Annotated in this window: 157 protein-coding genes, 1 tRNA gene, 1 pseudogene, 1 CRISPR repeat array and 2 riboswitches; of the genes and pseudogenes, 54 read left to right on the plus strand and 105 right to left on the minus strand. The window is 50.5% G+C overall.

From position 1 onward, the window contains the following. A partial coding sequence (locus NGM66_RS03275; RefSeq protein ID WP_258115380.1) for a helix-turn-helix domain-containing protein occupies positions 1–1,183 on the plus strand: 1,183 nt, incomplete at its 5' end. 106 nt (positions 1,184–1,289) lie between these two features. On the opposite strand, the gene NGM66_RS03280 is transcribed toward NGM66_RS03275, so the two are convergent. After that, on the minus strand, positions 1,290–3,554 hold the full coding sequence (locus NGM66_RS03280; RefSeq protein ID WP_258115381.1) for an ATP-binding cassette domain-containing protein: 2,265 nt from the start codon (positions 3,552–3,554) through the stop codon (positions 1,290–1,292). Between the two features lie 595 nt (positions 3,555–4,149). On the opposite strand from NGM66_RS03280, the gene NGM66_RS03285 reads away from it, so the two are divergent. Continuing rightward, on the plus strand, positions 4,150–4,671 hold the full coding sequence (locus tag NGM66_RS03285) for a DUF1440 domain-containing protein (RefSeq protein WP_208907514.1): 522 nt from the start codon (positions 4,150–4,152) through the stop codon (positions 4,669–4,671). A 559-nt stretch (positions 4,672–5,230) separates the two neighbouring features. Next, positions 5,231–6,550 carry an MFS transporter gene (locus NGM66_RS03290; protein ID WP_208907513.1) on the plus strand — a complete coding sequence of 440 codons (1,320 nt, stop codon included), beginning with the start codon at positions 5,231–5,233 and terminating at the stop codon, positions 6,548–6,550. A 522-nt stretch (positions 6,551–7,072) separates the two neighbouring features. Here the strand turns inward: NGM66_RS03290 and NGM66_RS03295 are convergent. The 4 genes from NGM66_RS03295 to NGM66_RS03310 all read right to left on the minus strand — a co-directional run bounded on the left by NGM66_RS03295 (position 7,073) and on the right by NGM66_RS03310 (position 9,627). Continuing rightward, complete coding sequence (locus NGM66_RS03295) at positions 7,073–7,861, minus strand: hypothetical protein (protein ID WP_208907512.1); 789 nt, start codon at positions 7,859–7,861, stop codon at positions 7,073–7,075. A 127-nt stretch (positions 7,862–7,988) separates the two neighbouring features. Continuing rightward, on the minus strand, positions 7,989–8,354 hold the full coding sequence (locus NGM66_RS03300; RefSeq protein ID WP_208907511.1) for a toxin-antitoxin system, toxin component, MazF family protein: 366 nt from the start codon (positions 8,352–8,354) through the stop codon (positions 7,989–7,991). Beyond that, a complete protein-coding gene (locus NGM66_RS03305; RefSeq protein WP_208907510.1) occupies positions 8,332–8,622 on the minus strand; it encodes a type II toxin-antitoxin system RelB/DinJ family antitoxin in 291 nt (96 codons plus the stop codon). Before NGM66_RS03305 ends, NGM66_RS03300 begins: the two co-directional genes overlap by 23 nt. A gap of 462 nt (positions 8,623–9,084) precedes the next feature. Next, complete coding sequence (locus NGM66_RS03310) at positions 9,085–9,627, minus strand: MarR family winged helix-turn-helix transcriptional regulator (protein WP_208907509.1); 543 nt, start codon at positions 9,625–9,627, stop codon at positions 9,085–9,087. A gap of 210 nt (positions 9,628–9,837) precedes the next feature. Here NGM66_RS03310 and NGM66_RS03315 point away from each other — a divergent pair, with 210 nt between their 5' ends. Continuing rightward, the gene (locus NGM66_RS03315) at positions 9,838–10,083 is read left to right on the plus strand and encodes a hypothetical protein (RefSeq protein WP_208907508.1); all 246 of its coding nucleotides are present in this window, start codon (positions 9,838–9,840) and stop codon (positions 10,081–10,083) included. 330 nt (positions 10,084–10,413) lie between these two features. Here NGM66_RS03315 and NGM66_RS03320 read toward each other — a convergent pair whose 3' ends face one another. The 3 genes from NGM66_RS03320 to NGM66_RS03330 form a co-directional block, all read right to left on the minus strand. Then, complete coding sequence (locus NGM66_RS03320) at positions 10,414–11,853, minus strand: DUF4097 family beta strand repeat-containing protein (RefSeq protein ID WP_208907507.1); 1,440 nt, start codon at positions 11,851–11,853, stop codon at positions 10,414–10,416. A 2-nt stretch (positions 11,854–11,855) separates the two neighbouring features. Then, positions 11,856–12,206 (minus strand): PadR family transcriptional regulator, encoded by a 351-nt coding sequence (locus NGM66_RS03325; RefSeq protein ID WP_208907506.1) that lies wholly within the window; start codon positions 12,204–12,206, stop codon positions 11,856–11,858. Between the two features lie 824 nt (positions 12,207–13,030). Further along, on the minus strand, positions 13,031–13,423 hold the full coding sequence (locus NGM66_RS03330; protein WP_208907505.1) for a cytidine deaminase: 393 nt from the start codon (positions 13,421–13,423) through the stop codon (positions 13,031–13,033). Positions 13,424–13,606: 183 nt separating this feature from the next. Here NGM66_RS03330 and lepB point away from each other — a divergent pair, with 183 nt between their 5' ends. Next, positions 13,607–14,191 carry a signal peptidase I gene (gene lepB / locus NGM66_RS03335; RefSeq protein ID WP_208907504.1) on the plus strand — a complete coding sequence of 195 codons (585 nt, stop codon included), beginning with the start codon at positions 13,607–13,609 and terminating at the stop codon, positions 14,189–14,191. Between the two features lie 91 nt (positions 14,192–14,282). Here lepB and NGM66_RS03340 read toward each other — a convergent pair whose 3' ends face one another. The 5 genes from NGM66_RS03340 to NGM66_RS03360 form a co-directional block, all read right to left on the minus strand. Then, positions 14,283–14,465, minus strand: a complete 183-nt coding sequence (locus tag NGM66_RS03340) for a hypothetical protein (RefSeq protein ID WP_258115382.1) — start codon at positions 14,463–14,465, stop codon at positions 14,283–14,285. 209 nt (positions 14,466–14,674) lie between these two features. Next, positions 14,675–16,369 (minus strand): oleate hydratase, encoded by a 1,695-nt coding sequence (locus NGM66_RS03345; RefSeq protein WP_258115383.1) that lies wholly within the window; start codon positions 16,367–16,369, stop codon positions 14,675–14,677. A 1,002-nt stretch (positions 16,370–17,371) separates the two neighbouring features. Then, on the minus strand, positions 17,372–18,283 hold the full coding sequence (locus NGM66_RS03350) for a PT domain-containing protein (RefSeq protein ID WP_258115384.1): 912 nt from the start codon (positions 18,281–18,283) through the stop codon (positions 17,372–17,374). Positions 18,284–18,703: 420 nt separating this feature from the next. Beyond that, positions 18,704–19,435 (minus strand): hypothetical protein, encoded by a 732-nt coding sequence (locus NGM66_RS03355; RefSeq protein WP_208907501.1) that lies wholly within the window; start codon positions 19,433–19,435, stop codon positions 18,704–18,706. Between the two features lie 529 nt (positions 19,436–19,964). Continuing rightward, complete coding sequence (locus tag NGM66_RS03360; RefSeq protein WP_208907500.1) at positions 19,965–21,908, minus strand: acyltransferase family protein; 1,944 nt, start codon at positions 21,906–21,908, stop codon at positions 19,965–19,967. 663 nt (positions 21,909–22,571) lie between these two features. On the opposite strand from NGM66_RS03360, the gene add reads away from it, so the two are divergent. From add to NGM66_RS03390, 6 genes are all read left to right on the plus strand, one after another. Next, a complete protein-coding gene (gene add, locus NGM66_RS03365) occupies positions 22,572–23,609 on the plus strand; it encodes an adenosine deaminase (RefSeq protein ID WP_208907499.1) in 1,038 nt (345 codons plus the stop codon). Positions 23,610–23,837: 228 nt separating this feature from the next. Then, the gene (locus tag NGM66_RS03370; RefSeq protein WP_208907498.1) at positions 23,838–24,167 is read left to right on the plus strand and encodes a nuclear transport factor 2 family protein; all 330 of its coding nucleotides are present in this window, start codon (positions 23,838–23,840) and stop codon (positions 24,165–24,167) included. Between the two features lie 357 nt (positions 24,168–24,524). Continuing rightward, positions 24,525–25,349, plus strand: a complete 825-nt coding sequence (locus NGM66_RS03375) for a site-specific integrase (protein WP_258115385.1) — start codon at positions 24,525–24,527, stop codon at positions 25,347–25,349. Between the two features lie 60 nt (positions 25,350–25,409). Next, positions 25,410–26,267 carry a polysaccharide deacetylase family protein gene (locus tag NGM66_RS03380; RefSeq protein WP_245155288.1) on the plus strand — a complete coding sequence of 286 codons (858 nt, stop codon included), beginning with the start codon at positions 25,410–25,412 and terminating at the stop codon, positions 26,265–26,267. 363 nt (positions 26,268–26,630) lie between these two features. Continuing rightward, the gene (locus NGM66_RS03385) at positions 26,631–27,167 is read left to right on the plus strand and encodes a L,D-transpeptidase (RefSeq protein ID WP_258115386.1); all 537 of its coding nucleotides are present in this window, start codon (positions 26,631–26,633) and stop codon (positions 27,165–27,167) included. A 134-nt stretch (positions 27,168–27,301) separates the two neighbouring features. Beyond that, entirely contained in the window at positions 27,302–29,032 is a 1,731-nt protein-coding gene (locus NGM66_RS03390) for a hypothetical protein (protein WP_208907495.1), read from the plus strand. A gap of 546 nt (positions 29,033–29,578) precedes the next feature. On the opposite strand, the gene NGM66_RS03395 is transcribed toward NGM66_RS03390, so the two are convergent. The 9 genes from NGM66_RS03395 to NGM66_RS03435 all read right to left on the minus strand — a co-directional run bounded on the left by NGM66_RS03395 (position 29,579) and on the right by NGM66_RS03435 (position 36,562). Further along, complete coding sequence (locus NGM66_RS03395; RefSeq protein WP_208907494.1) at positions 29,579–29,914, minus strand: helix-turn-helix transcriptional regulator; 336 nt, start codon at positions 29,912–29,914, stop codon at positions 29,579–29,581. Positions 29,915–30,009: 95 nt separating this feature from the next. Next, positions 30,010–30,291, minus strand: a complete 282-nt coding sequence (locus NGM66_RS03400; RefSeq protein WP_258115387.1) for a type II toxin-antitoxin system Phd/YefM family antitoxin — start codon at positions 30,289–30,291, stop codon at positions 30,010–30,012. A 249-nt stretch (positions 30,292–30,540) separates the two neighbouring features. Next, a complete protein-coding gene (locus NGM66_RS03405; RefSeq protein WP_208907492.1) occupies positions 30,541–31,476 on the minus strand; it encodes an aldo/keto reductase in 936 nt (311 codons plus the stop codon). 781 nt (positions 31,477–32,257) lie between these two features. Continuing rightward, on the minus strand, positions 32,258–33,265 hold the full coding sequence (locus NGM66_RS03410; protein ID WP_208907491.1) for an aldo/keto reductase: 1,008 nt from the start codon (positions 33,263–33,265) through the stop codon (positions 32,258–32,260). Positions 33,266–33,267: 2 nt separating this feature from the next. Then, positions 33,268–34,188: an amidohydrolase family protein gene (locus NGM66_RS03415; RefSeq protein WP_208907490.1), complete on the minus strand. Its 921-nt coding sequence runs from the start codon at positions 34,186–34,188 to the stop codon at positions 33,268–33,270. Between the two features lie 11 nt (positions 34,189–34,199). Continuing rightward, a complete protein-coding gene (locus NGM66_RS03420) occupies positions 34,200–34,841 on the minus strand; it encodes an SDR family oxidoreductase (protein ID WP_208907489.1) in 642 nt (213 codons plus the stop codon). Positions 34,842–34,939: 98 nt separating this feature from the next. Beyond that, positions 34,940–35,791, minus strand: coding sequence for an aldo/keto reductase (locus tag NGM66_RS03425; RefSeq protein WP_208907488.1), 852 nt, complete (start codon positions 35,789–35,791; stop codon positions 34,940–34,942). Next, the gene (locus tag NGM66_RS03430; protein WP_208907487.1) at positions 35,778–36,143 is read right to left on the minus strand and encodes a MerR family transcriptional regulator; all 366 of its coding nucleotides are present in this window, start codon (positions 36,141–36,143) and stop codon (positions 35,778–35,780) included. The genes NGM66_RS03425 and NGM66_RS03430 overlap by 14 nt, the downstream gene beginning before the upstream one ends. 50 nt (positions 36,144–36,193) lie before the next feature. Beyond that, the gene (locus tag NGM66_RS03435; RefSeq protein WP_209279992.1) at positions 36,194–36,562 is read right to left on the minus strand and encodes a DUF2255 family protein; all 369 of its coding nucleotides are present in this window, start codon (positions 36,560–36,562) and stop codon (positions 36,194–36,196) included. Between the two features lie 112 nt (positions 36,563–36,674). Here NGM66_RS03435 and NGM66_RS03440 point away from each other — a divergent pair, with 112 nt between their 5' ends. After that, positions 36,675–37,553, plus strand: a complete 879-nt coding sequence (locus NGM66_RS03440; protein ID WP_258115388.1) for a LysR family transcriptional regulator — start codon at positions 36,675–36,677, stop codon at positions 37,551–37,553. 338 nt (positions 37,554–37,891) lie between these two features. On the opposite strand, the gene NGM66_RS03445 is transcribed toward NGM66_RS03440, so the two are convergent. The 3 genes from NGM66_RS03445 to NGM66_RS03455 all read right to left on the minus strand — a co-directional run bounded on the left by NGM66_RS03445 (position 37,892) and on the right by NGM66_RS03455 (position 40,875). Beyond that, a complete protein-coding gene (locus NGM66_RS03445; protein WP_208907484.1) occupies positions 37,892–38,476 on the minus strand; it encodes a sugar O-acetyltransferase in 585 nt (194 codons plus the stop codon). A 151-nt stretch (positions 38,477–38,627) separates the two neighbouring features. Next, entirely contained in the window at positions 38,628–39,641 is a 1,014-nt protein-coding gene (locus NGM66_RS03450; RefSeq protein WP_258115389.1) for an alpha/beta hydrolase, read from the minus strand. A 388-nt stretch (positions 39,642–40,029) separates the two neighbouring features. Next, on the minus strand, positions 40,030–40,875 hold the full coding sequence (locus NGM66_RS03455; RefSeq protein WP_208907483.1) for an aldo/keto reductase: 846 nt from the start codon (positions 40,873–40,875) through the stop codon (positions 40,030–40,032). Between the two features lie 395 nt (positions 40,876–41,270). On the opposite strand from NGM66_RS03455, the gene NGM66_RS03460 reads away from it, so the two are divergent. The 3 genes from NGM66_RS03460 (at position 41,271) to NGM66_RS03470 (ending at position 45,539) form a co-directional block, all read left to right on the plus strand. Next, the gene (locus NGM66_RS03460) at positions 41,271–41,660 is read left to right on the plus strand and encodes a DUF2255 family protein (protein WP_208907482.1); all 390 of its coding nucleotides are present in this window, start codon (positions 41,271–41,273) and stop codon (positions 41,658–41,660) included. Positions 41,661–42,255: 595 nt separating this feature from the next. After that, positions 42,256–42,957 carry an ABC transporter ATP-binding protein gene (locus NGM66_RS03465; RefSeq protein ID WP_208907481.1) on the plus strand — a complete coding sequence of 234 codons (702 nt, stop codon included), beginning with the start codon at positions 42,256–42,258 and terminating at the stop codon, positions 42,955–42,957. 8 nt (positions 42,958–42,965) lie between these two features. Then, positions 42,966–45,539, plus strand: a complete 2,574-nt coding sequence (locus tag NGM66_RS03470; RefSeq protein ID WP_258115390.1) for an ABC transporter permease — start codon at positions 42,966–42,968, stop codon at positions 45,537–45,539. Positions 45,540–46,183: 644 nt separating this feature from the next. Here the strand turns inward: NGM66_RS03470 and NGM66_RS03475 are convergent. The 3 genes from NGM66_RS03475 to NGM66_RS03485 all read right to left on the minus strand — a co-directional run bounded on the left by NGM66_RS03475 (position 46,184) and on the right by NGM66_RS03485 (position 49,832). After that, positions 46,184–47,494 carry a D-alanyl-D-alanine carboxypeptidase family protein gene (locus NGM66_RS03475; RefSeq protein WP_258115391.1) on the minus strand — a complete coding sequence of 437 codons (1,311 nt, stop codon included), beginning with the start codon at positions 47,492–47,494 and terminating at the stop codon, positions 46,184–46,186. A gap of 115 nt (positions 47,495–47,609) precedes the next feature. Next, on the minus strand, positions 47,610–48,524 hold the full coding sequence (locus tag NGM66_RS03480) for a LysR family transcriptional regulator (RefSeq protein ID WP_208907479.1): 915 nt from the start codon (positions 48,522–48,524) through the stop codon (positions 47,610–47,612). A 117-nt stretch (positions 48,525–48,641) separates the two neighbouring features. Further along, entirely contained in the window at positions 48,642–49,832 is a 1,191-nt protein-coding gene (locus NGM66_RS03485) for an oxidoreductase (RefSeq protein WP_208907478.1), read from the minus strand. A 113-nt stretch (positions 49,833–49,945) separates the two neighbouring features. Between NGM66_RS03485 and NGM66_RS03490 the strand changes: the two are divergent. From NGM66_RS03490 to NGM66_RS03505, 4 genes and pseudogenes are all read left to right on the plus strand, one after another. Further along, a pseudogene (locus NGM66_RS03490) lies at positions 49,946–50,149 on the plus strand (type II toxin-antitoxin system RelE/ParE family toxin); the annotation flags it as partial. A gap of 1 nt (position 50,150) precedes the next feature. After that, entirely contained in the window at positions 50,151–50,417 is a 267-nt protein-coding gene (locus NGM66_RS03495) for a helix-turn-helix domain-containing protein (protein ID WP_208907477.1), read from the plus strand. A 221-nt stretch (positions 50,418–50,638) separates the two neighbouring features. Then, a complete protein-coding gene (locus tag NGM66_RS03500; RefSeq protein ID WP_208907476.1) occupies positions 50,639–51,082 on the plus strand; it encodes a CopY/TcrY family copper transport repressor in 444 nt (147 codons plus the stop codon). Positions 51,083–51,189: 107 nt separating this feature from the next. Continuing rightward, positions 51,190–53,211 (plus strand): heavy metal translocating P-type ATPase, encoded by a 2,022-nt coding sequence (locus tag NGM66_RS03505; protein ID WP_373418460.1) that lies wholly within the window; start codon positions 51,190–51,192, stop codon positions 53,209–53,211. 506 nt (positions 53,212–53,717) lie between these two features. Here NGM66_RS03505 and NGM66_RS03510 read toward each other — a convergent pair. Both NGM66_RS03510 and NGM66_RS03515 read right to left on the minus strand, forming a co-directional pair. Beyond that, a complete protein-coding gene (locus NGM66_RS03510; RefSeq protein WP_208907475.1) occupies positions 53,718–54,653 on the minus strand; it encodes a DMT family transporter in 936 nt (311 codons plus the stop codon). A gap of 214 nt (positions 54,654–54,867) precedes the next feature. Further along, a complete protein-coding gene (locus NGM66_RS03515; RefSeq protein ID WP_208907474.1) occupies positions 54,868–55,515 on the minus strand; it encodes a FusB/FusC family EF-G-binding protein in 648 nt (215 codons plus the stop codon). Between the two features lie 792 nt (positions 55,516–56,307). After that, positions 56,308–56,413: riboswitch (TPP riboswitch) on the plus strand. A 57-nt stretch (positions 56,414–56,470) separates the two neighbouring features. Between NGM66_RS03515 and NGM66_RS03520 the strand changes: the two genes are divergently transcribed. Genes NGM66_RS03520 through NGM66_RS03530 form a run of 3 tightly spaced genes read left to right on the plus strand, consistent with a single transcriptional unit; the run spans position 56,471 to position 58,961 of the window. Next, positions 56,471–57,223, plus strand: a complete 753-nt coding sequence (locus NGM66_RS03520; RefSeq protein ID WP_208907473.1) for an ABC transporter permease — start codon at positions 56,471–56,473, stop codon at positions 57,221–57,223. Further along, positions 57,220–58,224, plus strand: a complete 1,005-nt coding sequence (locus tag NGM66_RS03525; protein WP_208907472.1) for an ABC transporter substrate-binding protein — start codon at positions 57,220–57,222, stop codon at positions 58,222–58,224. Before NGM66_RS03520 ends, NGM66_RS03525 begins: the two co-directional genes overlap by 4 nt. Before the next feature lie 2 nt (positions 58,225–58,226). Continuing rightward, positions 58,227–58,961: an ABC transporter ATP-binding protein gene (locus NGM66_RS03530; protein ID WP_208907471.1), complete on the plus strand. Its 735-nt coding sequence runs from the start codon at positions 58,227–58,229 to the stop codon at positions 58,959–58,961. 58 nt (positions 58,962–59,019) lie between these two features. Here NGM66_RS03530 and NGM66_RS03535 read toward each other — a convergent pair whose 3' ends face one another. Together NGM66_RS03535 and NGM66_RS03540 are read right to left on the minus strand one after the other, a co-directional pair. Further along, positions 59,020–59,586 carry a sugar O-acetyltransferase gene (locus NGM66_RS03535; protein WP_208907470.1) on the minus strand — a complete coding sequence of 189 codons (567 nt, stop codon included), beginning with the start codon at positions 59,584–59,586 and terminating at the stop codon, positions 59,020–59,022. Between the two features lie 60 nt (positions 59,587–59,646). Next, a complete protein-coding gene (locus NGM66_RS03540) occupies positions 59,647–60,705 on the minus strand; it encodes an AraC family transcriptional regulator (RefSeq protein ID WP_258115392.1) in 1,059 nt (352 codons plus the stop codon). 304 nt (positions 60,706–61,009) lie between these two features. On the opposite strand from NGM66_RS03540, the gene NGM66_RS03545 reads away from it, so the two are divergent. Together NGM66_RS03545 and NGM66_RS03550 are read left to right on the plus strand one after the other, a co-directional pair. Beyond that, entirely contained in the window at positions 61,010–63,115 is a 2,106-nt protein-coding gene (locus NGM66_RS03545; RefSeq protein ID WP_208907467.1) for a beta-galactosidase, read from the plus strand. Positions 63,116–63,139: 24 nt separating this feature from the next. Beyond that, the gene (locus tag NGM66_RS03550; protein WP_208907466.1) at positions 63,140–64,417 is read left to right on the plus strand and encodes an MFS transporter; all 1,278 of its coding nucleotides are present in this window, start codon (positions 63,140–63,142) and stop codon (positions 64,415–64,417) included. Positions 64,418–64,713: 296 nt separating this feature from the next. Here the strand turns inward: NGM66_RS03550 and NGM66_RS03555 are convergent, their stop codons facing one another. Next, positions 64,714–66,024, minus strand: a complete 1,311-nt coding sequence (locus NGM66_RS03555; protein ID WP_208907465.1) for an MFS transporter — start codon at positions 66,022–66,024, stop codon at positions 64,714–64,716. A gap of 20 nt (positions 66,025–66,044) precedes the next feature. Further along, a complete protein-coding gene (locus NGM66_RS03560) occupies positions 66,045–68,111 on the minus strand; it encodes a beta-galactosidase (RefSeq protein WP_208907464.1) in 2,067 nt (688 codons plus the stop codon). A 168-nt stretch (positions 68,112–68,279) separates the two neighbouring features. Between NGM66_RS03560 and NGM66_RS03565 the strand changes: the two genes are divergently transcribed. Beyond that, positions 68,280–69,164: an AraC family transcriptional regulator gene (locus NGM66_RS03565; protein WP_208907463.1), complete on the plus strand. Its 885-nt coding sequence runs from the start codon at positions 68,280–68,282 to the stop codon at positions 69,162–69,164. 104 nt (positions 69,165–69,268) lie between these two features. On the opposite strand, the gene NGM66_RS03570 is transcribed toward NGM66_RS03565, so the two are convergent. The 3 genes from NGM66_RS03570 to NGM66_RS03580 all read right to left on the minus strand — a co-directional run bounded on the left by NGM66_RS03570 (position 69,269) and on the right by NGM66_RS03580 (position 75,268). Continuing rightward, a complete protein-coding gene (locus NGM66_RS03570; protein ID WP_208907462.1) occupies positions 69,269–70,267 on the minus strand; it encodes a GW dipeptide domain-containing protein in 999 nt (332 codons plus the stop codon). Positions 70,268–70,311: 44 nt separating this feature from the next. Beyond that, complete coding sequence (locus NGM66_RS03575; RefSeq protein WP_209280008.1) at positions 70,312–71,730, minus strand: C69 family dipeptidase; 1,419 nt, start codon at positions 71,728–71,730, stop codon at positions 70,312–70,314. Between the two features lie 790 nt (positions 71,731–72,520). Further along, positions 72,521–75,268, minus strand: a complete 2,748-nt coding sequence (locus tag NGM66_RS03580) for an HAD-IC family P-type ATPase (protein ID WP_208907460.1) — start codon at positions 75,266–75,268, stop codon at positions 72,521–72,523. Positions 75,269–75,568: 300 nt separating this feature from the next. On the opposite strand from NGM66_RS03580, the gene NGM66_RS03585 reads away from it, so the two are divergent. Continuing rightward, positions 75,569–76,555: a zinc-binding dehydrogenase gene (locus NGM66_RS03585; RefSeq protein ID WP_258115393.1), complete on the plus strand. Its 987-nt coding sequence runs from the start codon at positions 75,569–75,571 to the stop codon at positions 76,553–76,555. A gap of 90 nt (positions 76,556–76,645) precedes the next feature. On the opposite strand, the gene NGM66_RS03590 is transcribed toward NGM66_RS03585, so the two are convergent. The 7 genes from NGM66_RS03590 to NGM66_RS03620 form a co-directional block, all read right to left on the minus strand. Further along, positions 76,646–78,205, minus strand: coding sequence for a bifunctional metallophosphatase/5'-nucleotidase (locus NGM66_RS03590; protein ID WP_208907458.1), 1,560 nt, complete (start codon positions 78,203–78,205; stop codon positions 76,646–76,648). Positions 78,206–78,207: 2 nt separating this feature from the next. After that, on the minus strand, positions 78,208–79,020 hold the full coding sequence (phnE, locus tag NGM66_RS03595) for a phosphonate ABC transporter, permease protein PhnE (protein WP_209279990.1): 813 nt from the start codon (positions 79,018–79,020) through the stop codon (positions 78,208–78,210). Further along, positions 79,020–79,814 carry a phosphonate ABC transporter, permease protein PhnE gene (phnE, locus tag NGM66_RS03600; RefSeq protein WP_208907457.1) on the minus strand — a complete coding sequence of 265 codons (795 nt, stop codon included), beginning with the start codon at positions 79,812–79,814 and terminating at the stop codon, positions 79,020–79,022. Before phnE (NGM66_RS03600) ends, phnE (NGM66_RS03595) begins: the two co-directional genes overlap by 1 nt. Further along, positions 79,811–80,572 carry a phosphonate ABC transporter ATP-binding protein gene (gene phnC, locus NGM66_RS03605; RefSeq protein WP_208907456.1) on the minus strand — a complete coding sequence of 254 codons (762 nt, stop codon included), beginning with the start codon at positions 80,570–80,572 and terminating at the stop codon, positions 79,811–79,813. Before phnC ends, phnE (NGM66_RS03600) begins: the two co-directional genes overlap by 4 nt. 99 nt (positions 80,573–80,671) lie before the next feature. Next, positions 80,672–81,625 (minus strand): phosphate/phosphite/phosphonate ABC transporter substrate-binding protein, encoded by a 954-nt coding sequence (locus NGM66_RS03610; RefSeq protein ID WP_208907455.1) that lies wholly within the window; start codon positions 81,623–81,625, stop codon positions 80,672–80,674. A 731-nt stretch (positions 81,626–82,356) separates the two neighbouring features. Then, a complete protein-coding gene (locus tag NGM66_RS03615; protein WP_208907454.1) occupies positions 82,357–82,956 on the minus strand; it encodes a PepSY domain-containing protein in 600 nt (199 codons plus the stop codon). A gap of 80 nt (positions 82,957–83,036) precedes the next feature. Next, positions 83,037–83,480 carry a MarR family winged helix-turn-helix transcriptional regulator gene (locus NGM66_RS03620; RefSeq protein WP_245155285.1) on the minus strand — a complete coding sequence of 148 codons (444 nt, stop codon included), beginning with the start codon at positions 83,478–83,480 and terminating at the stop codon, positions 83,037–83,039. 71 nt (positions 83,481–83,551) lie between these two features. Between NGM66_RS03620 and NGM66_RS03625 the strand changes: the two genes are divergently transcribed. After that, positions 83,552–84,103 carry an NADPH-dependent FMN reductase gene (locus tag NGM66_RS03625; protein WP_208907452.1) on the plus strand — a complete coding sequence of 184 codons (552 nt, stop codon included), beginning with the start codon at positions 83,552–83,554 and terminating at the stop codon, positions 84,101–84,103. A gap of 255 nt (positions 84,104–84,358) precedes the next feature. On the opposite strand, the gene NGM66_RS03630 is transcribed toward NGM66_RS03625, so the two are convergent. Then, positions 84,359–85,369: an NAD-dependent epimerase/dehydratase family protein gene (locus tag NGM66_RS03630; protein ID WP_208907451.1), complete on the minus strand. Its 1,011-nt coding sequence runs from the start codon at positions 85,367–85,369 to the stop codon at positions 84,359–84,361. Between the two features lie 90 nt (positions 85,370–85,459). Between NGM66_RS03630 and NGM66_RS03635 the strand changes: the two genes are divergently transcribed. Next, positions 85,460–85,915, plus strand: coding sequence for a MerR family transcriptional regulator (locus NGM66_RS03635; protein WP_208907450.1), 456 nt, complete (start codon positions 85,460–85,462; stop codon positions 85,913–85,915). An 81-nt stretch (positions 85,916–85,996) separates the two neighbouring features. Here NGM66_RS03635 and NGM66_RS03640 read toward each other — a convergent pair whose 3' ends face one another. The 8 genes from NGM66_RS03640 to NGM66_RS03675 all read right to left on the minus strand — a co-directional run bounded on the left by NGM66_RS03640 (position 85,997) and on the right by NGM66_RS03675 (position 95,894). Beyond that, positions 85,997–86,692, minus strand: coding sequence for a glycerophosphodiester phosphodiesterase (locus NGM66_RS03640; protein WP_208907449.1), 696 nt, complete (start codon positions 86,690–86,692; stop codon positions 85,997–85,999). A gap of 602 nt (positions 86,693–87,294) precedes the next feature. After that, positions 87,295–88,659, minus strand: coding sequence for an extracellular solute-binding protein (locus tag NGM66_RS03645; protein WP_208907448.1), 1,365 nt, complete (start codon positions 88,657–88,659; stop codon positions 87,295–87,297). Then, positions 88,656–89,474, minus strand: coding sequence for a carbohydrate ABC transporter permease (locus NGM66_RS03650; protein ID WP_208907447.1), 819 nt, complete (start codon positions 89,472–89,474; stop codon positions 88,656–88,658). The genes NGM66_RS03645 and NGM66_RS03650 overlap by 4 nt, the downstream gene beginning before the upstream one ends. After that, positions 89,471–90,427, minus strand: a complete 957-nt coding sequence (locus NGM66_RS03655; protein WP_373418458.1) for a carbohydrate ABC transporter permease — start codon at positions 90,425–90,427, stop codon at positions 89,471–89,473. Before NGM66_RS03655 ends, NGM66_RS03650 begins: the two co-directional genes overlap by 4 nt. Further along, positions 90,384–91,499, minus strand: a complete 1,116-nt coding sequence (locus NGM66_RS03660; protein WP_208907446.1) for an ABC transporter ATP-binding protein — start codon at positions 91,497–91,499, stop codon at positions 90,384–90,386. The genes NGM66_RS03655 and NGM66_RS03660 overlap by 44 nt, the downstream gene beginning before the upstream one ends. A gap of 418 nt (positions 91,500–91,917) precedes the next feature. After that, positions 91,918–93,060 carry a vitamin B12 independent methionine synthase gene (locus NGM66_RS03665; RefSeq protein ID WP_208907445.1) on the minus strand — a complete coding sequence of 381 codons (1,143 nt, stop codon included), beginning with the start codon at positions 93,058–93,060 and terminating at the stop codon, positions 91,918–91,920. 380 nt (positions 93,061–93,440) lie between these two features. Next, a complete protein-coding gene (locus NGM66_RS03670; RefSeq protein ID WP_208907444.1) occupies positions 93,441–94,961 on the minus strand; it encodes an ABC transporter permease/substrate-binding protein in 1,521 nt (506 codons plus the stop codon). Beyond that, positions 94,962–95,894 (minus strand): ABC transporter ATP-binding protein, encoded by a 933-nt coding sequence (locus tag NGM66_RS03675; protein ID WP_208907443.1) that lies wholly within the window; start codon positions 95,892–95,894, stop codon positions 94,962–94,964. It lies immediately after the preceding gene. Positions 95,895–96,110: 216 nt separating this feature from the next. Between NGM66_RS03675 and NGM66_RS03680 the strand changes: the two genes are divergently transcribed. Continuing rightward, positions 96,111–96,533, plus strand: coding sequence for an Lrp/AsnC family transcriptional regulator (locus NGM66_RS03680; protein ID WP_245155284.1), 423 nt, complete (start codon positions 96,111–96,113; stop codon positions 96,531–96,533). A gap of 395 nt (positions 96,534–96,928) precedes the next feature. Here the strand turns inward: NGM66_RS03680 and NGM66_RS03685 are convergent, their stop codons facing one another. Then, positions 96,929–97,873: a zinc-binding dehydrogenase gene (locus NGM66_RS03685; RefSeq protein WP_208907442.1), complete on the minus strand. Its 945-nt coding sequence runs from the start codon at positions 97,871–97,873 to the stop codon at positions 96,929–96,931. Positions 97,874–97,967: 94 nt separating this feature from the next. Here NGM66_RS03685 and NGM66_RS03690 point away from each other — a divergent pair, with 94 nt between their 5' ends. Both NGM66_RS03690 and NGM66_RS03695 read left to right on the plus strand, forming a co-directional pair. Next, entirely contained in the window at positions 97,968–98,771 is an 804-nt protein-coding gene (locus NGM66_RS03690) for a MerR family transcriptional regulator (protein WP_208907441.1), read from the plus strand. A 142-nt stretch (positions 98,772–98,913) separates the two neighbouring features. Continuing rightward, positions 98,914–100,149 (plus strand): ArgE/DapE family deacylase, encoded by a 1,236-nt coding sequence (locus NGM66_RS03695; protein ID WP_208907440.1) that lies wholly within the window; start codon positions 98,914–98,916, stop codon positions 100,147–100,149. Positions 100,150–100,798: 649 nt separating this feature from the next. On the opposite strand, the gene NGM66_RS03700 is transcribed toward NGM66_RS03695, so the two are convergent. The 5 genes from NGM66_RS03700 to NGM66_RS03720 all read right to left on the minus strand — a co-directional run bounded on the left by NGM66_RS03700 (position 100,799) and on the right by NGM66_RS03720 (position 107,222). Next, a complete protein-coding gene (locus tag NGM66_RS03700; RefSeq protein ID WP_208907439.1) occupies positions 100,799–102,931 on the minus strand; it encodes a WxL domain-containing protein in 2,133 nt (710 codons plus the stop codon). 268 nt (positions 102,932–103,199) lie between these two features. Further along, positions 103,200–103,862: a hypothetical protein gene (locus NGM66_RS03705; RefSeq protein WP_208907438.1), complete on the minus strand. Its 663-nt coding sequence runs from the start codon at positions 103,860–103,862 to the stop codon at positions 103,200–103,202. 793 nt (positions 103,863–104,655) lie between these two features. After that, positions 104,656–106,023 carry an amino acid permease gene (locus NGM66_RS03710; protein ID WP_208907437.1) on the minus strand — a complete coding sequence of 456 codons (1,368 nt, stop codon included), beginning with the start codon at positions 106,021–106,023 and terminating at the stop codon, positions 104,656–104,658. Positions 106,024–106,227: 204 nt separating this feature from the next. Further along, positions 106,228–106,746 (minus strand): GNAT family N-acetyltransferase, encoded by a 519-nt coding sequence (locus NGM66_RS03715; RefSeq protein WP_135368605.1) that lies wholly within the window; start codon positions 106,744–106,746, stop codon positions 106,228–106,230. Between the two features lie 29 nt (positions 106,747–106,775). Then, entirely contained in the window at positions 106,776–107,222 is a 447-nt protein-coding gene (locus NGM66_RS03720; RefSeq protein ID WP_208907436.1) for a flavodoxin domain-containing protein, read from the minus strand. A 603-nt stretch (positions 107,223–107,825) separates the two neighbouring features. Between NGM66_RS03720 and NGM66_RS03725 the strand changes: the two genes are divergently transcribed. Beyond that, positions 107,826–109,706: a DUF5776 domain-containing protein gene (locus tag NGM66_RS03725; RefSeq protein ID WP_208907435.1), complete on the plus strand. Its 1,881-nt coding sequence runs from the start codon at positions 107,826–107,828 to the stop codon at positions 109,704–109,706. 192 nt (positions 109,707–109,898) lie between these two features. Here NGM66_RS03725 and NGM66_RS03730 read toward each other — a convergent pair whose 3' ends face one another. The 7 genes from NGM66_RS03730 to NGM66_RS03760 all read right to left on the minus strand — a co-directional run bounded on the left by NGM66_RS03730 (position 109,899) and on the right by NGM66_RS03760 (position 116,850). Further along, positions 109,899–111,101, minus strand: a complete 1,203-nt coding sequence (locus NGM66_RS03730; protein ID WP_208907434.1) for a trans-2-enoyl-CoA reductase family protein — start codon at positions 111,099–111,101, stop codon at positions 109,899–109,901. A gap of 477 nt (positions 111,102–111,578) precedes the next feature. Next, positions 111,579–112,574 (minus strand): tRNA dihydrouridine synthase, encoded by a 996-nt coding sequence (locus NGM66_RS03735; RefSeq protein WP_208907433.1) that lies wholly within the window; start codon positions 112,572–112,574, stop codon positions 111,579–111,581. 214 nt (positions 112,575–112,788) lie between these two features. After that, positions 112,789–113,748, minus strand: coding sequence for a DUF4097 family beta strand repeat-containing protein (locus tag NGM66_RS03740; RefSeq protein ID WP_208907432.1), 960 nt, complete (start codon positions 113,746–113,748; stop codon positions 112,789–112,791). Then, positions 113,745–114,380: a DUF1700 domain-containing protein gene (locus tag NGM66_RS03745; RefSeq protein WP_208907431.1), complete on the minus strand. Its 636-nt coding sequence runs from the start codon at positions 114,378–114,380 to the stop codon at positions 113,745–113,747. The genes NGM66_RS03740 and NGM66_RS03745 overlap by 4 nt, the downstream gene beginning before the upstream one ends. After that, complete coding sequence (locus NGM66_RS03750) at positions 114,373–114,690, minus strand: PadR family transcriptional regulator (protein ID WP_135368613.1); 318 nt, start codon at positions 114,688–114,690, stop codon at positions 114,373–114,375. The genes NGM66_RS03745 and NGM66_RS03750 overlap by 8 nt, the downstream gene beginning before the upstream one ends. Before the next feature lie 223 nt (positions 114,691–114,913). Then, positions 114,914–115,786, minus strand: coding sequence for a D-alanyl-D-alanine carboxypeptidase (locus NGM66_RS03755; protein ID WP_208907430.1), 873 nt, complete (start codon positions 115,784–115,786; stop codon positions 114,914–114,916). A gap of 707 nt (positions 115,787–116,493) precedes the next feature. Then, positions 116,494–116,850 carry a helix-turn-helix domain-containing protein gene (locus tag NGM66_RS03760; RefSeq protein ID WP_208907429.1) on the minus strand — a complete coding sequence of 119 codons (357 nt, stop codon included), beginning with the start codon at positions 116,848–116,850 and terminating at the stop codon, positions 116,494–116,496. 338 nt (positions 116,851–117,188) lie between these two features. Here NGM66_RS03760 and NGM66_RS03765 point away from each other — a divergent pair, with 338 nt between their 5' ends. From NGM66_RS03765 to NGM66_RS03775, 3 genes are all read left to right on the plus strand, one after another. Continuing rightward, positions 117,189–117,740: a cysteine hydrolase family protein gene (locus NGM66_RS03765; protein WP_208907428.1), complete on the plus strand. Its 552-nt coding sequence runs from the start codon at positions 117,189–117,191 to the stop codon at positions 117,738–117,740. A 240-nt stretch (positions 117,741–117,980) separates the two neighbouring features. Beyond that, positions 117,981–119,642 carry a peptide ABC transporter substrate-binding protein gene (locus NGM66_RS03770; protein WP_245155283.1) on the plus strand — a complete coding sequence of 554 codons (1,662 nt, stop codon included), beginning with the start codon at positions 117,981–117,983 and terminating at the stop codon, positions 119,640–119,642. Positions 119,643–119,656: 14 nt separating this feature from the next. After that, positions 119,657–120,832, plus strand: a complete 1,176-nt coding sequence (locus NGM66_RS03775; protein ID WP_208907427.1) for a mandelate racemase/muconate lactonizing enzyme family protein — start codon at positions 119,657–119,659, stop codon at positions 120,830–120,832. 146 nt (positions 120,833–120,978) lie between these two features. Here NGM66_RS03775 and NGM66_RS03780 read toward each other — a convergent pair whose 3' ends face one another. Next, entirely contained in the window at positions 120,979–122,265 is a 1,287-nt protein-coding gene (locus NGM66_RS03780) for a CAP domain-containing protein (RefSeq protein ID WP_208907426.1), read from the minus strand. A gap of 363 nt (positions 122,266–122,628) precedes the next feature. On the opposite strand from NGM66_RS03780, the gene NGM66_RS03785 reads away from it, so the two are divergent. The 4 genes from NGM66_RS03785 to NGM66_RS03800 all read left to right on the plus strand — a co-directional run bounded on the left by NGM66_RS03785 (position 122,629) and on the right by NGM66_RS03800 (position 126,430). Beyond that, a complete protein-coding gene (locus NGM66_RS03785) occupies positions 122,629–123,594 on the plus strand; it encodes a C39 family peptidase (protein WP_258115396.1) in 966 nt (321 codons plus the stop codon). Between the two features lie 20 nt (positions 123,595–123,614). Next, positions 123,615–124,652, plus strand: coding sequence for a DUF5776 domain-containing protein (locus tag NGM66_RS03790; RefSeq protein ID WP_208907424.1), 1,038 nt, complete (start codon positions 123,615–123,617; stop codon positions 124,650–124,652). A gap of 228 nt (positions 124,653–124,880) precedes the next feature. Then, entirely contained in the window at positions 124,881–125,702 is an 822-nt protein-coding gene (locus NGM66_RS03795; RefSeq protein WP_208907423.1) for an ABC transporter permease subunit, read from the plus strand. Further along, positions 125,702–126,430, plus strand: a complete 729-nt coding sequence (locus NGM66_RS03800) for an ABC transporter ATP-binding protein (RefSeq protein ID WP_208907422.1) — start codon at positions 125,702–125,704, stop codon at positions 126,428–126,430. The genes NGM66_RS03795 and NGM66_RS03800 overlap by 1 nt, the downstream gene beginning before the upstream one ends. Before the next feature lie 56 nt (positions 126,431–126,486). Here the strand turns inward: NGM66_RS03800 and NGM66_RS03805 are convergent, their stop codons facing one another. From NGM66_RS03805 to NGM66_RS03850, 10 genes are all read right to left on the minus strand, one after another. Further along, entirely contained in the window at positions 126,487–127,356 is an 870-nt protein-coding gene (locus NGM66_RS03805; RefSeq protein WP_208907421.1) for an arginase family protein, read from the minus strand. 41 nt (positions 127,357–127,397) lie between these two features. Continuing rightward, positions 127,398–128,129, minus strand: coding sequence for a MerR family transcriptional regulator (locus NGM66_RS03810; RefSeq protein ID WP_208907420.1), 732 nt, complete (start codon positions 128,127–128,129; stop codon positions 127,398–127,400). 79 nt (positions 128,130–128,208) lie between these two features. Then, entirely contained in the window at positions 128,209–129,147 is a 939-nt protein-coding gene (locus NGM66_RS03815; protein WP_208907419.1) for a hydroxyacid dehydrogenase, read from the minus strand. 333 nt (positions 129,148–129,480) lie between these two features. After that, on the minus strand, positions 129,481–130,623 hold the full coding sequence (locus NGM66_RS03820; protein ID WP_258115397.1) for a glycerate kinase family protein: 1,143 nt from the start codon (positions 130,621–130,623) through the stop codon (positions 129,481–129,483). 10 nt (positions 130,624–130,633) lie between these two features. Next, complete coding sequence (locus tag NGM66_RS03825) at positions 130,634–131,539, minus strand: dihydrodipicolinate synthase family protein (RefSeq protein ID WP_208907417.1); 906 nt, start codon at positions 131,537–131,539, stop codon at positions 130,634–130,636. 18 nt (positions 131,540–131,557) lie between these two features. Then, entirely contained in the window at positions 131,558–132,886 is a 1,329-nt protein-coding gene (locus NGM66_RS03830) for an enolase C-terminal domain-like protein (RefSeq protein WP_208910949.1), read from the minus strand. A gap of 87 nt (positions 132,887–132,973) precedes the next feature. Then, positions 132,974–133,855: a 2-hydroxy-3-oxopropionate reductase gene (garR, locus tag NGM66_RS03835; protein ID WP_208907416.1), complete on the minus strand. Its 882-nt coding sequence runs from the start codon at positions 133,853–133,855 to the stop codon at positions 132,974–132,976. A 208-nt stretch (positions 133,856–134,063) separates the two neighbouring features. Further along, the gene (locus tag NGM66_RS03840) at positions 134,064–135,497 is read right to left on the minus strand and encodes a DASS family sodium-coupled anion symporter (RefSeq protein ID WP_208907415.1); all 1,434 of its coding nucleotides are present in this window, start codon (positions 135,495–135,497) and stop codon (positions 134,064–134,066) included. Between the two features lie 54 nt (positions 135,498–135,551). Then, a complete protein-coding gene (locus NGM66_RS03845) occupies positions 135,552–136,004 on the minus strand; it encodes a NanQ anomerase/TabA/YiaL family protein (RefSeq protein ID WP_208907414.1) in 453 nt (150 codons plus the stop codon). Positions 136,005–136,021: 17 nt separating this feature from the next. Then, entirely contained in the window at positions 136,022–136,972 is a 951-nt protein-coding gene (locus NGM66_RS03850; protein ID WP_208907413.1) for a hydroxyacid dehydrogenase, read from the minus strand. A gap of 564 nt (positions 136,973–137,536) precedes the next feature. Between NGM66_RS03850 and NGM66_RS03855 the strand changes: the two genes are divergently transcribed. Then, positions 137,537–138,616 carry a CdaR family transcriptional regulator gene (locus NGM66_RS03855; RefSeq protein WP_208907412.1) on the plus strand — a complete coding sequence of 360 codons (1,080 nt, stop codon included), beginning with the start codon at positions 137,537–137,539 and terminating at the stop codon, positions 138,614–138,616. A 253-nt stretch (positions 138,617–138,869) separates the two neighbouring features. Here NGM66_RS03855 and NGM66_RS03860 read toward each other — a convergent pair whose 3' ends face one another. From NGM66_RS03860 to NGM66_RS03870, 3 genes are read right to left on the minus strand one after another with little or no spacing between them, the layout of a single operon-like run. Continuing rightward, a complete protein-coding gene (locus tag NGM66_RS03860) occupies positions 138,870–139,856 on the minus strand; it encodes an aliphatic sulfonate ABC transporter substrate-binding protein (RefSeq protein WP_208907411.1) in 987 nt (328 codons plus the stop codon). Next, a complete protein-coding gene (locus NGM66_RS03865; RefSeq protein WP_208907410.1) occupies positions 139,853–141,379 on the minus strand; it encodes an AMP-binding protein in 1,527 nt (508 codons plus the stop codon). The genes NGM66_RS03860 and NGM66_RS03865 overlap by 4 nt, the downstream gene beginning before the upstream one ends. Further along, on the minus strand, positions 141,360–142,538 hold the full coding sequence (locus NGM66_RS03870) for an acyltransferase (RefSeq protein WP_208907409.1): 1,179 nt from the start codon (positions 142,536–142,538) through the stop codon (positions 141,360–141,362). Before NGM66_RS03870 ends, NGM66_RS03865 begins: the two co-directional genes overlap by 20 nt. 334 nt (positions 142,539–142,872) lie before the next feature. On the opposite strand from NGM66_RS03870, the gene NGM66_RS03875 reads away from it, so the two are divergent. Then, entirely contained in the window at positions 142,873–144,615 is a 1,743-nt protein-coding gene (locus NGM66_RS03875) for an aryl-sulfate sulfotransferase (protein ID WP_258115398.1), read from the plus strand. Between the two features lie 82 nt (positions 144,616–144,697). Here NGM66_RS03875 and NGM66_RS03880 read toward each other — a convergent pair whose 3' ends face one another. The 5 genes from NGM66_RS03880 to NGM66_RS03900 all read right to left on the minus strand — a co-directional run bounded on the left by NGM66_RS03880 (position 144,698) and on the right by NGM66_RS03900 (position 149,288). Then, entirely contained in the window at positions 144,698–146,641 is a 1,944-nt protein-coding gene (locus NGM66_RS03880) for a MucBP domain-containing protein (protein ID WP_208907407.1), read from the minus strand. Between the two features lie 271 nt (positions 146,642–146,912). Then, positions 146,913–147,173: an AbrB family transcriptional regulator gene (locus NGM66_RS03885; RefSeq protein ID WP_208907406.1), complete on the minus strand. Its 261-nt coding sequence runs from the start codon at positions 147,171–147,173 to the stop codon at positions 146,913–146,915. Positions 147,174–147,349: 176 nt separating this feature from the next. Then, complete coding sequence (locus NGM66_RS03890) at positions 147,350–148,030, minus strand: YoaK family protein (RefSeq protein ID WP_208907405.1); 681 nt, start codon at positions 148,028–148,030, stop codon at positions 147,350–147,352. Between the two features lie 128 nt (positions 148,031–148,158). After that, positions 148,159–149,094 (minus strand): pyrimidine-specific ribonucleoside hydrolase RihA, encoded by a 936-nt coding sequence (rihA, locus tag NGM66_RS03895; protein WP_208907404.1) that lies wholly within the window; start codon positions 149,092–149,094, stop codon positions 148,159–148,161. 122 nt (positions 149,095–149,216) lie between these two features. After that, positions 149,217–149,288, minus strand: a tRNA-Gln gene (locus NGM66_RS03900). A gap of 199 nt (positions 149,289–149,487) precedes the next feature. Between NGM66_RS03900 and NGM66_RS03905 the strand changes: the two genes are divergently transcribed. Next, positions 149,488–150,474 (plus strand): LacI family DNA-binding transcriptional regulator, encoded by a 987-nt coding sequence (locus NGM66_RS03905; protein ID WP_258115399.1) that lies wholly within the window; start codon positions 149,488–149,490, stop codon positions 150,472–150,474. Here the strand turns inward: NGM66_RS03905 and NGM66_RS03910 are convergent. Then, the gene (locus tag NGM66_RS03910; RefSeq protein WP_208907402.1) at positions 150,466–151,098 is read right to left on the minus strand and encodes a pentapeptide repeat-containing protein; all 633 of its coding nucleotides are present in this window, start codon (positions 151,096–151,098) and stop codon (positions 150,466–150,468) included. The two genes, NGM66_RS03905 and NGM66_RS03910, sit on opposite strands and share 9 nt — an antisense overlap. Before the next feature lie 129 nt (positions 151,099–151,227). Here NGM66_RS03910 and NGM66_RS03915 point away from each other — a divergent pair, with 129 nt between their 5' ends. Continuing rightward, positions 151,228–152,001: an SDR family NAD(P)-dependent oxidoreductase gene (locus NGM66_RS03915; protein WP_208907401.1), complete on the plus strand. Its 774-nt coding sequence runs from the start codon at positions 151,228–151,230 to the stop codon at positions 151,999–152,001. Between the two features lie 545 nt (positions 152,002–152,546). Here the strand turns inward: NGM66_RS03915 and NGM66_RS03920 are convergent. From NGM66_RS03920 to NGM66_RS03940, 5 genes are all read right to left on the minus strand, one after another. Then, the gene (locus NGM66_RS03920) at positions 152,547–152,939 is read right to left on the minus strand and encodes a VOC family protein (protein WP_208907400.1); all 393 of its coding nucleotides are present in this window, start codon (positions 152,937–152,939) and stop codon (positions 152,547–152,549) included. Positions 152,940–152,952: 13 nt separating this feature from the next. After that, positions 152,953–153,660 carry a DUF6198 family protein gene (locus tag NGM66_RS03925; RefSeq protein WP_245155326.1) on the minus strand — a complete coding sequence of 236 codons (708 nt, stop codon included), beginning with the start codon at positions 153,658–153,660 and terminating at the stop codon, positions 152,953–152,955. 90 nt (positions 153,661–153,750) lie between these two features. Next, positions 153,751–154,752 carry a zinc-dependent alcohol dehydrogenase family protein gene (locus tag NGM66_RS03930; RefSeq protein ID WP_208907398.1) on the minus strand — a complete coding sequence of 334 codons (1,002 nt, stop codon included), beginning with the start codon at positions 154,750–154,752 and terminating at the stop codon, positions 153,751–153,753. A gap of 19 nt (positions 154,753–154,771) precedes the next feature. Then, positions 154,772–155,647 (minus strand): fructokinase ScrK, encoded by an 876-nt coding sequence (scrK, locus tag NGM66_RS03935; RefSeq protein ID WP_208907397.1) that lies wholly within the window; start codon positions 155,645–155,647, stop codon positions 154,772–154,774. 728 nt (positions 155,648–156,375) lie between these two features. Then, positions 156,376–157,488 carry a glycerol dehydrogenase gene (locus NGM66_RS03940; protein ID WP_208907396.1) on the minus strand — a complete coding sequence of 371 codons (1,113 nt, stop codon included), beginning with the start codon at positions 157,486–157,488 and terminating at the stop codon, positions 156,376–156,378. 158 nt (positions 157,489–157,646) lie between these two features. Continuing rightward, positions 157,647–157,740, plus strand: a riboswitch (guanidine-I (ykkC/yxkD leader). A 58-nt stretch (positions 157,741–157,798) separates the two neighbouring features. Here NGM66_RS03940 and NGM66_RS03945 point away from each other — a divergent pair. Both NGM66_RS03945 and NGM66_RS03950 read left to right on the plus strand, forming a co-directional pair. After that, positions 157,799–158,122 carry a DMT family transporter gene (locus NGM66_RS03945; RefSeq protein ID WP_208907395.1) on the plus strand — a complete coding sequence of 108 codons (324 nt, stop codon included), beginning with the start codon at positions 157,799–157,801 and terminating at the stop codon, positions 158,120–158,122. Positions 158,123–158,124: 2 nt separating this feature from the next. Continuing rightward, positions 158,125–158,439, plus strand: a complete 315-nt coding sequence (locus NGM66_RS03950) for a DMT family transporter (protein ID WP_208907394.1) — start codon at positions 158,125–158,127, stop codon at positions 158,437–158,439. Here the strand turns inward: NGM66_RS03950 and NGM66_RS03955 are convergent. The 6 genes from NGM66_RS03955 to NGM66_RS03980 all read right to left on the minus strand — a co-directional run bounded on the left by NGM66_RS03955 (position 158,428) and on the right by NGM66_RS03980 (position 162,915). Then, positions 158,428–158,922 carry a GNAT family N-acetyltransferase gene (locus NGM66_RS03955; RefSeq protein WP_208907393.1) on the minus strand — a complete coding sequence of 165 codons (495 nt, stop codon included), beginning with the start codon at positions 158,920–158,922 and terminating at the stop codon, positions 158,428–158,430. The two genes, NGM66_RS03950 and NGM66_RS03955, sit on opposite strands and share 12 nt — an antisense overlap. A 69-nt stretch (positions 158,923–158,991) precedes the next feature. Next, positions 158,992–159,486: a hypothetical protein gene (locus NGM66_RS03960; protein ID WP_208907392.1), complete on the minus strand. Its 495-nt coding sequence runs from the start codon at positions 159,484–159,486 to the stop codon at positions 158,992–158,994. Positions 159,487–159,490: 4 nt separating this feature from the next. Beyond that, complete coding sequence (locus tag NGM66_RS03965) at positions 159,491–159,904, minus strand: hypothetical protein (protein WP_258115400.1); 414 nt, start codon at positions 159,902–159,904, stop codon at positions 159,491–159,493. 190 nt (positions 159,905–160,094) lie between these two features. After that, positions 160,095–160,649 (minus strand): DUF2441 domain-containing protein, encoded by a 555-nt coding sequence (locus NGM66_RS03970; RefSeq protein WP_208907390.1) that lies wholly within the window; start codon positions 160,647–160,649, stop codon positions 160,095–160,097. A gap of 83 nt (positions 160,650–160,732) precedes the next feature. Beyond that, a complete protein-coding gene (locus NGM66_RS03975; protein ID WP_245155281.1) occupies positions 160,733–161,563 on the minus strand; it encodes a histidine phosphatase family protein in 831 nt (276 codons plus the stop codon). A gap of 215 nt (positions 161,564–161,778) precedes the next feature. Next, on the minus strand, positions 161,779–162,915 hold the full coding sequence (locus NGM66_RS03980) for a hypothetical protein (protein WP_245155280.1): 1,137 nt from the start codon (positions 162,913–162,915) through the stop codon (positions 161,779–161,781). A gap of 225 nt (positions 162,916–163,140) precedes the next feature. Here NGM66_RS03980 and NGM66_RS03985 point away from each other — a divergent pair, with 225 nt between their 5' ends. After that, positions 163,141–163,635, plus strand: coding sequence for a hypothetical protein (locus tag NGM66_RS03985; RefSeq protein ID WP_208907389.1), 495 nt, complete (start codon positions 163,141–163,143; stop codon positions 163,633–163,635). Between the two features lie 77 nt (positions 163,636–163,712). Here the strand turns inward: NGM66_RS03985 and NGM66_RS03990 are convergent, their stop codons facing one another. The 6 genes from NGM66_RS03990 to NGM66_RS04015 form a co-directional block, all read right to left on the minus strand. Next, positions 163,713–165,917 (minus strand): glycoside hydrolase family 65 protein, encoded by a 2,205-nt coding sequence (locus NGM66_RS03990; RefSeq protein ID WP_208907388.1) that lies wholly within the window; start codon positions 165,915–165,917, stop codon positions 163,713–163,715. A gap of 22 nt (positions 165,918–165,939) precedes the next feature. Then, positions 165,940–166,992: an alpha/beta hydrolase fold domain-containing protein gene (locus NGM66_RS03995; RefSeq protein WP_208907387.1), complete on the minus strand. Its 1,053-nt coding sequence runs from the start codon at positions 166,990–166,992 to the stop codon at positions 165,940–165,942. 162 nt (positions 166,993–167,154) lie between these two features. Further along, positions 167,155–167,988: an alpha/beta hydrolase gene (locus NGM66_RS04000; RefSeq protein WP_258115401.1), complete on the minus strand. Its 834-nt coding sequence runs from the start codon at positions 167,986–167,988 to the stop codon at positions 167,155–167,157. After that, complete coding sequence (locus tag NGM66_RS04005) at positions 167,972–169,348, minus strand: MFS transporter (RefSeq protein ID WP_258115402.1); 1,377 nt, start codon at positions 169,346–169,348, stop codon at positions 167,972–167,974. The genes NGM66_RS04000 and NGM66_RS04005 overlap by 17 nt, the downstream gene beginning before the upstream one ends. A 348-nt stretch (positions 169,349–169,696) precedes the next feature. Next, the gene (locus tag NGM66_RS04010) at positions 169,697–170,479 is read right to left on the minus strand and encodes a tyrosine-protein phosphatase (RefSeq protein ID WP_208907384.1); all 783 of its coding nucleotides are present in this window, start codon (positions 170,477–170,479) and stop codon (positions 169,697–169,699) included. 265 nt (positions 170,480–170,744) lie between these two features. After that, positions 170,745–171,281, minus strand: coding sequence for a PadR family transcriptional regulator (locus tag NGM66_RS04015; protein WP_208910946.1), 537 nt, complete (start codon positions 171,279–171,281; stop codon positions 170,745–170,747). Positions 171,282–171,447: 166 nt separating this feature from the next. Between NGM66_RS04015 and NGM66_RS04020 the strand changes: the two genes are divergently transcribed. From NGM66_RS04020 to NGM66_RS04055, 8 genes are all read left to right on the plus strand, one after another. Then, a complete protein-coding gene (locus NGM66_RS04020; RefSeq protein ID WP_208907383.1) occupies positions 171,448–171,984 on the plus strand; it encodes a phenolic acid decarboxylase in 537 nt (178 codons plus the stop codon). Positions 171,985–172,094: 110 nt separating this feature from the next. Further along, positions 172,095–172,559 carry an NUDIX hydrolase gene (locus tag NGM66_RS04025; protein ID WP_208907382.1) on the plus strand — a complete coding sequence of 155 codons (465 nt, stop codon included), beginning with the start codon at positions 172,095–172,097 and terminating at the stop codon, positions 172,557–172,559. Between the two features lie 801 nt (positions 172,560–173,360). Then, positions 173,361–174,476 (plus strand): TcaA second domain-containing protein, encoded by a 1,116-nt coding sequence (locus NGM66_RS04030; protein WP_208907381.1) that lies wholly within the window; start codon positions 173,361–173,363, stop codon positions 174,474–174,476. A gap of 17 nt (positions 174,477–174,493) precedes the next feature. After that, complete coding sequence (locus tag NGM66_RS04035; protein WP_208907380.1) at positions 174,494–174,952, plus strand: zinc ribbon domain-containing protein; 459 nt, start codon at positions 174,494–174,496, stop codon at positions 174,950–174,952. Beyond that, positions 174,949–176,421, plus strand: coding sequence for a zinc ribbon domain-containing protein (locus NGM66_RS04040; RefSeq protein ID WP_208907379.1), 1,473 nt, complete (start codon positions 174,949–174,951; stop codon positions 176,419–176,421). Before NGM66_RS04035 ends, NGM66_RS04040 begins: the two co-directional genes overlap by 4 nt. A 12-nt stretch (positions 176,422–176,433) precedes the next feature. Then, complete coding sequence (locus NGM66_RS04045; protein ID WP_208907378.1) at positions 176,434–177,291, plus strand: zinc ribbon domain-containing protein; 858 nt, start codon at positions 176,434–176,436, stop codon at positions 177,289–177,291. 198 nt (positions 177,292–177,489) lie between these two features. Continuing rightward, on the plus strand, positions 177,490–178,038 hold the full coding sequence (locus NGM66_RS04050) for a GNAT family N-acetyltransferase (RefSeq protein ID WP_208907377.1): 549 nt from the start codon (positions 177,490–177,492) through the stop codon (positions 178,036–178,038). Between the two features lie 161 nt (positions 178,039–178,199). Beyond that, complete coding sequence (locus NGM66_RS04055) at positions 178,200–178,859, plus strand: EAL domain-containing protein (protein ID WP_208907376.1); 660 nt, start codon at positions 178,200–178,202, stop codon at positions 178,857–178,859. A 122-nt stretch (positions 178,860–178,981) separates the two neighbouring features. Next, positions 178,982–181,260: direct repeats of the CRISPR family, unit length 36 nt; unit sequence GTTCTTGACCTTACTGATTTACAGAACTTCTAAAGC. Positions 181,261–181,294: 34 nt separating this feature from the next. Here NGM66_RS04055 and csn2 read toward each other — a convergent pair. Together csn2 and cas2 are read right to left on the minus strand one after the other, a co-directional pair. After that, the gene (csn2, locus tag NGM66_RS04060; RefSeq protein ID WP_208907375.1) at positions 181,295–181,960 is read right to left on the minus strand and encodes a type II-A CRISPR-associated protein Csn2; all 666 of its coding nucleotides are present in this window, start codon (positions 181,958–181,960) and stop codon (positions 181,295–181,297) included. Then, entirely contained in the window at positions 181,957–182,262 is a 306-nt protein-coding gene (cas2, locus tag NGM66_RS04065; RefSeq protein WP_208907374.1) for a CRISPR-associated endonuclease Cas2, read from the minus strand. The genes csn2 and cas2 overlap by 4 nt, the downstream gene beginning before the upstream one ends. Positions 182,263–182,439: the final 177 nt, after the last annotated feature.

Genomic DNA, 182,439 nt, shown 5'->3' on the forward strand with positions numbered 1-182,439 from the left:
TGCTAACTATCATAAGGGAGAGGCTTTCCCTTTTCAATTGCTTATTTTTCTATTTACACATAATTATTTAAACACTCGTCCAGTATCTGCCATCACTATCATGGAAGATGTTCGGGTCGAAAAATGGGTCCAAGGTGGGGAAATTCTGCTAACCAACTCTGAAACCCTTCCCCAATCTGAGGAGCAGCTAATCACACTACTTGATCGACTATCTCGACTCAACGCTTGTTGTCTAATCATCAAGCCTCGCTCCGGTATGTATCACGCACCCCACTTTCTTATTACTCACGCAAAACATATAAAATTTCCAATATTTAGTATCCAAGTAGAAACCAACTACTTACAAGTAATGAATGATGTTAATGAACTTTTATTTTATGATCGTCAAATTGATCATATGATTGATTTAGATTTAAATTACATATTAAAGTCGCACCACATTTCGGATACAGACTTCGACTTCATTTCAAGTACTAAAGATATTGATCTTTATAAAGAGTCAGCTCGCGTCATCCAATTGCGTTTCTCCCATCCTACTAAACTTCCTAGCAGATTTAAATCACTCTTCCGATTATTCAGCCAGCTTCGCGCCATTTTAACGGGTTGGGAACAGCAGACACGTATTCTAACTTACTTCTTATTAGAAAACGCAAAGGGAGCAACGATTGTTATCTTTCTTGCGGCTGATAATAGAGCTGTAATTAGACACCATGACATTGACTTTCACTCTCTAGAATCTTCAATACCAACACTGAGCAAGGCCTTTCACATAGGTATCTCTGACTTGCACAGTGCCAAAGCTTTAAACCAAGCATATGATGAGGCACAATTTAGCCTTAAGATGTCTCAGATTCTCAATCAAGAAAACGGTTTAACCTATTATCATGAAATATCTTTGTGGAGAATAATTAGCGAATTGCATCAACATCATGAAAAGAAGCTTTATCCCCAGAGACTCGATCGACTTTTACAGAAAAAAGAGCTACGTCAAACATTATTCACATATTTTGGTGAAAACGAATCTTTAGTAAATACTGCCGATAAACTATACACTCACCCAAATACAATTCGCTATCGTCTCCAAACTATTCGGAAGCAGACAGGGCTAGATTATCAAAAAACAAATGACAAATTTTTATTATACATTGCAACCGTTCTAAATTTACTAGATACACAAGATTAACAACCTCAACTTAGTAGAAGAACAATGGGTATTACTTGGTCAAATGGCTAAGTAATACCCATTGTTTCAAATATTTACTATTTTTTTGACATCTAAAAACTAATTTTCACCCAATCCACTGCTTCAACGCCACGCCAGTCCGTGAATCCGCCACGTCCACTGACTTGCGGGGGACGCCGCTATACTGAATCTGGCCGCCGTAACGTCCAGCGTCGGGGCCGACGTCAATCAGCCAGTCTGCTTGGCTGATGACGGCGAGGTTGTGTTCGATGATGATCAGGGAATTGCCGGCGGCGACCAGTTCGTTGAACAATTTCAACAGGCGCGCCGTGTCTTTCAAATGCAAGCCGGCCGTGGGTTCATCCAACAGGTAAACGGTCCCCTGCTTGCCGAGTTCGACCGCTAATTTCAACCGCTGGAGTTCCCCACCCGACAGCGTCGTCAGGGGTTGGGCCAGCATCAAATAACCCAGGCCAACGCGGTCCAGATTGTTCAGTTGGCTGGCTAATTTGGGCGTGTCAGCGAAGAAATCCTTGGCCATTTTGACTGATAACTGGAGGACTTCGGCGATATTCTTACCCTGGTACGTGTACTGCAAAGCCTCGTCGCTGTAGCGTTTTCCATGACACAGCTCACAGGTCTGCACGACCGGGTCCATGAACGCCATGTTGGTAATCGTGACGCCCTTGCCCTTACACCGCGGGCAGGCCCCCTTGCCATTGTAACTGAACAGACTGGTGCCGACCCGATGATTGGCATCGCTAAATAACTTCCGGATGCCATCCAAGATGCCCAGATACGTGGCGGGCGTGGAGCGAATGTTGATGCCGACCGGCGCTTGGGCCAAATCGATGTAGTCATCCTTGAGCTGGCTCTTCAGTGCGGTGACCAGCGAGGATTTCCCGGAACCAGCGACCCCGGAGATGACCGTCATGACGCCCAGGGGCACGTCAACGTCGACGTCCTTTAAGTTATTTTGGGTCACGTGCCGCAACGGTAACGTCCCGGTCGGTTGCCGTTCAGTGCCCCAGTGATGCGGTTGCCGCAACCATTTGCCCGTCAGTGAATCCGACGCCAACAGTTCCGGATAGGTCCCGGTAAACGTGACGGTCCCGCCGCCTTGACCGGCCAGCGGTCCCATTTCGACCACGTAATCGGCAAAGTCAATCATCGCCGGATTGTGCTCGACCACCAGAATCGTGTTGCCCTTGTCCTTCAACCGCGTCAACGCCTGCTTGACCAGTTGAATGTCGTGGGGATGCAGGCCAACGCTGGGTTCATCCAAAATGTAGACCATGTCGACCAGCGCGCTGGTGAGGTATTTGGCAATCTTGATGCGTTGCGCTTCCCCACCGGACAGCGAGCTGGTCCCCCGGTCGAGCGTCAAATACCCCAGACCGATATCGACCAGTGACTGAATCTTGGTGGTCAACTCCCGCACGACATCGGTCGCCAGGGGTTCGGTGATGCCCTGTAAAAACGCCAGCACGTGGCGCAGGTCCATGGCCGTGACCTCGGCGATGTTCTTACCATTAATGTGATTGGTCAAGACCGCCGCCCGGAGCCGCGTGCCGTGACAAACGGGACACGGTTTGCGGGTCACGATTTCCGCAATGGCTTCGCGGTGATGTTCGGCTTCCTTCTTGCCAATCACCGACCGGCGAATTCGCGGCACCACGCCTTCGTACAATGCGGTGCGCGGAAAGCCTTCACCAGGATGGTCTAGCTTCTGTTGCGGCGCGTGCATCAGCATTTCGTATTCTTCCGGCGTATAGTCCTTGATGGGCTTGTCGTCGTCAAACAACCCGCTGGTCGCGTAACGCCGCCAGCGCCACGTATCCGGCCCGAAGCTGACAAACGTGATGGCCCCCTGATTCAGCGACTTTTCCGGGTCGATCAGCTTGGACTCGTCAATGTCGTCGACGTACCCGAGGCCCTGACACGCGGGACACATCCCCTGTGGCAGGTTGAACGAAAACGTGTCGGAATAGCCGATGAACGGTTTACCGATCCGGGAAAACAACAGCCGCATCAGCGAGTAAATGCCGGTATAGGTCGCCAACGTCGAGCGGGCGTTCTTGCCCAAACGCTGCTGCGCAATCACGATGGCCACTGGTAGATGCTCAATGTCGCCGACGTGCGGCTGGCCGTATTTAGGCAAATACTGTTGGGTAAAGCTGGGGAACGTTTCGTTTAATTCCCGGCGTGAGGCCGCCGCAATCGTGTCGAACACCAGCGACGATTTCCCCGACCCCGACAGGCCGACGAACACCGTGGTCTCGTACTTGGGCACGCGTAAGTTAACGTGTTGCAAGTTGTTTTGCGTGGCATCTTTGATCTCGATAAACCCTTTTTCAAATGTTGGTTGCATCCCAGTACCCCTCTCGTTTTTTCGTTGTGAACACTACCAGTCCACCTTACCATACTCTAATTTTTTGTGGGGAATGGCGCACCCACTGCTGGTAGAAAGTATGATTAGGGTCTTAAATTCCGACCATAAAGATTGCGAAACCAGATACCTCCGCCAGCCAGCAGTTCCACCTGCTGGCCGACTCCGGCGGGATGGTGCTTATCAGTGACAGAAGTGTCAATCAAAGTTGTCTGTAGGCTGTAACTAAGGACCCAAGCAATCGCTGGTTAGGAATCCTTGTAGCCGGAGTTCGCCAAATATGGGTTCAGCCGTGGGAGTTCCCTTAGTGGCGCGGTCCATGCCGGTTAGGGAACTGGCGATTTTGAGACGCGGTCTTCGGCTCAAAGTCGAGGAGACGAGACCGCTCCTTGGCTCGTCCCGCCGCCCACCGCGTTCCGACCCATATTTGGCGAACGGGAGGCGGACAGTCCAGACTATATAACCGGCATCCAGCGACCAAAAATTTGTATGCAATTCCACAATCAAAACGTTCCCCAAACCGGTGGTAAAAGTCTATAATTTGGAATGTAGAAATTATTAAAGGAGGCAACTCTTTATGTCTTTATTTAAACGTCATCCCCTCAATCTGCCCGCAGCTATCATCGCTGGCGGGGCCGCGGGGATTGTTTCTGGTTTGGTCAAGCTTGGTTGGGAAAACGTCCTGCCACCGCGGACTGCGGCGCGCGATGCGACCAACCCACCACAGACCTTGCTGGAACAATTTGGCATTCCCAAAAAAGTGACTCACGCAACTTACACCTACTCTGGCCATCAACTGCCTTGGGTCAGTTACGTCATCCATTTTGGCTTCTCGACCACGTTTGCCGTTCTGTACCAAATCATCGGTGAAAAGATTCCGGCCGTGAAGAAGGACGCCGGGACCTGGTTTGGCTTGGCCATCTGGATTGCCTTTCACCTGGGCATCATGCCAGCCATGGGCACCGTACCAGCAGCGGCGGACCAGCCCAAGGAAGAACACGTCTCCGAAGCCCTCGGCCACATCGCGTGGATGGTCACCAACGACCTAGTCGGCGCCGAAGTCTACCGCCGCTTGACGCAGGAAAGCCGGCGTCACTAACAGCCCCGTCCGCCTACCGCGGCGTGAGTAAACCAGTGCCTGCGGCTGCCAGGGATTCTGCCTGCTATGGGGAACACCTTCAGCCCAAGAGCGGGCTTCCGGTTCGCTTGAAAGCCTGACAAAAACCGTCAGTCTCTCAAGTCGTCCCACGCTGTAGGCAGAGACAAAACCTCTGCCAACACCGTCGACACAGCTGGCGCCATCCCTGGCCTCCTCCGGCAGATTGGTGGTGTCCACAGTTTCTTGTGTTAGCCCACGATTGGCCATCAGTTACGAATTCAGCGTTTTAATCTATGGGGTTGGTCAACCACCATGTAGCCGGGAGCGGCGCGTCAGATGCGTTCAGCCGTGGGAGTTCCCTTAGCGGTGGGCTTTACCGGTTAGGGAACTGGCGTCTTTGAGACGTGCATTTCGGCTCAAGGACGAGGTGTCGAGACCGACCTTTGGCTCGACCCGTCCGCCCACCGCGTTCCGACGCATCTGACGCGCCGCGGGAGGCGGACAACTACCGCACCATTTAAGCCCATCATACCCATCAGAATCAAAGGGGGAATACCTATTGAACAAGCCTTGGCAAACCAAGTGGCCCGAGCGGATCAGCTACGGCCTCAGCGATGCCGCTGACAACCTGGTCTTCCAGATGATGACCACCTACCTGCTCTTCTTTTACACCGACGTCTACGGCCTATCCGCCAGTGCCGCCGCGATTCTGTTTATCGTGGCGCGCCTTGCCGACGTGGTGGAGAGCCTGATTATCGGCCTCATGATCGACCGGACCCATTCCAAATGGGGCAAGAGCCGGCCGTTCTTCTTGTGGTACGCGCTACCATACGTCATCTTTGCCATCTTGACCTTCGTGACGCCGCCATTTAGCGGCACCGGCAAGCTCGTCTGGGCCTACGTCACCTACCTGGGACTAGGTTTCTTCTACACGGCCGTCAACCTGCCGATCACGTCGATTCTGCCAACCATGACGCAAAATGAATCGGAAATGACCCTGCTTGGGGTGATCCGCCAGTTCGGTGGCAGTGCCGTGCAAATTATCGTGGCGGTCTTCACCCTGCCACTAGTCGCCTTCTTCGGTCATGGTGACCAGCGACAAGGTTTTCTGTTGACCATCGTGCTCTTCGGGTTGATCTCGCTGGTGCTGATCCTCAACACCTTTTTCCACGTGCGTGAGCGGTTCACCAATCCCGAGAAGTCGCACCAATCCTGGTCCGCCGTCAGCAAGATGTTACGGCAAAACAAGCCGTGGCTGGTGATTTCCACGGTCATCCTGCTGTACTGGCTGACCACGGCCATCAAAAATCAGACCACGATTTACTATTTCAAATACATCCAGCACAGTGAAAAATTAGTGCCACTGGCCAATAGCTTCACCTTCGCGGCCCTGATTGGCGTCGTCCTGATCATCAGGGGCGCCGACGTCTGGGGCAAGAAGGCCACCATGCAACGCGGGATTCTGGTGGCCGGTTCGGGGCAACTCATCTTGTCGCTGGGGGTCACGACCAATCAGCTTGGTATCCTGTTCATTGGTATTTTGCTAAATGCCATTGGTGGCGGCCTGATTATCGGGCTCGTCTCCATCATGATTGCCGACACGATCCGCTACGGCATGGCGTTGGGGATTCAAGCGGAAGGCATCCTCGCCTCCACGGATGATTTCGGCGTCAACGTCGGTCTCGGCCTGGGCGGTTTGATCACGGCCGGCCTGCTACACATGTCCGGCTACGTCGCCAACCATTCCCAGAACCTAGCGACCCAACACACCATCATCCTGAATTACGCCTGGATTCCACTGGTCCTGTACGTCGTGATGTTCATCGTCCTGTGGTTCTACAACGAAAAGGAACTGCAAGCCACCATCAAGGACGCTTAACGGTGCCCTACTGGTACTAACGAAATTCATGACCAATTAATCACCCATTTGACTATATCTTTAGAAAGTCTTAAAAGAGTCCGTTCCCTAGTTCACCGGTTTTGTGGTGATTATGAACGGACTCTTTTGTTGGTTACATCTTCGTAGCGACTACTGGCCGCCTACCGTCCGCCAAATATGAGCCGGAACGCGGCGGGCGGACCGGACCGAGCCTGAGAAGCGGTCTCGGCCTCGTTTTGAGCCGAAGGTCGCGTCTCAAAGACGCCAGTTCCCTAAGCGGCATGAACCGCGCCGCCAAGGAAACTCCCACGGCTGAGCTCATATTTGGCAGACTCCCAGCTACGGGAGTGCTTGCCAACAATAATCGACTTAATCCTTGGTAGCAGTTAACGTGTCACTCAACTTCCGGCCAACACAATGTTACTGAAAGACATCAACTTGCCGGAGGCTTCTGGTTTCACCAATCTTAACGAACAGAACACTGTTTTTCCGGGAATCAACGCGTTGATTCTACGTTCAACCTCATCTTTTGGGTGACGCATCAAATGTCACATTGGCACCACGGTTTACTTGCGTCAGCGCGTAGTCAAAGGCGCCGGCGTGTGCCCCGCGGTAGTAGCCAAAAGTAGCTGCGCCAATCCGCACCGCGTGTTCCGACGTCCGCGTGTAAGGAATCGGTGTCATCTGCGTTTGCCGATAGGTGTATGCCTGATTGTCGCTCCCAGTGGCTGATTTCACAAAGTCATAGGCGGCAACGTGCAGCGCTTCTTCACGACCGTGTCGCTTCACCGAAAATGGCTGCGGGCTAGGTTGCTTAAAGCTGGTCCGCTGTAGTCGTGCGAGCCGGCGACGCGCATTGACAATCACGCGCCGGTCGGTCTTGATCGTCGCATAGCTCACCACAGTGGCGTTCTGATTACGTTTCAAATTTTGTTGTTCTGCAGCTAATTCTGCTTGCGTTGTCTTGATCAACGCCCGCCGCTGCTGGCGAAAGTCCTGTTTGGCCCAAACCGGCCCTTGTCGTTTTAATTGGCCGATCGACAGCTTAGCGGCGGTTGCCAGCGTCAACGACTTCGGCACCTGAAACGCCAATGCCCGCCCCTTTTGGGTAATCACAATGGCCTCCAGCGGCATCCTGGCTTGTGGCTGACGCTGGCTCTGCACGATATACCAAGCGCGTGGCTTGGCGGTTTGACCAAACGCAATGTCCTTTTCGCTAGAATTTTGCTGGCGACTGCCAGACTGTTGGCCACAAGCACTCAAAGCTAACGATGCCAAGATAACAGCACCCACGATTACGTTCCTTTTCATTCACCTAAACTCTTTTCTGGCGGATTGCCACCGTCAATAATTTTACTTATTATACCCGAATTTAAGGCTTTCCGCTGCGCAAAAAAACGCCAGCACAATCGCCAGCGTTTCTCAAACCTATTTTCTATTAGTCCGACCGGTTTTGCCGAATCCAGTTCACCACAAATTCAGTCAGCCCGCGTTGATCTCGTAAGGTTAGCCGACCAATCGACACGATTTTCTGTAGGTCCGCCACGCGTGCTACGCGTTGTCGTCCGACATCCACATAGGTTGGTTTGGTCAAGCCGGTCTGGCGCCAATCCACCAATGGGTAGTAGTGGGCTTTGACTCTTGCCGATTTGTTGGCATATTGACTCGTCAACGAAAAGAAATACACGTTGTCGCCAACGAAGCGAATCACCAAAATCGGCCGTCGCTTGCCTCCTGGCTTATCTGTGAATGCCACATAGACGGCCACCACGTCGTTACGCTCAATAATCTTGGTCTTTGTCATTCAGCCATTCCTCTAAAGCGGGCTTTGTCGTCAAATCGGCCACGGGCAGGTCTGCCAGCGCCTCATCCAACGCCAAATTTTGCCGCTGCCGTGGTGTCATCTTCAGTTCAAATGGCATGCCGCCCTCTGCCACGACGCGTTTGTAAAACGCGGTTAGTGCGCTGGTCTGGCTCAGTCCAATCTGATCAAAAACCAGTTGTGCCTGGTCCGCTAACTCGCGGTCAACGTTAATCTGAACTTTCTTTTTGGAATCATCCTTGGTCGCCATTGCTCACTCACTCCTTACCATCACTATTGTCCTTATTATAATCAAATAGTAGTGATTTATCACTGATAATGCACTATTAAATCACTACCAAGTTATACTCAAATATTATCGCCTACGACACGGTACGCGCTATCCGCCGCCCGCCGGAGTCAGCCAACAATGGGGCCAGCTATGTCGGTCCAGTTAGCTGGCGTTTTTGGCCAGGTTACTGGGCGGGACGACTTGAGAGACTGGCGAACTTTGCCAGGCTTTCAAGCGAACCGGAAGACCGCTTTTCAGTCTGGAGGTGTTCCCCATAGCAGGCGGAATTGCTGGCTGATGGAGGCTGCTGATTTCGCTAATCTCAGCAGTCAAACCATTATCTGGTCAGGATTTAATCACCTAATCCTTCCCAGTTCATACTTACAAGCGCAAAAAAACGCTAGCCTAAACAGCCAGCGTTTCCCGAAACAATCAATCAAATTAATCCGCGTGGGTGTGACTACCACGACTGCGGTTGGAGTTGCGCCGCTTGTCGTGCAAGCTGTCGAACCCAACGAAGCCAGCGGCCACGGCCCGTTCGTTAGCGCGGTGTAAGACCTTGATGAAGCGTTCGGCCTCGTCTTTGCCGCCAAAGAATTCTAACCAACGGTGGAAGCGTTCGTCAGTCGCCTGAGATAAGTTACGTTGAACCCGGCTGCCGGCTGCCGTCAAGGTAATGTACTTCACCCGCCGGTCATTAGGGTCAACCTTTTGCATCACGTAATTTTCCTTCAACAATACGTTCACCTGACGTGCGATGGCACTCTTGGAGACGCCTTCGAGCTTAGCCAATTCAACCAAGGTCTGGCCGTTCTTACTACGAGCCACGTTATCCATGACCATGAAGGCCTCAAAGGTTAAGTTGTATTTTTGCGTAGGAATGGAGACAAAGTCACCAATATACTTGAAGATGTGCATGTAAAGATCGTCAAATTCTTTTTTCAGTTCTGCTTCAGTTACAGCCTCATTAGTTGATTCTGTCATTATCAGTCCATTACTCCTTTTAGTCCAGCGCCAGGCGCTGCCATTTTCATTCATTTCTGCCTACCATCACGGGGCCGACAGACGAAATGAACAACCCTCCGTACATTTTACCATGAAATCAAGTTATCCAATAATGTTTTAAATTGGCTTTCAAAACTAGAACATGTGTTCTATAATGAAATTAATCTCAGTCATTAAGGATGTGATCTCATGATGCCACGTGTCAGTCAATCAATTAAAAACCTACTCCAGCTGGCCTACCAAAACAATCAGGTGACCACGCTAATATTCAATAACGTTACTTATACGGGAACCGTCGACTACCTATCCGCCACGACTGTTTTCCTGGGACTATCCGCCGGTCGCACCCGGGAGTTACCCCTCACCGGTGTGCGTCAGGTCAAGTTACACCAATCACAGTCTTGGTGGTACCTTTATGAAAATCCGCAACAGTAGCTTCTTCTAGTATCGCCTCTCCTCAGCAAAAAATAAACCCTTTTTTGCTAAATTGCTAGCATTTTCTTTACAATTCACTGAAAATGCTTTGGTTTGTTTCACCGTCTGGTTTTTCGGTCAATCCGCAATTGGCCGAAAAGCCCTTTTAAGTTAGTCCTAGTCTACCTTGATTATAACCCCTTCTAGTGGATTTGATTGACCACAGTTTCAGTGAACTGGTAACAATTAGAAAGTTATATAGGATACTTAATTGAACTGTCTAAACCAATTGCGATACAAAAAGCCTACCACCGTCAATAAGACTGACTGTGATAGGCTTTTACTTTAAATTTAACTCAAGCGAATGCTTCCTGTGTTGGCGTGTACGCGGACATGATACGTCGCGGCTTCCCCCACAGTTCCCACCTTGTGATGTTCATCGTTAAGACTCAGTTTGGCTTCTTGCGGGACCCGCAGATTGGCGTTGCGGTTCTTCAGGTCAAATTGATAATCCGTCAGTAACGGCATCTGCAGGGTCGTACTGCCGCCCTGGCTATCGACCTGGACGTCTTGTGCCAGGGTACTGAATTGGAGATTCACACTCCCGTTGTCGGTGTGGTACCGGCCGCCACCGTTCAGGCTCTTACCACGCAGGGCACCGTTGGCCGTCGCCGCCTGGACATCCCCGGTGACCCCATCCAACTTGATGGCCCCGTTATGGCTGCGAATATCAGCGTTCCCGGTATGGTCGACCAAGCGAACGGTCCCGTTGTGCGATTCGACCCGCACGGTCCCGGTACTTTCCTTGGCGATTACAGTCCCGTTCTTGCTGTCCAAGGCCAACTGGTCAGCCGTGACCTGGTCTAACCGAATGGCGCCGTTGGCCGAGTGCATGATCAGTCGCGTCAGTTGGTCATCAAATGCCCGCATGCTGCCATTGCTGGCGTGTGCATCCACGGCCACCGCGGCCCGCAGATCACTGATTTCCAGACTGCCGTTGCCCACGTGAACGCTGACTTGCCCGGCTAATTTAGCTGGTAGAAAGATTTCCGCGCGAGCGTGTAATGGCCATAGCCGTGGCCGGTCCCCCTGCTTGACGCTCAGGAGATTCCCATGGCGACTGGCCCGCAAATAATACCGCGCGTTATCCCGACTCATATACTCATTGATGACGATCTCATCGGCGTTGGCCGGGCCCAATTTGACCGCCGCATCCCGGTAGTTGATTTCCAACCGACTCAGGTCCGTGACCGCAAACGACTGGGTATTGACCAACCGCAGGGACTCAACGAAGGTCCGCCGCGGATTCTCGCCATTGATCTTCACATCGTCGCCGTCCACGTCGACTAAGCCATCGGCCACCCGCACGTGGTCACCATCGACCTGGACCAATTTGCCAAAGTCCACCTTATCATTCTCGCCATCGACCAGCACGTGGTCACCCCAGCTGACCTTGTCGCCGTGAATCTGTAGCTTACCAATTTGGACCCGTGAGTCGTCATCCTGGTCCACATCTGAATCCACATCTTGGTCCTCGTTTTGCTTCTCATCCGCAGTCGCGTCCCGGTCGTCAGCGGCCACTTCCTTGAGCAGCGTGTCGATGTCGCCCAGGTCCGCCATTGCCGCATCAATGGCCGCCGTAGCGTCTTGGCCTTGATTGACCTTATCCGTGACGGCTTCTGTTAAGTCGCCCACCAATTCTTCTTTCAATTCCGTCAGTGCCCGTGAAGGCTGGTATTGGCTGAATAATTGATCCAGCCGCGTCCGAATTTCCATCGTGATATCGTCCATAATTAGTCCCCCTCAGAGATTTTGCCTGTGATTAAATCATCAATGATTGGCTTGGCCACCTGCCAGGCCGCCGTGTTGGCCGCCAGCAGATCTTGGCCCGCCGTAGTGATGTGATAGTATTTTCGCCGCGAGCCCTGGGATTCATCCCCCCAGTAGTCCGTCAGCGCGCCATTCTTCTTCAGCCGGCGAAAGACCGTGTACAACGTGGCCTCGTTCAGCTCGTAATGCCCGTGGCTCAACGCCTTGACCTGCTTGGCCACCTGATAACCATAGCTGTCGCCTTGTTGGAGAATGTTTAAAATAATCGTATCCGTATGGCCCCGGATTAAATCTTTGGAAATAACCTCAGCCATGGTGCCACTCCCTTTGCTTTTCGATGATATTACTGTACCACGTACTACTGTGCGTGTCAAAGTAATTTGTTTGAAATAGTATCTTTTCTTGATACATGGTGTGAACTGGCCGCCTTACCGTTCGGCAACTATGAGACTGGAACGCGGTGGGCGGACGGCAAAAGCCTGAGGGGCGGTCTTTTACCTCGCTTTGAGCCGCAGACCACGTCTCAAAGACGCCAGTGCCCTAACCGGCGTGAACCGCGCCGCTAAGGCCACTCCCACGGCTGAGCTCATAGTTGCCGAACTCTCGGCTACGGTAGCGATTGTCAATACTAGCCACTTGACCCGTACCTGAACTAATACATGAATAAGCGTATTTCACACGACAGTCGGGCTGGTTCACAATCTCACCGATATTCGTAATGATCTTGAGAGACCGACTGTCACCGTTTTTTTAAAGTAGTGGCATTGTCGCTCAGCAGGACCACAGACTCACATGAGTTTTGACGGCTACAGCATGGCGTCGTGAGCATCCGCTATTTGTTGCGGGCAACTGCTTTCGTAGCCGAGAGTTCGCTAGAGATGAGTTCAGCTGTGGGAGTTCCCTTAGCGGCAAGGTCCACGGCGCTTAGGAAACTGACAAGTTGGAGACGGGGGTTATCGGCTCCGACTTGAGGCTCAAGACCGCTCTTTGGCTTGAACCGGCGCCCTCAGCGTTCCAACTCATCTCTAGCGAACGGTAAGGCGGCCAGTCCACACCATCCCCTGTCCACGTCAAAAAAGCGGCTAGCCTGGTACTCGCTAACCGCTGCAAATGCTAAGTATTTAACGAAATGTGACTGTTACTTCAGATCCGTGAAAGCACCAGGCAAAATACCTTCGACCGTGGTCTCCGTGAAGGCGCCCTTCTGGTTCGTCAGGTAGACGGGCGCATCGGCGTCGAAGAACTCGGCGATGACTTGCCGACAAATGCCACAAGGGGCGATTGGCCCATCCGTGTTTCCGGTCACCAATAAGGCTGCGAAGTGCTTTTCACCCGCCGCGATACCGGAGAAGATTGCCGTCCGTTCCGCACAGTTGGTGGCGCCGTACGAAGCGTTTTCGATGTTGCATCCGCCGTAGACCTTGCCGCTGGCCCCGACCGCTGCTGCTCCGACGTGGAAGTGTGAGTAAGGGGTGTAGGCCTTGTCGAGCATCGCCGTGGCCACCTTCAGTAGTTCTTGTTTGTCTGCCATGATGTTTCCTCCTTTTTGTTAAAACGGTTTACGTCTCCTATTGTTACATAATTTCAATGAAAACGCTACCATTTGCACAAACTTTCTAGTTATTTTGTTAACTTTTAGCTAAACTGGCAAAGTCGTCGATGGACTGTGATACACTAGCCTCACGTCAACAATCAATTGGGAGCATACATAATCATGAGAATATTTCGGAGCATTATGAGTTGGATCATCCCCATACTGGTGGCCGTCATTTTGGTTTTACTAGTGCGGACCTACCTATTCGAGGTGGTCAAGGTCGCGGGGGACTCGATGGAACCCAACCTGGTCAACAACGAGCGGATGTTTACCATCAAACCGCTAAAGCTCAAACGCCTGAGCGTCATCGTTTTCGATGCGTACGGTGAGGACCCCACGGCAGCCAAAAACACCAACTACGTCAAACGGGTGATTGGTCTGCCTGGCGATAAGGTCGTCAGTAAAAATGGCGTCCTCTACGTCAATCACCACAAAATCGACCAATCCTTCATCAGCCAGGCTGAACGGACCAGCGGCACCGGCAACTGGTCGCTAAAGAGCTTGTCCAAGGCTGGCAACTGGCATTACCAAGGAAGTCGCGTGCCTAAGGGCCACTACTTCGTTCTGGGCGATCACCGCAGTATTTCAGAAGATGGTCGCGCCTGGGGCTACGTCAACGCCAAAAAAGTCATGGGCGTGGTCAAGGTGCCGTTCTGGCAAGGAACCAAGCAACACCGACTTAATGTGAATGATTTAGCGAAGTAACCCAAACGCCCGCCACCCAGACCGATTAAGGCTGAGTGACGGGCGTTTATCTTTTTTTCAGCTAAACTAATTTTGATTTGGACTTATCCGCCTAGTAGGCATCCCGATCATCAAAGTCAGCCTTGGTTTCATCTGCCATGCGCTTAAGGACAGTATCAAGGGTTCCTGTCATTTGTAAATATTCTAATTCACGCAATTGTTCGTACACCTCTTTACTTATCATAACCACACCTTCAATCGGCGTTAGGCCTCGCTCGTGATAGTATTTACTCAAGATCAACGATTGCGTTGTTTCCTCCCCGGAACGTTTTCAAATTATATACTTCAAATGTCGATAAGGCAATGTATTCTGAAAAAAAGAACCAACCCCAAAATTCAGGTTGGTTCTTTCATTTCCAGGGCAAAGGCGCTGTGCCCACAGTAATCAAGTGAGTGCATGTCGCAAGGAAGACTGCCTCACCAATCGGCCTTCACCCCTAACGTTTAACTAAACATCTTCTTAGTAGCCTTCAGCAAGGTCTTCGGGTCCTTGTCGTACCGCGGCGTATCGACCAAGTTATCCATCGAAATGCCCGTGAAGTGGTAAGCGGCAATTTCACCCGAACGAACCGCACTTTGTTCCGTGAAGATCATTTGGTAAGGTTGTTCTGCGAATTCACCCGTGAAGGCCAAGTTGGTAGAATGAGCCGGAATGACTTCTGGCCGGTCGGTCTTGGCCCGGTTATTGAAGAGGGCGGACGCGTATGGCATGTAGACCGGAATGTTATTGACGATGCTGTCCATGATTTCCGGTTCCTTACTCTTGATGTTGACTGGTCCTGGGTCAACCTTGGACAATTGTCCAATCAGTTCTTGCGCCATTTCCTTCCCAGTCATCTTGATGTATTGCTTGTGGACGAATTGACCCGTCCGCCGTGGATACAGGAAGTAGCCCCAGATAACCGATTCGTTTGGCTTTTGGGTCGTGAAATGTGGTTGGTGGTGAACCACGATGGACATGTTGACATCCTTTTGGCCCAGCGGCGTGATTGGCGTCGTGGACAGGAAGGAGTTCAGTGCGTTCCCCGGAACTTGGGTCGTGATCCGTGTGATTTCATTTAACAACAGGTGATTCTTAGTGGTCAATGTGAAGCTGACCCATTCGGAATTCTTGCGGTCGTTAAAGAACTTGTCAGGCGTCCCCAAGTTGTAGAAGCGTTCCGTGGCCTTCTTCCACAGCGCAGCACTGATGCCGTATTCCATGTTTTCTGGCGCTGGCGTATCGTAATCGCCCATGGTTGCGGAGTCGGTGATAGAGCCGTTGGTGAAGATGACAGCCGTATCGTCGTCAATATCGACCAGCTCCTCGGTGTCCGTTTCCAGGTTCTTGATGTGGAGCCCGGTGACTGTAATTTCATCTTGCAGCGGGCTGTCCGCAAATTCCCAATCCGTCACGATGCGGTTGTCAATAAAGGTAACCCCTTGATCCTTCAGGTAATTGATCAATGGCAACATGATACTTTCAAATTGGTTGTAGCGGGTCCGGTTGACCCCTACCAAGTGTTCAATTTGCGTGAATTCATAAATCATTTGATGCATGTAGCGCCGTAATTCTTGGACGGAGCTTTCAATTCTAAAGGCGAAAGTCGTTTCCCACATGTACCAGAAATTGGTTTGGAACATGTGTGGGTCGTCCTTGAAGTATTCTGAAATCGTGATGTTATCTAGTTTGGTTTCCTCTTCATCTGGCATCAGGACTAACTTGGACAATAGGACGCGGTCTTTATTGTTCAACCCCATCTTACCGCCGTCGATGATGCCCTTGCCGCCTTGTAACAACCGTGCCTTGTCAAAGGTCCGGTGGTGGGCGTCAAAATCATGGGTATCTTCAGCCGCCGTCATCCCCTCTTCAGTCGCAGAAGGAATCCGGTCTAGCAAGTCCATCAAATCAACGTAAGTCCGGTAATTCAGCATCCGGCCGCCCCGGGCAACGTAACCTGTCCGGTTGTCCAGTGGGTGGTTCTTGTTCCAGTATTCATCGCTGAATTCACTGGTTGTCCCACCATCATTGGCCCCATGCATGTCGACCCCGTAGAACGTAATCTGCTTACCGCTCCAATGGGATTCTTGAATCAGGTAAACCGCTGCGGCCATATTCGCTAAACCCGCACCGATCATTACTGCTTTTGTCTTGACCATCAAAAACACCTCCGTAGATTCATGTGCCGTTTACGACTCCATTATGCTTGCTTTGTCATGCATTGTAAAGCGTTTACTTTTAAAATTAGCTTTTTCTAAGAAACGCTAGGAAACCTTAATCTGACGGCAATTGCAACAGGTCGTGTTACATTGTTTTACGGTAAATTGGGTAGTCCACTCACCAGCTTCAGTGGGCAATAATCCTAAAATTTTTGGTAGCCAACTGAATTGGTTTTTAGGATAGCATAGTGGCGTGCTGACTACACGTAATTAGGTTACGCCAGCTAAAGGTTACCAGCTTGACAGTAGCCAGATTCAGTATGACATCTGAGTTTGTGACGGCAAAATTAGTCTTTGAACGTCATGTGTTCGGTACTGGCCGCCTTGCCGTTCGCCAAATTTGGACCGTGACGCTGTGGGAAGGACCGGTCGAAGCCAAAGTGCGGTCTTCAACCTCGCTTCGAGCCGAAAGCCACGTCTCGAAGACGCCAGTTTCCAAGAAGACCACTTGCAAACTCCCACGGCTGAGTCCAAATTTAGCTCACTCACGGCTACGTGACAGGTTGTCCACTAATGTGGCTAAACATTGCCATTTCAGCGATTTCTCTGCTAATCTTGTGGTTAATCACCGACGTAACCAGAGGAGGTCAGAGATGAAGGCTGCTGTGACAACGGTGTTAGCTGAGCGCATTTCCTCAGCTTACAGCGTGGGACGTGTTTGGAGATTGACGGTGTTAGTCAAGCTTCAAACCGAGTCGGCGGACCGCTCCTTAGGCCACCGGCGTTCCCCATAGCTACCGGAATCTCTGACAGCCGCAGGTGGCGGTGTGGACTAATTTAACATTCATAATCCTTGTCAGCTGAGTAATATCAGGTGTTTTTGCACTCGCAACCTTTAGTTACGTTACGCCAGAGTCTGGTGAAAAAGAAACTTAAAAAGCTTGCGAAATCCCGATAGATTTCGCAAGCTTTTTTGATTGGCATGACACCAATCAATCAAATTTACATCATGATTCCCAGCATACCCGCAATGGTGGCAGCCAAGGTCAAAATAATGATGACGCCGATAAACGAGATGACAAAGCCGGCGATGGCTAAGCCCCGCGGTTTGCGGAATAACCCAATAAATGAGAACAGGGCCCCTAAGAACCAGACCACCCAATCCACAATTGGAATAATGGAAGTAAACAGTGAGATCAAAGCGAGGATAAAGCCGGCCGTCCCCAGACCATTGCTCTGTTGCTGGCTCTGCTGAATATAAACGGTGTTTCCCGTACTCTGACCATCTGGTTGCGCGGTTGGCTGTGCAATTGGTTCCACAGTTGGTTCCGCAGTTGGTTGCGCAGTCGCTTGACCCGCCACCGCAGCTTGTGTATTGGTACTTGCTTGTTGCATCTGTGGCTGAGGGGACGGCTTTGAAGCAGTAGCTGCCTTCGTTTCTTGCTTGGCCGGTTGTGAGCTTACCTTGTCGTTAGCCGCCTTGGCCGTCTGCTTAGCCGTGTGCCGTAATTTTTGTTCAAATCCGGTCGCCCCACTGCCATGCGTCCAAGCTATGCTGTATAGCCAAGCTAAAACCGCAATTAAGGCAATGACGCCTAACCAAATATTATAAAACATTGCCCGTGTCACCAGCGTAAAGAGCAACAGTACGGCAACGATAATAATTGCAGTTACCCAGTTATTTGCCACCCAGTTGACCATCGCGTCTAACCGTTCTGAAAAGCCGCCGTTGCTGGCCATGCTCCCCGTTGGTTGTGCTGATTGCGTGGTTTTGTCCGCGTCAGTCGGCGCTTGCACCGGGTTATCTTGGTTCGCCGATTCGTCCGTTAATTGGTAACCACACTTGGGGCAAAACTTGATCCCCGCTGCTAATTTAGCCCCGCAGTGTGGACAAAAATTTGCATTTTTCATCATTTTCCCTCTTCCATTTTTCCATCCTAAATAATTTCGAACTGAAACAATATTATCATAGCATAATCTCTACGTATTGTGGGCGTTGATTCCTACTTTTAGCAACGTTGCACCCGACAGTCGCAATCTGACAGCTATTGCAACAGATCGTATTGCATCATCTTGACCTGAATTGGGTCGTCAACTCGATGCTTCTTAGGATAGCATACTGGGACAGTCACTACACGAAATTCGTCTTACAAATACTGTTATACCGGGGATAAGACAGTATCTGTCGGTTGGGTCATTTTCCCAAAACTCAGTTCAAAAGAAAAAGCCCAGGGCAAAACGCCCCAGACTCTTGTATCTCAATCTTAAATCGCCGAAACGTGGGACGAAGGGTGATCAGCTAGCCACCGTTGTCTCACATACCATTACCGAACGCTAATCAGCCGCCATAAACTTGCCAGCAGTTAAGGTTGACGCCTTAACCCAGCCTTGCTTGCTGATGTAGAGGTATTTCACGTTCTTCTTATTCTTCTTAATGGTCATTTTCTTCGTTGCCGTATAGGTCTTGCTTTCTGGTAAGAGCCCCTTCTTGGTCAACGTGACCTTGGCCCGGTCTGCGGCAAATTTGCCGGTAAAGACAGCCGGTTGAGTTCCCTTAAAGTGGTAAGCAGCCTTCTTGATTGCCTTGGCACTGACCAACGTGTAGGTCTTGCTGGCGATCTTGTCAGCGGCCTTTGCTGTGACGGTTGCCTTACCTGCAACTAACTTGCTGCAAGCCACCCAGCCTTTGACCTTACCATTGGTACTCTTGATGTAAGCGTACGCCACCTTCTTGGCAGCAGCCCGCTTCGTTGCCTTGGTTTTGACAACGATTTTCTTCGTGGCGTAGTAAGTCTTGCCAGTGGCTAACGTCCCCTTCTTAGCCAACGTGACCTTCGCTCTGTCTGCCGCAAAGGCTGCACTATACAGAACTGGCTTACCACTCTTCACGTGATAGGCCGTCTTCTTGAGACTTTGACTGCTGAGCAAGGTCAGTGTCGTCTTCTTAGCTGCCACTTTAGTAGCCGCAAATGCCGTTGTTTCCGCTTTTTCTGGTGCAATTGCCCCTAAACCTAAAGGTAATACCATGGCCGCAGCTGCCGCAATCATTGCTAATTTTTTCATCATACCGATTCCCCCTGTGTTATTAAATGAATCCATTTCTGAATTCACCGTGTATCATAGCACGCTCACGCTGGGCCGGGCCGAAATAATCTCCTCAAACAACGTAAAAGCCGCGAAAATCGACCCCCAGTTGTAAATTAAACCAACTAACGTTAACGGGCAAAATAGATGGACAACCAACATGCCGACTGTGCCCGATATGTCAGTGTTTTGGGCGATTCACGGTCCCCAATTAGACGTCTCATTTTGAAACCCAAAGTAAGCCCACCGACCTAAAAAAGAGAGTGGGACAACAGGCGGTCAGCTGGCGAGCATTAAGGCTGATAACCGAATAATCCTGGGTTTGGATTGTTTGGTTATCAGTTTTAAGCGGAACCAGCTGCCTTTTGTCGCAGGTTTCAACACCAGATATTCGGAGGCACAAACAAAGGGCCTGAGACATTTGTCCCGGACCCCTTCGCTGACATCTGTCAGCCACTATATTTTTCAATTTTACTAGCTTGATTCGCCGCCACGGCACCGCATGGGCAACCTACTTCTTCTGATTAACCTTGAAAATCGTCTTGGCAATCAGTGATGTGTAGTACCGGTTCCCGTGGTCGTTCGGATGCACGTGGTCGCTGACGAACCAACTAGTATGGTTCTTGGCCTTGGTGTACCAGTCGATCACGTGAACGTTCTTGTACTGGTCTGCGGTCTTGGCAATCCGATTATTGACGGAATTTTGCCATTCGCGCGTTGGCACGTGAGCCGTGACCCAAAAGATCTGGTGATCCGGACCGATGGCATGAACGATTTGGTCCGCCTGATCCGGCGTCACGTAGCCGTTAGTCCCGATATTGACCAAGACGTTCTTGGCCAGTTGGCCGCGTTGGCTCAGACTGTTCAAGATACCTGGGACCGCATCGGCTTGCCGACCGACCGCTCCGTCAACGATGGCGCCCGGGAAGACCTTCTGCAGGTCACCCGAGTCATCGAGCAAGACGGAATCACCGACCGCCGTCAGTGGTGTTTGCTGGCTGGTCAACAGCTCATCGGCCGTTAAGAAGTAATACTTAGCGGTCTTTTGGTTAGCCGCGGACATCTTCGAAAAGGCCACTGCCTTGTCGTGCTTGATCTTAGACGCCTGCTTAGCCAAGGCCTTTTGCTTCTTGGCCGCCGCTTCGTTTTTCTTCTTCGCCGCTGCCTGCCGCGCCGTAATCGTTTGCTGCAGTGCAGTGGGTTTGGCCGCTGCGGGTTGTTGAACAAAGCCGACTGCCGTCAACCCGAACAACAAGGCTGCCACGACCCCCAGGCTGTTGGCCAAACGGTGGGCCCCCGGCTGTTGCAGGTAGGTCCGCACGTCGTTGGTCAGCTGACCGTAATGGTAATGCCGCATCGGATTTTCGATCCAGCGGTAACTGATCTCGGTGACCAACATGATCAAGGCCACCTCCACCAGCGAGTGAAACAGCGGGTGATTGCCAATGTTGATGCGTGATTCATAGAAGATCATCACAGGAAATTGGTACAGGTAAATGCCGTAGCTACGTTGCCCGACATAACTGAAAACGCGATTACTGAGCACGCGGTTCAGGTCGCTGCCAGGATGGGCCACGGTCCCGACTAAGATGCCGGAAAATACCGTGAACCAGAACATCCCACCGCGATAGGTGCTCGTCGCCTGGCCGTTCATGGTAAAGAACATGTAAATCAGAATCAGGAGCGACAGGCCCCCGGCAACGTCCAGAATCAGACGATGCGCCGGGGTCACGTTTGCGTTGAGCTTATGCGCCGGCCACAGAAAGGCCATCGCCGTGCCCATCAGAATCGCAAACATCCGTGTATCAGTCCCATAGTAGACCCGGTTCGTGTTGGCGGGGTCGTACAAAATGGCCATCAGGATTGCCGAGAAGATGGCAATGCCTAACAGAATGGCCGCCGCCCGCGCCCGTTTCCGCAAGAACAGTAGTAAGGCCAAGACGACGAATGGCCAGACCAGGTAGAACTGCCCTTCAATTGACAGCGACCAGAGGTGGGTAAAGGGCGACTCGCCACTGAAGCGGTCAAAGTATGACTGACCGTGTTTGATTTCAAACCAGTTGTAGCCGTAGATCATGTTGGTCAAGACGGTGCCCCGAATATTGGCCAACAGGTTGCGCTGAAACAGCGTGATATAGGCTGTGGTCCCCAGCAACATCGTGACTAGCGCCGGATACAGCCGCTTTAATCGGCGACCATAAAAGCCCAAAATGTTGATGCTATGGGTGGTGTCCCACTCTTGAATCAGCAGGTAGGTAATCAAGTACCCCGAGACCACGAAGAAAATCGGCACCCCGAGATAGCCCCCTTGTAACGTCGAAGGCGCCAGATGGTAAATAATGACCCCCAAAACGGCTAAGGTCCGAATTCCATCGAATCCGGTTATGTATCGCCGTTTGCCCGCGCGCTGGGCGCGAATAAACTCTCGCGAGACCCGCGTGTAAGATTGATCCATGTTCATTGCTCCTTCTCTTAAAAACCAGTAACTGTCAAACTGGTCATACTCCCCCAAATGGTGGTACGCCGAGTGATTAAGTTGCTCTAATTGTCCAGACTGTTGATATGTGAAGCGGTAATTTACTTGTGAACCGTCAATTTATGACGGCGGTCCAGACCAGAACTACCAAGGAATCCCTCACTTTAATTAAACTTATCATATAATGTTTGCGCGATTGAAACAATGATTTTAAGCGAATTTCACAAAATGTAAAATTTGACATCTTTGTCATCTTTTCTCCGATGTATCCAGCACCCCCGCCAACCACTAAAAAGGGCAACCCGGAGAAGGCCTTAGTGCCAGTAAGCCTACATATTAGCACGATTACCACGAAATATCACCCCTTAATTGTTCGACGGGGGCCATAAATGGTGGCTTGGTGCTTCAGTTCATCGGCCAACTTTATTTTGCTGGTGCCGCCCAACTTCCGCCGGCTTAGTAAGCTGACCGACCAAACGCGAGTGGGCCAACGGGTGTTTTGTTGGCGAGTAGCCAGGCTGAGCAGCGAACCCAGTTGGATTTTGTCCGCAACGCCAGAGTTGGCATGAAAATTTTCACTGAGAATTAAGCGCTTACATGGTATACTAAGAAGAAGCTAATCATTGAAGGAGGAGTTCTGTGATGTCCCACGTTAAACCTTTTACCAAAGAAAATGTCCAACAATACCCCAAGGTCGAATTGCACTGTCACCTGGATGGCTCGCTGTCCCTGACTGCCCTGCGGCAAATGGCGGCCGTCACGGGGGCGTCACTGCCAGCTAGCGACGATGATTTACATAACCTAACCAGTGCACCGCTGGAAACGGATAGTTTGATCCAATACCTCAAGCGGTTTCAAGTCGTCACTGACCTGATGCAGACCCCCGAACAGCTGCGCATCGCCGGCCACGACATGGTCGCCACCGCCGCCAAAGATGGTCTGATCTATCTCGAGGCCCGGTTTGCACCCCAAATCTCCACGGCCAAGGGCCTGTCAGTCAAGGAAGTCATTGCCGCCTTACTGGACGGCCTGCACGCCGGAACCAAGGAATTTGGCATTCCCGTCAACGCCATCGTCTGCGCTATGCGGGACCAGCCACTAGACGAATGCATCGACGTCTTTCAAACGGCGGCCGAATTCGCTGACCAAGGCGTTGTCGGCCTCGACTTTGCTGGCGACGAGTACAACCACCCGGCCATCGACCTGGCCCCCGCAGTCAAAGCTGGCTTAGCGACCGGTTTGCCATTTACCCTCCACGCTGGTGAAGCAGGTCCCGTCGACAACGTGGCCGTTTCCTTGACCCTAGGCGCCAAACGCATCGGCCACGGCGTCCACATGAGCGGCTTTCCGGCGACCATCGCCCAAGCGAAACGCGCTGGCGCCACGATTGAAATGTGCCCGACCAGCAACGTTCAGACCAAGGCCGTTGACGGTTACGCCAACTTCCCGCTGGCTGAGTTCTTGAGCGCCGGCTTGAAGGTCACTTTGAACACTGATGACCGCACCGTATCCGACGTGACGCTGACCAGCGAAATCATGAAGATGCACGACCAATTCGGCTTAGACTGGTCACTGCTGAAGAAGCTGACACTGAATGCCATTGACGGCGCGTTTATTCCAGAAGCTCAAAAGGCCCAGTTACGCGAGAAAGTTCAAGCGGCTGAAACTGTGGTAGATTAACCAGTTGTCTCTGTCAGCAATTTTGTGGACACTGGCCGCCTGCCGTACGCCACATGAGAAAAGTCCCTGGTAATCAATCGATTTGCCACCTGTGGTTTAAATTCAGTGTGCCTGGCACAAAATAGGCATAGGCCAATATTTTAAGTAACGTCAGACATATTAATTGACAGTCATAACGACTAGTGGTTAGCTAAGTTCAACCAAAAAATGACTTCAGGAGGTCACCTTATGGATCACAAACTACCAGCAGCAATCACTAGCTTTATTAACACAACTAATAATGCCGACTCAACTGGCTTCGTTCAGCTCTTTACCGCTGATGCCATCCTCAATGATTGGGGAACCGAATATCACGGACCCATTGGTATCGGCAAATGGAATCAAACCGACAATATTGGTAAACAAGCTCACTTTGAACTCGTTGACTTCACACAAAATGATGACGATAGCTGGACCGTTAATCTCGCCGTTACTGGCAATGGCTTCAATGGTACCAGTCCGTTCAAAATGGTTGTCGTGAAAGACCAGCTTCAAAGTGTGCAAATTTTGCCCGACTAATTTTGTGATTGCCTCATGCCACTTGTCCTTGGCAACTTGTAGCGTGTAAGGGCCTGGTAGATATACATTATCCTTGTCGTGATATATCTTTCGGCACCATCAACTGTTGCTTTAGCCAGCAATTTTGTCTGGCCCTAAGTTTCCACCGGAACGGTTTTCGTCCAAGAAAACGCGACAAATAGTTTAAGTCATTCTCAGTTTTAAAATCAAGCGGGTCTGGAAATCTCATCCAGGCTCGTTTTTGTGTTGCTCACCCACAGCGTCACGGCCCATATTTAGCGAACGGTAGGCGGCAATCAAGCGACCAGTTCGTGCTATACTGTGGTTAAAGTAATTTCTAGAAAGTGAGGGAGGGCCATGACCCAAGTTTATCCGTATCAAGACGCCTTCAACCGGCAGTTGGCCGAGCGGTCCATGGCCGACGCCACCCGCGATGAGTATACGGCGACGTTGAAGGACTTCTTCCAATACTTAGAGAATTTCAATCCGACCTACCAGCGCGAACACCGGGTCAACCAGCTACAAACGCAAGACGTTGAGCAGTATCTGGCGATGTTGGTCGACGCCCGGCAAATTCAAAATCAGACCTACAACAAGGTCCTGTCGCACTTGAACGTCTACTTTAAATTTCTGTTCTCTCACAACTGGACGCCCTATCTCCCGACGCTGGACCTGAAAAGCAAGCCCAAGGAAGCCGCCCAACCACTGAACTACCGCTGGGTCGATGATCTCGACGACTTACTGGCCGACCGGCGTCTCCACGTTTACACGCGACTAACGCTGTTGCTGGTGGCGCACGGCTATCCGGTGCAGAGCTTCCTTAAGCCCGGCGTGACCGCCCAACTCGCCACCGCCGCTTGGTCCGCCAGCGCGCAAACCTTCTTGCGTGAGTTCCACGAGTTCGTTTTACCACTCCAGCAGCGTTTTCAGTGTGACGATTGGTTCTTGAAGCAACGCGCCGCCGCGGATCCGCATTTGACATTACCCGGCCTGCACAAGTATTTGAAGCCGGACGAGGCGTTGGTCGGCTTTGCCCTCAGCCCGACCGTCCTCTACCAAGGTTACTTAGTTAACTATCTCCGGCGCCACCCGCAGAAAACCGACCGTGAAGTGATTTCGGCGCTACATTTGCCCCCGGATTCCATCGACTATTACCGGCGATTAAGCCAGCGGGCCGACTAATTTATGGCTTTTTCGTTTAACCCCCTTATACTATAGTTAAGACTACATTTTGGGGGAATCATGATGAAACGAAAATGGGGATTGCTGGCGGGCTGTTTGGCGCTGGTCGCCATCATCTTTGGCGCGGTCGCATTCACACAATCGCGTCGTACCAACGTTCGGACGGCACCAGCCACACACAATCGCTTGACCAAAAAGGACGTCTTAGCCACCGAGGTCAAGGCCAAGCCCACTCAGCCGTGGGTCAAACTCAAGCAGCCGCTCCAACTGCCCATCCTGATGTATCACAGCATCTCGACCGGTAACCAACTACGCGTGCCCAAGCAACAAGCTGTCGCCGAGCTGAATTATTTAAAACGCCACCACTACCAAACGCTGACCACCGCCCAGGCCATCCGCGCGCTAACCACCAATACGGTGCCGCAAAAGAAGGTCGTCTGGATCACGCTAGACGACGCCTACAGGGATAACCTGAAGCTGTTACCGACGCTCAAACGCAACCAGCAACACGTCACCATCAACGCCATCACCGGCTTCACGCACAAGTCTAACCACCTGTCTTTGGCCCAAATGCGGGCACTTAAGGCTACCGGGCGTGTCGACTTTGCCAGCCATACGGTCCAACACCTGGACCTAAATGCGTTGACGGCCGCTCAACAAAAACACGAGTTGGTCGACTCAAAGGCCTGGCTCGACCAACACCTTGATCAAGACACGCAGATGCTGTGCTACCCCGCAGGACGCGCCGACCAAACGACCCGGCGCCTGGCCAAGCAAGCTGGGTATCGCGTGGCGCTGACTACCCAAGAGGGCATCGCCCAACTGTCTCAGGGCCGCTACAACCTCTCGCGGCTACGCGTCATCCCCGGCATGAACCTAGCGACCTTCGCGGCGTTGATCCAGGGCACTAATTCGTAGACAATTTGCATCGATGTAAGCGCACCCATTGCGATAACCTTGGCTTCAGCGTACAATGAAGTTGAAGGAAAAGTTAAAGTGTTCACAAGGAGGTCAACATTATGGGGAGCGTCGCAACATTACTTACCTGGTCAGCGATGATTGTTTTGATTGGTGCGGAAATTGTCCGGGGAATCTTTATGTTTAAGGGTTAACTTTATGAAGCAAAACTATGACGGCTAATTCTCCATTGTTGAGAATTAGCCTTTTTTGGCTCGCAAGCTTCATCATCACAACTGTTATTCACATTGGTCATTTCACCTGTTGACAGCCCGATTCCAGACTTATAGAATAATGAGTGTATTCTACAAGGAGGAATTCACTGTGAAGCACCTAAAATTATTCTTAGCCGCATTACTCGCCGTGCTCAGTCTGACGGGTGGGGTCGTTTTGACTGCCACCACGGCTAATGCCAAGGCGACGACGCCTACTTGGAAGCAACCGTCTGAGACCAAGGCTTACCCGAATTTAAAGAAACACAAGCACGCTTACATCAAGGTGTCCATCGCCAAACAGCGCGTGTACATCAAGACCAGTAAGCACAAGACGCTCTACACCATGGTCTGCTCGACTGGGAAGAAATCATCCCCAACCCCAACCGGGACTTATCACATCCAAAACCGCGGCACGCATTTTTACAACGCCGGGTCTAAAGAAGGTGCCAACTACTGGACGTCCTTCAAGTACTGGGGCACCTACCTGTTCCACTCCGTCCCCGTCAATGCTCACGGCAAGTACATTGTCAGCGAAGCCCACAAGTTAGGCAAACGCGCCAGCCACGGCTGCGTGCGCTTATCCGTTGCCGATGCACATTGGATTTACAGCCACGTGCCTGCTGGGATGAAAGTTGTGATTCACTAAAATTTACAATTAATCGCGTTGCCATCAGCTGATGGGAGCGCGTTTTTTGGGTTTCCCCTATCCCCAACCCACCAACTACGGTAAACTAGAGGTATCGCTTCAACTCTCAGCCAACTACATAAAGGAGTTATTCTATGCTTTTAGTTGCATTATTCGGTACCTTGACCGCGCTGGGCATGACCGTGCTGGCCTGCATCCAACGGCCCGAGCGCTGGCGGTTACTGGTCGGCACCTACGCCATCTTTTACCTGGTAGCGTTAGGCATCGTCTTCAGTTCCCTTCCCAGCAAGACACCGGCCAGCCTGATTGGGATGAACCTGATCTACGGCATTTTCTACCTGCCGTTACTGGCCTTCAACAGCCCCCAAGCTAAGGTCGAGGTTGAACGACGGGGCAACGTGCCCTTTAGTTTTCACCTGCCGCGCATCAATTTTGGCACTAAATTAGCCGTCGGTGTCCTGGCTGTCTTAGTGGTGCTGGGCCTATTTGGGTCGCTACAAACGCGCTTTGGCGTCAAGGCCGTCTACAATTCCTTGCGCATCAAAACGGTCAAAACCGCGCCACTGCTGGATAAGGCCAGCACGCCCATCGCCATCTCGCCGAAGACCGTCCGCAACAAGATGAACAAGGCCATGAGCACCGTGCCCAACACGTCTTACTACAAGTTGGGCGATCTCCAGACGCAGGTGGTCAAGGGCAAGACCGTCTACATCGCACCGGTCGAGTTCGACGGCTTTTGGCGTTGGCAACGGGCGCGCGTGACGCCGGGATACTTCATCATCGACGCCACTAACGTCAACGCCGAACCGCATTTCGTCAAACAAGCGATGAAATACACACCGAGCGCTTACCTATTCGACGACGCTCAACGGGTCATTTACAACCGCTTCCCCAGCTGGGTCCAAGAAGGTCAACCACAATTAGAGGTCAACGACCAGGGTGAACCGTTCTTCATCCAGACCGTCTACAAGGCGCGCGGCGTTTCCAAACGGATCAACTATCGCAGTCTGCACGTGGTCGTGCTAAACGCCAAGACGGGGGCCACCAAGCTGTACACGGCCGCCGGCGCCCCGGCGTTTATCAACGAATCCATCGCGTCATCGACTGCCGCGGAAATGAACGAGATCTTCGGCCGTTACGGTAACGGCTTCTTCAACGCCTACTTCAACAAGACCGGCGTCAAGCTTCCCAACAGCAACGGGACAGAAGATGGCGTCACCCCTGTCGCAGATAAACACGGCAACATTTCGTACTTCAACGACTTCACCTCGCCCAAGACTAGCGCCGACTCGACCATGGGTTACTCCATGATCAACGCGCGGACGGGGACCCTGACGTATTACACCGGTAAAAATATCGGGGTCATGGACAGTGACGGGGCCAAGAAGATTGCCGAAAAAGAATATGTTGCGCAGAAATGGTCGGCGACGATGCCGATCATGTATAACATCGATGGCACGCCGACTTGGGTAGTCTCGCTACTCGACTCCACTGGGGCTTTCCGGAGCTACGCCTACATCAAGGCGGCTGACCAAAGCGTCAAGGCTTACGCCACCACGGCCGCTCAGGCGCTCGACCAATACCGCGTACAATTAGCGGCCGCCGGTTCTACGGCTAGTTCGACCGCTACTAAGTTGACCAAGGTCCGCGGCATCGTTTCCCGTGTCGCCGTCGTTCCCAACGGCAGTAGCCAAAGCGTGCTCTTCGCAATCAAGGGTAACGATTACCTCTGGTCGGTCGGCACTGGGGATTACCCCAAGGCCGCGCTCCTACAGGCAGGTGACGATGTGAAGCTGACCGCCAACGTGAACAAGCAAGCTAAGACGGGAACTGTTCAGACGTTTGAGAACAAGACGTTTAAGTAGTCCTACTGTTACTAACGAAATCCAACGGCGATTTGTCACCCTTAATTGACAATTACGGTCATCTTTCGTTGGATTAGCTACGAATTTTGCTTATACCCTTCATGGCGTTAGGATTAGTCGGTTACAGCTTCATAGCGGGACCTAGCCGCCTACCGTCCGCCAAATATGGGTCGTGTCGCTGTGGGCGGACCGGACCGAGCCTGGGAAGCGGTCTCGGCCGCGGCTGAACCCACATTTGGCGAACTCTCGGCTACAGGAGTGCTTACCAACAATAATTGGCTTAACCCTTGGCAACAGTTAACTTGCCAGAGACTACCAGGGATGGACCCATCTAGAAGACAACTTTCCAAGCTGCAGGTGTTCTCTATAGCAGGCGGAATCTTGGCTGATGCAGGTTTCTGGTTTCACCAATTTTAGTGGACAGAGCGCCGTCGTTCTGGGAATCAATGCTTTAAGTCTACTTTCAACATTTGATTATCACGAAATGAAAAGACCCAGTGGACAATTAACCTGGTCCACTGAGTCTTTTCGTCTACATTATTGATTTTACGCCGTGACCCAATCATAGCGTTTGAGAAATTTATCTGAATGATGCTGCGCCTGGTCTTCATCAGCCAGTTGCTTAGCCTGATGCAGCTTAAAATTCACATCCAAGTTTAACAGCAGTTGGCTCGAGATTCCCATCACGGTTTCAATTCGCAGTGCAAGCACCTCGTTGATAAATCGTTTGCGTTTGAGAATATCAGAAATATTTTTCTGGCTTACCCCGAGTCGATCGGCTAAGTCGGTTTGCGTAATCTGGTAAAATTCCATGGTTTCCTTCATCAGGTCAGCAGCTGAACTGGTATGATACTGCCTAATTTTGTTTTCACGATGTAACATAGCATTCAACTCCTTAATTTTGAACAATATGAATAATCATGATTTCGTTGGATTAGCTACGAATGCGGACGACTAACCTGGTACACTGCGTCTTTTCATTTTTCATCTATAGATTGCCGCCAATCCTCAAATGATAAGGTTTTAAAGTTACCACTACTCATCTGGTCAATCGACTGATCAAGCGCTTGACGATTTTCATCAGAATCTAAAATATATAAGGTCTCTTGCCAAGACCGAAACTCTGATTCTGACATTAATACGACATTTCTATTTTGGGGTTTGGTAATAATCACATATTCATTATAATCAATAACATCATCTGTTAGACTTTTAAGGTTTTTCTGAGCGTCCGTAATATTGGTTGCAGTTGTTACCATGAATGGCTACCACCCTTCTCAATATGAGATTATTATAACTCAAAGCGAAACCGAGACCGCTTTTCAGGCTCGGTCCGCCCACCACGTTCCGACCCATATTTGGCGCCAGTTTCTACTACAAAGCTATAAATGACTAATTTGAACACCATGAACCGCATGGTGACAACGATTCTAGCCGGTGTTCGTCTAGAAATCCAAATAAAAAGACTCAGCCGACATGGACAGTGCCAGCTGAGCCTTATTTTTAACCTAAACCATCGGTGCTTCCCAGAAGCCCTTGGTATCCACGTGCGTTGCGGCCGCCAAGTCCTCCAGCTGGCTGATTTCAGCCGGTGTTAAGGTGACCTTTTCTGCCCGCAATTCACTCGCAATGTACTTTTCCTTGGTGACGCCAATGATTGGGGTCGTCCCCTTGGCTAAGGCATAAGCAGTGGCGACCTCCGCAATCGAGGCGTTTTGCCGCTCACCAATCGCCTTCATGGCCGCGGTCAGACTGGTCAATTGTGGCAAGGCGGCGTTGTAGACCTTGGCCCGCTCACTGCCGGCTGGCAATGGGTGGTCCACGTCATAATGTCCCGTCAGTGCACCCTGTTCCAGGACCATGTACGCGTAAAACGTGATGTGGTGCTCCCGGCAATAATCAATGATGCCTGCCCGTTCTGAAGACCGGTACAACAGGCTGAAATGGTTTTGGACGGCCGAGACCTGAATCCCTGCTTCACCCAAAATTTCATTGGCCCGCTTGATCTGTGCCAGATTATGATTGGACACACCAACGCGCTTGACCTTGCCGCTTTGGACTAGCGGAATCAGTTCCGGCGTCCACTTTTCCACGTCGTCCGGATTGTGAATCCAGTAAATATCCACGTGGTCCGTCCGTAACCGCCGCAGACTCCCGGCCAACATATCAGCCATTTCATGGTCGCCATCGCCAGCCATCCGCGGCGTGAATTTCGTCGACAGTTGATAGCTATCTCGCGGATAATCCGCCAATAGTTCGCCGACCAGGTTCTCCGAAGTCCCCTGACCGTACGCATAGGCCGTATCCCACAGGGTAAAGCCGTTTGCCATCCCCGCCGTCACCACGGGCTTCAGGCTCGCAGCAGATAATGTATCACCAAAATATCTATCGGACGCGGTGTCGCCCCACGCCCAGGTTCCTAAAGCAATTTTCGGTTCTGTCATTCTGTGAAAACCCCTTTCTGGCCTTCACACTAGCATACCACCTGAGGTGACACAACTCTGGCGACCAGATTGTCTTACTGAGCCATCATACCAAGCCAAACGGTTGCACTATCCGTGCTGGCCGCCTACCGTTCGCCAAATATGGGTCGGAACGCTGTGGGCGGACGGGTCGAGCCATAGTACGGTCTCGACACCTCGCCTTTGAGCCGAAAACCGCGTCTCAAAGACGCCAGTTTCCTTAGCGGCACGAACTGCGCCGCTAAGGAAACTCCCACGGCTGAACCCATATTTGGCGGACTCCCGGCTACTTGGGTAATCGTAAACCACCAACTGGTTTGGCCCTTAGTGCTAGCTGGCTTTATTACTGGCCTTTAAAAAACGTACGGTTACGACAAGCACTAACGCGTCAGAGCCAACTCGCAGTTATATTAGCCGAAAAGCTTGGACCAAAAGGCAACTAACCGCCTTCTGGTCCAAGCTTCACATGACTATTTTAAAACAAGTGCAAAGACACCTGATAATACCCAACCGACAGTGATTATGAACATTAGTGGGTAATCGACTACCTAGCCGAGAGTGAGCTAAATTTGGACTCAGCCGTGGGCGTTTGCAAGTGAACTGCTTGGAAACGGGCGTCTTCGAGACGTGACTTTCGGCTCGAAGCGAGGTTGAAGACCGCCCTTTGGCTTCGACCGGTCCTTCCCACAGCGTCACGGTCCAAATTTGGCGAACGGTAAGGCGGCCAGCACGGACCAACTTGTATTCGAAAACTAATTTTTAGTTAACGTTGATAATTCATTTGATCAGAAGTCAGTGGTCCCACCAGTTCGTGTGGCAGGTACGGGTCTTCCAGGTAGTGGACGTCTTCTGGTGTGAGCTTCAGGTCCAACGCCTTGACCGCACCCGTCAGGTGACTGGTCTTGGTGGCGCCGATGATGGGCGCCGTGACGGTTGGCTTTTGTAGCAGCCAGGCCAAAGCGACTTGCACGCGGTCCACGCCGTATTTGTCAGCAATCTCACCAACCCGTTGGATGATCGGCAGGTCCAGTTGCTTGCTGTCGTCGTACTTAGAACGGGCAACGTCGTCGGTAGCGTAGCGTTTGGTCTCGCCGGCCCAGTCACGGGTCAAACGACCGGATGCCAACGGGCTGTAAGGTGTCACCGCAATGTCTTGGTCCGCGCACAGCGGCAACATTTCCCGTTCTTCCTCGCGGTACAAGAGGTTCAGGTGATTTTGCATCGACACAAACTTGGTCCAGCCATGTTGTTCCGCAACCGCTTGAGCCTTTTCAAATTGCCAGGCAAACATCGCTGACGCCCCAATGTAGCGGGCCTTGCCGGACTTCACCACGTCATGCAGGGCTTCCATGGTTTCCTCGATTGGCGTGTGATAGTCCCAGCGGTGGATGATGTACAGGTCCACGTAATCCGTTTGGAGGCGTTCCAGGCTCTGGTCGATTTGCGACAGGATGGCCTTGCGCGACAACCCAGCCACGTTAGGCGCCTGTTCTGGGGTGAAGAACACCTTGGTCGCCAACACGATTTGGTCGCGATGCGCCAAGCGTTTCAGTGCCTGGCCCACGAACCGTTCGCTGTCACCGCGAGAGTAAATGTTGGCCGTGTCAAAAAAGTTGATGCCCAAGTCCAATGCTTGCTTGATGACCGCTGTACTCTTGGCCTCGTCGACCGCCCAGGGAAACATCCCCGTCGACGCGTTGCCAAAGCCCATCGTGCCCAAGCACAGCCGGGAAACGTCTAAGCCTGTATGTCCTAACTTCGTGTATTCCATATCTAAGCTTCTTTCTGGCCACTGAGTCGCAGCCAATTACCACTGAAAATCTGTTGTCGTTCCGCTGGCGACACCGCCATGTGTTGGACCGCATCTTCAATCACGGCGGTTGGGCCGACTGGTGGAATGCCAAACGGCGAATCCGTGCCGAACAAGACGTGGTCGCGGCCAAAGAAATCGGCGGCCAGGTCCAGCGCTTGTGGATTGCCCAAAATGGCGGTGTCCACGTAAAATTTCTGAAAGTCCGCGTAGTTTTCCGCCGACTGAATGTACTTAATCCGCTGACTGAAGAACGGAATCATTGCCCCGGCGTGGTGGACGATCACCTTGAGTTGCGGGAATTGGCGGAAATAGCCCGCCGCCACGATGCCGTCCATGGCCTGCGTCAACTCGTATTCCCAGCTGAAACTCAGGTTGTTGTCAGGCTTGCGGTCGTCAAAGACGGGGTGGAGCCAAATGGGTGCCCCGACCTCGGCCAGTTTGGCAAAAATCGGTCGATAGACTGGTGCGGCGATCGACTCACCCTTAGCTCGGGTGAACAGCTGGACACCGACCAACGCGTCACTGCCGGCGACCTGCTCGTCAATGATCTGCAGGGCGGCTGGCACGTTGTTCATTGGTAACATTGCCACGCCTGCCGGAAAGACATCGCGGTTGGCCCGCACAATGGCGGCCAATTCGGCGTTGGCACTGCGGCACAGCTCGGCCGCTTGGTCCGGTTCAAAGAAGTCTTCCGGATTCAGGTTGACCGCCGATAAGACCTGTTGGTGGTCGGCTGGTAGACTGGCTTTATGCTGGTCCAAATCTGTCAGTAAGGCATTTTTCATATAAGGAAATTGATCCAAAATCTGGGGATTTAGTGCCTGCATCTGTGCCAAAAACTTCGGCGGTAAGATGTGGGCGAAAACATCGATCACTGTCATCGTTGCGCTCCTTAATACCAGCTGGGTTGGTCGCCGTCAGTCCCGGCCTTGTCCAGACCGACGCTGGTGTTTTGATAGGTGCTGGGGTCGTTGATGACCTTCAAGGCGAAGTCGGCCACACTTTGTCGTGAGACTTCGGTGCCCTTGAAACCGTCGGCCAGCGTGGTGACTTCGTAGTCGACCTCGTCGTTGTCCGTCAACCAGGCTGGGCGAATCTCAGTATAGGTTAGTCCAGACTTTTCAACCAACTCGCTGGTCTTCCGGAAAGCCGGCAGGTACGCGCCAATCATGCGTTCGTTCCATTCGCCAAATTTTCCCGGAACCTCGTGGTGAGCGCCCAAGGAACTGATGTAGATCAAACGTGTTTGGTGCGCCTGCTGCATGGCATCGACCACGCTTTGGGTCTGCACGTCGAGGTCCTCACCACCCAGGTTGGAGTAAACCACATCAACACCAGCCATGGCTTCAGCCACTGCCGCCGTGTCGTGGACATCCCCATCGACCAGTGTCACCCGCGGATCATCCGCGTACTGGTTGAGCCGCGCCGCATTGCGCAAGAACAAGACCAGCGTGTCCCTTGTTTCATTTAACAACCGTTGCGTGAGTAATTGTGCCATGGCACCGTGTGCACCGAGAATTAAAATTTTTGTCATTGGTTTTTCCTCCTAATTTTGGGCTAGATTGCCCGCTTGCCTAGCTTCATCATAAGGGTGATGAAGCATCATGGATACTGATTCTATCAACTGCCGCGTTACTGCGTAATCGTCATGCCATGCAGCCGAAAGACCTCGGGAAGTGCCCGAATCTGCAGGATAACAGGCTGTTCTGTGTCCAATGTTGCAATTTGAACCATGTCTGCCGGGCTAAGCGTAAAATCGTTGATGGCAAAATTCTGCGCCATCCGGTCCGCGTGGACTGACTTGGGAATCGCCACGATGTCATTTTGTAACAGCCAGCGCAAGGTAACCTGGGCCGGTGTCTTGCCGTACTGGTCACCAATGGCCTTGAGAACGGGCTGCGTGAACAGTCCCCGTTGGCCTTCCGCAAATGGCGCCCAGGCCATCAACTTGATACCATACTGTTGTAGCACCGACCGTAACGCCTTTTGTTGGGTGAATGGATGGGTCTCCATCTGGTCGACTGCTGGTACCACGTGATTGCTCAAAATCAAGTCTAATAACCGGTCCGCTTCGAAATTGCAGACGCCGATGGCCTTAATTTTGCCGGCCGCATACAGGTCTTCCATGGCCCGCCAACTGCCCTGATAATCGCCATACGGCATGTGAATCAGGTACAAGTCCAGGTAATCCGTCTGGAGATTGGCTAATGTCCGGTTGAAGGATGCCAGTGTTTGGTCATACCCGGCGTCTTGAATCCAGACTTTGGACGAAATAAACAGGTCGGCACGGTCAACGTTACTGCGCTGAATGGCCCGGCCAACTGCGCCTTCGTTACCGTACGCCGCGGCGGTATCAATCAACCGGTAGCCCGTCGCCAAAGCATCCAAGACAGCTCGTTCACACTGCTGCTGATCAGGGATTTGGAAAACGCCGTAACCCTGTAGCGGCATCATCAACCCATTGTTTAATTTAATTTGTGCCATTGCTAACGAACTCCTTTACTGGTAATGTCTCAATCTTCGTTTCCAACCGAGCCAACGTCGCTTCTAACTCGGTAATTTGCGTGCGCAACTCATCAGCCTGTCCCGTCAGTAGTGTGCGCTGGGCCGCCGTCGAATTGGCGGTCGTTTCCAGTTGCAAGAAATGTTTGATTTCTTCCAGCGTCACGCCGCACGCCCGCAAATCCAGGATCTCACGAATTCGGGCCAGATCAGCGGATTGATAGTCGCGCATGCCACTGATACGGGCGACTGGCGCCAAGACGCCAATCTCTTCGTAATACCGTAACGTCCAGGCGCTGGTGTGTAATTGCTTTGCTGCTTCATTGATTTTCACGGAACGACCTCCTGTCAACGCACTGGAAACAATAACTGTGACCGCAAGACTTAACGCGGAAAAATTTCAACGGTGGCGGCTTGCGGGCCGGCCTGAATCATCGGTAATAAGTACGCGCTCTGACCGTATTTTTGGCGATAGGCCGCGTCGACTTGGGCCGTTTGATCCGTTGCTGGGGCAAACGTTACCGAGAAGTTTTGGCCATCCAGATAAATGCGCCCGGCCCGTTGCTGCACGGCGGAGCGATACCAAGACGACCGCGTCCCGTGCCACGCCCGCACGTACAGGCGATCAGCGACGACCACCGACCAGATCCAGGTTGGCGTCCCGTAAGTCTTGCCATCACTATAAAATGGGGAAATCCGCAGGTCATCGGCGACCGCGAATCGTTGTAACTGTTGTGGCGTCCAATTCTTCATGTGTCGCCCTCCTCTTTTCTTTACAAGACCCATCTTACGGCTTGACATTTCATCTGTCTAATGCTTATATTAAATCAAAACGTATACAAATTAGTTATAGGAGATGAGTGCCATGGAATTACGGGTCTTACGCTACTTTTTGATGGTCGTGCAGGAACAAAATATTAGCCAGGCGGCCGAGCGGCTCCACGTGTCACAGCCGACCGTGTCGCGACAACTCAAGGACTTGGAAGAAGAACTGGACACTACCCTGTTCGTCCGCGGCAACCGCACCATTCAGCTGACCGCGGATGGCGAATATTTCGCGCACCAAGCCAAGCAGATCCTATCGCTCACAGACAAGACGCTGGCCAACATTCATCAAGAAGCCGACATCAGCGGGTCCGTCTATATCGGCAGTGCCGAGGCCCGCAGCATGTTGACGGTCGCCCAAGCCATCGGTCACCTCAATACCCAGCACCCCCACGTCAGCATTCACCTGGTCAGCATGGACGCTGCCGATATTCACCGCGAGCTGATGGCCGGCGTCTTTGACTTCGGCGTGGTCATGGAACCCATCGACAAGTCCGACTATGATTTCTGCCGGCTACCTGGAGAAAGTCGCTGGGGGCTGTTGGTCCAAAATAGCTCACCATTGGCGCAGCAAGCCACGGTCAGTCTGGCGGACGTGGCCAGCTCTCGCTTGATTTTGCCCCAACAGGGCGGCGACAAACGGATTCACGATCTGTTCGGCTTCACTAGCGATGAACTGACCGTCGTCGCCACCTATAACCTGCTGTACAACGCGTCACTACTGGTATCCGCGGGGGTCGGCAACGCGCTGGGACTTGATGGTATCATCAACACCAACCAGTCCGACCTGACCTTCGTGCCCCTGGAACCACGGATTTCTTCGGGGTCCAGCCTGGTCTGGCTGAAGGGTCAACGACTTTCCGCGGCGGCTCAGGCGCTGTTGGACCAAGTGCGCTGGGAACTGGCGCCGACTGATTGAGGCAACGTTGTTTTTGCTAGCCGCCTTACCGTTACGTGAAATTCTAAGCTGGAACGCTGGGGAAGGACGGTCCGAGCCAAAAATCGGTCTCGAACCTTGCTTTGAGCCGAAAACCACGTCTCAAAGTCACCAATTTAGTAGCAAAGTTCACTACAAAATTCCCCGGCTGAGCCTAGATTTCACTTCACTCTCGGCTAGTTTGTGTTGATTGTCAGCATCTGACGTCGTACCGCCGTCCCATAGCGTGGTGACATTTCAATTTTAAATAACTCACTAAAAACAGGCAGACCCTTCTCAACACGAAAATGGTCTGTCTGTTTTGACTGCATCTAATTTTACTAATCAGCTGCCGGTGCGCCCTTGATTCGCCGCAACACCCGGGCTGGTGAGCCGACGACCACCGTGTTGGCGGGGACGTCTTTGGTGACGATGGCCCCGGCTCCCACGATGGCGTTTTGACCGACCGTGACGCCGGGCAAGATCATGGCCCCGGCACCGATCCAGGCATTGTCCTTAATGTGGATGGCCTTGGCCTGAACGTCGCGTCGATGCGCCGGGTCTTCCAAATGGTTGACGGTGATCAGCGTTGCCCGCGGGCCAATCAAGGCGCCACGCCCCAGGTAGATGCCCCCCAAGTCAGTAAACATCACGTCTTGATTGATGTAAACATCCTCGCCAATGAAAATATGCGGACCAAAATCGCTGTGTAGCGGGGCGTTGATTTCCGCTGAGGCTGGTACCTCGTAACCCACGACCTGACTGAGCGTGGTCCGTCGCTGCTCTGGCGTTTGGTCCTGATTGTTGAAGCGTTTCAAAAGTTCTTGTGTCCGTTGAACGGTGCGGTCGATTTCTTGAAAGTCAGCACCCGTAAAGTCTAGCGGCTGGCCGGCCAAGGCGCGTTGGAAAATTGTTGGTTCTGTCATATGCTCTTACCTCCGTTGGTGAATTCGTTAAGGGTCAGTATAGTGGTCAGTTGTTGCTATAGCAAATACTTATTATAAATAGATTTATATGCGTTTTAAACATAGATGTTCGTAAAAAAAGAGATAGCCCAATCGCCATCTCTTAACACTATCAGGACAAATTATCCGTGAAAAAGGTTGTTAATTTGGCAAACGGGATAAGTTCTGTCCGGTCATACAAATCCACGTGGCCGGCGTAGGGTACCTGGTACAATTCCTTTGGTTCCGCCGCAGCCGTGTAAGCATCCTTACTGAAACCGAGTGAAATGGCGTCCTCACCGGCGATAAACAGGAGTGGCCGGGGCGCAACCGTTTCAATATCACTCAGCGAATAGAAATTGAGCAATTTCACAAAACTCGTCAGTGTTGGCTGAGTCGTGGTATTACCAGCTCCCCGCTGTGTGCGGTAGAAGTCATAGAATTCTTTAGAAAATGCGTCGGAATCTGGTCCAATTTCTTCTGGCGTCCCACTGGTATACAGCGGATCGGCACCAGCCATTTCCTTCGTCCGTTGCGTTGCCGCCTGATCAACCATCGTATGGTCACCCATGGCGTCGCGCATGCCGCGGGCAACTGCCCCCATGTCGGTCAAGCTGACGGTGGCAATGGCTTTCAACCGAGTATCCACCTTCGCTTGATTCAGCGCAAAGCTTCCGGAAGCACAGATGCCTAACACCCCAATCTTAGTGTCGTCTACCGTAGCCAGGGTCGTCAGATAGTCTGCCCCTGCAGAAAAGCTATCAGAGTACAGGTCCGGTGCCATGGCGTTACGCGGGCTACCGGCACTGTCGCCCCAGAAGACTTGGTCAAATGACAAGGTGATGAAGCCAGCTTCGGCTAACTTGGTGGCATAGAGATTGGCCGATTGCTCTTTAACGGCACCATTGGGAGCACCCACGATAATCGCGGGATGCGTCACCGTTTCGTCCAGATTCTTAGGGACAAACAGATTGCCTGCCAAATCCATGTTGTAGAGATTTTTAAACGTCACCGGCGTTTGGACGACCTGTGAACTGGTATACCAATTATCCGCACCCTGTGACTGGTCACCCGTTGGCAATTGGGGATTACGGTGGGCCACATTCGCTTGACCGGCTGGATAAACAGGATTTGCTTCTTTACGCATCATTATTTCCTCCTATCATCTTTAAATTCAATCTTAGTTTACACGCTTATTGGGTAAATACCAGGACCTAGTTTGTATACGGTAGTATAACTATCGGTTATAACAGGATAAATGGTATGCAAAAAGCAGGTTCACTACGGGGGAGTGGCGAACCTACTTTCTGGATTAGTTAAGTTGTTTGTCTGTATGTTAGTGGTTTAAGTGTTGCTGGTTTGAGACGTGGGGCCGGTCTTCCCCAATATATCCGGAAACTTGCAGTCTCTGAAACGTGTTCCGCGAGCCAGACTCCTGCGCTTAACCCAACTATGGAAGCTCCCCAAACCCAGGGGGATTTCCTTAGCGACGTTAATGCTCAGAGTCTAACCGGCTCGCTCCACACTCTTTTCCTCTAGTCGCCAACCGGATGCCAACTGTTTTCATCCGTTAATCGGTTCAAGAAGGCCATGTCCTTGTCGTTGATTTCGAAGTCCAATTGGGCGTTGGCTTCTACGTGGCTCATAGCACGGGCCTTTGGTAGTGGGGCCACGCCATTTTGAATGACGAACCGCAGTGCCAGTTGTGGAATCGAGACGCCGTAATTGCCAGCGACACGTTCCAGTTCTGGGCTGTCTACCAAGCCACCGGTTGCCAGTGGTGAGTAGGCTTGAACCACGATTTGGTTGTCTTCCGCCGTCTTAACGATAGAGTCTTGCGTGTGGCCCACGTAGTATTGAATCTGGTCGACCGCTGGCTTGACCGTTAAACCATCCCAAGTTAACAGGTTTTCCAAATCGTGCGAATTGAAGTTGGATACCCCAATTGCCTTGGCCCGACCGCTGTTGTAAATATCTTGCATGGCGCGCCAAACGTCACGGTTTTCTGCATCATGGTTAGAACCCATTTGGGCCCATGGCCATGGCGCATGAATAATATAAGAATCCACATAATCGAGGTTCAATGCAGCTAAACTACTGTCAAAGTCAGCCATCGCTTCATCGTAAGTCTTGGACTCAGCGGGCAGCTTCGTTTGCACAAAAATGTCTGCACGCGCCACGTCACTAGCGGCAATGGCCTCGCCGACGCTCTGTTCATTTTGGTAGGCCTTAGCGGTATCGATGAACCGGTAACCCGCCTTCAAGGCATTGCTGACGGCGTCAACGGTTTCTTTGCCTGGGCGCGTTTGCCAGGTCCCGAACCCGACCTTAGGCATCTTGAGACCGTTGTTTAAGGTAAACGTATCTGTAATTGTTGGCATAATACAATTCCTCCTTCATGGCTTATGGGTCTGAGTATAGCCCCTTCGTGTAGGACTAAGGCAAGGGGAAATCCAAACTTTTTTCGCCATTTTTAGCAAATTTATCACCTAATCAGTTAATTTATTTAAAATATTTTTCTGACTATTCACTAATCACCGGATAAACATCGAATAACGCTGTCATACCGGCAATCTACCACCGTTACTATTAGCGAATTAGCCAGGAAATTCCATTGCCATTTGCCATTTTAAGCCAGTTGGATATTTGCAATTATATTTAATCGGCATATACTTACTAATCGTAAGTGGCAAACACAAAAAAGTTCCCGCGTTCTCGCAGGCGCGGATGATGACCGATGACCTGAACTCGACGAACAACTGGAGGAATTTAAATTATGGATACAACTAAAACACAATGGACAACCGCACAATTAGATAACTTCTTAAACAACAAGACCCTGACCATGAAGCCATACAACCCAGACATGACGACCTTTGAAGAGGAATCCCCTGTTTGGGAAGTCGTTGTGGACGGCAATGTTTATTCTCGCGGCTGGAACGGCGACCAAACCAAGTGGTTCATGGCCGCTACTGCCCAAAACGCTGGTGAAATCAGCGTGGGCGACCAAGCTTTCGCGGCCCGGTTTGAAACGATCAACCACTCCGCTGAACTCGACGCCAAGATCACCGCAGCCTACAAGGCCAAGTACGATGGTCAAAACTCCCTGCCGAAGATGATTTCCGCAGGCCCAACCTACGCTACGCTTCACGTGCTGCCTCGCTAGATAGCACAACCAAACACGCAACAACTGAGCACGTCCCCACGCCGCTTAGTTGTTGCGTGTTTTTTTGCGTCGACCGTAGTTTACCAGGTATCCGTCAGCTCATGTAACCGATTACCATTGTGTTGAAGCTGGTTTCCGCCTACAATTAAAGTATCTTTAATTAACGGTTGAAAGGTCGAAATCAACTAGAAGTTTTTGCTATGTACCGTGACACGGTCTGAGCTGGCGGACTCTCGGCTACAGAGATGATTGTCCATCAATCGGTTTAATACTCGGCAACGGTTGGATGCTCAACGTTGATCTACATCACAGCCACTGACAAGCACCAATCCGCCGGGAGCCAGCCGGCAGTGCAGCTAGCTGTGTCGACCCAGTTAGCTGGCGTTTTGGGCCAGGTTACTGGGTGGGACAACTTGAGAGCCTGGCGAATTTTGCCAGGCTTTCAAGCGAGGTGGAAGACCGCTCCTCAGTCTGGAACCGTTCCCCATAGCAGGCGGAACTGCTGGCTGGCGGAGGCATCTGGTTTCACTAATATTAGTCGTCAGTACGAGCCTTTCAACCGCAACTTTAATCTATCAGAACAGGAGACCTGCACATGGCCTACATCGAAGTCAAAAACGAAACACGTAAATTCAAGCAAGGCGACCAGGAGACCATCGCCAATCACGACATCTCCTTTAGCGTGGACCGTGGACAAATCATCACGATCCTCGGTCCCAGCGGCGCCGGCAAATCCACGCTGCTCAACATTCTAGGCGGTATGGACAATCCCACCAGCGGGCAGGTGCTGATCGACGGCACCGACATCGCCCAGTTCACTGCTAAACAGCTCACCACGTATCGGCGCCAGGACGTCGGCTTCATTTTTCAATTCTACAATCTGGTTCCGAACCTGACCGCTCGCGAAAACGTGGAACTGGCATCGCAGATCACTCGCGACGCCCGTGACGTGGACGAAACGTTGCGGCTAGTCGGCTTAGCTGAACGCGCCAACAATTTCCCCGCTCAGCTCTCGGGTGGTGAACAACAACGGGTGGCGATTGCCCGTGCGATTGCTAAAAATCCTAAGCTGTTGCTGTGCGATGAACCGACCGGCGCTCTGGATTATCAGACCGGTAAGCAGGTCCTGCAAGTCATCCAAGATGGCGCTCGGCAGACCGATATGACGGTCATCATCGTGACCCACAACGGCGCAATTGCCAAGATGGGCGACCAGATTATCCATATCAACGACGCCCAGGTCCAATCGATCCAGCAGAATCCGCAGCCGACGCCCATCGCCGACATTGAATGGTAGGTGTGACCATGACAAAATCCTTTTGGAAAATGCTCTGGCGAGAAATTGGCCACTCCAAAGCCCGCTTCATCTCCATCATTTTAATTATTTTTCTCGGCGTGGCCTTCTATACCGGAATCCGGGCAACCGGCCCCGACATGTTGCAGGCTGCCACGGACTACTATGCCGACCAGAATTTGGCAACTAATAGCGTCCAGTCCACGGCGGGCCTGACCAAAAACGACTTGGCCGTGCTCCACCGTCACCGCAGTCAGGTGACCTATCAGGCCGTAAAATACTTAGACGTCAATCAGTTGAATAACAACCAAACCGTTCGCGTGGCTGAGTTACCACACGGCACGCTCAACCGGCTGACCGTGGTCAGTGGCCATTTACCACGTCATGCCAATGAAATCGTGTTGGACCAACAAGCGCGCACCCTGCAACCCAAGCTAAAATTGGGCGCCACCTACCGCATCGCCACGACGCACCAGCTGAATCGCCAGTTCCATCGGCGAACGTTTAAAATCGTGGGCTTCGTTAACTCGCCGCGCTACATTGAAAAGACGACCCGGGGCGTCACGACCGTTGGTAAGGGGACGCTGGATTATTTTGCCTTGGTCAAACCCGGCACGCTGAAGACCAGCATCATCAGTCGCCTGGACATCGGCTTCAAAAACCTGCGCGGCGTCACGCCCTACACGGCGCGCTACAATCGGCTGAACCGGGCCAATACCAAGCGTCTCAAGTCTTGGCTCAAGCCACAAGCCAAGCAACGGCAAGCTCAATTACAACGCCAAGCGCGGGCCAAACTCGCGCCAACGGTGACAAAGGTCCAAGCCCTTGCCCAACAAGTCCCCGCCAACACCCCCATGCTGGTGAAGGCCCAAGCCAAAGTAAAACGCGCACAAGCCCAAATCGCCGGCATTCAGCAGCCAACCTACCTATTCAGTGGGCGCGCTGCCAATCCGGGCTACAGTGAATATCACGAAAACACGCAACGGGTCGTGGCCTTGTCCACGGTCTTCCCGCTCTTCTTCATCGCGATTGCCGCACTGATCTGCCTGACCACCATGACCCGCATGGTGGCGGAACTACGGGTCCAAATGGGGACGCTCAAGGCCCTAGGTTACAGCAATACCGCCATCGGTAGTGAATTTATTCTCTACGGTGGCTTGGCCAGCCTCCTGGGAACGCTGCTGGGCGTGGGCTTCGGGGTGAACTTCTTCCCTCGCTTCATCGCCCAAGCGTACGGCAGCATGTACAATCTGCCCGCCATCAACGTGCAATACATTTGGCTCGACATCGTGGTCGCCTTAGTGATTGCGCTGGCCTGCACGATTGGCAGTGCCGTGGCCGTTTCGCGGGTGGACCTTCATAGTTTACCAGCAACTCTGATGCAGCCTAAGGCCCCCAAGGCCGGGAAAACGCTGTGGCTGGAACACTGGCACTGGTTCTGGCACCGGCTGAACTTCAATCACAAGGTCACGTTGCGCAACCTCTTTCGGTACAAGCAGCGCCTGTTGATGACGGTGCTGGGCATCGCCGGCTGTATGGCCATGATGATCACTGGCTTTGGCCTCAAAGATTCTATCGGCGACATCAGTGTGAAACAGTTCAATCAGCTTTGGCACTACGACGCCATCGTGGTCCGTAACGGCAACCAGACCGCTAAACAAGAGCGGGCGCTGCGCCGACAATCCCTTTATCAGGATGACCTGGTTGTGAAACAATCTCAGGCCACGGTCGAACGGGCCGGTGTCGCCAACCAAACCGTCACGTTGAGTGTGCCGCAACATCCCCAGCAACTCAACCGCTTCTTGGTCCTGCGCAACCGTCAAAGCCACGCGGCCTATCACCTCAGTAATCGCGGCGCCATCATTGACGAAAAGCTGGCCAAGCTCTATGACGTCAAGGTCGGTGACCAACTGCCCGTCAAACTTGGCAACCGCACCGCTCGCCAAGTCCGGGTAACGGCCATCGCGGAAAATTACGTCAACCATTTCATCTACTTATCGCCGAGCTATTACCAGCAGGTCTTCGGCGCCAAACCCGTGTACAACGGCAACCTTGTCCAGTTCACTAAGCACGGTCAGCGCCAGCAAAATGCGTTTGCGAATGACCTCTTGAAGACTGCGGGCATGGTAAACGTGACGCTGCTGAGTACGGAAAAGAAAAACAACTTCCAGATGCTGGATACCATGGATCTGGTCGTCATCATCTTCGTGGTCGCGGCCGGCGCACTGGCGTTGGTCGTCCTTTACAACCTCACCAACATCAATGTCTCCGAACGAATTCGTGAGCTGTCGACCATCAAGGTGCTGGGCTTTTACGACGGCGAGGTCACCATGTACATCTTCCGGGAAAACCTGATTCTCACGGGACTGGGCATCTTCTTTGGCTGCTTCCTGGGCAATTGGCTCCACGCCTACATTCTCAATACGGCCGAGACCGACAGCCTGATGTTCTCGCCGGGCATCCACTGGGTCAGCTACGTGTACGCCGCGCTGTTGACGCTGGCATTTAGCTTGCTGGTCATGTGGATCATGCACCGCAAGCTTAAGCGCATCAACATGTTGGACGCGTTGTCTTCGGTGGACTAGGTCCCGTCGATTACCTGTCTGTCTCGTTCTAAAGATTACCAGACAAAAACTGGTTAGAACCGTTGTCACTATGCGATTCATGGCGTTAAAATTAGGCGTCCACAGCTTCGTAGTCGAAACTGGCCGCCTACCGTCCGCCAAATATGGGTCGGAACGCTGTGGGCGGACGGGTCGAGCCAAAGACCGGTCTCGACGCCTCGCCTTTGAGCCGAAAGTCACGTCTCAAAGACGCCAGTTATCTGAGTGGCATGATTCATGCCGCTCAGATAACTCCCACGGCTGAACCCATATTTGGCGGACTCTCGGCTACAGGAGTGCTTACCAATACCAATCGACTGAACCCCTGACAGCAGGTTAACCTGTCAACTAGCATCTAGCCAACAATATCACTGATAGACGCCAACGTGCCGGAGGCGGCCAAGGATGGTCCCAACTGTGTCGACGGTGTTGGCTGCAATCTTCCCCAGAGCAGACGACTCCCTAGCTGACACCTGCTTCTGGTTCCACTAACTTTAGTGGACAAAACACTGCCGTTTCGGGAATTAGCTCACTAATTCTACTTTCCTTTGTCCATGCACACAAAACAGGCTTCAACCCAGGATAATCCGAGTTGAAGCCTGTTTGCTGTCTTAAATTACACTAACTTATTGAAACGCCGCCGTCATCGGCTGTACCAAATTCTTCAGTAATGGATCTGATTGCGTCTTGTCGTTAAAGATGACGCGGTCTGCGAACAACGTCACGGATTGTTGGGACCGGTACGTGATGGCTTGTTGCTTACCAGTCTTGGTATCGGTGACGGTCGCCTGGGCCACGGGTTCGCCGGCATTAACGGTTCCCGAGCTCATTTGTGCGGGCGATAGCTTGGTCGCCACCGTGGTCGTCAACCCGGCCGCTTGATCTTGATACCACACGCCGGCCTGACTGCTGGTTGGTTCTGCCGTCACGGTCGTGGCCAGGCCATTTGCCAGCGTGATGCGGCGGTCATTTAACGGCGTCGTGGCGAGTTGGTATTGCCGTTTCAGTTGTTTGATCAACTTGTTCATGGCCGAGAACGTGGTGTCGCCACCCAAGATGGTCGCAATCATTCGCTGACCATCGACCGTATACGTCGCGGTGAAGCACAGCTTGGCATTTTCCGTATACCCGGTCTTGAGGCCATCAATGTTGGTATCCTTGTCGTAGTGTGACTGCCCCTTCAAGCCCATATTTTCGTTGTAAATTGGGGTGCCGTTGATTTTATCTTCTTTTTTACCAGAAATCTGCACGATGTCTGGGTCGGCTTGAATCAAATGTTGGGCCACCGTGGTAATGGCCTTGGCTGAGACCAGATTTTCTTCTTTTTTGCCAGTATCTGGTAACACCAAGTTGTAGTCCTTCAGGTCAGTGTTGTCCAGGCCCGATGAACTGATGAAATGGGCTTCGATGCCCCAGTCTTCACTCTGTTGATTCATGAGCTGAATGAATTTGGCATTATTCCCCGCCACGTATTCACCGAGCGCCGTGGCCGCACTGTTGGACGACGCAATCATAGCCGCCGCCACCAACTGCTTCACGGTAAAAGTCTCCCCCTTCTTCATTCGCAATGAGGAGTACGCATAGCTGTGACTGAGCTTGAGGAGGTCGCGACTCATGGTCACCTGATCATCCCAATGAATTTTGCCTTCATCGATTGCCTTGACCGTCAAATACACGGTCAGCAGCTTGGACAGCGATGCGATGGGATAGCGCTTATCGGCATTTTGCTGATACAAGACCTGCCCACTTTGGGCATCCATCACGTAGGCTGCCCGGGCAGGGACCTTTGTGACCGTCTTGCTAGCCGCCTGGGCCACTGGACCGCCACCCAAAATGACTGCGACCAGCCCCAACAGCACCCCGCGCCACAACCAATGTTTAAATAGAACCACGAGCGTCAACGCCCCTTTCGAGTTAAATAGATTTCTATTATACAAAACCTACAGTGGAATAGGAACTTGTCAGCCAAACTTGCTAAAATTTTAATTTCTTATAAATGTATTTGTCATATTATTACAAAAATTTTAATCTACCGCAATGATTAGGGGGCAACTACAGTTCATCGAGTGGTTTAATCCCGCTGATAAACGCTTCCTGTACAGGGGTCAAATGCTTACCAGGCAGCTGGATAATGCCATACTTAAAAGTTCGCGACAGGTCACTTCCCAGTTCTCCCAAGGTATGCTCAACCAAACTTTGCTGTTCGAAATCATTTAAGCAATTATGCATTTGCGCATCACGAATCACGGAGACTGCTTGAAACTTTCTCATAGCTTCTAGAATCACACGACTAGATGATGACTGAACCGTAATATTTAACGGACCATTCTCAATGGCTACTGCATCCACAAATTTCGTAATATCATCATCAATAAATAAGGCAAATTCTTGTTCCTTCAACAGTTCCAACGGAATAGGGTCAGGACTGTTAGCCAGATAGTGACTTGTCGCCATATACAACTTAAATTCGCCACGACCAATCTCGCGAAATTCCAGAGACTTCAAGACGCGTTGCTCCGCAGTATTGATGGCTACTATCCCAACATCATAATCGTTATTTTTAACACCAGCAATAATCTGTGTGCTGTCCGCTTCTTTTAAATACGCTTTAAACTGCGGTTCACTATCTTGAAACTCTAGCAACCAATTGAACAATGAGCTTGGCACATCATTGGTGACACCAATGCGCAAAGGTGGCTCGGCAACCTGCTTTTGTTGGTCCGCAAGTTTTTGCATCATTCGCAATTGTGTTTCAATTTTTTGCGCGTGGCCAATAATCTTTTCCCCTGCCTTGGTCGGTTGTGTACCATTACGTGTCCGCGTAAAAAGTTTAATCCCCAATTCACTTTCCAAGTTGTCCAAGGATTGACTTAATCCTGCCTGACTGATATTGAGATTACGTGCGGCTTGTGACAACGTGGGCGCCTGTTTTAGCGCTATCAAATAAGCCATTTGATCCAGATTCATATTCAGCCCATCCCTTCACCAATTAAATTTATTATACCGCAAAGGACCGCTAACTCATTTGTGTAAGCGGCCCTAATTTAGGTTAATTTATTTTCTGCGATTCCTCTTCAGTACGATTTAACTCCAAGAAGCAGACTTGCCCGAAGCATCCGTTTCATGCAACGCATAGATTGACTCACGCCCTGGCAAGTGTGGTTCCATTTTAGGCGTAGAGAAGATGTTGAGTAATCCTGGTGTCAGCTTAGATTTTTTCACCTGTTCTGGTGAAATCTCACGAATAATCTCATCCCCACGACCCTCACTGATCTTCAAACCAAATTGTGGGTCAATCAAGGTTGCTCGACCAAGCGCAACTAGGTCTGTCTCTTGTAAGGCATCTTCCGCATCCGCTTCAGACATCACATTACCCACAATCATTAGTTTGGTTTCAGCTGGTAATTCTGGCCGCGCGAGTGCAGCGAAAGTTTGGTCGACACCAGCAGGCTTAGCGTTGTATGCAGGCAGTGACAGGTGAATATAATCAAAGTCAAAAGTCGTTGCCAGCTTGTGGATCAACTGATTGGCATCACGATAATCGTACCCCACCCGATCACCATGGATCTCTTCTGGGCTAATCCGATAACCCACGATAAAGTCCTTCGGTGCGTAGGTGTTTACCACGCGAAAGACCTCAGCTGCAACAGCCATTGGGAAATTCATCCGCGTATCCAGACTTTGACCGCCCCATTCATCAGTTCGTTGATTAGATTCAGTGGAGAAGAATTGCTGTAACAGGTAATGATTGGCACCGTGAATTTCAATACCATCAAACCCACAATCAATGGCACGCTTCGTTGCTGCGCCAAAATCACGAATGATTTCGCGAATCTGCTCATCAGTCAGCTCCGTAACGTCATAGTCAAGAAAATCAAAGTTGATTGCTGAAGGTGCATAGACTTTTTCGCCCTGAATCGCCCGATAGACAGCCTCACGACCGGTATGTGCTAACTGCAAAATAGCCTTATTCCCATCTTTCTTTAGGACCTGTGCCAGTTTAGCAAATCCTGGTTTTTGATCATCTTTATATAACCCCAACTGAAGTCGATTGCTGGTAAAGGACTGTGCAGGACCACCTGAATGGCTAACATATGTGTATTCCACGATCACCATGCCTGCTGATTGCGACCGCGCAGCATAATAATCAATTGTATCCTGCGTCACATAGCCATCATCCTTACCACTCCGCGACAGCATCGGTGACTGCACTAACCGACTGTTAATCGTTGCACCGTGACGGAACGTTACTTGATCTGTTAGTTGTTTTGCCATAAGTAATTCCTCCCATTGCTTGATGACTTGAGTATATCGCACGAATTGTGAATTTAATAACAAGTAGATATTAAACTAGCATAACTTCAGCTTATGGATAACTGATTTCAACAGTTCACCGGTACCTGAGATGGTCAGAGAAAGTTTTATACGAATTGCGAAGTAAAACCTCCAGTAACATTCAAAGGGCACTATATTTCCACGTTACTGGTTCACGTTATATAATTACCCATGGATTTACTAAAAAGACACAAAAAACGCCAGCTGCTGAAATTAAACACGCTTTGGCGTTACGAACAGAATGGGAGGACAACTAGCATGAAAATCAATGATATTTTAAACCGGGAATTGAAGGACCCAGAATTTGCTAAAGCTTACCATGCTGACAAGGAAAAATCAGCCAGTGCCTTAGCGCTATATCATGCACGTGAAGAGGCTGGTTTGACTCAAGCTGATTTAGCCGAACGCGCCAACGTCCCCCAATCAACCATTGCTAGGATTGAGCACGGCGATAATGTGACGTTTGACAAATTGGCTGAGATTGCTCATGCGATGGGCAAAACCATTAAGATTAAGTTTACGTGAAATTCTAATCTTCCAGTGAAAAATCACCACCAGATTTCATCCTTTAAATCTGATAGTGATTTTTATTTACGATTCGCTTCAGGCCTACGTCGCTAGCGCTCTTCACTAATTAGCAGAATACCCTTTCCCACCGAGACCTTCCTCTTGACACCGAACGATTACAAATGTAAACTGTAACTAATCAATCGAACAGAGACTGTTCATCAAAGGAGTTGTTCGCTATGGCAACAGCATTAGCCGTGACCATTTCTGACGCAGAATGGCGCGTGATGCGAATCGTCTGGACCTTAAAGCAGACTGATAGCCGCACCATCATTGACTTACTCGCCCAACAACATGATTGGAAACCGGCCACGATCAAGACGCTGATTGGCCGCCTGGTCAAGAAGGGCGCACTGGCCACCACCAAGCAGGGCCGCCAGTTCATTTATACCCCGCTGATTCCGGAACAAAGTGCAATGGACACGGCATTGATCAACGAACTCGACCAGATGTGTGCGATGCACCGCGGCACGTCGATTGCCCACGTCCTGGAACAAACCGAGATGAGCAAGGCCGACGTCCAACATTTAATCGACGTTTTAGCCAAGAAATTGCCAACCGCCCCCGACGCAGTCCACTGTGACTGCCTGCCGGACGGTTGCGAAGGGAGTTGTGAATCATGAAAAACGAACGCCATTTAGGAATGAGTCACATGAATATGCAACACGATATGAAGGGCATGGACCACACCAAAATGGCGATGGACCAGCCCGCAGACGAGCACCAAGACATGAGTAACATGGACATGACCCACATGGATATGGACATGGGTGATGGCCACATGATGCACATGGGTAATCTGAAACGCAAGTTCTGGGTATCCCTGATCTTAACGATTCCCGTTATCCTAATGTCACCAATGATGGGCATGACCTTGCCCTTTCAACTGATTTTCCCCGGCAGCGACTGGATTGTCGCCGTCCTCGGCTCGATTCTCTTCTTCTACGGCGGCGCCCCCTTCTTCAGTGGGGCCAAGGCCGAACTACAGATGAAGCGTCCCGCCATGATGACCTTGATTGCCATGGGGATCGGCGTCGCCTACGTTTACAGCATTTACGCCGTGATTGCCAACGACATTTTCCACGTCACCCCCGTCGTCAACAATTTCTTCTGGGAGCTATCGACCCTGATCGTCATCATGTTACTGGGTCACTGGATTGAAATGAACACGGTCATGAACGCGGGTTCCGCGGTCGACGCGCTGGGCAAATTATTACCACAAGAAGCTCACGTCGTCGATGACCAAGGAAACACGCATGATGTGAAGTTAAGTGACTTACAAGTTGGCCAAACGGTGGTTATTCGGGCCGGAGAACAAATTCCCGCCGATGCTAAAATCGTGACCGGGACCTCCGACGTCAATGAATCCCTGGTTACCGGGGAATCCAAGGCCATCAAGAAGGCCAGCGGCGACACCTTAATTGGGGGTGCCGTCAACGGGACCGGAACTTTGACCGCCACCGTCACGGGAACCGGGGACTCCGGCTACCTGGCCCAAGTCATGAAGCTGATCAGCGACGCCAAGCACGCCAAATCCAAGTCTGAAAATTTGGCCGACAAAGTTGCTGGCTGGTTGTTCTACGCCGCTTTGTTTGCCGGCATCTTAGCCTTCATCGTTTGGCTGACCGTGGCCAACTTGGCCGTAGCTTTACCCGTCGCCGTTGCCGTCTTCGTCATCGCCTGCCCCCACGCTTTGGGCTTAGCGGTGCCACTGGTCGTTTCCCGGAGCACCGCACTTGCCGCACAAAACGGCCTGCTGATTCGTAACCGTAATGCGATGGAACAGGTTAACCAATTAAAGTTTGCTTTGATGGACAAAACCGGGACGCTAACCATGGGTGAATTCAAGGTCAACCACCTGATCAGTTTAACCGCTGATTTGGACGAAACGGCCGTCTTACAACGGTTAGCCGCCTTGGAAAGTGGCTCTAGTCACCCCTTGGCTACGGGAATCTTGACCGCTGCCAAGGCCCGCAACCTCACCGTAACGCCGGCCACCGATACGCATCAAGAAACCGGTTTGGGCCAATTCGGTACGATTGGGGATACCACGTACGGCGTCGTTTCCGTGAACTATTTAGTGCAAAAGCACTTGGATTATGACCACGACCAATTCACGACCTTAGCCGCTGAAGGCAATTCCATCAGCTATCTGGTCGCCGATAATCAGGTCTTGGGACTCGTCGCCCAGGGGGACCAAATCAAGCCCGCCGCCAAAACGCTGGTTGCTTCCTTGAAACGCCAAGGCATCACGCCAGTCATGTTGACTGGGGATAACCAAGAAACGGCCAACAAGGTCGCCGCTAGTGTCGGCATCACGGACGTTCGGGCCCGCTTGTTGCCAGAAGATAAGGAACGTTTGGTTCAAGAATACCAGCAAAAGGGTAAGGTCCTCTTCATTGGGGACGGGGTCAACGATGCGCCTAGCCTGGCCCGTGCCGACATCGGCATGGCCATTGGCTCTGGGACGGATGTGGCCATTGAATCGGCCGACATTATCCTGGTCTCCAGTGACCCGGCTGACGTCATTCAGTTCTTAGACCTGGCCCGCGCCACGCAACGCAAGATGACCGAAAACCTCTGGTGGGGTGCCGGTTATAACCTGATTGCAATTCCACTGGCCGCCGGTGTATTAGCACCAATCGGCTTCATGCTGGACCCAATGGTAGGTGCCGTGGTCATGTCACTGAGCACCATCATCGTGGCTATCAACGCCATGACTCTGAAGATCAAGGATGTGGCAACAGACTAGTTTCGCTCATCAAATAAATTTGTACGCAAAAGGCGTCGTCAATCAACCACTTAGCTGGTTAGTTGGCGACGCCTTTCGGTTGTTTTGAAGGTTAAACGCATGCATACACTATTAAATTTTTCTGGATAACGTACCACTGACTACTGGCTTATTTCAGCGAATTGCCGCTTATCAGTGACACTGAATTGGGCCAGATCTGACCGTAATGCCATTTTGCCAAGAATTAAACCAATTGGTGGTTAAGCACTTCCGTAGCCGAGAGTCTGCCAAATATGAGCTCAGCCGTGGGAGTTCCCTTAGCGGCGCGATTCATGCCGGTTAGGGAACTGGCAACTTTGAGACGCGGTCTTCGGCTTAAAGTTGAGGAGACGAGACCGTCCTTCGGCTCGTCCCGTCGCCCACCGCGTTCCAGCTCATATTTGGCGGGCGGTAGGCGGCCAGCTCAACCTATGTCGCTGTAAATAACCAGTCTTCGGTTGCTACTTTCACTCCTCAGCTACTAAACGCTAATCGACTTTCGTGCGGAAACGGCGAATCAGGCGAAGCATCTGGTGGCCATTTAGTGACAGTGCCATGACCGCCAGAATCACCAGCGTGCCGCCAATCAAGTCGTACTTGGTCAGCTGAACGCTGAGAAACATCACGGAGAAGACCGTCGCCGATAGCGGTTCGAAGGCGTCTAGCAGACTGGCCGTGGTCGGTAAGATGTAGGCCAGCGCGTGAGCGAACATCAGAAACGGAATAACCGTTCCAAAAATAATGATGATGCCGATCATGGACCAGCCCGCCCAGGTCAGCGTGATGTGATCTTGCCAGACTGGTCCGAAGATATTTAAGCAGATACCGGCCACCAGTAGCCCCCAACCAGTGACGGATACCGCACCGAATTTTGGCAGTAACGGCCGCGGAAGCAGCGTGTTGGTTGCCACCCCGATGGCGGACAGGCCACCCCAGAAGAGAACGACCGGCGAAATAGCCAGGCTGTTTAAATGGCCATGGGTCACGATCAATAGCGTGCCCACAAAGGCCAGCAACATGCCGCCAGCTTCCGGTCGCGTCGGCGTGACGTGTTTAAATAACAGGAAGTAAATACTAATGATGAAGGGTCCCAAGAACTGAATGATGGTCGCAATCGGGGCGTTACCAAACTTGACGGCCTCGAAGTAACAGAGCTGAACGGGCACCAACCCTAACAAACCGTAGCTGATGACCCGCAGACCGGTCGCCTTTTGTCGCCAGATTTCAAACGGCTTGACCCCAATCACTTGGCCCAAGACCAGCAAAATAATACCGGCCGTGATCATCCGGACCTGCGTCAGCCACAAGGCCGTCACATGGGGATTCAACCCAAATAACGTGCTCGCGGCCACCCCGGAGATCCCCCACAAGATGCAGGCCACGCTGGCGAGTAAGACCCCGCGTAAATGATGTTGTGGCGTCATGACCGCGCCACCTTGATTTCTGCAAATGCTTGTAACATAGTCATTTCCCTCTCACTCTTAAATTCACAAAGCAAGATTCATTATAACAAATCTAATCGTCAATCCCGGCCGACTCAGGGAAATTTCACCAAGTTCTTAGGGTGAAGCGCTTTCTCATTGCCGCTCAAAAAGGCCCCCGTCACGACAGTTGTCGTTGGGAGGCCCGATTCACTCTTTATTTTTTCGGCCGCACGACCGCAATGAAGTCGGCAAGGCCTTGGGGATCAGTCAACTGGCGGTTGCATTGCGCACTGTCGCGGCAAATGTAATTGCCGTTACGCGTGTAGCTTCCCAGTCCCGAGCGCTTGGTCGTCGAGACGAATAGCGACACGTTGCCAATCGTGTGGCAAATGCTGCAGACGCCCTTGACCACTTGTGGGGCGAGGTCGCCTTGAATGCCGATCAGCCGATCCTGATACGGCGCCACCAGGTATTTCTTCTGGTTACCGCCGTCGTTCCAACCCAGATACGTGAGCTGGTGTAAGTTCAAAGTCGCCCATTCCGGCTGTTTGAGCTTCTTCACCTTACGAAATAGCTTGCTTAACTGCTTGGTCGACAATTCCGGAAATGGTACCACTAGGGGTTCTAGCAACGGCACAATCTCAGCTGCGGCCTTACGGGTCAACCGATCCGGCTGCAGGCGCGTCAAGAATTCTTGCACGGCTGGTTCGGCCAGCGGCACTAAGGGCTTGATGCGCTCCAGTGTCGTATCCCGAACGACGCGGCGCATGTGCTTGTCATTTACCGAAAGATAGGCGCTCACTAAGGCGTCGATCTGTTGTCTGATATAACTATATTCGTAGGCGGTGATTGTCGGTTTCATGTTTATTTTTTCCTTTCAGATTCAAACCTGACACTTCTCTGAAAGGTCTTGCAGAAAAGTGTCCCTAACTAGCAGCACTTTTCCGTACAAATAACGATGCCATCATCGTCGATCATCTCCTTGCATTCAGCCATTTTAGCTGAAGTGTTAGTAGTATACCGCAATCACACGGTCTTGCGCAAGAAAAAGAGGCCTCGCGTACACGAAGCCCCTACTCTCAGCTTTCGAACCTCCTGTCATCTCGATTTGATGGTAGTCGTCTGACATGGTCCGTTAATTTTCTCTCAAAGCTGAGATTTCCCAAGCCACGTTATGCCCCGTGACTTTGGGTCTATTTTACGATAACTCCTGACAACTTCTGTGCTTGAGGCCCCAGTTAGCTTAGCGAGTAAATTAAGAGGTGCGACCTGTGTTGGTGTGAATTGTCTGGTGGCGGTGCGGCTCATAGCGGGGACTGGCCACCTACCGTCCGCCAAATATGGGTCGGAGCGCGGTGGGCGGACTCTCGGCTACTGGTGTGCTTGCCAATAATAATCGATTTATCCTTCAATCGTTTGCCGACAGCCTTAAATAAATTGCACATAGTATTGATATTTATTCATAGGTGTTATTTTTATAAAATTATTGATATATCGACGTTTATAAATATCATTATAAAAAGAAAATTTGTGTGCACCAACTGCGAGAATCCCTGTAAATCCAGCACTACCAGTCATATTTCGAAGAATCCCGTACAATTTTAGAAAATTAAGTTGTACCCCGCTTTTCGCCATGCTATACTAAATCCAACTTAAAAAGTTTCTGGGGATACCGTTAAACGGCACGAGAGTAAGTTGTGAACTTTGACCCATTGAACCTGTCAGCTAATACTGGCGTAGGGAGGAACGCACGGATGCTTCATCTGGCGGCAACGACTCCCCAGATGAAGCTTTTTTGTTCAAGAAAGGAGGCTGTTATGGCACGTAAACTCTATCCCTTAGGCAGTCTCGTGATTCTCCTCGTGACTTGGCAACTCGCCGTGACGCTCTTTCAAGCGCCAGCGTTCATTTTGCCCAGTCCCGTTGCCGTCATGCAGGCGCTTCAAGTTGATGCTGGCGGATTACTAGCCAACTCCTGGGTCACGCTTTACGAATCACTGATTGGCCTGGGGATTGCCTGCGCCCTGGCCTTCGTGACGGCGCTGGTCATGGATCGCTGGCAACTAGTCCACCAATCATTTTACCCACTGCTGGTCATCTCACAGACGCTCCCCGTGATGGTTCTGGGCCCGCTACTGAGCCTGTGGTTTGGCTTTGGCATCACGCCCAAGATCATTCTAGTCATCTTGATGAGCTATTTTCCCATTATCGTGGCATTTTCGGAGGCGCTGGGGAAGGTCTCAACCGAACAGATTCGCTTCTTGCAGACCATGGGCGCCAAGAGCTGGCAGGTCTATCGCATTCTCAAGATTCCCCAAGGCATGCAAGGCTTCTTCGCTGGCCTACGCATTGCCGCCACATATTGCGTCAGCGGCGCCATCATCGGAGAATGGCTCAGTGCCGAAGCCGGCCTGGGCTACTACATGATTCGGGTGAAGAACGGCTACCAAATCGACAAGGTCTTCGCCGCCATTTTCTGCGTCATCATATTAAGCCTGGCCCTCAATGGGGTCACGCAAGTCCTACAAAAAGGCTACTATCGCCTATTAATCCAAGGGAGAAAATCATGAAATTATCCAAGCTCTGGCTTCTCGTTCCTGTACTGCTATCGCTTACGGCCTGTGGCAACAGCCAAGACAAGGCCGCTAATTCCAAATCAGCTAAGAAATTGACCAACATTTCCATCGTGTTAGATTACGTCCCCAATACCAACCACACCGGTCTGTACGTGGCCAAGGACAAGGGCTATTTCAAGGATGCCGGTCTGAACGTGAAAATCATCGAGCCCGGTGACAACGCGACTAGCATTGGAATGGTCGGCGCCAACAAGGCCCAATTTGGCGTGAGCTACCAAGAAGATGTGACTTACGCCCACGCCGACGGTAAGAATATTCCAGTCAAGGCGATTGGGACGATTTTAAAGCACAACACGTCCGGCTTCGTCTCCAAGGCCAACAGTGGCATCACCTCACCCAAGGACTTCGCGAACAAGACCTACGCCGGCTGGCAAACACCGAGTGAAGAGGCCGTACTGAAAGCCGTCATGCGTAACGCTGGCGTTAATCCGAAATCCCTGAAGATTGTGGGCGCGACTGGCGACGGTCCCAAGAGTCTGGGAAAGAAAAACGACATTCAGTGGTGGTTCCAAGGCTGGGACGTGATTCGCGCCAAAAATGACGGTATCAAGGTCAATTACATGCCACTACGCAAGTTGGACAAGCGGCTAGACTACTACACACCGGTCATCATCACGAACAACACCCAGCTACAAAAGAATGACAAGATCGTCAAAGCCTTTATGGCGGCCACGAAGAAGGGCTACCAAGATGCCATCGCTCATCCCAAGGCTGACGCACAAATCCTGCACAAGTACGCCAAGGACAGTGACCTCAGTTTCTTAGAGGACTCGCAAGCCTTCCTGTCCGCCAACTACACGGATAACGCTACGAAATGGGGCCAAATGGATGCCAAAGTTTGGGACAACTACACGGGCTTCATGAAAGAATATGGCCTGATCAAGAAGGCCATCCCCGCCAAGACGCTCTACACCAACCAATACGTCGGTGACTAGCCATGACCATCACGCTTGAACACGTTGCCCTTACGCTAGACGACTTAGAGATCTTACGCGACGTGACCGCCACGATTGCGGACAACAGCTTCGTTTCGCTGATTGCACCCAGCGGCGCCGGCAAGTCGACCCTCTTGAAATTATTGACGGGCTTATTGACGCCGACCGCGGGAACGCTAACCGTGGCAAACCAGCCCATTACTGGGTTGAACACCACGTTCAGTTACCTGCCGCAAACGGACATGTTGTTGCCCTGGTATGACGTGGACCAAAATATCACGTTGTACCAGCGCATCAATCATCTCCCTATCGACCACGACCGCGTGACGGAACTGTTGACGCTGTTTGGCCTGGTGGACTACCGCCATTTTCTGCCCCATCAGTTATCTGGTGGCATGCGGCAACGGGTCGCCCTGTTGCGGACCATGTTGAACCCGGCGGACTACCGCTTGTTAGACGAGCCGTTCGGCGCACTGGACGCCATGACGCGGGGCTTGATGCAAGACTGGCTATTGAGCCTGCCGGCGGCGCTTCAAAAGACCACCCTGCTGGTCACTCACGATATTGAGGAGGCCATTTACCTGTCGGACCGCATCTTAGTTCTATCGGCACGACCGGCTCACTTGATTCGCGACATCGCGCTGACCCCCACCACTCGTGACCGACAATGGCTGGCGACCCAAGCGCCACTCAAGGCCGAGATTTACGACCTGTTGCGTGGCGACGAACAACTTTAAAACGTTAAGCAAACGAAGCACCTGGGCTGTCCACTCCCGGGTGCTTCGTGTCTACATATTATTCATCACTCAGCGAACGAATCGCTTTGGCCGGCACGCCACCAACTAACGTGTTCGCCAGCACATCCTTGGTGACCACGGCGCCGGCCGCAATCACCACGTTATCTCCAATCGTAACGCCTGGCATAATGGCAACCTTCCCGCCAATCCAGACGTCGTTGCCAATCGTCACGGGAGACGCCTGGGCCAAATAGCCACGCCGACCCGTGGGCGTCAGGGGATGATTAACCGTGTAAATGTCCACGTTGGGGCCAATCATCACGTGGCTGCCGATGGTCACGGGCGCAATGTCTAAAATCGTCAAATTGTAATTGCTTAAGAAATCTTCGCCCACATGAATATTTCGCCCGTTATCGCAATTAAACGTAGCTTGCACGGAAACCCGGTCGCCGTGACTGCCTAAGATTTCTTTGATCTTAGCGGTCTGAGCCGCCGGATCCGTGGCGGGAATCGCATTAAACTCTTGGCATAGTTTAGCTGCTCGCGCCTTTCGCGCCGCTACTTCATCATCCAGGAAATAATACGGTTCCCCAGCATCTAATTTTTGTAAGTTTGTCTTGGTCATCGTCTTCACCTCATCATTAAGCCTAGCACTTCGACGTTGGTTTAAGTCAAGAGTCGAATATTAAATCGATTTCCAAAAGTTCTTTTTAAATTCTTCATCATTGATATTTTCTTTGGGAAAGGTGTTAAAGTTCTCGCTAAATAGCCGCTGATCAACAAAATGACTAACTTTGCGCATCCTAAACTGTTTGGGTGACAATCCTGTCCAAACCTTGAACTGACGACTAAAATTAGCTGGATTCTTGTATCCAAGAATCGTACCAATTTGATTAATGTTAAACTGCGGTTTCAGTAATAATTGTTGGGCAATTTCTTGTTTGATGTCCGAGAGATAGGATTTGGGAGATGAACCATAGTACGTCTTAAACAAGCGAGAAGCATACCCAATACTTAGATTTAATTGACTACAGATATCAGCAATCACGTTTCCACTCTCTAAACCTGTAATATTATCAGGACTGCTAATGGCTTGATCAACCTGTCGTTGCATAGTTTGTTTAATATACACACGAATCATCTTGGCATACTGCATTGTTGAAAGATTCTTAATATGTGAAGTTCGCTTCACGCCTTTATATAAATCTAGGATGATATGCGATAACAATAATTGTAACTCCATCTTATCTGTAAAGTTATAGTGTTCATCTGCGGTGGCCTCCAGTGGCCATCCTTCAGACAATTCAGGTATTTGTGAATTTGCTGAATCTTCTGCCAGCCTTGCTGGTAACAGACCAATCATACGATCCATATCGTCAGTCACATTTTTAGTGATTGTTTCTCCTCTATGATAAACGATTTTAGAATTGGCAATCAAATGTTCTTCAAACGTTGGCTCATCCAAATCAAAATGAAAGCAAAAATATGTTAAGTTATTTATCGCCCAGACATGATGTAGCGTCCCTGGCGAAATAATTGCAAAGTCTCCCTTTTCCAATGAATAAGTATATGGACCACAATCAATGCCTTCCGTTCCATTGACAACATAAATCATTTCAAAAGCCGCGTGTCTTTCCTGCGGATAATCCCAATTAGACCCGACATTCTGTAAATGAGCACCAAAAAAGGTGTAGTTCCAATTAATAATTGGTAATCTACGTGCGCGTCCCAAAAGTTTTGCCATCTGTAAAACATCCCTTCGAAAAACAGTAACGATGAATCTACTTTAAAAAAAGTCTGAACTTTCATCCATCTTTTTTTGAAAAAAAGCTTCTAATGATAATTAAAAATCAAATTATGATATAAATATCGTTTTCAGATAAATAAGTGCAGGGTTCTCATATGTTTTCACAAAAACAAGCATGGTATCCTTTATTCGTCGACTAAAGCGCTTACATTAACGTATTCGTTAGCAATTTTTCAATTTTACTTGTAGGGCCTACTTAATTCTAGCATATTTTTACCAATTTTAAGAAAGAAGGACCATTATGTCTAAACAAAAACATATCTTATTTGGTGCCGCCTACTATAATGAGTATCAACCAACACCCCGGTTAGATGAAGATTTCAAGATGCTCCGTGAAGCCCACATGAATGTTATTCGAGTCGGTGAAGGTAGCTGGTCACATTGGGAACCTGAAGATGGTGAATTCAAACTTGATTGGTTACAACCAGTCCTTGATAAAGCCCAAGATAACGGTATTGACGTTATCATTGGGATGCCAACCTTCTCTATTCCTCAATGGCTAGTACGTAAGTATCCTGAAGTAGCTTTGCATGACCAAGACGGCAACGCACATAACTTTGGATCACGTGAAGAACATAGCCTTAGCCATCCCGTCTTTCAATTCTATGCGCGTCGCATCATCAAAAAGATTGTTGAACGCTATGCAAATCATCCAGCAGTTATCGGTTGGCAATTACATAACGAACCTGGATTGTTCATTAATTACTCTCACGATGCCTTTGAAGGCTTTAAAGACTATCTTCGGCATAAGTATCAAACCGTTGAAAAGCTTAATAAAGAGTGGGGATTAGTTTACTGGTCTCATGAATTGTCTACTTGGGATGACCTATGGAAACCTGAAGGCAATGCTCAACCTCAATATGACATTGATTGGCGTCGTTACCAAGCATCCTTAACCGATAATTTATTACACTGGCAGAGACAACTCATTAAGTCAATTGCCCCAAGTAATCAATTTATTACGGTAAATCTGGCTTTGGGACGCGATGCCTTAAACGAAGAGCTTTCTGGAAAACAATTGGATGTCGCTTCAACCGATTTATACTTCCACATGCAAAACGGTATGCGTTTACCTAATCCTGAAGTTCCCGGAAATTCTTGGTTTACTACTGGCCCTAGCCAATTGGCTCTCCAGGCTGACCGTTCTTATGCCGTGAAGCAACAACCATATTACGTTGCTGAAACTGATGGTGGTCCTATTGGTGGTGCTGGTGATAATTACCCTGGCTTCCATGGGCAATGGAGGCAATCCGCTTGGCAGTTTATCTCCCGTGGGGCCGAAATGATTGAATACTGGCAATGGCAGCAACTTCACTTTGGAACCGAAACTTACTGGGGTAGTGTCATTCCACATGACCGTAAGCCAGGACGTGTCTATCACGAATTAGCCGACCTTGGTGCGGAACTTGAAAGTGCCGGATCAACTGTTACTGACTTAAAACCAGACTCAGATATCGCTATTCTTTATTCTGTTGAGTCTCGTTGGGGACTGTCATTTGAACCTTACACTTCTGAAAACGCAACTTCCGATCCACATAAGACTCGGAACCCAGAAGCATTTGACCACATGCTCTCAGCCTTCTATGATGGCGCATTCGTTTCAGGTCGCCAAGTCAATTTAGTTCACGACTCACAGCTAGTCAACTTGGAAGATGGCACACAACTTCAAGACCCAGCGAAATTCGCAACAAAGAATCCTATTTTATTAGCTGCTGGTGTTTACATCAGTTCTGATGGCTTATTGGATTGGTTACATCAGTACGTCGCTGCTGGTGGACACTTGATTCTTGGACCTCGCTCTACCTATGCTGATAGTTTTGCTCGGGCTCGCATGGAAACTAAACCATCCAAATTAGTTGATGAAGCAGGCGCATCCTATCAAGAATTCTCAAATTTGCAAAATACTGTTCCAGTCGTTGGGACTAAGGAAATGCCCGTTCGTCAAGGATCAGCTGCTACAGAATGGATTGACTGTCTTGAAAAACAAGGTGCACAAACCCTAGCTACCAGTGATGATCCGCACTTCAAACAATTCCCGTTAATCACCAACAACCAATCTGGCAAAGGCCAAGTCACTATTGTTGGAACCGTACCAAATAAAGAATTAGCCGCCTCAATCTATGACTACTTACTGCCAGAAGAAAAATGGGTCACTAATCACGAAACTGTGACACATTCCTCAGCCGTTAACGGCGCAGGTGAACGACTTCACTTTCTCTTTAACTGGAACTGGCAACCAGTCAGTGTTGACTTGCCAGTAGCCTGCACACTCTTAAATACAACCAAGTCAGTCAATAAGGTCGACTTAGGTGCCTGGGATGTTGTCGTTTTAAAAGAGGACAAATAGACTCGTCAGATTCGAGGGAAAAATATGACAAATTCTTCTACATCAACAAATAAATCGTTACTTCCTTGGCAAACGCCAAATGATGACCAACAAAAGAAGTTTCCAGTACGGACAGCCTTTGCTCTGGCTATCGGGGTCGTTTTATGGCTAGGTCCTTACCTAGCTTTGGTCGGCGTCTTAGTTCCCCAGCAAGTTGCTAGAATTGATCCAGGTCAAAAGACCCAAGCAATTGCGCTTATGTCAACTGTGGCAATGATTGTCTCAACTATTGCCAACATTATTGAAGGTGCCTTATCCGATCGGACGCGTTCCAAATGGGGTCGCCGGACGCCTTGGATTGTTTGGGGATCTGTCGGTACTGCTATCGTCATCCTGTTCTGGGGAAAATGTACAACTATCTGGCAAGTTGTCTTATCAGATAGTGTCTACATGATTTTCCTAAACATGATTGTCGCACCTTTGATTGCGGTCATTGCTGACCGAACTTCTCCAAAGTACCGTGGGACAATCTCTAGTGTTTATGCTCTGGGGTCAGCCGCTGGTCAATATGGTGGTCAGGCCTTCGCCTCCCTGTTCCTACCTGTGCCTTACACTGGATTCATTGTCATGGCTGCACTGACCCTATTCTCTGGTCCAATCGCTGCATTAATCTTGAGAGAAAAATCGACCAAAGACATGCCAGTTGACAAAATCACCATGAAAAATTTCTCACAGAACTTTGCGTTTCCAACTGAAGGTGCACATGACTTCTATCTAGCTCTGTTTGGTAAATTGTGCATTCAGACAGCGTCATTCGCCATCTCTGGATACCAACTGTATATCCTGACTGATTACATTAAGTTACACGGTGGTACGCTACAAAGCTATGTCACCATGATTTCAATGATTCTCATGATTACAGCAATCGTGCTCTGTATCTTTGCTGGACCACTTTCTGATAAGCTAGGTCGTCGTAAAATGCCTGTTATTTTTGCTGGTGCCCTAGTTGCCATTGGATCATTAGTCCCAATGTTCTCAACTAAAGCCTGGATTATGCTTGTCTATGCTGCTGTTGTCGGTGTTGGGATGGGGATGTACAACTCCGTCGACCAAGCCTTAAACATCGAAGTTCTGCCTGATCCCAAGACAGCCGCTAAGGACTTAGGATTGTTAAACATGGCAAACAATGGTGGCCAGGTCTTCGGACCAATCTTCTCAGCTGCAATCATCGGCATGGTCGGTTACCATGGTATCTTCCCATTGGCTTGTGCAATGGCTGTTATCGGTTCAGTCTTGATTATCTTCATTAAAGATGTTAAATAGTTTACCCCCGGAATATTAATCAATATATCTAGAGTACCCGATTAATCCTATGATTACTGGGTACTCTAGTTTTTTTGGTCTCACCCACCAGGTGAGACCAAAAAAAGGTTAAAAAAAGAACCCCACAATGGTATTGTGAAGTTACCACACAAAACAATAATCAAAGGGGAGTTCCTAATGACTAATATACTCGACCGTAGCCTAGACTTCAATTCTAATATTTCTTTTTGTGACGATGGCACTCAACTCACCATTTTTTGATAGCGCTATTATTCTTTTAATTCAAATACTGATTTTTAAACAGTTTTATGCTCATTGATCATCAGAACCATACCAGCTCCTAACAATCCAACAACTGCTAGGACCGGTAAAATTGGCATGTAGTTTTTACCAACCATATCGAAGAGAATTGCGCCCAAGACTGGCGCTAAAATTTGAGCACCCGTGTTAGCAAGGTTCAAAATACCCAAATCCTTAGCTGCAGTTTCCGGATCAGGTAAGACTTCCAGGTTCAACGCTTGATCAACCGAACTGAAGATACCAGACCCGGTACCAGCAATAACACCATACCAGATCATTGTGACAGGACTCTTGAAAATAAATGGTAAAACTGTTCCAATCGAAATCAACAAGGCAGCAAAAGCTACCACCCATTTCCGCGTCTTCAATTTATCTGAGACAGGACCCGCAGTTGATGAGAAGATAATGGCGGTAATCATTGTCGCGGTTCCCATTAAAGAAATGTACTTCCCTGCTTCTGAACTCCCCAAGTTCATCCCGCTGGTTAAGAAGAAAACTTGATACGTCGCAAATGCCGTGGTTGTAATCACAATCAACATTTTTCCAAACAATGCTAAATAGAAATTTCGAACCTTGTGAATTGGAAAAATGAAAGCTCTAACAAAACCACTCAGGTCTAGTTTTTCCTTAGGCATCCCCATGCTTGAGGGTTCCTTTAATAAGATAGCTGCCACTGGACCAGACAAGAGAATCAAGAATGCAAAGACAAAGTAACCCGTATTGATAAGGCCAGGGTTCGCATTACTCAAGAAGCGTCCCCCAACTACAGGCCCGCCATATTGACCAATGACAAAACCAACTGCATAGATTGAGGAAATAGTCCCTCGATGCATTGGTGCAACCTGGTCAGCAATCACAGCCAGTAGTGGTGCCACAATCATGTTGATGAATGTTTGAATCCCACACCATAGCAAAATGAAGATTGGTAACTGTTGTTCAGTCTTAATCAATCCTAGCCCAACCATAACGGCCGCCGTTAAGAATGACCCTACAACAATCCAAGGTGTCCGCCGACCCCAACGAGAGTGTGTGCGATCTGACAAGGCCCCAATAATAATCGTCGTTAACGTAGAGACCACGGCACCAATAGTTCCTAGTATGGCCAAGAAACTATTAACCTTTGAACCGGCACCACCCATAATATTGGCCAACTTAGCTGGATTCAAAATTGAACTGACCCCGTTAAACGGTCCTAACCAAAGTAATACGCCAATGGCAACGGCAATACCCACCCGTACCGGGACTTTAGGTTGCTGCTTATCCGTAAAACTTGCATGCCACTCCTGACTTGATTGCTTATTTTCCAATTTTATAATCTCCCTTTTGATTACTTAATCTCAAAGACTTTTACGGTCCACGGTGCTAAATTAAACTGCTCATTCTTAACACATTGCAGGCTTTCATAAATTTCTGTTCCTGCTTGCGATTCAAACGTAGCCTGACGTTCTTCATTTGAATAGTTAAAGTAGAAGTCTAACACGGTCCCCTCTTGTGTAATCAATTGTTTATTAATGATTGGGAACTCTTGTTGCTGACGGTCTGACCACAGCCCACTTTGCTTTAAAACATGTCGATACAAAATCATTAATGATTTTTCATTGAGATACGTTCCTACGTAGAAGGCTTGTCCCTTCCCAAAGACATTTTCAGTAATAGCAGCGTATTTTCCCCAATACGGGTGATTATAAGTTGCCAACGTCTTCCCGGTTGTCGGTGTTAGTAGCTCAGCCCAGTATTTAACTGGTTGATCTTGTAAGGACACTAATTCGCCTTGACCAGAAATCGTCATATTGTTTTCTGGCTTGTCTACTGAAAAGTTCCGGTCAGGCTCAACAAACAATTCATATTCAGCCCCAACGGCCGTTGAAATTTTAGCAGGCTGTACATCCGTCCGTACCTTAACATTTTGGTTTGTAAATCCAGACCGAAATGAATAAAGTACCGTACCACCCTGCTTCGTAAACTCGTTGAGCTGTGCTAGTTGATCATCTGAAACTGAATATAACATTGGTACCACTAGCAAATCATAATTGTCATTGTTAATTCTCTCATCGCTGACTTCTAAAATATCGGCTTCAACATTCAACTTGTACAATGCGTCATAATATGAGCGAAGGACATCGTTGTATTGATGCTCATTAGTCCGATCAAATGCTGTATTCTTATAAGGGAACCAGTCAATTGAACTGAGTGCTTGATTGCTGACAATGAACGCCACACGATTATTCTTATGAGTATTCGTAAAGAGTGAACCCTTATCAGCCAGCTTCTTACCAATCTCAGACGCCTCGCTATAAACTGGATTTGGTTTAAAGTCTTGACTCAGTAGACCCTTCCAGTAAGTTTCATACCCATTATGGGTTGAATGCCAATGCCAGTAACTAATCATATTGGCACCAGAAGCAATATGTGAAAACGCTTGTAATTTTAGTTGACCAGGATACGGCACCCAGTGTTTGAATGCCTGTGCTTCGGTTTCCATAACAATATAGTTACTATCCTTGGTTGATCTAGCGAAATCACCCGCGAAAGCAATTTCGATTCCAGTTAGATTATCTTGACTGGGGTGATAAACATCTACAGCAGTAACATCTAAATCTTTGGCCTCATCAAAATGATTAGCATCTGGCTGCAATCCGTATGAGTATCCACGCCATTCTAAATCAAAATTATTCGTAATAAACTGATTATCATGACGATATTCATTCACTAATCCAACTTGCCACTTAATATAACTAGTCGACAAGGTACGCTTAAATTCATCAAATGCGGTACCTAAGCTACCATTGATGGTCGTATTAACTGGCGGGAAATCTTCCCAAGCGTTGATTCGGTTGCTCCAATAATCCAAACCATACGCTGAGTTCAACGCATCCAAATCACCATGAAACTTTTCTTTTAACCATTTCTGAAAAGCCACATAAACGTTATGGCTACTGGTATCGAAGTGCTTTGTTTCATTATCAACTTGGAAACCAATAACATTGGCCTTATCTACTGTACGGCTAATAATTTTCCGAATAATCTTTTCCGCATGCAATCGGAAGGCAGGGTCCGTAATATCAAAGATCTGCCGAGCACCGTATTCTTGCTTACCAGACTTATTGGTAATCATAACTTCAGGATATTTCTTCGCTAGCCAAGTTGGAATCGCGTAAGTTGGTGTTCCCACAATAACTTGGATTCCTGCTCGACCCATAGCATCCACAACTTTGTCTAGCTTGCTAAAATCAAATACACCTTCTTGCGGCTCATAGGTACTCCAGGTACTTTCACCAATTCGGACCACATTGATATTTGCTGCTTTCATCATTTTAATGTCTTCAGCCAACCGATCATAAGGAAGATATTCATAGTAATACGCTGCACCATATAGGAATTTTTTAAAGTTCAAGTCTAGCCACTCCTTAGTTTCGTTTCCAAGAAAACGCTTTCTTTTATTGACCTAAGTATCACAGTTTTCTTCACGATTGTATATGTGGTAATTTATCTTGAATTTATCCAAATATGATATTAAGATTGAGCTTGAGACCGGAAACCGGCTTAGAAAAGAGGACTCACTATGGATTTTCTGAAGAATGCTAAGCGCCTACCCGTCCTAGACTGGAACTTAACTTTTTTTGGTGCACATGAGCAACAGGTCACCGACGACTGGGCTGTCCCTATTGAAAAACATTATGCCTTTGAATGTATTTATGTGCTTGCAGGGACAGAATTTTTAGATATATATGGCAAGACATACGACTTAAAGCCCGGCGATTTCGCACTGATTCCACCAGAAGTCCTCCACCGCGTTTGGGCTGGTCATGCCCTAACCTATTTTTGCTTCCACTTCGACCTAGATGATCCAACACTCAAGGCCCAACTCATTGAAGGTCTAGCCTATCATTATCCTAAAAACAGTCATTTTACTGGGTTACTAACTCCTCATTTGAATAAAATTGATTCTCTTATTTCTGACAAATCTTACGACTTCGACACTAAAATGATTATTCAAATCGAACTATCTAAAATGCTTCAAATCTTTTTCCAAGATACCAAGAAGAGTCGCCGAAACAGCGAAACAAGTACTACTGAGTACGCTCGAATTATGGCTGATTACTTAAAAGATCAGCTAACTAGCCAGGTCTTAAACTACTTCAAAAATGGCTACATGGCTGAGGGAACTTTAGTCGAAGTGTCTCAAGCTATCAGAAAGGTTGGTTTTAGCGATGGCTACGGTTTCCGTATCTTTAAGAATACTTACGGTATCTCACCTAGGGAGTATTTATCTAAATTAAAAATAAACGAAGCCAAAAAATTACTCACTAAGCCCCAATACACCATTAATGAAATTGGTAACGCCTTAGGCTATAAAAACGTTGCTAACTTCAGCCGTCAATTCAAACGTTGGACTCAAACCACGCCTTCAGAGGTCCGTAAAAACGGTAGAAGATTAAAGTGGTAACATCATTTAAGGATAAATTTTAGAAACATTTGGATACAACAAAGGCCAGGTCATCCGCGCACCAACGCAAACGACCTGGCCGTTATTTATAAAATTTCAAATCCCTAAGCCATCCAGCCACCAACGCTCAACACGCTGACTTGGCCAGCAGGCGTGACTTTCACATTGTACTTGTAGCCTTGAATGTCGAAGTCGGCCTGGGCCTTGAACGACAGGCTCTTGGTTGGCGTTACCGCGGCAGTACGGGTCACTTTCCCCTTTGAATTTCGTTGGGTCAGCTTCACAGCCCGGCCGTCTTGATAATCGTAAATGGCCGTTTCGCTGTTCTGCTGCAAAAGCGTGACACGTTGCACTTGGCCCGCCTTGAGTGCCACCCCGACCTTTACGTGACCAGCCTTATCCACGGTCGTCACGGCCGTACTGTCGGCCGCCAGGTTACGGGTCAACTCGCGTTTCAACAAGTCTGGGTACTGGCCCTTGATGACCGCGCGCTTCGGCAACCAGCCAATCGCTTGGCCCGTCGCCGTTTCAAAGTACAGATACTGGTGATTGTTCCGCGTCTTCAGTGACTGAATCGCGTACAGCGTCCGATAACCATAAGTATGGCCGTAGTGATTGGCCGCCGTCTTCCCCAGCGTCTTAGCCGGCATATCCCAAAAGTCGTCATGCGTCGTTGGCATCCAGTAGGCCGTCTTCTTGACTGCTTTCATGCTGGTGATCTGCTGCTGGAATTTCAGCTTACTTAACGCCACGTAGCCCCCGACCAACGTTTTCTTGGTCTTGGATGGATTGGCCACAATCGTCCCGTGAGGCAACTGCTTGGCACTAACCAAAGCCAGTCGCACGTAACGACGACCATTTACCGTCATTACCTTATCGACCGTCCACTTTTTGGTGGTGCTTTGGTCAGTCCCCAACACTTTACTGTGCTGATAGGCCGCCCGTGGATAGCTGTAAACTTTGGTCCCTTTCGCCTTAAACGTAAACACGCGCTGTTGCGGGTATGCGGGCAACTTGACCCGTTTAGCCGCCTCAGCCGTTACCGCGCCGCCCCAAAGACTCAGAGCAACCCCGCTTGCTAACACCACTTTGATCCACTTCATGATGAGCTCCCCCCTAGTTGGTTCACCTGACTAGCGCCGCCGTGTTACAGGTTTTGACCCTTTTCCCAAGCCGTCTTCGATAATAACAGCCCGTGCTTGACCAAATCGTCAAATAACTGGTGCGTCCGTTTGGAGACTTCCCCGGCTGTTTCCGCATTACTTGCAGTCAGGAAATTCGTCGCATCACCAGTCATCGCTGCGTCAGTCGCAGCCACCCGTTGTCGGGCATAAGATTGACACCCTTCACGGAAGGCATTAACCGCTTCTACATATTCATGAAAATGTGGTTCAATAATAACAGATAACGTCTTATTTAGCCAGTAAACGTTCTCCACATCGACCGCCGTCGTGGTGTTCTTGTAATCCTCCGGCGTGTCGTTGATGTTGGTGAAGAATGGGACATAGGGTGCATAAGCGAAGAAGCCCATGGCGATCCATTGAATCGCAGCGTGGTCGGCTGGCACATCATTTCTAATCTGCAGGATCGACGAGCACTGGTTCCGGTCCATGGCGATTGGCCGATACTTCTTTTGGTCATCAGCCGAGCCGGACGCGTAGGTGCCAAATGGGTCGTACTTGGTGCCGTTGTAGTGAGAAGACAGGAAGAATTCCACGTCTTCGATGGCAATCTTCTTGGCTGGCTTCCGCGCAAACGGCATGTCTTGATCCGTTGGGTCTTGGTCGGTGATTTCTGGGTTGAACAACTTCTGACCGTACCAAGTTCGCGGCGTGTTGTAGTACGCGTCGTCTTCCCCGTGGGTCCCGAAGATTTCCCGGAAATTAAAGTGACCAGGTGTCGGGTTCAAATGGTACTTCTCCACAAAGTTGACCAAGTCCGTGGCCACTAAGAAGTTGTCGGTGTCGTTCAAGTCGACCTCTTGCATCAGCGTCTGGTTTGGCGCAATGGCGTAGCAGTCTTCTGGCAAGCGCATCGCTGCCCAGTGATGACCGCCGGCGGTTTCTAGGTACCAAATTTCTTCGTTATCGTTAAAGGCAATACTGTTGCTTTCGCCCGTCCCGTACTTTTCCAGCAGGGCACCCAAGCGTTGGGCCCCTTCCTTGGCACTCTTGATGTACGGCAAAACCAGGGTGACCATGGCTTCTTCGTTCACACCATCGTCAACCAGCGGGTCATAGCCCAACACCCGCGCATTGGTTGCCGTGGTTTCCGTGGCGCTCATGCCGACGTTAAATTCATTAATGCCGGCTTCTTCGTACTGACCATCACTTTGATCAGCCTGTGGCGTGCCGGTGTAACGGTAGGCGTGGTCGGGTAAGGGTACGGTAACGCCGGTAACTGCCGACGTGAAGGCTTTACCCGCCTGGTCCGTTGCTGGGTGGACCACAAATTTAATTGGATTAACTGGGCCGTAACCATCCTCGTTACGCGCCACAATCGTGGAACCGTCCATACTGGCGGCTTTACCCACTAAAATCTCGGTACAATCGGAACTTTTCTTCAACATTTTATGTTCCGCCCCCTTTGCTTACCAGTATAGGATTATCAGGTGCTAAGGGCTAGGGGTTTCGCCGAAATATTAAAAAATTATGTGAGTTCTTGCATTTTACTTACCGAACCGCTGCGCACCTTCTCAGCCACACGCGGTTTCTCGCCTAGTTGGGTGGGCGGTTAGCACTTAAACTTTTTCTAAAGATTCGCGTTAACAGGTCACAAATTACTGGCGCCTTTCGTTTGTATTAGTAAGGGCTGCATTAGCGCGTCGATTCCCGGAACGACAGTATTCTGACCACTAAAATTAGTGAAACCAGGAGCCTGCGTCAGCCAGGGTTCCGCCTGCTCTGGGGAACACCTCCAGCCTGAGGGGCGGTTTTCCGGTTCGCTTGAAAGCCTGGCTACCTCCGGCAAGTTAGTGCTTATCAGGAACACTGTGTTGGACCTAAAGTTTAGTTGATAAGTTAACTGCTATCAGGGGGTTAAATCGATTGTTGTTGGCAAGCACTTTTTGTAGCCGGTAGTCCGCCAAATATGGGTTCAGCCGTGGGAGTTCCCTTAGCGGCGCGATTCATGCAGCTTAGGAAACTGGCGGCTTTGAGACGCGACCTTTGGCTCAAAGGCGAGGCGTCGAGACCGCACTTTGGCTCGACCCGTCCGCCCACCGCGTTCCGACCCATATTTGGCGGACGGTAGGCGGCCAGTACGGACAAAGTTGCAGTCAAAGACTAATTTTGTCACCAAGAGCAGTCAAAAAGCCACCACCCGCAAAAGACAGGTAGTGGCTAATTTAACACCGATTAGAAGCTCCGCTGTTCGCGGGCAACCGTGCTGTTGTCGATGCGACGCCGGATGGCCTTCACGATTTCCGTGACGACTAAGACGACGGCTCCGGCCATGATTGGGATGCCCCAACCATAGAAGAAGTTGACCGACGTGGTGTGGAACACGCCTTGCATGGCTGGCCAGTAAATGATCATGGCCTGCAGCAAGAGCAGGATGCCGACGATCAGGAAACTCATTTTATTTCTGAAGAAGTATTTTGACAAGACTGGGTGGTCATTTTGCAGGTTGAAGAGGTAGAAGATCTTCCCGAAGATGATCACGTTTAGCGTCATGGTACTGCCGATAACGGCGGAGAGGCCTTGGCCCGTTAAGAGGTCGTAGGCAAACATCCCCAGCCCGGAGATCAGCAACGACACGTAGGTGACTTCCGCCACATCCCATCTGGACAGGATGCCTTGCGTCACGTCCCGTGGCCCCCGGCGCATGATGCCACTTTCGGCGGGTTCGAAGATGAAGGCAAATTGAATCGTCAGGGCCGACACCATGTTGATCCACAACAATTGTGTTGGGAACAGCGGCAGCTCTTGGTCCATCAGGATACTCAAGACCACGATCAACCCTTCGGCGAAACTCGTTGGTAACAAGAAACGAATCGTCTTGCGAATGTTATCGAAGACGTGGCGACCTTCTCGGACAGCCCCCAAGATTGAGGTGAAGTCGTCATCGGCCAGCACCATATCAGCGGAGTCCTTGGCAACGTCGGTCCCCCGAATCCCCATGGCAACCCCGATATCGGCCTGCTTCAAGGCGGGCGCGTCGTTGACCCCATCCCCAGTCATGGAAACCACGTGACCACGAGACTGTTGGGCCTTCACGATGCGCAGCTTATCGGCCGGCGTAGTCCGGGCAAAGACGGTGTACTTATCAATTTGTGAAGCCAATTCCGCATCGCTCATCTGGGCCAGTTCTGGACCAGTGATGGCACGGGCCTGTTCAGACAAGTTCAGCTGTTGGGCAATCGCCGCGGCCGTTTCCGGGTCATCCCCGGTGATCATCTTGACCTTGATCCCGGCGTAACGCAATTGCCGCACAGCATCGGCGACACCTGGGCGTGGCGGGTCAATGATTCCGGCCATCCCGGCCAAGTGGAAGTTTTCACCCACTGGCAGGTCGTCGACTTCGTCCGCATCGGCCGCTACCGGTTGATACCCCAGCGCCACGACCCGTTTACCTTGTTGGGTCAGCTGAGATAACCGCGCTTGCCAAGCATCTTCGTCGACGGCCGTCCCGTGTTCACGCATCAGGCGCGTCAACGTTTGCGGCGCCCCCTTGACTAACAGGTAACGTTGGCCGTTATGGTCGACCAGTCGCGCTGAGTACCGGATAGCGGAGTCGAAGGGCAGCGAGTCGATCTCTTGGGGATCCGGATCTGCGCCAACCATCTTGTGGTACAGCGCCGTCAGCGCCCCATCGGTCGGTTCCCCGGTCAGGACCCATTGGCCATCTTCCTCATGGAATTCGGCGTCGGAGGTCTGCCCAGCAATTTGGACCAACCATTCCAGGTCCGCGTCGGCTTGCCAATCAACGGCTTGGTCTTCATCATTTTGAATCTGACCGTCCGCATCGTAACCCACGCCAGACACGGTATAGGTGTCCTGCGGCGTTAAAATATCGGTCACGGTCATTTCGTTTTTCGTCAGCGTCCCGGTCTTATCGGTGTTGACGATATCCACGGCCCCCAGCGTTTCCACTGCGGGCAAGGTCTTGACGATGACGTTTTGCTTGGTCATCGCTTGCGTCCCCATGGCCAGCACCACCGAGGTACTAGCGGGCAGGCCTTCTGGCATCGAGCCCACGACCATGGTGATAACGGCAATCAGTAACGTTGGCAGACTGTAAACGTGGGTCCACATCCCCAGCAGGAATAACAGGACCGCCGCAATTAAAATGGCGATGGATAACCCGAGTCCCAAACTGTTTAAGTTCTTCATCAACGGCGTTTTTTGTTGCTTGACCTCCGCGACGTTTTGTTGGATGTGCCCAATTTCGGTTTGGGCCCCGGTCACCGTCACGATACCACGACCGGAACCATTCGTGACTGCCGTTGAGGCAAAGGCTTGGTTGGTCCGTTCGGCCAGTGGCAAATCAGCCACCGCCAGCGGGTCCTCACCCTTCTCAACGGAATCGGTCTCACCGGTCAAAGCCGACTCTTGGATTTTTAAGTTATCCGCGTCGATCAGCCGCAGGTCAGCAGGGACAGTATCCCCGGCCTCCAACTGAACGAGGTCCCCGGTCACCAACTCACGGGCTGGCAGTGTGACTTTTTGGCCATCCCGAATCACGACGGCCTCTGAGACCAGCAGGGCTTTGATGCGGTCCAGCGCATTATCCGCTGACCGTTCCTGGAAATACCCAATGAAGGCGTTAGCGACGATCACCAGCCCGATAACGATCGAGTCGGAGTAGTGGTGCATGAAAAATGTCATCAGCGCTGCGGCCGCCAAAATGTAGATGATGGAGTTGTTGAATTGCTTCAAGAAACGCAACAGGTTCGATTGCTTCTTAGCAGTCAATTCGTTGGGACCATTGGCCTTCAGACGCTGTTGTGCCTCGGCCGTGGTCAAGCCATCTTCTGCATTGGTATCAAAATCAACAAGTAAGGACTCAGTCGAGCGCTGCCACAATGGCGTCTGCTGGCTGGGTCCAGGGTCAGTGGTTTCTGCTTCGGTTGTGGTAACGGTTGTTTTGGGGTCTTGTGCCATGTAAATAAAACTTCCTTTCTATTAGTAAATCGTCAAATTAGCGGTCAGGTATGGGAAATGCAGCATACGGTTGGTGCAAAGCGTCCACCTCCAAATCTCATTTTTAGTTAATTAATTTTACCAATTTTCTCATCAAATTGCATCCCATTAGAGTCGATTGCAACATAATTTTAATAATAGGGTAAATGGCTAACGGTCGCAATCAAGCGAAAAGTTTTGCTTTGCGGCCCAAATCGTTTACTATAATCAATGACTAACCCTATTTCTAGGCACTTGACCTTATTTACAAAGATAAGAAGGATGATCAACATGAAAGCTTGGACCATTACGGGGCCCGCACCCCACACACTGGCTGACCTCACGCTAACTGACGTGGCCGAACCCACTCCGGGCGACACCGAAGTCAAGGTCTACGTACGTGCCGTGGGCCTGAACCCCGCCGATTACAAGGTGATTGAAGGTAGTAACACCACCGAACCACGCGTGGTCGGCATGGACTGTGCCGGCGAAATCGTCGCGGTCGGCGCCGATGTGGCCAATTGGTCGGTGGGTGATCGGGTCATGTACCACGGTGACCTTCGCCGCGCCGGCAGTTTGGCCGAATTCACCGTCACCACGGCGCTGAGTCTTGCCCCGATTCCCAGCAACGTTAGCTTTGAGCAGGCAGCTGCCAGTCTTTGCGGCACGCTGACCGCCTACCAGGCCCTGTACCGCAAGGCCAATTTGTCCGAAGTTCCAACCGTTTTGATTCACGCGGGCGGCGGGGCCGTGGGCTTGGCCGCATTGCAATTCGCCCGCGACTTACACTTGCGAACGATTACCACGACCTCCGCACGTAAACGGCCACTGGTCGAACGCGTCGGCGCGGATACCATCATCGACTACCACCAAGAAGACGTCACCACTGCGGTCCTGGCCGCCACGGACGGCTTGGGCGTCGGCCTGAGCCTCAACACGATTGGCGGCGAAGAACTGGCCGCCGACGTGGACCGAATGGCCTACAACGGCCAGATCATTGCCATTGGTGATGGTATGCCAGCCCACATGGACCTCGACAGCAAGGCGCTGGGCCTGACGCGATCCGCCCTCGGCGGCGTTTACCGGTCGAAGAACCCAACAGAAATCGCTGACCTGGGCTTTATGGCCGGCGTGGTCGGTCAAAAGCTGGCCACCGGCGAATTTGACCCCGTCATTGACCGCATCCTGCCGTTCGATGACGCGGCTGAGGGACTCCGCGTTCTTCAGCGCGGCGAGAACCTCGGGAAAATCGTGGTTAAGGTGGACTAAACGTAGCGGTATCTGGCCGCCTATTAACTGACACAAGAATTGCAAAACAGCCGCTAACCGACTTACGTTAGCGACTGTTTTGTTTACCCACTATTCTGTTATTTTCACCGTGAAGTTCGTCTGGGGCTGCCCCGTTACCACGGGATGGTCCGCGAAGTACTGACGAATCAGCTCTGCCATATCCGTATTGATTTCGCGGATCACTTTGCCAGGCGTAAACATGGGGTAATCGCCCCCGCCATTGCCGCGATACTGGTTCATCGCCACGTCCAGTTTCTGATCAGGTTGGATCGACTGCCCGTGATACGTCAACCGTGTCACGCGTTGGCCTACTGGTCGGGTGAGTTCGAAGTGGTAATCGATGCCACTATAAATATCGTAATTGTAGAGGGCCAATTTAGGCGTGGTAAATGCCGGCGCAACCTGCACCTGACCAGCGACTAGTGTGAAAAAGCAGGCACAACGTTCCAGGGCCGCCTTGAGATCCGCTCCGGTGATGCATTCGACCACCAAGGTGTTGGGATACGGATAGCTGTTCAACACTTGCCGCAAAGACACGCTGGGACCAAAGCCGCGCACGTCGTCGTTGAACAACGCTGTAGCGGCAATATCCGTTTGCCCCGCTGCCATTTCAATCTGGTTAATGAACTGGAGGTAGGGGTGGCCCTGTAGCCGCGCGGCCATGGGGTCACTCACGGTCATCGGTGTCCCCGTCAGTTGTCCGACGGGTTGATCCAACCACGTCTCCACGCGGTCCTGCACGGTCGCCGTTTCGGCCGCCAACGTTGCATCTGGCTGGGCCGGCGCCGTTGGCAACAATCGGGCGTCACTGGCCACAACGTGTTTGGCCGCATCCAGTTCCAACGTGATTTCACCAACAGCCACGCCCTTTTCGCCTGGCTGTGTGGTCGGCACGCCTTGATACACACCCGCGATTTGCCGGTGCTGATGACCCGTTACCAACGCGTCGATGCCTGGCACCTGCGTTAAGAGTTGGTAGCCCTCATTTTCGCCAGTCAGCCGTTCGGTCGGTTCCCCGGTGGTCAGGTCGGCTTCGAAGCCGCCGTGATAGGCCACGACAACGACGTCGGCCAGCTCATGCAACCGGGGGACCCAGTGCTGGGCCGTGGCCAGTGCCGCTTGGAATTTCAGGCCATGTAAATGGTCAGCCCGTTCCCAGACCGGCACGTACGCCGTCGTCAATCCCAGCACCGCGACCTTCAGTCCCTGCCGATCAATGATGTGGTACGGCGCGTCCAGGATACCCTGTGCCACGCCGCCCGTAATATTAGCGCCAACCAGCGGGTACGTGCGTTGCGCCTCACAATGGCGGATGTAGTCCTGACCATAATTAAATTCATGATTGCCCAACACCCCCACGTCGTAACCCAGTTCACTGGTGAGCTTTGAAAATAAAGCGGCCTCGGCTGCCGGTCGTTGGGTCAGGTAGCTGGCAAACGGCGCGCCTTGGATCCAGTCGCCATTTTCAATGGTCACCACGACCTCGTCGGGTCCAGCCGCGGCCTTCACGTCGCGAATCACCGTGGCCGCCCGTAACCAGCCGTAGTCCTGGCGATCATCGCGACTGCTATAGCTGGTGGGGTAAACGTACCCGTGCACGTCGCTGGTTGATAAAATTTTTAATTTCATCGCTAAATCAACCTCTTCCGTAACTGTTCGGACAGCGAGTCGATCAATAAGACCATGACCACGATGCCCAACAGGATGATGCCGACCTTGGGCCAGTTCCGCGTCTGAATCGCAAAGATCATCGGCGTCCCGATCCCCCCGGCGCCCACCATCCCCAGGATGGAAGCGGACCGCACGGCAATTTCAAACCGGTAGAGCGTGTATGAGAAGAATTCAGGCATGATGGTCGGCACTGTTGCCAGGGCAAAGATCTGTCCGGAACGACCACCGGCACTGGCAATGGCTTCTTCGGAACCGCGGTCCATATTTTCAATGGCCTCGCTGAAGAGCTTACCCAACATCCCAATCGAATGAATGCTGACGGCCAGCACCCCGGCGTAGGAACCCGGTCCCACGGCCTTGATGAACATGATAGCTAACACGATTTCCGGAAAAGTCCGAATCAGCGTCAAGACGACCTTGCCACTCCCAGAGCGCAGGAAGAAGCGTTCGTGCGTGCCGCGCGCTGCCCAAAAGGCAAAGGGCACACTGATGACGGCCGACACGATGGTCCCCAGAAAGGCGATGGCCAACGTTTGCAAGATCAGAGATACCAAGTCTTCACCGCTACCGTCGTACACGTAAGACCACTGTGGGTGCACCAGCCCATCCACGATGGATTGTGACACGGCGCCGGCCGATTCCTGCAGACCCGTGAATTTCAGGCCGTTGACCGTCCAATAGTACAACGCACCAATCACGACCACCCATAGTAGCCAATTCCACCGCTGCCAAACGGTGCGGTGGGGCTTCGTCATTACTGTCGTCGTTGTCATTAGAGCAGCACCCTCCTTAAGTGATTGCTGATGCCGTCAATCACTAAGACGACGACCAGTGTGGCCAGAATGATCACGGCCGTTTGACTATAGTTGAACTCGTTGAGCGACCGTTGTAAGAAGACCCCGATCCCGCCGGCACCCAAATACCCCAGCACAGTCGATGCCCGCACGTTGATTTCCAGCGTGTAGAGAAAATAACTGATAAATTGATTCAAGATTTGCGGCAAGACTGCGTACCAAATAATCGTGACCTTCGACGCGCCCACGGATTCCAGCGCCTCTAGCGGCCCCATGTCGATAGTCTCAATGACTTCATAGAATAACTTCGACACCATCCCGAATGAGAAAATCGCCAGCGTCACGACCCCGGCCGTGGAGCCAATCCCAAAGATGGCCACGAAGATCGCCGCCAACAGTAAATCGGGCAACGTCCGGACCAAGTCCAAGAACAGCCGCGTCACGCCGCGTAAGAGCCGACTGTGAATCAAGTTGCTGGCACTGAGCACCGCAAAGGGGATGGCAAACGCCGCCCCAATCGTGGTCCCCAGAATCGCCATTTGGATGGTTTCTAGCAATGGTTGAATGATCACGGTCGTGTAATCCCAGGCTGGCGAGGACATCCGCACCAACAGATTCAGGAATTGCCCGAAGTTGCTGAAGAACATGCCCACATCAACGCCGGTCATCCGTGACGACGCAATCAATAGAATCACCAACACTACCGTGCCGACGATGCCCTTGACGTGCCACCGTTGGACCCACGAACGGCGGGGAATTTCTGGATAGGTCATGCTTCCGCCCCCTCCGCGTAGATCTTGGTCAAATCGTCTTCGGTGACTGATTCAATCGGTTGATCGTACACCAATTGACCGGCACGCAACCCAATGATCCGGTCCGCATACTTACGGGCCAACGCCACCGAGTGCAAGTTAACGATGACGGTGATGCCATCTTCACGATTCAACCGTTGGAGCGTATCCATCACGGTCGCCGTGGTCAACGGGTCCAGTGACGCCACCGGTTCGTCGGCCAAAATAATCTTGGGGTCCTGCATCAACGTTCGCGCAATGGCGACCCGTTGTTGTTGCCCACCGGATAACTCGTCGGCCCGGGTGTACAGCTTATCGGCCAGGTTGACCCGTTGTAAGGAGCGCACGGCCATTTCCCGGTCAGCCTTGGTGAACAGGCCACAAATCGTCTTCCAGGTCGGGTAGTAGCTGACCCGACCGGACAACACGTTGCGTTCGACACTGGACCGGTTGATCAGATTGAACCCTTGAAAAATCATGCCGATCTTCCGCCGCAACAACCGCAGGGACTGGCCCTTGTAATCGTTGATGGATTCTTCTTCGATCGTAATCTCACCGGACGTGATCTCGTGCATCCGGTTAATAGTCCGCAACAGCGTACTCTTACCGGCACCAGATAGTCCAACGACCACTAAGAATTGTCCGCGGGGAATGTCAAAGCTGATATCCTTGAGCCCAACCGTCCCGTTATTATAAATTTTATTGACGTCTTTGAATGAAATAATTGGTGCTTGTGCCATTGTCGGTTCCCCCATAAAAAAGCAGCAAGGTGCCCAATTGCGCTTCCCTACTACTTTCTGATTTTGACGCGTATTCAACTTTGCTGTGACTGTGGTGACTTACTTATCTAGCTTTTGTGCTTGCTTATCGTATTGCCGGATGATGTCGAAATTGCTGTCCTTAGAGTCCACGTAGCCTTCGTGTGAGTACACACTGGAGATAATGTCGTGGCCCTTCTTGGTCTTGGCGATGTTCTTAAAGGCGGCGGCAATCTTCTTTTGCCATTTGCCACTCATATCGCCCCGAACCGTGATGGTATCGTTCGGAATCTTCGCCGTGGTGTAGATCGGTACGACCTTACTCATCACGTCTTTTTCATCGTTCATGACCAACTTCCGGGCGCCCTGGAAGACGAAGGCAGCGTCGGTGTTCTTGTTATAAACGGATAGGACGCCTTGGTCATGTCCCTTGACTGTGACCGTTTGAATCCCCGACTTGTTGATGTTGACCCCGTGCTTGAGCATTTCGACCGCTGGGTAGATCCAGCCGGCCGTAGATGTCGTGTCCTGCACGGCAATCTTCTTGCCCTTCAAGTCCTTAATCGACTTGATGCCGCTATCCTTGCGAACCAAAATTTGGGAACGGTAGTAATTGACCAGGTCTTTAGACGTCTTGTCATTTGGTTCCGTGACCCCGTAGCGTTGTGCTTGTAAGAGGACCTTGTCGCCGTATTGCTTGTGTGCTAACACGTAAGCGTCAGGTGGCAGGAAGCCGACGTCGACCTTCTTAGACCCCATGGCCTCAACGATGGTGTTGTAGTCGGTGGACACACTGACCGTCACCGGAATCCCCAATTGCTTCTTCAACAGCCCTTCCAGTGGCTTGGCCTTGGCCTCAATGGTCCCGGCGTTAGAAGATGGCACGAACTCGACCGTCAACTTCTTCGGCGTGTAGGCCTTGGAACTGGACCCCGCGTTACTGCTACTGGACTTCCCACAAGCGGCCAATCCAGCTGGCAACACCAACAATGCTGCCAAAATCAAGAGTAATTTACCCTTACCCTTCAAAAGCATACAGTTCACTCCTCAAATATGTAATTTGGCTTCTCTAGCAATTCCAAGCTTACCATAAAAAACGAACTTCGCAACAATAAATTTATTTTTAGTTCGTTATTAGTATTTTTATAGTTCAGGAAACCGGCCTATTTCAAAAGGTAAAACGTAAAACCTGAACATTAAAATTCTTTTTCTTAACTCCCGTTATCAATAATTTTATAATTGGTACCGCTTTTCAAGAAAATTAGGGGTAGCAAAAAAGACGCCTAAAATTTTCGGCGTCTTTCAAAATTTTTCGAAATCCCTGATGGCCAACAGCCCGGGCAAACGCCACTGCAATGACCGACGTTAGCTGTTTTCATTTAAACCGCCCTTGACCGAATGCTGCATCATAATCAGATTGGGTGCATAAGTATGCGTTTGACCTAGTCCAACCGACTCCCTACCCGATCCAAATAACAGAAAAAAGACGGCTTGTCATCCCCAAATAACCGTCTGGTAAAATTGTAATATTACAAATCGCCAAATTCGCCCGCAAGCCTTGATTTCTCTGTTATAGTAAAGAAGTCGTAAACAATTGCTTAACAAACTAACGACAAACTAAAGCTTTTTTGGTAACAGCGGTTAAGGTACCCGGAAAATGCCTTAACTCTGTCTGTCCCCAATTGAATAATTAACCTTATTGAATCAGACTAAATCCCAGTTCGATTCAATAAGGTTAATTTTTTTGCGTAAAATTTTAAATTGGTCTAGTCGTCATCGTCATCCGTCTCGTGGTGAACGACCTTGCCCGTTAACGCATTGATCTGAACTTCGTGGTGCGTTTGGTCCTTGGTAACCTTGACTTCCCATTCCGTCGTCCCGTGTTCGCGGTCTAGTGACCAGGCAACGGCCGTGCCACCACCGACTTCTTGGGTGGCAATCTTAGAAACGGCTGCCCGGGACTTCACTTTATTCAGCGGCAAGGCGTCGCGTTGGGCAATCCCGTTGGCTTCATCGGCATCCAACTTCTCTTGTTGGGCCCGACTGGTCTTACCGGAGCGTGCATCGACGGTCAGCTCATATTCTTTGGTCTGATCGACCCCACTGATTTCGTATTGGTACCGTTGGTTTTCGGTCTCTAACGACAATTCGGTCACGGTCACCTTCGTGCCGAACTTCTGATGGAACTGCTTGACTGCTTCCGTTAACGTGACCTTGATCTGTCGCGGTGAAGTGGTCGTCTGGCTAGTCGCCTGTTGCGACGTGGCCTGACTGGAACTACTGCTACTAGACTTCGACTGTTGCGTGTTGGTGCACCCCACCAGCAGTAGCGTGCTTGCCAACACCACCCAACTTAGTTTGCGCATAACCTCGTCCTCCAGTTCGTGTGGCTTTCCCTCTTGTGCTCATTTTAGCAAAAATATCGGGCCAACACCATCAATCCCCATTACTCTTGGTAGTCGCCGGGGCCAGTCAACGTGGCGGCCAACTGTTGCAAAACCTGTAACAGTTCCGTGCGGTCTGCGTTGGAGTAGTTCGACAATTTTTGCCGAATCGCAGCTTCTCGGGCCAGCTTGATCTGTAGCAATGCCCGCTGACCCTGAGGACTCAAGTTCAATCGCCGAATCCGCTGGTCACGCCGCTCGACCTCCACGAGCCATCCCGCTGTGACTAACTTATCGACCTGCCGACTGATGGACGAATGATTACGACCAATCTGGTCAGCCAGTTCGCCAATACTGATTTCCGGCTGGCGACCGACCCGCACGATGATGGGCAAGGCGGCCGGTTCCAACGGAATACTGGCTTGCTGAAGTAACTTGCGGTCCTGTTGGGGCTGGTTAAAAAACGTCACGATCTCAAAGAGTGCTTCAAAAATTTCATTGTCCATATTGCTATTATACCAGAACGGTGCTAACATGTGTGCATATTGCACGAATTAACCGAAGGAGATTTTTTAGCATGACGAAAAAAATTGGCTTGATTATCGGTTCCACCCGACCAACCCGCATCAGCCCCAGCATTGCCCGGTGGCTCCAAGACCAAGTAGCCCAACCCGAATTACCCGTTGACCTACTCGACCTGGCCACCATCGATCTGCCGTTTCTAAACGAGGCCGCCATGCCCGCCGACCACCACTATGAACACGCCAGTACGAAGCAGTGGAGTGATCTGGTCCAAGGCTACGACGCCTTCATTTTGCTCTTTCCGCAATACAACTGGGGATACCCGGCACCACTGAAGAATGCCCTCGATACCCTCTACCAGGAATGGCTGGGCAAACCAGTCAGCCTGGTTTCCTACGGCGGCCACGGTGGCTTTCAAGCCGCACTGGGCATGCAATTGGTGGTCCGTGGTTTGAAGATGCCGCTGTTGACCAACAATCTACAAATCAGCCTGCAAAAGTCCTGGTTCAATGCCGCTGGTCAGTTCACCGACGTTGACTTGGCCCTGGCACCGTACGCCGCTGAAGCCCGTCAGCTCGGGGCAGAATTACGTCACAAATTAGTTTAACTAACCAGACAAAATCGGCTAGAGTCCTTGTCAACATGTGATTCATAGCATTAAGATCAGTCGTTTACAGCTTCGTAGTGAAAACTGTCCGCCTACCGTCCGCCAGCTCCTAGTCAACGCAATGTTACTGACAGACGTCATCCCGCCGGAGCCCTGGCTGACATAGGCTCCTGGTTTTACGAATTTCAGTGGACAGAACACTGTCGTTCTGGGAATCAACACGTCAAATCTACTTTCAAGCTTTTGTCAGTCTAATCATTTTCGGTGCAGGCTGTCCACCGCTGCCAGGACTGCGGTCGCACTATCACTGATTGGTCGCCAGTCGAGCACGGCCCGCGCACGCTGATTGCTGACCCGATGGCCCAATCGTAGCATCAAATCTGCCTCACGAATGGTGGAATTGAACGGGGCTAACAAGTGAACCAGAGCACTAGGCAACAGGTGATGCGGTAGGTGGGCCGCCAGTTCTGGCCGCTGCTGGCGTAACAGTGTGGCGATGGCGCTCATCGAAATGGGTGTGTCTGCTACCGCCAAGAAACGTTGATTTGCCGCTAATGGCGTGGCCAATGCTCGGACGTGAATATCGGCCACATCCCGAACATCGACCACATTGACCGTCAAATTAGGCGTAGGCTTGCCCGTCAACAACCGCGTGATCAAGCCAAAGCTGCCTGATACGTGCTGACCCAACGCCGGTCCGAGCATGGCACCAGCATTCACCGTAACCAGTTCCAGCTCAGGATGCCGGGCCACAAAATCCCAAGCGGCGTGTTCAGCGACCAATTTTGACTGCTCATAAGCTGACAAGCCGCGCTGAGTCGACGCCGTCCAGTCCGCTTCGGTAATCACGTGGTGGGGGTCAAAGCTACTGAAGCCCACGGCGCCCAGGTTAGCGGTCATCACTACCCGTTGGACGCCCGCTGTTAGAGCCGTGCGTAAAATGCGTTCGGTACCCGTCGTCGCAGCGTTGGCTAAAGCCGCCGTGACCCGTTCACCATTCACGAAGACCGGCGCGGCCACGCTCATGACGCCAGTGATTCCGTCCATGGCAGCCGCCCACCCCGCGTCTTGCGTCAGGTCTGCGACTGCAAAGCTTAACCGGTCCAAATGTGGCGTGTGTGCCGCTGCCAAAGCGCGCCGCACGCCCGTTGCTTTATCCAAGGACCGGATCGTGGCGCGCACCGCATCCCCCTGCGTCAAAAGTTGTTTAATAATGTGTAGGGCTAAGAAGCCGTTGCCACCAGTCACTAAAATTCGTTGGTTCATGCATTTTCCTCCTTGTTTGTCCGCTACAAAATGCTTACAATAAGCCTAAACCCTAGACTACACTCTAGGGCAACCGATTGGAGGAAAATTATGACTTACACCATCAAAACCGTGGCAGCTAAAACTGGCCTGTCCATCTACACCCTACGCTTCTACGATAAGCAAGGACTGCTCCCCTTCGTTAGCCGCGATGCTTCAGGGTATCGGGCCTTCACGGACGGCGACCTCCAGCTGCTACACACGATTTGTTGTCTCAAAAATACTGGCATGAAAATCAGCGACATCCGTCAATACATTGCCGCTGTCATGCAGGGACCACAATCCATTCCGCAGCGCAAACGACTGTTACGTGCCCATCGTCAAGCCATTCTCGCTCAACAAGCTGCGCTACAGGAAAATTTGCAAGAAGTCGACATGAAGCTCAGTATTTACGAATCTCCTGCCGCTGAAACGCTGGTCGACCAAGAACTCGCCGTCATTCAGGCTGAAAAACGGGCCAATCACCTGCCGAATCCCTTTCAGCAAGTCACTGACCCAACAAAATAGGACGTCCCAGTAGTAAAATTACGGGTACGTCCCATTTTTATTTTCTGCATAAACATGCAATAACGCTGTAAACCTTAGAGGCTAGTCCACCATGACTTCATCACGTAAGGCCGTCATGGTCACGAAATCATCGGTGAAGATCCCCGCCACGCCGTCTTGGAACAACTGCTTGGCTAGTACCGGGTCATCCACAGTCCAGATGCGTTCGGCCACTGGCACATCTGCCTGATAGTGGCTCAGGTGCAGGCCCGCCAAATGTTCGCTGGTCACGAAGGCCGCGGCGTTGACCACCGGCTTGCCCGTCAACCAGCAGTAAGCCTCGTTGGGAGCGAGTTGCTGGCAATTTTTCAATGTGGGCAAGTGAAACGAGGAATAGATGACCGGATGCTTCAGTGGCGTGGCGTTGACCATCCCCATCACGATGCGCTCGATGTGCGGGTACTGAATCTTATCGGTCTTGAATTCCAAGTTCAGCTGGACATCGTGGGTCCCGACCAACGTGAGAAATTCCGCCAGCGTGGGAATCGGTTCGTTTTCAGCTAAATGAAACTGCCGAAGTTCGGCCAGCGTATAGCTGTTGATGAGGCCGGTTCCGTCACTGGTACGGTCGATGCGCTCATCATGCATGATGACGGGCACCTGATCTTTGGTCAAGTGCACGTCGAACTCCAAGCCCTCGACGCCATGGTCCAAGGCGTAGGCAAATCCCGCCAAACTATTCTCAGGAAACTTCGCCGGATAGCCCCGGTGCCCGAACACTAACGTTTTAACTGTCATTTTACCGCTCCCTACTTCCAAATTTAATGTCATCCGAACCTAATGAAACTGATTTACTGGCCGCCTCCAGCCTGTCCCATATGAGACTGGAGCGCCGCGGGCGGACGGGCCGAGCCAAAGGTCGGTCTCGACGCCTCGCTTTGAGCCGGAACCCGCGTCTCAAAGACGCCAGTTCCCTAAGCGGCCCAACCCGCCGCTAAGGGAACTCCCACGGCTGAGCTCATATGGGACAGACTTCCGGCTACACTGACCACTGCCAACTACTACTGCTAAATCGGTCCGTTCCAACATCCGTCGAACGCAGTAATCATGGCTAACACAATCGTCCATCGAAGTCACTGACCTGTCGGAGGCTGCCAGGGATGGAACCAGCTATGTCGACGGTGTTGGCAGAGGTCCTTTCTCTGCCTACAGCGTGGGACGACTTGCAAGACTGGCGATTTTCGTCAGGCTTGCAAGTGAGCCGGAAGACCGCCCTTTGGCTGCAGGCGTTCCCCATAGCAGGTGGAATCTCTGGCAGCCGCAGACGTCTGGTCCGTCCACAGCGATCCGGCTCATATTTGGCGAACGGTAGGCGGAAATTCACTGCTGTATCAGGCGCGTCAATACCCATTAGCTCGGTTGTTACCCTGGATGTAGCTGTTCATGGACTTCTGGGCGATTGCCAGGGACTTCTTGATATCACTCCCATTATAGATCTGTTCCATCACGGTTTGGCTTAAATTCCGCTCCTGAATCAACCCTTGCAGGAAGATGCCGGAGTTGGTGGCGTTAGGCGTGGCCGCGCTGAGTTGTTCGCCTGGGACTTTGGTGGCTGGCAGCTTCCGATAGAGCTTCTGCAAAACGGCTTCCTTTTGTGAGCCGCGGTTCAGTGCCAGATACCCGGTGGCGACTTGCCACTGGGCTTGGCTCTTGGCCGTCATCAAGTATTTAATAAACTCCCAGGCGCCGCGTTGTACGTGCGCGGACTTGTCGTTGGAAATCCACAGCGACGCGCCCCCAATGGCGACCCCGTTACTCTTCTGGCCGTCTGGATGTGGGTAGTAGGTGATGCCCAATTTCTCATGACTCCCGGTCGTCAACTGGCCAATTGAGGCCGAGCTTTGCAGGAACATTCCCAGCCGCCCGGACAGGAAGCTGGCCGTTTCATTGTTCTGCGCGTTGGCCCCGGCGCCGTAGTTGACGAAGACGCCGCGTTTCAGATTATCCTGAATCCATTTCATCGTTGTCATCGTCGCGGAATTCGTGAAGTTCACGGCCGTCGGTGTCCCAGCGTGGCCATCTTGTTGGTTAGCCAGGGAAACGCCGGCGTTGGCCATGAATTGTTCAAATAACCAACCGTAGACTTCGACCGTCATTCCTTGAACCTGCTTGTGTGAGCGGTCCGTCAGCTGAGTGGCGACCCGGGTGATGTCGCTGTAAGACGGGTTAACGGGTGGCGGCGTGATGTGGTATTTCTGCAGCAGTGATGCGTTGTAGTACAGCACGGGCTGTGACGTGTTGAACGGCATGGAGAGCTGGGTCCCCTTGTTGGCGTAGAAGGCGCGCGCCCCGGCCGCAATCTGATTGACATTGTAATGGTCGGCGTCAATGAATTTCTGCACCGGCGTGGTGTAACCCGTGTGGTGAATCTGACTGGTCGAAATGTCCATGGACTGGAACACCGCGGGCGACGCATCCGTGCCGTGGGTGTTAATGATCTTCTGGACGGCCTCGTTGTAGTTGCCCTCAAATTCGGGGACGACCTCATACTTATTTTGCGAGCGGTTGAAATCCTTGACGAAGGTGTCGAGCTGTTGTTGGGCAGGCCCCGTCATCTCGTGCCAGAACACGACCTTGGTGCGTTTGGCCCCCTGAGCTTGCGCGGTCGGCTTATTCATGGTCGACCATCCGATCAGAGCTACCAAGACGACCAGCAGGACCGCGCCTAAGAGCAACAACCGTTGATGAGACTTGGTGTTTGTCATTTCGTGGCCCCCTCATTCAAGCCGTTCTTGAAGTAATGTTGCCCGATGAACAGCACCAGTAACGTGGGCACGACCACGATCACGGCGCTGGCCTGGATCATGCCCCAGTTGTTAAAGGTTTCTTGTGATTGCAGCTGTCGTAGCCCATCTTGGACTGGCCGGAACTTGTCGCTAAAGGTCGTCAGCATTGGCCAGAGATATTGGTTCCAGCTTTCCAAGAAGCTGTAGGCCGCCAGCGTAAACAGGCTGATGCGCGCGTACGGCAGGGTCACGCGCCAGTAAAATTGCCAGTGGTTGAGGCCCTCGACGTCCGCGGCTTCCTTGAGCTCCGGTGGAATCTGGCGAAAGGCCTGCCGCAGCATGAAGATACCAAAGGCAGAGGTCAGAAAGGGAATCACCATCACGCTGTAGTGGTTCAGCAGATTCAACCGCCGCACCGTGGCAAAGTTCGGAATGACTTCCGCTTCAAAGGGCAGCATCATCGTCGCCAAGATCAGGTAGAACAACAGGTCTCGGCCCTTAAAGGACAGGAACACGAACGCGTAGGCGCCCAGCGAACAGAACAGGAGTTGCGCCGCCATGGTCAACGTAGAAATGACAAAACTATTCAAGAGATACCGTAAAATGGCGGTCTGCTTGACGGCCTCGGCGTAATTGGCTAAGGAGATGTGACTGCTCCACAGCGCCCCTTTGGCAATATCTGCGGTCGGCAACAGGCTGGTCCAAAACCCCAGGATGAACGGCCCTAAAATGACAATGGCCAGCAGAATCAAGACCAGGTAGTGCAAGGGTTTTAAGCTTCTGGATTGCATCATTCGTAGGTCACCCGTTTCTCTAGAAATTTGAATTGCAATAACGTAAATAGCGCGATGATCACAGCCAAGATGATCGACTCGGCGCTGGCCAGGCCGTAGTTGCCATTTAAGAAGGCATCCCGGTAGACCTGGTAGACCATCAGGTTGGTCGCGTTGTTGGGCCCACCAGCCGTCATCAGGTCAATCAGGCCGAAACTTTTGAATGCACCAATCAACGTGACGGTCGACGTGAAGAACAGCGTGGGACTGATCATGGGCAGGGTCACGTGGAAGAACTGGTAACCCGCCGAAGCACCCTCGATGGCCGACGCCTCATACAAGGACTGCGGTACCATCTGGAGCGCCCCAAAGAGAATCAGGAACGTGAAGCCCAGATTCATCCAGACCGTGGAAATGATGACGGCCACCATCGCCGGTCCGGGCGTCGTCAACCATTGCACCAGCGGCAAATGTAGCAGCTTGCCAATCTGGTCGAACAAGCCGACGGACGGACTGAAAATAAACAGCCAGAAGATGGCCGCAACGGAGACGGACACACCCATGGTCGCGGAAAAAATCGTGCGGAACCATTGAATCCCCGCTAATTTTCGCACGGCCATTTGCGCCAGCAATAGCCCCAATACTAGGGTCAAAACCACCACGCCAATTACATAGACGGCCGTGGCCTGTAGGCTGGCTTGATACGCACTAGACGTGAGTAAGCTGATGTAATTTTTCAGGCCAACGAACACGGTCGGTCGACCCACATTATCGGTCAAGAACAGGCTTAGATATAGCGTTCGCAGCATGGGATAGAAGACAAAGACACCAAGGATCAGTAGCGACGGTCCCAAAAAGGCCAGCGCATAGTACTTATCATTGACGTGGAGGTTGAACCCCCGCGCATTGGGCCGCGCAATGGCTTGGGCCTTAGGCTTGGATTGCGGCTTTGGTGTCGACATCATTTCTGCCATGGCGCAAGCCTCCTTCCACCATGAATTGGGCCTGGCCGGCGTGGTCAAACACGTAGGCGCGCCCAGCAATGGCGACACTGAGGCTATCGCCGACCTGGTAATTTTCGTCGGCGGCTGCCATCAACTCGATTGGCGTGCCGTCAGCCATTTCCGCTTCCAATAGAATTTCGGAACCCAAATACTCCACGGTCTTCACCTGGGCGTTAGCAGAACTGCCTGCCGGTAAGAGCCGCAACGCGTTGGGCCGCAAGCCGACCACGTAATCAGCCACGGGCAGGTCGCGCGGAACCGCTAGTCTGAGTGCATCAGCCAGCAACAATTCCCGGTCAGCGTCCACTCGCGCCGGCAAAAGGTTCATCCGCGGCGTGCCGAAGAAGCTCGCCACAAAGGTGTTGGCGGGTTGGTTGTAGATTTCTAATGGCGTGCCAATCTGTTGGATGGCGTGGTCGTGTAACACCATGATGTGGTCGGCCATGGTCATCGCTTCGACCTGATCGTGGGTCACGTAGATAACGGTCAACCCCAATTCACGCTGGAGGTTCCGCAATTCCGTCCGCATCTTGATCCGCAGCTGCGCGTCCAAGTTGGACAAGGGTTCATCCATCAAGCAAACCTTTGCGTCGCTGGCAATCGCCCGCGCCAAGGCCACCCGTTGCCGTTGCCCCCCTGACAAGTCACGGGGTTTGCGGTCCTTGAACTCATTTAAATTAACCAGGTCGATTGCCCGGTCGACGCGTTCCTTGATCTCATCAGCCGGAAATTTCCGTGCCTTCAGGCCAAAGGCCACGTTATCGCCGACGGACAGGAACGGAAACAACGCGTAACTCTGAAAGACCATTGTGAGCTTGCGATCCTTGGGCGGCAAATTGGTGGCCACCTGGTCATCAATCTTTAATTCGCCCGCAGAAATGGGAATCAGCCCCGCTATCATCCGCAGTAACGTACTCTTGCCACAGCCAGAAGGCCCAACGATCGCGAAGAATTCCCCACTATTAATGTGGGCACTCACATTCTCCAAGACCCAGTTGCCTGGCGTGTACGCTTTCCCCAAAGCATTTAATTCAATCGCCAATACTGCCACTCCCTTTTTAAATCTACAATCAGTCTACCCGGGCCAAGTAACGGGTTGGTGTTGCCCGTGTAAAAACTGTGTAAAGTCGGCCTGTGACGGGAAAATGGCGACAGACGGATTGATAAAAATGAGAGTCATTCACCCCGACATCATGAGCGGGACCATCCCCCGCGGAGGCTTGCTGGACAGTAAAAGTGACCGAAGAAATTAAGGACTCATTTCTTCGGTCACTTATCTAATTAACCTATCTAACATGGTAGTTATCATTAGCTACAGTTGAAAAACTGATTCAAGCATTAGATCCTGGCCAGATAGCCTGTTTTGAAGAACACGTCCACCGCCAAATTCAGCGACCGGCTAGACGGAGGCTGTAACCACAACCCGTTTTCTCATGCCAAGTCGTACGGCACCATTTTCTCTAGTCTTTAAATTCCCCCTCAGGCCAAACCAGATCCGCCACCTGCTTCACCAGTCTCAGCTTGGCCCACTGCTGGTCCTCGGTCAAGACGTTGCCCTCTTCCGTGGAGGCAAAACCACACTGCGTGGAGATGGCCAAGTTGGCTAGCGGTACCTGCTTGGCAGCGTCAGCGATGCGGGCTTGAAGCTGATCGACATCTTCCAATTCAGGGAATTTAGACGTGACCAGACCCAACACCAGCCGTTTGTGGGCGTCGTGGTTCCAGATTTTGGCCAACGGCGTGAAGCTACCAGCCCGTTCATTATCGTATTCTAGGAACAAGCCGTCGTAGTTCAGCTGACCCAGATAGTCGGCAACATCATCATAGCTGCCAGAGAACAGGTAAGTCGACTTGAAGTTGCCCCGACAAATGTGGGTGGTCACGGTTAAGTCGTCCGGCAAGTCCTTTAATAAGGTGTTGATGACGTGGACCGCGTCTTGCGCCAGGTTGACGTAGGTCTGATGGGCGGTCACGTCGTCGGTCGTGGCGTTGAGCTTACTGATAAGAAAGGCCCACGTCGTATCATCCAGTTGAAGGTAACGACAGCCCAGTTCATAGAAATGCAGAATCGTTTCGTGGTACGCCTTGGCCAGGTCATCTAGGTAGGCGTCCCAGGTCGGGTAAAATTCATGCCAGTTGTCACTACGGTTGTCCCGGAACAACATCGTGGGTGACGGGATAGTTTGTTTGACCAGAACCCCGGCTGGCACTAGGCTCTGTAAGTATTGGAAGCTCTCGAAGAAGGGATGGTCCGGGTTGAAGGCGATTTTGCCCACCAAGTCGGCATTGTCGGTTCGCGTTTGGCTCCCATGGAATTTATAACTTTGTTTATAGTCGTAATGACCGACGCCGGTCAGGCCCCACAGAAAGTCGAGGTGCCACCAACTACGGTTGAATTCGCCATCGGTGACCGCCTTTAGGCCTAGGTCGATCTGCTTTTGGACCACACGCTTAGTCTCGGCGTGCTGCACCTGTTTCAATTGGTCAGCGTCGATGGCGCCTTGGGCGAACTCGGCACGGGCGCGTTTTAAAGCGGTCGGCCGTAAAAGACTGCCGACGACATCGTAACGGAACGGAATCTGTGTTTCAGTAGTTGTAGTCATGTGAATTCCTCCTATGTTTAAACCTGGACACCATTTTCTAATCATCAGCTAACGCAAAAACGCGTTCATCCCCAGAACTAATCGCTTAGTTCCAGGGACGAACGCGTCGTTTTACCACCCTAATTCACAAGGCCCTCACAGACCTTGCCTCACCGGTACCCATTGATACCCGGAAAGTTAACAGTTCCTACCGACCAGACAGCGTGAACCATCTGATAGCTGACGGGAGTTCATCTTCACGGCTGGCCACTGACCCATTTGCACTGACTTGGGCTCACTGCGCGGCGACCGGACCGTTACTCTTCTCCCAGCTTTATTTATGAAAAACTGATTAGAAATTAGTGATAAGTTTACGGCTAGACGGCTGAGTTGTCAAGACCCTAATCTAACAATCCATGGCTGCGCAAGTAATCACGCGCCACCGTGGCGGCCTTCTGGTGCTTGACCGACACTTGATAATTCATCTTCTGCATATCCGTCGTCGTGACCTTGCCAGCGAGCTTGTTCAGCGTCGTCCGCAATTCCGGATGCTGCGTCAACAGCTTCTCCGTCATCAACGGCGCCCCTTGATACGGCGGGAAGAATGACTTGTCATCTTTCAACACAACCAGGTGATACTCCTGGACTTCCGGATCGGTGGTGTAGCCGTCGACCAGGTTGACCTTGCCGTTGGCGATGGCCTTGTAGCGAATCGACGGCTCCATGGTCTTGACGCTGGCAAATTTCAGCCCGTACGCCTGGCTCAACCCCGGATAACCATCCTTTTGTTGATGGAAATCCGGGTCGAAACCGGCGTGGACCTTATCCTCGACAGCCACCAGGTCAGAGATCGTCTTGACGTGGTACTTTTTGGCAAACTGCTTGGTTACCGCCAGGTCATAGCCATTTTGATACTGCATTGGCTTGAGGTAGGCCATTTGGTACTGCGACTGCAACGCGGCCTTAGCCGTCTGATAGGTCTTGGCCGGATCGTGGCTGGCCGATTTTTCGCCCTTCACCAATGACTCCAAGACGGTCCCCGTGAATTCGGGGTAAATGTCGACGGACCCCGACTGGAGCGCCTTGAACAGAAACGACGTGGCACCAAAATTGGCCTTGGTGGTCACCTGAATGTTCGGGTGATCATGTTCGATCAGGTCCTTGTACATGTTAATCAGGATTTCGGGTTCACTGCCCAATTTTCCGGCCACCGTGATGGTCGTTTGCGGGTTGGCCAACTTGCGGTAACCGGCAAAGCCCCCAATCAAGACCACCAGCGTCAGTAATACGATGCCGGCCTTCTTGAAGGACAGCTTACCCAGCCAATCGATGGCGGCCCCGAAGACCAGCGCCAAAATGGCGGACAGCACGGCCCCAATAATCAGGAGCGCATTGTTGTTGGTTTCGATTCCCAGCAGGATGTAGGTCCCTAACCCGCCGGCCCCAATCAAGGCGGCCAACGTGGCAGTCCCAATAATCATGACGGTCGCAATGCGGATCCCCGAGATGATCATTGGCAAGGCTAACGGCAATTCAATCCGGAATAATTTCATTCGCCGCGACAGCCCAAACGCCGTCGCCGCCTCTTCTAGGTTGGGGTCGATGGTCGTCAGCCCCGAATACGTATTTTGAAAGATCGGCATCACCGCGTAAATGACCAGTGCGATGATCGACGGCACGGTCCCAATCCCGACGATGGGAATCAGAATCCCCAATAACGCCAGGCTGGGAATCGTCTGCAGAATACTGGTGATCTGCAACATGACCTTGGCCCAGCGTTCGTGGTGCATCAACAAGATGGCCACGGGAATGGCGATGACCGCCGCAATCAGTAAGGAAATCAACGACAAGCCAATGTGTTGGCCGATGGCATGAACGATGTCGCCACCCTGGGTCTGGAGAATATGGTTGATTTGTGACACCTAATCGGCCTCCTTTGTGGCTAAATAATCCAATAAGTCGGTCGTGGTCAGTTGGCGAACTCCCTGGTCCGTGGCCACCACGACCGTCGTTTGCGTCCGCAGCGCCGCGGCCAATTCACTGATTGGTGCCGTGGCGGACAACGTGGCCGCACCGGTCGTGGCCTCACCGTAACCCTGCGCCAGTAAATCGTGAATCGTGGCGGGACGCGGCGTGTGTTCATTTTCAAAGAAGCCCTGAACGAACGCGTTAGCCGGGTGCTGCATGATGGCCTCGCCCGTGCCGATCTGTTGGATGTGCCCCAACCGCATGACCGCGATGTGTTGGCCGAGACGCAGCGCCTCGTGCATGTCGTGGGTGACGAAGATGAAGGTCATCTGCAGTTCTTGATGCAGCTGTAAGACCAGGTCCTGCAGTTGTTTGCGAGAAATCGGGTCCAGCGCGCTAAACGGTTCGTCCATCAAGACGACCTTGGGCTTAATGGCCAACGCGCGAATGATGCCGACCCGTTGCTGTTCCCCACCGGACAACTCGCTGGGCATTCGCGTGGCATAGTCGTCCGGATCGAGGTCCACTTGCTTGAGTAAGGCCCGCGCCCGGTCAATGCGGCGTTTGCGCGACCATCCCAAGGATTCGGCTTGAATCGCAATATTGTCTTGAATGTTTAAATTGGGAAAGAGTGCAATATTTTGCAGCACGTACCCCATTTGTTGGCGCAATTGTTTCAAGTCATAATCAATGATGCGTTTATTATCAAAGTAAATGTTGCCATCGGTCGGTTCGATCAGCCGATTGAGCATCTTCAGTGTGGTCGTCTTGCCGCTACCGCTGGGCCCGACCAACACAAAGAAATCGCCCGTCGGAATCGTTAAATTCAAGTCATCAAGGGCTTGATTGCCGGCGTAGCGCTTGCTAACGTTCTTAAACTCTATCATAACGACCTCCGTCCTGTTACTTTGTTATTAACACCTAACCATCCCGTATCCGGAATTTTTCTCGTGGTTACCGTTTAATTATACTAATCTTCGCCCGAAACCCTAAACAAACGGCTTACAAATTTTCTAATGCAATAGCCTCTACTTTACACGCTTTAACCGTGACTGTTAATATTAAAACCAAAGCCTTTGGGCCCAAAAAATTTAGAAAATAAGGTGTTTTCCATTCCAGACGAAATCGACATGGCCATCATCAAGGCCCTAAATCGCGACAGTCGAATCAAGGTCAGTCACCTAGCCAAATTGGTCCACCTGACCGCTCCCGCCGTGGCCGCGCGCATTCAGCGACTGACGGACACCGGCGTCATCACCCGCTACACCGTTGAGGTCGACCTCGACAAGCTGGGCTTTCCCCGCCAAGTCTTCATTCAAGTCGCGGTAACTGACCAGCAACACGCGGCTTATTTAAAATTGGTCCACCAGTATCACAATGACATTCGCCACCATTACCGCACGACCGGCGAGTTCGCCTACCTGATTGAAGGCGCGTTCCCGGACCGGCACAACCTGAGCGACTTTCTTTTGGCCCTAGGCAAGCTGGCCACTTACCAGGTTATTGATGTGATCGACGATATTTAGATATTACGTTGCGGAAACTGGCCGCCTCCGTCCGCCAAATATGGGTCGGAACGCTGTGGGCGGACGGGTCGAGCCAAGGGGCGGTCTCGACACCTCGCCTTTGAGCCGAAGGTCGCGTCTCAAAGACGCCAGTTACCTAAGCGGCATGAACCTTGCCACTTAGGTAACTCCCACGGCTGAACCCATATTTGGCGAACTCCGGCTACTATAGTTGCCATCAGCGACACTGTATTAGCCTATCTGCTTGCTATAACAGTCAAGTGCAACGACCATATGCGTCCAACAGGCCTTGGCGACCCTTAACTAGCTGCAAGCAAAAAGTGTCAGAATAATTGGATTCTGGCACTTTTGTGAATCGACTACTATCAATAGGAGATAGCCCCAGTACTGACACCTCAGTCATTGTCCACGATCACTTGCCCCGGCTCGCGGCTAGCCATCACGTAACGGTGGGCGTCTTGAATCTGGTCGAGCTTGAAGACCTTGGCAATTGGAATTGTCAGGTGGTGTTTGGCAATCATGGCGAACATCTCAGCGACCAGTTTTCGGTCCACCACCGTTGAATCAAAGAACGTCAGGTACTTGCCACCCAGCGCAAATGGGCTGAAATCTTTGACCACCCACTCGCCCGCCAACAGGCCGATCATGGTGATCTTGCCATCGACGTTCAAGTGCGCGATCGAATCATTTAACGTGACCGTGCCGACCATATCAATGATGCCGTCAAATTTCTTCTCCGTGACCAACTGGTTCTCCTCGTCTAAAATCGCGTCATCGGCGCCGCTTGCGACCAACATCGTTAACATCGACTGGCGGCGCGTGGTGGCCGCGACCTTGAGGCCCAAGACCTTGGCCAACTTAATCGCCGCTAACCCCACAGCGCTGGTGCCGCCCCGCACCAACAACGTTTGCCCGGACCGTAGCTTCAGGGATTTGAGCGACCCCAAGGCCGTGTAAAAGTTTTCCGGATACTGGGCAAGCGTGACCCAATCACCGTCGAAATCGACCGGGTATAAATTGGCATCGTCGACCAACGCATACTCTTGGTAGCTGCCATCGACTTCACGGCCAAAGCCGCCCATCAAGGTCACGACTTTTTGACCTGGCTTTAATTGACTGTTGGTTGATGGCTCGTAGATTTCACCCACAGCTTCAACGCCGATGACCCGCGGAAATTTCACGGATGGTGAGCCGCCAGCCCGCGTCAGTGCCTCATACCGGTGAACGCCAAACGCATGAATCTTCATGACGGACTGGTGGTCAGTCGCCCGTTGAATCGGCCGCTCAACGACCTGCATGACAGCAACATCGCCGGGTTTGTTAATCACAACTGCTCGCATCTTGATCTCTCCATTCTGATTGATTTGCTTCCTAAACAAGACTAGTCTAAGGTGTAACGTAACGTGACAGTCAAGTCATTCAGGAGGAAATTCCATGTTGACCATTCAAAAATTCGCCCAACTTGCCGGAACAACGCGGCGCACGCTCATCTTTTACGACGAAAAGGACTTGTTCAAGCCCAAAACCGTTGCCGCCAATGGCTACCGTTATTACGATTATGATCAGCTTTACCAGTTAAGCTTCATCCTGGAGCTACGGCAACTGGGCCTATCCATCGCGGAGATCAAATCACTCAACACGGCGACCGACCCCCGTTCGTTGAGCCGCAATTTAAGTCGTGTGCTCACCCAGATCGACCAGAAAATGGCCCGGCTATCGCGCTTAAAGGCGACGCTGACCACCCGATTCGCGCAACCGACGCCACCTTTAATGCCGGTAAATCAGCCATTTTTGACCACCGGTAACGCCGCCTTATTTTGCCGGTCAACGCAGTCCGTTTCCTGTACGGAAGCCGAAGTCGCCCAAATCTACGCTGAATTTTACCAACAATTGGGCCAGCTGAATCTCGTCAATCGTCGGGACTCCGGGTTTCTCACGCAGTTGCCCAACAGCGACGCCAGCGGCTATCCCACGGCCGCATTTTGCATTCTCAAGGAGATCCATGCTGACACCGACACGGGTGACCTGCCCCGCCTGGAAAAACCGGCCGGTCAATATGTGGCCATCAACACCACGAATCAGCCGGACGCCATCGGCCGTGGCCTGGACATTCTCAGCGACTACATCCACCACCAACACCTGACCATCGCCGACGAACTCTGGCAGATGAACCTGGACGAGGCCTTTACCAGCAAGGGCGCATCCGATCTGGTTTGTTTACAATACCAGCTGCGGTGAACGGGCTCCCATTTTTTATTTTGCCGCGGACATTCTTGACCCGTCCCGCGAAAAGTGCTGTAATCAAGATGAACCTCATTGTTTCTTTACTTAATCAATCACAGTATTCGCGTTTAAACTCAAACCTAAGGTGGCATCTAACATGGATGAAGTAGTTCAAGCATTAAGCGATATGATCAAATTAAACACGGTCAACGGCCACGAGAAATTGGTCGCCGATTATCTAGCCAACCTCTTAAAGCAACACGGCATCGCCAGCAAAGCGATTGCCTACGAACCAGACCGGGTCAGCTTGGTCGCCGAAATTGGCGATGGCAACGGCCCCGTTGTTGGTTTTGATGGTCACGAAGACATCGTCGCACTCGGTGATGCTGCTAAATGGCAAGTCGACGCCCTTTCCGCCACCATCAAAGACAATAACATGATTGGCCGCGGGACCTCTGACATGAAGTCCGGCTTGATGGCCGGGGTCTTCGCCCTGATTCATTTGAAAGAACAAAACGTGCCGCTACACGGGACCTTGCGCCTGATGGCTACGGTGGGGGAAGAATACGGCCAATACGGCGCCAAGCAACTCGCCGAAGCCGGTTACGCGAAGGACCTCGATACCTTGATTGTCGGCGAACCCAGTGGCGTCAACAAACAACTGCTCTTGCAAAAGCAGATTCAATACATGTTACAAAGCGACGAGGCCGGCGCCAAAGCCTTACTGGCCGCTAACCAGACCAACGAGCAACACTTCATTGAACTGGCACACAAGGGGTCATTGACCTACACGGTGCACGCCAAGGGGGTCGCTGCCCACAGTTCTATGCCCGAAATCGGCAAAAACGCCATCACCCCACTGATGACTTTCTATCAAAAAGAAGAAGCCTACTTTGACAGCATCAAGGACTTCCGCAACCCCGTCTTAGGGGCCGTGACACCGGTCGTCACCATGATCAGAGGGGGCGAGCAGATCAACACGGTACCCGCCAGTGCCGACCTGTCCGTCAAGATTCGGACCATCCCCGAACTGTCCAACGCCGACATTACCGCTTCCATCAAACAAATCATCGCAGAAATCAACGCCCAGGGTGCGGATCTGACGCTGGAAATTCACAGTGATCTGCGACCAATGCACACTATGGCCGACACCCAACTGGTCACCACCGCCAAGGAGATTGGTGAAGATGTCTTGGCACAAAAGCTCCCGATGATTGGCGTTCCCGGCGGCACCGACGCGTCCTCGTTCCTGGCGGTCAACCCGAACATCGACGTCATCGTCTTCGGCCCCGGCAACATCACCGCGCACCAGGTCAACGAGTATGTCGATCTGGACATGTACCACCGCTTCATCACCATTTACGAACGGTTGATCACGGCGCTGTTGAAATAGACTCTTGATAAATGCCCGCCTTACCGTTCCGCGAAACTAGGTTGGAACGCTGGGGAAGGACCGCCCCGAGCCTGAGAAACGGTCTCGTGACTTGCTTTGAGCCGAAAGTTCGCGTCTCAAAGACACCAATTTAGTCGCCAAGACCGCAACTAAATTCCCCGGCTGAACCTAGTTTCGCGCCACTCTCGGCTACTGTGGTGGCGGAATCACCACGACAATAATCATCATGGCGTGGATCCACAGTATACAATTGAACGCACTATCTTGCCGGAGACCACCCGGGGTGTAGCCAGCTGTGTCGACGGTGTTGGCTGAGGTCCTTTCTCAGCCTACAGCGTGGGGCGACTTTGGAAGACTGGCGGGCTTTGTCAGGCTTCAAAGCGAGCTGGAAGACCGCTTCTCAGGCTGGAAGCGTCCCCCATAGCAGGCGGAACCCCTGGTGGACGCAGGCATCTGACTTGTCCAGTTTAGGGTCAGTCCACCACACACCCTCTACCTATACAAACGAAATCCACGGGGCCTTTGTAACCCCCAAAATTCTAAAAATTTCATGATAACCCAAAAACAGTGGTTCCTATCAGCGTGCTTGCGCTGACTAGAACCACTGTTTTTTGACTTGCGTGTTCCTCAACTTTTTTCCAAAACTGCTTTACTGCGGCGCGTTGGTCAGTGCCCAGGTGATGGACCCCTGGTACTGGCCGGTGCGTGAGTCGCTTTGGACCTCCAGCAAGACACCGGTATCGTCGCGCCAACTGCCAGCCACGTCCACTTCCCCGTCGGCCACGCTGTCATCCGTTTCATGCGTGTACACCGCGGTGGGCGTGGACATGATGGGAATGCGCTGGTAGTCGGTGACGTAAACCGGTTGACCCGCCAATTTGGTGCCGTGGCCCTTTGGGGTCGTGAAGGGGGTCGCCGCGGCAGTCAACGTCCAGCGTTCGCCGGTCCCGCGGGTATCCCGAACCGCGAGTTGCCAGCGTCCAGCCCGTTTGACCAACTGACTTTGGCCCGTGAGCTTCGTCTTTTTAAAGGTTTCTGTCGGCGACACCGTGGAAAATTTCAGCTCGCCCGCGACCGCTATTGTCACGGTGACCGGCGCGGATTCATCCCCCACCGCCGTAGCTGCTTGAAGTGTCAACTCGTTGGTCCCGGCCTGGAGCTGCTGGCTCTTTAAGGGCAACGCAAACTGACCATCTGTGACCGTGACGGCTGGCAATTTCTGCCCATTGAGAACGGGAATCACCTGTAACCGATCATCGGCTAGTGCCGGTTTGACGGTTCCCGTGACCGTGGTATCCGCACCGGCGGCCAATTTAACAGGATTGTCACTGGTCACTTGCAGATCCAGGTCGGTATGCGGGTTGATGAAATATTTAGGACTATCGACCGCATACGTCTGCGTCGTGGACGTAAACGTGCTGGTCGTCGGCGCCACTGTGGTGAACTGCTCGACCGTGGCAACGTGACCGACCACCCGAATCGTCGCCTGAGCATTGGCCGTGTTCAACGCCTCGCGCAGGCGCACCGAGAGACGATTGTCCCGTAAATCAGCCACGGACACCTGTTGCGGCGGTAATTTAGCATCCTGATACGTGATGGTGATGTCTTCGGCCGTAAAGTCCGCCGGCAACGCCAGGTTCGCCAAAATGTCGTGCCACGGCTGGCGGCCGCCTTGGTACTTCAACTGATAATCCAGTTGTAACTTGTCACCGCTAAGTAGCTGGCCGTTGGTCGTCACCTCTTTTTGCTGCGACAAGTTCGTCACTGTCAGGTCACCGCGGGCATTCACCAGCCCCGGAACGTTTTCCAAGACGACTAAATTGTTCTCCGTCGAGCTGCCACTGGTCGCGGTGAATCCCCAGCGGACCTGTCCCGTTTGGTGGGGGTCCAACTTGTAGGGAAAAACACGTTGAGCATTTTGCAAGCCCGGCTGCCGTTCACCCGTGACTGGGTTGCGGTCGTCGAAATTGTACGACAACATTTCAGTCGTATGATTCCACCGTAGCGTCACGTGATGCCACTGTCCGTTAGCCAAAAAGTTCGGATGGTTCACGTTGGTGATTTTTCCTTGGTGGTTCATGTTGAAATAGAAATTGTCACGGTTGCGTACCTTTACCAACCGACTCAAGTAAGTGGTCGGTTGGCCCGGAAAATTGTTGGCAATGTGCGCGCCCGTTTCGGCGCCGTCAAAGGCATTGGCTTTACCCAGAGCGGCTTTACCAGAAGCGCCATTGTAGCCGGCGTCAAATTCCAAGGCCCAACTGTTTTGAATCGCCGTTTCGGCAATCGCTTTTTCGTTAGGCTGCCGCGAATCCGTGTCGATTCCCCAAACGCCTAACGTCTCCGCGGGTATGGCCCCCTTCCCCTTGACTGGCATGGCACCTAAACCGCGCCAATCATTTTGCAGGACAAAGGCCATTCCCCCTTCCGCCTTGACGCCCCGGTTGCCCAGGTAGAGCCACGCCGATATCTCGTAGTCCTTGTACAGGTCAAAGTTCCCGGCATCTAACGACCACATTGCGCCAAATTGCCGCGAACCAGACGTTAACGCCACCACATCGGTGCCCGGCGTGGCGTTATTTTTGCCATCCATCAAGGTGGCTGAGCTCTTTTTAGTCGTTTCCGTTGTAACGAACGCATTTGTTTTATCGAGAAAGATTCCTTGTGGCGTCGTCGCCAATGCCTGATTCAGCTCCTTGTCGGCATGGGCCGTGACGCCGGCACTTCCCAGATAAACGGCTAATAGCAATAAGCCAGCGCTTAACCACCGTTTGAACAACATGATTCCCCCAATCTGTCGACGCTCGCGCCACCCGATTGGCGCAAGCAAGTCATCGTCTTATTTACCGCAACTAGCAGCCCACGTTTATCAGCTTTGGTGTAAACGAATAAGCCACGTCACCACTGCGCCATCCCCTCATTCGTCGGTTAATTTATGTCGAGGCAGTCATATCGGCCACCACCCCTAAGCGATTATGTGAGTCCTTTAAGATAATACCTGCTCCCACGAAAAAAGACCAGTTTTTAGCTGGTCTTTCGTATCTAGCCATTTAATGATGGTCCTCGCTCACGGTTAAGGCCAGTAAGCCATTTAGCCAGTCACGGGTCGCTTGATCGGGGTCACCTTGGATCTCAAATCCCAATGGGCTAAACAACGCGTCGACTGCGGGCCACTGCACCTGGCCGTTTTGGAAGAAGGTCTGCGTCAGTCGTTCACGCTGCGCCGCGGTGATGGGCGTGGCCATGACCGTCAGTAAGTTGACCGCCAATTGGTCGCCAATCAACGCCGCATAGGCCGTCGCCGTCAGTGGCTTGACCACTTGTCGCCGGGTCGCCAGCGGCACCACGGGCCCCTCGCGCAACAGAAATTTCTGCCAAGCCATCAGCTGGCCCAGTAGCACCTGATAAAATTGCCAGGGCACCTGATTGCCGATGCGCTTTAAGGTCGTCGCCGTTGTGGCCGCGATATCCCATTGCACCTGTTGCTCCCCTTGCGCCAAAACCGTGGTCAGCCACTCGCTGAAGAACCGCTGAACGGTCGCGTCGACCAACGCTGGGCGCTTGCTGCCCTGAACCAAATGGTAGCGGCCCAAGAGAAAGTCTTCGACCTGATCCCAGTTGATGGTGTTGCCGGCCTGCTGTTGCTTGCGCCGCTTCAGTTGACGCAGCTGCTTTAGCCGGCTTGATTTACCGTAATTGCCTGGACGACTCATGTGTGGTTCGCTCCTTTGTGTCATGCTTGACTGACAATATCATACCGCAATTCCGGGTTGATTTGAACTGTGGGCTCTCTCCAGGTGCCTGCAGCTGGCAGGGGTTCCGCCTGCTATGGGCTAACGCCAGGTCGCTGACGAGATAGGACGGCGCTGGCCGCCTTACCGTTCCGCGAAAGCTAGGTCGGAACGCTGGGGAAGGACCGCCTCGAGCCTGAGAAGCGGTCTCGTGGCTTGCTTTGAGCCGAAAGCCCGCGTCTCAAAGACACCAATTTGCCAGCAAAGCCCACTGGCAAATTCCCCGGCTGAACCTAGTTTCGCTCCACTCTCGGCTACTGTGCTGACTGTCCACGTCATCCAGTTAACCAAACGATCTCCCGCAGTTCTAGTCGCGGCATGAGCACCAGAACTGCGAAGTCCAACTGACTATTTCCAAGCTACACAATACCACCGGCTAACTGAAAAAGCATCAGCCAGCAAAAATAATGGACCCTACCGACGACCGACGTTCACGTTGACCGTCAAATCTACCGCCCAGAGGCCGCCAGGGGTGGAGCCAGCTGTGTCGACGGTGTTGGCTGAGGTTCTTTCTCAGCCTACAGCGTGGGGCGACTTTGGAGACTGGCGGGCTTGGCCAGGCTTCAAAGCGAGCTGGAAGACCGCTCCTCAGGCTGGAAGCGTCCCCCATAGCAGGCGGAACCCCTGGCGGTCTCTGGGCGACTGGTTTCATCTATCCCGTCAGCGCCATAAAAAAGACCGGAACCATGAAGTTCCAGCCTTTCAGTCAGCTTAGTTATTTATTTGCAGCCTTTTCGCGTGGCTGGTACTTCTTGAAGTAGATCACCGTCATGACCGCCAGGAAGACGACCCCGACCAGGATGGAGACCCGTGTTTCTGGGTTCAGGAACATGAAGATCAGCGTGATTGCCAGGAAGGCCAACGTGATGTAGTTGGACCATGGCGCAAACGGCATCTTGAAGGGATGATCGGCCATGTGCTGCTGATTTTGCTTGCGGAACTCAATTTCACTGATCAGAATCACGAACCACGGCACCATCCCCGGCAAGACGCTGGAGCTGTAGACCATGACGAAAATCTGACTGGCATCCTTGAAGAACATCGGCAAGACCACGTTGAGCACGATCCCAATCGCAATCCCCAGGGAAATCGCGATAACGGAGTAAAATGGCACCCCGTGGCGGTTCAGTAACGTCGCCTTTCGTGGCAACTGCCCCTTTTCCGCCAGGGTAAACGCCATCCGGCTGGCACTGTAGATCCCGGAATTGGACCCGGACAAGGCCGCCGTGACCACCACGAAGTTGATGATGGACGCTGCTGCGGTAATCCCAATCTTAGCAAACGTCTGAACGAACGGCGAGCCAATTTGGTTCAGCTTGTCCCACGGGTAGATGGACACAATCACGAAGATGGCCCCCACGTAGAAGATCAAGATCCGCGCTACAGTCGACCGAATCGCCGCGACCAAGGTGTGTTGCGGGTTTTCCGCTTCCCCGGCCGTGACCCCGATCAACTCGATCCCTTGATACGACGCCAACACAATGGCCAACGCGAAGATGAAGCCTTTGGCACCACCCGTGAAGAAGCCACCGTGCGTCCACAGGTTACTGATGCCGACCGCGTGACCGCCATTACCAAAGCCGAACAAGATGACGCCCAGCCCAGCAATGATCATCAGAATAATGGTAACCACCTTGATCAGGGCAAACCAGAATTCGAGTTCCCCGAACATTTTCACGGAAATCAAGTTGGCCACACACAGGAAGGTGATGGCGACAAGCCCGGGAATCCAGTCTGGCAAGTTGGGCCACCAGAAGCGGAAATACCCCCCCAGAGCGATCATTTCACTCATGCCGACCACGATAAACTGGAAGATGTTACTCCAAGCCGTCAGGAAGCCAAAGACCGGATGCATGTATTCAGAAGCGAAGGTCGCAAAGGACCCTGTGGTGGGGTGGACGTACAGCATTTCGCCCAGCGCCCGCATAATTAAGTAAAGGAAAATACCAGAAATAATGTAAGCGATGAGGACGGAAGGACCCGTCCACTTGATGGTGGAACCAGACCCCATAAATAATCCAACGCCGATTGTACCGCCTAGCGCAATCATCTGCATTTGGCGGGCACTTAGTTTTCTCTGCAATCTAATTCCTTCTTTCTATGATTTGTATGATTAAAACTTCATGAGGAAAGGTTACCTGATTTGGCCCCATTCCGCAATGTTTTTTTCGTAAATTTGGTAATACTATGTTTTAGTATGCCGCAAACCCAGCCGGCTTTCAAACGCAAGCCGACATAAAAAAGGCCGTTAACGGCGGTGTACCGGTAACGGTCTCGGTTAAACTTTTTAGAGAACTTTTTCATAAACGAAGCAGACATCGTCTGGATGGTAAACGCCGACGATTTGGCCGGCCTTGACGAAACCAAACTTTTCAATCAAGTGTTGCATCTTGGCGTTGTCGCGATGGGTATCGATCCGAATGCTTTCGGCTTCAGGATGGTTCTTGGCAATGTAATCGAATAAGTCGCGGAACAACTGGGATGCGTAGCCCTTCCCTTGATGATGGGAGAAGATGGCGACCCGGTGAACCGTCACGTACTTATCGGTATCCTTTTGCCATTCCCCTTGAAGCGTATCGTAGGCGTGGTCTGGCGCCTCGATGACGGCAGCGACGCCCAACGTTTCGTGGTCGTCACTGTTGTAAATCACTGCCCGGCCGTCTTCGATATCGCCCTTGATAACGTTGCGGTTCGGGTATTCATTTTGCCATTGGTCGATGCCGGCATCGGCGAGTTGCTTCTTGCCGTCTTCGATAATGTCACAAACTAAGTCTAATTCTTCAATCTTTGCTTTCCGTAAATACATGGTGGTTTCACCTCATCTTAAATTTTTTCTTACTCAGCCAAACTGGCCAATACGCGCTGGGCCAGTTGGTCAACGCGCGCCCAATCAGCATCATCGGGGTCCTGGTCGATCTTGACCGAGTCGGCAACCTGTTCCCCATTGCTGGAATTCAGTTGCATTGTCAGGTAATCAACGGCCCGGCCGAAATGGATATGGGTCTTTGAGCTAGACCCCAGCACGGCAAATTTTGTCCGCGCCAAGTCGACTTCTTTTAGGTCAGCAAAGAAGTCTTGGGCTTCGTCGGGCAGGTCACCGTCGTGGAACGTGTAGCTGACTACGATGACGGCATCGTTGGCTGGTAAGTCAAAGGCATCGGCTTGCGACACCTCGGTGACCAGCGTCTGCGCCTGAGAAGCCAGTTGCGCCTGCAAGTGACCGGCAATGGCTTGGTTGCGGCCAGATTGACTGGCGTAAATGATTTGAATGGATGGTGTCATAGTTAAAGTCCCTCTCGATCTGATTCCACCAGCCTGCCACATGCGGGCAAACTGGAAACTGCTGAATATTATAGCCCTTTTTCCACAAATTCCCTAGCAAAAAGACCCTTTTCTCGCCGATTTTTAATTGATGGCGGTTGCAAAGAAACGCCGCCACCACGCAGACTGTATCGGTCGTTTGTTCTGTCAACGACCTTAGTGGTTGGCGGGCAACGACTGCTGGTTGACTCTTGTGAAAATTACCGGGGTATTCGTCTGAATTTTAGTTAAGGAACCGTTTATTTTCCCAAATTAATTCGCCGTACAATCATTTAGCAACAGCATATTATTTTATTGATCAATTTGTCTTATCGTATATAGCATCTAACGTTAATCAAGAAAACTAGTTTCTTAGTTTCTCGATGCAGCACCACTTTGGCAAATTGACTACTATTCTTGCTGTTACTGCGTTTATAGTAGTCATCACATAATAATTGTAAATGAAATAATCAACGACTTTCAATAATTATAGGTCAATATTGTAACGTTTTCTAAAGACTGTTACAATTATAACGAAATTTATGAAATACCGATTTCTTACATAGATTAAACTTGGAGGCGTTCATGATGAAAACCCATAATCGATTTAAAAATCTTTGGCTCATTGGTACTCTAGGTGTTGCGCTATCTGTGGGTGGCATGACCCTAACGTCAGTCACTGCCCAGGCCGCTGACGACACGACTAGCCAGACAACTACCGATAGTCACGCCGATCAGGACCAGGTCGACTTTACAGATCCTACCTTGGCCACCATCGTTGCTAAGGCCCTAGAGTTAAAGACCAATCAGGTTACATACGGCGATATTCGTCATTATCAAGGCAAACAGCCCTATTTAAATGGCGCCGGTCATGCAGCCGTGACATCTTTAAATGGCATACAAAGTTTACAGCAGTTGCCCGCAGGAATTGGCATCAAAATGCAAATGGACTTAACCAAAGGCACCTCGTTAGCACCCTTTAGTGGTCTACCCGTTTCTGGCATGTTTTCACTAGCGCAACCAGGGATGCACGGAGAGGATTTGACGCCGTTAAACCAGCTTCACGTTTTGGATGATCCCCTGAAAGATCAATTACGCCGCGTCAGTGTGTCTGGTACAAATGCAGACAGATATGCCAATACCCAGGGCTTAACGGACACAGAAATTCAACAGCTCAAACCGTTGTTTAGCCAATTTGCGCAACACAAAAATCATCAGGGGCCACTGCTCATTACGGTTAACAGCCAACGCTTAACTGACTTTTCATTTTTCAAGCAATTCGGCGCAGTCAGTCTACTCGCCACGGGTCAGTATACCGTAGTTCAAAAGCCAACTTACATCGATCCTGCCACCTTTTCTCAGGACACCACGGTTCGGTTACCAGCAGTGTGGAAGGACCTCAACGGCGACCCCGTGCAGACTAGCACCCACGTTTACTACAATGCCACTGGAACCTTAACGATGGACGGCTCGGATGCCCTGGTGAAAGACATTGATCAATTCGACGCAACGGGCCAGCCTACCCGATATCTGGTCATAGATCATCAGTATAAGACTGCGAACTTCCCTGATTTAGACCCCACTTACTATCCAGACGGTAGCGACATGACCGTAGATGGTCAGATTTACTACCCCCTCAAATGGGAAAAGGCGCCCGCAGAATCAAGTTCTTCTTCGGAAACATCATCTGGAACCACTGGCAGTAGTTCCAGTAGCACCCCTACGACAGCCACCAGCTCCGCCAATTCAGTCATTTCCGGCGGTGCGGCTGATACAGCGATTCCTAAGGGCACCGTCGTTTACGCAACCAAGGCCATCTACCTCTACCAGCACCCGACGTTCACAATCAAAGGGCGGCAGGTCAAATACGCCAAGCAACCCAGGATCAATCGGCCGATGTTTGTGGTCACCGGCTACGCCCAATCCAAGGCTGGTCGCCAACGGTACCTGGTCAAGGACGTCAATCATCACAGTAAGACTGCTGGCAAGACCGGCTACGTCACGGCAAATAAGCACTACACGACGCCGGTCTACTACCAGGATAAGCACGCGAAAATCACCGTAATCAATCCGCAAGGGGTCAACGCTTACCGTAACCGCAGCCTCAGCGGCAAAGGCATTCACTACCGGCAAGGCGCTGTCCTCAAGGTAGTGGGCCTGAAGACCTATCATTTGACGACACGCTTTAAACTCAGTAATGGTCGCTACATCACGGCGAACCGGAAATTAGTGATGAGTGGCAAACACACCATGCCCCAGGCCATCCGTACGAAGACGCGGATTCACCAGTACCGAACCGCGAACCTAACTGGTAAGAAAGGCACCTACGCTAAAGGCACGCGACTAAAAGTCACGGGCTGGACCTACTCACATGCCGATAACTTAAAGACTTTCGGCGCCCTACGCTACCGTGTCGCCGGTGGGTACGTGACAGCCAACGCCAAATACGTTCAGACAATCAAGTAATCTCTGGCGTGAACTGGTCAGCAACTCACTGATTGTTTCCGACCGCCAAAAATCGTACCGCCAGAAAAAAAGGGCGTCTGGGACGAGACAACCCATACTTTTAAGCCATATAATCTAAAATCCCCTCAGAAATCAGTGTCACAATTTCTGAAGGGACTTTTTGTCTACTTTACGCATATTTCACAAAATCAATTAATCCGTCATCAGTTCCGTCAATGCATCGCTGTCCATCGTGTTCGGCACCCCGGGGACGTCAAACCCGTTCAGTTGCCGGAACTCGCGGCGGAATTGTTGGTAGCCGGGCAGGTCGGTCGTGAAGTTATCCGGCGTGAGCTGTGGCAATAAATCTTCCACCGCGCCCTGAACCGCTGGCGACAGCTCCGTGGCGTCTGGCCGCAAGCGACCGCGGCTATCGACTACCCGGCGGTTGCCGTAAACCATGTCGCGGAATAACCGGTCAATGTGATCGACGGGTTGCTCGTGGCCACCGCGTTGCTGTTCAACTTGATACAGCGCCATGCAGTAGCGCGAAAAGCCCGGAATGACCACGGATGCCTTGGTCGTGACGGACCGGTTGACGCTGATCAGCGCCTCGCCGCCAGTCTTGGCCAATTTGGCTTGAATCTGGTGAGCACTGGCTTCAGCCGCCCGCTTGGCCTGGCCCAGCGTGCCGTCGTGATAGATTGGCGCCGTGACGCGGGGACCCTCGTACGAGAACAAGATTGTCTTAAAGTCCGGTGCCAATACGCCAGCTTCTTGGAGTGCGTCGATCCACAGCTCCCAGTCCTCGCCGCCCATGACGTGGTTAGTCGTTGCCACTTCGGCTACGGTCGCGGGTTCCAGCGTGGCCTTGACCAACCGCTCGTGTTCGAGGTCTAACGTGTAGTCGGTCACGGGATTGCCCAGCGGCTTAATGACCGACCGCCACGCTTCAGCGGGGTTATCCGGATTCTTGCGCTTGGGCGCCGCAATGGAGTACACCAACAGGTCCAGTTGCCCACCAAAACGGTTGCGAATATATTGAATGACTTCCTGTTTGGTTTCCGGCAAGAAAATGTCCGCATTCAAATTACTAGCGACCAAACCGGCCTCATTGGCAGCTTGCTTGAAGAAACGTTGATTCCACCAGCCAGCGGTCCCGAGAAAATCAGGCCGCGGTGGCCGCTCATACCCCACGGACAGGGTCGCAGCCCCCATACCAAACGCCGCAGTAATGCGACTGGCTAAGCCGTAACTAGACGATCCGCCCAGAATCAACGCGTGTTTCGCGCCGGCATAGTGCGGTTCCCTAGTGACCGTCGCAATCTGTTGGGCCATCATCCGTTGCAAACCCAGTGGATTCACCGACCGGGCCACGTTGCCATCGATTTTTTCCGTAAACGTCAGCTGTGTCATACCATTTCCCCTCCTAGGGTCTTTCCTCTAACTTACCACTTCTGGCCAAGAAAACGGTAACAATTTGCCCGTTAAAACCTGCCAGCACTCAGCCAACAAGGCTGGTTATTTGTTGACACACCTAAAGGTTGCAAGATTGAAAGCAAGCTTTATGATGACACCAGGGCTTACAGGGACAAAATTAGTCTTTGAATGTCATGTGATCGGTGCTGGTCGCCTTACCGTTCGCCAAATATGAGCCGGAACGCGGTGGGCGGACGGCAAGCGGCCAACTCAGACTGTGTTCACTGCACACACAAAGGGTCTGGGACAAAAGTCTCAGGCCCTTTGTGTCTCCGAACATCTGGTGTTGAAACCTGGGCCAAAAGGCAGCTGGTTCCGCTTAAAACTGATAAGCAAACAATCCAAGCCCGGGATTATTCGCTTATCAGCCTTAATGCTCGCCAGCTAACCGCCTTTTGTCCCACTCTCCTTGATTTAATCAGTAAATTCAGATTCCGCCAGCAACTTGCGAACCTCATCCGTCGTGTGCGTCTCCATCATCGCATTCCGCAGGCTAGCAGCGTTGCGCTGGTTGCGGACGTAGATCTTGAAGAACCGCTTCAGCGAGGCGAACCGCGACGTGTCAAAACGCTTTTCAAAGTCGTCGTACAGGTCCAACTGGTAATTTAACAGCCCCAACAGCTCCTTGATATCGTGTTCCTGGGGGTCCTTTTCAAAGGCAAACGGGCTGGTGAAGATGCCCCGGCCAATCATGATGCCGTCGACGCCAGGATGTTCCTGGGCCAGTTTGACCCCCTCCTGGTAATTCTCGATGTCCCCGTTGATCTGCAGCAGCGTGTTTGGTGCCACCTCATCGCGGAGCTTCACGATGTCGTCGATCAGCTCGAAGTGCGCGGGCACGCGACTCATTTCCTTCTTGGTCCGCAGGTGGATCGTCAGCAAGGGGATGTCTTGTTCAAATAAGAACGTGAGCCAATCCCGCCATTCATCCAACCGGCTGTAGCCCAGTCGCGTCTTAACGCTGACGGGCAATCCGGCTTCCTTGGCGCCGGCAATCACGGCCGCAGCACTGTCAAAATTGCGAATCAAATCGCTGCCCCCGTGGTTCTTGATGACCGTGGAATCGGGGCAACCCATGTTCATATCGATGGCTTCGTAGCCCAGATCTTTCACGGCGACGGCCGCACGGGCAAAAGCGTCCGGGTCATTGCCCCAAAGTTGGGCGACCGGCATGTGCGCCTCTTCTGGCGCCACGTACAGGCGGCCTTGAACGGTGAATTTGGCCTTGGGATGGGTCACGCTGATGGCATTGGTGAATTCCGTAAAGAAAACGTCGGGCGCCGCGGCCCGGGCCACAACGCGGCGGAAGATAGCATTGGTCACGGCCTCCATCGGCGCTAAGCTAAAGAAGGGCCGGTTTTCCGAACGCGCGTGGTCCGCAATTTTTTGCCAGTAAGATGAATCAGACACGATAAAATCTCCTTGTGTAGTTAAATTTGATGTTTAGTCCGGTTTAACGCAGTCCATATATTTTACCACGTTTGCCAAGGAATACCAGAAAAACCGATTGGTGCCGGAGTTTGTGCGGGTGGTCACGATTAAAAAGTGGCGTCCAGATTAGGGACGCCACTTGGGGTAGTTGATTCAATTATTAGTTGGTCAATCTTAGTCCGACTTTTCCCCGCTACTTCGTACTGACCGTCACATCCCCATCCGCCGACGTCAAGCGGTACTGTGCTTGGGCCTTCGGGTGTAGCCGATACCCGCTGTGGCGTGTCTGACCTAGCACCTTGATGTCGCCCATGTCGGCGTCCTTGACCGCGACCCTAGCCCCAGCCGAGCTATCAATGTGCGCGGTGATGTCACCGTCGTCCGTATAGGCTGTCAGCACACGGTTCAAGCGGTTGTTCAGCAGATGAATGTCCCCGTTGTCCGCCGTAAGCTTACCACCACCGAGCTTGGTCTTCGTCATGCGGATATCCCCGTTACCCGCATCCACTTGGTTGTGGCGACTGGCCAAGCGGCTATTGCTCAAGCCGACGTCGCCATTTCCTGCCTGGAGCTTCAACTGCTGGGCACGTAGGTTATCGGCCCAAATATCCCCATTGTCGGACTGAATGTTCACATCCTGGTCAACCGTCAAATTAAAGAGGCTCAAGTCATCCCCGGTATGCGCGGTGAGCTGCTTTGTCTGTAGGTCGCTGATGGAGACGTCGCCCGCGCGTTTGACAGTGATGGCCGTCAGCTGCTTATCCCGTGGTACCGTGACCAGCACGCCCCGGCGATAGTCGCCTTCGCTAAAGCCAAAGATGGTATTGCTGAGGTGTTCGGTCGCGCTACTGCCTGTAATGGTCAGCGTGCCCTGATCGACCGTAGCCTTGGGTTGCCCCTGACCATTGCCGATTCGGCTAATACGCACACGATTGGTGTCGCCGGCCTCAATGGTCACCGGCACGTGGGCGTTGACCACGATCTTGTTGTAGGCCGCTGGCTGATAACTCGCCGTGCTGTGTTTAATCACCTGAAATCGGCGCGTCTGACTAGACCACACGACGCCCTTATTGCCATGATTCAGCCAGCCGATTCCCATTAAAATGGCCCCCAGGACCACCAGTACTATCGCAAGTTTCGTTGTTCGTTTCATAGCTTACGCCCCCGTTCTGCCCGACTCCGTGGAATGAAGCGGTTGTAAATTTTCTTGGCTGCCCAAGTCAACGCCCAGGCTACCTTGCTCCCCAGCCATTTCAGAATCAACCAGCCCAGCCAGCTGATTCCCAGCGCTGCAAACCCCACACCCAGGTAAAACATCCCGGTCCACGGCGCCTGCCAAATAGTGGCAATGCCGACGACGACGCCCATCGCCCCGACCAAGATCACGCTCAAGAAGACGGCCAGTGCGGCAACGACCAGACTGAATAGGACCGCAGCAAAGGCCACAAACAGCGCCAAGATCACAATCATGATGGGAATCGTCACCGGCGTCGACAGTAAGGCTAGAATAATCAGCCACACCGTTTTCACGTTGGCCTTGGTCGCCTGTACGGACGACCGGGACTGCGCGGATTCGCCGCCATCTTGCTCCGTGAGCCGAATGGAATAATCCGCCAAAACTTTACGGGCCAAGGACCGTGGCGTGCCCAGCTCATCAACGGCCTGTTCGTAGGTCGCAATGCCGGCGTCCAATAAGTATTCTCGATAATATTCGACGACTTCTTGCTGTTCCGCCGTCGTTAGCTGGCCGAGCAAGCGCTGCACGGCTTGAATGTAATCATTCATCTTGGTTGCCCCCTAATAACTTGGTAATGGCCTGATTGAAGTCCTGCCACTCCGCTTGAATCTCCGCGAGTCGCTCCCGACCACTGGCGGTCAACCGGTAGTAACGGCGATTTCGCCCCTGAAAGGGTTCGTCATAGGTTTCCAGCCAGCCATTCTTCTTCAACCGACGCAAGACCGGATACAGGGTCGATTCGGAAATGGGAATCAGCGCCCGCACCTCTTGCGTCAACGTATACCCGTAGTGGTCCTCACGCGTCAGTAAGCCCAGCACACTGCCGTCTAACAACTCTGTTGGTACCTGAATGGCCATGTGACTGCCTCCTTTTCTGATACTATATCGCATATAATATCAATTCACTTACAATATACGATAGTGGGTAATGGTTGTCAAGAGCTCGGGGATAGATTGGATGCAAAAACGGCCTCACGGGTTGGCGGCGTGAGGCCGTTTTTGCATTCAATTTGAGCATCTGATCATTATAATTATAGGTCTGTCACTGCTCTGACAGTTTCACCTGAAATACTTCATCTGATTATTTCACTAAAACTAAGGCATAATTACTAAAAGTATTCGTGAATGTGTCAATAGTCCATGGATAACCTTTCTTTCCGCTGTGAATTCCAGCTCCATCATTCATGTATATTCCCAGTTGATACCCATCCGCAATCAAAGACTTAATTTTATTTTGATTATAGCCATTCTTCTTTAATATCTTATTGACCTGTTTAGCTTTATCAGCATTACTGGTTAAAATAGGATCTTGTAACGCATTTAACACAGTCAGCGAACCGTTACCCATTGAATCATGCGTCTCCATTTCAAGCTTCGTTAAATCAATACTACTTGAGTAATTATCAAGATTCATAGACGACAGCACTGGCCCACTACCAATAAGTTGACCTGCTCCACGTCTTGATGCATCTAAATTCACTTTTGCACCCGGAAAATACTTCAATACCGCACGAGATAGCTTTTGTGACTTATTGCTTTTCAAGTAATGGGTATACTGACTATCTGAAGTAAACGTGTCAATCCTCTTAGAAATTGCAGGCTTGACGAAACCGTGCCATACATATCCGGAAGCCTTACCACCATAAACTTTGTAATAGACCTTTCCGTTTCGTTTGAAAGATTTCTGGACATACCACGACCGATTAGGATAATTTTTGGTATTATGTAGTTTCTTCGTGAAACCTTTATTCCAAATATAGCCATGCCGCTTAGCGTTCGTATAGTACAATGGTGCAGCGTCATCCTTTGGCGCTGTCCATGAATAACCTTTTCTTCCAAAGTTCCACGGATATGACTTTATTGTTTTGGCACTAGCGTTGGTTACGGCCATGCTCCCCGTCACAGCGCCAAGCAGCATTAGCCAAATTGCCCCTATCTTGTTAATTTTGAACAATCCAATTACCCCCTAATATAGTTCCTATCTAATAATTGTAACGCAAGTCTAGATACATTAAAATCCACCCCATTAATTGGCGGTATGGTTCAATGTTGTTTGTTCAACCTGGTGCCAACCTGCTTTAACAATGACAAGGCTAGCTATTAGTCGTCAGTGAGTGGCTATGATATGATGTGGATGTAAACAATAATTTGGGAGTGAATACCGTGAATAAAAAGAGAATACGGATAATTATCAATTTTATTTTGACGGTGTTGATTTTAATGGCCCTTTTCTTAGTTAAGGGAAATTACACTCTGTTTTTGATAATTGTAATAGCCGTGTATATTTTGCAAAACGCTTTATTTAAAGCGTTCGATAAATGATTATTTAAGTTATCAATCGGCTCAGGAGTCACAGTTAAAATGGTAATTTATTATCCATACATAGTTTACGAATGTGCCAGGCGATGGTGATTACATGACTTACCTATTAAACAAAGTGCCACAACTCCCAGACTTTGCGAAAAAGGACGATCTGGAAACTTATTTACCATAGAATTTTATCAATCGGGACTTGATAACCGCGAAGAACTCAATGTAATAGCCGCTTCAGGCATGGAAGAGATGGCCCATCCTCAAAAGCCGAGGACGGTCCATCTCTTTTTAATTTATATTTCAATACGGTCAGTTATTAGGTGCTTACACTACAGGAACATTTCTAAATTAATGCTGAAACATCGCTACGACCCAACCCAGAGCAACCAACAGCGGAAAAATCATCCACCAATTTTTAGAAAGGAACTCCCAGCCATTCATCGGTCGCTGTCCTTCCGGTAACACACTGTGTGATTCAGCTGATTGGGACTGGGCCATGGTCGTTTGACCACCTACCAACTCGTTGAGATCGACCTGCAGAAGATTCGCCAATTTGACGACCGTATCCAGATCCGGCGTCGTTGTACCCTGTTCCCATTTCGAAATAGACTGTCGCGAAACAAAGAGTTCACGCGCTAGCTGTTCCTGTGACAAATTTTGCTGTCGTCGTAATTTGACGAGCTGCTGACTGAAGACATTTTCCATGCTTCTCATCCCCTTTAATTTAGCTTAATCGTACCCCAGATTTCACAGGCAAACTAGCGAATTGCACCAAACAACCTGCACTTTGCCCGAGCGAGTTGCGCCCGTCACGGTTGCAAAGCAGGTTGCGAGCCTGCCGCTACAGGGATTTTAGACGAAGCACCTCCAATCCAGCTCTGTCTTTACAGCTGACACTGAATTCCAGATTCCACAGTCGTTTTAAACGTATGGCGCGATGCCTAATCAGTTAGTTTTACAAATAAATCGAATAACATAATCCTTTGACTTCCCCACCCGGCTTCGGCATACTAGTGGAAACAACTGAAAATGGGGGAATTTTCATGACAAATCAAGCATTGTTGATCATCGACTATACCAATGATTTTGTAGCGGACCAGGGGAGTTTAACCTGCGGGCAACCAGGACAGGCCTTGGCGCCCAAAATCGTCCAATTGGCCGAGGAAACCCACAAACAGGACGGTTGGGTTCTGTTGCCCACCGACGTGCACACACCCAATGACCCCTACCATCCCGAGACCAAGCTCTTTCCACAACACAACGTTCGCGGCAGCTGGGGTCGGGAACTATTTGGGCCGCTCAAAGACTGGTACGAGACCAACCAAAAAGCTGATGACGTCTGGCAATTCGACAAGACCCGCTACAGTTCCTTTGCCGGCACTGACCTCGATCTACGCCTGCGCGAGCGCCACGTAGACACATTGATTCTGACTGGTGTCTGCACGGACATTTGCGTGCTGCATACGGCCGTGGACGCCTACAACCTGGGCTATCGCCTCATCATCCCCCAAAATGCCGTCGCCAGCTTCGACCCCGCCGGTCACGCTTGGGCATTGAATCACTTCAAGACTTGTTTAGGCGCAAAATTGATTTAACCACATTCTAAAAGAACGGCCACACCAGCATTTTGGCGTGACCGTTTTGTTTACTGTAATTTGGCTGGGCAAGTACACTCAGTCTTTTATTAAGCCAGTGTTTTGGAGATACATACATTGTTTAATCGCAAATAAAGATTGTCGAATTCACAAAGTTATGAGTATAATGGTATCGGTTCCATCTTTAAGAATAACACTTTTAAGGATGGTTTGGTTAATACTTTTTATTGGAGGTTTATTATGAGACATTTTAGTTTATATCGTCATAAGCCAGTGACTGTGGTGGTCACGGCTATGGCTCTTTTGGTGACGCTTGCCGGGTGTGGGTCTAAGTCCTCTTCCGCTGATTCACCACAGAAACTGGTTCGGACGACCAACATCTCTGCCAACTTCGTTATCTCAACATTGGATATTTCTAAGTCCCGCGGGTTCGACCAAGCCGGCAATATGTTTGATAGTTTATTTTATTTGAATAAACAGCATCAGGTCGCACCTGCCCTAGCAACTAAGTCAACTGTCTCTAAAGATGGTAAGACTTACACGTTCAAAATCCGTCAGGGTGCTACTTTCAGCAATGGCGATCCCATCACGGCACAAAGCTTTGTTTATTCTTGGCAACGCTCATTGAAGCCCAGCACGAAGTCTCTGCATCCCTATCTATTTAAGGGGATTAAGAATGCTATGGCCATTAACGCTGGCAAGCTTCCCGTCAGCAAGTTAGGGGCTAAGGCTACCGACGATCACACTTTGGTGGTCACCTTGGATCATCCGATTGCCTACTTTAATAAGTTGATGACTTATCAAGCCTTCTCGCCGCAAGATAAAAAGATTGTCGATAAGTACGGCAAAGACTACGGTACGACGCCAGAAAAAGTCGTCTTTTCTGGTCCATACAACATGACAAATTGGAAGCCACAAGGGACTACCTGGTCATTTGTAAAAAATAACAAGTATTGGGATAAAGACCAAGTCAAAATGCACCGCATCAACATGTTCTTTGAAGCGGATGCCCAGACTAGTCTGAATCTCTATCAAGCCAAAAAACTTGATTTCACCATTCTAACCAGTGATCAGTATCAAAACTTCAAGAACAGTAAGCAACTCTATGCTGGTCCTTACTCTTACATGAATTATTTAATCTACAATCAAGCTTCTACGGATGCCCAGCTGAAAAAAGCTTTCAGTAACGTTAATATCCGCAAGGCCATTTCGCTAACCATCAATCGCAAACAAATCGTGACGGACCTGTTGCACGGTTCTGGGCTCGAACCAACCGGCGTTGTGACACGCTATCTCGGCTATAATGCCAAAAATCAAGACTTTGCAAAACTTCAGGATGGCGGTCAAAGCGTCAAGTACGATACTAAGTTAGCTAAATCCTATTGGAAAAAAGGACTAGCACAACTCAGCATCAATTCACTCAAATTTACCCTGATGACTTCAACCGGTGACACGTCCAGTAAGCTAGCAGAACTGATCAAGGCCAACGCTGAAAAGAACCTTCCTGGCTTGACCATCAAATTGCAAAACGTCCCCGACCAGATTGCCTACCAACGGGCCACTGAAGGCCAATTTGACGCTTATTTAGGTGGCCGCGGTGCTGATATTGCCGACCCTATCGAATTTCTTCAGCCAGTACTTAGTAATAATCCACAAAACTATGGCCGTTGGAAAAATAAGACCTATGATAAGCTAATTGATGACTCTACCACAGATAATCTCAGTGCAACCGGTCGTTGGCAAAAGCTACTCCAGGCCGAAAAGCTCCTGTCTGATCAACAGGCACTAACCCCGTTATATCAAAACTATAATTACTACCTGAAACGCTCCACCTTACACGGCATTACGCACAATACAACTGGTGCCCAGTGGAACTACAAGTACATGTACGTGACCAAGTAGGAGGTTGTATCGTTATGAAAATTACGAGTGTTGATATTTTTCAAGTTAAGTGGAATCGACAATATGGCGCTTGGCATCCAATTGTCATTCGGGTGAATACCGATAGCGGCATCAGTGGCTTCGGTGAGTCAGGCATCTTCTACGGTGACGGTGAATACGGCGCCTTGGGGAGTCTCAAAGATCTCTCCCACCTAATTATCGGCCAGAACCCACAAAATATTGAAAAAATCTGGCAACAATTCTACCAGCGAACCTTCTGGGGAAAAGGTAGTGGAACAACCTTCTACGCCGCCGTTAGTGCGATTGACACAGCGCTCTGGGACATTAAGGGCAAGTCGTTAGGTGTTCCAGTCTATCAGCTATTAGGCGGCCAAACCCGAGAAAGTATTCCCGCGTATGCTAGTCAGTTACAATTTGGCTGGCACCTAGAGACGAAGTATTTGTCACAACCTGATGAATACGCCAAGGTCGCTCAAAAGGCTGTTGCCGAAGGGTATCAGACACTTAAGATTGACCCCTTTATGCTCGATGAACAGGGTCACTTTGGTCAGAAATTGATTGGGTTACAGGACTATGCTGAACTCGCACTCCCTGTTGCTCGGCTAAAAGCCATTCGTGAAGCTGTAGGGCCTAAAATTAATTTGATTGTTGAGTGTCACGCTGGACTTGATGTAAACTCAGCTAAACAATTTCTACCATTGATTGAGCCACTGAACATCTTCTACCTTGAAGAGCCCTGCTCGCCCCTCAGTCCAGAACTCACCAAACAATTGAAGGCAGTCACTACGATGCCCCTTGCAAGTGGCGAGCGGATTACCACCAGGTATGGCTTTCAGCCTTTCATTACCAGTCGTCTTCTGGATGTCATTCAGCCAGACGTAGCTATCTGTGGTGGCATCAGCGAAACCAAGAAAATTTGTGACATGGCTTCAGCATTTGATATTGGCGTACAGCTACACACTTGTGGCACACCAATTGCCACTGCCATGGCATTGCAGGTTGAAGCAGCCGTTCCCAACTGTTTTATTCACGAACAACACGAAATTGCGTTAAAGCCAGATAATCAATGGATTGGTAAGTATTCAGAACAACCAGATCATGGGAAATTCACGTTCTCCAACCGACCAGGTATCGGTCAAGAACTCGGTGATGAAGCCATTCGTGAATCTCGCTGTGAGACAATTAAATAGGACTCTATGAACCCTATGAACAAGCTCGCAAAAATATTTATCCGCTTATTTTTTAATTCCTGCTTGATTCTAACAAAACGGTCACGCCAAAATTCCGGTGTGACCGTTTTGTTTACTATACTTTAGCTGGAATAATCGTTTACCCATTATTTTTTCAAATCAAACAATTTCGTTTTATAAGTCATATCTGGCTGATGCGCAATATTGCTAATCTTAATCGTGTAGGTATGGTTCCGCTTAACTTGACTATCAGCTGGCTGATAATAAACTGTGGTCCCAAACTGGCCGTACGCGTCGCCGCTGATACCCACTTGAGAAACATGAACATTCTTATGACTCGTATTATCCGTAACCTCAACTGTGGGTTTCGCGGCATTTGACCCCAAGTCGTGACCAAATGACACGGACCAAACCGTTCCCGTCGCGGCCTGTTTCGGAAAGACACCCGCTTTAGGGAAGGCCACAGTTGACGGTGTATAGCTGCCATCGTGACTCCCGAAGACCTTCAGATCATTATAGTCATTGGCCTGACCAACGCCAACTTTAGCGATACCACCCAAGACCCACTCCCGATGTCCTGGAACTATGGTCGTCATGTTGTTGCCGTCATTCACGTACCCTAAAATATTATCGTACGGTTTAGCTAATCCCTCGCTCAAATTACTCGAGTTCGTTGCATCGACGCCCCGTTGCCAATCGGTTGTCGACACGAAACTGGGTCTATTGAGACCAACTAATCCGTGAGACAGTCCCTTGTCTGCCGCGGCCAACGTCGCTGCACCATACTGGGCCTCAGTGTTCCAGCTGGCATCGGCCGTCACGCGTGGCAACCCATACATACTCCGGTAAAAGTTAATCGAATCGACTGTTGCGTTCACGTATTTGGCACTCAACTTACCCGGTGTAAAATGGCTCTTCACAGAAGGCTTTTGCGCGTACATCCCCTTGGTGGTATTGGCAATCTGTTTCACTTGCCGGCGGTATGTCGCAATCTGTTTACGCTCGCTAGTGGTGAATGCCTTTTTTTCAGCTGCCTTAGCCTTCTTTGCTTTGGCCTTAGCTTTTTTAACTTTGTTTTTATAAGCTGCGGACCGGTGATCGCTATCCTTTAACTTTTTAACGCGACTCTTGGCAACGTAACCCACTAGGTGGCCGTTCTTTTTAACCAGCTGACGATAGCTGGCGTGCTTTCCGTTGGTGAAATTTAAGGTATACATGGTGTCTGACCAGAAAATTTTTTGTTTGGCTTTGGACTTCTTTTTTAAACTTAGCGACTTGTAAATCGGCCCCTTCGTCACAATATACTGTTTCGCCCACATCGATGACGCCCATTCCAATCCACTGACCTTCGCCTGAGCAGGTGTTGTTCCCCCAATACTACCAACTGCCAGGATGACCAAGCCAGTCGCGATGATTCGCGAATACAATTTCATATTAATGCCTCCAAATGACTATGTATTAAATATTTTGATAACATGATTAATTATACAAATAATTTTGCTGAAAATCTATTGTGTCTCGCCAACGAAAACACCTTGAATTCCACCTTATAGACGTCATGTCAAATACCGTCATCACAAGGATTTCTCTCATTATCCCTATTGTTTTCGCACCCCATCAGCGGTAAAATGGGGCTTGTAAAAAACCGTTATTCAGGCGGTTTATCTGCTAGCAAAACCCACAAGCATCGTATTTTTTGTTGTTTTCCGGTTCTGTGAGCAGTAAAATAATCCTTGTTAGGGCATATATTTAGTTGTATTATACCTTATCAATACATACAAAGGTGGCCAATTTATATGAGAAAGTTTATCGGGAGCCTAGCTGCCCTTAGTTTGGGGCTTTTACTGGGCACTGCTCCCAACGGTTTGGCGTACGCGAAGACGGCGACGTCCAGTGCGACGACGACTAGCAAGACAACTGATGAAAGCGTGTCCAATCAGGAATCCTCTTCTGCGTCATCTGAATCGGAATCTAGTGTGTCGTCTTCATCTTCGTCGACACCCAAACCCAGGCCAACTTACCGTAAAGTCTTGAGCAAGCAGGTCGTCAACTATTACACCAAAATCGGGACCAACCAAAAGCACAACTACAAGGTCTACAAGTCCGGTGGTGCCAAGTCCTCAGCCAAGAACATGAAGGCCATTTCGACTGGCAGAAACTACGCCAACTTGAAGGTCCACATCACCCGCGAAGAAAAAATGAGTGATGGCACTTGGTTGAAATTTACCTACAAGCACACCCAGACCGGCTGGATTCACCGCAATGGCACGGTCAAATCCTATCGCTGGCTGAACATTCCATTGATCGCCCAACGGCCAGAATTGCCGACCGGTTGTGAAATCACGGCGACGACCATGATGCTGCAATACGCCGGCGCCAAGGTCACCAAGATGTCATTGGCCAAGGAAATGCCACGTAGTTCGAACCCGAACAAAGGCTTCGTTGGCAGTCCCTACTCACGCTCTGGCTGGTGGATCTATCCCAAGGGCCTCATGTCGACCGTGAAGAAGCACCTCGGGTCCGCCACGAATATGACCGGCGCCTCATTTAAGAAGATGAAGGGCCAAATCAATCAAGGGCATCCCGTGGTCATCTGGGTGGCAGGCGTTGACGGCTTCGTCAATCACGCCATCACCTTGTCCGGCTACAGCAGTAAGCGGGCCTACTACAACGATCCGTGGACCAAGAAAAAGACCAGCATGACGTTGGCCAATTTACACAATCACCGCAAACATGATGCCTATCGGGCATTGAGTTATTAAATTAAAGGGGAGCGAAAATCATGAAGAAAACCTGGCTATCTGCATTACTCGTCATCGCCGGCCTAGCCAGTGTTGGGGTCACCACCTCCGCACAAGCCAAGACTGACTACTACACCAAGAACCCGGGCATCATCCGGGTCAAGAAGACGGTCGCCTACTACAAGGACGCGGCTAAGAAGCACCATGTGACCACGATTCACAAGGGCCACTACGCCAAGATTTCTAAGGTCGTCACGGTCAAGGGCCACGCACCCGTTTTAAAGACCAACACTGGCAAATACGTCACGGCCAACAAGGCGTTTGTTGCCAAGACCAAGGGCTACCAGAACCCCAAGAAGTATTACCAAGTGAACTACAAACAAATTAAGCCTTACGGTAAGGTCGGCTACACCGTTAAACGCGGCTACGAAGGCATCAAGACCTGGAAAATCATGCGTCGTTTGGGCACGGCCAATGGCTACAACAAGTACAATTCGGCTACGGTCTACGCCGTTAAGAATTTCCAACGCAAACATCATTTGAAAGTCACTGGGACCGTTAACGAAAAGACCTGGGTCAAGTTGGGCTTCTCCAAGTCTAGCTGGACCAGCATCGACTCCTACGTGGCCCCACTGGGTGCGCACGCTTGGAACGGCCGCAAGGAACACGTCGAGGCCATGATCAAGCAGGCCTACAAATACAAGGGCAATCCATACCTGGTTGGCTCTTCTTCCAAGCCAATCTACGGCACAGACTGCTCCGGACTGGTCATGCAGGCACTGTACGCCGGTGGCATCAACCCCAGGCCGGTCAGCGCGATTCACCACGCCTTCCCTGGTAACGAGTGGAACTCCCGCAACCTCTGGGCTAGCAAGAAGTTCCAGCACGTGGCTTACAGTCACAAACGTCGGGGCGACCTGGTCTTCTACTATCAACCAGGCACCCACACCATCTGGCACGTTGCCCTTTACTTAGGCAAGGGCAAGGTCATCGAAAGCTGGCCACCACGCATCATGGTGCAACCGATCAAGAACGGTCAACGCTCTTACGTTGCCGGGATTGCTCGGGTATTCCATTAAGCATTAACAATTCAGCGGTCACCTCAATTGTGGGGTGGCCGCTTTTGTTGTGGCGGTTTTTCTAAAAGTCGCCACATCCCACCTTTCTAAGAAATTCTTATTTAACACTTAGAAAACGACAATAGTTGTGGCCCGAAATTACTTGTAAACTACGGGTAGCATGGCGGTAATCTTCAGCACCGCCACAACATTTAATTTTGATTATTCCTGCCTAGGAGGCTCTTTTCAATGCAAAAAACTGTTGCCCTATCCCCCGCGCTTCCGCCGAAACCGAAGACGCGGTCCTTCTCGTTTAAAGGGTTCTTGCCATTTCTAATTCCCGTACTCGTCGTCGTTGTCTGGCAGCTCAGCAGTAGTCTGGGCTGGCTGTCGACCAATATTTTGCCCTCACCGTGGGCCGTCTTACAGGATGGTGTCAAGCTGACGCAAAGCGGCGAACTGCCAAAGAACATGAGTATCAGCCTGTACCGGGCCACACTGGGTCTGGTCATCGGTGGTGGCCTGGGGTTCATCTTGGGCTTTGTCAACGGGATGTCCAACACCGCCCGCTTGCTGTTTGACTCATCCATCCAAATGGTCCGGAACGTGCCCCATCTGGCGTTGATTCCGCTGATCATCATCTGGCTGGGCATCAATGAATCCGCCAAGATCTCCCTGGTGGCCATCGGGACGATGTTCCCGGTCTACATCAACACATTCAACGGGATTCGCAACGTCGACCCCGACCTGATTGAGATGGGCCAGTCCTACAATTTATCGAAACGCCAACTTTTTCAAAAGATCATCTTCCCCGCAGCGCTGCCCCAAGTGTTGGTCGGCGTGCGTTACGCCTTAGGGGTGATGTGGACCACCTTGATCGTGGCCGAAACCATTTCTGCCAACTCGGGAATCGGCTACATGTCAACCAACGCCGAGGACTTCGTGGACATGGAAACGGTCATCTTGTGTATCGTGATCTACGCCATTCTCGGGAAGATCTCTGACCTGGTCGCCAAGAGTTTTGAAACGCTCTTCCTCGACTGGCAAACGCTGGGAAGGAGCAGTAAATAATGACAACCACAAAACCAGAAATCACCATCGACCACATCGGCAAAGACTACGGCCAAATCACTGCCCTGGGCGACGTGAACTTTAATATCGAACCCGGCGAATTCCTCGCGCTAGTCGGGATGAGTGGTGGCGGGAAAAGTACGCTGCTGCGGATGATTGCTGGATTGGAAGCCCCAACGCGTGGCCACGTGCTGTTCAACCACGAATCCCGCGAAGATTCCGCGGTCGTGATCCGCGTGATGTTCCAAGAAGACCGATTATTGCCGTGGATGACGGTGCTCGACAACCTGTCATTCAAGAGTCACGACGCGACACAACAGGCCGAGGCTAAGAAGCTCTTGCACCTGGTCGACTTGGACGACTTCGCCCAACAATTCCCGAACCAATTGTCTGGTGGGCAAAAGCAACGGGTCGCCTTGGCCCGCGCCTTGATGTCACATCCGCAAGTCTTATTGCTCGATGAACCATTGGGTGCCCTAGACGCCTTGACCCGCCGGAAAATGCAGGACCTGATTCTGCGCATCTGTGAGCAGCAACAGCTCACGACAGTTCTGGTTACCCACGACGTCAACGAAGCTGCCCGCATGGCGGACCGCATCGTGGTCATGAAACACGAGACCAACTACGCCGAGTTCAACGGTCCCACCGACCGCCACGACGCCGGCCAAGTCGGCCTGGTCGCCGAAGACGTGTTGGAAGCTATTTTACACGACAAAGTAGAATCATAAGTTGCGAAAATCCCAGTCACATTGGCATGGTTGCCAGTGGCTGGGATTTTTTCTGGTTACTTAAAAATCGAAATTTCCTGCAACGCCTTCCGCAAATTAATCGCGTCCCACGGCATGTGCTCGGCGATGCTGAAGCCGACGACCTCGGCCTGTTGGCTGACATCGTGCATGACGCGGACGATTTGGCGCAAGGCCATCTGGCCAACCGCAGCCCCGAAATTGTTCACGTCCGTATGGGGTTGTGCGGGTAAGATCGACCGGAAATCAGCGGGCGTTAGCACATCCAAGTCCAGGTGCACTGCCAAGTGCGTGATCTTTTCGGCCGCCAACCAATCAAGGATCGATTGACTATCACTGGCCAAGTCTTCCGGCGTGGCGTAACGAATCCCCAACGTGTCCACCGCCTGATCCATCGGTCGCAACGCACCATGGTCCAAGCCGCCATACATCAACTGTCGTGGTAAGATGGGATGGGCCACGGCCTTACTGAAGTCCGGGTCGCCCTTGCCCAACAGGTTGGCCACAACCATTTCATGCACGTGTTGCGACGTGCTGGGGTCCGAAATATCTGGGTGCACGTCCAGCCACAACACGCCCAGATGCTCACCGTACTTGCCGCTGAGGTAGTCGAAGGGCGCTTCTGAGATGGAGCAGTCACCGCCGGCCGTAATCACGCGGTCCGGCTGTTTGACGTTTAAAATCGACTCGGTTTCCGCCATCTGTTGCAGCAAAACAGGCTTGCCATCCACGCCATCGGTCGCTGTTTGGCTCGCCGCAAGATTCGTTGAGACCGGCACATGGATCGTTTCGGCCTGGTCATCTGGCGGCAAGACAATTGCCAGTAACTGCGCACCAAACAGGTAATCGGGGTTCACGCCCCCTTGCCATTGCGGCAAAATCAAACGGACGGTTCGTTGCTCACTCATCAAAATTCCACCTTTCTGTGAACGACTTAACTAGTCCCAGTTTAGGACAATTCACTTGATTCAGCAAACACTTCGATGCAGTAATCCGTTTGCCCACAGTGCGGACAAGTCAGTCTGCGCGTACGGGGACTGTGACCGGCCCAAAACTCCTGCCAGAAGCGTGGTTTAAAGGTCGTGTGGCAGTGCGGGCAGGTGTAGGCCACCCGTTGGAAATAGTGGTGGCTCAGGCCAGCAGCGACCACAATGGCGATGGCCATCACACCGGCGAAGACCCACCAGTTGCCGGTAACCCAAGCATAGACCAACCCCGCGACTTCTAAAACGTCCATCAGTAAACCACCAATGATCAGTTGCCCATGTACCCGTTTCAACGCTTGTCGATTATTCATCAGTCGATCCATGTCTTTAATGGATTTGAGGGCCACTCCTGCCGCACCGGTTAAGCTCTTCTGAACAGCCGTTACCGTCCGCAATTGTGCCGTCGCTTGGTCCCGGTCATGGGTCAACCGTTTGGCCTGTTCTGCCAGCAGGAGCTCTAGAATTGGTTGCGCGTTATCGCTGGCTAGAATTTTGCGAATTGCCGCCAGCTTCAAGCCCATGCTTTTCAGCAGCAAAATCAGCTTGAGTGTTTCAGCATCCGTCTCGGTGTAAATGCGCCGGCCACCATCAGTCGTAGCCGTTGGCTTCAATACATCTTTTTGATCATAGTACTGAAGCGTTCGCACAGAGACACCGGCGCTTTTCGCAAGTTCGCCCGTCGTGTAAGTTGACATGAATCTCACCTCCTGACTCTAGTTATAGCGGGCGACGCGACGTGATGAGCAAGGATTTTCTCCAATTAAGTTGAAATTATTATATTTTATTTACTGGCCACTTCGGCTGGTTACCTGACAATACACGGTTGACCTCCATCGCAGCATGTAAGGCCATGCGGTCCATTGTCTCATCCGTATTCGATGCAACATGTGGCGTCAAGATAACGTTCTCCAAACTAAATAACGGATTATCTAGTGGCAACGGCTCTTGGGAATAGACATCCAACGCAGCGCCAGCAATCTCACCATCTTTCAATGCTGCTATCAAGGCAGGCTCGTCTACGATGCTTCCTCGTGCTAAGTTCATAAGATAAGCTGAATTCTTCATCATCTTCAACTCATTTGCACCAAATGTTCCTTTCGTCTGGTCATTGGCTGGTAGATGCAAGGAGACAAAATCAGATGACTTTAAGAGTTCTTCTCGTGAAACTAATTTACCATTTTTTACTTCTGAAACAAAGGGATCATAGACCAGAACATTCATCTCTAATCCTTGAACCTTCTTAGCAAACATTTTGCCAATCTTACCATAACCAATAATACCTAGCGTTTTCCCTTCTAGGTCAATTCCCTTATGCGTGGCTTTATAGGAAAAATCACCACTGGCCATATGATTAACATTGTTTTTCAAGTTTTTCGCCAATGCTAGCATCAAACCAGTTGCCGTTTCCGCAACCGAACTAGCATTAGCCAAAGGCGTGTTCGTTACCCATTTTCCGGCCGTTGTTGCAGCTTTTACATCGATATTATCAAATCCAACGCCATGTCGTGCAATAATTTTTAACTTGGGTAATCCGTCAATTATTTCTTTCCCAAACATTGCTGTCCGCAAAACAATACCATCTGCATCTTTCGCTTCCCGCAATATCGTATTTGCATCTGAAGCAGTACCCAAAACCACCTGACAACCATTTTCTTGCAAAAATTTTTTACCTGCACTGGCAATATCTTCTGGTAAATATACAACTTTACTCATACCTTTTCGCGCTTCTTTCTTTTCATATATAGAATGCCACCACCAAAGAATAAGCTATCAAACAGTACGAACCAATCAACTCTATTTCTCTTATCAGCTTCAGTGTATTACATCACAAGGCTATTCAATATATGCAGGTGAACAAGTATTAACAGTCAATGTTGGCGCATTCGTATATCACAATTTTCCGTTCTAGCCTCGATTGAACAAAAAATAACCCAGGAAATATATCTCAATGGCCATGTATTTCCCGGGTTATTAAAAAACGACACCTCCTGGCAAAGAGGTATCGTCCATTTGTTTTTATAATCTGAAGGAGTGTTTCATTATTGCTTAGTGCGTCAAAACCTGATTAAGGTTAAACGCACGCATTGCAGTGTAACCCGCTTGCGTTAGAAGCGGACGAACGTTGGCGATTGCTTGCTCTACACTCATCGGCGATACTGTAGACGAGAGAACCAGGTCCACGCCGGCAGCATAGACTGCCTGAATATTATCACCGATGCTGCCAGCAATTAACACCACTGGTAGTTCATGTGATTTAGCAAGTTGTGCTATTCCAATTGGCGCCTTGCCCATCAGAGATTGCCCATCAATCTGACCTTCGCCAGTGATAACCAAATCTGCTTCGGCAACCCGTTCTTCCAACTTGGTCAAGCGCATAATTTCTTCTATTCCCGGTTTCAACCGGCCACCAAGGAAACTGAGAATCCCAAATCCAGTCCCACCAGCAGCGCCAGCCCCAGGAACATCACCACAGTTAATATCCAACTGTGTTTTCAAAATCTGGTTCAGAAGCGCTAGCCCCTTGTCCAGCTGTTGAATCTTGTTCTGGTCTGCACCTTTTTGGGAACCAAAAATTGCTGATGCCCCTTGAGGCCCGGTTAATGGATTGGCAACATCTGTTAGACCAATAATGGTTGCGCCAGCTAGCCGTGAATCCATTTTTGACAAATCGACATGGTCTAACTGCAACAGTCCGTTGCCACCATAAGCTAACTCATGATTGGCGCTATCATAGAAGTGTCCACCGAGTGCCTGAGCCATCCCAATGCCGCCGTCATTAGTGGCACTGCCACCAAGACCAATATAGATTTTAGAAGCACCACGATCCAAAGCAGCCTGAATCATTTGACCAACACCATATGTTGTCGTCAACATGGGATCAAGATCACTCTTGGCTAGATTTAATCCAGCCGCTTCAGCAACCTCAACAATCGCAGTCTTCTGATCAATCATCCCCCAATGAGCATCAACCGTCTGCCCCAACGGACCAACGACCGAAGCTGTGTAGGTTTGACCGCCAACAGCGGTTAAGACACTACTAACTGTCCCTTCGCCACCATCCGCAATCGGAATGGTTGTGACCTGAATTGTCGGGTCAGCTTGATGCGCCCCCGTTGCGATATAATCGGCTACCTCGTTTGACGTTGCACTTCCTTTAAACGAATCCGATGCAATTAGTACCCTTGTCATAAGAAAAACCTCAATTCGTGGTCTTAGTCCCCACCAGTTTATCAATCTCCGTCTTCATGCCGTCAAGGACTGCACCATCAGAAGGTAGACTTGGGAGGATTGGCTTGCCAACATTCATGCCAAGCAAATTAGCCATATCCTTTGTAGCTACTGGGAAGCTAGCCTTATTTTGAACCAATCGTGCTGGATTAAACTTGTATTGCGCTTCACGAGAACCTTTGTAATCGCCGGCTTCGAATTTGTCGTAAATATCGACAACTTCTTTTACCAAGCCATTAGCTGTCGAGCAGACACTGCCCCATGAACCTGCGCATAATCCTAAGTAAATCAATGTATCTTTACCAGTGAATGCACGGAACTCAATATCCTGCGTTAACCGAACGACTTCGCTGAAGTAAGTCATATCACCACTTGAATCCTTAACCCCAATAATATTTTCAACATTGTGGGCCAAGTCACTAACCAGAGAAGCATTCAAACGGTAACCCACTCGTGGATTATTGTACAACAGCATTGGCAAGTTAGGCACAGCATTCGCAATCGCCTTAAAGTGACCATACAATTCTTCATCCGTTGGCTTGAGGAACATTGGCTGTAAGACTGAGATTCCGTCGGCACCCAGCTTTTCAGCCAACTTAGCCAGCTTAACCCCATGACTGGTCCGAATTGGCCCCATTCCGAAGAAGACAGGAACTCTGCCATTTGTCTCGTCAACAATGATCTTAAAGATTTCAGTCATTTCTTCATCAGTAAACATGTAGAATTCTGAATTACTACCAAATGCCAAGATACCTTGTACACCGCCATCAATCACATGATCAATAACTTCGCGTAATTTAGGTTCATTGACACTCTCGTCATCATTAACTGGGATTAACAATGGGACAATAATACCTTTGATCCGACTAATATCCACGACTATCTATCCTTTCTATTAACGAACTAATGCAGGCTTCTTAGGATCGAATTTCCAGTTAGGAACCAAGTATTGCATGGTCTTGGCATCATCCCGCGCACCCAAGTTGTTTTCAATGTATACCTTATTAGCTTCCTTGATAGCATCCAAATCAATTTCAACGCCTAATCCCTCATTGGTTGCAGGCACTGATAATTGCCCGTCCTTAATTTGATATGGGTTCTTAGTCAGATTCTGACCATCTTGCCAAATCCAATGCGTATCAACCGCATAAATGTCACCAGGAGCCGCTGCAGCAGTATTGGCAACCATCGCCAAGGAAATATCAAAGTGGTTGTTGGAATGAATTCCCCAGTTTAACCCAAATTCATGGCAAAGTTGAGCAACTCGGACAGAACCTTCCATAGTCCAGAAGTGAGGGTCAGCCAATGGTACAGAGACACTATCTAAGGCAATGGCATGAGACATTTGCCGCCAGTCAGTGTCAACCATGTTCGTAGCGGTTGGTAAGAAGGTTGCTTTCCGGAATTCGGATAAGATTTCCCGACCAGAGAAGCCTTCTTCAGCACCACAAGGATCTTCAGCATAAGTCAAGATACCCTTGAGCTCTGATGCATAGTGGATGGCATCTTTTAATGACCAAGCACCATTCGGGTCAAGATCAAGCTTGGCATCTGGGAAAGCCTTGTGCAAGGCCTTGATGGCTGCAACTTCTTGTTCACCGTCGAAGACACCGCCCTTAAGCTTAAAGGTCTTGAAACCGTAACGATCGTACGCAGCTTGTGCTTCTTTAACGATAGCTGCTGGTGTGAGTGCAGGTTCTCGACGAATTCGTCCCCAAGCATCCGAATCATCATCATGGCTAATATAATTCAAATCTGTCTTTGACTTATCTCCAATATAGAAAAGATAGCCTAGAACGTCGACCTTTTCGCGTTGTTGCCCATCTCCAAGCAATGCTGCTGCTGGAACATGTAAATATTTCCCCAATAGATCTAAGAACGCAGCTTCAATAGCAGTCACAACATGAATTGTCGTTCGTAAATCAAAGGTTTGTAATCCCCGACCACCTGAATCTCGATCCGAAAATTTAGTTCGAATTGTTTGCAAAACCTCTTTGTACTCTCCCAATGTCTTGCCTAAAACTAAAGGCCTAGCATCGTTCAACGTATTGGTTATCTTCTCCCCACCTGGGATTTCCCCAACCCCAACTTCGTCCGTGTCTGTCGTTAAGATAACGATATTTCTAGTAAAGTATGGTCCATGCGCACCGCTCAAATTTAGTAGCATACTATCATATCCAGCGACTGGATAAACGTCCATTTTAACAATCTTAGGAACTGACATATTACCTATCCTTTCACTTTTTGGCGAAAAAGAAAAAAGGACGGTTTTAAATCCCATTTCCTTTACTTGCCAGATTAGCTTTTCTGACTATTCAATCGTCAAATCATTCATCTTCTCATAGAACTTAGCAATAGCAGAATGATCATCACTACCATTACCATCATTCTTAACTGATTGGAGAATTTCCATAACCTCAGCAGTCAGTGGAAGACCAACATGTAGTGAATGGGAAGTATCCAAGGCGTTTTGTAAGTCTTTGATGTGCAAGTCTACACGGAATCCAGGTTCGAAGTTCCGAGCAATCATCATTGGTACCTTAGCGTCCATAACAGTACTACCAGCTAGACCAGTATGAATGGCATCAAAAACCATCTTCGGATCTAAGCCGGCCTTCTTAGCCAAAGCAAACCCTTCACTAACGGCGGCAATGTTCAAAGCAACAATAACTTGGTTGGCTAACTTCGTCGTGTTACCAGCGCCAACAGCCCCAACGTAGGTTACAGAGCCACCCATAACATCTAATAATTCTTTGTTCTTATCAAAGAGATCCTTGTCACCACCAACCATGAAGGCAATTGAGCCATCAATAGCCTTGGGTTCCCCACCCGAAACAGGGGCATCCAAGAAACCAACATTTAACTTAGCCAAACGCTTAGCAAAGTCTTGGCTAGCCAGTGGGTTGATTGAACTCATATCAATAACCGTCTTACCAGCACTCAAGCCTTCAACAATACCGCCATCGTTGAATAAAGCCGCTTCAACGTTAGGTGAGTTAGGCACCATCGTGAAAATAACATCAGAGTTTTCTGCAACTGATTTTCCATCTGTGGCTGCCGTCGCCCCTAATTCAACTAGTTCATTAACTGCTTCATCTTTAAAATCAAATACAGTTAGATCATGCCCCGCTTTTACTAAGTTCTTTGCCATTGGCTTGCCCATAATACCTAATCCAACAAATCCAAGTTTCATAATATAAAACCCCTTTCAACTTTTCTACACTTACGAGTATAAGATAAATTTCACACAAATATATTACCCAAAGCATCTAACTTACTTGTATTTATTTGTGCAATTACACAATTTGTTACCGCTTTCTTCTTTAAATTACTATTATTTATCAGTCAAAACACAAATTGGCTCATCCATACAGTCGCCTGTCGGATGAACCAATTTAGTGCTACCAGAGTCCCAGAATCTTCCACCAAGTAAATCCAACAAATCCCCAGATAACGAAGTTCATGAGTAACATTTCAATCCCTAAACGCCACCAAGTACCTTGTTCGACATAACCACCGCCAAAATAAACTGCCGCTGGTCCGGAAGCATAATGCGTTAACGTTTGATAGAGGACCGTGCAAATTCCTAGTGACATAACTGCTAGAAATGGTGGAACACCAATTCCAATAGCTACAGTCAAGAACACTGGATACATAGCTAGTAAGTGAGAAATACCACTTGCAAATCCATATGTTGTTGCAATAAAAATGAAAATCAGAATAGCTAACCCTAGAGGCCAACTGATACCATGCAAGTCCCGTGCAACATACTGTGCAAATATTTTGAAAAAGTTCATCTTTGAAAGATTATCAGCCAGACTATACATACCACCCATCCAGAACATTACGTCCCAGGCACCTTTTTCAGTAGTAATATCTTGCCATTTCAGAATTCCGGTCAAAGTCATCAGTGACAGTCCCACTAAAGCAACTACCGTCGAACTTAAGCCTGTAATCCCAGTAGTCGCCCATCCAATAATCGTAATAGCAAAAATCAGGGATAATAACTTTTCTTCAGAGCTCATTTTCCCCATTTCACTCAACGCCTGTTGTGCTGCTATACGAGCTTCAGGCGTCTTTTTCATGGTTGGTGGGAAAATTTTATAAAGGATCCATGGCGTCGCAATGAATGCAACTAACGCAGGAACTGATGCCATCAAAAACCAAGAGAACCAAGATAGATGTATATTTGCAATTTTGGCAGCAAAAGTTACAACTAACAAGTTACCTGCACACGCTGTCATAGTTAATCCACTGGCAATATTATCGTTATGTACCAAGGACATAATAAGATATGCACCTATCTTGCGTGGTTCCTTATCCGGTTCTGAGCCAGCAACACCTGCAATACTACGAACAATTGGGTACATAATCCCACCCGATCGAGCCGTATTCGAAGGAACAAAGGCGCTAATAATCAAGTCACCTAGCGAAAGTGAATAACTTAACTTCAACGAACTTGAGCCAAAGCGAGCCATCAAAAAATAAGCAATTCTCCGTCCCAGTCCCGTTTTAATCAAACCTCTCGAGAAGAGGAAGGCGGAAACAATTAACCAAATCGTATCTGAACTAAAACCTTCAAATGCTTCAGGAACCTGTAAAATTCCTGTTACCATAGTCATCGTCAACGCAATCAGCGTAACTACCCCTGATGGGAATGGCCGTAGCATGAACCCAAAAGCTGTGGCAACAAAGATTGCAAACAAATGCCATGCACTGACCGAGAAATTACCTGGAACTGGAATAAACCAGATGATAATTCCTAAGATAATGCTAATTAGCATCGAAACCCAACGCTTTTTGTTAAATGATTTTTTCTTCTGAGCATCTTCCAAAGTTGAGAACCTCATTTCATATTAGTCGATCTTAATTTCTGATTACCCAACTGACTAAAGCTTAACTTTGAAAACACATTTTTTTAAATGACTAGGTTGTTCCGTAACCTGAATTCCCGTTTTATGGCCGTCTTCCGGATAGCAGATTAAAATTTGACCTGGTCTCAGCGTCAAAGAAACATTTTTATCTCCCGTTAAAGTTGCCTTATCCTTCTTGATATTGTATTCTTCTCGCTTCATATTAGCAGTATCATTTAAAGCTAAGCCCTCGGTACCAGAAGCTAACACATGAACATCAATATACTTATCATGGCTCTCCCATGAACGATTTGTCTCACTTTCAGTATCGTAACTTAAAACGTTTACATAGAAATTATCACCATCAATTTTATGGCTCCCTACTTCCAATGTTGAAATATCATTATTTTTCACATAATCCAAAACTAACTTTGTCTTCGCGTCATATAAATTATTTTCTTCAAAACCTTTAATCGTATCGTAAATCATAATTTCATCTCCGTATATTAATTTTTAGCTAGTACCTGATTAACTGCCCATTTAGGCTCATTACCGGATAAAACTCGATCAACTTCCATAGCGGCATGTAATGCCATTCTGTCCATCGTTTCTCCTGTGTTTGATGCAATATGCGGCGTTAAAGTTACGTTTTCCAAAGAAAATAATGGACTATTCATTGGTAGAGGTTCCTGTGAATAAACATCTAGCGCTGCCCCAGCAATTGTTTTAGATTCAAGCGCATTTATTAAAGCGCTTTCATTTACAACACTACCTCGTGATAAATTAATCAAATATGCTGTCTTTTTCATCAGCTTGAATTCTTCTTCTCCAAAAGATTCCTTCGTTTGAGCATTAGCTGGCAAATGTAGCGACACAAAATCGGATGACTCTAACAATTCTTTACGTGAGACCAATTTGCCTGTCTCTACTTCCGAAATAAAAGGATCATAAATCAAGATATTCATATCTAATCCCTGAACCTTTTTTGCAAACATTTTTCCAATTTTGCCATAGCCTACGATGCCTAATGTCTTTCCTTCTAAATCCATTCCTTTATGCGAATTCTTATAGAAAAAGTCATCATCAGCCATATGTGTAATATCATTTTTCAGATTCTTTGCCATTGCTAATAATAAACTCGTTGCTGTCTCCGCAACTGAACTTGCATTAGCTAAAGGTGTATTTGTTACCCATTTCCCAGCCGCCGTTGCAGCATCTACATCAACATTATCAAAACCAACACCGTGTCGTGCAATAATCTGAACGTTTGGTAAACCGTCAATGATGTCTTTTCCAAATTGTGAAGTCCGTAAGATGATTCCTTCTGCATCCTTACCTTCCCGTAAGATTGTCTGTGCATCAGTCCCGGTTCCAAGGATCACATCATAACCTTTATCCTTTAAAAATTTCTTGCCAACGTTAGCAATATCTTCTGGAATATATACAATTTTTGCCATATCGTACCGCACTTCTTTCCCTTCAAAATTTAGAAGGAGCGTGGGCCCATAACCCCTTCAACAAAAGTGAAATTGTGAACACATCTATCAAAAAAATTGTTACTTCGTTTTTACAAGTCTTAGTTTATTACATAACAAAGCCTAATCATGTATGCAATTGCACAAACTTTAAACAACTAACTTTGGTTAAACACTCAAGGCAGGACCATGACTACCCCCAAGGATATGTTGCCATACATTGCTCTGAGTAATTAACAGGCTTGTAGTAGCCGCCTCAGTTTAGCAATTTTTGGTATAAAAACCCATCAATCCAAAGTTAAGGCTCCCACCAGCTCTAAAATTGCGATTACCACTTGTACTTGAAAAAGTTGAATTTCTGCGTTTAAATAATGTGGAGGCGCTTTCATTTTTCTGATTAAAATTACGCCAACATTTATAGTTACTTACGAAACTTAACTGCTTATCTGTCAATTGCACAAATTTATTGATTGAAACTAGTCTATTAACTAAATAATTACACTTCATCCAATGACGCTCTGTAATAAATTGAAGGCGGGACATACTATGAAAATCGACCCAGTACTTGCACAATCAATTGTGAATAAAATGATGGCACAGATTCCTTATAACGTTAATCTTATGGACCAAAACGGCTACGTTATCGCCAGTGGTGATAGTTCTCGAATTAATACATTGCATGTCGGCGCGCTTGATGCAATTGAGCAAAAAAAGACATTGCCAATGGCACGCTCATTTGGACAACATGGACAGCCAGGAATAAATATGCCCATCTTTTTTGACAATGAAATTGTCGGTGTCATCGGAATAACTGGTGATCCCGACAAAGTCACCCCCTTAGCTTCTCTATTAAGAATTGCAACAGAACTATTATTGAGTCAAAATGAAAGTAACTTGAAAGAAAAGAAGAGAGAAAATACACTCAATCGCTTTCTTTATCAGTGGTCACAGGTTACTAGCGATATTGAATCTAAAACGGAACTGCTCTTAGAAGCTAGTCAGTTAAAAATCGATATATTAAAGCCGCGCACCGCAATTGCCATTGAAAGACAAAATCTTCCCATTGGTATCATGGATGGCACAGACTATAAAATTATTCTTGATACTAAAACAACAATTATTTTAACTCGTTTGAATGCCACTATTGATCGTCTAATCAAGTATTGTCGTGCAAAAAGAATTCGTCTTGGTATCGGTTTAGCGACACGCAACATCGGAAAGTCTATTCAACAGGCTACTCAGGCTCTTCAAATCAGTACTATTTTTAACCGATCAGACTTGATTTACTATCAGCAAGTTGCCTTTGTTGATAGACTTCTTAATAGCGAACTATCATTTACAAATCTTGAAAGACTCTTTGAGAAAGAGCATAAGTCTGAGTCAGGAAATGAACTTATTGAAACTTTAAGCGCATTTATTCACAATAATGGTAGTATGGTTCATACTGCAGCGGCTTTACATATACACCGAAACACACTCAGTTACCGTCTAGAACGTATTAAGCAAAGTTTCAATCTAGACCCACATAAAACTGTTGAATTATTTGAACTCTATTTGGGGTATCTCTATTTCAAAAAGCAGCTTTATCAGGATAATTCAAAGCCAGTAGCCACTGCCAATTCGTAGAATCATCCCTTTTCTAATCAAATACAACTTTGAACCGCTATTAACACAATGATTTCAACTATGTAGAATGTTGGGAAATATTTGTTTTTCTTATCCCACCATCACCTATCACCAGATAACTCTTAAATAACCCTTAACATTCCCTCAACCCCTACACAAAATCCCCACCAATTTCGTTAGTAACCGTAGACACCCTTTTTTGCTAACGCAAAAAAGGGCCGCCAACTCACTGATTGGCGACCCCGCACGTGACCTATTTCAGATAAGTCACAGCGCTCTTAACGTTAATTTTCTTGGTGGTAATGCCGTTCTTGTAGAAGTTATCGGCCATTTCCTGTTGTTCCTTGACAACGCTGGCGTACATGCCGCGAATGCTGTAACGCCGGCGGTCAACCATTTTCTTGACCACTGACTTCTTCAGCTTCAGCGACTTGCTGAGCATGGTCGTCAACTGCTTGTGGTGGGTATCGGCCCAGTGCATATCATCTTCCAGATAGTCCACTAGGTATTTTGATACCGTCTTGTGCGACTTAGCATAGGTCTGCATTGACAAAATGTAGTCCCGGTTGTTGCTCATGCCGACCCCATTGCTCAGGGCCTTGGCATTTTGCGTCAACTCTGCTTGGGCCGTGTACGGATCCCAGGTGACCCACGCATCGATCTTGCCCTTGGCAAAGGCCACACTAGCCGCTGATTGGTCCATGTTGACCCAATCGACGTCATTGACCTCAAGCCCCGCCTTTTCAATCAGCTGCAAGAGCAGGTACTGGGAACTGGTCCCCTTGGTGTAAGCAATCTTCTTGCCCTTCAAGTCCTTCAGCGAGTTGATGCCGCTGTTCTTCTTGACCAGGATACCGGAACCCTTGGCCTTGGTGGAGCCCACGCCGACGTAAGCCAGATCAGTTCCCGCTGACTGCGCCGTAACGGGTGGCGTATCGCCGGCCCGCGCGTAGTCGATACTGCCGGACTTCAGCGCCTGCATCAGCGCATTCCCGTCTTGGAACTGCTTGAGTACCAACCGGTAGCCCTTGGCCTTCATCTTCTTGACCAGCTTGCCGCGTTGCTTGGCGATATCAAAGGGATCCCCCTTTTGATAACCGACCGTCACCGTGGTCAAGCCGTTGGTATGGCTACTCTTAGCGCCATCCGTTTGTTGGTAGCCGTAAAAGGCCACCCCGACCCACAAGACCAACACGATGCCAACTAGCCATTTTAAAACGGTTCGCTTGGTCCGACTCATGCGCTAGCACCCAACTTCACCGGATCGTTAACGACCAGGTCCCGTAGCTTTGGCCGGACGACCTTGCCCGTGGCGTTCCGTGGGTAATCATGAACGAATAACACGTGCTTCGGTTGTTCGTAGCCGGCCAGGGCCTTCTTAGCTTGATCAAAAATGGCCTGTTCTTGGTCTTTTTGAGAGCCACTGTTTGGCCGACTGATGACAACGGCGGTCACCGCTTCACCGTACAGGTCGTCGGGGGTCCCAATGACTGTGATTTCCTTGATGAAGTCCAGTTCACTCAGAACATTTTCTACCCGTGCTGGGGCGACCTTTTCGCCACCAACACTGATGATATCCTTCTTCCGACCGTTGATGTAGAGGTACCCATCGTCGTCGAAGTAACCCAAGTCACCGGTCAAGAACCAGCCATCCTTGAAGGAATCAGGATGTGGGTCCAGGTAGGACTTGATGACGTGATCACCACGAACCGCAATCTCACCGGATTGGCCAGGGGTCGTGGTAAATTCGCCATCGACCAAGATTGCCATATCGGTCCCTACTGGCAGGCCCACGGAACCGACCTTAGGCTTGTCAAATGGGTTCAAGGTGCATTGGCTGGCAGTTTCGGTCATACCGTAACCTTCCAAGATGCGCGTGTGGTACGTGTCTTCGAAGTCGGTCAGTTTTTCTAGTGGCAAGGAGAAGGAGGAACAACGCACGAACCGCAAATGGGTCTGGTCGTTGTAGGCCGCCTTGGCCTTGTTGTTTAACAGTAAGATGTTGATGATGGTTGGCACGACGGATGCCCAGGTCACGCCGTTGTTTTGTACTTGTGGCCAGAAGCGGCTCGCGGAAAACTTCGGCGTGATGACCATTTTGCCGTCAGACAGGCGCGTGGACAGAACGGAAACGACCTGCGCGTTGATGTGGAACATCGGCATGGTGATCAGGGTCGTGTCGGCCGCCGTCAACCGGTGCGCGTCGATGTCGTGTTGGGCACCGTGGCGAATCAAGTCGTGGGTCAAGCCGACCCGCTTAGGCTTCCCGGTGGTCCCGGACGTGTGCAGGATGAGCGCTAAGTCCTCTTCGGTCGGCGTTGCGGCCACGTGACCGGCCACCTTGGTATCCCGAATAACGGTCAAGTTGTCGGCCGTGTTGAGCGTCAAATCGGCGCGTTGTGTCTGCCGGTCAGCCAAGACAGCATCGACCAGGTCGTCAGCCACGATAACGGCCGCGTAGTCGTGTTCCTTCAAGTCGGCGAGCATTTCAGCGGCTGGCGTGTTGGCGGAAACGGGGTTCATGATGGCCCCAATCTCCCAGATGGCTTGCGTCAAAACGGGGTACATCCCCGAGTTGGGCAGGCAAACGTAAACGACGTCGCCGTGACCCACGTGCAGGCCGCGCAGCTGATCGTCGAGTTGATCGACATCGGCTGCCAGTTCCGCACCGGTGTACCATTGGTCGCGGGCTTCGTCTTTGATAATTTTATCGTTAGCGTGCTTTTTCAATTGATTGGTTAATTTAAGCGTTACTTTTGACATGTGAACGTGCTCCTTTCGAGAACAAGTGCCATTGGGGCCGGCCAATCAAGATACCGAATGGTGGCACCTTGAAGCAGAACCAAGAAATCAGTAAGGCGCCCCCGGCAACGAAGAGGTAACCCACTGGCAGCAGCAACAGCAGCAACCAGGCGGGAAGACTCATGTGTGCCAAGATGGCATTTAAGGCAAAGATCGGTAAACTTTGACAGAGGTAGATCCCGAAGGAAACCTTGGAGAAGGCCTGAATCAGGTTGTCTAACCAGTCCGGCAGGCCGTGTTGGCGCGCTTTGGCGTACTGCAGGCCGAACCAGAGAACAAATAAAATCATAAAACAGTCGTAAATGAAGATGAACGGTTGGTGCACGGAGAACACGGCCTTGCGACTCAGCTGCAAGATGTCACGGTCACCGAAGAATAAGAAGACCGTGCCAATCGCCAGCAGTCCCGCCATCCAGTTGATGAACTTGTGGTGCTTTTCAATGAAGGCAACCACATCGTCGTAGTGAATGGCCACGAAGCCACCGACCACGAAGTAGAATTGGTACACAAACACGTTGTTCCCGTAGGCCCGGAACCACCACAGCCAGTTGCTGGTGTCAATGTGTGGGAGCCAGTACTTGATTCCCGTAATCAGGAACAGCTGGACCGCCCCACTGATGCCGATGATGGCCAGATGGTGCGTCGGGAGTTTCTTAAACATATACACAATGGCGGGGAACAACAGGTACAGCTGGAAAGTGACCACGATATAATACATGTAATACTCATTCCCATACTGCAGCGCGTTGCCCAGATGGGCCCAGTACTTCGGCCAATCAATGCCGCCGCTGGCAATCAGGGTCGCCACGATCATGATGATTGCGTTCCAGGCAATGTAGGGGACCCCGGAACTGATGTAACGCTTTTTCCAAAAGCGTAGCCACTGATGGTCACGGTTATAATAATTCAGGACCAACACTAACCCGGTCATAAACATAAAGCCCATCCGGGTAAAATGCAGGGCCAAGTGGGTGGCTTCCAACAGTAACTGACTATTCGTGGTATCGACTAAGCGGTTCTCAAATGCCGTCGTGGTGTGATTTAACAACACCCCACCGATAAACATGACCCGCATGAGATCAACTTCATGTAAATACCGCCGTTTTTTCCGTTCGGCCACGGTCTCACCTCTTCTAACGGGTCGCCCCGTAATTAATACGTCTTTAGTTATATCATGTGATTAACGTCGACGTCCTGATGGTTTTCTAAACAAGAAATAAGAATTTCTTAGATAACGTTATCCGCCGCTTAAAAAACCATCCATTTTTCACATTACACTTTATAACCTGCTAATTATAGTAGAATTCATAAAGTTCACAGTTTGTTCACAAAAGAGTCAGCATTTATTAACAAAACGCTTCCGGCAAAAGCGTATATTGTAAGGTGTTACATAGCATTGGGGGAGATTGGTCTTAGTGACCACTCCCCCTTTTTTTCGACAATTTTTAAAGGAGATGGCTCATTTGCAATTCAAACACCCCCGGATGGTAACGCTTGCTGTTGCCTCCCTGGCAGTTCTGACAGTTGGTTTGGCCGGTTGTTCCAGTACCAAGAGCTCGTCAACCTCATCGGCGGCGAGTTACAAGATCAAGACGAACAAATCCGTGTTGACGGATACCCAGATCAAGAAGAATCTGGATACCAAGCTCATCACGACCCGTCAAGACAGTCAGAAGCGTTTGACCGCAACTTATAAAGCAGCAGCGCAAAACAGCAAATACACGTTAGACAGTCCCTACGTCAAGGTCAACCCTTACAAGACGTCCCCACTGTCCGCGTTAGTCACATTTAAAACTAAGGACGCCGAAAAGGTCAGCTACACCGTCGTCGGCAAGTCTGACAAGACGTCTATCACCAACACCGTGGCGGGTGGCTACACCACGACGCATCAGGTACCAGTGGTTGGCTTGTACGCTGACACCAACAACACGGTGAAGATCACCGCCACCAACAAGGACGGCAAGACACAGACCAAGACGCTGAAGATGCAGACCGGCAAATTACCGACCTACGTTGCCAACGCCACGGTCACCACGAAAAACGTGGACAAGTCCAAGATGGAGATCGGTAAAAACAAATTGACCATCATGAACCGGACCACCAAGCAACCCTTTGCCATCGACGCAGACGGAACAGTCCGGTGGTACAGCACGGATTACTCCCAACACACGATTGAACAGTGGACGGGCGGTCATATCATGATGCTGTCCAAGAAGGACGTCGACTCCGACGTTTATAACGATTTACTTGAAACCGACTACCTGGGACGCGTGTACAAGGAATACAGTTTCGCGGCCAATACCAGTAGTTCAGACGCCGCCAGCATCAGTAAGGCCGCGGCCAAGGCCAATAGCGAAACCACTGTCATTCACCATGACCTGGTCGAACTCCCCAACCACAACTTCTTAGCCACCGTTTCCGACGGATCCAAGTACAAGGAAGACACCATGATCGAAGTTTCTCACAAGACTGGGAAAATCGTGAAGGTCATCGACATGAAGAAGTTGTTGCCGAAGTCCATGTGGACCAAGTACGCCAAGGGTGCGGACGGCAAGATTGACTGGCTCCACCAAAATGCCGTGGACTACGATAAGAATGACAAGTCCATCGTCATTTCTAGCCGGAACCAAGACATGATCATGAAGCTGGACTACAAGACCGACCACATCAAGTGGATCTACTCTGGTAAGAAGACCTCCACTTGGCCTAAGGCTTACCGGCCATACCTGTTGAAGCCGGAAAAGGGCACGGTCATCACTGGTGGTCAACACGGAATCTACCTGCTGAACAACGGCGGCAAGAACTCCGCGGATAGCGAAGACTTCCTGTTATACGACAACAACATTGCCGTCACCAATGGGAACAAAAAGACGTCCGGGAAGTACTCTCAAGCCGTGCAATACCACGTGGATGCCAAGAAGATGACCATCAAGACGACCTGGTCTTACGGGAAGTCCTTAGGGAAGGACAACTTCACCTACGTCATCGGGTACGCCGAACGACAACCAAATGGCAACACGCTGATTGACTTCGGTTACAAGCACAACGGTGCGCAAAGTAACGTCATTGAAGTTACCAAGTCAGGCAAGCAAGTCTTCAACGCCACCATGCAAAGCGCGGCGGACAAGGCCTACGCCTACCGGGCTTACCGGGTACCGTTCTACAGTGCCGATTACCAATTTGATGCGACGAAATAGGATTTAGTTTCACGTGAAACACCCCTGAGATTTTTTTCTCAGGGGTGTTTTTTCTTGTCTCATAATTTGCTAAGTTCACTAACTACTTAACAATCTTCACTAGTTTTTTATTAGCCGAGATATATTGACCATTCGCAATCTGGAAACGTGTTGTCCGATGATAATGGACAATCCGCTTAATCTTTAAAGTGCGGTTAATCCGATAATGGTTAACCTTTTTCTTCAGACTATCCTGCCGATAAGTGTTCAGACCAGACTTGCTCAACACCCTCACGGCCTGTGAAAAGTGCTGATAGTACGTTGAGACTACATATTGTGCCTTTGCCGTGATATACCCTGTTTTACCAAATGTTGCTGAACCATGGTTAACATCACGGACATGATAACGCACGTGACCCTGATTAGAAGTCACTTGCCCAGTTACAATAAACATTGGCCACTTTGTCCGCGACTTGCGCAAGTACCAGCAAATACGCCGCTTAGGATTGAAATTCTTAGTACGGTACAATCCAATCTTCTTGGTGGAAGAAACTACCATATATGTGCGACCCGCCTTGAGCGCTTGTACACGTTGATACGTATACGTGACGGTCTGTGGTTCGGTCGTAAATATCCCTGTCGTATTTCCTGAGTCCTTCACCAAGGTGTAGCCCTCTAAATTACGTTTCCTTGCTTGATAAGCTGCGCCATAACTTCCCGTGAGCGACTCACTTGGTGCTACCTTCTGTCCATTTTCATTTAAAAACTGAACGGTTACTGGCTTGACTTGAAGTGTCTTATTCGTGTCAGCCGACGAAATTACTGACGTATTTTTCTTATAAACGTAGGTTACAGTCGCATCGTTTTTCGGATATGCGCCATTCGTATCGCCTAAAACCTTATCAAAAGTATAACCTTTTATTGCTAATTGTTCTGTCGCGTACCCAGGATCATTTTCCCCAACTTTCCCATATGCTGTTACAACATCATCGGCAATCTGCCGACCATTCTCATCGGTATATTTAGCTGTAACCCGGGTCTGTCGCGTTACTGGCTCCCAAACATAAGTTTCAACTTCAGTTGGTCGGGAATTTTCAGTGTACAATTTAACAATGTCTGCAGCTGAATCAAACTTTGTTCCTAACGGATTAACATCTGAACCATCGCCTACCGCCTGCCATTTGCCCGTGTAGGTGTCATCAGCAACAGGAAGCTGTCCTACATCGTACCCACGTACACCTAGAAAGGGATCCGCCACAAAATTCATCCGTGGACCAAACGAGACTTTCCGAAGAGAATGGTTCTGATAGAACATGAAGAACGTGGTTTGACCTTGACCGGACTTCATTGACGACCCATCGAAGCTAGATAGATTAGCCTCTTGTAAATTGCTATCTCCGTTAAACATGGACATCATGCTGGTTACCTTAGATGTGTCAAAACTGGACAAATCGATATGCTGTAAATCTAGCCCACCAAACATCCAATCCATGTCAGTTACTTTAGATGTATCGAAGTTTGAAAGATCTAAAGCGGTCAGCCAGTCTATGTTCGTTATAGTCAAATTATTCATAAACATGTACGCCATATTTGTGGTTTGACTAGTATCCAAATCCGACAAATTATCAAATGCGGTTACATTTCCCATCTGTGCAAACAAATTAGCTGAATTAATCGGTGCCTGTACTTTACCATCCAGAACGACCCGTTTCACCAACATCGCTGCTGCCGTTGCCTGACTATTCGTCGGATTGGCCGCCCCCTCTGGTAACGACTGTGCAATCATATAACCAACTTGACTAGCATTCATGTTTGATACTGTTGAAGTTGGTTCTGCTAGGTTTCCTGCTCCAATATGTAAAACACCATCTTGTGTTAAATACCATTGACAGGTCCCATCAATGCCTTCAGCTTGATTTACAGTCTCAGCATTTGTAGTTACCTCCTTTAGGAACAATGGTCCATTCTGTATTTGGCTAAATCCACCCCAAAATCCCAATAAAAATCCAACAAGAATGCCAATGAAAATATTCCTTTTCCAATTCAAAGTGCCACCCCTTCTAATGAATATTATCCAACAACATTTTAAGCTTGCTCATATTTTCATAATAGCACCAATTCAATGTACATATATAAATTACATTCAATTATTTAAAGAGAAAAAGCGGCTAGAATTTTCTACTCAAAGAAAATTCTAGCCTAACTACATCTATAGCTAAAGCTAAAAGTTGTACATACAATAGTTTCTGATAACACCCTGTTAAAAGAGTTCATGAATATTAAGTTAGTCCACTTCCACTAGCTGTGAATCCTTTCAATTACGTAAATAGTCCATCTAGTCTCTTCATCAAGTCCTCATGCTCATCAAACAATTCGTTAGCCGTTGCCAAAATGTTTGCTCTAACTAGCTCGATCTTTCTAAAAGTAATTTCCTTACCATCTGGCGATATGATTTTTTCAAAAGTCGTATCGCCGTCTACATCTAAAAACTCACAATCACTTTTAGAAAGCCGAAAAGCATAGGCATTTCCAGTCTTAACTAACTTTACTGGCCCGTTTAGTTTTTCTGGATTAGTCATAGGGAGTCCCTTCCTTAATTTTTGTGTGCATTATAGCATCTCGTACACACGTAATCCAAAGACAGCTCTGACTATCTTACCGTCAAGCTGGCAATTCAGGTAGTGGGAATCGGTGACCAAATCACAGAGTGGAACGACTTAGTCTTAAAGCTAGAAGCTAGCTCGCCAAATGTGCATCAGTGTTTCCACTGTCGCCGGTGGCTCTGTTGGTAAAGCCAGAAAATCAGCGCTGCCACCAACAAGATGGGCACCAGAATGGCGTAACCCGCCAGCAGGTGGCTGAAGGCTGCGACTAGCACGGCGCCGACGATGAAGCTGCCCAGAACGGCAAACGTGTCGATAGCCTTGCCGCGGGCTTCGCGGTCGTGATAACGCAGACCGTCGACCAATGATTCCGTGGCCGTACGGAGATTACCGGTCATCATCAAGGGCGTGAACGGTGCCCCTTTGATGCGGCGAAATTCCTGGAGCTCAACGGCCGCTGCCAAGGACAGTAACGCGGTCGCCGCCCAATCCGGAATCACGTTGGTGGTGGCTAAGGCGACAATTAAAATGGCAAACTCGACCCACAACGCCACGCTCTGTGGGCTAGTCTTTCGCTGGGCTAAAAAGTGCTGCAATAACCGGGCCAGCGCCGTACCCAAGGCGAAGGCCAACAGGGCCGTCAAATACCGCCCCATTTGTGCCAATTGGAGGTGGCCAAAGTTGATCCCCAGCAGAATCAAATTTCCCGTCTGTAGGCCCGCAAAGACGGCGCCATGTTCCAGGTAAGAATAAGCATCGAGCGCCCCGGCAATCATGGTCAGTCCACTCCCGAAGATCAACTCCTCATGTACTGGAAAAGCTTTCTGTCTCACTATCATTCACCCCTACACAAAAATTTCGTCCTTTTAGTATAAGTGAAATTGTTTAAGTTTTTCCAAGGACGCCCAAAAGGCCCACCGGTAACGGGCATCCGTTACTGATGGGTCAAGGGTTTACACGGCTAGTTAAATGTTTCTAAAGACGTGGTGATCAGCTGAATAAAGGCGTCACGGTCGAGGTCAAGTAGCACGTCCGTGTTCTTTGGCTTGCCAGTCAGTTCGTAGTAATCACAAACGGTTTCGCCACGAACCAGTTCACCTTGCGTTTCCACATCCACGTTCATCAGCTCACTGTGGAACATCTCTGGGTGAAGCAACCAGGCAATCGTGCACGGATCGTGGAGTGGCGCGCCTTTGAAGCCCCATTTCGGATTCTCATGGTACAGCTCAAAAAAGTTCAGGAGGCCGTAAAACGCGTGAGCCACGGGATTATCGATTTTTCCGATGGCTTCGATCTCTGGTTTTAAGATCTGCGCCTTGTGGGTCACGTTGAGCGGAGCCATCGTTAGTGGGATGCCGGCGTTCAACACGATCTTGGCCGCCTCGGGATCAACGTAGATGTTAAATTCGACCGACGGCGTCCAGTTGCCCAATCCCATCGCGCCACCCATGAAGACGACGCGGGCGATTTTGGCTTTCAATTCGGGGTACACGCGCAGGAACAGGGCTAAATTGGTCATCGGCCCCGTCACCACCAGCGTCACCGGTTCAGCGCTGTTCCGCAACGTCTGGGCCATCAATTCGATGGCAGTCATGTCTTGCACCGCAAAGTCCGGGTCGGGCAGCTCAGCACCGTCCAGCCCACTCTTACCGTGCACGTTACCGGCCGTTTCCAGCGGCTTTAACAGCGGCGTGCGATTGCCGCCAGCCACTGGGATCTCTTGGTGGTGCATCAGCGTCAACAGGCGCATGGCGTTGTTCAGCGTCTTCTCCGGCGTCTGGTTACCGGCTGAGGTGGTCACGGCCAGCAGTTCGATTTCTGGATTGGCCAACGCCAGCATCATGGCCAGCGCGTCATCGTGGCCGGGGTCGCAGTCTAAAATAATCTTGGTTGTCATCAGTATTCGCTCCTCTATGGCTTACTAAGTCCATTTTAAAGGAAAATGACAGCGCTTTCCACCAGCAGTCAAAAAAATCCTCGCCGTGCTGAAACACGACGAGGACCCATAAATCTATTTGATTGGGCTAGCTGGGTTCGAACCAGCGCATCACGGGATCAAAACCCGTTGCCTTACCACTTGGCTATAGCCCAAGAATTGAAGTCATCACTGACCCAACAGAAATAAATTTTATCATTAATCAGGGGGAGAACGCAAGCCTTTTTTGAAAATTTTTGCGATTGGATTTAGTTGCGCCGGCCAAATCAAACCGTTACCATAAATGGTGTGAGCAAAAAATGTGACCAATGACCATGACTATTAATATTAATAAACAATTATTAATTATATGAGGTGAAGACATTGACCGGAAAAGTTACCATCAAAGATGTTGCCAAAGCGGCGGGCGTTTCAGAAGCCACCGTCTCACGAGCGCTCAGCCACAGTCCGCGCGTCAAACGGGATACTAGCCAAAAAATCCAAAATATTGCCAGCAACCTAGGCTATCACCCCAACGACTTGGCACGAAGTATCCGGGTCCAACAGACCCACACGTTGGGGTTGATCATCCCTGACATCCTCAATGCCTTCTTCACCCATCTGAGTCGTGCGATTGAGGATGCAGCCTCACGAGCGGGCTACGACGTGATCCTGGTCAACACGGATGAGAACTTGGCCAAGGAAGCCAGCGGCCTAAATCTGTTACTCGAAAAGCAAGTCGACGGCGTGATTATTACCAGTGCTGGTGGCCCGACCGACTACGCAGCCATTCTTGGCCCTACCCCTGCCGTCTTCGTTGACCGCATGCCGCCGACTCCCAACCACGCGCCGTACGACCGGGTACTGGTCGACAACGTCCAAGGCACCCGCGCCATCGTCACCCAGCTCATTGCCCAGGGCGCTACCCGCGTTGGGATTATCAATAGCGCCGTGTCTTTTACCGCCAATGAACGACTGGCTGGCTACCAAGAGGCCCTGACTGCGGCCGGCATTGAACCGGACGAAGCCATCGAGGCCACGGCTCGCACGGACAATAGTAATGTCCAGCAAATGACCCGGCAATTATTAATTAACCAGAAGTGTGACGGCCTGTTTGTCGCGGATAATACCATTATGGAAAGTGTCTTGCGTAAGCTCCCCGACCTAAACGTCCCCAACCTACAGCTAGGCGGCTTCGACGATCAGGACTGGTTTGACTTTCTCCCGCAACCCATCGTCACGGCGCGCCAGCCGATTGCCGAGCTGGGGCAAACAGCCATCGATCGCCTAGTCGCCAAGATTGACGACCCCGACCTGTTGCCCGAAGAGATTCGGTTGGCCGCGACCACCATTTCACGCTAGAGTAATACCGAGAAATAACCGGGCCAGGTACGCGGCCTGCGTTTCATTGAAACGGCACCCACGCACGGCCCAGTCGGAGACTTGTAACGTGTCAAATCGGCAGGTGCTCAGGTCGTGGTGTTTCAACGACGTTTCAGAAAAATCGGCTTGGTCCAGGGTGCAATCATCGAATTGGCACTGTTTCAGCGTGCTACCCAAGCAGTTCAGTTCCGTGAGCTTACTCCGCTGAAACGCGACTTGGGTCAGCTTGGCTTCATTAAAATTTGTCAGTGAGAGGTCACAGTCCACAAACGTGACCTCTTTTAGTGTGCCGTGATCCAGAGTCGTCCCAACCAGCTTGCAGTTCTCAAAACGGACGCGAAACAGGCTGATACCGTCAAAGTCACAGTTAACCAGCGTACAATTGTGAAAAATCGTATCGGTCACTTCAAAGCGGCTAAAAGCATCGCCCATAAACACCATACTAGTCAGCGTCGACTGGTCAATCAGTGGATGTTCCAGGCGCTGTTCCACGATGGTTTCTTGTTTCATGGCAACCTGGGCCAGCAACTGGTCTTCGGCCTGGGTGATGGTCGTGAATGACTGGGGAATCAGTGTTTCAGTGGGAATCTTGGGGGCGTTCATGGCGTTTCATCTCCTTTGGGAGCTAGTATACGGTAAATTGGCGGGATTGGATAGTCGCTTTACGTCAAATTAAATTTTGTGCTATGATTATTGTGAAAGTGTATACAAAGCTCACAGGAGGTTTTCGTTATGACCGTTTTTCCTATTTTACAAGATAAGGTTGCCATTGTTACTGGTGCTGCCATGGGTATGGGTGCCGCTACCGCAAAGCTTTTTGCGGAGGCCAAAGCCAAAGTTATCGTCGCAGATTTTAATGATGAAAAGGGCCAGGCTGTAGCCGACGCAATCACTGCTGCCGGAAATGAAGCGACATTCGTTCACGTTGATATTTCTAAGAGTACCGACGTTCAACATTTAGTCGACACCACCGTCAAAACTTATGGCGAATTAAATATTGCCATCAACAACGCGGCTCTAGCCCCTGACCAAGCGCCCGTCGATCAATTCGACGAATCCTACTGGGATCGCCTGATGAGTGTTGACTTAAAGGGAACTGCCCTGTGTTTGAAATATGAATTACAAACGATGATTAAGCAAGGAAAAGGCGGCTCAATCGTCAATATCTCATCCGTCTCTGGCTTCCGGCCACAACCCAACAATATGGTCTACGTCGCCGCAAAACATGGTGTTCGCGGTATGACGAAGGTAGCCGCCCTTGAAAATGGTAAACATAATATTCGCGTTAACAGCTTGGCACCAGGCGCGATTGATACGCCTATGCTTCATCAATCACTTGCAGAGACTGGGCAAGACCCGCAACAAGTCGCTGATGCACTGAGCGAGCTAGGCCGTTTTGGCGATCCCCGTGAGATTGCACAAGGTAGCTTGTTCCTAGCATCCGACATGGCTTCTTACGTTACAGGCACAACATTAGCTGTTGATGCGGGCTTTACAAATATGTAGGTTAAAATCGTCTGCCAGTCCAACCAATTCCAGGCTATTTCATCTCTGCTTGTCAGCTCGCCACCCATCCGGTAAACTAAAAACTATCAGGAAAAATCCCGAAAAAAAGCGAACCACCCTGGCTGGGGTAGCTCGCTTTTGGTATCTCCACCAACCCGTCCACGCGAAGGTTTTGGGCTTGATTTTCTCGAGAGTGATGAGGTGCTCGGAAAAGGGGTTGGTGGGTTGTTGCTGTTGATTTGGTGGTGCTGTGTTGGGGCCGCTCTTGGCTGGTTATATCCGGAAACTTGCGGCCTCTGAAACGTGTTCCGCGAGCCAGACTCCTGCGCTTAACCCAGCTAAGAAAACTCCCCAGTCTTTGCTGGAGATATTTGCTTAAGGCGTTGGAATCGTTCTTGTCTTTTATATCCGGAAACTTGCGCCCTCCGAAACGTGTTCCGCAGGGCAGCTGGTTCCGCTTAACACCATTAAGAAAACGACCCAGAACCGGGGTCATTTCCTTAATGCCGTTAATGCTCGCCAGCTAGGCGCCCTGCTCCACACTCTTACTTTAGAATCTCACAAAATTCAATCGTTTCGTGATTCGGTCCCAAAATGTTGAAGAACCGAATTCCCTTCTCCCAGAACGATGGGATGGATTGAATTTCGTCGTTGACCAGGTCTAAGCCCTGTTCCTTTGCGGCGGCGAAGGCCTTGTCAACGTCGGTGGTGTTCAACGAAATGTGGTTGATGGCGCCGGCCGTTGGATTGGTTGGGTCGCCTTCCCATGTTTCAATCGTCAGGTTGCCCAGGCGCATGAAGGCGCACCGGGTGTCACCGTTTGGGAATAATCCCGCGCGTTCGAACCCTAATGATTCGTAAAACGCCATCGTCTTATCTAAATCTGCCGTGGGAATGCCCACGTGTTGAATTCCAGTAATAAAATCTTGAACTGCCATTTTGCATTAGCTCCTATTCAATCTTTTGACCAACATCAACGGCTTGGTGCTTCAGCTTCGGGAAGATCACTTTGTCAGCGATCCCGGTAATTCCACCTTGGGCCAGGAAGGCAAAGACCGTTCCCAATCCAAAGTTGGTGAATTGCCGCGTGATGACCAAGGCAATAATCGCCATGATGGTCGGTGGAATGTATGACGCCCACATCGCTTTGGAAGCTTGGCCTTTAAAGTAGCGGAAACGCAGGATCTGCATCAAGTCATCCGCGGGGTGCAACACCAGGTTGACCCGTTGGTAGATGGAAATGGCCACCGCGATAAACGCAACGCCCAAGAAGTTCAAGGCAACGTAGAGGATGACCATCCCCGTGCCGCGCGCTTCCGGTAGCCCGGCGAACAACGCCGGATATTTGCCATCAAAGAAGTCCTCAAACACTTGAATCAACGCGGAGAATGGCACCATGAAGACCATGTTTCCGGCAATCCGTTTCCAATCCCAGTGGTGAATCAAGATAGCGTTTAGCACCGCCGTCAAGAATCCCATGATTAGAAACGCCCAGAATAGGTTCCAATGGAAGGCCGTTCCCAGGTTGGCTTCGGCTGCGGACCAGTAGGCCGCCCCCAGGAAGGACGGGTGAATCTTAGCGCTCGTGACCAACGTCAACACGTTACCGGCCGAGTTGATGACCAGTGACAGTGCGAAGTAGGCAATCGCCTTGGACATGGAAATCGTCCGCTGGTTACTTACCGTAACGTCGGCACCCGTATTCAAATCGCTTGCTGCTTCAACTTTCACAATAATCCCTTACCTTTACTAGTCACTGACTTTAACGACGGCCTTGCTGACGCCAGCAACCTTGCCGTTTAAGACATCCTCAACTTGTTCCAAACTAACTTCGTGGCTGATCAAGGATTCAACATCCAATTGGCCACTGGATAACAGGGCAATCCCATCTTCGAAGGCATATGGGTTGATGAAGGCCCCTTGGATCTTCAATTGCTTTTGGTAAACTTCGTACGTGTTCATGGAGAAGGTTTGGTTAGGCTTACCCACACCAAACATCAGGACTTGGGCACCCTTCTTGGTAGCTTCAACGGCTTGTTCTTGGGTTTGTGGCAACCCAACGGCTTCGATCACAACGTCGTAGTCGGCAGGAATGCTGTCACGCGTGGTGTTGTAAGTGTTGGTAACGCCAAACTTTTCCTTGTTGAAGGCCAGCTTTTCGTCAACGATGCCGGCAAAATCAACTTGGTGAACGCCGTAAGCTTGTAATAATTGCACGAATAATTGCCCCATGAAACCATCGCCGATGACCAATGCCTTTTGGTAAGGCTTAACGCTCAGTAAGCTCATGCCGTGAACCGCGCAGGAGATGGGTTCAGTCGTGGCAGCGGCCTTCAAAGACACGTTGTCAGGAATTGGGTATACGACGGATGAAGGTGCCGTGAAGGATTCTTCCAAGCCACCATCGCGGGTAACCCCAACGGCGGACAGGTTGTCACACAGTTCTGGGCGGTCGGTCCGGCAGTATTCACATTGGCCACAGTAGATATTAGGGTCAACGGTTACGCGGTCGCCGACTTTCACGTTGGTCACGTCACTACCGATAGCGGCAACGATCCCGGAGTTTTCATGGCCTAACACGATTGGTGGCACAGCGTCTGCGGAGCCAGGAAGGCCGGCGTAAAGGGCCCGGTCAGTCCCACAAATACCAGCGTAAGCGGTGTTGACCAACACTTCGTTGGGCTTAACTTCTGGCTTGGCAACGTCTTGGATCTCCATCTTTTTGGTTCCAGTTAAAACTAAGGCTTTCATAATTAAAATTCTTCCTCTCTTACTTGTTGTACTCGTTAAGCGCTAAGGCAAAATCACCCAGCGTGGCTGAACCATTGTCCTTGACGGCAGGCATCACGATGTAATCCGTAAGCTTGCCGACGTTGACATAATCATTCAATAACTCAGCAAATTCGTGCCGGACCTTTTTCAAGAAGGCTTCACTGACAACGCCGCCACCAAAGACGATCTTGTCAGGCCGCATCATCAATGTGACTTGCAAGGCTGCTTGGGCAACGTAGTAAGCCATGATGTCCCAGACGTGGTCGGTCAACGGAACGTCCTTACCGGGTTTCCCCAGCCGCGCGTCGAACGTTGGTCCGCTGACCAAGCCTTCCAAGCAATCCCCATGAAATGGGCAGATTCCCGCGAAATTTAAGTCGTCGGGATGCCGCTTCAAGCGAACGTGCCCCATTTCAGGGTGGCCCAGACTACCCACGAAATGCCCGTTAATGATAGCGCCGGCCCCCACGCCGGTCCCAATCGTGAAGTAAACTAACGAGTCGATATTTTCGTTGAACAGCGTGGACATCACGTACTCACCATAGGCAGAGCCGTTCACGTCAGACGTCCAGTACATCGGCACGTCCAACTCCTGCTTTAGCCGACCCACGAAATCCGTGTTGGCCCAGCCAGGCTTTGGCGTGTTGGTGATATAGCCGTACTTCGGTGAGTTCCGTCGCAGTTCGATCGGGCCAAATGATGAAATGGCAATCGCCTTTAGCTCCGGGAACTGTTTAAAGTACGCGATGGTCTTGCTTAAGGTTTCTTCCGGAGTTGTGGTGGGAATCCGAACCTTGTCCTTAGTCTGATAATCTTCGTTACCGATTGCACAAACAAACTTGGTTCCCCCAGCTTCAATACTTCCGAGTTGCATATTTGCTACCTCCACATTTACGCCGGGGGCCGTGACCCGCGGCACCTTTTATCTAAGTTATGATGACTGATACAGTCATTTTTAAATCGTTTTCAGTATAGCAAGCTCACTACGGATTTTTAAGGTATTTTTGTCACGAAAATTTTCAGAAAACGCGCCGAAATCGCATGATTATCGAAATACAAACGATTGTATTTATCGTGAAATTAGTCACTTATTCAACAAAATCAGCGTAATTGTTCGATTTATGATAGCGCTTTCATTTTATTTCAACTAATAAAAGCGCCCCGTTAATTGGCGGGACGCCTTGGATGGTACCGATTCAGTTTGTTTGAGTGGCTGATTTCACTCAGTTCATCCGGAAACTGGCAGCCTTCGAAACGTGCGCCGTAGGGCAGCTGGTTCCGCTTAACACCATTAAGCAAATAACCCCGGCTAAAATACGCGGTTGTCTCAGGGCGTTCTGGCCACTCTCGCCAATATATCCGGAAACTGGCGGCCGCCGAAACGTGCGCCACTAGCCAGACTCCTGCGCTTAACCCAGCTAAAAAACTCCCCCAAAGACCCGGGGAAGTCCTTTAGCTACGGCTTTTGGCCAGTTCATCCGAAAACTGGCAGCCTTCGAAACGTGCGCCGTAGGGCAACTGGTTCCGCTTAACACCATTAAGCAAATAACCCAAACCCGGGGTTATTCCCTTAATGCCGTTAATGCTCGCCAGCTAACCGCCCTACTCTACACTCTTTCTTGCTTGATAAGCCCGACTATAAGCATCGACCCCGCGCATCGCTTGGGCGACGTCGTCTGGGGTGACTTCAAACGGCATCCGGCTCATAGTGTCTGCTGGTGCCGTGGCTTGTTCACCGACCTTCAGGAGTTCTTCATCGGTAACATTTGGAATCTTCAAGTCAGCTAAGGTCGTTGGCAGGCCTAATGACAAGTCAAAGGCCAAGTACCGGTCGAATTCTTCTTCAGACCGGCCTTCCAAGAAGAGTTGGGTCAAAGTCCCGTAAGCCACCTTTTCCCCGTGGGTCAGTTCGTGAATAGGACCGTCCAACGCGGTCAAGCCATCGTGAATGGCATGAGCTGCGGACAGGCCACCACTTTCAAAGCCGACCCCACTCATCAAGGTGTTGGCTTCAACGATCTTGTTCAACGCGTTGGTAACGGCGTGTTGCTTAACGGATGCGACCGCTAGCCGACCATACTTGAACAGGGTATCTTCACATTTTTGGGCAATCGCGTTGCCGACCAAGGTCTGCTTGGCCCCCAGCATGTTATCGCTGTTCCCTTTGGCTACGGCTTGGGCTTCAACGTTAGTGGCTAAAGCATCCGCAATCCCAGAAGCCAACAGGCGCGCTGGTGCTCCGGCAACCAAACGGGTATCGATCAATACTAAGTCAGGGTTCTTGTCGTAGAACCGGTAAGCCTTGAAGGACCCGTCTTCATGGTAAATGACGGACAGCCGTGAGCACGGCGCATCAGTCGAGGCCAATGATGGCAGAATAGCAACAGGAACTTTCAGGTTGTCGGCAATCGCCTTGGCGGAATCCAGTGCCTTCCCGCCACCTAAACCAATCACCACGTCGGCGCCAAAGTCGCTGCCAATGCCCGTGATGCGATCAATTTCTTCTGGAGAAGCTTCACCCCGGAAAATGACCTTGTGCACATCAAATTTATTTTCTGTTAAGTAATCTTTGAACTGGTCACCCACGATTTTGTAGACAGCGGTATCAGCCATCAAAATCGGTTTGCGCCCCAGTTTTTCTAAGTATTGGACACTATCAAACAAAACACCTTTGCCTTGTACATATGAAGCGGGACTCCCAAACATCTGTGTCATTAAAAATCGCTCCTAACTGTATTTATGATAGCTTACGTGTGATGTTATTCACAACACCTCCATTATAAAGATGAAAACGGTTAACATCAAACGTTTTCCAAGCCCCTTGCCCCAAATTCTGAGATGTGATAGACTAGCGCTACTGAAGCAAACTGAATACTTTTGTTCTCTAGGGTTCCGCCAATTGGGTCTGGTCCGAGAGAGAACCTGTGGCTTGAGCCGCAGACACGGAAGGGAAAAAGCCTGGGAGATTTTGTCAATTACTGACGAAATTTCTCAGGCTTTTTCTGTAGATTAAGGAGGATTTTCTATGTGGCAACATTGGATGACCGTTGTTTTCGGCGCGGTCTTTGAAGTCAGCTGGGTCGTGGGCTTTAAGCACGCCTCGACCCCGTGGGAATGGTTACTGACGGGAATCGCCGTTTATTTAAGTTTTTATTTTCTGATTCGAGCCAGTCGGCACATCCCCGCCGGCACAGCCTACGCCGTCTTCGTCGGGCTCGGCACACTAGGAACTACCAGTGTGGGTATGCTGGCCTTTGGTGAACCCGTCAGTCTGCTTAAAATTGGACTGATTGCGCTCTTGCTGGTCGGCATCGGCGGCTTACAATTCACAACGAAAGGTGGTCACTGATCATGGCTTGGTTATTCTTAATCTTTGCTGGTCTCAACGAAATGCTGGGCGTCACCTTCATGAACTGGGCCTTGCATGCTAAGAAATGGTGGCTCTGGTTCCTGATGGTGGTGACCTTCAGTCTGAGCTTCGGCGCGCTTGAATTGGCACTCAAGACCTTGCCCATGGGCACTGCCTATGCCGTCTGGACCGGAATCGGTGCCGCTGGCGGTGTGATCACTGGCATGCTGTTCTCCCATGAATCCAAGGACTGGCGCAAGCTCCTGTGGGTCGTCGTGATTTTGGGAGCTACCATGGGCCTTAAGCTAATCAGCTAATGGCAACACCAAGTTGTACCAGGTCTCACCTGCGTGGGCTGAAGCGGAAACGCCTTCGTTGACGTATCCGTTGCGCTCGTAAAATGGGACCAACCGCTGCAGGCAGGTCAGCGTAATGGCTTGTCGGTGTTGCCGGCGGGCGACTTGGGCCAAGGCTGTCAGGAGTTGGCTACCTAGTCCCGCTTGTTGGTGCTGGGGACTAACGGCCAGACTCAAGACCGTTTGGTACGGATCGGTCGGCCTATTGGGGGTCGATTGCGCGAACAGTTCGTCAGTCAAATAGCGCTGATCAAACGCTGGGCCAACGATATAACCCAATATTGTGTCGCTATCTTTAGCAACTAAGAAAGTGTCTGAAATCAGCCGAATCCGTTCGGCCATGCTGGCTTCGGTCGCCGCTTCGGCGGGGGTGAAGCCAGCTTTTTCAATGGTCATAATTTGGGCCAGATCTTGGGACTGTGCGGGATTAATAGTGATGGTCATGGGTACTCCTCCTAAAGGTTATCTGTACCCAGTATACACCGCGTCCAACCGCCAGTAAGTGGAACTTCATTAACGATAATTTTCGTCACCGAATCGTTTATTAGCAAACCGTTTCGCCGCAGATTTACTACGATACCCATAGCCGTCAACCCAAGCACCCGCACCACTGGCCATTTGCAATGTGTCATAGCTCTTACCATGAATTCGATGATGCCGTTCGCTGTAGTAACTGCCGGCACCGGCGCCTTGGTTCCAACCGTATGTCCACAGCCACTTCTTACCAGCCGTTGCAATAATCCAGTGTTGATGCCGTTTGGACCGGGGGTCGCCTCCTGCAGTTATCGGTCTTGCATGCAGGTTGTAAGTCCAGTGACTAACCCGCATCTTAGTCGCTGTTATCTTCATCCAGTAATAATGACCACCACTGTAGGTGTACCAAGTCCCGCGAAACCGCTTAGGAAACCGTCGTAACGTCTGCTTTCCTTGGGCTAATGCGGGTTGTGTCGTGTTCAGACCACCACCAAGAGCAGCCAACAATACGAGTAACCAAATCGACCGTTTCATTCGCCTATCCTTTCACGTGCGTCGTTTGCTTAAACCGATCCGGCATGGCAAAAGTGTTGCTACGCTTTTGGACAAAATACAGGCTGTGCCCCTTCTTCTTTAAGCCAAACGTTACCTTGCCGCCCTTCACAAAACCAATGTGCTGTAGTGTGCCCTTAAATTGGTAATGGCCATGCACGTATTGATATTTGAGATGCTTCACTAAGCTTTCTGGATTGTTGGAAATACTCAGGCTAAACGTCTTCGCTCTGACCGTGACCACCGGCGCAAATCCCGCCGCTGAATGCTTCCCCAGCGGCGTCGTTGACTGATACATGCCGCGCAGCTGCTTCGGCGTCCCGTGATGCCACGTTGCCGCTTGTGCGGGAGTCGTCAGCCCGACGCCACCCCATAGTGCTACCAAAAAGACTAACCCCATCACTCGTCTCAACTGTCGCCAGCTCCTCTCAATGCCCCTCTGCAATCACTCTTGATGTTTACTATCTTAAGTGACTGAGACGTGATTGGCAAGCACTTTCACTCCATAAATTTTATTATATTTCAGCTATATACGAGATTAATAAGCAATATAAAAGGCCGGTATAAACCGACCCACAAATTCCTTTATCTTAAAACGTCCGCACGACTCGCGTCACCACGCTGCGGCCACCTAGCAATACCTCACTCAACTGATCCTTGGCAGCTGGCGTGTCCCAGTAGCGCTTGGCCTGAGCCAATTTGACACTCACCGCGGACCCATCCGTGGCCGGCAACAGCCTGGCATCCCCCGCGAATACGGGACCAGTCGTCGTGACCTGGACCATTTGGAGAACGTGACGGCCCTCTCTTTCAAACAACTCGCGCCACGCCAACGCGTGATCATAGGTCCGCGCCGCAAATAAGCAGGCCAACCGTGAGGGGTAGTCGGGGTGATCACGCAACCGGACCAATTCCAGCACGGTTTCTCGCAACGCATGGACTTGGCGGTCCCGGTCGCCGCGCAATTGCGTGGTCTGCGTCGGTGTCAGCGCCAACCGTGGCGTTTTTAAAATTTGGTCCCATGGAAGCTGTTCCCCGCGGCCCAAGATGACTCTGGCTTGTGCGTTGGTCCGACCGTCTGAGAAGTCAAAGACCTGCCGTTCGTGGACGGCTTGACGCGTGACTAAGTGGTAGAAGACTGGCATGATGCCTCACCTCGCTTGCATAATTAATTTCATTATACGCAAAAACGCGCGGCAATTCCGGCCACGCGCTTCGACGACACTATTTATTTGGCGAGCTTGGCACCCTTGTTAGCATAGTACATGGAGCCAATGTTTCCGGAAACACTAATCTTGCCGTTCTTGTAAACCAGCTTGGTAACAGAAACGTTCTTCAGCGGTGTCCCTTTGTACTTCTTGGTAACGGTTGACAGGTATTCGTTGATGGACATCCCAGAACTGACGACCAGCACGTTACCGCCGCCACGCTTCTTGGTTGCCTTGGCAATGGTCTTCATTTCCTTGGCCATCCGCTTTTCAACTTGCTTGGAACTTTCAGCACGGTCAGCCTTGACCAACTTGGTCTTTTGACTGTTCTGCTTGTCCAGCTTGTAGTAAGCGTCTTGGAGCTTGGTCCAGTAGTTCTTACCTTGCTTAGCCATCATCTCGTCACCATTTTTGAAGCCGTAAACGCCGGCGATCAAGGCGTTGTCAGTAGCAATACTGTCACCTTCAAAGCTCCCGTAGCCGCCTTCACGCAGGTACTTGGAAACGTTGACTTTGACCTTCTTGTTGCCAGAATACTTCAGGGCATGCTTAGCCGTGACTTGTTGGCGCGTCAAGTTCCCAGCGTAGGCAGCAACAAACTTCTTGCCCTTTAACCCGCGGCCGAGATCGTTAGCGACCTTGGTCCCGTTCTTAGTCAATGGGAAGTCGCTCCAACCTTGGACCCGGCCCATCACGTTCCCAGTCGTTTCCCCGTGGCGGGTCAAGTAAATGGTCACAGGCTTAGTCGTGGTCTTCTTCTTGGCTTGGGCAGTGGTGGTGCCACCAATCATGGCAACGGCCCCCGCTGTAACTGCTAAGACACTCAGAACTTGCTTACCGAACTTCATCATGAATCTCCTCCGTAATATGTATAAAATTATAAGACACACACTAAAATTGCCGGTTTATCCAGATAGGTTAAACGTTTTAGCAAGCGCTTACAGATATAAATTTATCATAAAGTTCTGCGGAGCACAACGCTTATTTTATGACCCGTCACGCTTACAAGCCGCCAAAAAAAGTGTGTAACCAACTGACTGTTGGCGACACACCTCATTGACTCCGATTAAAATTTTAATTCATATTCAAATTTCAATTTTTTATAATAATCCTGTTCAATCAAATCCGTCGGCCGGACCTCTCCGGGCTTCATGTCGAAATAGGCCACGCCGGCCTGCTTGAGCATCGTGTAGACGAACTGCGAGCAGAACATGATGTTGGGTTTCGCAGAGTGCTTGGACACCAGCCCAACCATGTTATACGCACTGCCTTCGCGATTGATTTCGGCAATCTTATCGGCCACAAAGTGCTTTTGCGCAGCCGTCACTGGTAAACTGTAAACCAGAATCGAGGCCCCCGCCTTTTGATGGAAGAACGCCAGCGTCTTGGCATTCATCCCCGGTGGGTAGACGTTATCGCCCCCGTTGTAGCTGATAATCGTCGCCAATTCCCGGTCAAATGCCAGTGACACGTGATTAAACTGTTTGCGCGTAAAAACCGAGATCATCTCACTGGCCGCACTCCCAGTATTGGACACAGCTAAGTAAAGTCGTGAATCTGCCATCGTGGCCTCTACCGCCTCAAAGTACGCCGGCGTCAGGGTCCCGTGGTTGATGTAATGCACGGCACTGTGCCGCGGCAAATCTTCAATGATCGTCTTCACGTGGTCAACGGACACCTTGTCCTTGGCCTCAGCGGCAGTGTTGAGGAGGTCACTGAGCTTGTCGGCGCTTTGCCGCAACTCATCGAAGCTGACCGCGGTCGCTTCCTCTACTGTTGGCAGGTAAAACGCCGTTTGGTCATTGGTCGTCACGAAGCGTTCCACCCACAGCGGGAGTACGACCAGCATTACGCCAACGAGTTTGGCTAGCAGATAAGCGGGAAAGGTGCCCCGCAACGGAAAGACGCCGACCGACACGAAGACAATCTGAATCGCCATCAAAAGCGCGTACACCACCGTCAGGCCAATTTTAGCTAAATGGGGGAAGCGGGCCAGCCAGGTGCGTAAGACCATCACCACCGCGATGTAGAGGTAGACGATGATCAGGAGGGGTTGGTTGGCGAATAAATATAAGCAACCTAATAAAATCCAGCCCATCCCCCGAATCTTAATGGACTGGAAGTAGTCGATAACGTCATTCATGAAGCGTTGGTCTCCAATCTCAGGCAGGCCATCTTCTGGGATTACTGCCCGATTTTTCATGAAATTAGTATACCATACGTGGTTTAGATTACTAGCTCACCTCATACAATATGACCAGGTGACAAAGGCAGTTCACACCATCATTTTCAGCAAACGCGTCATTGCAAAACAATGTGCCTTAACCCCCGTACACAATCTTAGTTCCAATGGTCAATCCTCTTTTTAATTTCCCGAGAATTTCGTTTCCTATGGTATACTTGGCCTATCATCTGAGGAGGCGTCACCATGAAATTGCTCAAATCTACATTGCTAATCCTGCTAGCTATGGGAACTATAGGCCTCACCCTCATCACGATCGGGACCATTGCTCCCGCCACACCAGCCGCGGCCGCGCACCATGACTACGTAACCACGCCCAAGTCGATTCGCGGAACTTGGTTAGCCCGTAACTCGACCAACCATTTTAAGCGCCGTCTGAGAATCACGAAGTACACGCTGACCGTCACCAATTACCATAAGAACGGTCACAAGAGTGCGGCTACTTCCTATACAGCCCGTGGCAATAAAATCACCAAAGGTTTGGGCATTCCTAGCCTCATGGCCAGTAACCACAAGAATGCCAAGGGGTACTGGTCCGTTGGTCTGAGCCAAAGTAACGATGAATACTTACTCAAGAAGGTCAAGCACCACAATCGGACTGCACTGCGTAATTACTACCCCACTTTTAACCCCAAGCACCCAACGCAACACGCCATTCGCTATTATTACCGCGTCAAATAGACCACCCAAAAGCAGCCACCCCAACGACAACCTCGCTGGAGCAGCTGCTTTTCATTTCTATTCTACTTGCGTATCCCCTAAACGACCTTTTCCAGCGAGATCAGATGACCATTCACGCTGACCCCATACGTTGGGATGGGGCCGCTGATGACCGTGACGTTGGTGGTCGTCGCCGTCAGTTCAATTTCCAAAACGCTTTCCGCAATCTTCATGCGGTAAGTCAAGCGGGTGAGTTCCTTCGGCAAATGATTGGCGAAGTGAACGACTTCATTTTGGACGTAGAAGCCCGAGAAGCCGGCCACCAGTGCCAACCAACTGCCACCGAGATTGGCCAAATGTAAGCCATCCGCCGTGTTCTTCTGCAGGTTCACCAGGTCCATTTGCGCCGTATCCATGAAGTAGTGGTAGGCCTTTTCTGGGTCCCCCATCCGTGCGGCCAAAATGCTGAAGATCGACCGCGACAACGAGGAATCATGGGTCGTGACGCCTTCATAGTAGTGGTATTCCCGCTTTAACTGCGACACGGACAGGTCCTCTGGGAACAGGTAGTCCGCCAGCAACGTGTCGGCTTGCTTGGCAATTTGGTACCGGTAAATCGTCAGCGGGTGGTAGTGCAGTAACAGCGGGAAGTTCTCTGGCGTCGAGCGGTCAACTGGCCACCGCGGCTTGCTCAAGAAGCTGTCATCCTGCTCGTTGATCCGCAGTTCTTGGCTGTACGGCAGGTAAACGTGCTGGGCCAAGTTGTCGAAGACGTCCAGATCAGATAGGCCAATGCCAAATTTTTTCAAGCCATTCGGATCATCCTTCAAGATTTCATGTGCCAAATAAGTAACGAGTTCAAAATTATGCTTGGCTAACCGATTCGTGTAGTAGTTGTTATTGACCAGCGCCGTATACTCGTCAGGGCCAGTCACCGTGTGAAATTCAAACCGGTTCTGCGTTCCCACCTGATGCCAGGAGCCGAACGCTTCCCAGAAATGCGCCGTTTCCAAGACCATTTCAAAGCCACATTGTTCAATGAAGTCAATGTCACGGGTAATCTCGTAGTACTTGCCCACAGCGTAGGCAATGTCTGCGTCGATGTGGTACTGCGCGGTCCCTGCTGGGAAGTAGGCCGAGGCCTCTTCCCCGTTGATGGTCCGCCAAGCAAAGAGCGCGCCTTGCGAAACGCCCAGTGCCCGGGCCCGTTGCCGTGCCTTGGGCAGCGTTTGATAGCGGTACAACAGGAGTTGCCGGGCCATCTTTTGATTCGTGTAAATGAAGTACGGCAGCATGTACATTTCCGTGTCCCAGAAGTAGTGGCCTTCGTAGCCCGACCCGCTCAGGCCCTTGGCCGCAATGTTGGTGCGCCCATCTCGACCGGCAGCTTGATTCAGTTGGAACAGATTATAGTGAATCGCTAAGTCCAGCTCATCATTGCCGCCAACCGTGACTTCACTGCGATTCCAGACGTCCTGCCAGAAGTCGCGACTGTCCGCCAACAACGCCGACAAGGAATTGGCCATGAACGGTGCGGCCGGGTCAATGGTGTTTTGCTGGCCCATCTTGCCCACATAGACCTCGTAGCTCAGGGTGTGGTCGCTGTCGTCACTCAGGTCGATTGCCTGCCGCAACAGGCTACTCCCCTCGGTGAGACTCCCCAGGTAAATCGTCACGGTCTGCTTCGTCTGCCGGGTCTTCACGTGATAGCGCTGCAGATTGTGACTGACAAATTTGGTCTCACACAACGGTAAGCCCGCCATCCGCGTCTTCCGTGGGTCGGCAGACGCAATCGCTTCTGCTTCCGCTGGTACTGCGATGGCCTTGCTGACGACCAATCCCCCCGAGTAGTTGTCCGCCGTGAACTGGTAACTGGCGGCCCAGAATTCCGTTTGCGTCTGGCCAATGGCTGACTTCATCGTCAACGTAATCGTTTCGCCTTGCAAGGTTTTTAACGTGTAATGTTCCACCAACGCACCGGTCGACAAATCCAGGTCAGCACCGGTCCGCTCACTGGTCGTGAAGTCATGGCCCGTCGCCGTAGCCACGTGAATGTGGCGCAGGTCAGGTAAATTTAGAATCGTTTGGTTCTGGGTGGCGTAGCCGATACCGGCTTCCCCGTACGTGATGGGCGACGTTTCGTAGAACCCATTGATGAGCGTCCCCGTAATGGGATTGCCCGTGATCGGGTCATTGGCGCGGACGCCGAAATGCCCATTGGCTAGCGAGAACACCGTTTCCAGGTATTCCGGTTGGTGATCTGCTACGTCGCGTAACGTTAAATGGTAGTCGCGTAAAGTCAAAATAATCTCCCCCCAATAACTCTTAAATCAATCGTGCAGCCGTCGCTAAGGCGTCTTCCACCGCTGGTACGTTTCCCGTGAAGTTCAGGAAGGCGTGGCTGATGCCGCCATAGCGGAAGTAAGTCGCGTCGTCGTTGGCCTGGCCGACCTTCTTGATAAAGGCTTCATCTTGTAGCCGGAACGGATCGTACTCGCCGACCAACACCGTGACCTTGTGGAAAATACTTGGGTCCGCCAGCAGTGGTGAGAGCAGCGGCGCCGTCAAGTCTAGCGACTGATCCGCCACGTAATACCCACTCATAATCGTGTCTAACTGTTCAAATAACTGGTAGCTGCGGTGCAGCGCGTCTCGCTGATCGTCAATAATCGGAATACTGCGGTCATCCCACAGCGGTCCGTTGAGGTCGGACCCCTGAATCAAGGTCGGGTAGAACAGCAGGTGACTGGCAATCGTACAAATACCCATGGACTTGCACAATTGGCTAACGGCCAAGGCAATCGACCCACCAGCCGAGTCGCCGCCTAAGGAAATCTCCGAATAGGACTTGGTCATGGCCGCAACCACGGCTAACCCATCGAGAATGCCGGCTGGGTAAGCTTGTTCAGGCGCCAACGCGTAATCCACGTTGTACACCACACAGTTGGCTTGTTCGGCCACGAACTTCAAGGCCAGCAACACATCTTCAGGCGTCCCGCCATAGTAAGCGCCGCCGTGGAAATAAATCAGCGCCTTGTCCGCCGTCAACCGGTCCATCCGCGCGATGCGAATCACCCGTACCCGCCGGTTCATGGACACAATCTGCTGCATTTCGACTTTCATTTCCACGTTCGTCAGGTCCCGTTGCCCCGAAGTTTCCGTCCCTTGCCGCAAACTGAATAAATCTGTTGGCAGTTGCGGATTCTCTTCGATTTCAGCCACAGTTTCCCAAACCAACGGCTCAAACGTGTGAATGGGGTCTCGCTCCTTGATCCAGCTGGTCACGCCATCTTCCACGCTCGACACGTGCATGTTCTGCAGTCGTCGCAACTCATCGTTGTACCCCAAAGACTGCTTGGTTGTCGTATCATTCAACATTTTGACTACCCCTTTTCATGAACTGCTTTACTCCGAAATGATTTTTATTATGCGTTAACGCAGTCGGTGATGCCTGGTAAATCCCCATTCGTCAGGGCTCTTGGCTACGTTTTACCACCGAATTTCACTGATGTAAACCGTCGCAAATGACTTGCCTATCCGTTAACCCAACACCCGGTGCAGCCAGGCCAATTGCGTCGCAAACCAGGTCGCCACTGCCGGCTCGACGTAGCGGTCACCGAACGTGGCCTCCTGCGTGGCACCGGCCGGAAACGCCGTAATGAATCGGGCCAGGCTCAACGCGTGTGGCCCGTGCGGATACAGGTGCGCCGCCACCGGCACGCCCGCGTGCTGTAAGGCCTGAACGTAGGCCTGCGCATTTTGCGGCGGGACCAATTCGTCAGTCGCCGTGGTCCAAATGAACGTCGGCGGATTCTGGCTCGTGACCAGCTGATCCGCTTCGGTGAGGTCCCACGTCCCGCTGATGGCTTGGCGCGTCATCAAGTCTGGCGGCCAACCAAGGCGTAGACCAATCACAGGATAGGCCAATACCAGCGCTTGGACGGCGCAGTCCGCACTAGGCAACCGACACGTTTGGGCCAGTTGCGGCCACAGATCCGCGTACAATGCGGCCAGGTGCCCGCCGGCTGAAAAACCAACTAGCAAGATTCGGTGGGCATCAATCGCGTAAGTCGTGGCGTGCTGATGAAATTCCGCGACCACGTGGGTCAATTGATACAGCGCTGCCGGATAGACCGGTGGCTGATCAACCAGGCGGTAAGCCACGATTGCGACCGCATACCCTGCCGCTAAATACTGCAGGGCCACGACTTCCTTTTCGCGGTCACTGTAGAACCGGTAACCGCCACCCGGTAGGAGAATCACCAGTGGCCACCGCGGCGACTGGTTAAAATCAGCGATGGCGGCCGGTTGATAGACGGTGACGGTCACCGGGAAATCCGGTTGGCCGACCGTTAACTTAAATATCTTCATCATCGTCTAACGCTTCCGTATTGACGGCCTTAGCGGAAGTAATCTCGTCTTCATCCAATTGGTAGAAGAAGAACAGAATGACCAGAATTGACAACGCCAGGATAAGTGGCAGCCAAACGAAGCTAGTCCGAATGGCGAACAGTGCCTTGGCACCTTGAATCTTAGCGGAGGCTTGGAAGCCACCCCAAGACAACAGCCAGCCGGAAACTAAACCACCAAAGCCCATGCCCAACTTTGCACCAACCATTGGCACGGAGGAAAGAATCCCGGGTTCATCAATGTGCATTTCAGAACGGGCGTATTCCACCGTGTCCGCAATCATCACGAAGGAAATGGAGAATGCCGCTCCCATGGCGATCAGCGCAATGATATTGCCGGCAAACAAGAACGGAATACTCTTGAAGTCCATGATGATTTCGCCAACCGCGAACACGGCCATCGACAGCAACATGACGTTACGGTGCTTCATAAATTTACTCAGGAATGGAATCGAGATATTCCCAATCACGGCGACAATCACTAACCCGTTGAAGGCCCCAACTAAATCAGCCCGCCGGTAGACGTAGGTCAGGTAGTAAACCGCCGTTTGCATCCGGATCACCCAGAACGTTTGCAGTAGGATGAAACACAGGCTCAAGGTGACCCACGGTTTGTTCTTAGCCGCGCCTTTCAGAGATTCCCCAATTGACAGATGGCCTTTAATCTCGGGCGCATCTTCGGCACGGTTCTCCTGAACGTCTTGTTCACGCAAGTTGGCAAATGCCCCTAAAAACAGAACAATGATGGCAATCCCAATAAAGATCCCCCAAATCATCCAGCCTTTTTCAGCATCCTTACCACCTAATTTGGCGACCATCGGCAAGGAAATCGCCCCGATAATTGCGGTCCCGATATTGGTCATCACCATCCGTGCACTCGCCAGGTTGGTCCGTTCATCGGGATCCTTCGTCAAGCTTGGTAGAATGGCGGTAATCGGCGTGTTAGCCCCAGAATAGACTAAGCTGAATAACGTATAAACAATTGAAATCCAAGCTAACTGAAAGATCTTGTTACCACCGAATGATGGATTGAAGAACAGCAACATGGTCAAAATCCCTAAAGGAATCCCGAACCATAAGAAGTACGGCCGCGCCTTCCCGTATTTCGAGTGGGTGTGGTCAATCAAAAATCCATAAACAACACCATCAAAGGCATCAATGATTCTGACCACGAAGAACAAAGTCCCCACAAACGCAGGCGAGATGCCCATGACCGTGGTGTAGTAGAACAGCAGGTACAGCCCAACAATTTGCCAAATCAAATTTCCAGCTAGGTCGGTTGACCCATAAAAGATTCGTTGTTTCCATAACTGAGCTTTACTCATGATACTTACCTCCCCCAAAGCTTTTTCCGTACTATCAGCGTCTTGTAACCGTTTACATATATAGCATAACGATTAACTATCCCAAGCGAAATCCTAAATTATGACTGGCAACTTACCTTTTCCAACCTCCTCTTAGTTTTAGTCGAATTTGTTAACCCAAATTGACTAACCAACCGTTACTATCGACTCTATCATACGCGATATTTGAGAAAAGCAGTGATTAGGGGGCTTAATTAGTTATCAGTTTTAACCAAGTGATCATTGCCCGCATAAAAGGCAGTCCGCTTTCTCAAATTACCTGAGAAAGCGGACTGCCATGTTGGTCTTATTAGTAGCGATTCAAGGGACTTATGCCTTCGTCAGGTAGTTGGCCTTGATCTGCTTGATTTGGGCTGGCGTAATCTTTAAGCCCTTCTTAATGTAGTTGTTCATGGAACCGTAATGACCCTTTACTTCGCTGTAGAACAAGTTCAACAGGTCTGGCTTGGCCCACGTCACGTTCAGTTGTGTGTTGGACAGTAAGTAATCCCGTTGAATATCCTTCTTGCTAACGCCGAGGATCGTGTAGAGAATGGCAGCTGACGTTCCCGTCCGGTCCATTCCGTGGGAGCAGTGGAATAACAGTGCGCCCTTCTTATTCTTGGCCGCAGCCACTAAGAACTTGTGGTAGCTCTTCTTTGCGGCTGGCTTGTTGGCCATATCCCGGTACATGCCCTCGTCATCGTTATCGTAGTTGGACTTGGTTCCCAAGATAGATGACCCTAAGTACTTGGCACCAGCAATCTTCACGTCTGGCTTTTCTGCAATCTGTGACTTGGTTCTTAAGTCAAAGACCTCTTTGACATGGTACTTCTTAGCCAATTTCTTGGTGTCAGCCTTCGTCAATTTATCCAGTGAATCACTCCGTAATAACCGGTCCTTCTTCACGCGTTGACCGGTCTTGGTCTTGTACCCACCCAGGTCACGGACATTTTCCGCACCCTTTAACTTAATGGGTGCATTGACCTTCTTCGAAATTGCTGGCTGTAAAGCCGCGTCTGCTTGGGTCGTGGCTGCTTGTGCAGGTGCAACCCCCACACCAAGTAAAACTAATGAGCAACTGATTGAAGCTAACATGGCACGAACTTTCATAGAAATTGATATCCCCTTTCTGTGTAAGTTCAATTTACCAAGCCGATGTAAAATTCACGCAAGATTCTTGTAAATTTTACGTATTAATTATTGTGGGTATTATTAATATTTTTATACTGGAGGATTTGTGCGCACTCCAACAAATTGCTTCAATCGATTCCTAACAGTTTAATTAAAACGGTTCCCCCTAAGCCGACCGATAGTTTTAGGTGCCATTCCAAATGTAGTAAAAAAGCCAGTCACCTCACTTAGATTGACTGACTATTTAACGCTCTAACAATTGATTTAACCAATCGACGTAGTACTGTTCGCGACCGATGGCGTGGTCCAAGATCAGGTAGTGACCGTATGCTTGATCAACGGCGGCCTGGTCGGGAAAGACCGTTTGGCGTCGCTGCTGCAGATGGGCCAGCTGCGTACGGTGCAAGACCGCTTGCTCCTGCAGCATCGGCTGGAGCCGCGGGTCATCGGCCGATTTAATAAAGTAGAGTTTTAAAATAAACTCATCCTTGCTTGCCGCTAATTCCGGTGAGGGTTCGCTGACCCAGGCTACCAATTTTTCGTGACCGGCGGGCGTTAAGGAGTACCGCTTTTTGGCCAGTTTTTCCCCGGCAATCGTGTCCTCGTGGGTGATGTCGCCGGCCGTTTCCATCCGTTTGAGCATCGGGTAAATTTGGCTGTGCTGTGCCTGCCAGAACTCACCAATCTCATTTTCAAATGCCTTGGCCAGGTCGTAGCCGGTCTGCGGGCGCTGATTCAAGAGGCCTAAAATAATGTATTGCAATCGATTACGCTGGCCGATGATCACCAGCCCCCTTTCGTATTGTCCTGACTCAATTGAACCAGTTCCCACGAAAAACATCAAGGAAAATCGTTGACAATCAACTGCCCAGCCGTTATAGTAATCGAGTAAATAAAAACATGTAATTAATTACATGTTCAACTGCAGAATAGAAGGAGATTTTTACATGACTAAAACATTCAAAACGCTCGATGATTTCTTAGGCACCCACTTCATTTACACCTACGATAACGGCTGGGAATACGAATGGTACGCGAAGAACGACCACACCGTTGATTACCGCATCCACGGCGGCATGGTCGCTGGCCGGTGGGTGACCGATCAGGAAGCCAACATCGTCATGCTGGTTCCAGGCATCTATAAGGTGGCTTGGACGGAACCAACTGGGACCGACGTGGCCTTAGACTTTGTCCCCAACGAAGGCAAATTAAACGGGACCATCTTCTTCCCCAAGTGGGTCCAAGACCATCCCGAAATCACGGTCACTTATCAAAACGAACACATTGACGTGATGGAAGCCGCCCGGGAAAAGTACGATACCTACCCGAAGCTGCTCGTTCCCGAATTTGCTAAGATCACCTACATGGGCGATGCTGGCCAAAACAACGAGGACGTCATCAGTGAAGCGCCTTACCCTAGCCTGCCAGACGATATTCGTGCCGGTAAGTACTTCGACGCCAACTACAAGCGAATCAATAAGTAAGCCTTAAAAAAGTCGCCACCGAGACAATCGGGACGACTTTTTGGGTTCCTGGCCACCCTCACTTTGCGGTATACTGAGGACAATTCTCTCGGAAGGTAGGTCATAGACTGATGGCAAATTATATTAAAGAAATTCGTGAATTGGTCGGCCACAAGCCCATTATTTTAAATGCGGCGGGTGGTATCGTTGCCAACGACCGGCATGAAGTGTTACTGAACTTGCGGACGGACACCCACAACTGGAGTCTGCCCGGCGGTTACCTGGAATACGGCGAGACCTTCGCGGCAGCCGCGGTCCGGGAATACAAGGAAGACGCTGGCCTCGACGTAAAAATCGTGAAGTCACTGGGTATCTTCGATCAGGGCTTCACGACCTACCCCAACGGTGACGTTACCCAGGTCATTTCACAACTCTACCTACTCCAACCCATCGGCGGCCACACACTGGACCAGGCGACCGACGAGACTCTGGATTTGAAATACTTTCCGCTTGACCAGTTGCCACCGCTGTTGAACCAACAGACGGCTGACATGTTGGCCGCGGCCAAGGCTTACTTTGACCAATTAGACGATTAATCCGTGCTTGCCAATCACTGTGATAGGGCCTAGCACACCAGTTACCCGGTGGCATCGGTTTTTGCTTGACGGCCCTGCCAATTTAACAACCCAACTCATGCGTCTGGCTATTTTCTCCCGGACGCATTTTTCGTGCGCAGACTTTTTCAAATCCACGCACCCCATCTAACGACGACTCGCCAAATATCAACTCATTAAAGGTTGCAAGTACAAAAACACCTGATAACGCTCAGCTAACACCGTTGTCACAGCGACCTCCATCTCTGACTGCCTCCGGTTACGTCGGTGGTTAACCACAAAATTAACAGGAAAATCGCTGAAATGGCAATGTCCAGCTACATTAGTGGGTGATCTCCCGCGTAGCCGTGAGTGAGCTAAATTTGGACTCAGCCGTGGGAGTTTTCAAGTGATTTGCTTGGAAACTGGCGTCTTCGAGACGTGACTTTCGGCTCGAAGCGAGGTTGAAGACCGCCCTTTGGCTTCGACCGGTCCTTCCCACAGCGTCACAGTCCAAATTTGGCGAACGGTAAGGCGGCCAGCACAGAGCAAGGTACGTTCAAAGACTAAATTTATCCCTGTAAACCTTGGTGTCACCATAAATTTAGCTACTTTTAAACTTGCAACCTTGAGTCAACTCATTTGTGAAAACCAACCACCCACTCAGCCCGGATTGGCGTATAATAATAAACGTAGCAAAAACTTAAGAAACTATCTAGGTGTGGGCGCCAAGTATTCTTACCAAGTCCTATTCATGTCATACATAGTCACCCCGCGCCCACCCGTTAAGGAGTGAACTTTCAAATGAAGACTTGTCCGAACTGTCATCAAAAAGTTGCGGCAGACAGCATGTTTTGTGAGCACTGTGGGTTTGACCTCAGCCAGGCCCCCGCTAAACCACAACGGCGGCAACGACACCACACGTCGTCTAAGCCGGGTAAGCGGTCGAAATGGCTCAGCCGCGGCGTTTGGTGCGTGCTAGCCGTTGCTGCGATTGCCGTTATTGTCCTGGGATTTTCCTTTTACAACAAGCAGGCCGGTAAAGAAAAGCAGATTGCCACGATCACGGACTACATCACCGATAACCAGAGTGATGATCTGGCCCAGCGCCTGGTCAGCGATAACCCCAATCTCAAGATTACCGGCAATACCGTCCAGCCACTGTTGACCTACGCGCGGTCGCATCCCAATTATGTCAAGACCATGAAGACGGACCTGCAGACCAAGGGTGAAACGCGCGATCACACCTTCTCGTTAGTCACGACCGGTCACAGCCTGCTAGTCTTCCCCATCTATAAACTACGGGTCACGACCATGCATCCCGTCTTGACGACCAACGTGGCCAACGCGACGCTCATGGCCAACAGTCACGCCCTGACGACCTCGAAGAACGACCACTACACCTTTAAGGCGGGGCCGCTGTTCCCGGGTCATTACACTTTTAAGCTCAGTGGGAGTCGCTCTCACGCTAAGGTGTCGGCGAATCTGATTGCCAGTAACGACGTCGCCAAGCACGTGGACCTGATCGCCCAGGCCAGCCGTAAGGGCCATGACACGACCAACGCCAACGACGATGAGGCTACCGTCAGAGACGCCACCAACGGCCAGGTCACGGACAACACGACCCACGATGATGACGATTACGATGACGATAGCGATAACGACTACGATAGTTACGACGACCTGTCGACCAATGCCCAAATAGCGGTCGATGAGCTGAATGATAATGATTATATTGATAGCGAAGATGATTACACCTACACGGAATCGGAGGCCCACCCGGACGTGACCGAAGTCAAGCTGTACGACGCGGACACCGGCGACCACTACGGCACCTACCGCTACGATGACATCCACGATATCTTGTCCGAATACAATTCGGATTCGGGTAAATTTGAAACTGTCGATACCGACGACTAAAGAAAGGACGTTTCCCCATGAAGCAAACTTACTACCGGATCTGTTCCAACTGTGGTAACCAGAACGCGGCCGACGCTAATTTCTGCTTGAAATGTGGCACGACGCTGTCTGCCGCTGACGAGTACGCGCTGATTCCCCACGCTGCGGACCAGACCTTCCCCTTATTTGACCTAGAGCTGACCCCCGATGAGGTCGCCCAAACCAAGAATTTTAAAATCACGGCGGACCAAACGATCCCCGCTGGCTACCGATCAGCCGGTCTGATTTTTGCGGAAAGCGACGTTGCCCCGCGTGCTGGCGCCAAGGCGGCCTGGGAGGACTTGTTCAAACACGTTTACGCGCTCCTGCTGGCCAAGGGCTATGCCGGTGTGACGCGGGTGTCCATCCAACCTGAACCCATGCAACCGAGCCAGTTGTGCCTGTACGGCGAAGCGCTGGTTGTGGATGCCTCCTCGAGAATGGAGGCGCGGCCATGAAGCCACTGACTTTTCACGCACCGGCCAACGAGCAACCCGGGGCCCAGGCTAATTTCTGCCCCAACTGTGGTCAACCCGTCGCCGCGACCGACACCTTCTGCCCCAACTGTGGGTACGACCTGCAGGCGGCTAAACAGGCGGCCGGTCAGCCCCAGCCAACCCCGACGCAAACGACAGCTACCCCGACCGCACAACCAACGCGACGGGTCCGCCAACCGTGGTCCAAGAAAAAGAAACGGTTGTGGTGGGGCCTAGGCGGTCTGGCCGTGGTTTTGATTGCCTGCTTTGCCTGGGGCAGTAGCCATTATTCCCGTACGGCCACGCTCAACCGGACCATCGACGACATCAAGAGCGGCCAACATTTAACGGCCGACTTTACCAGCGCCAGCACCGACTTGACGCTCAACAAGCAAAAGCTGCTACCCATCAACCGCTACTACAGCGATCACGCGCGCGACCTCAGTAAATTAAAGGCCGACCTCGCCAGCAGCGGTCGTTCCAGCGATGGCAACTTCGTCTACGAACAAACCGGGCGGCATTTCTTATTCTTCCCCAAGTACCAAATCAGCGTCAGCCCCGTCTACCCGACTGTGACCACCAATCACACGGGCAACGTCATCACGCTGGACAATCACAAAATCGCGACGGCCACGACCGACAACTACACCAAGAAGCTCAGCGCCCTGGTGCCGGGTGAGTATCACCTGCAATCCAAGGGCCGAATCGGCGGCCACAATCTGACCAATAGCAGCGATTATCACATCACGACTAACAAGACTTACGACCTACAACTGACGACTATTACCGTGGAGTTAGACACGGTCCCCGGATCCACCGTTTACCTCAATGGTAAGAAGCTCGGAACCGCCGATAGTAGCGGGTCTTACCAGTTGAAGAACGAACCGTGGTCTTCGGATATGGCGGTCTACGCAGCCTACACCTCTGACATTGGTAAGGCCACGACGCCGACAACCAAGCTGAAGAAGAGCGATGATGACAGCTACGTCGACTTGGACTACAAGGATCTGATGGACCAGAGCGACGCCGATGATTTGATCAGTAACCTGTTTGAGGCGGCTGACGGGTTAGCCAGATTTGGCGGAACCGACGATGCGACCGACGATAACGGTGATCCGATGTCTGATTTCTTTGTCAACGGCGCCAACAACGCGTACTACACCGACCTCAAGAAGATGGCCAGAGGGTATTACGACAACGATGACCTGGACGCAATCGGCATGGATACCCACGTGTCCGCCGTCAATCCCGGCCCCAACGGCACCAGCATCGTCACGTTTACCGTGGAATACGACTTCGGTCTGACCAACTACGATTACGATCACGTCCAAGACTTCCAATACACCGCCACCGTTCAACCAGCCGGCAACGATGACTCGTCACAGAGCTATGAAATCGTGAAATACGGGCACGCCGTCAAGACCGACGACCGGCATGAAGACGAAGACTAAGGAGACGATACCATGACCAACCAATCTAAATTTTGCCCCCACTGCGGCAATGAACTAAAACCAGACGCCAAGTTCTGCCCCAAATGTGGCTACGCCGTGAGCGCCGCAACTGCGGACCCCGTCCAACCGGAACCGACGCCAACGGCCCAGCCACAACCGGCCCCACAAGCCACAACGCCCACCGGTAAACCGACTGGCGCTACCGGGAACTACTTCAACTGGTACTTCGCCACACTGCGGCACCCTAGCCAGGCCCTCCCTGGCACGAACCGTTTCTTCGGCCTGATCTCCTTGGTGGTCGAAGCCCTGCTGCTCTCCTTAACGTTGGTCATCCTTAGCCAAAAGCTGACGACTCTGGCCATCCGTTCGATGGATCAATATGCTGCCGCCGAACTAAGCCGCGTGCTCAACGTCAACGGCCTCATTTTCAAGACCGGGCTGACCCTATTTTTCTTGATCATCATCGGCTACGCCATCTACGTCGGCATTAGCTATGCCTTTCGGCGAATCATTACCGGTGAGACGCAGAATTTCTGGGAATTCCTCAATCACTTTGCTGGGGTCACCAACCTCTTGTTGATCTTCAATCTGATTACGTTCCTACTCGGGATGATCACGGGTGCGGGAAACTTCTCCAGCCTAAGCATCTTCCTGTTATTCCTGGTTCCCGCCAACATCCTGCTCAGCGCGGCGTTCATCTTCATTATCATCGACGACGTGGCCCTGCCCCGGATGGACAAGTTCTACACGGTCCTGCTGGCGGAATTGGCCTTGGTCGTGGCGTTCTTCATCTTTGGCTTTATTGCGGCCAACTTGGTGGGCGGCTCGATTGCGAGTTACGTCGAATCGCTGTACAACAGCGCCCTTTAACTATTCAGACAAATCGGTTAGGCTGCGGCCTGGCCGATTTTTTGTACGGTGTGGTGGTTCGCCTTACCGGTACGCGAAATGGCTTTACAAAATAATTGTTCATCTTCCCCAACCCGTGACCGTCGCAATCACTATCCCTCCACTAACGTTTAGTGGTATCCTAGAGGTTATTCTAAGCGAAACGGTGGCGGACAATTCATGAGTTTAATTTATATCAAACGGGCAACGATGGCTGACGTGCCGGCAATCATGCCGATCATTGCAAACGCTAAGGCGTTATTGCACGCGGATGGGAGTCCACAGTGGCAGGATGGCTATCCGGACGAGGCGGCCATTCGCCGCGATATTATGGCCCAATGTAGCTGGCTGTTGCTGATTGACGGTCAGGTGGCAGGAACCGCCGCACAGGTGATTGCTGACGACCCGAACTACCACGAAATCGCGGGTGCCGGCTGGCAAAATACTACGGACCCCTACGCCACGATTCACCGGATCGCCTTGAGCGCTGACTTTGCTGGGCATCATCTGAGTCATTTCTTCTTCTCAAACCTGATCAGCCAGGCCTACCAAGCGGGCATTCGGAATTTTCGGATCGACACGCACGACATGAACAAGCGGATGCAGGCCATCGCGACCAGCCTGGGCTACCAATACCGCGGCACCATTCACGTGGATGAGCCTGGTGACAACGCCCGCCGCGCCTATGAGCTGAATTTGCCGGCTGGTTCTGCCAAAGTGTCACATTAAGTTTGGCCAAGCAGACTCATTTAGCGGACGACCAGACGGGAATGGGTGGTATAATTACTAAAGTCCTACACCATTATGGCTATAAAATAATTCCAGGATGATGTATAATGGTCAGTACCGTAAGTAACTGAGTTTAACCCGGAAAGGGGATTTTCTGTTAAATGTATCGATTTTTCGTCCAGCCACAAGTGAACGTGGCAACGCAGAAGTTAGCTGGCTATGAGCTGTTACTGCGCTCATATCATCATGATTACTGGGTAACCCCGACTGATTTCACCGCGCTTCCAATGGACCAGCAGGTGTCGTTGTCCTATCAAGAAATCACCAACATCTTGAAGGACCGCACCGACAATCCTGAGATCTCGCTGAACTTAAATCGCCAGCAGTTCTCAGACATCCATACGATTGGCCACTTAATTCACTTAAAAAAATCCATTAAAAAGTTAAATCTGATTGTCGAATTGACTGAGGCGCCAAGCTTGGAAGAACTCCACCGCTTCGTTGCGTTGTATCGGTCATTTGACATTAAGTTGAGTCTTGATGATGTCGGGACGGATAATCCCTGGGGTCCCAAGATTCAAGACGTCCTGCCCTTCATGGACAGCATCAAGTTCGCCATGCAAAATTTCCGGCTGCAGCACCGGCAAAAGGAATTGCTGCCAAGCTTAAAGGCCTGGCGTAAAATTGCCGACATGTATCAGCTGGGCTTCACGCTGGAGGGCATTGAAGATACCAACGACGTCGCCCTGGCCAAGCAGTACAACGCCGGGATGACGCAGGGGTATTACTATAGCAAACCCGTGCCTTATGCGGCTGGGTAATTGATTTTTAGGTATAGGTAAAGGGAACGCTGGCTTTGGCTGGCGTTCCCTTTTTTGACGATGACCTTCATTGATTTGCAAAATTTTTAAAACACAGCCCCTTATGGAATTGCAGGGCAGTAGCTCTTGACCTTACTGATTTACAGAATTTCTAAAGCGGAAAAGCATATGCCGCGGGTGCACAAGTAGTTCTTGACCTTATTGATTTACAGAACTTCTAAAGCTTCTGCTCGTCAATCTGTTTGACTACTGCGGTTCTTGACCTTACTGATTTACAGAACTTCTAAAGCGATTGCTGAAAGGCCGTCATGATGGGGATGGTTCTTGACCTTACTGATTTACAGAACTTCTAAAGCACCTCCATACATGTGCTTGCGGGCATTGCGGTTCTTGACCTTACTGATTTACAGAACTTCTAAAGCCTACGTCTTCCTCCGTCGGCTTAAAACCGAGTTCTTGACCTTACTGATTTACAGAACTTCTAAAGCCCTTCCAACTAAACGAATCGTTTAACTTTAGTTCTTGACCTTACTGATTTACAGAACTTCTAAAGCTAGCCAGCACAGGGGCAAGCCCATACGGCGGTTCTTGACCTTACTGATTTACAGAACTTCTAAAGCTCATCTGTGGATTAAAAGACTGAAGCATCGGTTCTTGACCTTACTGATTTACAGAACTTCTAAAGCAGGGAACCAAAAGGCGACTTACGCCCGTAAGTTCTTGACCTTACTGATTTACAGAACTTCTAAAGCCAGAAACACCCATGCGATTGAATTCTTCTTGTTCTTGACCTTACTGATTTACAGAACTTCTAAAGCCAACGATGTGGGCGTCTTGCATTACTTGGCGTTCTTGACCTTACTGATTTACAGAACTTCTAAAGCAATTCTTTCGATGGTACTAGAATAACTCCCGTTCTTGACCTTACTGATTTACAGAACTTCTAAAGCCCCCGCCAAATCGTACTCAACGCCCGCCGGGTTCTTGACCTTACTGATTTACAGAACTTCTAAAGCCCCACTTAAAAGCATGGCCGACACCGCCGCGTTCTTGACCTTACTGATTTACAGAACTTCTAAAGCCCCCAACCAGGCACTGGTTTTGGCTCGGGTGTTCTTGACCTTACTGATTTACAGAACTTCTAAAGCGCCATAAAGTGTAACAGTCATAAACCCAGTGTTCTTGACCTTACTGATTTACAGAACTTCTAAAGCGCAACCGTGAGTTTGTCCCACCCACGGCCCGTTCTTGACCTTACTGATTTACAGAACTTCTAAAGCAAGTCTCTTTATTTCTTGTCTTATATTTTTGTTCTTGACCTTACTGATTTACAGAACTTCTAAAGCTCATGATTCTTAACATATCTTAAATTGTCCGTTCTTGACCTTACTGATTTACAGAACTTCTAAAGCAGGTAATTGTCGATGTCAATCAGGTCATTGGTTCTTGACCTTACTGATTTACAGAACTTCTAAAGCGATGCCAGGCGCCCGGTGTAGTTTGACTTAGTTCTTGACCTTACTGATTTACAGAACTTCTAAAGCTTACATCCCCGCAGATTCTCCGAACAGCGTGTTCTTGACCTTACTGATTTACAGAACTTCTAAAGCATTTCTGAAAGGCCATCATGATGGGGATGGTTCTTGACCTTACTGATTTACAGAACTTCTAAAGCCGACGCACACACCAGTAACGGTTCCCGTGGGTTCTTGACCTTACTGATTTACAGAACTTCTAAAGCGCTTTCCCAAGTCCTTGCGAGTGCTCTTTGGTTCTTGACCTTACTGATTTACAGAACTTCTAAAGCGGTTGGTGGGACTCCCATGGTGATCCCACAGTTCTTGACCTTACTGATTTACAGAACTTCTAAAGCCATACTTAAACCCAAAAAAGAGGAGATTAAGTTCTTGACCTTACTGATTTACAGAACTTCTAAAGCGCATCCGTTTAACCGCAAGTAGCCCTTGGCGTTCTTGACCTTACTGATTTACAGAACTTCTAAAGCGTATATCATGGCACAAATCTGACGAGTTGAGTTCTTGACCTTACTGATTTACAGAACTTCTAAAGCCGTTGTAAGCCTACTGCAAGCACTGTTTGTGTTCTTGACCTTACTGATTTACAGAACTTCTAAAGCACTCTAAAGACTTCGGTGTCCCACAACACCGTTCTTGACCTTACTGATTTACAGAACTTCTAAAGCTAAAATTAATCTTGCTATTGATTGGGACAAGTTCTTGACCTTACTGATTTACAGAACTTCTAAAGCAACCACTTCAGAAAACGTTTAGTCGTCTCAGTTCTTGACCTTACTGATTTACAGAACTTCTAAAGCGATAGGCGTCGTAGTGCTGGCCATCCAGCTGTTCTTGACCTTACTGATTTACAGAACTTCTAAAGCCGTTATTTTCACACTAATATCTCATCATAAATTCTTACCAGAGGACAAAATCGCTATCGATGTAGTGGTAATCGCATCCCCCGAAGTAGTCTTTACGACGAATAGGTGAAAATTCAATTAGAAGAAGCGGCAAATCAACGTTAGCCATAAACCTCACCAACATTTTCAGCTGGCTGACCTGAAGATAATGGCTAACATTGGTCAAAACAATCATGTGTTGATCATGCAACTCTAAAAGCACCTTAACTAACGTCTCGATTATACCATACGGATTTTCCTGGATGTCAGGTGCCAGCTGAATTCCACTGAATTTCACTAACTTGGCAATCTCAGGAATTGTTGGTAACTCCATTGGCACGTCCATTAAGTAGCTATCCGCTAACATTTGTGATAGAAGCTCACGTAATCCATCGGCTAATTTTACCGTCTGGTTATCAGCTAACAGTTTGACGAGTTGAGCCTGCAACTTACGCTGAAATAGATCGTTCAAATTCAACGTCAACATCGGGTCCCCGAACCACTGTGGACCCATCTTGGCTGGTACCGATGCAAAATCGTCATCGCTCACCTTGACTGTGTCCGCCTTTCCTTGAACACCGGCAGTCAAGTTACGATAAATTCGCTGTGACCCGGTATCAATCACCGTAATCTTTCCTGGCTGCACAGAGAACGGTGGGAAACTATAATAGGTCACGTTCATATCATAATCGTCCTTTCCGCTGAATTGATAATATCACGGTTGGGTTCCCCCGAAATAAAATGCATGGCTTGGTATTGTTTCTCCGTCAGCATGACTGATTGCACTAGCCCTTCTTTCGGTGTGATAGCCGCAATCCGTTGTTCAACAGCTTTGGCATTCTTAGAATTAGCACAAACACGTACGTAGACAGAAAACTGCATCATAAAGAATCCTTCAGAAATCAACGCCTTTCGAAAATGTCTATAGTTCCGTCGATCCTCGCTACTCACCATTGGTAAATCAAACATAATCATTAATCGCATAATTTGATACCTCATTGGGAACTTCAACCTCGATTCTAATCTGATCCATTTCTGCGTTTAAATACTTTAACGCGTAGTGCTAGTAATGTAATATTTTAAAAATTGAATAACAAGCTTAAGTCCTAATGCATGCAAAAAGCCCGCATTTGCGGTAACTTCTATGGCGACGAAACCAAG

This window comes from Levilactobacillus yiduensis (genome assembly GCF_024718525.1).
Taxonomy (GTDB): domain Bacteria; phylum Bacillota; class Bacilli; order Lactobacillales; family Lactobacillaceae; genus Levilactobacillus; species Levilactobacillus yiduensis.

Bases quoted from the DNA above. Each gene is read 5' to 3' on its own strand.
- NGM66_RS03980 (WP_245155280.1), bottom strand. From the start codon at position 162,915: ATGAAAAATCGGGCAGTAATCCCAGAAGATGGCCTGCCTGAGATTGGA.
- NGM66_RS03745 (WP_208907431.1), bottom strand. From the start codon at position 114,380: ATGAATGATTACATTCAAGCCGTGCAGCGCTTGCTCGGCCAGCTAACG.
- NGM66_RS03405 (WP_208907492.1), bottom strand. From the start codon at position 31,476: ATGACAGAACCGAAAATTGCTTTAGGAACCTGGGCGTGGGGCGACACC.
- NGM66_RS03690 (WP_208907441.1), top strand. From the start codon at position 97,968: ATGTTGACCATTCAAAAATTCGCCCAACTTGCCGGAACAACGCGGCGC.
- NGM66_RS03545 (WP_208907467.1), top strand. From the start codon at position 61,010: ATGTCTAAACAAAAACATATCTTATTTGGTGCCGCCTACTATAATGAG.
- NGM66_RS03795 (WP_208907423.1), top strand. From the start codon at position 124,881: ATGCAAAAAACTGTTGCCCTATCCCCCGCGCTTCCGCCGAAACCGAAG.
- NGM66_RS03495 (WP_208907477.1), top strand. From the start codon at position 50,151: ATGAAAATCAATGATATTTTAAACCGGGAATTGAAGGACCCAGAATTT.
- NGM66_RS03650 (WP_208907447.1), bottom strand. From the start codon at position 89,474: ATGATGCAATCCAGAAGCTTAAAACCCTTGCACTACCTGGTCTTGATT.
- NGM66_RS03805 (WP_208907421.1), bottom strand. From the start codon at position 127,356: ATGAGTGAGCAACGAACCGTCCGTTTGATTTTGCCGCAATGGCAAGGG.
- NGM66_RS03700 (WP_208907439.1), bottom strand. From the start codon at position 102,931: ATGTTGTTCAAACGGTGGTTAAGCGCTGGCTTATTGCTATTAGCCGTT.
- NGM66_RS03480 (WP_208907479.1), bottom strand. From the start codon at position 48,524: ATGAATCTGGATCAAATGGCTTATTTGATAGCGCTAAAACAGGCGCCC.
- NGM66_RS03305 (WP_208907510.1), bottom strand. From the start codon at position 8,622: ATGGCGACCAAGGATGATTCCAAAAAGAAAGTTCAGATTAACGTTGAC.
- NGM66_RS03530 (WP_208907471.1), top strand. From the start codon at position 58,227: ATGACCATCACGCTTGAACACGTTGCCCTTACGCTAGACGACTTAGAG.
- NGM66_RS03520 (WP_208907473.1), top strand. From the start codon at position 56,471: ATGGCACGTAAACTCTATCCCTTAGGCAGTCTCGTGATTCTCCTCGTG.
- add (WP_208907499.1), top strand. From the start codon at position 22,572: ATGTCCCACGTTAAACCTTTTACCAAAGAAAATGTCCAACAATACCCC.
- NGM66_RS03625 (WP_208907452.1), top strand. From the start codon at position 83,552: ATGACGAAAAAAATTGGCTTGATTATCGGTTCCACCCGACCAACCCGC.
- NGM66_RS03315 (WP_208907508.1), top strand. From the start codon at position 9,838: ATGATGCCACGTGTCAGTCAATCAATTAAAAACCTACTCCAGCTGGCC.
- NGM66_RS03965 (WP_258115400.1), bottom strand. From the start codon at position 159,904: ATGGGGTTAGTCTTTTTGGTAGCACTATGGGGTGGCGTCGGGCTGACG.
- NGM66_RS03775 (WP_208907427.1), top strand. From the start codon at position 119,657: ATGAAAATTACGAGTGTTGATATTTTTCAAGTTAAGTGGAATCGACAA.
- NGM66_RS03875 (WP_258115398.1), top strand. From the start codon at position 142,873: ATGGCTCATTTGCAATTCAAACACCCCCGGATGGTAACGCTTGCTGTT.
- NGM66_RS03510 (WP_208907475.1), bottom strand. From the start codon at position 54,653: ATGACGCCACAACATCATTTACGCGGGGTCTTACTCGCCAGCGTGGCC.
- NGM66_RS03310 (WP_208907509.1), bottom strand. From the start codon at position 9,627: ATGACAGAATCAACTAATGAGGCTGTAACTGAAGCAGAACTGAAAAAA.
- NGM66_RS03665 (WP_208907445.1), bottom strand. From the start codon at position 93,060: ATGACTACAACTACTGAAACACAGATTCCGTTCCGTTACGATGTCGTC.
- NGM66_RS03765 (WP_208907428.1), top strand. From the start codon at position 117,189: ATGACAAATCAAGCATTGTTGATCATCGACTATACCAATGATTTTGTA.
- NGM66_RS03635 (WP_208907450.1), top strand. From the start codon at position 85,460: ATGACTTACACCATCAAAACCGTGGCAGCTAAAACTGGCCTGTCCATC.
- NGM66_RS04020 (WP_208907383.1), top strand. From the start codon at position 171,448: ATGACTAAAACATTCAAAACGCTCGATGATTTCTTAGGCACCCACTTC.
- NGM66_RS03645 (WP_208907448.1), bottom strand. From the start codon at position 88,659: ATGACAAACACCAAGTCTCATCAACGGTTGTTGCTCTTAGGCGCGGTC.
- NGM66_RS03920 (WP_208907400.1), bottom strand. From the start codon at position 152,939: ATGGCAGTTCAAGATTTTATTACTGGAATTCAACACGTGGGCATTCCC.
- NGM66_RS03955 (WP_208907393.1), bottom strand. From the start codon at position 158,922: ATGACCATCACTATTAATCCCGCACAGTCCCAAGATCTGGCCCAAATT.
- garR (WP_208907416.1), bottom strand. From the start codon at position 133,855: ATGAAACTTGGATTTGTTGGATTAGGTATTATGGGCAAGCCAATGGCA.
- NGM66_RS03540 (WP_258115392.1), bottom strand. From the start codon at position 60,705: ATGGCAAAACTTTTGGGACGCGCACGTAGATTACCAATTATTAATTGG.
- NGM66_RS03505 (WP_373418460.1), top strand. From the start codon at position 51,190: ATGAGTAACATGGACATGACCCACATGGATATGGACATGGGTGATGGC.
- NGM66_RS03465 (WP_208907481.1), top strand. From the start codon at position 42,256: ATGGCCTACATCGAAGTCAAAAACGAAACACGTAAATTCAAGCAAGGC.
- NGM66_RS04035 (WP_208907380.1), top strand. From the start codon at position 174,494: ATGAAGCAAACTTACTACCGGATCTGTTCCAACTGTGGTAACCAGAAC.
- NGM66_RS03375 (WP_258115385.1), top strand. From the start codon at position 24,525: ATGACCCAAGTTTATCCGTATCAAGACGCCTTCAACCGGCAGTTGGCC.
- NGM66_RS03415 (WP_208907490.1), bottom strand. From the start codon at position 34,188: ATGACAGTGATCGATGTTTTCGCCCACATCTTACCGCCGAAGTTTTTG.
- NGM66_RS03810 (WP_208907420.1), bottom strand. From the start codon at position 128,129: ATGTCAACTTACACGACGGGCGAACTTGCGAAAAGCGCCGGTGTCTCT.
- phnE (WP_208907457.1), bottom strand. From the start codon at position 79,814: ATGACCTATCCAGAAATTCCCCGCCGTTCGTGGGTCCAACGGTGGCAC.
- NGM66_RS03460 (WP_208907482.1), top strand. From the start codon at position 41,271: ATGGATACAACTAAAACACAATGGACAACCGCACAATTAGATAACTTC.
- NGM66_RS03610 (WP_208907455.1), bottom strand. From the start codon at position 81,625: ATGCTTTTGAAGGGTAAGGGTAAATTACTCTTGATTTTGGCAGCATTG.
- NGM66_RS03760 (WP_208907429.1), bottom strand. From the start codon at position 116,850: ATGGAAAATGTCTTCAGTCAGCAGCTCGTCAAATTACGACGACAGCAA.
- NGM66_RS03925 (WP_245155326.1), bottom strand. From the start codon at position 153,660: ATGTCCAAGGCGATTGCCTACTTCGCACTGTCACTGGTCATCAACTCG.
- NGM66_RS03815 (WP_208907419.1), bottom strand. From the start codon at position 129,147: ATGAGTAAAGTTGTATATTTACCAGAAGATATTGCCAGTGCAGGTAAA.
- NGM66_RS04045 (WP_208907378.1), top strand. From the start codon at position 176,434: ATGACCAACCAATCTAAATTTTGCCCCCACTGCGGCAATGAACTAAAA.
- NGM66_RS03515 (WP_208907474.1), bottom strand. From the start codon at position 55,515: ATGAAACCGACAATCACCGCCTACGAATATAGTTATATCAGACAACAG.
- NGM66_RS03915 (WP_208907401.1), top strand. From the start codon at position 151,228: ATGACCGTTTTTCCTATTTTACAAGATAAGGTTGCCATTGTTACTGGT.
- NGM66_RS03435 (WP_209279992.1), bottom strand. From the start codon at position 36,562: ATGAAGAATTGGACGCCACAACAGTTACAACGATTCGCGGTCGCCGAT.
- NGM66_RS03470 (WP_258115390.1), top strand. From the start codon at position 42,966: ATGACAAAATCCTTTTGGAAAATGCTCTGGCGAGAAATTGGCCACTCC.
- NGM66_RS04030 (WP_208907381.1), top strand. From the start codon at position 173,361: ATGAAGACTTGTCCGAACTGTCATCAAAAAGTTGCGGCAGACAGCATG.
- NGM66_RS03350 (WP_258115384.1), bottom strand. From the start codon at position 18,283: ATGATGAAAAATGCAAATTTTTGTCCACACTGCGGGGCTAAATTAGCA.
- NGM66_RS03370 (WP_208907498.1), top strand. From the start codon at position 23,838: ATGGATCACAAACTACCAGCAGCAATCACTAGCTTTATTAACACAACT.
- NGM66_RS03330 (WP_208907505.1), bottom strand. From the start codon at position 13,423: ATGGCAGACAAACAAGAACTACTGAAGGTGGCCACGGCGATGCTCGAC.
- NGM66_RS03675 (WP_208907443.1), bottom strand. From the start codon at position 95,894: ATGATAGAGTTTAAGAACGTTAGCAAGCGCTACGCCGGCAATCAAGCC.
- NGM66_RS03820 (WP_258115397.1), bottom strand. From the start codon at position 130,623: ATGACAAGGGTACTAATTGCATCGGATTCGTTTAAAGGAAGTGCAACG.
- NGM66_RS03395 (WP_208907494.1), bottom strand. From the start codon at position 29,914: ATGTTACATCGTGAAAACAAAATTAGGCAGTATCATACCAGTTCAGCT.
- NGM66_RS03705 (WP_208907438.1), bottom strand. From the start codon at position 103,862: ATGAGTCGTCCAGGCAATTACGGTAAATCAAGCCGGCTAAAGCAGCTG.
- csn2 (WP_208907375.1), bottom strand. From the start codon at position 181,960: ATGAACGTGACCTATTATAGTTTCCCACCGTTCTCTGTGCAGCCAGGA.
- NGM66_RS03320 (WP_208907507.1), bottom strand. From the start codon at position 11,853: ATGGACGATATCACGATGGAAATTCGGACGCGGCTGGATCAATTATTC.
- NGM66_RS03445 (WP_208907484.1), bottom strand. From the start codon at position 38,476: ATGACAGAACCAACAATTTTCCAACGCGCCTTGGCCGGCCAGCCGCTA.
- NGM66_RS04050 (WP_208907377.1), top strand. From the start codon at position 177,490: ATGAGTTTAATTTATATCAAACGGGCAACGATGGCTGACGTGCCGGCA.
- NGM66_RS03285 (WP_208907514.1), top strand. From the start codon at position 4,150: ATGTCTTTATTTAAACGTCATCCCCTCAATCTGCCCGCAGCTATCATC.
- phnE (WP_209279990.1), bottom strand. From the start codon at position 79,020: ATGACAACGACGACAGTAATGACGAAGCCCCACCGCACCGTTTGGCAG.
- NGM66_RS03425 (WP_208907488.1), bottom strand. From the start codon at position 35,791: ATGGCACAAATTAAATTAAACAATGGGTTGATGATGCCGCTACAGGGT.
- NGM66_RS03570 (WP_208907462.1), bottom strand. From the start codon at position 70,267: ATGAAGTGGATCAAAGTGGTGTTAGCAAGCGGGGTTGCTCTGAGTCTT.
- NGM66_RS03655 (WP_373418458.1), bottom strand. From the start codon at position 90,427: ATGGCAGAAATGATGTCGACACCAAAGCCGCAATCCAAGCCTAAGGCC.
- rihA (WP_208907404.1), bottom strand. From the start codon at position 149,094: ATGACAACCAAGATTATTTTAGACTGCGACCCCGGCCACGATGACGCG.
- NGM66_RS03950 (WP_208907394.1), top strand. From the start codon at position 158,125: ATGGCTTGGTTATTCTTAATCTTTGCTGGTCTCAACGAAATGCTGGGC.
- NGM66_RS03615 (WP_208907454.1), bottom strand. From the start codon at position 82,956: ATGCGCAAACTAAGTTGGGTGGTGTTGGCAAGCACGCTACTGCTGGTG.
- NGM66_RS03770 (WP_245155283.1), top strand. From the start codon at position 117,981: ATGAGACATTTTAGTTTATATCGTCATAAGCCAGTGACTGTGGTGGTC.
- NGM66_RS03885 (WP_208907406.1), bottom strand. From the start codon at position 147,173: ATGACTAATCCAGAAAAACTAAACGGGCCAGTAAAGTTAGTTAAGACT.
- NGM66_RS03450 (WP_258115389.1), bottom strand. From the start codon at position 39,641: ATGCGTAAAGAAGCAAATCCTGTTTATCCAGCCGGTCAAGCGAATGTG.
- NGM66_RS03525 (WP_208907472.1), top strand. From the start codon at position 57,220: ATGAAATTATCCAAGCTCTGGCTTCTCGTTCCTGTACTGCTATCGCTT.
- NGM66_RS03585 (WP_258115393.1), top strand. From the start codon at position 75,569: ATGATCAACATGAAAGCTTGGACCATTACGGGGCCCGCACCCCACACA.
- NGM66_RS03325 (WP_208907506.1), bottom strand. From the start codon at position 12,206: ATGGCTGAGGTTATTTCCAAAGATTTAATCCGGGGCCATACGGATACG.
- NGM66_RS03785 (WP_258115396.1), top strand. From the start codon at position 122,629: ATGAGAAAGTTTATCGGGAGCCTAGCTGCCCTTAGTTTGGGGCTTTTA.
- NGM66_RS03300 (WP_208907511.1), bottom strand. From the start codon at position 8,354: ATGACAAAGACCAAGATTATTGAGCGTAACGACGTGGTGGCCGTCTAT.
- NGM66_RS03865 (WP_208907410.1), bottom strand. From the start codon at position 141,379: ATGTCAAAAGTAACGCTTAAATTAACCAATCAATTGAAAAAGCACGCT.
- NGM66_RS03455 (WP_208907483.1), bottom strand. From the start codon at position 40,875: ATGCCAACAATTACAGATACGTTTACCTTAAACAACGGTCTCAAGATG.
- NGM66_RS04000 (WP_258115401.1), bottom strand. From the start codon at position 167,988: ATGATGAAGATATTTAAGTTAACGGTCGGCCAACCGGATTTCCCGGTG.
- NGM66_RS03360 (WP_208907500.1), bottom strand. From the start codon at position 21,908: ATGGATCAATCTTACACGCGGGTCTCGCGAGAGTTTATTCGCGCCCAG.
- NGM66_RS03985 (WP_208907389.1), top strand. From the start codon at position 163,141: ATGAAATTGCTCAAATCTACATTGCTAATCCTGCTAGCTATGGGAACT.
- NGM66_RS03860 (WP_208907411.1), bottom strand. From the start codon at position 139,856: ATGAGTCGGACCAAGCGAACCGTTTTAAAATGGCTAGTTGGCATCGTG.
- NGM66_RS03720 (WP_208907436.1), bottom strand. From the start codon at position 107,222: ATGACACCATCCATTCAAATCATTTACGCCAGTCAATCTGGCCGCAAC.
- NGM66_RS03580 (WP_208907460.1), bottom strand. From the start codon at position 75,268: ATGGCACAAGACCCCAAAACAACCGTTACCACAACCGAAGCAGAAACC.
- NGM66_RS03295 (WP_208907512.1), bottom strand. From the start codon at position 7,861: ATGAAAAGGAACGTAATCGTGGGTGCTGTTATCTTGGCATCGTTAGCT.
- NGM66_RS03975 (WP_245155281.1), bottom strand. From the start codon at position 161,563: ATGATGAAGTTCGGTAAGCAAGTTCTGAGTGTCTTAGCAGTTACAGCG.
- NGM66_RS03855 (WP_208907412.1), top strand. From the start codon at position 137,537: ATGAAAATCGACCCAGTACTTGCACAATCAATTGTGAATAAAATGATG.
- NGM66_RS03685 (WP_208907442.1), bottom strand. From the start codon at position 97,873: ATGCGAGCAGTTGTGATTAACAAACCCGGCGATGTTGCTGTCATGCAG.
- NGM66_RS03730 (WP_208907434.1), bottom strand. From the start codon at position 111,101: ATGACACAGCTGACGTTTACGGAAAAAATCGATGGCAACGTGGCCCGG.
- NGM66_RS03850 (WP_208907413.1), bottom strand. From the start codon at position 136,972: ATGGCAAAAATTGTATATATTCCAGAAGATATTGCTAACGTTGGCAAG.
- phnC (WP_208907456.1), bottom strand. From the start codon at position 80,572: ATGGCACAAGCACCAATTATTTCATTCAAAGACGTCAATAAAATTTAT.
- NGM66_RS03750 (WP_135368613.1), bottom strand. From the start codon at position 114,690: ATGGCCATTCAGGTACCAACAGAGTTGTTAGACGGCAGTGTGCTGGGC.
- NGM66_RS03800 (WP_208907422.1), top strand. From the start codon at position 125,702: ATGACAACCACAAAACCAGAAATCACCATCGACCACATCGGCAAAGAC.
- NGM66_RS04005 (WP_258115402.1), bottom strand. From the start codon at position 169,348: ATGAGTAAAGCTCAGTTATGGAAACAACGAATCTTTTATGGGTCAACC.
- NGM66_RS03780 (WP_208907426.1), bottom strand. From the start codon at position 122,265: ATGAAATTGTATTCGCGAATCATCGCGACTGGCTTGGTCATCCTGGCA.
- NGM66_RS03280 (WP_258115381.1), bottom strand. From the start codon at position 3,554: ATGCAACCAACATTTGAAAAAGGGTTTATCGAGATCAAAGATGCCACG.
- NGM66_RS03960 (WP_208907392.1), bottom strand. From the start codon at position 159,486: ATGAAACGGTCGATTTGGTTACTCGTATTGTTGGCTGCTCTTGGTGGT.
- NGM66_RS03630 (WP_208907451.1), bottom strand. From the start codon at position 85,369: ATGAACCAACGAATTTTAGTGACTGGTGGCAACGGCTTCTTAGCCCTA.
- NGM66_RS04040 (WP_208907379.1), top strand. From the start codon at position 174,949: ATGAAGCCACTGACTTTTCACGCACCGGCCAACGAGCAACCCGGGGCC.
- NGM66_RS03695 (WP_208907440.1), top strand. From the start codon at position 98,914: ATGGATGAAGTAGTTCAAGCATTAAGCGATATGATCAAATTAAACACG.
- cas2 (WP_208907374.1), bottom strand. From the start codon at position 182,262: ATGCGATTAATGATTATGTTTGATTTACCAATGGTGAGTAGCGAGGAT.
- NGM66_RS03550 (WP_208907466.1), top strand. From the start codon at position 63,140: ATGACAAATTCTTCTACATCAACAAATAAATCGTTACTTCCTTGGCAA.
- NGM66_RS03970 (WP_208907390.1), bottom strand. From the start codon at position 160,649: ATGCCAGTCTTCTACCACTTAGTCACGCGTCAAGCCGTCCACGAACGG.
- NGM66_RS03355 (WP_208907501.1), bottom strand. From the start codon at position 19,435: ATGATGAAAAAATTAGCAATGATTGCGGCAGCTGCGGCCATGGTATTA.
- NGM66_RS03790 (WP_208907424.1), top strand. From the start codon at position 123,615: ATGAAGAAAACCTGGCTATCTGCATTACTCGTCATCGCCGGCCTAGCC.
- NGM66_RS04055 (WP_208907376.1), top strand. From the start codon at position 178,200: ATGTATCGATTTTTCGTCCAGCCACAAGTGAACGTGGCAACGCAGAAG.
- NGM66_RS03945 (WP_208907395.1), top strand. From the start codon at position 157,799: ATGTGGCAACATTGGATGACCGTTGTTTTCGGCGCGGTCTTTGAAGTC.
- NGM66_RS03590 (WP_208907458.1), bottom strand. From the start codon at position 78,205: ATGAAATTAAAAATTTTATCAACCAGCGACGTGCACGGGTACGTTTAC.
- lepB (WP_208907504.1), top strand. From the start codon at position 13,607: ATGAGAATATTTCGGAGCATTATGAGTTGGATCATCCCCATACTGGTG.
- NGM66_RS03485 (WP_208907478.1), bottom strand. From the start codon at position 49,832: ATGGCAAAACAACTAACAGATCAAGTAACGTTCCGTCACGGTGCAACG.
- NGM66_RS03535 (WP_208907470.1), bottom strand. From the start codon at position 59,586: ATGACCAAGACAAACTTACAAAAATTAGATGCTGGGGAACCGTATTAT.
- NGM66_RS03715 (WP_135368605.1), bottom strand. From the start codon at position 106,746: ATGTATTTACGGAAAGCAAAGATTGAAGAATTAGACTTAGTTTGTGAC.
- NGM66_RS03565 (WP_208907463.1), top strand. From the start codon at position 68,280: ATGGATTTTCTGAAGAATGCTAAGCGCCTACCCGTCCTAGACTGGAAC.
- NGM66_RS03640 (WP_208907449.1), bottom strand. From the start codon at position 86,692: ATGACAGTTAAAACGTTAGTGTTCGGGCACCGGGGCTATCCGGCGAAG.
- NGM66_RS03845 (WP_208907414.1), bottom strand. From the start codon at position 136,004: ATGATTTACGATACGATTAAAGGTTTTGAAGAAAATAATTTATATGAC.
- NGM66_RS03620 (WP_245155285.1), bottom strand. From the start codon at position 83,480: ATGGACAATGAAATTTTTGAAGCACTCTTTGAGATCGTGACGTTTTTT.
- NGM66_RS03930 (WP_208907398.1), bottom strand. From the start codon at position 154,752: ATGAAAGCCTTAGTTTTAACTGGAACCAAAAAGATGGAGATCCAAGAC.
- NGM66_RS03410 (WP_208907491.1), bottom strand. From the start codon at position 33,265: ATGGAATACACGAAGTTAGGACATACAGGCTTAGACGTTTCCCGGCTG.
- NGM66_RS03910 (WP_208907402.1), bottom strand. From the start codon at position 151,098: ATGAACGCCCCCAAGATTCCCACTGAAACACTGATTCCCCAGTCATTC.
- NGM66_RS03440 (WP_258115388.1), top strand. From the start codon at position 36,675: ATGGAATTACGGGTCTTACGCTACTTTTTGATGGTCGTGCAGGAACAA.
- scrK (WP_208907397.1), bottom strand. From the start codon at position 155,647: ATGCAACTCGGAAGTATTGAAGCTGGGGGAACCAAGTTTGTTTGTGCA.
- NGM66_RS03830 (WP_208910949.1), bottom strand. From the start codon at position 132,886: ATGTCAGTTCCTAAGATTGTTAAAATGGACGTTTATCCAGTCGCTGGA.
- NGM66_RS04025 (WP_208907382.1), top strand. From the start codon at position 172,095: ATGGCAAATTATATTAAAGAAATTCGTGAATTGGTCGGCCACAAGCCC.
- NGM66_RS03725 (WP_208907435.1), top strand. From the start codon at position 107,826: ATGATGAAAACCCATAATCGATTTAAAAATCTTTGGCTCATTGGTACT.
- NGM66_RS04010 (WP_208907384.1), bottom strand. From the start codon at position 170,479: ATGAAAGTTCGTGCCATGTTAGCTTCAATCAGTTGCTCATTAGTTTTA.
- NGM66_RS03380 (WP_245155288.1), top strand. From the start codon at position 25,410: ATGATGAAACGAAAATGGGGATTGCTGGCGGGCTGTTTGGCGCTGGTC.
- NGM66_RS03940 (WP_208907396.1), bottom strand. From the start codon at position 157,488: ATGACACAGATGTTTGGGAGTCCCGCTTCATATGTACAAGGCAAAGGT.
- NGM66_RS03345 (WP_258115383.1), bottom strand. From the start codon at position 16,369: ATGGTCAAGACAAAAGCAGTAATGATCGGTGCGGGTTTAGCGAATATG.
- NGM66_RS03995 (WP_208907387.1), bottom strand. From the start codon at position 166,992: ATGTTGAATGATACGACAACCAAGCAGTCTTTGGGGTACAACGATGAG.
- NGM66_RS03390 (WP_208907495.1), top strand. From the start codon at position 27,302: ATGCTTTTAGTTGCATTATTCGGTACCTTGACCGCGCTGGGCATGACC.
- NGM66_RS03500 (WP_208907476.1), top strand. From the start codon at position 50,639: ATGGCAACAGCATTAGCCGTGACCATTTCTGACGCAGAATGGCGCGTG.
- NGM66_RS03420 (WP_208907489.1), bottom strand. From the start codon at position 34,841: ATGACAAAAATTTTAATTCTCGGTGCACACGGTGCCATGGCACAATTA.
- NGM66_RS03400 (WP_258115387.1), bottom strand. From the start codon at position 30,291: ATGGTAACAACTGCAACCAATATTACGGACGCTCAGAAAAACCTTAAA.
- NGM66_RS03740 (WP_208907432.1), bottom strand. From the start codon at position 113,748: ATGAAACGAACAACGAAACTTGCGATAGTACTGGTGGTCCTGGGGGCC.